Source organism: Chitinophaga cymbidii, assembly GCF_007992715.1.
In the GTDB taxonomy this organism is placed as follows: Bacteria; Bacteroidota; Bacteroidia; order Chitinophagales; family Chitinophagaceae; genus Chitinophaga; species Chitinophaga cymbidii.
In genome coordinates, this window is sequence record NZ_BKAU01000001.1 from 519,043 (window position 1) to 749,728 (window position 230,686).

A 230,686-nucleotide genomic window follows, 5' to 3' on the forward strand; every position below is an offset into this window, starting at 1 on the left:
TTTCCAACCGAGGTTCCGCCAAATTTCAAGACTTTCATTAGTTGTTAAAGTATATATGCTTAAAAATCGATTTTAAATTTCATCGCTACTTCACCGAGATCTTTTACCACCGGTTCCAGCAACGGTATGCCACTGATCCGCCGGTCGGCTTCCATTTCCCGCTCCGGATCGCCGGGTATCAGCACTTTTTCCTGTCCCGCTACGGTTTCCGCGCTCCTGAAACGGTTGATCCAGGTGTCCATATGTTCCTTGAACTCGTCCGCCGGGCGGAAGGCATCTACCCGCATGGCGCCGAAGAAATGGCCCAGCCCTTTGCCCACCGGGTCCGGCGGCAGGGGCAGGAAACTCACGAACGGCGGCGCCCAGGGGCCGTAGTTGGCGCCTGAAAGCACGGCCGAAAATATATCAACTATTGCACCCAGACAATACCCCTTGTGACTGCCGTGCTCGCGGTCGCCGCCAAGCGGCAGCAAAGCCCCGCCGCTCTTCAGTTCATTGGGATTGCTGCTGGGAATGCCGACTTTGTCCTGTATCCAGCCAAGCGGCGCTTCCTGCTGCTTGCGCTGCAGTATTTCCAGCTTGCCGTTGGCTGCGGTGGTCGTGGCAAAATCCGCCACAAAGGGCGGCTGCTCTTTGGCCGGAATAGCTACGGCGATGGGATTGGTGCCGAGCATCCGCTCCGTGGCAAAGGTGGGCGCCACGAGGGGGCTGGCATTGGTCATGGCCATACCGACCATATCATGTTCCAGCGCTTTCATCGCGTGGTATCCCGCAATACCGAAGTGATTGGAATTGCGGACGCTGACCCAGCCCGTACCGGCCGTTTGGGCTTTGCTGATCGCCACCTGCATGGCAAAAGGCGCCACCACCAGGCCGAGGCCGCTGTCCCCGTCCACTACCGCCGTGCTCGGCGATTCGTGAACGATACGGATATCGGGCGTGGCGTTGATGCGGCCTGCTTCCCAGAGGCGAACGTAGCCGGAAAGCCTTGCAACACCGTGTGAATCAATCCCCCGGAGGTCGGCGGACAGCAATACGGTGGCGGCCAGCCGCGCCTGGTCCTGCGGGCAGCCGATCTTTATAAAAACTTCTTCTGTAAATGTGCTGAGATGCTCGTAGGAAAAAACTTGCTCCATTCTTGTAAATTATGCCTGTGCGGTGGGCCCGCCGAAGTTCATGGGAACGGTAACCGGTTCCTGGTCCTGGATCGTACCGTGGGCGGATTCATATTTTTTGATATTGTCCACCATGGCTTTCATCAGGCGTTTGGCGTGCTGAGGCGTCAGAATGATGCGGGATTTCACTTTTGCCTTGGGTAAACCGGGCATCACATTGATAAAATCCACGACAAATTCGGACGGAGAATGGGTGATAATAGCCAGGTTGGCATAGGTGCCGTCCGCTATTTCCTCGCTCAATTCAATATTGAGCTGCTGCTCATTTTGATTTTCCATGGTACAAAAGTAAAGAACCCCTTCGGGATTTGCAGGCTTGTTTTTTTGAATATCGGGGAATTGGAAGGACGGGCCGCCGCGGGGGCGGCGAAATAATGCGGGTTGGCCGGGAGCAGCCGGAGGACGGGCGAAATGCAGCCGAGGTAACCATCGGAGAGCAAGCGAAATAATGCGGATTGGCCGCAAGCAGCCGGAGGACGGCGAAATGCAGCCGAAGCAACCATCGGAGAGCAGGCGAAATATGCAGTTGGCCGCGAGCAGCCAGGGAAAAAACAAGCCCGGCGCAAGACAGCGCCGGGCCCTTACCAATTTCTATAAAAGTAAACGATTGGGGTTAAGGTTTGTCCCACCAAAGCCTGGTGGATAATTCGTCCGGCCCCTGTGCGGCGACAATGGCCTTATAATTTTCGGTATTGAGATCGCGTTCGGTACTGATATAACATTGCCTGCGGGGTATCTGTCCACCTACATTCACCGCATCCGGCGCGGGGGACAATACCGGGTAGCCGGTCCTCCGCCATTCCGCCCAGGCTTCGTAGCCGTTGCCGAGGTAGAAATTGATCCATTTCTGCGTCTGAATCCTTTCCAGCTTCTGCGCCGCAGTTTGTGCCGGCAGCAGCACAACGGCCGGTGATAAAGGATAAACGGTGGTGTCGGTTTCAGCTACCGTGTTTTTTGCCAGTACATTCCATTTTTTGATGGAAGCGATAATGCCTTTGTTGTACCAGCTGATCGCTTCCGCGTCCCCACCGGGTATCCAGCCGATGAGCGCCGCTTCCGCCATCGTAAAACATACCTGTGCGTAAGAGGTAAGAATGCTCGGGAAGGCTTGTCCGGCCGGCACCGTGCCGATCAGGCTGTACGCCGAAGTGGAAAATTGCTCGTTCACGCCATAGGGAACGCCCTTGTAGGTGCCCGGGGCATTGGCGGGAGAACGGGCGAAGATCGGCAGGCGGGGGTCCGCCATCGCTTTCAGCTTGTCTATGAACACTTCGCTGACGCCGTAGTCGTAACGGCTTCTGTAGTTGGTGTACCAGGGACTCTCGAAAGCCTGTGTGGCCTGGTAGCTATAAGTAGCATCATCATCAATGCTGGTCATCAGTCCTGCCGCCACAGCTTCCTGGAAAGCGGTGCGTCCCGCCTCGGCGTCTTCTGTTTCCGAGATGCGCAGCGCGGCGATCGCGCGGAGGGAATTGCCCCATCTCTTCCAGCGTTGCCAGTTGCCGTCAAACAGCGGATCATTGGGCATGGCGGTGGTGATCTGCGCGGGCGCTTCTTTTAATTCTTTGAGCAGATCGGCGTAGATCGTTTTCTGGTCGTCGAATTTCGGTTTGATGTTTTCCGTGCCTTGCAGCGCTTCGGAGTAAGGGATCGCGCCCCATCTATCCGTCATTGTCAGCATAAGAAATGCGCGCAAGGTACGCGCATGGCCGAGCTGATTGGCATTCGGACTGTTATCCGTCACCTCTTTGGAATCTTTTGTTTCAGGATCGGTATTCAGCTCGATGATCCGCGTTAGGTCCATCAGCGGGCCGGTGTAGATCGCGTTGTAGCTGTATTCCCGGTTAAAGTACCGGGATTCGTTGTTGTAGATAAATTCCGCGAGGTGCTGCACGTACAGCTGGCCGCCGGCCGCATTGGTAACACCTGCGAGGCCGACCACGGCGCTGCCGAAAAGGAACTTGGTACTTGGCTGCGGGGGCGTGTTGGGATTCACGTTCATATCCCCGAAATCCTTCTTGCAGGATACGGCGGCTGTCATGAAGATTCCCAGCATCGCCGCAGAAGCCATATATTTTAAGCTGATGAGTTTCATATCTGCTTCGGTTTGATGTTAGAAATTAACTTTTACGTTAAACCCGATGGACCTGGTGCCGGGCAGCTGGCCGCCTTCCAGCCAGGAGGTTTCCAGTTCTGAAGGGTCGAAACCTTTTGCCTTGGTGTAGATCAGCCAGAGGTTCTGCCCGATCACGGAAACGCTCAGCCCTTTGATCGGCGTCCGCTGGAAAATACGGGACGGCAGCGTGTAGCCGATGGACAGCTCACGGAGTTTGACGTACGTAGCGTCGTACGTCCAGTTTTCCCAAAGCGAGAACAGGTAGGATTCGTACAGGTCTTTCGTGTCCGCGTATACTTCATTCGGCTTGCCGGTATTGGCATTGATCGCATCGAGCCGGATGCCGCCGCCTTCATCTACGGGATCGCGCTTGGGATTGCCTTTGTCGTTATTGCCCACGGTTTCTATACCAAGACCGGAGCCTGCGTTGAACATCTTCGAGATAGAAACAAACCGGCCGCCGATCTGGAAGTCCGTTGCGAAATTCAGGAAGAAGTTCTTGTAGGTGATACCGGAAGAAATACCGCCTGTCACATCCGGCGTTACATAACCGAGTTCCTTCGTGTTGGTCATCAGCGGATAACCGTCATCATCCACCAATATCTTCTGCGTAGCGGAATCGCGCTGGAAACCGCCGCCGATGATCAATCCGTAAGATTGTCCTTTCATCGCATTCAGGGAAACGCGCGGGGAACCTACGAAACCGAAGGACAGCGCGGAACCGTCCAGCGCCACCTGCAGGTTGTTGATATCTCCATACAGCGAAACCACCTTGTTCTTGAAGAAAGCAAAGTTGACATCGATGTCCCAGTTAAAATCTTCTGTTTTGACGGGCGTTGCGCCGATGGAGAACTCCCATCCTTTATTCGTCATTTCACCCGCGTTGATCACCTGGCCGGAATAGCCGGATGAATTGGGCAGGGAGATATTCACGATCTGGTCGATGTTACGGCGGAAGAAATAGTTTACATCCACCCTTGCGCGGTTGTTGAAAAATTGCAGTTCAGTGCCTATTTCGTAGCTGGTGGACAGCGCAGGCTTCAGGTTGTCGTTAGGCCGCGTGTCCGGCACGTTCTGACGGGCGTAGGTCACCGTGGCGGAGCCTACCGACTTGGGGAAGTTGGTACCGAGCGGGAACGTTTCGTATACATTGTACGGATCAACGTCGGAACCCAGGCGTGCCACGGAAGCGCGCAGCTTACCGAAGCTCAGCACATTCCTGTTGCTGAACAGCTCGGTGAATACAAATGCGCCGGACACACCGCCATAAACATACGAGTTGTTGTTATCCGGCAAAGTGGACGAAATATCGTTGCGGATAGACACGTCCAGGAACAACATATCGCGGAACCCCGCGGACGCATATCCGAAAAGGCTGTTGGTCTGGCGGTTGGACATAAAGTTGGTGGCTACTTTTTCGTTCAGCGAGTTGCTGACGTTGTAAACGTTCGGCACAATGAAGCCGCCGGCAGTGGCGGCAGTAACAAGGTAACGCTTGCGTTTGTTGATTTCTCCGAACACCCCGGCCCTGAAGGAAATATCGTTGAAGGTCCTGTCGTACTCGAGGCTGGCAAGGTAGCTGGTTTCTGTACGCTTGTCCTCATTCGTGCTGAACGAAGCGGGGTTCAGCGTGAAGGAGGCCACGCGGTTATCCCCGTTGAAATTCACAAAAGTTCCGCGGCCGATAACGGAAGCTTTAAAGCCGTTGAGGAAGCTGTATGCGAGGGTCAGATGGCCGAACACGGTCTGCTCGTAATTGTTCCGCACGTTTTCATATGCTTCGGTGTAGGGATTGTCCCAGTACTTCGGCGTAACATTCGTGGGTGATGTGATGTTCCAGCTGCGGAAGCTTCCATCGGAGCGTTTATAGTATTCTTTCAGCTTGTCCGTTTCAATGTTCCGGTGGAACCACTGGTTGAAGGAGCCCGCGGTCTGCGTGCCATATCCTTCCCGCGGAATGTTGAACCCGTATTCATACACGTAGTTCACGTTGGTGGATACGGTCAGGTTCTGCGTCAGGTCCACGGAGCCGGTGTAAGTCACCCAGTTCTTCTGCTGTTTGGAGTTGGGAATTACACCGGTGCGGGTGAGGTTGGTGAAGGAAAAGCGGTTGCTGTACCCGTCCCCGTTCTTTGAAAAAGCAACGGTGGTGTTGTTGGCGACGCCTGTTTCAAAATAGTCGCGGACGTTGTTCTTCTGTGCCACAAAGGGTTTCAGCTTACCGAAATCGGCGCCTACGGTGGGGTCCCAGGCGTACCAGGGCGCATGCATGGTGCCGTCCAGTTTCGGGCCCCAGCTTTCATCCACTTCATAGTTATAATACCTGGCGCCGTCCAGTACTTCCAGCACCGGGTTATGCAGCGCGGGATTGTACTCGAAAACGTTCCATTCCTGGGAGCTTCCGCCACCATATTCATTCTGGTATTCCGGTAGCACGTACACTCTTTCGAAAGTGGTGGTGTGGTTCAGCGTTACCCCGATGCCGGAGCCGCCGGATTTTTTGGTGGAGATCACCACGGCGCCTTCCGATGCGCGTTGCCCGTACAAGGCAGTGGCAGCAGGGCCTTTAAGAACGGTGAGCGATGCAACATCATCCGGGTTGATGGAAGAAACCGGTGTGATCACGCCGTCCACCACATAGATGGGATTGCCACCGGTGAGATTGTTCACACCACGCAGGCGGATCTGGGTGGTGCCGAACTTCGCGCCGGAGCCGCCGCGCAGCTGCACGCCAGCCACTTTACCGGCAATCGCGGTGTTGAGGTCTACCTGCTTTGTTTGTGTGATCTTGTCTGATTTGATCTCCTGCACCGCATAACCGAGCGACTTTTTCGCCCGGTTCACGCCCAGTGCGGTTACCACTACTTCCTGCAGGCTTTGGGCATCGGAAGCAAGTGTGACGTTGAAGGAAGTTTGTGAGCCTACCGGGATTTCCTGTTGAAGGAACCCAACGCTCCGGATGATCAGGATAACATCGTCGCCGGAAACAGGAAGCGAAAAATTCCCGTTTTGATCAGCAGTAGTTCCCGAAGTGGTGCCTTTAATCTGTATAGTGGCAAACGCAACCGGAGATCCGTCGTCTCCTACCACTTTACCTGTCACCCGGCGCTGCTGTGCGAACGCCAGGCTGACACTCACCATAAGCATGGTGAAAAACAGCAAAGCTTTTTTCATAAAAAAAAGTTCAGATTTTGGATGATAAACAACTAGTTTCTAAAAATTGGCGGATACTGGTTTAGATTTTTCTCAAGTCATAAAAAGGATTTAGAAGTTGATGAGCCTTAAAAAACAGTTTAATGATCGACACTGCATTCAATAAGTTCATACAGGTTTTACGGGTTAGTGATGAGGCACGCGCATGTCTTTCCCTTTAAACAGTTAATCTTTTAAATGTTTATCACCTGGGTTACCCTAAAAAAATAAAAAATGAGCAGGCAGAAGAATGGCTAGTCCTTTACCGCAGTTCCTGCTGTTGTTCTAGGTTTTTGTTGTAATCTGATACATGCTTACGGGTTTAGATTTAGATGTTGATACTTGACTTTGTGTAAAGGACTTCGGTTGTCCTTATCTCTTTCAGATTTTGGATTCTATTCGTTCTCAGATCTTGGATGTCTACTGTAATTTAATAATTTTTCCATTTCACAAAATCAACGTGGTTAATTTTTTGTTAAAGAACGTACTTGATAATTTCATATCTAAATGATATCCAACTAGATAAGTTCATAAAAATTCCTGAAAAAAATTTCTTCCTCCACTTCCCGCATGCTCTGCTGAAAAAAAAGTAACGGGAGAAAGCATTTACCGTCAAAACTCCCACTGCATCTGTACTTGCAGGTTACTACGCTTGTTTCCCGGAATAAGGTCCCAACCAGATCCGGTACCCTCGGCATCCGGGTACACGCCGTGCTGCCAGCGGCACCACAGCGCTAAATCTTCCGAAAGGCGGCACTGCGCTTGTGCCTGCACAGACCACCCTTTGCCGGACAGGCGCAACAATGAGTTGTCCCCCGGAAACCCTTGCCCGGAAAGGAAAACGCCCTCTCCTTCCGCTGTATCAAACCAGGTATGCCCCGCCGAAAAGCGCCATGCTTTTTTCCACTTCACCTGCCATTGCTGGTGTACCATCCAGGATTCCTGCCCGGTTTGATGATAGCGGCCCGCCAGCACCCTGCATTTCCACGCAACGGACGGCAACGGCTGCATACTGAACTGGCAGCGCAGCTGCTGCCTTGGGCGGCGGATCACATGGTATGGCGGCAACTCATGTTCAGGAGCATTCTGCGGTTTGTTTTCATAGCGGTATTGTATTGTCATTGCCGTTGTTTTATCCGGATGCCAGGCCAATGCCATCAGTGCGTCATAACCGCCGGATGGCTTGCTGACCCTGTATCTCAGCCAGGGAAAACGGAATACATCGGCATAGGCTGATAACTCCCAGCGTGAGCCCCACTTCAACAGCAAAGCCGTGTACAGACCGGATTCGTTTGAAACGGTACTGCTTTCCCCGAATGCGTTGCCGTATAACGTTTGGTACGCGGGATCTTCATGCCGGTACAGCAGCGCCACGTCCGCGCCATGCGCCAGCGAAGCGAGCATTCCCTGCAGGAACGCGACGCGCCCATGTTTATCCGCCGCCACTTCACCGAAGAAATGAAAATTACGCCAGCCAAAAGCATGGTCCAGGCTCGTGTTGAAATAGGTGTTGCCTTCAAATCCAAACAACTTGTACATGTCATCACTCTTGCGCAAGGTTTTCGAAAACCGGTGCATCATTACATTCCAGGCGAGGTGCCCGTTCCCCTGCCGCCATTTCACCACAGCCCCGGCGCTATGCTGCAATATGTTTCCCTGCAGCGCCAGCTCCGCCGCCGTCCGGTGATACCCGGTACTGACAAGCGATCCGCTGTATTCACCAATGGCGGAATCACCCGGACTACGCGCATCCAGGCGCCGGCGGGACCCAAAGCCCGTCACCTCCCACCGCCCGCGCTGCCACGTCATCCCCAGGCCCCTGTAAAAAAAGAACTCGCCGGCGGAAGCGTAAGGCCGGAGCACATCACCTTCCCTTTTAACCTGCATGACCACCGCGCTTTTTCCGAATGCGAGGCCATGCCACTGCACAAGCCCCTGCCCCATATTCACCGTGAAATCGCCAAGCGCCAGCGCTTTCACGCGGCCCATCCGTTGCAGGAAAACATGCCAACCATAATGATCAAACCCCTTCCGCTGCGCGCCCCGGAAAAACTGCTCGCCCGCGTCCTTTTCCATCACCAGCCCCCAGCTGGCGTAGCGGGACAACTGGTAGCGATAGCGCAGCATGATCCTTTCTGCGCTTCCGTTGTAATGCGCACCGGCGCTGTCGTTGTGCAAATACCCTTTTGCCGTTTGCAGTGGCCGGAAATACCGCAGCAGCACAACATGCTTTCCCCTGGTCACATAATCTTTCCAGGTATAGTAGGGCTCCAGTTCCGTGCCTGCTTCCACAAACGGCAGCAGGCGGCGTATAAGCGGAAGATCAAAACCCGGCACAGCCTGCAGCTCGTAGATACTGATCAGCGGTCCCAATAATTTCCTGTAAAGCAGGAACTGCGACACCTGCAACGCATCCAGCAAACCCAGTGACTGCAAAGCCCCCGCGTCAGCCGTATTCAGGTTCAGCCGGCGGCGCGCGAACGCCTGCAATGTTTGCGTATGTTCATCCTCCTCCGGCAGCGGCACTTCCTGATCCGTTTGTTCCCCCAATTGCTCCAGCTGCGCCGATGTTTCTTCCTCCTGCGCATATACCGTGATGCAGAACATGAAGCACACAACGGTCATCATTCCTTTCCCCATGCCACCATCATTGAAGGCGTGATCCCCAAAGGCAGGTGATAGCTGCCGCAAACATTGATCCGCAGATCGCCCACACGATAACCGATCCCCGCAAACTGCATTGCCGGCTGCGTAACAAAACCGCCCATCGCCCAGAACCTCGTCACCGGCCGGTATGCGATGCAAATGCGTGTGGACAACGGCATGGAAGCCTCCTTCCTCCATTCCCCCTCCACCAGGAACTGCGGCGAAGGCTCATACCCCAGCCCCGCTACATACACCGCCGGCGGACCTCCACTGCCGGAAGGATTGAATATCTGCAACCCGATCCTGCAATGCTCGGTCAACCGCCCAACAAGCCCGATCCTCCCGCTCACGCCCCCTGCACCGTAGCCCGGCATCCGCGTCCGCCTGTAATCCAGCTGCAGCCCCGCTTTCAGACGATTCCCCAACGGCAGGGCGTACGCCAGCCCCACCCACTGCTCCCGGTACAATGCATACCCGTATTGCCACAACATCATCCCCAATACACCGGACGAAACCGGCATCCCTAACGTCAACGCATATCCGCTCATTTCTTTCAACAGAAACCTGCGCTCCGAAAAAATACCGATGGAAAGATGATGAAGGTCCGCCAGCGAAGCCGTGTTCCTGAACTGCGGGACCATCTGTGAAAAGCTCCGGCTGTAAGCCCCCGGGAACGGCGATTCGGGGACCTGCGCAAATAATACGTGCGCATAAAAGGCACAAACAATGATCAACATATACTGCATAGCTGTGGTTGAACAAACAAAAAAATAGTACGCAGTAAAAGTAGGAGAAGCACGCATCCGCGCCAAAAAAAATATCTCCGGATTTCGGAGATGAATGTGCGAAATCCGGAGATATAAAATATTGAAATCCGTTAGAACAAGCCGTGCAACTCGGAATCTATCCGCGAGATAACCTCGCCCAGATCTTCGTCCCTGTCCGGGAATTTATTCTTGTCCACATCAATGATCAGCAACGGTCCATCCTGGTACTTCTCTATCCAGGAATTGTAAAATTCGTTCAGCCGTTTAAGATAGTCCAGGCGGATATTTTCTTCGTATTCCCTTCCTCTTTTCTGTATCTGCGCAACGAGCGTAGGCACCGACGCCTGCAGGTAGATCAGCAGGTCCGGCGGCTTTACCATCGATTTCAGGGTTTCGAAAAAGTTGAAATAATTATCGAAATCGCGTTTCGTCATCAGCCCCATTTCGTACAGGTTGGGCGCGAAAATGTGGGCATCTTCGTAGATGGTGCGGTCCTGTATCACGGTTTCTTTCCCATGCTGAATGTCTACCAGCTGCTTGATGCGGCTGTGCAGAAAGTATATCTGAAGGTTGAATGACCAGCGGGGCATGTCATCGTAAAAGTCGATCAGATATGGGTTGTGCTCAACATCTTCGAACTGGGGCGTCCACCGGTAGTGTTTCGCCAACATTTCCGTAAGCGTGGTTTTTCCTGCGCCGATATTGCCGGCTACCGCAATGTGCTTGATCTTATTTTTTGCCATGCATGGGGGAATAATGTAACAAGTTATGGAAAATCAGTAATAGTTAATACCCATTAATTTACGGGCTTCCTGCAGGGTCCTGGTGGCGGACTCCCGGGCTTTTTCAGCGCCCTGGCGCATGATGCGGTTCAGGTAAGCCTGGTCCTGGCGGATGCTTTCCGCCTTTTCGCGGATGGGCGCGATGAAGGCCACCATATCTTCCGCCAGCTGCTTTTTCATATCGCCGTAGCGGATGCCGCAGTTATTGAATGCATCTTCGAACGTTTGCACGGTCTCCGGGGCCGATACAAGCCGCATCAGGGTAAAGAGGTTGGCAATATAATCAGGCATCAGGGAATTGGGCTCCTGCGGGCCCGCGTCGGTTTTTGCTTTTTTGATCTTGTTACGGATCGCATCATCCGTATCACTGAGGTAAAGCGTAGCGTTCTCGTTCTCGCTCTTGCTCATCTTGCCGTTCCCGTCCAGGCTCATGATCCTTACAAGATCGTCGCCATAATTGAATGCCACGGGTTCGGGGAAAAGATAGCCGTAACGGTTATTGAAGCGCTGCGCGAAGTTGCGGCTCATTTCAAGATGCTGCTCCTGGTCTTTCCCTACCGGCACTTTCAATCCGCGGTGGATGAGGATGTCGGCGGACATGAGCACGGGGTACGTCAGCAGTCCCGCGTTCACGTTATCAGGGTTCTGGCGCACCTTGTCCTTGAACGTCGGCACTTTTTCCAGCTCTCCCTTGTACGCCATCATGTTCAGCAGCAGGTACAGCTCCGCGATCTCCGGTACGTCGCTTTGCGCATACAGGATCACCTTCTCCGGGTCCAGGCCGGAAGCAATATTCTCCGCCAGCACCCTGAACACGTTCCCCCGCAGATCCTTCGGATCGGGATGCGTGGTGAGGGAATGCCAGTCCGCCACAAAGAAGTAACAGTTAAACTCTTCCTGCATCCGTATATAGTTACGGATGGCGCCAAAATAATTTCCCAGGTGTAAAATACCGGTAGAGCGGATGCCGCTGACAACGATTTCTTTTTCCTTTCCCATATCGGGGCGCAATTTAAGAAATTTTTAACCCGTAACTTTGCCAACTGGTCACATTTATCACATATATTGATACTATTTATTAGCTTTAATACGTTAATTTGAACTTATGGAAGTGAATGACGCACTGATACAGCAACTGGCTACGCTGGCAAGGCTGGAGATCAATGCCGGTGAAAGCGAAGAGATCCGGCACGACCTCCAACGGATGATCACGTTCGTGGAGAAGCTCGGGGAGCTGGATACCACCGATGTAAAACCCTTGCTGCATATGACCTCTGACACCAATGTGATGCGGGAAGACGAAGTGCTGCCGCTGATCAGCCGGGAAGAAGGCCTGCAGAACGCCCCCTCGCACAACGAGGAATATTTCAAAGTCCCTAAAGTAATCAAGAAGTAAAGCCATGGCCAATTCCGTCATCCATCTGGAAGAAATCCGCAAAAGCTATTTTATCGGCAAGAACGAACTGCCCGTGCTCAAAGGCGTGTCGCTTGATATTTTCAAGAACGAATACGTTGCCCTGATGGGCCCCTCCGGCTCCGGCAAATCTACGCTGATGAATATCCTTGGCGCGCTGGACACGCCCACTTCGGGCAAATACGTGCTGAGCGGCCATGATGTGAGCAAGATGGAAGACAACGACCTGGCCCGCATCCGCAATAAAGAGATCGGCTTTGTATTTCAGCAGTTCAACCTGATGCCCCGCCTTTCCGCCCTGGAAAACGTGGCCGTACCACTGATCTACGGCGGCATCGGCAAGCGTGAAAGAGAAGAAAAGGCAAGGGAAATGCTGGAAAAAGTGGGACTGGGCGACCGTTACAAACATAAACCCAACGAGCTTTCAGGCGGACAGTGCCAGCGTGTGGCCATTGCCCGCGCCCTGGTGAACTCCCCTTCCCTGATCCTGGCGGACGAGCCGACGGGTAACCTGGATACGAAGACTTCCATCGAGATCATGGAGATATTCGGGAAGATCCACGATTCCGGCAATACGGTGGTGCTGGTAACACATGAAGAGGATATTGCGGCGCATGCCAAACGTGTGATCCGCCTGCGGGACGGCGTAATTGAATCCGACCGGCTGAATGAGCATGTGGTCGTCGCGGCGCATTAAACCCTGCATTGAACATATTTTGACAAGGCAACAGCTTCTGTTGCCTTTTTCTTTTGCGTAACTTCGTAAAAACCCGAAGATCATGGCACTGAAGATATATACCAAGACCGGCGACAAAGGCAAAACCTCCCTCATCGGGGGCACGAAAGTCTCCAAAAGCCACCTCCGCATTGAAACCTACGGTACCGTAGACGAACTGAACTCCTGGATGGGCCTTGTGAACGACCTGATGACCGAGCGGCCGGTAAAGCTACTGCTGAAAGAGGTGCAGGACCGCCTGTTTACCGTCGGCGCCTCCCTGGCCTGCGATCCTGAAAAAGAAACCAAAATGAGCATTCCGGACCTGCATGCGGAGGACGTGAAGGTGCTGGAAGATGCCATCGACGCCATGAATGAAACGCTCCCGGAAATGAAATTCTTCGTACTGCCCGGCGGGCATGTGTCCGTTTCCCACTGCCACGTCGCCCGCTGCGTCTGCCGCCGCGCCGAAAGGCTCTGCGTGGCCATGAAGGAGCAGGATATGTTCGTAGAGCCGTTGGTGTTACAATACCTGAACCGCCTCAGCGACTATCTCTTTGTATTATCAAGATATGCCGCCCACCTGCATCATGTGGAAGAGGTGCCCTGGAAGCCCCGGGTATAATCCCTCAAAAAATTGTAGGTTTGCACAAATTTTTTGTCTTTCATGAATCTTATCAAGGAATTGCGCTGGCGGGGCATGGTGCAGGATATCAAGCCAGGCACGGAAGAACAGCTGCAAAAAGAAATGGCCACCGGTTATATCGGTTTTGACCCTACCGCGGATTCGCTCCACGTGGGCAACCTGGTGCCGATCATGCTACTGGTACACTTCCAGAAAGCCGGGCACAAACCACTGGCGCTGGTCGGCGGCGCTACCGGCATGGTGGGCGACCCCTCTTTCAAAGCAGAGGAAAGAAAGATGCTCGACGAAGAGACGCTGCAGCATAACCAGCGCTGTATCAAGGCCCAGCTGGAACGCTTTCTCGATTTCAACCCCTCCCGCGTGAACGCCGCGGAAATGGTGAACAATTTCGACTGGTTCAAGGGCATCAGCTTCCTGAACTTTATCCGCGACGTGGGCAAGCACATCACGGTGAACTATATGATGGCGAAGGATTCCGTGAAGAAACGCCTGGAAGGCGACAGCGGGATGTCTTTTACCGAATTTTCCTACCAGATGATCCAGGGATACGATTTCCTCCACCTGTACAATGCCAAGAACTGCAAAGTGCAGATGGGCGGTTCGGACCAGTGGGGCAATATCGTTACCGGCACGGAACTGGTGCGCAGGATCGCCGGTGGTGAAGCCTATGCTTTCACCTGCCCGCTGATCAAGAAAGCGGACGGTACCAAGTTCGGCAAATCGGAAAAAGGCAATATCTGGCTCGACCCGAAAAAAACATCTCCCTACGAATTTTACCAGTTCTGGCTGAACGCCTCTGATGAGGACGCGGAAAGTTATATCCGCATCTTTACTTTCCTCGAAGAGCCTGTTATCAATGCGCTTATTGAAGAGCACCGGCAGGACCCGGGCCGCCGCACCCTGCAGAAGCGCCTGGCCAAAGAAGTGACCAGCTTCATTCATGGCGAGAACGAATACGAATTTGCGATCAAAACTTCCGAGATACTCTTTGGCAATGCCTCCGTGGAAACACTCAAATCCCTCACAGAAGAACAACTCCTGCAAGTGATGGCCGGCGTTCCGCAATTTGAAGTGAGCGCTGCCGACATCGCCGCGGGTAAAGACGTGGTAACGTTCCTCGCGGAAACCGGCATTTTCCCCAGCAAGGGCGAAGCGCGCAAAACCATCCAGTCCAACGGCGTAAGCATGAACGGCAGCAAGGTGGCGGCCATAGACCTGCCGATCAATAATGAAGTACTGATAAATGGCAAAACCATCCTGTTCCAGAAAGGAAAGAAAAATTACTTCCTGGTGAGAGTAGTGTAACGCCTGCAAAATACGTTTACGGCGGCGCGGTCTGTTCAGGCCGCGCCGCTTTTTATTTCACTTTCCACAGGAAATCCTTTCCGCAGCCATACGGAGATCCCCGCCGTCATCACGTACACATGCTCGAACCCCATGTTCCTGGCCCGCTTCGCGGCATAAGGCGCCGCGCCGCACAGGGCGTCTGAACAGTAGAACACCAGGGTCGCGGCTTTGTCCGGCGCGAGATCGCTGGCGGAATAATCGCCAGGGTCCAGGTGCGTAGCGCCGGGGAGGTGATGGCGCCGGTAGCTGGAAACGGGTGTATTGTCGTAAATATAAAAGTCCGGCTGCTGCAGGCGTTCCCGCACTTCCTCCGCCGGGATCTCGGCCAGGCCGAATAAACGGGTGGTGGTGATCCTCATTTTCATCTTTTTCCACAAATGTGCGGCGGGGGTGTGACAAGGGTATGTCAGCAGGGAAGCAAAAAAAAGGCGGGGCGGACAAACGAAAGCCGGCCGCCCGGTTTTCGAGCAGCCGGCTTCATGTTTATTGATCTTTTAGTTCAAATCATATTTATACTTGTAGCGCTCGTACAGCTGCTTGTGCTTGTCTTCCAGGCTCACGCTGCGGCCCTGTATGAACGCGCGGGTGATCACGCTGGATTTCATATCCAGGATATCGCCCTTGCTCACTACAATATTCGCGTCCTTGCCTACCTCGAGGGAGCCCGTCTTGTCCGCGATTCCCAGTATCTTCGCGGCATTCAGCGTGATGGCGCTCAGTGCTTCCTCTTTGCTGAGGCCATAGGCGCCCGCCGTACCCGCATTGAATGCAAGGTTACGTTGCTGCCAGAACCCTTCGTTACTGATACAGAACAGGATGCCGGCCTTTTGCAGCTGCGCGGCCGTCTTGTAAGGCTGGTCCACATCATCGTCCTGCATCACGGGGAGGCTGTGCGGCTGGTTGAGAATGACCGGAATGCCCTGCTCCTTCAGCACATCCGTGACCATCCAGGCATCCGTGCCGCCAACGATCACCACATCGAAATTAAATTCCCGCTTAATATCCGCCGCCACCAGCATTTCCTTCACCAGGTCGCAGTGGATGAAAAGTTTCTGCGTGCGGTCGAACAGCCCTTTTACGGCTTCATATTTCAGGTTGGTGGATTTGTGTTTGCTTTCCGCGAGGTATGCCTTCGCATCGCGGAAGAACGCCTTCACGCCGGAGATCCGTTCCATGGCGGCTTTGACGGCATCGCCGGAAGGGCCGGGGGCGGAGGCGCCGAAGGGATTGCCCCTCGCCATCAGGCGGGGCATATTGAAGTGAATGCCGTTATCGGTCTTGTACGCCGCATCCTCCCAGTTCCAGGCATCGAGCTGCACTACGGAAGAGCTGCCACTCAGCAAGCCGCCCTGCGGCACTACCTGCGCCAGCAGGATGCCGTTGGAACGCAGCGTGGCGATCACTTTTGAATCCGTGTTGTAGGAAACGATGGAACGCACGGAGGGATTGATGTCCCCTACTTCCACATAATCATTGGTGGAGCGCACCGCTTCCACTTCCGTGAGTCCGAGGTTGCTTTCCGGCACAATGATGCCGGGATAGATGTGTTCGCCGTTCACGTCGAAGACCTTTACATCTCCCTGTGGAACGGGCACATCGCTGCCTACGGCGATGATCTTGCCGTTTTCAAAAGCGATGATGCCGTTGTTGATGACCTGGCCGTTGCCGACGTGAATAGTAGCGTTGCGCAGGTAGATCCTCCCCTCCTGCGGTTTGGCGGGATAGATGGTTTCCTGGGCCTGCAGCTGTATGCAGGCGGTTAGACCGAGTATATAGAAAAACAGTTTTTTCATGATGATGTGATTTTCCGGTTAGGTTATCCTTCTTGTTCCAGATCTTGCAGGATGTGATGCTGATGCCCACCCTGCAGGTCTTCACAGTGATAGATCTCTTCGCGGGAAGGGACGGGGCGCTGCGTGGGGGCGCCTTTCTTTTTCTCGCCGAGCATTTTGCCCATCAGCCTGTTCCGTTCCGCGGCAATGCGGGCGCGCAGTTCCAGATCTTTTTCCATATCGAAGTACACGATGCCGTCTACAATGGTCTTTTCCGCTTTGGCGTAGATGCTCAGCGGATGATCGCTCCAGAGAACGAGGTCTGCATCCTTACCGGTTTTTATACTGCCGATGCGGTCCGCCACATGCAGGAGCTTTGCGGGGTTGAGGGTGACCATCTTCAGCGCGTCCTCTTCATCCATGCCGGCGTATTTCACGCTCTTCGCGGCTTCCTGGTTCAGGCGGCGCGCCATTTCGGCGTCATCCGAATTGATGGCAACGGTAAGACCTACACGTTGCATCAGCGAGGCATTTTGCGGGATCGCATCGATCACCTCCATTTTATACGCCCACCAGTCCGCAAACGTGGAAGCGCCCGCGCCGTGCGCTTTCATCTTGTCCGCCACCTTGTAGCCTTCCAGGATGTGGGTGAAGGTATTGACGGTGAAACCAAAGCGGTCGCCGATCTTCAGCAGCATGTTGATCTCGCTCTGCACGTAGGAGTGACAGGTGATGAAACGTTTTTTGTTCAGTATTTCCACCAGCGCGTCCAGTTCCAGGTCGCGGCGTTTATTGGGACCGGCCTTTTCGTAATCCCTTGCGCGGGTGAATGCGTCTGCCAGCACCTGTTCCACGCCCATGCGGGTCTGTGGGAAGCGCGTACGCTGGCGGTCGCCCCAGTTGGATTGTTTTACGTTTTCGCCCAGTGCGAACTTGATAAAGCCGTCCCAGTCCCCGAACTTCAGCTGCTCCGCATTCGCGCCCCAGCGCAGCTTGATCAGTTGCGACTGACCGCCGATGGTGTTCGCGGAGCCGTGCAGCAGGTGGGAAGACGTAACGCCGCCGCTCAGCTGGCGGTAGATGTTCACGTCATCCGGGTTGATCACGTCCGCAATGCGCACTTCGGAGGTAACGGACTGCGTGCCTTCGTTCACGCCGCGGGAAATGGCGATGTGCGAGTGCTCGTCCAGCAAACCGGGTGTAAGGTGTTTGCCGGTGCCGTCTATCACGCGGGCTTTGCCGGCAGACAGTCCTTTTCCTATCTGTACGATCTTTCCCTTGCGCACCAGCACGTCCGTTCCTTCGAGTTTTCCTTCCTGCTCGTTCGTCCATACCGTGGCGTTGCGGATCAGGATGTCTTCCTGCTGCGGGAGCGTTTCATATCCGTAGCCGGAAAAGGGATAATACATCTTTCCGATATCGGCAGGCTCTTTCTTCTTCACGCTGTCCGCCTTTGCTACAAAAGCTTTGGTGAAAGTAGCCTTCCAGTTAACAGGTTGTCCTTTATCGTCCAGTCCCGTTCCGGACCATTCGGGCGTGATACCCGGCGCCTGGCTGATGGCGCCGCTGAGCCGGATCTGGCGTTTGTTGTCTTTTGTCAGGTTGATGATCAGGCTTACCAGCTGGCCTTCCACTTCGATCTTTCCGGGGATGGTATCTTTATTGACGATGGAAAGCGCTGCCGGCGTCCCTTTCACTTCCACGGGATAGGTGGCGGTGCTGCCGGCTTTCGTCAGCACGATGTTGTAGGAACCGCGCAGGTCGGTCCATCCTTCCGTTTTCAGGATGTACTGGTTGCCCTGTACCCAGTTCTGGAAGAATACGGTCTTTTCCGCGAACACGGGGCCGGAGGTGATGAGAAAGTTGGCGAGCTTTCCGGCATCCAGGCTGCCTACCTGGTCGTAGACCTTGAGCAGGGTGGCCGGTGTTTGTGTAAGGGCTTCCAGTGCTTTTTGCTCGCTCAGGCCGTATTGCAGCGCTTTGCGCAGGTTGGCGAGGAATTGTTTTGTATCGCGGAGGTCTGCGGCGGTGAGGCAGAAGGGGATGTTTGCTTTTTCGAAGGCGCCGGGGGCCGAGGGAGCCATTTCCCAGTGCTTCATGTCTGCCAGCGCCACAAAGCGCGCATCGTTCGGATCTTCCACGTCGATGGCCTGCGGGAAGTTCAGCGGCAGGATGAAGGTGGCTTTGGTGGCGGCCATTTCCGTGATCCGCTGGTATTCGGTGCCGTTGCCCTTGATAACGTACTGCACGCCGAACTCGTCCCCTATCTTGTCCGCCCGCAGGGCGTTCCATTTATCATTGGCTTCGAATATCTGCACATACTGCTGGTTGTCGTTCCATGCCTGAAGGCTCATGTTAAGCCCTTCTGCGGCGGGTTTCGATTTGTACCATTGCGCGTCCAGGTATTGCTGGCGCAGCAGCGCGATGGTGCCCATCAGCGAACTGGGATAATCCTGTGTGGAAGAACCTTTGCTGAAGGAATAATGCGCGGATATCCTGCCGCGGAGAACGGCCTTGTTTTCTCTTTCGGAGGACAGGCTCACCAGCGCGCCGGTGCCCCTTGCGATGCCGTCTTCCCGGTGCGTCAGCACCGTACCGAAACCTTGCTCACGCAAAGCTTTCGCCTTGTTTTCGTCTGTACCGAAAAGCTCTACGGCATTCACTTCGCTTTTGATCGCCTGGTTCCAGTTATAAGCCCCTTTGGTGGCGGACAGGAACTGCGGGCCGGAGCTGCTTCTGCTGCCGGACACGCGCGGCGGAACGGCGGGCATGCCGTAATCGCTGTAAATATCCAGGAAAGAAGGATAAATGTACTTTCCTGTGCAATCGATCACTACCGCATCTTCAGGCACGGCAACGCCGGCGCCAGCGGCAACGATCCTGCCGTCGCGGATCACCAGCGTGGCATTGGAAAGCGTTGTCTTCGCATCTTTTACGAGGGTAGCATGGGTAAAGGCATAACAGCCTTCGCGCGGTTCGGCGACGCCGTTCACCGGCCAGGTTTCCTGGGCGGAAACGCGCGTTCCGGCCAGCAAAAGCCCGATAACACCGCAGACGGTCATCAACCGCAAACGGCGCTGCATTTTTCCGCTTACCGGTTCAGGGACGCCGGCAGGCAACAGATTTGATCTCATGTTCGGTTTTTTTGTTTAGATGATGGCTGATAAATTTCAGGCCGGCACAGGTTTAGATTTAGATCGGGTGATGCCGGCATTACAGCAACAAGTGTTAAATTTACCAAAACATTGATCGCATCATATACTATTTTCGTATAAATTTTACGAACGGTATGATGCCGCCGGAAAAACCATTAATCTGACTGTTATGGAAAAAAAGATCTGGATGATGATGCTCCTGCTTTTTGCAGCGTTTGCCGTACACGCGCAGGATGTTGCGGCCAAGCCGAAGAAAGAAAGATGGGACGCCGCCGGCAAGGCGGACAAGATGAGCGACAAGCTTTACCGGGAACTGAACCTCACGAAAGAACAAAGCAGGCAGATCCACGACATCAACGAAGATATTGCGCGCCGCCGCGATGAAACCCGCAAGAACACTTCCCTGAGCACCCGCGAACGGATGCAGGCGCAGCAATCCCTGAATACGGAGCGCAACAACCGGTTCAAAAGCGTACTCACACCAGCGCAGTATAAAAAGTGGAATGACTGGGAAATGAAGAAGAAAGAGCAGCTGGAAGAGAAAATGGACCGCAGGCAGGACAAGAAAGACGCCCGTAAATCCAATCACTGATGGAACGGTACACCCGGCAAGCCATTGATATATTCCGCCATGCGGTGGCTGCGGCACAGCCGCGGCAATTCATGCGCACCTGCTTTGAGCCGGGCCTCATTCCGCCACAGGCGCGCATCCTCGTAGCCGGTGCGGGCAAAGCCTCCGCGGCCATGGCGCAGGCAGCGGAAGAGATATGGGGAGAACAGATCACCGGCGGCATGGTGATCACCAACCGGCAGGAGCCGCTGCCGCTGCAAAAAGTGCGGCAGGTGCAGGCCGCGCATCCGGTGCCTGATAATGACAGCTTACTGGCAACGGACATGTTGCAGGATATGATCGCCGGAGCGAAGCAAAGCGGTGAGGAAACCATTATTCTTTTTTTATTGTCCGGCGGCGCTTCTTCCCTGATGGCGGACGTACCGCCCGGGTCTTCGCTAACGGAGGTCCGCCAATTGTTCGATGACCTGCTGAAAAGCGGTGCGGACATCCGCGAGATGAACACCGTCCGCAAACACCTCTCGCGGGTAAAAGGCGGGCAGCTGGCGCGAAGCGCCTATCCCACCCGCATATTCTCCGTCATCCTGTCCGATGTTCCGGGCAACGACCCCGCGGTGATCGGTTCCGGCCCCACAGTGCCCGACCCTACCACCTTTGCGGACGCCTGGGACATCCTTGAAAAATACCGGCTCGTTGCAACGCTTCCCCCCGGCCTCCGGAAACACCTGGAACAGGGGCTGGCCGGCAGCATTCCAGATACGCCCAAACCCGGCGACCATGCGTTCGCCCATTCCCGTTATACCGTGGCCGCCAGCAACCACCTGGCGCTGGAAGCCGCCCGGCAGCACGCGGAAAAGCTCGGCTACCACGCGCAGATACTCACGGATACCGCCACAGGCGAAGCCAGAACACTGGGCATGTCGCTCGCCAAACATGCGATGGACTACTACGGGCCATACCCCGCCTGCCTGCTTGTGGGCGGAGAAAGCACAGTAGTGGTGAAAGGCGGCGGACTGGGTGGCCGCAACCAGGAACTGGCGCTGGCCGCCGGCATCGCATTGAAAGACACACCTCATATCACCTTCCTCTCCGCGGGAACCGACGGGATAGACGGGCCCACAGACGCCGCGGGCGCCGTTGTCAATGCCCGCATCATGCAGTCCGCACCCGACCCGCTGCCATACATGGAGCAAAACGACAGCTATCATTTCTTCGAAAAAACGGGTACGCATATCAAAACCGGCCCTACGCAGACGAATGTGATGGATATTATGGTGATCCTTATACAGGAACCAGTATCATAAGACCACCCTGCATGTACCATATACATGTGACGGATCAATAGCGGGCTGAAACCTGATCAACGGCATGCACCATACGCATGTACCGGATCAATAGGGGGCTGACATGGCACTAACGCCACAGCACCACCTGCACCGGATCAATGGCTGGCCTGTACCGGCACGCGGCCATAATTTTCCCTTCAGGAGTTTGCATATCTGGCTTTTGATTCTATTTTTGGGGACAATTTAAAATTCCCAAATATGATGAGAATGGAACAGACCTGGCGCTGGTTCGGGCCGAAAGACCCTGTGAGCCTGTCAGATATCCGTCAGGCGGGCGCTACAGGGATCGTTACCGCGCTGCACCATGTCCCCAACGGTGTCGTATGGACGAAAGAAGACATCCTGCAACGCAAACAGGAGATAGAAGCCGCCGGCCTTACCTGGTCAGTCGTGGAAAGCGTACCCGTGCATGAGGATATCAAAACCCAAACCGGCCGGTTCAAGGAATACATCAAAAACTATCAGCAAAGCCTCCGCAACCTCGCGGCCTGCGGCATTTATACGGTAACGTACAACTTCATGCCGGTGCTGGACTGGACCCGCACCGACCTTGCCTATACTGTGGAAGACGGTTCAAAGGCGCTGCGGTTCGACAAAGCACAGTTCATGGCTTTCGACCTGTTCATGCTGCAAAGGCCCGGCGCGGAAAATGATTACTCCGAAGCGGAGATATCCCGCGCCAAAGAGCAGTTCGACAGCATGACGGACGATGAAAAAAGCCTCCTGCAAAGAAATATCATCGCAGGGCTGCCGGGCTCCGAAGAAAGCTTCACGCTGGAGCAGTTCCAGGCGGCACTGGACAAGTATAAAGACATCGACGCCATCAAGCTGAAGCTGCACCTGTTCTATTTCCTGCAACAGATCGTACCGGTAGCCGAAGAAGTGGGCATCAAACTGGCCATCCACCCGGATGATCCTCCCTTCCCCATCCTCGGCCTGCCCCGCGTGGTGAGCACCGAACAGGATGCGCGCGAGCTGCTGGCTACCGCTCCTTCTCCCGCAAACGGGCTTTGCTTCTGCACCGGCTCCTATGGCGTGCGGAAAGACAACGACCTGCCCGGCATGGTGGAACGCCTCGGCGACCACATCCACTTCATCCACCTGCGTGCCACCAAACGCGATGCCCAGGGCAACTTCTACGAAGCTAACCACCTGGAAGGCGATGTGGACATGTTCTCGGTGGTGAAGAGCATATTAACGGTCATGAATAAACGTAATGTGTCCATTCCCATGCGCCCGGACCACGGGCACCAGATGCTGGATGACCTCCAAAAGAAAACAAACCCCGGATACAGCGCCATCGGGCGTTTGCGGGGGCTTGCGGAGCTACGCGGACTGGAAATGGGGATCGCGAAATCAACCGGAAAATAGAACCGGCCCGGAATGAAATGATACGGCGTGGAGCCGCTTAAACAAGATGGCATTCACGTCACCAAATAAGCAGGGGCCGACCAGTACTGGTCAGCCCCGTTTAACACACACTACGAAAACAACTACTTCCTATCTCCAGAATTCGTTGCCGTTCAATTGTAACAAAGCCAGGCTTGATATCGATAACTGATATTGATATTGTATTTTGGCCAGCTGCGCTTCCAGCATGGAGGTCTGCGCATTTTGCAGATCGAGGTAAGTGATCACCCCGTTTTTGTAGCGGCTTTGCGCCAATTGCAAAGCGCGCTGCGCCTGCTGCAGCAGCGCTTCGGCCGTCAGCAGCCTTTCCTTGCTGGCCGTTACTTCCGACTGCTGCTGGATGACTTCCTTGCGTAAATTATTTTTTACATCCTGCGTGTTCCATTTGGCCACTTCCACCTGCTGGGCGGCCATGCGTTCCTGCGTGCGCAGCTTTTTGCCGTGAAAGATCGGCACGGAAAGGCTGACGCCCGCATTGTAATTAAATTTCGGTGTGTTCACGTCCGGCAGAAAGCCGTTCTTGTAGCCGGTGCCCGCATCCAGGAAAAGAGATGGTTTGTACTGCGTTTTGGCAAATTCCACGCCCATGGACGCTACATTTTCCTTTTCGATGGCGGTCTTCACCGTGCTGTTATTCAAAAATCCTTCATCCGCCAATACCACGCCTGCTACGGGCCATTCAAAACTGGCATGGATGGAATCCTGTAATGTATCGCCGGTATAGTATTCCAGCGTTGCCAGTTCTTTCCGCAGCGCGTTCACATAGTCTACTTTTTTATTGCGGTAAGATTCCAGTTTCACGCGGGTGTTCAGCAGGTCGAGGTCGATCGCATCGCCGTGCTTCAGCTTGTTTTCCACCATTTGCTCCGTTTCTTCCAGCAGCTTGATGTTGGCTTCCTGCACAGTGATGTTGTCATTTAGATAGGCGATGCCGAGATAGGCATTGGCCACCTGGTAGGCCAGCTGTTCCTTCACTTCCGAAGTCTGTGCCCCCAGCAGCTTTGCTTCCGCTTCGTGCTGGTGAATACGGCTGCCCGTTTTCCCGAAATCCAGCAGCAGCTGCCGGGCTTCAATACCGGCATTCACGTTTTCGGAAGGCACCGGCTGAAAGGTGAAATCACTGCCGGGCAGCTGTATTTTCGGAACGGGGTACACGTGCATGTAGCTGGCGGTACCGTCTACCGTTGGCAGGCGGTCTGCCTTTGACAGCTCTATTTGTCCCGCTGCAATGCGCTGCTGCGTTTCCATCGACCTGACCTTTGCATAATGATCAAAAGAATGCTGCACCATCTCTTTCAGGTCTGCCGGCGCTACCTGCGCGGAAGCATGAAGAGAAATAGCGGATAATATGATGATGAATATCTTTTTCATGATTGACATTTGTTTAGTGCGCATGTTCCGCCGCTTCTTTCATGGCAGTTGCGCTCAGGTTGCGTTTTTTAACAAAGAGCATTAACGGTAACACACATACGAAGAATATTCCCACGAAACGGAAAGCATCCAGGTAAGTGAGCACGTATGCATGTTTATTGACCAGTCCTTCCAGCATGGCAAGCCCGCCCTGCTGCGCCTGCGCGGCGCTCATGCCTTTCGCGGCCAGGGCGTTCGCGCTCTGCTTCAGGCGCTCCATGGCGATGGGGTTGTCGCTGTTGACGTACGTCAGCAACTGTGTACGGTGCAGCGCATACTGGCTGGCCACATAAGTGTTCATAAATGCGATCCCGAAAGAGCCGCCCAGCTGCCGGAGCATGTTGTTGATGGCGATGCCCTGCGGCATTTCCATGGGCGTCAGTCCGGATACGGCCTGGTTCGTCAGCGGTACGCTCAGCATGGCGGAACCAACGCCGCGCAGCAGCAACGGCGTGAAAAAGAACATTACGCCGGCTTCCGGACTGGCGGTAGACATCCAGAAGCAGAATATGGCGAACATCATAAAACCTCCGGTGATCAGGTATTTCGGCGGTACGCCCCGCTGTATCATCTTCCCCACCATCGGCATCATTACGGCCGCCATTACAGCGCCGGGAAACAGGGATTCACCGGTAAGCGTTGGCGTGTAATTCATCACGCGCTGCATCCACACCGGGTAAACGAACATCGAGCAGTAGATGCCGAGGCCCATGATGAACGTGAGCAGCGTGGTGATGGCGAGCGTGCGGTTCTTCAGCACTTTCAGGTTCACTGCCGGCGCATCCGTTGTAAGCTCCCACCAGATGAACAGGATAAAAGCGACGACCGCGGCGGTCGTGAGCACCACAATATGTTTCGCGGCAAACCAGTCTTCCGACTGCCCTTTTTCAAGAATGTACTGCAGGCTGCCTACCCAGATGATGAGCAGGAGTATGCCGATGTAATCGATCTTGATGGCTTTCCGGTCGATGTTATATTCGTTCTCCTGCTTATCGATAAAAGAGAAAACAAGAAAAGCGGCGATGATGCCTACCGGCACGTTGATATCGAAGATGAGCGACCAGTGGAAGTTGTCCACTATCACACCGCCCAGCGTAGGGCCGATAGTGGGACCGATGATCACGCCCATCCCGAAGATGGCGGAAGCGATCGGCCGCTCTGAAATTTCAAAAGTGTCGAATAATATGGATTGGGAAGTGGATAACAGCGCACCGCCGCCTATGCCCTGCAGGAAGCGCCAGGCCACCAGCTCCCATAGCGAGCCGGACATGCCGCACATGTAAGACGAAAAGGTGAAGATGAGAATGGACGTGAGATAATAGTTCTTACGCCCGAAATACGAAGCGAGGAACCCCGTCATGGGTATGACGATCACGTTGGCGATGGCGTAGGCCGTGATCACCCAGGAAGCATCTTCGATGGTGGCTCCCAGGTTGCCGCTGATCTGCGACAAGGCTACGTTCACAATGGTCGTATCGATCAGCTCCAGCATGGTGGCGGAAATGACCGTAGCCACTATGATCCACTTCGCGAATCCTTTCGGTTTTGGTGACATACGATCAGTATTTTAAGGCCACTTCCACGCTCAGGCCGGCACGGAGCTTGTCGAGGTATTGGTCTGCGTTATCAATTGCGATCTTTACGGGAACGCGCTGTACGATCTTTACGAAATTGCCGGTAGCATTGTCCGGCGGGAGCAGCGAAAATTTGGCGCCTGTAGCGCGGGAAATGGCGGTCACCTTGCCTTTCAGGGCAAGATCGCTGAACCCGTCCACTTCAATATCGGCTTCCTGCCCTACGTGTATGTGTTCCAGTTGTGTTTCCTTGAAATTGGCGACAATGTAAAAGCCGTTCTCATCAACAATTGTAAAAAGGCTTTGCCCGGCCTGTACATATTGCCCCGGCTCTACATTCTTTCTGCCGATGCGGCCGGTGATGTTGGCGGTGATCTTCGTGTAGCCGAGCTTGAGCTTCATTTGTTCCACTTCGGCCTTTTTACTGGCTACGAGCGCTTCGGCCTGCGTAACTTTCGCAGCGGCTACCTGTACAGAAGACTTTGCCAGCGTGATATTGTCCTGCGCCGCCTGGTATTGTTTGTCGTTGGTGAGGCTGGTGGCTTTGGTATCGTCCAGCTGACGGTTGGTGATGGCCTGATCATTAAAAAGGCTCTGATCGCGGTTAAGATCGGCCGCGGCTTTGTTTTTCTTCACCAGCGCCACCTGTGCGTTGGCTTCCGCCACATTGATGCCGGCATTAGCATTGGCGAGGCTGGCGCGGGCAGACAGCAGGTCCGCTTCCGCCTGCCGGTAATCGGCTTCCGCCTGTTGCAGCTCGATGCGGTATTCTTCATCGTCGATCATCACCAGTGTGTCCCGCTGCTTTACATTGCCATAATCCTGTACGTACAGGTCTTTTACATACCCTGAAACCCGGGCGATGACAGGCGCGGAATGCCCTTCTACCTGCGCATTGTCCGTTGTTTCATGGTGGCGGGCGTACAGCCACTGGCGTATCCCGAAGATGGCCCCGATCAGCAGGATGGCGATGAAAATGAGCCGTACGGCCAGTTTTCCCTTACGGGGACTTGCATTTGCAGTTTCCATTGTAGTGTGTGTTTTTGTAGTATTGTGTGTTAAACGACGCAAAGGTAAACTGAGTTTACCAAATAGACAAATAAGTTGACCTTTTAGGTGTAAAAGATTAAATTTGCATGACAAAAGGGTTTTGCTATTTTGGGGAAATCGGGATCACAAACCAATTCAATTATGACAAATTCAGCGTTAGACAAGAAGTTCCTGGAAATGATGGAGCGGCGGCCGCGATTACTGATACGGCTGCTGGGGCTCGTCAAGAAGGACCTGGATATCCGGTTAACGGAAAAGATGCAGGCGGCGGGTTACGGCGATTTCAAGATCGGGGACATGGTACTGCTCGCCAATATTTTGCCGGAGGGTACGATCAACAACGAGCTGGCAAAAAAGGCAAGGATCACCAAACAGGCTATGAGCAAGGTGGTGAAAAACCTGGTGAACACAGGTTTTATTTACACCCGCAAGCATGAAACGGATAACCGGGCTACGGTCATCTGCCTGACGGACAAAGGCAAAGAGCTGCTGATCGATGCGTATGCCCAGATAGAGGAGATCCAGCAATATTATGTGGGTATTATCGGTGAACAGGACGCAGAAGTGTTGCGGGATATCCTGTACCGGCTGGTGGTGGAGATCCACCCGCAGGCAGTTGGTAAATAGTCAGCGCCACTTTTTTACAGTGAAAAATATTATCGGACCTAAAACTACAGCGAGTATCAACCACATATACCAGACTCCACCTTTTTTTTCCACCGCCACCGCATGATGATGACCGATATAGGTCAAAGCCGCCCAGTAGTAAGGGAGCTTTAGCTGCTGCCGTATTTCTTTGTCGCGCAGCCATTGCAGCTTTGCGGCATGCAGTGCTATCATGGGATTTTTGGCGGACGGCAATTGTTCGTAGAAATCCCCGGTGAGCCTTGCCGCGGCGGCGTCATGCACATTCCATAGTCCCGCTACGATACCTGTGGCGCCGGAAGCGGTGAACTCGCGGGCGAGGCTGATGATCCCTTCGCCCTCGGCCAGCATGCCCTGGCCGGTGCGGCAGGCGCTCAGCATAATAAGGCCGGGATGGAATTTCCGCGCATACAGCTCGAAGAGGAAAAAAGGTCCGTCCGCCAGTTGGATAGCGGGCAACTGCTGATCGCCCTGTAAAAATGCATGGGTACTGAGATGCAGGATGCCGCCTTTCCCAAGCTGCTCGCGGAATACCGCCAGCGTGGCGGATTCATTGCGAAAATATTGCCCTTCCATCCGGCTGTGCACGGCTTCGTATTCCTGTGCCACAGCGGGCAGTTCCGGGCTTCCGGCGGCTTTGGAAATAAAGAAACCGGTAACGCCCTTTTCTGTGCTGGTCTGTTGTTGCTGCTGCCACCAGGTTTGCAGCGAATAGGCCAGTCCGGTGGCGGCTTTCTTCGCCAGGAAGGGCCATTGGCCGATATCCCTGTTGTACACGCTGTCCGTGAGCAGGGCGTCGAAGGGAATATAACCGAGGCGTCCATCCGGTATCAGGAGGTATTGCTTTGCGGGAACCGTATCGTTCCATATCCACCTGAATATGTTGTATGCTTCGCGGCAATATGCGCGCGGGTCATTCTGCATGGCTTGCGGGCCGTTGTGAAAATAGCGGGCAACAAAGGACTGCAGCGCTGCCTGTTTCTCCGCGCCGTTATCCAGCCGCCTTACGGCGCGGATACCGCTGCGTTGCAGGTCGATGATGTAAAGGTGATCTTCTCCCGCGAAAAAGCTTTTAACGGTCAGATCTTCGGGGAGGTCCGCCGGCTGAAAGGTATTTGCGGGGTCTTTTGTGAAATAGGCGGGATATTTTTCTTTTAACTGTTCCTGTATGAGGGATAATTCGTAGGCCAGCGCGGCTCTTTGCCGGCGGGCATTCGCATCGTCCTGCAGGGCAAGTTCACGGTCGTAATACGCTACGGCCTGCTGCAGCTGGCGTTGCCGGTCCAGCAGCGTATCGTTCATACGCAAGCGGCTGTTCTGCATGTTGGATTGCAATTCTTCCAGCAGCACCTGCGCTTTGCTGCGCTCCATAACATCCAGCATGATGCCGGTGTACTTTGCGTCTTTCGTGCGTTCCCACAGGAGGTAGGCAGTGTTCATCGCTTTTTCCGCCAGTGCGCGGCTGTGGCGCTGGTGCAGCAGGCGGGTGGCGCGGCTGAAAAATTCACGGCGCAGGCGTTGTTCTACCCCGAAGATCAATCTGTATCCGTGCAGGGCTTCTTCGAGCTGTTTGTCAGTTGGTCCGGCATTTTTTGATCCTGCTGTTGCCGGGCCCTGCATTTGCAGTTTTTTCGCGGCCTGCAGCATCCCATCCGCCTTTCCCTCCAACGCATCCGCCAATGTAAACTCCCCGTACAACTGATTTTCCGCGGGCCAACCGGCAACACCGGGGATCAGCAACGCTATCGCTTTATCAAAATGTTCCGTGCGCATTTGCCGCTGCAGGTCATTCCGGCCCATCTTCACCAGCAGCCTGGCCTTTTCGCGCTTCCTCGCACCGGGGTAATGTTGCTCCATCACTTTCAAAGCATCCCTGAAAAACCTGTCCGCCGCGTGATAACGTTGCTGGCTATACGCAATATCACCGGAAACCTGCAGCGCGGAAGCCAGCCAATAGCCCGCATTCTCTCCCTTCGCGCCTTTCAGCAGCCGCACCGCTTCGCGGGCATGCCATGCGGCGCTGTCCGTCTTTCCCATCTGAAGATATACGTCCGCAATGGTGGAATGGAGCAATCCCGGCACCTGCGCATGTGCAAGTCCCATTCTGGCATGCCGCAGCGCTTCTCCGTACTGCTCGCGCATCTGCTCCGCCACCGCAAGGTTGCCATAGGCAGACGCCATCTGCAGCCGGTCTTTCCGCTGCCCGGCGATCTCTATCACTCTGGAATGAATGAACGCGGCGCGCTCGTAGTCGCCGAGGCGGGTATAATTATTGCCAAGCGGCTTGAGCACATATTCCAGTATGTCCGTTTCCGTTATAGGTGACTCGTTGTAGTAGCGGTAGGCGGTTTCGTAGGCGGCAATAGAAGGGAGGATGTTGCCGGCATAGAGCTGATAATATCCCTGGTAGGTGAGCATATCCAGCCAGGCGGCCCTTTCATAGTCATTCGCCGGTACGCGCCAGGCGCGCTGCTGCAGGCTCATCAGCAGCGGCAGTCTTACCACCGGTTCTTCCACGGCATAGTCCAGGTTCACAAAGATCCATTCTTCGAGATTATCTTCCTGCTTTAACGTATCCAGCCGGGCCTGCAAGGCGGCCGGCAAAGTGGTGGTGTCCGCATACGAATTTGCAGACAGGCTCAGCAGAAGGATAAATAATGCGGTACGGATAAGGATCATGCCATCTTAAAGATAGCTAAAATCTCCAGATGCCGTAGATGAACAGCCGCTGCTGCGGTTCCTTGAAGTATTGTATCAAACGTACGCCCAGTGAAGGTCCGGCGCGCACCATGCCGAGGTTTACATCGGCAAACAGGCCGCCGTCCCATGAAACGAAGCTGTCGCTCCTGCCCTTCTCGATGTTCTCAAACCGTTGCGGGGTCCTTGTATCCGGTATAGGCATGGCAGTTACCACCTTTCTTTCTTCTACTTTTTCAGATACGAGCACGTTGGCGATCATGCCCGCGCCAACACCTACCCAGCTTTTCAGGTTATACCGGAAGTGCAGCGGCACCACGTCTACATTCAGGCGGCTCGCCCGTTCATATAACGCTCTCGACTGTATGATATATTTCCCTGCGCCGATGGCGGTATCCCGCTGATCGCGCGTGGTGGATACCAAAGTTTCGCGGCGTTGGGGCACGCTGAGGTACAGCTCCGCCTGGAAGTAAGGTTTGTAGGGTGCATATGCGGATATCGTTACGCCCACCGTGCCCGCGGGGAGGCCCAGCGGCAGCTCCGTCTTTGCGAATCCTTTTCCATATCCCACGATCAGCCCGGGTGACAGGCCCGGTTTAAAGCTGCCTTTCGAGCGGTTGGTGATGACGGGTTCATTCTTGTCGAACACAATAGCGGCCTGGCTGCTGAAAGGCAGCTTCTTCAACTCTTTGCTGAACCGCACCTTGTATTTAATGAAGCCTTTGGTGGAATCGGGATCTTCCACGCCTTCCTGCTGCATGCCTTTGAGGTAGATGTTGTTGAAAACGAAAAAGATGCTGTCCTGCCGAACGATCGTATCCAGGCAACTCTGGCGTTCGTATGCGGAGTCGCACATCACGCAGCGCGGCGAGTAATCCGTGATCTCAAGCGTTTGTCCGTTGAGCATGCCCGGTACGGCGATGCCGATGGCTACCTTGCTGGCCGGGCCTTTGCCGGTGTTCTGGAACTGCACTTTGTAGTTCAGTTCGCGTTTCTTACCCACAAAGCGGTAGTTCATGCGGCGGTTCTTCAGCTGCATCCTGTTCGGATCGTGCGAGGCCACGATCTGCATTTCCAGATCATATTGCGCTAAGGGCATGAGCGGATCATCGGGGATGAACATGCCGCTGACGGTTACAACGGCGTTGGTGTCTTTGATCATCTCCGGCGTGGTTTCCAGCGTGAGGAAGAGAAATTTTTCTTCTCCGGCTTGCAGGCCTTCCACGCGCCAGGCGTGCTGCTCGCGGAACAGCGCTTTCTTTTCCGCCAGCAGGGCGGATACGGCCGTCTTTCGCAAGGGGTCTATCCAGGGTTGCGCGGAAGGCCCTGCAGGCGGGGAATACGGGTTTTCCGCCGAAGCGTAGAAGGGCGCCACGGCCAGGTCTTCCGCGAAAGCCCGGTTCAGCAGGTCTTCACCCGGCGCCATCGCCAGTGCGGAATCCGCTTTGAACTTCCGTTCGCCGTGATGGGCGCGCTCTTCCAGCAAAGCAAAGTTCTTCTGCGAAAACTGCCTTTCATTGTAAAACAATAACAGCGACCCGCTGATGTTGCCGGCGCCACCGGGGTGGCGGTATCCGATGATGGTCACCATTTCCTCGCCGGGCTTCGGCATGCGGTTGATCTTCATCGCCAGCATGTCTGACGCGGCGAAAAAGGAAGAAGAAGGCGTGGTGGCCGCGTAGAGGGTCTTTTTTACTTTGATGCGGCGGGGCTTGCTTTTGGGCGCTTTGCCGTCGTCGTAATTATTAGTGGCGTACAAGCGGATGTCGTACGTGCCGGTGTCTTTATAATGATGTTCGGGCTGCGGGGCAAAGCTGAAAGTGCCGTCGCCAAACTCCCAGTAATGGGAATAAAATGCTTCGGGAGCGCCCGCGATCTGCCGCAGGGGGCGCAGTTCCGCCTTCAGCGTGGCTTTATTTTCCTCTTGCTCTATATTGATAACTGCAGGGATGGTATCGGGTGCGGGACGCTGTTGCGCCACGGCCTGGAAGCTGATCATCCACAAACAACCTGCCCATATTTTTCTCAACATAAAAAGGTATTTAGGATATATACCGTCAATATATATCTTTTTATAACAAGATGATAAACAAAGCGCTCCATTTGTTACCCCGGATTTTAATATCTTTAAACATATGTCCACCCACAACGTCCACGCAGACCAACATTACGTCCATGCCCTGCTGCAAAACGACACGCAGGCGGTGGCGGAGATCTACCGGCGGTTTGCCGGCAAGGTGAAATATTACATCCTGCAGAACAACGGTACGGCGGATGATGCAGCCGACATCTTCCAGGAATCCCTCGTGGATATTTACAACCAGGCGAAATATAAAGGGCTGCAGCTGACCTGTCCGTTTGAGCCGTTCCTGCTGATGGTTTGCAAGCGCAAGTGGCTCAACGAATTGAAGAAAAAAGGGCGGCAAGGGGTAACAAAAGACATCGACGGGCAATTTGATATAGGCGAAGACAGCTTCCGGGATGCGGAAAAAACCTGGGCCGACAATGAGAAGGCGCGCCTTTTCAAGACCATGCTGGAGCAAATGGGAGAACGCTGCAAAGAGATCATCAAACTGTCGCTGACGGACAAGCCGCAGGAGGAGATCGCTGCGGCGCTGGGCGTGACGTACGGGTATCTCCGCAAAAAGAAATCCGAATGCATGGCTTCGCTGGTGGCCGCTATTAAAGAAAACCTTTCAAAATGGGGACTGACATGAACGACATCGATTATGAACTGATAGAGCGCTATCTCTCCGGGGATATGTCCGCGGAAGCGAGGGCCGCATTCGAAACGCGGATGCTGGTGGAGCCCGCGCTGAAAGATGCGGTGCAGCATTATGCGGAAGTGCAGGATTCCCTGCGGCAGTCGCTGAAAGACGACCCGCAGCGCGAGCAGCTGAAGCAGACGCTGGAAAGCAACCGGCATGTTTTCCGCGAAGCAAAGCGCATTCCCCTGCGCCGGTATTACATCACGGCGGCTTCCATTGCCGCAGTGATAGCGGTAGTGCTGTTCTGGAGCCCCTGGCAGCAGGACGTATACCAGCAGTTCGGCGTACAGGAAATGGTATCACCCGCGGAGCGCGGCAATGCATCCGACAGCCTGCTGCAAAGCGCATCGGCGCATTTCAACCATCACCGTTATGAGCAGGCGATCGATGATCTCAACAAAGTCATCGAACATCATCCGGAAGATGCATTCGCCATTTACTACCGCGGCCTGGCTTACCTCGAAAACAAACAAAGCGACTATGCGCGGGCGGACCTTGAGATGATCTACAACGGCGAGTCCGTCTTCAAATACGAAGCTGCTTTCTATATCGCCCTGAGCTATTTCAGGGAAGATAAAAAAGATCAATGCCGCAACTGGCTGGAAAAAATCCCGGCGGAAGCAGGAGATACGCATGAACGGGCGCAGCGCCTGGCGAAGGAATTGTAAAAAAAGATGCCGGCTCAGACGAGACCGGCCTTATCATATTCCACGTCTACAGTATATCCTGAATTAATGATGTACATGATCTGACCGCCTTCATTCCGCAACAATTTCATACGTTCCTTTCGCTACGGCGATATTGTAATCATATACTTTTTTCAGGGGAAGCACGGGCAACCGGCTTTCATCCCTGATCACGGCATTCACCGGATAGCCATAATCATGATACGGCTTCCCGGTCTTTCCCGCTCCGGCCGGCACTTTGATGCGCACCGGTATATTTGTCCGCACGATATCACTTCCGCCATTATATAAAACGGAACGGATGACCGCTTTTGTAAGCCGGCCGTCCTTCCATGAAATATCCACTTCATACCCTCCTTTCGCTTTCAAGCCTTTTACGCTGCCTTCCGGCCACGCGGCGGGCAAGGCGGGCAGCAGGTGCAGTACGCCATCATGGCTTTGCAGCAGCATTTCCGTAATGCCGGAAGTAACGCCAAAGTTACCATCTATCTGGAAAGGCGGATGCGCGTCCAGCAAATTGGCGTAGGAACCGCCGCTGACGCCTTCCATGGTAGCGAGTAAGAGCTGCTTATTGAGCATCGTATAGGCATGATCGCCGTCTTCCAGCCGGGCCCACCAATTCACTTTCCATGCTTTGGACCAGCCTGTGCCGCCGTCCCCACGAAGTAACAAGCTTCGTTTAGCCGCCGCCGCGAGTGCGGGTTGCCGGCGCGGCGTGATGCTGTTGCCGGGGAACAATCCATATAAATGCGAAAGATGGCGGTGCTCATCCTTCGGATCGTCCCAATCTTCCGACCATTCCTGCAACTGACCGTATTGACCCGTCTTAAAAGGCTGCAGGTCTTTGAGCACAGCGGCCATCCGGTCGCGGAAGGCTTTGTCCTTTCCGAGAATATCCGCGGCGGTGATGGTGCGGTTCAGCAGATCGTGAATGATGGCGATGTCCATCGTGGCGGCGATGCTCACGGAACCGGTGCGTTTACCGTCCACCCGGAAATTGTTTTCGGGCGAGGTAGACGGGCTGGTCACCCATTTGCCCTGCGGGTTCTTTATCAGCCAGTCCAGCATAAATTCAGCGGCGCCTTTCATCAGCGGATACGCTGTATTAGCCAGGAATTGCCGGTTGCCGGTATAGGCATAATGTTCCCAAAGGTGGCGGCAGAGCCATGCTCCGCCCATCGGCCAGATGGCCCAGCGCGGGTTCCCTTGCGGATCGCGCCAGTCGAAGCCGCCCGCAGGCGTTGATACCGCCCAGATATCGGAATTATGATGCGCCGTCCAGCCCTTCATGCCATAGTTCACAGTGGCGGTGCGTTGTCCGTTGCGTGCCAGCTGATGGATGAACTGGAATAGCGGCGTGGCGCATTCGCCCAGGTTGGCCGTTTCCGCCGGCCAGTAATTCATTTCTGTATTGATGTTGATGGTATAGTTGGAGCCCCAGGGCGGCTGCATACTGTCGTTCCACAGGCCCTGCAGGTTCATGGCCGGCCCGCCTTTGCGCGATCCGGCTATCATGAGGTAGCGGCCATACTGGTACAGCAGCGTGATCAGCTGCGGATCGCGGTGGCCGCCTGCCAGTGTATATTCACGTAAACGTATATCCGTTGGCTTTAGTGCGGAGGAATCGGCGCCGAGGTCCAGCTGCACGCGGTTGAAAAGCGCGGCATGGTCTTGCTGATGCGCCTTTAAAAGGGCGTCGTAAGAGCCGGCGTTGGACAATGGCTGCAGGGCTTCCCGCGTTTCGTTGAACGGATGATGGAAGCTGGTGCCGATGGAAACGAGCAATACGGCTTCGGTGGCGCGGCTGATGTGCAGACCTTTTTCATCCGTACGGCTGCTGCCGTCTTTCAACCGGGCCTGTACATGCACTTCATAGCGGACGCCTTTTGATCCGTCATATTCGATCTGCCGCGGGTCGTAGCTGCGATGGGGAACGTAAGAGGGACAGCGGCCGGACATGATCACATGCGAAGCATCCCGCGACGCCACTTTGTTGGGCATCGGGTTGTTGAACTCCGCGTGAAACGACAGCCTTCCGGGCTGGCTGCTTTTCCAGCGGATCACCAGCAATTGCGCCGGGTAGCTGATGAAAGCTTCTCGCGTATATTCAACGCCGTTAGATATGTACTTCACTGTAGACATGGCGGTCCTGAGGTCAAGTGCTCTTTCGTATGATTCAATGGAAGAAATAGTTGAGTCGTTCTTCAGCAACAGGCTCCCCAGTGTGAGATAACGGGCGGTATAAGGACCCATCATTTCCCTGCTGAGGGTATCTGCTTTCATATATTCACCGTTCCACAATGCTTCCCGTACCTGCGGCAGCACAGCTTTCGCGCCAGGGTTCGTTCCATCTGACGGGCCGCCGCTCCAGAGAAACGCTTCATTCAGTTGTAATTCTTCTTCCTGCAATTTCCCGAAAACCATCGCGCCGATCCGGCCATTCCCAAGGGGAAGCGCCTCATTCCAGTTCATTGCAGGCTGATGGTACCACAGTTTCAGTTGGGCAGATGCCGGTAATCCAGTGCTCCATATCAACAACAAAAATAGCGATCTCATAACGTGTAGCTATGCCAAGTTATGCAATCGTTTGCATTATTTAACACATTTTTTTATCTTTTTTTTATACCGGATTAGCTTTTCAGGGGGCTTCCGCGGGGATGGCGGGACTGGTGAACCCCAGCCGCTGCAACCCCTGCCGTATCTCCGGGCAGCTCATGAACAAGCGCCACAGCAGCCCGCTCCGGTAATTTTCGATCATCACCACGACCGGCCCCTGGTCGATGGCAAGGTACTGGTAGTCGAACCAGTTGTTCGTTTCAGAAAAGGCATCGTAAAAACCATATTCCCCCCAAAGCCGGTCCCCTACCGCATGATAGAAATATTTCAGCGCCTGCATGGAGTACTCCGGCGTGTAGGGAAAAGAAGAAAGTGCAGCCGTGGGCGTTATAACACCGAGATCGTTCGTAGGGGAATGGGCGTTATAGAATTCGTGGTTGTCGCTGGCCGTCAGCCCCCAGCAATCTTCGCCATAGCCTTTGAAACCTTTGGGGTTGTTGATGCAATACTGGCGGTTGATGAGGGTATGATTCCGGTTCTGCTCCCAGTAATCGGCGTAGCGGTCTTTCAGCCCGCGCGGGTCGAGGCCGAGAAAGGAGTAATGCGCGAAAAAGAGCGGCCCGCCGTAATCGAAGCCCAGCGGGAGTTTGATACCGAGATATTCCTTTCCGTTTAGGAAATGGTTGCTCACGGCCCAGCCCTGGTGGTATACTTTCGGGTTGATGGGAAAATTGGGGGAAGAGGCGGCGAGCACATAGGTGATGAGGCATTCGTTCCAGCCGCGGACCTGGTGGTTCATGCTCCAGCCGTTGTTCGGGGACCAGTGCCAGTAGAGGATGTCCTGCCCGTCCCGCGTATACCAGTTCCATTCCGCATCGTTCCACAGCCAGTTGATCTTGTTCCGCAGCTCCTGTTCTTTCGGATCATCTTTATCGAAATACTGCCGCACGCACAGCAGCCCCTGGAACATGAAAGCGGATTCCACGAGGTCGCCGCCATCGTCTTTACGGCTGAAGGGGATGGTTTTGCCGGTGGCGCCGTCCATCCAGTGCGGCCAGATGCCATGATAGTGATCGGCTTTCTGCAGGAAGTTCACGGTCTTCAGTAACCGCTCCAGTCCTTCCTCCCGCGTGATAAATCCGCGCTCTATCCCTACGAGAATGGCCATCACGCCAAAGCCCGAACCACCGATGGTCACCACCTCCGGCGTGGTGGTGCGTTCGGGTGCGAGTCCGGATACCGGGTGCGCGAATTTCCAGAAATAGTCAAACGTGCGCTGCTGCACGAGTGTTACCAGCGCGGAATCTCCCAGTTCCGGGCGGGGAGCTTTTTTCTTTTTCTGGGCGGCGGCCTGCTGCACGAGCGCCGCCAGGCAGATGACCAAAAGTATCTTTCTCATCAGTTATAGCCGGGGTTTTGTTTCAGTCGGTTATTACTCAAAAGTATCTGTTCCTGCGGAATGGGGAACAGCTCGTGCCTGCCATCCACAAAATTCTTTCCGTGCGCGCGCATCACCTGTCCCGCGCGGCCCTGGCGCACGAGATCCCAGAAGCGGTCATGCTCCATAGCCAGCTCCACCCTGCGTTCTTTCCATATCGCCATGCGCAGGTCTGCCTGTCCCGCCGCGGTGGTATTGGGAAGACCGGCGCGGCGGCGGACGATGTTCAGCTTCGCGATCGCCTCACCGGTATTGCCGAGTTCGTTGGCGGCTTCCGCATAGATCAGCAATATTTCGCCGTAACGCAGGATGCGCAGGTTCTTCGGGGTGCGGTCCGGGTTGCCGCAGTAAGGCTCCTGCGTGCGGCTGTGATAGGCTTTGTAGTTGTAGCGGTCGTTCTCCACAGAGTCCCGCGAAGGTACTCTGAAGCCGTCCCACAGGAAGGTGCCGTTCGGTTGTATGGTGATGATGGTGGCGTCTTTTCTTTTATCACCGGGTTCATAAGCGGCCACGAGATCCGCCGAAGGATTGTTGAATCCGAAGCCGAAATCCGTCCACCCCATTTTCGCGCGGATGCCCTGTGAATTGGCGTATATCTGGATAGCGGCGTCGCAGGCGGCGTTGGTGCCGGTCTGCACTTCAAAGATCGATTCAATGGAGTTGGCGCCTTTTGTACGCCAGATATCGGCGTAGTTGGAGAGCGTATCATAGAGCCCGGAGTTGATCACTTCGCCGGAAAGGTCGAACGCCTGCTGCCAGTTTTTGCGGTACATGTACACCTTCGCCAGCATGCCCTGCGCCGCGCCTTTGGTGGCCCTTCCCACTGGTGTGGCGCCTTTCAGCGGCAGATGGTCTACGGCGAATTGCAGATCGCTGATGATGAGCGCGTAAATATCGTCCGCGGAGGCGCGCGTCTGGATGCTGTCTGAATTGGCTTCTTCCGGCGCGGGCACTTTATCGATCTTCGGTACGCCGCCGAAAGTGCGTACGAGGTTGAAGTAGAAATAACCGCGCAGGAAGCGCACTTCGCCGATAAGCCTGTTCTTTTCCGTTTCTTCGAGCGGACTGAGCGGCAGCTTGTCCAGCGCCTGGTTGGCGCGGGCGATGGCCTGGTAATAGCCCGTCCAGAAATTCTGTACGTTCTGGTTGGAAGGGCCGTAGGTGAAGTTATCGATCTCCAGCGCGGGACCGTAATCCTGCGGCGTGCTGCCTTTGTCCGCGTCGTCGCTGACGATGCTGGTGATCACCACGAACTGCAGGCCATGCACATCCGGACCGAAACCGCCGAGCCACATGATGTTGTAAACGCCGTTCACCAGGTCCACAGCCGCATTGGGGTTGGTGCGTATTTCTTCCTCGGTGACGCGGCCCTGCGGGGGCACGTCCAGGAAGCCTCTGCCGCAACTGAAACTGATCAGCAGGAAAAAAGCGGGTATGATGACATATTTTTTCATGATGAACGTGGTTTAAAAGGTAACGTTAAGACCTACCGCATAGGTGCGCGTTGTCGGGTAAGGTTGCAGCTCGATGCCCGCTTCCAGCGGACTGGCGTTGTTCTGCGTGGAGATGAAGCCGTTGGACCGCGGGTTGGATGAGATCATCTCCGGCGAAAAACCGCTGAACTGTTTTACGGTGAACAGGTTCTGGGACGTGAGATAAATTCTTATCCGCTCAAATTTGATCCTTTCCATCAAACCCTTCGGCAGCGTGTATCCCAGTGTGATATTGTTCAGCCGGAAAAAGCTGCCGGATTCCAGGAAGTAAGTGGATGCGGGCATATTCGCGGCGAGTATCCTGGGGTCTGTGGATGAAGGCCGGTCTGCTCTCCAGCGTTTATCCGCATAATCTGCTTCCACATTATCTGTCGTTTCGTACCGGTAAGCCTTTTTGCCGTTGTAGATCTTGTTGCCGGCATTGCCGTAAAAATCGAGGCTCAGGTCCGCGCCTTTGTAATTCACGCCTGCGTTGATGCCGTAGTAGAATTTAGGTTGATAGGAGCCTGCGAATATTTTATCATCATTATTGATAACGCCATCATCGTTCGCATCGCGATACTTCAGGTCGCCGGGTTGCGCATCGGGCTGTATCTTTTCTCCGTCTTTATTCACATATGCATCGATCGCGGCCTGATCCACAAATACGCCCTGGGATTCCAGGATGTAAAAGCTGCCGATCGGGTGGCCGCTGGCGGTTTGCGTGATATTGCCCTGCTGGCCCACGCCTCCGCGGAACAGCGGCTGGCCCTGGTTCAGACCGGTCACTTCATTTTTGTTGAAAGTGAGGTTGCCGCCGACCGTGTAATCGAAGTCATCGCTGATGTTGTCTTTCCATTGCAAGGTAAACTCCCATCCTTTGTTGGTAAATGAACCGGCGTTGGTGATGTATTCATTGTCCGGATCGCCCAGCAGGCCGGGTATGCGCACGCCTACCAGCGCGTCGATGGTTTGCTTGTTGTAATAGTTGATCTCACCCGTCAGCCTCCGGCCGATGGAAGAAAATTCCAGGCCGATGTCGTATTCTTCCGTTGTTTCCCATTGCAGGTTGCGGTTCTTGATGTCTGAAAGGCTGGTGCCAAGCGTGGGCTGTCCGCCGAAAAAGTACAACAGCCCGGAGCTGGCGGTGAGGATGTAGAGGTTCGATTCGATGTTGTCATTCCCGATCCGTCCCCAGCTGCCGCGCAGCTTCAGGAAATCGAAGACCTGCTGTTCGCGCATGAAATTTTCCTGCGACAGTACCCAGCCCACGCCTACGGCCGGAAAGTAGCCGTTCCTGTTCTCCGACGGAAAACGGGAGGAAGCGTCGTTCCGGAACGAGGCGGTGAGCAGGTATTTGTCCTTATAAGCATAATTCAACCGGGCCAGGATGGAAGTGCGGGTGTATTTGTCGCCTTCGGCCGTGTTGGTGGATGAATTGGGGTCTCCGGCAATGAGGTACCAAAGGTCTTCGCTCATGGGTACATTCCGGCGGCTGGCCTCGATGTACTCGCCTGTATATTGTTGCGCCGTGTAACCGGCCAGTACGGTCAGATCATGATCGCCGAAGCGCTGCTGGAAAGTGGCGGTGTTATCCCACAACCAGTCCTGGTTCTGTTCCTTCACCATGGTGAGGTTGCTCTCGGGGCGTTGCTGGTTGCCGCCGGCGATGAGGAAAGTAGATTCATCGTTCAGGTATTGATAGCCGTACCGCTTGCGGTTGTAAAAACTCTGGTTCACGCTCATGCTGGAACGCAGCTTGATGAACTTCCAGGGGGAATATTCGAGGTATGCTGTTCCCTGCAGGCGGTTTTCCTTCAGGCGGTCATCGTTCTTGTCGATCGTGAGCACGGGGTTGCCCACGTTGCCGAAAGCCGCTGTATTGCCGTATTTGCCGTCCTGCATCACGGGGATGACGGGCGCTGCGCGGTAGGTATTGTTGTAAATACCAGCGAGGTCCACATACTTCGTTTTGGCGGTCATGTAGGAGAACTGCGCTACCAGCTTCAGGTTATCGGCAATGTTATATTCATTATTGGAGCGGATGGTAAAACGATCGAATTTATTGGTGTTCACAATGCCTTCGTCCGTGAGGAAACCGGCGTTGAAATAGTAGAGGAATTTTTCGCTGCCGCCGGTGAGGGAAATGTTGTGCGTTTGCTGGAAGCCTTTGCGCAGGATGGCGTCGTACCAGTTGGTGGACACGTTGTAGGGCGGGATGGTCACGTTGGGCGCGGCGTCCGACAGGTAGTCCTGGTATTGCTGCGAGTTCGCCATTTTCACGAGATTGGCTACTTCGCGGAATCCGGCCGTCATGTTATAGCTCACTTCCATTTTTCCGGCGCGGCCGCGTTTGGTGGTGATGATCACTACGCCGTTGGCGGCGCGAACGCCGTAGATCGCCGCGGAGGAAGCATCTTTGAGGATGTCCATTGTTACGATGTCGGCCGTGTTGATGTTGCGGATATCGTTGGTGAGCACGCCATCCACTACGTATAATGGTTCCGCGCCTGCGAGCATGCTGCCTGTACCGCGCACCCTTACCAGCGGCTGTGAGCCCGGGGCGCCAGAGCTGATGATCTGCACGCCGGCCACTTTGCCCTGGATGCCTTGTGTGGCGGTATTCACCGGTTGTTTGGTGATCTCTTCACCGCGCACGCTGCCGATGGAACCGGTGAGGTCGCGTTTGCGCTGTGTGCCGTACCCTACTACCACTACCTGTTCCAGCTGGCTGGTGCCGGCGCTCATCACTACGTCCACTTCCGTTCTTCCCTGCAGCGGTATTTCCTGCGGGTCGTAGCCGATGAAGGAGAAAACAAGCGTAACGCTGGAATCGGGGGCGTTCAGCGTGTAGGTACCGTCCGGCTGCGACACCGTGCCAATGCTGGTGCCTTTCACCTGGATGGTGACGCCGGGGAGCGGGTTCCCCTCATTGTCTTTAACCGTCCCCTTAACGGGAACGGCTATATTAATTTCGGTGAGCTGCTGGGGTTTGATCACATACAGCCCTTCATCGATCTTCCGGTATTCCAGCTGCAGCGGCGGCAGTATTTCGTCCAGCACCGCGGTTAATGACAGCCCTTTGGCGTTGAAGGAAGCGGGGATCATTTTGCCGTCTACCAGGCGGCTGCTGTAGGCGAAGCTGATGCGGTGCTGCTTGCCGAGCTTGTTCAGCGCGGTACGCAAAGGCACGCCGGACGAGGATGCCGCCGGTGCTTCCGCCTGCATCTGCGTTTTTGCCGCATATGCTACTTCCTGGGCGGACAGGCTGAAGGGCAACAATAACCAGATCGTGGAATATGCGGGTAGGTTTAGTTTCATAATAACGTGTTTACGTGGTAACGAAATGAATGCATCCGTTCATGATCATGGTTCCGATTAGATTCTGTTAAAAAAGGTTTAGATCTTGTTGTAACTACTGCCGGTAAAATATATATGTGTTGTCTTTTTCTGCTTTTACGTTCAGGCTGAACGCCTCTTTCAGTGCGGTGATCACTACCTGCAAATTCGCGTCCGGCAGGGTGGCGCTGAATTTTTCTTTTGCCAGGCTTGTATCCCTGAACACAATATGCACGCCGTACTGGTAGAACAACCGTTGCGCAACGGTTTCCAGCGGCGTATCCTCAAACGTCAGCGTGCCTTTCACCCATGACGTATAGGGTTCCGGCCGCACTTCCTTCAGCTGGTATTGTTCTTCCTCTGCCCTGAACTCCACCAGCTCCCCGGGTTTCATCACCACTACTTTCTTTCCCCGCCGCAGCGCCACCTTTCCCGTGTGCAGCACCACCTGCGTGTTGCCGTTATAGTTATTGACGTTAAAAGTAGTGCCCAGTACATCGATGTCCAGCGAGCGGGAATGGACGGTGAAAGGTTTGGCCGTACCGGGCTGCTGCCGGATGTCGAAGAACGCCTCTCCTTCCAGCCATACCTCGCGTTTATCTTCAAACGTACCGGTGCGCAATGTGGAATGCGGCGCCAGCACTACCCTGGAGCTGTCCGGCAAAATGAGGCTCCTGTTCTCCCCGAACTGGCTGGTATAGGTCACCGGCGGGGCTTCTTCCTGAAAAAAGCGGGCTTCTTTCCGAAAAAACCAGGCGGCGGCCAGCACTAGCAAACCCGTTACGGCGGCGGCAGCCAGCAGGTAGGGCCATGTACGGCGGGGAGCGGCGGCAGGCCATTTACGCCGGGAAGCTACAGCCGGCAGGTAGGGCCATGTACGGCGGGGAGCGGTTGCAGGCCGTTTACGCCGGGAAGCGGCGGCCATCTCAGCGGACTGCGTCATTTCGTCGGACAATACGGACCAGATGCGGTCGTAACTTTCCACCGGCATTTCATCCCGCACATATTCGAGCGACAGCAATATGCGGCGGGCCTCTTCCACAAAGGGTTTCCGTGCCGGGTCCAGCTGTTGCCACTGCGCCCAGAAAGCCTCATTTTCCTTTGTGGGCTGCAATACCCACTCGGAAAAATAATCGTCCGTCAGAAAGTCTTCCGGGCCATAATCCGAATAATCTTTCCATTCCATAACCGGATCGGTAATTGAACCACTTGTATAGAGGAGAACAGGACAGATTTTATCCCTCCGGCGGAGAACTTTTTTTTATTTCCAGAGCAGCCAGCCCATCGCGAGCCAGAGCGGGAAATCGATCAGCCGGTGGCGGAGCTTGTCGAAAGCCTTGTATACCATCTTATACACAGACTTTTGATGAATGTTCATTATTGCGGCAATATCTTCAAAAGAAAGGTTCTCATAAAAGCGCAGGAACAGCACTTCTTTCATGCGGGGCGGCAGCCTGTTGATCTCCGCGGCAACTTTCTCGCGCCGCGCGAGGGTGGTCTGGTCGCTGATCAGGCGGGTTTCGGGGGAAACGATGATATCGAAACAGCTTTCTTCTTCGGGCAGATCACGCTGCTTGCGGGCGTCCGTGGCCGCGCGCAGCAGATCGCGCCGGAAAGCCTTTACAAGATAAGCTTTTACGTTCTCTATGGCCGAGAGGTTCGTGCGGTGCGTGAGGAGATACATGAAAAGATTCTGGATGCAGTCTTCCACCAGCGGGCGGTCAGGATAGAGCTTGCAGCCGTAGTTGTATAGCTGTGGGGCATAGCGGGCGTACAGTTGCCCGTAAGCGGACTGGTTCCCGGTTAAGAATTCCTTCCAGTGGGCGGCGTCTTCCTGAAATGCACCTGCAAACATCTGCTTCAAAGATAGGAAAGCTTCATCGTTTTGCTTTCTACCGGCGGGCGGGATAAAATAAATAACACTACGCCGTACAATCAGCGTAGTGTTATTGCAAATATTATCCGGGCGATATCAATCCGCCAGCATCAGTTCGATCACCGGTATCTCCACATCCGGCTTCACCACCGGCAGGCTGAGGTTCAGATCGTTACTACCGAGGCCGTTGGTTTTATAACCATGACCGGCCGGGGCGCTGAAGCGGATCTCGGAAGCGTCGTGCAGGAATTGCGCGTATTTGATCTTGCCTTTGTAACCGGGCAGGGTGAAGTTCTGCAAAGGATAATCGAGCAGATGCACGTAAAGGCGTTTGGTAACGGGATTATACGTCAGCAGGCTGTGTTCCGGCCTCGCATATTCGTCCGGCGCCTGGGTACACTGGTAGATGCTGCGGCTGTTCAGCTCCATCCATTTACCCATGCCATTCAGCGAGCTTTGCGCGCGCGCATCGAATTTACCGCGGCCGGTGGGACCGACATTCAGCAGCAGGTTGCCGCCTTTGCTCACGGATTCTATCAGCAGCACGAGCAGTTGCCGTACGTCTTTCCAGGTGGCTTCATCGCGGTAATAGCCCCATGAGCCGGAGAAGGTCTGGCAGGTTTCCCAGGGCACGCGCCGGCCGTTTTCCGTGGGCCATTCGGCCACTTTATACTGTTCGGGCGTCACAAAATCACCACCGTCTGCATAATCGCGCAGGTCCAGGCGGTCGTTCACGATAATGCCCGGTTGCAGCTTGCGCACCATTTTGATGAGGTCCACGGAGTTCCAGTCCTCATGCCCCTTGCCGTGTTTGCCGGGATAGGAGAAATCCAGCCAGAGGATGTCTATCTTGCCGTAGTTGGTCAGCAGTTCCCTCACCTGGTTGTGGAGGTATGTGCGGTATTTCGCCATATCGCGGCCTTTGTTGAGCTGATCGTATTCCGCGTCTGTTTTGGCGCGTTGCGGATGCACCCGGTCGATGGTAAAATCAGGATGATGCCAGTCGATCAGGGAATAGTAGAATCCTATTTTCAGCCCTTCGGCGCGGAAAGCTTCCACGAATTCCTTGAGGAGGTCGCGGCCGATGGGGGTTTTGGTAGCTTTATAATCCGTGAATTTTGAATCGAACAGACAGAACCCTTCGTGGTGTTTGGAAGTGATCACGGCGTATTTCATGCCGGCGGCTTTGGCCATTTTGGCCCATTCGCGGGGATTGTAGAGGTCGGGATTGAAGTAATCGAAATAATGCTGGTAGGCGGAATCGGTGAGCGCTTCACGGTTCTTCACCCATTCATGCCGGGCGGGGAGGGCGTAGAGGCCCCAGTGGATAAACATGCCGAAGCGGTCGTTGGTCCACCAGGCAAGGCGTTTTTCTTTTTGTTCGGGTGTTTCGGAAAAGAGCATTTTTTCCTGTGCGGTGGAATTCATGGCCAGCAGTATGAGGAGTGCCGGCAAGAGGGTGTTAAGTTTCATATCGCAGTTTTATAGTGCTGTACAAGTTAAGGCTAACAGGCGGGCGGGGCTTGTAGCATTTTGACAGAATGTATTGTTATTTGAATACCGGGAAAATTCGCCTGATTCATTTTCATTAACAAATGATTAACATAAAACAACCTTATTTCCCCGTAACATTGTGCCGCAAATCGCGTTAAGATATTGGTCTTTTATCCATAAAGCGCTTTTATAAGCTTCAAGCTTACACTCCAATTGTGCTTTTGATTGAATGCAGTCGCCATGCCTCCCTTATGGCGGCTGCTCTTTTCCGGAGGCATTTGTTAATACAATTTCAAAAAAATCTTCAAAAATGACACTTGTTTAACAATTGATTAACATTTAATCGTGTTTAACATTGTATACTTGTGATTGCTAGTGATGCCACAGGTTAACCATTAAATAGAGGCAACCATTAATTGCTGTACGCGGTCGATGGTTGCCTTTTCAGGTTCATTAAAATCTGAAAACGAAATAGTTTCCTACTGTAGCACCGTTGCAGTACCGCATTTTATCTTTACCGTGATCTAACTTGTAGCAGCGCTATCTGATAATTCCTTACCATGATCAAATATTGAGTACGCAATAAGGAAGAAAAAACAGTGTAAAAAAGATGCAGCATTACTATCAGGAACTAGTTAATTTCGTAGTGAACCCATTTCCAATTTAGCTTAAACCCCCAGTTGATCCAATGCCAAAGCGTTATTTTGAAAGACTACAGACCATAGACTATCTTATTCGAATCAAGGGCACCGGCAATCCATCGCAGCTTGCGAAGCGTTTGAATATTTCCGAACGGACTTTGTATGAATTTCTCCGGATGATGAAAGATCTGGGTGCGCCTATTGAATACGATCGTTATAAGGAAAGCTACTACTATGGCGAAAAAGGTGGTTTCAACATCAAGTTTACCAAAAGTGTGATCGCCGCTTCGCCCTTCGTATTGCTTTTCATTTCGGTATGCACACTAACAGGTTTGTGATTCCGATTGCAATGATAGACGATGAGCTGGTTAACAAATTTTTAACTCCATGATCCTCGTCAGTGGCTTACTTTGTTGGCTGTAAATCAACTATAGCAAACAAAGTGCATTGCACACCGAACGTATATCATGCAACCGTTAAAATCATTACCAGCCGTCCATCGCGTGCTATCCCCAAAAAGTGACACTATACTTAAAAGTGATTCTATCGCCTTTTCCTGATGGAAAGGCCGGCAGGCTTCTGTTCAGATGCCTGCCTTTTTTATGCATTATGATGATTAACAGCTTCGTAACATAGGTAAACCGCGCGAACCGTCCCACAAAAGAGGCTTTTTCATAACGCGGTTTAGATTAGATGATCAATCTATGATGCGAATAAAAACTGCAGGTTTCTTTCCAGTCACCTGCATCTTTATCTCTCCTCCGGCAGATGCCTCCATTTCACCGGCGTTTCATTCCAGGCAGGCCCGTGTACATACGCATAGTTGTCCGCATCCGTATATAGCCTGATGAGCTTCACCGCCGCGCCGTTCACCTTCCATACATAACTGGCGGATAACAATGCAGGCGACCGGGATACGTTCAGCTGAACATACAGGATGCTGTCTACGATCTTCATATCCTTCAGCCGGAAGTGCCAGTCAGCCTGCGCATCACGCACTACAGCGGCCAGCAGGAAGTCCCGCTCATAATCCATTTCCAGTGGATCGTTTTCAGGGGGGCTAACGCAATCCTTTACCTGGAGGCTATCGCGCAATACATACAGGAGGTAATATCCCGGCTGTTCCGGCAATTTTGCGCTGAGGCGGGGCTCGCCGCAGGGAGGATAAAACCGCCAGCCGGGCATCAGCATGAAACCGGCATGCTGCGGATCATCGGGGAGCACGTTGCAGGCGGCACAAACGGTCAAACAAAGGAAAAGAAAACAGCGTTTTGCCATCATCCTACAATTTAACGATATCCTTTTTATAATGGGATTTTATCAATTTATTTCCCTTGTTTAACCGATCCTTTATATTTAGCCTTTTAGCGCCTACATTTATTGCATATCACCGTTGAAAAATATACATACCACGATGAAACAGATGCTCCTTGCCGCCTTGCTGATCATTACCCACGCCACGTTCGCACAGCAGGATGTTACGCTTCAATTTTCAGCTCCCGCGTCCGCTTATACGGAAGCCTTGCCGCTTGGCAACGGCAGGATCGGCGGGCTGGTGACCGGGCATCCCTGGAATGACCGTATCATGCTGAACGAGATCTCGCTATGGTCCGGCGGCGTGCAGGATGCCGACAGCGATACCGCTTACCGCGTGCTTCCCCGCATACAGGAACACCTGCTGCAGGGCCGTAACCGCGAGGCACAGGAGCTGCTGCAGCAATATTTTATCTGCAAGGGCGAAGGCTCCGGCCGTGGCCGCGGCGCAAAGGTCCCTTACGGCGCTTACCAGGCGCTCGGCGACCTTTTTATCCGCTGGCAGGATACCATCACGCCCTGGCGCCAGTATAAACGCAGCCTCAACCTCGAAACCGCCGTTGCCACCACCAGCTGGCAGCGTAACGGCGTAACCTATACGCAGGAAGCATGGACGAACATTCCTTCCAACGTTCTTGCGGTGAAGATCAGCGCCTCCCGCAAAGGAAAGCTCTCCTTCACGCTGGCGCTCAGCCGTAAAGAACACGCCACCACCACCGCATCCCCGGGGATGCTCACCATGGCGGGCCAACTGCCCAACGGCCAGGAACCGGGCATGCGTTTCGCCGCCGCCCTGCAGGTAAAAACCAAAGGCGGCCGCCAAACCGTGACGGACTCCACCATCGTTGTTGCGCAGGCCGATGAATGCATACTGCTTTTTACCGCCGCCACGGATTATAACGTTTCCGATTATACGAAAAGAGGTGACGATCCTCTTCCCGTTGTGCAAAGCACCCTGAAGAAAGCCGCCACCGTTTCTTACGCACAACTGTACCGCGGGCATCTTGACGCTTACACTCCGCTGTTCAACAGAAGCCGGTTTTATCTCGATGGCCCGGCTGCCAATACGGCCGCGCTGAGCACACCGGAAAGGCTGGCGAGGTATTTCAACCAGCAGCCGGACCCGCAATTGCCAGTGCTGTATTATAATTTCGGCCGCTACCTCCTGATCGGCTCCTCGCAGCCCGGAGGGCTCCCGGCCAACCTGCAGGGCCTCTGGGCGCCGGAATACCAGACTCCCTGGAACGGCGACTACCACATCAACATCAACCTCCAGATGAACTACTGGCTGGCCCCGCTGACGGGACTGCCGGAGCTGGCGGAACCTTTATACCGCTACACCAAAGGATTGAGCGCCCCCGGCGCTAAAACCGCCAAAGCCTACTACAACGCACCCGGATGGGTGGCGCACGTGATCTGCAATCCCTGGGGCTTCACCTCCCCCGGCGAAGGCGCCGAATGGGGCTCTACCCTCACCGGCGGCGCATGGCTCTGCGAGCACCTCTGGGAGCACTTCCGCTACACCCGCGATACCGCTTTCCTGCGGGAATACTATCCCGTGATGAAAGGCGCGGCCCAATTCCTGCGCGCGATACTCATCAAAGAGCCGGTGCACGGATGGCTCGTGACGGCACCTTCCAATTCTCCCGAACACGCTTTTGTAATGCCGGACGGCACCAAGGCCAACACTTGCATGGGCCCGGCCATAGATATGCAGATCTGCCGCGAGCTGTTCGGCGCCTGCATCGAAGCCTCCACCATATTGCAAACAGATGCGGCATGGCGCGGCGAACTGGAAACGGTACGGGCACAACTCGCCCCTAACCAGATCGGTGCGGCGGGCGACCTCAACGAATGGCTGCACGACTGGGCGGACGGCGAGCCGCATCACCGCCATATCAGCCACCTGTACGGCCTTCATCCGTACGACGAGATCACGCCCTGGGATACGCCGGAACTTGCTGCCGCTGTAAAGGAAACCCTGCGGCAAAGAGGCGATGACGGCACCGGATGGTCCCTCGCATGGAAGATCAATTTCTGGGCGCGCCTCGGCGATGGCGACCACGCGCTGACCATCCTGCACAAGCTGCTTCGTCCCGTTGACCCCGTGAAACCCGTTGGCGGCGGTTCTTATCCCAATCTTTTCTGCGCCCACCCGCCTTTCCAGATCGACGGGAACTTCGGCGGCACGGCGGGCATCGCGGAAATGCTGCTGCAAAGCCACGGAAACGGCCACACGATCAGATTATTACCCGCATTGCCGTCGAGCGCCGACTGGCAGAGCGGAAAGATCAGCGGGCTGCGCGCCCGCGGCGCCTTTACGGTAGACATGCAATGGAAAGGCGGACAGCTGGCGAAAGCCCGCATCCGCGCTGACAAAGGCGGCGCCTGCAGCCTGCTGCTCCCGGCCGGGAAAACCGTGAAAGATCAAAAAGGGAAAGTACTGGCAGAAGCGGATGAGCGGGCCAGAATTGTGAAGTTTGAAACAGGGAAAGGCGGTATATACGTGGTGGAGTAGATCTGAATGCAGCAGACATTGCGGCGTTTGAAGCGAAGAAAGGCGGCATCCACATGGTTGCAACGGGCATCATGGCATTTGAAACAATGAAAGCGCTCCCGAACACCGCCACCAGCCCGGCCTGCAAGCCACACGTCCCATGTACGGGATGCAGATAAAGATTTCAGCCCTATCTTTGCCCCTGCACCTAACAATTGAACATGTTTCACTTCGGCCAGCGGCAGACATTGATCATCTCCATACTCATCATGCTCCTCACAGCATGCCTGCTGGTATGGCGGCCGGATTACAACTTTTTCGACGGCGGGCTGATCACCGCCATCCTGCTGACTATCTTCATCAAAAAAGATGCGCCCACACGGTTCATGGGCATCGCCTGTACCGTGCTCGTGGTGGTGATCGCCTGCCTTCCGCACAAGAATCCCAACCTTGCGGAGGTCTTCATCGAACACTTCTTCTCCCTCATCCTCGTGATCAGCTCTACCTTGCTGGTATTGTTCCTGAAACGGCTGTACCGCACCATGCAGGAGCTGAACCAGGCGCTGGAAAAGGAAGTGGAGAAAAGAACGGCCAACCTGGAACTGGCGCTTTCTCACCTCGCCTCTTCACAGGCAGAGCTGAAAGACGCGCTGGAAAAGGAAAAAGAGCTGAGCGAGATCAAATCCCGCTTCGTGTCCATGGCTTCCCATGAATTCAGAACGCCACTAAGCGCTATCCTTTCATCCGCGGCGCTGATCGGCAAATATCCCGCTTCGGAAGACCAGCCGCGCCGCGAAAAACATGTGCAAAAGATCCGCGATTCGGTCATCCACCTGAATGAGCTGCTCGAAGATTTCCTTTCACTCGGCCGCATCGAGGAAGGCAAGATACAGGTGCATTACAGCAGCATACCGCTGCATGACCTGGCGATGGAGATCGTGGATGAAGTACAGGGGCTGCTGAAACCGGGGCAAGCCATCCACCACGAAATATCACCATCCCTCAAAGCTGTATCAGACAAGCGTTTGCTCAAACATATCTTCGTCAACCTGCTTACCAATGCGTCCAAATTCTCCCCCGCGGATTCAGACATCCACTGGAAAATATGGGAAAAGGACGAGCAGATACTCGCCAGCGTGGAAGACCGCGGCATGGGCATTCCCGAAGAAGACAAAACATACTTGTTCAGCAGCTTCTTCCGCGGACGGAACGTGACCAACATACAGGGCACAGGGCTCGGCCTGCATATTGTAAAACGGTATGTGGACATGCTGCAGGGCGATATCAGCGTGGAAAGCCAACTGGGCAAAGGCACAAAAATATTTCTCAGCTTTTCAAATATGTATATCAAATGACAGCCACGATCCTGGTAGTAGACGACCATCCGGACATCCGGGAAAATGTAGCCGAGATACTGACCCTCGCAGGCTACCGCGCACTGGAAGCAGAGAACGGCAAACAGGCCATCGAACTGGCAAAAGAACACATGCCCGACCTGATCGTATGCGACATCATGATGCCGGAACTGGACGGCTACGGCGTATTGCACATGCTGCGCAAATACCCGGAAACAGAGCACATCCCGTTCATCTTCCTCACCGCCAAGACCGATCGCAGCGACTTCCGGAAAGGCATGGAAATGGGCGCGGATGATTATATCACCAAGCCGTTTGAAGATGTGGAACTGCTGACTGCCGTGGAAACACGGCTGAAAAAACAGCAGCTGCTCCAGGAGAAATTCGCGGCCGCTCAAACGCAATCCATCGGCACCCTGCTGCAGGACTGGCAGGCCGCGGGATTATTGCAACTCGATCTGGACACCTACGACGCCATCCAGTTCGCCAAAAAACAATCCGTCTACCGCGAAGGCAAGCATCCGCAGTTCCTCTATTATGTGAAAAGCGGAAAGGTAAAGGCTTTCCGCCTGAACGACGACGGGAAAGAATATATTACCAACCTTTTCAGCCAGGGCGATTACTTCGGATACGTACCCCTGCTGGAAGACAAGCCCTACGAAGAAAACGCCGAAGCGCTCGACCATACAGAACTGGTACAGATACCCAAAGAAGTATTCCTCGAACAATTGCTGAATGACATCAGCGTGGCGCGGACCTTCATCAAGCGGATCGCATCAGAGGTGAAAGAGAAAGAAGACAGGCTGTTGCAGCTTGCTTATGATTCCCTGCGCAAACGGGTCGCCAACGGCCTGCTGGCCATCCACGACAAGCTGCACCTGGAGCAGCAGCCGGATGCGCTGATCGAATTGTCGAGGGATGATATTGCGCGGTTCGTGGGAACGGCTACGGAATCGCTGATACGCACGCTGAGCGATTTCAAATCGGAGAAGCTGATAGAGATGCAGGGAACGAGGATACGGATCGTGCAGCCGGAGTTGCTGCGGAAGTTGTTGTATTGAGGATGGAGGAAGGATGCGGTCACCCGCATCCCTTTTCGTTATAAGATCTGTCTGTTTACCAGTTGTCCGTCCGGAACGGCGCCACCGGCAAACCCGCACTATTGAACAGGTTACCGATCCCGGTATTCGTGAACCCGAAGCGCACCGCCTCCGGCTGCTTCACACCTTTTGCGGATACGATCACTTTATCGCCGTCTACCTTCACATCGGCCGGTACAAACACACGGTCGGCCCCGGCAATGTAAAACTCACGGGCTTTTTTGTCCTTCAGCTTCAGGCCGCCATCCGCATGTTTAAAGTGAATGATGATCTTGCTGCCGTTCTTTTCCATCCTGTCATATAACGGGCTTTGATATACGATGCCGGCTTTCTTGTAATGCTCGCCCAGCGCCATATTGGCGAGGCGCGCGCCTACGTCGTGTTTATTTTGCGGATGGATATTGGTGGTATCGTCTACCAGGTCGGTGATAACGACCATGCCTGTACGGGGAACGCTGAGCGTGGCTTCCTGCGCTTCGCGCAGCAGTGCGCCATTGAGGTTCGCACCGTAGCGGTAAGGCGCGATCTGCACAAAATAGAACGGGAACTCGCTGCCCCATGCCTTACGCCAGGAACCGATCATTTCAGACATCAGCTGCGCGTAGGAAGCGGAAGTGCCCGAATTGCTTTCGCCCTGGTACCAGATGGCGCCAGCGATGGCATATTGCGTGATCGGCGCGATCATGGCGTTATAGGTATATCCCGGAAGATGTGGCCTTCCCCTGTTCTCGCCCTGCTTTGCAGCGGCAGCTTTCAGCGTGGCATTGTTCTCAATGAGAGGTGCGGGCGTCCATACTTCCGCGGGCGTGCCGCCCCAGCTTGTGTTGATCAATCCCACCGGTACATTCAGGTCTTTCTGCAATTTCTTGCCGAAGAAATACCCCACCGCGCTAAAGCTGCGCAGGCTGGCGGAGTCGCAGACTTTCCATTCACCGGGACAATCATCCTGCGGAGAAAGAGAAGTTGTTTTTGTGATCTGGAAAAGGCGGATGTTGGGATTTTTAGAGACGGGCAATTCGTCCAGCATATCCTTCAGCTTCATATTGGCGCTCCATTCCATATTGCTCTGGCCGCTGCATACCCATACTTCACCGATCAGCACATTATCCAGCTTGATGATGTTATGACCGTGAATGGTGATGGTGTAAGGCCCGCCGGCGGCAGGCGTTTTGATGTCGATACCCCACCTGGCGTTGCCGCTGGCAACGGTTGAATCCACAGTGTTGCTCCATGGAAGGTGTACTTTTATTTTTTCACCGGGCGCGGCCCATCCCCATAAATGAACGGTGGCGTTCTGTTGCAGCACCATGTTGCCGGAGATCACGGAAGGAAGGCGTACCTCGCCATAGGCCCATGTGCAGCAGCACAACAGGATGAGCGTTGTAATGAAACGTGGCATGATGATCAGAGAATTTTTAATTGAGAATAAAGGTCAAAATAAGAAACCTCCGGCAGAATTCACAGCTTTCCTAATAGAAGCGCAGGAAAGAAGGCGCTCTCATCGCGAAGATGTCGAAACGGAAATCCACTACCGTTGTGACTTCCAGGAACAACCGGCGCGCGCCCGGCGGCGGATTGGGATAAAAATAGGAGGCCAGCTTGAGGGTATTCAGGTTCAGGTTTTCGTTGCGGATGCGCAGGCCCAGGCCGAAGCCGGTATAAACGGGATTCTTCAGCAGGAAATTTTCTTTGTGTGACAGCTGCGAGGCCTCAATGGAAGCGAACCAGTTGAACTTGAAGCCATAGACCTTCCAGTTGGAATAAAACACGCTTTCAGACCGGACGTTCAGGCGGTGATAGCCATTGACGCGCGTGTGCCGGAATCCCCATATCCCGTTCTCCAGGTTGATGCTGAGCGGCTTGTAAAAATAGTTATTAGGGTTCCCGAGATAATCCACCGACGTGAACTGCCGCCAGTGCCAGGAACGGAGGCGCATCAGCTTGCTGTAATAGCTGACGTTGGCGTGGATCACCGCGTCTTCCGACACGTTCCGCTGCCAGAAGCTGCTCACACCAATGGCTGCACTCAGTAATCCGTTGAACTTCGTATGCCAGTATTTTTCCGCTTCCAGCCCGGTGTAAAAACGCTTCCTGCCGGTCCAGTTCTCCCATCCGGCGGACAAGCCAGCGGAATACCCATAGGGAATATCTTCCGTGCGCCCGAAGCCGAAAAACTGGTGGGACTTGAAGAAGTCCTGCTTGAAGATCAGGAACTGCCCCAGGTAATAGTGCCGGTCGTTGTAGATCGGGTCTTTGATGTAGATCTCCTGGTCCGGTTTTTTATCGAAATGCAGGTTGTAATACCGGAAAAGCAAAGCGAGGTTGGGTCTGTCATCGAAATGACCATCTTTTGTATAACGGTTGCGGAAGCTGTATCCGCCCCAAACGTCCAGCGCCTTGTAAACATAGTCCCGGTACAGCGAATCCCTGGGCGGGCCGAGCACATTGATGGAAAAGTTTTTGGCGATGGTGAGGCCGCCCGCCACCTTTGCGGAGTTGCGGTACAGCGGGCGGGTGATCTGCAGGTAGTACGATCCTTCATATACGCCGGTATCCATGGGCTGCTGGTTGTTCAGCGTGGTGTAACCGAGCGACACGTCCATGAACGTCCCCATCAGGTTATACTTCGTATACCGCGCTTCGGTGCCCAGTTGCCGGCTCCAGGAGTTGTTCCAGCGGAAGCCCGCCATGAGCGCCTGTCCTGCTCCAAAGAGATTCGTGTTGGACACACGGAGCGCTGCCGCCGTGGGCGACAGCTCGGAGAGATCGGCGCCGTATTCGAAGATATCCTTGGTGACCACCTGTATGTCCACCGAATCGGAATAAGGCGTTTCCAGCACGCGGATGCGCGCATCCTGTATGAAGGGGCGGTTACGGAGATAACGCTCGTTGTCCGCCAGCTCATAGGCGTTGATGGTATCTTTAGCGCGGAAGAACAACGCCTGCCGGATCACCCATTCTTCCGAATCGAAGTGAAGGCGGTTGGCAAAATGGATGAGCTTCATGGAAGTGGTGAACGTGGTATCGTTGATATTGCGTGGACCGAATACCTTGATCTTGCGGTAGTAGACATGCCGGATCACTTTGCCGGTATACGGCAAAAACCCCTGCTCACTCCTGATCATACTGCTATCGTCTATGGAAGGCGGCGGGTCGTTGTGGCGGGACAGCTTGAAAAGCACGGAATCCCGGAAACGACGGTTCTTCAGCGAATCAACATAGTCATTGAATTTCTTGAACCACCGCTTACCTTGCCGCGGGATGGTATCCGACTGCGCACAAGCCTGCGGTGCGGCAAACAAAGTCAGGTAACAGCTTATAAGGGCTATGGCAATACTTATTTTTTCAGCCTGCTTCAATATTTCCCATTGATCTCAACAACAATACAAATTTTTGTCCAATTTTCCGGGCAGGCAGTAAAAACAAAGGGAGGGCTTACGGTGTGACCGTTTGCTCCCTCCCCTTTTATGGCAATACTGATAACTGCTATGGATTGACTATCACCGTTCTGCTCCCGCGCCCGGCGCTGTCGAACACCTTCAGTTTCACGGTCCCTTTCGCTGCTACCGGTGCCGAGTACACGGGGCTTTTCGCCGTTGGTTCCTTCCCGTCTGTTGTATAACGGATCAGGAGGCCCGGAAGTTGTACGTTGGCTGAAACTTTTCCGTTTTCCACCAGTGCGCCCGGCGGCGGAATACGGTAATTGTAGCCGCCATTGAGCGCTGCCAGGCGCGGCAGTTCCCGCTTCCCGACAATGTTGGCGAACCGGCTCCAGGCGGAATCGTACATTTCCTTCGCCCTTGCCTCGTTTTCCTCTGTGGCCCAGGCCGGGTCCGTGCTCCAGGCGCGTTCCGCCATCCCTAACAGCTTTGGCAGCAAAAGGTATTCCAATTGTTGCGGCGATTTCACAGTTTCGCCCCAAAGTGCGGCCTGTATGCCTACAATATTTTCGCGCCCGTATTCCGTTAAGCGGTCTTTACCCGTGAAGGTGCCCGGCGGCAGGGGATTTCCCTGGCCGTCTTCTTTCGAATTTTTATACAGATCGAAAGGAATGAAATAAAAGGGCTTGTCCACATCCACATATCCACCCCAATAAAAGCCCGGCTCATGATAATCCTTTGCGTAAGCCATGTCAAAATAATAATTGCTCACGCCAGACAGCACCACCTTGTATCCCGCGTTGGCAAGGCGGTAGGTCAGGTCTTCCATGCCGCCGCCCATCACGTTATTCCACACATCGAGCTGAAAGTTGCGGTTACCGAAATCAGGATTGGCGATCATTACCGTTTTACCGTCCCGCTTCGTTTTCCGCATGCCGGCCTCTTCCCATCCATACAGCTGCAAACCGCGGCTGTTCACGATCTTCGCTACCTTGTCGTAAAAGTAATACCACAGGTCATCCGCATAACGGATCTTCGGGTCGCTGCGCATGAGCTTCCATGCGGCGGGCGATTGCTCCCACACGCCGGCGGGCGTTTCATCTCCGCCCATGTGAATCATATCCAGCGGAGCGCCTGCTTCCTGATGCATAGTCATCAATCCGTCCACAACCTTTTCAATGAATTTGTAGGTGGATGGAAGGGCAACGTTCATCACGTTATCTTTCCATTCCTGTACGGAGCGGTATTCGCTTTTATCTTCCGGATCACTGAGGCGGTATTCCGCCGCTTCTTCCGGTTTACCGGCTTTCATCAGCCGCGCGTAGCGCGCATCCATCGCTTTTATGGCTGCCCTCCCGTGCCCCGGCATTTCAATTTCGGGGATCACCTTAATATGTCGGTCACGCGCATATTTTAATATGTCGATGTAATCCGCTTTGGTATAAAAACCGGAGCCGGTGGTGTTGTTCACATCGGGGCCGGAGCCATAAGAAGGTTGCAATGCAGTCAGCTCATCCACCGAATGCCCGCGCCGGCCGCCTACTTCCGTCAGCTCCGGCAAGCCGTCGATCTCCACCCGCCATCCTTCATCATCGCTCATATGCAGGTGCAGTACGTTGAGCTTGTAAAAGGCCATGAGGTCCAGCACCTTCAGTATCTGCTGTTTGGGCTGGAAGTTGCGGGATACGTCCAGCAGCAGGGAGCGGAATTTAAAACGCGGAATGTCCGCTACAAACACAAGCGGCAGCACGGGTTTGCCGGTAAGTGGTATGAGCTGGCGGAACGACTGAATGCCGTAAAAGATACCTTCAGCGGTTTCAGAAGTGATAACATAAAAACCGGCACTGGTATCGGATGACACCACGTAATATCCCGGCCCTCCGATCTTTGCATGTTTGTATTTTTTCAGCCGGATAGTTCCCTGCTCAGCATCGGTCAGTACTTTTACCGGCTTGCCGATCCTTTTTCCCAGTATGTCCGCCAGAAAATTGGCTTCCTTGAGAAAGGCCGGGTCGGTGCCGATAACGGTTTGCGCGTCCAGCGTCATGCTACCGGTCTTTTCTTCATAAAAACCCGGTGTAGGAAATATTTTCGGCAGCTTTTCCAGCGGAATATCTTTTGTATTGGCATTCTTCCTGTAGATGTCCGCCGCTGTGGTCTGTGGATGGGTGTCCGCCGCCGTGCGCCGCAGCTGTTCCGGGCGGGTGGAGGCAATCACGGTGTACGGCAGCGGGTATCCTTTCTCCGGTTGCTTGTCCCACACGATGTAAGGCCCGTCGGGTGCATCGGTATAATTGGTGACCCAGGCCACATGAACGACGTTGATCTTCAGCGAATCTCCCGGTTGCAATCCTTTGAATGCCGCATTGGGCTTAAAGGTGTAGAGGTGACCATTGACATGCTCCGCATCAATGCCGGGCGCCACTTCACCCGGCGTTACAAAACGGATGAAGTTGTAATAGATCGTCCACCCCGAAGCGGGGAGCGTTTGTTTCGATCTGTTGATAAGCGTAAAAGTGGATAATGTCTGTGCTTTGCCCTGGTGGCCGTTTTCCACTACTTCCCATTTCAGCTGAAGGTCATCAGCGGACTGGGCGAAGGAATAACAGGATAACAGGGTCAGCACGAATGTGAGGCTACGGCGCATATAGTTATTGGTTAAAAAATTGGTGGATGGTGCCGAGCAGATAACCTTTCGGATCGCTGGCATATTCCCAGAACATCACGCCACCCAGCCTGTGCTTCTTTACGTACCTGCATTTCAGGCGGGTGGAGCGTTCATCGTCGTACGTTACAAAAATATACTGCTGCGGATGAAAAAGATACGGTGCTTTGGCGCGCCTGTCCCAATGGCGGACATACCCTTGCGTCATCAGGCTGTCCTTCAGCCGCGTGAAGCCCCCGCCCCTGGCGCCTTTCAGCGCCTGCCGGTTAAGTCCCCGCGCCTTTGCGTCCGGCATCGTCCATGCGCGGCCATAGAACGCGATGCCCATCACGAGCTTCTCCGGCGGTACGCCCGCGGCGAGGAATAGTTTCACGGAACGGTCGGCGGAAGATTCTTCCTCACTTTTCGTTGATCCGTATAAGTTAGTATGATGCCCCGCGATGCCGGTGGGGTTGGTTTTGTAGTCGTAGCTCATAATGTTGACATAGTCGAGGTACTGCTGCGCCTTGTCCATTTCCGTATGCTCCACAAAATATTTCCCGCCGCCGACTGCCGTGGTGAGCTGGTACTGTTTCCCGGTTTCCGCTTCCAGGCTGTCCAGCGAGGCGCGCAGGGCTTTGAACATCAGGGTGTAGTTCTGTTTGTCTTCCGGGCGGTAGATGTTGCCTTCCTCGCCGGGTACGCCGGGGTACTCCCAGTCGATATCCACTCCGTCGAGTTGATGTTTCCGCACAATATCCACAGCGGTGAACGCGAAGAGGCTGCGGCCTTCTTCGGTGAGCACGGCATCGGAGAAGTTCTCGCTCCAGGCCCATCCGCCGATGGAGATCATGATCTTCAGGGCGGGATTGCGTTGCTTGAGGGTGTTGAGCAGGCGGAAGTTGGTGGTATCGGTCTTTTCATTGGTCAGCCAGGCCCGCCCGTTTTTGATATCCACAAATGCGTAGTTGATGTGGGTGAGCTTTTCCACCGCGATGGCCTGCGGGTCCAGCACCTGGCCGCGGAAGCCGCCGACATAGGCGATCACGACGGGAACGGGGCGTTTTTTCCCGGCGGGCATGAAAGCGGCCGCCGGTAACAGGAAAAGGAGCAGGAGCCATGTGTAGCGCATCCTTAAATATAAAAAAAAGTATCTTTAGTGCCTAAACTATCAGCCTGTGAAACACATCTGTTCCCTCCTTGCCGCAAGCCTGCTCCTGGGCGCCTGCGGCCATCAGCAATCGCCTGCCGCGCAGGATTCCGTACAGACCGCTAACAGCGTTCCGGCGTTGACCGGGCTTTACACCGGCGATTTCGGCGGCAGCCCGATTTATATCAATATCAATTATGCGAAAGGCAAGCGTGTGACGGGGTATAATTCCCACAAGGGACTGCGGCGTAATATCAGCGGGGAGATCGTACCGGAAGGAGATGGATGGCTCGTAACGCTGCAGGAGCCGGGGGACCATGAGTTTGATGGGGTGTTTACGATTCATTTCAATAAAGACCTTTCGGAGGGGAAAGGTGACTGGAAGCCGGTGCGGGCGGGTAGCGCAAAGGAACAGACCTTTACGTTGAAACGTACTAACGGGGATGCAAGTACGAAATAACCGCCCCGGTGGAAACCGGAGCGGCGAATCATTTTTCTTTCTACTGCTTTTAACTATGATAATGGAATGATGCGGTGAGGGCATGGATTCCATAAATGCTATTGCTCCAACTTGAAATTAACAGGCAGATTAAAATTCACCATCACATTTTCCCCATTCTGACGGCCGGGCTTCCACTTCGGCATTTTCCGGATCACCCGCATCGCTTCTTCTTCCAGCCCCGCGCCTTTCTTCGCACCGATCGTTTCTACTTCCAGGATCGAACCGTCTTTACCCACTACAAAACGTACAAAGATGATCCCTGAAACTCCGTTATCCGCGGCCAGTGAGGGATAACGGATATTCCTGCTCAGGAATTTTGCCAATGCTTCTTCACCGCCGGGGAATTGAGGCATGATCTCCACGAAGTCAAAACGCTCTTCTTTTTTCTCGGCGGGCGGCAGTACTACCACGCCCGTGCCGCTGGTACCTTCCGGTACGCCGAAGTCCACGCCATTGGGGTCACCATCGATATTGGCTACGCCGATGGCTTTACCTTCGAGATCGGCGTTCTTCGGCACTTCATCTTCCGGTCTTACGTTTTCGTCCCGGTCGATCGTGAAAATGGCGTTATCCACTGTGGGAGCGGCGGCGGGAGGCGGTGTATGGGCTGCCGGAGGGGGAATTACAGGAGACTGCTCCACGGGAATGTCTATATTTTCCATCGGGGGCAGGGGTACGTAGTCCTTTACGATAAATTTATCATTGTCCGAGGCCATCAGGCGCGTACTGATGGTATATCCGCCGATCACGAGGGTGAGGATGGCGGCCATGCCCATGACGGCGTTGCGGACACGCTTGTCGTATTTACGGCGGAGGTCATATGCGCCGTAGTCCTTGTTGCGGTTGTCGAAAAGGATGTCGAGGAAGTCTGATTTGAGGAGTTTGGTTGTTTCCATGGCAGAAGATTTTACAGGAAGATGCCATGGAAATAAATTTCCATACGAAAAAATTCTAACCGGTTGAACTTTTTTGGAGAATGGTTGTTTTAGAAATAGTTAACCGGATACACTTACCGAAAAATTGAAGAACCCGCCGCATGCTGGCAGCCCTATACGAAAACTTGGTCTGTCCCATAATTCCGACTGTTGGCGGTTCCGGTAGCCAGATTTATGGCTATCCGGACAAGCCAATGGGTTGTTATCTCACACCTGCAACGCCTCCGCGGCGGCTTCATCCACGAACCAGTGCAGTTCGCCGTTCTCCGGGCGGATCAGTTGAGAAGGGTATTTGTCCGGGTCTGTTGCCCCGTCTATCACACTTTTCAGCGTCAGCGCCTTTCCCGCGCCGGTAGCCATGAACACCACGCAGGATGCGAGGTTGGTCACGGGAGCGGTGAGGGTGATGCGGTACATGTCCTGCGCCTTGAGGAAAAAGGCTTTTACCCATGCTTTTTTCTCGTGCACGATGGGCAATCCGGGGAAAAGGGACAGCGTGTGGCCGTCATCTCCCATGCCCAGCAGTACCAGGTCGAATGTATTGGGGCGGCCGTCGAAATAGCGGTGGAGTATCTTTTCATATTCCGCGGCGGCGGCTTCGGGTTCGATGTCTGTGCGCATCACGTGAATGTTCTCCGCGGGCGTGCCCGTTTTGTCCAGCAGCACGTCGTAGGCCATGCGGGCGTTGTTGCGGGCATCATCGAAGGGAACGGCCCTTTCATCGCCCCAGAAGAAGTGCACCCGCTGCCAGTCGATCATATTGAGATAAGGTTCCTTTGCCAGCAGGGCGTAAAGGGATTTCGGCGTGTTGCCGCCGGAAAGCGCGAAAGTGAAGTGCTCCTGCTTTTGGAGAACGTCCTGGATATACTGACTGATAAATGCGGCGAGGTTTTCGCTCAGCTGCTGCGTGTCTTTGGCGATGTGCAGTTCCATAAGATGATAATTTGTTAAAAAGGCCGGAGGGGTGCTCCGGCCTTCCTGTGTTTATTTCTTTTCAGGTGGCAGGTTGATCCAGGCATGCCCGTCTTTTGCAATGAGGGCGTCTGCATCTTCCGGTCCCCATGAATCCGGGTTATAGTTCGGGAAGTCTTGCGGCTGGCGGGTTTCCCATGTTTCCAGGATGGGCATGATCACTTTCCAGGCGGCTTCTACCTGGTCTGCGCGCATGAAAAGCGTGGCATCGCCTTCCATTACGTCCAGCAGCAGGGTTTCGTATGCTTCGGGCGTGTGATCGTCGGAGCCTTCGTAGTTGAAGGTCATGTTCACGGGGTCCAGCGTCATGGTCTGCCCGGGGCGTTTGGCCTGGAAGCGGATACGGATGTCCATTTCCGGTTGAATGCTGATGGTGAGCCTGTTGGAGCGCCAGGATTCCGCGGCTTCCGAGGGGAACGCGAAGGTAGGCGCATCCTTGAACTGGATAGTGACGTGGGTGGATTTCTGGTGCATCAGCTTGCCGGTGCGCACGTAGAAAGGTACGCCCTGCCAGCGCCAGTTATCTACATAAAACTTCACCGCGGCGTAAGTCTCCGTTTTGGATTCGGGCGCTACGTTCTTTTCATCACGATAACCGATCACCTGCTTTCCTTTCATCCAACCGGCGGAATACTGGCCGCGTACGGCGCTTTCGTGCACGTCTTCCCTGCGGATGGGACGGATGGCATTGAGCACGTCCACTTTTTTATTCCTGATCTCGTTGGCGTCGAAGGAAACGGGCGCTTCCATCGCCACCATGCACATCAGCTGCAGGATGTGGTTCTGCACCATGTCGCGCAGCGCGCCGGAATGCTCATAATATCCTGCCCGGTCTTCCAGCCCCACGCTTTCCGCGGCGGTGATCTGGATATGATCGATATAATGGCGGTTCCATACCGGCTCAAAGAGGGCATTCGCGAAGCGGAGCGCCAGGATGTTCTGCACGGTTTCCTTGCCAAGATAGTGGTCGATGCGGAAGATCTGCTCTTCGGCGAAAAGCCCCGTGAGCAGGGCATTCAGCTCGTGCGCGCTGGCGAGGTCGTGGCCGAAGGGCTTTTCTATGACGATGCGGGTAGTGGCTTTATCCTTGCAGAGATTGAGCGTGCCCAGCTCCTGCGCGATGGACGGCACCAGCTGCGGCGCTACGGCAAGATAAAAGATCACGTTGGGATGGATGCCCCATTCCGTTTCTTTCGCCTGCACATATTCGGTGATGCGGGCGTAGGAAGCTACATCTCCCGCATCCAGCTGGAGGTAGTTCACATGCTCAAAGAATTTTTTAACGTGACCGTTCTGCTCTCCTTTTCTGCGGGAGAAATTTTGTATCCCTTCCAGCAGGTGCGTACGGTAGGCTTCCGCGGTGTATTCGGTACGGCCGATGCCGACGATGGAGAACTGTTCCGGCATCCACTCGTCCAGGAATAGGTTGTACAGGGCCGGTGTCAGTTTCCGGTAGTTCAGGTCGCCGCTGCCGCCGAAGATGAAAAGGATGGAGGCTGGTGGGCGTTTATGGTGTTGCATAAAAAAAATAAAAATGATCAATGATGTTGCCAGGAAGTATGGAAACTACCGGGCATGTCTATACGCTGATAAGTATGTGCGCCAAAATAATCCCGCTGCGCCTGCACAAGGTTGGTAGGCAGTTTTTCGCTGCGGTACGCATCGAAATACGACAGGGCGGCCATAAAACCGGCAGCGGGGAGGCCCGCCTGTGCTGCCTGTACGATCACGGCGCGCATGTTATGCTCTTTTCCTTTGATGATATCCGCTACGGTGGCGTTCAGCAGCAGGTTGGGCAAGCCGGGGGACTGCTGCATGGCGTTGTAGAAGGTACCGAGCAGGGCGGAGCGGATGATGCAGCCGCCGCGCCAAACCTTGAGGGCTTGCGGCAGGGGGATGTCCATGTCCAGCGCGGATGAAGCGCTGTGCAGCATCGCCATGCCCTGAGCGTAACATATGATGGTGGCGAACTGCAGGGCGTCCTGCACCTGGGAGATAAACAGCTGCTGATCTGCCGGTACGGGTATTTTCGGTTCTTTGTAGATGGCGGCTGCCTGCACGCGCTCGTCGCGGAACGCGGAGATGGTGCGCATGGACACGGCCGTGTCGATCACGGTGGCGGGTACGCCGAGGTCCATCGCGTCCTGGGAAGTCCATTTGCCGGTGCCCTTGGAGCCTGCTTTATCGGAGATCACGTCTATCAGGCGGAGGCCGGACTTGTCATCCGGCTGCAGGAAGATATCCGCGGTGATCTCCAGGAGGAAGGACTGCATGTCCCCTTCATTCCATTTCTTGTATACTTCATGCAGCTGGTCATTATCCAGCCCCGCGGCTTTGAGCAGGCGGTAGCTTTCGCTGATGAGCTGCATGATGGCGTATTCGATGCCGTTGTGCACCATCTTCACATAGTGCCCGGCGGCGCCTTTGCCGAGGTAGGCCACGCAGGGTTCGCCGTCCACTTTTGCGGAAATGGCTTCCAGCATGGGCTTTACGTGCGCATATGCTTCCTGGTCGCCGCCCGGCATGATGCTCGGGCCGGTGCGGGCGCCCTGTTCACCGCCGGATACGCCTACGCCCATGAAGTGGAAACCCGCTTCTTTGGTGGCGGTCACGCGGCGGAGGGTGTCTGTGTAATGGGAATTTCCCCCGTCAATTACGATGTCTCCCGGTTCCAGCAGCGGCTTCAGTGATTCGAGCACATCATCCACCGGCTTACCGGCGGGTACCAGCATCATGACCCTGCGGGGGCGCTGGAGCTGGCTGATCATTTCTTCCAGCGCAACCACCCCTTTCACGCGGGTGCCTGCGGAGGCGGAGGTTTCGAGGGCTTTCGCCTTTTCGGTATCCTTATCGAAGCCGATCACGGCAAATCCATGATCCGCCATGTTGAGCAGGAGGTTGCGCCCCATCACGCCCAGACCGATCATTCCAAAATCGTACAAGCTGTTTGACATATTGAGATTTATCTGTAGTAATAAGGGGCAAAATTAGCCAATTACCGCCACTATTTTTTCTGCAATTGCAGGGTAAGATCGCGAAGGGCCACCAGCAGGCGGCTCACCAGCTCCCGGGTCTTTTCATCGGTCAGCTTTCCCTGTTCGTCGAATTTGCCTGCCGCCTGCGCTACCATTACTTCGGGTTTGCTGACCTGGTGCATGTTCAGGAACTGGAACACCTGTTTGAAGGCGAGCTGCATGCGCACGGTGCCCCACATGCCGGGAGTGGCCCCCATCACGGCCACGGGCTTGTGCAGCAGCGGCGCGTCCGTTCCGCGGGAGGCCCAGTCCACCGCATTTTTCAGTCCACCCGGGATGGAATAGTTGTATTCCGGCGAAGATATCAGGATGGCGTCGGCCTTCGCCAGCACCTCCCGGAAGCGGCGCACGGTATCGGGCCGGTCCCCCACGTCCAGGTCCGCATTATACATCGGCAGATCATCAAAATGTGCTACTTCCGCCGTCACCCCTTCCGGCAGCACGTCCAGCGCCGCCTTCAGCAGGGAGGTATTATAAGAGCCTTTCCGCAGGCTTCCGGATATTCCAACAATATGTATCATTTTCTCTCTTTTAGGTCGATCCGCAAAAATAGGTACAAAAATGCTATAGGAAAAGCCGTGGCGACTGCTTATATTCGAATGATTAATCCCAATACATTATGAAAAAAGAGCTGATCTTCCTGCATTACCTCCCCTGCTGTTATTTCATTCTCTGTGCCGCCGGCATGCTCTGGGGCGCTTTTAACTACTCCACGATCGTGCTGCTGCTGATCTTCAGCGCGCTGCTTTTCTTCCGGCGGACTTACGCGCGGATGACGGCGGGCGGGCTGATGATGTTCGTTTCCATATTCATGTTCCTGGCGCTGGCGGACGAAGCGGCAGATATGCGGGAGGCGGGAAAAAATGCGGGCGACCTGTTGCTGGGCGGCATCCTGGTGATCGGCGGCGCGTTTGTGATGTCTGTATTACTGCTGCTGCCACTCTCACATTTTTCGAAAGATAAGGGAAGAGATATGTATCTTGTAACGTTATGAAGAAAGCCTTTTTCCTTGTGTTTTTCATGAGCGCGGCCATGACCGTTTCCGCGCAGCGCGCATCACTGAACCATATTGCGCTGTACGTGCAGGACCTGCAGGAAGCCACTGTTTTTTACCGTGATATACTGGGACTGGACACCATACCCGAACCGTTCCACGATGGCAAGCATACCTGGTTCTCCGTTGGCCCGAAAAGCCATCTTCACCTCATCGCCGGGGCAAAAAGCAGGCAGCAGGGCGATATCAACACCCATATCTGCTTCAGCGTTCCTTCCGTGGAGGCGTTCATCGAGCGGCTCAAAAAAGCGGGACTGGAATTCAGGAGCTGGCAGGGCGAGAAGAACAAGATCACCCTGCGTGTGGACGGCGTGAAGCAGATCTATCTGCAGGACCCGGACGGGCACTGGGTGGAGGTGAATGATGCCAAATCCTGATCAGTTCTTCCGCAACGCGAACTGATGCGCCACCGGCTTGTTCAGCGCCGGCAATGAATCCAGCGACCGCTCCCACTGCCGCCGTATCTCCGCTTCTTCCGGTTTGTTTTCGAGGTATTGTATAAATAACTTCTTCACATAGTCGGTTTCCGGCTTGTGGCTATGTGCGCTGTCATAGAACTTCCGCACTGTTTCCAGGCGCTCGTGCCCCGGCAGCTTGTTGATATACCGGTGCTCGATAAGGCGGAGCATTCTCAGCTTCCCTTCCAGCGCCCAGCTTTGCTGCAGCAGCGCCCGCACTTTGAGCGCCTGCTGATATTGCGGCAGGCTGCGCATGGTGCTTAAATTGATCCCTCTTTCCAGCTCTCCCGAAAAATATTTCCCGATCTCTACGCCATCAATGCTCAGCGTGTACTTACCTGGTTTGAGGTAGTTGAATATCAGCATCTGCCGGTTGATGTTATCGTCGAAAGGCACGAGCTGCGGCACTTTCAGCTGGTCTTCCCGCAAAGGGAACGGCAGCGCTTTTTCCTTGCAGGTAAAAGTGATGCGCTGGTCGCTGCGCTGCATATCAGTGATCTCGCATTGCCGGCTTTTTGATTTTGTGGCGGCGGCATCTTTGCCGATGACGATCGTAGATACGGCAGCCGGCGCTTTGGTGCTGCGCAGGAACTCCCAGGCCATCAGCAGATGCCCCGTTCCTCCGGGATGCACCCTGTCTTTCCCGATGAGCGTGGCCGTGGAATCCGTTTTTTGTATGCCGGCGTTCAGGGTAGTGAGCATGGTCCAGTAATCCACTACGGTCAGCTTGTATTTCTTTGCTTCCATCCTGATAAAATCGGCGCAGACCTTTAATGCGTCATTGACGCCGAAAAGGTTGTTGGTGGATATTTTTGCCGTCTGGTCGTAGATCGATGGCGTTTGCAGGATGATGCGGATGCCCTTGTCCCGGAAGATCCGGATGACGCTGTCGAGGTTCTTTTTGTATCTGGACAATTCCGCCTGCTGTTTCTCCCGGATGCCCGGTTCATTTTTTCTTTTCGCGTCGTATAGCGGGCGGTTGACATCGTTCATGCCGATCATGATCACGGCCCAGGTGGGGCGGTGTATGAGGATGTCGCTGTCCATCCGCCGGAGGATGCCGCTGGTGACATCACCGGAGATGCCGCAGTTGAAGAATCGCACGTCCAGTTGCGGGAAGCGCGTGGCATAGTATAGTTGTACGTTATGCCAGTAGTCGCCGTTATGTGTGATGCTGTTACCAACGAAACAGACCCTGTCGCCTTTTTTGAATTGTTGGGCGGCAGAAGTCAGGCAGCAAAGGATGAGCAGGCTTGAGATCAGTGAGCGCATTCGCTAAAAATAGGAATAAATTATTAAGGTTTTTGCAGGACGAGGGAATCGGGTGGCGGAGTAGCCTGTTTGACCTGCTCGCTTCCCGCGGGGAAAAAGTAGGAGATGGTGCCGAGCGCCACAACAATACCGATCGCCACCAGCCATTCGATGAGGCGGTAATCCTGGCCGGGAATACGTTTGGTGAGCACCGCCAGCTCTTCTTTGGTGTCCAGCCGTTCAATGAAATAACGGGCGTCGCTCTCGCGGGCTTCCTCCTGGAATTCCATCCATAATTCACGCACTTCTTCTTCCGCGTCTATCAGTTGTTGCAGATAGCGGTCATCTTCGGCAGGGATGATGCCGGTCAGCCTTTCCAGCATCAGTTGCCGGATATGTAACTTCCTGTCTGTCATTCTGCTTATTCGATCAGGGTAAGGGGATCAGTTTAATGAAGATGGATTCTCACAGCTATTATTTTCACATGCTTATCAGTACCCTGAAAAGATAATACATTTTTTGTGATTTTTTATAGCGTTATTTTATGGTTGGTATGGATGAAATTGTTGTTGTCGTTAACCGGTTTTTAACCGGATGATGTTTGTGTGGATGAGATATTTGCAGCCTTGTTAATCCAAAGCAATAAGTATGGCATTGAATATTAAGGTGGATCTTGAAAACTGTTACGCAATAAATACGCTCAGTAAAGATCAGAAACTCCGAAGCTTTGAAACTGTTCTAAAAACAGGAGAAAGAATGATACTCGGCATCAATATCAGCGATAAAATGCATCCTATCATACCAAATGTATATAATCTTTCTTTTGGGCCGCTTGATGATGCCAGCCTGATTGATGATAAAGCAAAACTGGATCACCAGGATCATTCAAAGGTATTTTCCACGATCATTTTAAGCGGTCTGACATTTCTAAAAAGTAATCCTTCAGAATATCTTGGTATAGATGGCTCATGTAATGCCCGGGCGTATTTATATTACAGATGCATCTGTAACAACCTTGCATATCTAAGCCGCTTCTTCCGGATTTACGGGATAAAGTATTACGTAAGGATACTGCGCGATTTTGGACAGGAAATGGCCTTCGACTGGGATGATATTACGGCCGACCCTTGTGTGATCAAAGAAGACAACAGATTGCCATACGAAAAGCTCTACAACTACTTCATATTTAACGCCAGAGATTAGTTTTATCAAACCGGCAAAAACACTTAATTTTACTACTATGGACGAAAAAATTGCTCAAAAAGTAAGGGAATTACAGGAGCAGGCCAGGAAAGCTCCACACAAAAAAATTGAGGTCCGGTTAACTTCCGGCGGCGGAAGTTCCCTTGCCAAAGTCCTCAACACCAAAGAAAAAGCGGACGAATTTATGCGCCGCCTCAAAGCATTAGAGTAACCCCTCTCCTTCGTGCGCTTTTACTATGCTTTATCTTAGGGTATCCAGACCCTTGCCCGCCGGACCATGGAACATGCAACTTCCTCGCGGAGGCTTCCCACATAGCATCCAGAGTGTACCGCCTCATTCCCAAAGAAAGAAAAGGACCAGTCGCCATACCGGGAGATGACCGGAGCCGCCATGCGAACGCTGAAGGAGGGCGAAGCCGGAAGAGATCGTTTCGTGGCTGACGGACCTGTACGTTCCCCCGGCCAGATGCTGCCTATAATAAAAATCCCCGCCAATAAACATCGGCGGGGACTATTTGATTGCTTTTTGATAATTGCTTATTCGGACACTTCAATACAGTAGGTCGCGCAGCGCCAAACTCTCTTGAAAGGCGTGCCGTTGTGGTCGCCGGACTTTTTGTCGTCTGTCACGGCAACTTCCACCATGTAACGGCCGGGCCATATCGGGGTGAAGCTGGCGGAACCGGTGCTGTCCGTCCATAATGTTTTGCCCCATCCGTTCGGTGCTACAACTTCCACTTCTTTGGAGCCGGCCGGCGCTTTGTCCAGCAGCGCCTGCAGGGTGATGCTTTCGTTGGCTTTATAGCTTTCTTTCGGTGTTGTATGCACCAGGATGCTGTTGGGATTGGTTGTTGCAGCAGCACCGCCGGAACGCTGACCGACCTGTACAACAGCGCTGGAGTGATAATCCAGGCGGCTGCCATGGTACACGTCTTTTACGGTGTGCTGCAACACGATGGTATACACGCCATCGGTTTCGGGCGTGAAAAATGCTTTATAGTGATCCGTGCCGGGTACGGAGTTCAGTTTGATCTCCTTTTTGCCGGGCGTGATCAGGGTCAGGGAATATGCTTTAGTGTCGGAAAACCATTTATCCAGCGGAGAGATGTCCTGATCAGCGTATTCGCCGAAGAAGATGCGGACTTCCTGGGCTTGTCCTTTTTTGCCGGAGGGGCTTGTTTCTATCCAGAAAGCGTGGCCGAAGGCCTGGGAAACCGCCATTGCCATGATGGCCATGAGGAGAAATGATCTGATTTTCATGATTTAACCTTTTGTGGCCGCAAATGTAGGCAGGTATGTGCGCCGCCAATGCTCGGATCGGGAAATTCTGTTACGCAAAAGGGAAATAATAGCATAATATTTGCATCGTATCTTCGTTGTAAGGAGTATCCCTGATACCCGGGGGCCCGGAAACTTAACGACCATGAAATCTACATACATGAAAAGGCTGCTTGTTTTATTGACGCTGATGATCCCGTTTTGGGCCAATGCGCAAAAACTCTCGGAATCCGCCATAGAGAACATCTCTGAAAGCATGGCGCAACAGTTCCGGCTGCGGAATGACCCGGCCCTGGTGTTCATCACGGAACAGATGAGCCGTACCGGTTCCGGTGGACTGGAAGTGGACAAAACGATGATGGAGCTGAAGAAAGACCCCGCGGCCATGGACGCCGCCCTGAAGTTCCTGTACCAGTTCAGCGACGGCAACCGGCAAACGCTCATCGCCAACCTCCGGGCCATGAACATCTCCTCCGGCAACGTATACCCCATCGCCACCTACGTGGTGAACAAATATAAAGGCGAAGCCAAAGCCCTGCAGGAAGAAAAAGCGGAACTGTTCCGCATCGGGGCCATCCCGAAAGTCACTTCCGTGATGGTGGCCCCTCCGGCCAACCAGCCGGGGAATGTGACCACCGTAGTCACCGAGCCCGGAACAACGGCCCCCGCAACCGCTGCAGCGCCCGTTGCGGAAGCGGCAGATACCCGCAACTGGGACGTGCGGGCCGTATTCCCCCTTCAGAAACCGGATGAGCTGGTCAACCTCTACGGCAAGGAAAACGTTGTGCTCCGCGGCGTATCCGACCTCGAAGGCAATGACGCCGGCAAAGCCTGGGTGGTATATCCTGATACCAACAACGAAATGGAAGTGGTGTTCCGAAAGGATTCTACCAAGACCATCACCTTCGGCATGGAAAACAGCAAATGGAAATCCCCCTTCGGCATCAAGCCCGGCGACCCGATAGAAAAAGTCATGAAGATCAATACCCGCCCCTTCAGCGTGAACGGCTTTGAATGGACCAACGGCGGGATCGTGAATAGCTGGGAAGGCGGGGCGCTGGACAAAAAAGGAGTGGACATCCTCTTCAAAGCGATCAACAGCGGTGATCCCGATCTGTACGATAAATTTACCGGCGACACGAAGTTCAAAGCCGATAATTCCCGCCTGAAAAAGCTGGGCGTAGTAGTGGAGAAAGTGGTGTTCACCACCTATCAGTGATCCACCATCACTTTGATCGCCTGCCGCGGGAAATCCGCCATCAGCGAACCTAATTCATCAAAAGATACCCGGTGCGTAATAAATGCCACCGGGTTTATTTTTTTCAGGCGGATGGCCTCTACCACCTGCTCAAAGTCCTCCCGCGTTGCGTTGCGGCTGCTCATCACGGCCCCTTCCCTTTTATGCAGTTCCGGGTGGCTGATGCTTAGCGCTTCCTTCTGAAGGCCCACCAGCACATATCTTCCGCCATGCGCCAGGTAGCGGAGCGCATTGTTCATCGCGGCGAGATTGCCCGTGGCGTCTATCACCACATCGGCGGCCATGCTCCCGAGCGCATCGGGATGCAATGTTTGCACGTCGGTTTCCTGCCGGCAGAATGCCAGTCTTTCCCTGTTCACATCCGCCACCGTAACATCTCCTCCCGCAATCTTCGCAAAGGCCGCCAGTCCCAGCCCGATCGGCCCCGCACCAAAGATCAGTACGCTTTCTCCCGGCCGTATACCGGCCCTGCGGATGCCATGTGCCCCGATCGCCAGCGGCTCCACCAGCGCGAGTTCATCGTGGTCCAAACCTTCGTTCTTTACCAGCGAAGCGGAAGGAACGGATAGATATTCCACCATCCCGCCATCCACATGCACCCCACAGACTTTCATCTCCACACAGCAGTTCGTTTTACCCTGCCGGCAGGCGTTGCAATGCCCGCAGTGATAATAAGGGATGAAGGTCACCGCCTCTCCCGGCACAAAACCCTCCGCACCATCGGCATCCACCAGGTCGCCGGACAGCTCGTGGCCGAGGATGCGCGGGTACGCGAAATAGGGCTGATTGCCGCCATAGGCATGAATATCCGTGCCACAAATGCCGGTGCGCCGGATGCGCAGGATCGCACGGCCTTTCTCCATCACAGGCGCCGCTACGTCCCGGTACGCCATGTGACCGGGGGATATGCAGATCAATGCTTTCATAAATCGGAAAATAATACAATTACCATGTTTCCCACTTCCTGACCAATAAAGCCGGAAGACGGCACAGTTCTACAAACGTATAGCCGGACGGCCGTATAACGCAGTGCTTTCAATTCAAAAAATTGCACTATATTAACATCAGTTTTACGTTATGAAACCAGTACTGCGACAAGTTACGCATTCCCCCGAGCATTCCTTTGCGGTGCGCAAAGACACCGGCGGGGACATGCAGAACACCTGGCACTATCATGCCGAAATAGAATTCCTCTACATCCGCCATAGCGCCGGCACCTGGCTGATCGGCGATCATATCGGGCATTTCCAGAGCGGGGACGTAGTGATAACAGGCGCTAACCTGCCGCACTGCTTCCGGCATGAAACAACGTATATGGATAGCGGAGAAACCATCTGCGTAAAGTTCCTACCGGAAATACTCGGCGATCATTTCCTGCAGCTCCCCGAAGCAAAATCCATCCGCGCACTGCTCGGCAAAGCCAGCACCGGCCTGCAGCTTATGGGAAAAACAAAAGAGATGGCCGCCGCGCTGATCGAAGCCATGCTCATGGATACGCCGGGCAAAAAGCTGGTACACCTGCTGCTGCTTTTACAGGAAGTATCCGAAAGCAGGGACTACGTGCCTTTGTCGTCCAAAGGTTTTATACAATCTCCCGGCAACAGCGATGAAGAACGCATCCGCACCATTTTCGAGTATACCATGAAACATTACCACGAGCGGATCTCGCTGGATACCGTGGCTTCCCTGCTGAATATGACGCGCCCGTCGTTCTGCCGCTATTTCAAAAGCAAAACGAAAAAAACCTACGTGGAATTCCTCATGGAAGTGCGCATCGGTTACGCCTGCAAGCTGCTGGTGGAAGATGAGAAGAATGTTGCGGAGATCGGTTATGAATGCGGGTATAACAACATCTCCCATTTCAATCATCAATTCAAAAGCATCACCGGCAAACGGCCGCTGGAATACAAGCGGGATTACCTGGAGCAGCACAGCTAAAGTTCAGATTGCTTACTTTTGCGGGATGGACCTGTCTGGAAACAAGATCAACAGGCTGATGATAAAGCTCGGGAGATACCGTTCCAAATACACCTCCCACCGCAACTTCCTCATCCTGCTCAGTTTTATTGTAGGCGTAGTAGCCGCGCTGGCGGCTGTTTTGCTGAAAATAACCGTACAATTCTTCGAGCACCGGGTAGACAGTATGAACAACTGGATGAACAGCAACTGGCTATCCGCCATGCTGCCCCTGCTCGGCACCGGCATCTCCCTCCTGCTGCTGACGCGCTTCTTCCGGAACAGGCTCAATCGCGGCGTTGGATTTATCATTCACAATATCATTACCAATAAAGGCCGGATCGAGAAGCGGCATACCTATGGCCACATCCTCACCAGTGCCATCACGGTGGCTTTCGGCGGAAGTGTGGGGCTGGAAGCGCCTATCGTTGCCACCGGCGCCGCCATCGGCTCCAATACCGGCCATGATCTGCGGCTGCCGGCCAAAGATGTCATCCTCCTGCTGGCCTGCGGCACCGCCAGCGGCATTGCGGCCGTATTCAACAGTCCCTTCGCCGGGATCATCTTTGTACTGGAAATATTCCTGCTCGATTTTTCCATTCCGTTCTTCATCCCCCTGCTGATCTCCACCGCCACGGCTACGGTGGTTTCACAGATATTATATCCCGGCAAGTTCTTTTTCATCGCCAGCGAAAGCTGGAGCATGGAGGCCATTCCGTTCTATATTGTGCTGGGCGTGTTATGCGGACTGGTATCCGTATATATTACCCGTTCTGTGGATTTCATAGAAGGATATTTTGAAAAGCAGCAGATGAACTGGAAGAGCTGGCTGATCGCGGGTGTTCCTTTGTGCATCCTCATCTTCTTCCTGCCGGGGCTGTACGGCGAAGGATATTCCGGTATCACCAGCCTGCTGCAGGGCGATTATACTTTTCTTTCCGCGCATTCGCTGCTGCAATCCTACGGCCATGAAGCCTGGGCTATAATACTAATGGCCGTATTGCTGCTCGTGTTCAAGGTGATCTGTTCCTGCCTTACCATCAGCGCGGGCGGCAACGGCGGTATCTTTGCGCCATCCATGATCACCGGCGGGTTAACGGGATTCCTGTTTGCTTACATCGTTAACCTTTCCGGCGTCTATCAGCTCAATACGCCCAACTTCATCATCACCGCCATGGCCGGTGTACTGGCCGGCGTGATGCATGCGCCGCTGACCGCTATCTTCCTGCTGGCGGAGATCACCGGAGGATACAAGCTGTTCATCCCGCTGATGATCGTTACGGCCATCTCTTATTTTATCACCCGCAAGTATGTAAAACATTCCGTGTACCACAAGTCGCTGGTAGAGCGAAAGATCCTGACAGACACGGAAGACAGCGATCATTTCTAAAAATATTTATGGAAACGGGCCGGTAAAGCATCTTCGTTAAAAATTTCTATTATGAAGAAACTACTTGGTCTGCTTTCGGCAGGACTCATCCTCTTGTCCGCCGCCACACCCGCTGATGATCTCTCCCAGTTCGAGGGCATTTTTCAGAAAGATGACAACAAGAAAGCGTATGTGCAGTTCTCTGTGAAGGACGGCGTACTAACGGGTAAACAATTATGGGATGGAAGGGAATATGAACTGGTCCGTACATCGGACCTTGAGTTTGTGACCAAAAATGAAGAGCATACTGCAAAGTTCGTGAAGAACGGGCAGGGCGAGGTTACCAAACTGGTGGTAAGTCACCGCAGCGAATGGACGAAGGTAAAGAACTACAAGCCTCTGGAAGGCGTTCAGCTCACGCCGCAGCAGCTGAAAAACCTTGAAGGAAAGTATGTTTTTCAGCGCGACAAAAAACTGTCGCTCCGGATCACCGCCGGGGAAAAATCACTGACCTTAAAACAATCCTGGGACGGCAAAGAGATCGTACTCCTCGCGGAAGATGAACTGACCTTCTTCGGCAGGGACCAGGAGTTTCCCGCGGAGTTCTCGAAAGACAGCAACGGGAAGATCACACGCCTGACCTGTTTTGTAAACGATATCTGGGACAGGATGGAATAGCGGGTTACAGCTTTCTATCCAGCCAATGAATGATATTCAGCAGCAAAGGGGCATTCTGACCCGCCTTCGGGTGGTTCATGCCCCTTTTCCTGCTGTAAATACCTTCCAGCTGCGCGGTAAAAGGCGCGCCGTCACCAAAGACCACGATCCTTCCCCTGCCGTATTCCAGGCTGGCGGCATTCACAAAACCAAGCCCTGATAACCGTGGTGTGGTGTCTGTGATCTGCTCCGCTTTGGACGGAAGAAATATCTCGTACCCCGCTCCCAGCGACGCAATGACCTGCGCGCCTGCCGGCGCCAGGAAGCCGGTGCCGCCCCAAACCATCAGGCTGTCGATCCCCCGCGTTACGGCATGTTGATGAAGGTTGCCCTTCTTTTTTGTAAAGATCTCTTCCTGCCTGTCTGTCCGCGCGGCATATCCGTTCACCACATTAAATCCAAAAGATAACGCCACCGTATTCACCGATGCTCCACAGGGCATATGGTCCGTCAGCAGAAACAGGCTGCCGCCGTTTTGCACCCAATCGTGCAGAATCTTTACTTCATTTTCCGTGTAGGCGGAACCGGTAGGCAGGTCCCAGTTGGCACGGTCGTACAGCGCGTTGGCGGACACGAATATTTTTGCGGGGCGCAGCAGCGCCGGCGTCAGCTTTTCCCTTGCCGGTTCTACTTGATAACCATCCTGCCGGAGCAGGTCCCCGAAAGCGGCATACCTGCCTTTCAAGGTATGCGGGTTGTTATGCGCCTGATCGAACAGTATCAGCGGCCCGGTATCAGCGGTGTACATGACTTTTGCCAGCGGATAATGGTAAGCGGTGTCCGAAACCTGCTGGGCCATGGCAAAGGCGGGAAACAGGAGTAAAGCAAGTGTTCTCATGCCGGGTAGATGCAGCGCAGCGGATATTCCACAAAAAAAGGCCCGGTGAAGACCAGGCCTTTGTTGTGCATGAGATATTGTTACAGCGAATTATGTAAAACTTGAGGGTCTAAAATAATACCGCTGTGTAACCATAATGTGACGAAAAAGTTATCAATGGGTTAATTCTTCAGCTTGTACACCTCACTGCCGCCGAGCAGGAAGCACCCCAGCCCGTAATCCTCAAAATCGGGTATCCTGTCGTACGTCACTGGCTGCCCGTCTTTCGGTTCCTTGCCGGTGCTTTGCACCCAGCCCAGCTTTCCGTCCGGGTGTACGCAATCCTTCACCAGCGCGTTCCAGGCTTTTGTGACCACGGGCAGATAGGTGTTTCTGTCGATGATGCCTTTGTTGATGCCCCAGGCCATGCCGTACACGAACAGCGAAGTGCCGGTCAGCTCCTTGCCGCCATAGTTGTTCGGGTCATGCAGACTGGCATTCCAGAAGCCGTCCGGGCGCTGAAGGGGGAGCAGGGCTTCCAGCATGTCCTTGTAATCCTGCATGTATTCCGCGTAATGCGGATCGGAGGACGGCAATTCTTCCAGGGTGCGCACCAGTGCGGCCACCACCCATCCGTTGCCACGGCTCCAGTAGCAATCTTCGCCATTCGGCTCGGTGTACGGCGGATCGAAGTCCTTGTCGCGCCACCAGAGATGGTCTGCGGGATTATACAGTCCTTTGTCCCCATGCTTATACTTCGTATATGCATACATGTCATACATGCGGGAGAAATAGCTGGTATCGTTGTAGAGCACGCCGAGCTTCACGAAAACGGGCATCGCCATTTGCAGGGCGTCTATCCACCACCAGTCATCTATCTTATCGGATGCGATCATATTATCCATGCAGGCTTTGATATCGCGGATGCGTTCTTCTTTTTTATCGATCAGGTAAAGGTCGATGTAGGTTTGTCCGCAACATTGATTGTCCGCGTTCCGTACCTGCTGACCGCCCCATAGTCCCCATTTGTGGCTTTCGCCCCATTCCACCGCATAGTTGTAATACGTTTTCTTTTTATCGATGCTGTAGAGCGCCATCAGTCCTTCGTAATACACGGCTCTTGTCCACAGGTTGCTCGGGCGTTCCTTTTTAACGAATGTCGGCTTTCCCGCGTCCGGCCATTTTTGCATGAAGTACTGATTGGCGAGGCGCATGGCGGCGAGGGTCTGTTTCTTTTTGATGAGGCGCTGCGGGGGTAACATGTATTTGCCCAGCACGCTTTTCAGTTCCGCCGTTACTACTTTGGCGTTCAGTTCGGCGCCGGTGCGGCTGGTATGGGTATGATCGCCATGAAATAATGTTTTCACTTTGTCCGCGCCCATCGCTTCATATTGCTCCGCAATGCGGTCGTTCAGATCGATGAATTTTGCGCCACCGCTTTCAGCGGTTTCCCTGGCCCATTTGCCGTAGTCGTTATCCGCGCGGCTGATCTTCCCGTTCTGCCAGCGTTCTCTCGGAACGGGCGAACACACAATGGGAATAGCGCCTTTAGCTTTTGCTTCCGCAATGTATTTCCGCATGTACCATCCGTAGGTGTGCACCACTTCCTGCTGTTTGCGGATGGGGTTGTAGATCTCTTTGCTTTCTTCGCCGGTGCCGCGGATGGTGCCACGGGCGCGGGCGGTATCATCCAGCGGGCCGGCGTCGTTGTGCCCGAATTGCATGATAACGTAGTCGCCTGCACGCAGTTCGTTCAGTATTCTTTCCCAGCGGCCTTCGGTGATGAAGGTGCGGCTGCTTCTGCCGCCGATGGCCTGGTTGCTGATATGGATCTTTCCGGTATCGAAGTATTGGGCCACGAGGCTGCCCCATCCCCATTGGCCGTTCTTTCCGCTCCCATCGCCGTTCCTGACGGTGGAATCGCCAATGATGTAGAGCGTTGGTTTCGGTGCGATGAAGGAGGTGGTGACAGTCAGCAGCACCAGTAACAGTATTTGTTTCATCTGTACATAGCCATTTTTCAATGGCCAGATGGAACCTCGCTGCTGGGTTTCCTGCAGATCAAAATGTTTAAAGCTCGGTTTCATATGTTCACTTTTTTATAATACGGATGTCGGGTTTCGGAGGTTCTTTCATGCCTTCTCCCATGTAAAAACCGGGATGCGGCGGCTGGTTGTACGCCACGTTCTGCCAAACGATGCTAAGCCGGTATTGCGGGTCCTGCATCAATGTATAGAATTTCCTTTCCGTGGGAATGGTAGTGGTGAATATCCGCAGCTCGCTGTTGTCAGCCGTGCGGTAGATCACCTCTTCGCGCCAGTCCCCCAATATGTCGGCGGAGAGCACCGGGTTGGACTTGGTGCCGTTGTTGTGCACGCAATCGTACTGCCGGGCATCCAGCAGGCGCTGTGTGCTGCTGTGCTCATAGTCCCATTTATCGATGCGGGTGCCGTTCAGTATTTCGCTCAGCACATCGCCGTCCCAGTAAATGCCCATGTTACAGGCGGGTGTGCGTTCGGATATCTTATTGCCTTTGGTATCGAACATGCCGGTGATGCCCGCTCCTGCCACCCAGCATTCGTAACCGGGATAACGGGGATCTACGTCCAGCGCCAGGCCGCGGCCGGGGCCTTCGCCGTCTTCTCCCGCCTTCACGGATGCTTTTTTCCAGATCACCGCGCCGGTACGGGCATCGCGGAAGCTGGCGCCGGCATCACCGAAGCGTTCCTGGATATCGAAGACCTCCAATCCCGGACGCTCCGGGTCCAGGTCGGAAACATGCAGCGCATCGCCGTGGCCCAGCCCGGTGGAATACAGCCCTTTGCCATTATCATCGATCGTCATCGCACCGTAGATGATCTCGTCTTTGCCATCCCCATCTACATCGGTTACGGTAAGATTATGATTCCCTTGCCCGCGGTAAGCGCGGTTGGCGCCGCCCGGCGCATCGCTGTCGAACGTCCAGGCGTGTGTGAGCTTGCCTTTGCGCCAGTTCCAGGCGCTGAGTACGGTGCGGGTATAATATCCGCGCGCCATCACCAGCGAGGGGCGCTTCCCGTCGAGGTACGCCACACAGGCCAGAAAACGGTCCATGCGGTTGCCGTTGCCGTCGCCCCATATTTCTTTCAGCTCGGCGGAAGTGGGCGTCAGGGAGGTGGGATGACGGGCGGGGATATAATCCGTGGTAGCCAGCGCTTTGCCGGTGCGGCCATCGAAGATGGTCAGGTATTCGGGGCCGGACAGGATATATCCTCTTTCATTGCGCCAGTCTCTGGAAGAATCACCGATCACGTTGCCCACGCCGTCAGTCGTGCCGTCGGCCGTTTTCATCGCTACTTCCGCGATGCCGTCGCCATCCAGGTCATACACCATGAACTGCGTGTAGTGGGCGCCTTCGCGGATGTTCTTACCAAGATTGATCGTCCACAACAGAGTGCCGTCCAGCTTGTATGCCTGAAAAACTGGCGGGTCTGTGAAGCCCGCCTGCGAATTATCTCTCCCTCTGCCCGTTTGGTGCAGCACGATCTCATATTCGCCGTCGCCATCCAGATCCGCCACAGAAGCATCATTGGGCGCATAGCCGGCAGGTGTCTGCAATGGTATGGAAAGAAAGGGTTGTGCGCCTTCCGGTTTCACATAGGCTTTGCCGTTAGCTTCCTCTTTTCCTTTCCATACCGCTTTTACTTCATAGCGGTAACTCCCGGCGGTGTCGGCATCCGCATCCTCCCACCATGTTACGTCCGTCAATGGTGTTTGATTGAGCTTTTCGCCGGAGCGGTAGATATTGAAGCCTGTGCCCTCCTTGTCCGTCACGAGCCAGCGCCAGCTAACGAAAACGCCGCCGCCGGGCTTCGCAATGGCTACTACGCCCCGGTCCAGGTACTCCATTTGTCTTTGCGCCATGGCCGTTCCGCTTAAAAGCAGGCAGCAAAGCCAGGCGGGGATCAGCTTGTTCATTTCTCCTGTTTAGCGGTGAAAGTGGAACGGATGAACTGCCATCCTTTGTCAAACTCGATTTCTCCTTTTGTATTTCCTTCGATGTGTACGTCCGTAAAGTGAAAATTTTCCAGCGGCGACTGCTCCATTCCGTGCGCGCTGATCACCCGTTTTACGCCGGTGGCCTTTATGTTGGAGATGTAGATGTTCCGGAAATGCGGGATGCCCTTTTCCGGCGGCTCCACTTTTTGCAGCATGGTTTTCCAGTGCGCGGGGATGGAAGCGGCGTCCATGCCTTCAGGCAGTTTGGAATAGCTGTAGGAAGGGTTCCAGTTCATGGTGAAGTGGAAAGCATTGCCCACGCTGTCCAGCGTAATGTTGCGGAAGTGAATGTCTTCCACAATGCCGCCGCGGGTAACAGCGGATTTAATGTGAAAGCCGTTGCCGGTGCCTTTCCCGATAAGGTTTTCCGCGAGCACATGGCGGATGCTGCCGGAGGTTTCACTGCCGAGGGTCAGCAGCCCGCCGCCTTTCCGGGCGATGCAGTTGCGGATCACCACGTATTCCGTGGGCTTGTTCACACGCAGGCCGTCCCAGTCGCGGCCGGCTTTCAGGCAAAAATCATCATCATTGCAGTCGATATCGCAGTTCTCGATCAGCACCCAGGTAGAGGAATCCACATCAATGCCGTCTGTGCTCGGGCCTTTACCGTCCTCGTTGTTGCGGATCACCAGGCCGTCCGCCGTGATGCGGGTAGAGTATAATAATTGCACCGTCCAGAAGCCGGCATTTTTGATGGTGATGCCTTTCAGGGTGATGTCTTCAGAACGTTGCACCAGCACTGTGCGTACCCGTTTGGCGTCGTAGTCCACGATCCAGCGGAGGCCGCGGGGCTCGTAGTCTTCCTTGCGCATTTTCCAGTATTTGTCCCAGCAGAACCTGCCTCTTGCATTGATCACGCCTTCGCCGGTCAGGGCGGCGTTCTTCACGTCCAGCATGTTGATCATGGCGGCGGGCCATCTCATTTCTATGCCGGCGATGCGGGTATCTATATCAGGATAATCCGCAAAGTTCTGCGAGCCGAGCAGGGTAACGCCCTTATCTATACGAAAATTAACATTGCTTTTAATGAATACCGATCCGGTCACATAGGTGCCGGGCTTCAACGTCACAATGCCGCCGCCTTTGGCCGCGCAGTCGTCGATCGCGCGCTGGATGAAGGTGGTGTTGATCGTGGTGGTATCGCTCACGGCGCCGTAATCGTTGGCGATGAATATTTTTCGGGAGGATGGAAAAGAAGTAGCGCCTACCTTGTCAGCCCATTCCAGGCGCGGGCCGGCGGGAGGTGCCAGCCTGTTGAACTCCGCCGCTGAAATGGTGAACACGGTGCCGTGGCGGATGCCCTCCGGCATTACCAGCCGGTCCGATACGTCCGTCCAGCTTTGCAGGTCTGTTGATTCGAGCGCGCCATAGGTGTGCTGCGTGTACTTGTCGAAATACATGATCCATTTGTTGCCGGCTTTCAGTACGGTGGGCCCTTCCGCCCAGTAATTCCCGGTAAGCGGCGCGGAGGGTTTCGTATACGGACCGGCGAGCTTTTGCGCGGTAGCCACACGGATGTTCTTCTGCGGCGGCGTGCGGGTTTCGTCTTTCAGGAACATGAGGTACTGCTTCCCATTGGGCTGAATGGTCGCGTCTATCACGTTGAAGTCGTGATCGTACAGCAATTTCGTTTTGCTGAAGGTGGAAAAATCTTTGGTGGTGACGTAATACATGCGGTGGTTGTATTTGTCGTCGCCGGCCGTATCGCCTTTTTTGAACCTGCCGGGGATGGTGGAGGCCCAGTAGATCATATATTCTTTTTTCACGGGGTCGTACGTTAGCTCGGGGGCCCAGCAGTTGCGGGCGGAGGGCTCGTGCGCCATCACGGGAATGTCCTGCTGGGGGCTCCAGTGCACAAGATCGGTGGACGAAGCGTAGCCGATGCTTTGCTCGTTCCAGCTTACAGTCCATACCATATGGAATTTGCCGTCCGCTCCGCGGATGATGCAGGGATCGCGCATCAGCTTGTCTTTCCCGGCGGTGGGCGTCAGAAAGGAACTGTCACCTTTCAACGCATTCCAGGAGTAACCATCATGGCTAAACGCCAGGTGCAGTCCATCCTGACCGTTCTGTTTAAAGTACGCGAACATATAAACGGAATCTGTCCGTTGTGCGATAGCTGCATTGCAGAGCAGCAGGAGTAATAGGATATTTCTCATCATTGTCTTAATAATGTTGCTGCCATCAGGCCGATGACAACATCGTTCGTATATGCCTGCACGGTCAGTGACCGCAATGTTTTATCCGCTTGCAGGGGCATGTGCAGCACAGTAGCCGCGCCGCCATCGATCCCCCGGGACGAAAATCCCTTGATGACAGCGTATTTATCCAGCCCTTTCGCAAACCTTCCTTCTTTCAGGTAGAGCCGTTCAGGATGAGGCGCGTCCGTGGTGAAGGCATGCCCGTCCGTAAAATAGTCCTGCTCGATGGGCCACCAGTTCTGCGGGTTTTTAAGCCGCATGGAATCGCGGGAGCCGTCTGTATAGGCAACGATCACGAAACCGTTGGTCATCCTGCTTTGCATGGGATTGGTAGTGCCAGCCATGAGCAGGCAAAGATAGGTTGCTTTCCCGCTTAGCGCTATGGTGGCTAATTCTGGGTAATTGTCCCATTGCGATGTAAAGAGGATGTTCTTTTGCAGGGTGTCTGAAGGCGTGCTGAAAGGGATGCCTGACGCCGTTCTGATCTCGTTGCGCGCGCCCGCTGCCGTGCGCAGGCCGCTGTCGTCAATGGATGCCATCGTCAGCGGGTAACACCAGTTGCCGATGCCCTGTACCGGCAGCTGTAATGTGGGCATAACGGGGCGTGGGGACAAATAGGCTTGTTTAAATATGTTCGTTACTTTATCGTTGAAAACGACCGGTACTTTTTCAAATGTTGTGGCCGGAGTGATGACTGGTGGAGGAATGGAAGTGGTGTCTTTCTTTGCCTTGTGAACAATGGGCTGCCACCAGGTGAAGATGCCTTGCTTTACTTTGCGGAAGGAAACGTTGCTGCCGGAAACTACAGACGCCTCCGTGTTGCGCCGGCTTTCTCCGGCAGCCGGTGCGGCAGCGCCCGCCGGCCGGCCGGTGGTTGTGGAAGACAGCTCCTGCCTCACGCCGGAAACTTGTTCGCTTGTTTTGACAGGCCTTCCTTTCCATTGCAAAACAATCTCGTATTTCGCTTCCGCCGGCAGTGCCAGCTCAATCAGCGGCGCTCCCACACCGGCGCGCACCGCATATCGTACGGGCTTGCCGTTCACGCTAGCACTCGCCACATCATCTTTTCGCGCGGCCAGTAAGAGTTTTAGTTGGAGTTTTTTACGGAAGGACGGGCTGATCAGATACCTGTCTGTATCGCCTTTCCTGTTAAACGCAAACGTCATGTCCGGTATTTCCAGGCGGGCATGCTCCCAGTCCGCGGGGAATCCGGGGCGGATCATCAGCGTATCATGCAATGCATCCGGTTGTATGCCGAAGAGGCCTTCCACCAGCGAGCGGGCGGCCATGCCGATGGGGTCCGCAAAATCACGGTAGAGCTCGCCGCGTACCGCATCGTAGTAAGAGAGTTGTTGAAAGCCACCGGGACTGGCGCTGAGGTACATGCTTTCCAGCAGGGCGCTCCGCCAGAGCCGGAATGCTTCGTTGCTCCGGTTGCCCTGCCAGTATGCGAGGGCGGTGTGCAGGTTTTCCGCCAGCGCAACATTGTTGATGGACCAGGTGTAGGGCTGCCAGTCGGAAGTGCTGAGCAGGTACAGGTCTTTTTCGGAGAACCCTTTTGCCTGCACCGGGATCCGCGGAATGTGGTCTTCAATGTATTGCAGCGAGCGGTAAGCCTGGAAATCGTCAGGCACGCGGGAATCGATCGCGTGATAGATCGTCCACAGACCAGGCGCGGGGTGCACGAGCTGACGGCCCGCTTTGTCCTTGTACTCCGCATACCAGCCTTGCTCCGGCAGCCACAGATATTTTTGAATGGATGAAAGTATGTGTTGCGCTTCCTTTTCATAGCGCGCCCCGTCTTCCCCGATCAGCTTTGCCAGTGACGCCGCTGTTTTGTTAGCGAAGTAATTGTATGCCGATGTATGTGTTACGCCGCCCCCGCTGTATTGCAGCGCGTCGCTGGCCCAGATGGCGGCGTAGGCATCATACAGTCCGTCGTTGTCGCTGTCGAAATTCCTTTTCTCCCAGGCGAGGTGCCGTTTGATCACGGGCCACATTTCGCGCACATAGGCCGTGTCCCCCGTCCAGTTGAAGTGGCGCAGCAGCTGATCGATGAACACGAGGTTCATATCGTAGTGATGGGCGCGGATGTCGCCATTGGGGTTGCGGCAGATATATCCGTCACTGAAAAGAAAGGTGCCGATCTTTTCCTGGTGGCGGGCGAGGTGCAGGGCGGTGTCCATCACCACACCGGTTTCCGGTGGCGTAGTTACCTGCGACAGCGCGTAGCTTGAAAAATGTTTACGTGCGCGGTCGTGCCAGCCCAGCGGGTCCGCAACATATGCACCGCGCCATGCGTTCAGGCGCATGCGCCAGGCTACGGCGCCATGCAGGAAAGTGGGATCTTCCCAGATGGCGTCTGCGGCAAGGCTGAGCGCGCCGCCGAGGGTGTTGAGGTATGGATCGGGGGTTTGTAGTTTGATCCTGTTCGCCAGTTGGTGGCGGGTTTTGTCGGCATTGTTGAAGATATGCGGGAGGTCTTTTGAGGTGATCACCTGTTTGCCGGATAGCAATGAATACCGCTTCTCTGCAGTATCCGCCGGTTTGTTCAGATGCAATGCATATCCGCCTTCTGTGGTATTCGCCGGCTTATTCTGACGTAAAGCATATCCGCCTTCGGCCACATCCGCGGGTTTGTTCAGTAACAGAAAATACCGTTCTTCCGCGATGATCACCGCTTTACCGGTGACAACCGGCGCTTCCGCGGTAGTAGCGCCGTAGGCATCAACAGGGCTCTCCATCTTTGAAGCATCCCCTATTTTTACGTTCGGGAACATGCCGGATAGTTGTTTTCCACCACCATAGGTCAATTGAAATGTATTTCCCTTTATCGTATAGGCATTACCTTTACAGTTTGCCGCATGCAGGTAAAAAGATGATTCGGGATCAGCCCCGATATCTCCATTGCGGGAAAACTTCTTTCCGCTGACACCACCGTACACCCACATCAATTCAACCCGGCTATCAACATCTTTCCCGGCTATTTTCACGATCATTCCTTCCGCGTCATATAACGCCAGCACTTCGATCTGCATCACACCTTTCCCAAGCAAAGGATCTTTTATCGCATACAGCATTTTCCCCGGCCGGTACACTGCCCGGATGTGTTCCGCATCGATCAGCCATTTGCTTTCCTTTCCGGACATCAATCCGAAATGCAGGTTGCCGCCCATGCCGGGCAGGTACATCGCAAATTCGGGGAGGTCGCCGGCTTCCACACGAAAGGCGGTATTTCCGCCATACAAGGCGCGGTTAAACCGCTGCTGGCCGTTCTCACAAACAAAGTCCGTTCCCTGCGGGCGGTAATGCACGCTGCGGGCGGGTTTCTGGGCGACTGCCCCTCCTGCCCAGCAGATCAGTCCCAACCATATTGTCCACTGTTTTATCATCGTATTAAAACATCTTCTTTAATCCTTCCCATTTCACTTTCCAGCTTCTATCAGCAGGGAAGCCGATGTTGATCTGCGGGCCGGCATCCACACCCGCGCACATCATGGCCACGGCACTCAGCAGGCCGCCGTTGCCGGGGAGGTAGATCGTCAGCCTGCCGTCCTGGTAATTGTGGCCGTTCACGAGGTAAGTATTGGTGCGTACGGGCATTAGCAGCGCATCCAGCGCTTTATCCGGCAAATGCAGCCGCGCGGCGGTCATGGCCACCAGTGGGAAATCCCATCCCCAGGTGTGGTCCCATTTCCATTTGTCCCATACCAGTTGCAGCGTGTTCTTCATGATCGCGGTATCCAGCCCGTTGGCGGCCGGGAGCGTGCTGTATGCGCCCAGTACCGCCGGATGGTCGGCGAGGTAACGTTCATTCGTGTAACAATCCGGCGTGCTTTCCGTAGCGAGGTACACGCCCTGCTGCTGCGGCAATGGCGCCAGCTTTGCCAGTACTTCGTCCCATTTCTTATGGCGGGGCAGCTGCGCCCTTTTTCTCCACTCCTGCGCAACGTTCAGGGCCCAGTGCCAGTAGGCCAGCTCGTAAGTGGGATTGAACGTTGTAATGGGATCGAAGCATTCCTGCGCGGGGATCAGGCCCCTGCCGAGGTTGTACCGTTGCTTTGCCGGGTCGTACGTGGGGTAGGACGCCATGAAATCCGCCGTGGCGAACACCAGGTCCTTATACTTGTCCAGCACGGCTTTGCCGGGATGATGCCGGTACAACAGCTCTGCCATGTAAATGAAATGCGGTTGCTGCCAGATGAGGAAGGCGCCGACGGAAGAGGGGGCTTCATCACCGTTGTTGTCCGTCATCTTCTGCCAGCGGATGCCGTCAAAATGCTGACGTTCTGCCAGGCGTTTTGCTTTGTCCGCCACGGTAAAATACCAGTTAAGGCTTTTTTCCATCAGTTCCGGCCGGCCCCAGAGCGCAAAATGCACCGCATGCCACCAGTGCATTTCGAGATGAGGCTTCCCGAACCAGCTGTTGTACGTCAAACCGGTTTCCTGCGGCGGGAAATCTCCCGCGCACTGGATGCGGGTGAGATATTGTGAAAGGATGATCCTTCTTTCCAGTTCATGCGCCCGTGGATCTGTGCTACCTGTGAAATCCACCGCGCCTCCGCTTTGCCAGAATTGCTTCCATGCCTTGGCGCTCTCCTGCCGGGTTTCCTCAAACGCGGGAGCAACGCTGCGTTCTAATGCAAAGTTGGCCGTCAGCTCAAAATCCTTTGCCCTGGCGGGCGTGATGAGGTAATAATGGGGCGCTGCCTCGCGGGTATCCGCGATGGCGGACCAGCGGAGATCGATACGGTAACGGGTGGTATCCAGCGAACAGGCGATATATCCTTCCTTCGAAAATGTTGTTGATTGCTGCTGGCCGCTGTTCCAGTGATTGCCCACATCTTTCCAGCCACCGTTCGGATAAGGGATGCGCACCCTCACCCGCAAACGCCCCTGCTCCAGCAACGGCGAGCTGATCCGGAAAGCAACCGCATCCTGTGCAGGATGACCAACCGTGATCACCTTCACCGGCACATCCTCCACCGTAAATTCACTGTTGATCTCACCCGTCCACATGTCCAGCCGCTGATGGATATTCCGTATGTCCGTTACCGTTGTTAACGTACCGTCCTTTTTCACGATCTCCATCCCGATATTCCCAAGCTGCAACCGGTGCGGGTTTGCACGGAAGTAATCCACCGCCTTGTGCTTCACCTGCACGGAGTAAGGTATCTTCCTGCCGTCCAGCTCATATTCGCGGAGCGATTCCTCAAACCGCAGTCCTTCCTTATTCGAAAAGCTATGCCAGCCCCATGCGGACTGCGTACCAAGCGGAACACCCGCTGCGTAAGCATCCGGGAAGCTCTGCATGCCTGTTGCGTCTACCGTGAATGCGAAATTGCCATTGCCCACAGAAAGGGATGAGAGGGAATCCATCTGCCTCACTTCTACTGTATGCCGCCGCACGAGCGCTTCGCGGTCGATGCGGTCCTGTGCCGCAAGCGGATTAAAAAGTAATATCAGCCACCATGTTCTCATAACAGATCATTTATTGCCGGTCGGTTATATTGTTCTTTCTTCCCGTCGACCGGTTTCGGCAATCCGAAATAGAACCAGAGCACACGTTTCTTGCTGCCGCTGATCCGGTTCGGTTCGCTGGAAGGTCCGAGGGAACGGGTATTGTTGTTGATATTGAAAGCGAGCTTTGTGCCGATGGGCGGGATCGCATCGAGGAACGATAAGGTTCCTGCGGGCAATGCGGGATTGGGATGCACATCATTCAATCCGTAAAAATCGAAAAGGCGTACATACAAACCCGTATCCGGCGAAGCAATACAGAACCTGCCCTGCACGGTATTCATTTCCATCCAGGCGATGTCCGCAAAATATCCCTTGAACTCCGGGAACGTCCAGGGCGCGCGGCCCGGGGACGCATTGTTATATGCGTTCATCCAGACGTTATCCGTCACACCCTGCAACCTGTTCTTCCATACGCGCGAAGGGCCTTTGCCGAGCCATTTCGCATCGAGTACAAAATGTTCGGGGTAAGTAAAAGTGATGCCGGCAAAAGGATAGGTACCATTCAATGCATATTCGTATTCCAGCCGCAACCAGCCGCTGCCGTTCATCTCCCATCGCACATACTTCATATCGCCGTCGTACGTGAACTCCGCCTGGCGGGGGGATACCTTCACATCTCTGACCGTGGCGTTCCCGCTGACCAGCAGCGGACCATCGCCAAATGACGGCTGGTCACCCGCTGCATGCTTCAATCCCGCGATCATACCCGTCTTCCGGTTCAGCATCACCGTCACCTGTCCGCCGGACAGCGTGACGATGGAATCGGATTCCTGCACGGAAACCGGATCATCATTCAGGGTGAGCACGCCGTTCAGCAATTCTGTATTGGATTTTATTCTGTGTACCCAGCGGTAAATTTCTTTTTGAAAAGGGTCATACGCGGCGAGCACCATCGCATCATACTGTTGCCAGTCCGCCGGGAGATTTAAATCCACCACGCCTTTCGCCAAAGGCGCAATATTAACCGGGGCGGCGCTGCCTTTCTTTTTTACTTCATATCCCGCCACCGCATCACCGGGCTTGTGAAAATTGACCAGTCCCCACTGGAATTTGCATTGCTTCAAATTTGTAAAGTGGAAACGGTTCTCCACCTGCACAGTTCCGTTAAAAGCGGCGGGGAAGCTGACCTTCACGGGGGAGAATATTTCCCGGATCGCATAGAAGCTGCCTTCCTTTTCGCGGTGCGGGCCTAATACGCCGTCTGGACCGTTGATCCCGTTCACATCAATGATGTTGTTGAGATCGGTGCGAACAAGACCTTCGTCTATCAGCGCCCAGAGGAAACCGCCGGCCCCTCTTTCCGCATGCCAGTGCAGTTCCCAGAAATCATGCAGGGCAGCGCCTCCGCCGCCATCGTCCTGGCTGTGCAGAAACTCCGTGACCATGTAAATATTCGTGTCCGCCAGTATCTTCTGCGTGCTGTAATAATCTTCATAGTGATTGCAGTCAATCCCGTTAAACTGGTTGCCGGGGCGGTGATGCGCGTGGATGACCGGCCGGTTGCTCAGGTCGTACTGCCCGAAATCATCGTCCAGCTCCTTGTTATGACCGCCTTCGTTCCCGTTGCTCCAGAAAATGATGGAAGGATGATTGGCATCGCGTGTCACCATTTCCTTTACCAGCGGCGCTCCTGCTTTGGTGCTGTACGCCTTTTGCCATCCGGCCAGCTCGTCCAGCACATACAGCCCGAGGCTGTCGCACAATTCGAGGAAACGTTTGTCCGGCGGATAGTGGGCGCAGCGGACGGCGTTCATGTTCATTTCCTTCATGAGCAGCACGTCTTTGAGCTGTATCTCGTCCGTGAGCGTACGGCCGGTTTCCGGCCAGAAGCAATGGCGGTTCACGCCTTTCATTTTGATCTTCGTGCCGTTGACGTAAATGCCGTCATGCCGGCGGATTTCAATGGTGCGGAAACCGAACCTTTCTGTTACCTGGTGGCCATGGTTCAGGATGACGGTCACCTTGTAAAGGTTCGGCGTTTCCGCGGTCCATTGTAAAGCGTTTTTCACATCCGCGCTGATCCACGCTACGGAATCCTTTACAGCGGCAGTGGCCTGCGCCACCTGTTTGCCGCTGGCGTCGCTGATGATGGCGGACACATGGCCGCCGCCGTTGTTCGTATATACTTTCATCCGGAAGCTGCCGTCCGCTTTTGCATCAATCTCCGTGCGGACGATATGCCGTTGCGGCAACACTTCCAGGTACACAGGGCGGTAGATACCGCCGAAAACCCAGTAATCGGCCAGCCGCTCCGCGTTGTTCACAGAATTGTCGGCGGACATTTTGCTGACCGTTGCTTCTAGCAGGTTCTCGGCGCCATATTTCAGTTTATCAGTAATGTCATATTTAAAACGGTAAAAAGCCCCCTGATGCACAGCCCCCACGGACTTCCCATTGATCTTCACTTCCGTGTCGGTCATCGATCCCTCAAACACAATATTCACCGTCTTCCCCTTCCAGTCCGCGGGCACCCGGAAGCGGTGCCGGTACAATCCCTGCTCGTCCGCAAAGCGGAAGTTCTTTCCGTAGGTCTTGTAGTCACGCCCGTAATTGTAAGTGCCAAAGCCCTGCTGCTCCCAGCAGGAAGGCACCCTGATCTTCGTCCAGTACCCGCTGTTGCGGCCGCCGGTGCAAAAGAAATCCCAGTCACTGCCGGAAAGGTAGTGCACCTTGGTGTTTTGCCCTTGCGCCAGGGATACCATCATCATCATTCCAATTAAAAACCGTGCTGTCATTCTCCTGCGTTGTGTTTTGTGGGAACGGGCTTCGCCACGCTTTTTGAAAGCCCGGGCTGTTGTGCCACCGCTACCGGCGTCAGTGTAACCGGCCCCGTTAGTCCGGATGCTTTCGGCGACCAGTTGGCCGCGGTGAACAATCCGTCCGCACCGCGGTTCTCCGGCAGGCGGGCCGGCATATTGATGTTGTAAAATTTCTTCCAGGGCAGGCCGCGTTTGTCCATATCGGCGATGCGGTTGGCCATACTGTTGGTCACCAGCACCTGCAAAGTATTGTTGTCCTTCAGCGCTGTTGACGGGATGGTCAGCCTGTACACCGGCCCGATCAGCGTTGCCAGTTTCTCGCCGTTGAGGATGACTTCCGCGCTTTCATGCACGCTGCCAAGGTCCAGCTCATATGCTGCTGCGGCGGCATCCGGTTTCTTAAAAGTGGTCGTATACCGCGCCGTACCTGAAAACTGTGCGGCGCCATCAACCGCCCATTCCGTCCACGACGAAAGTTGTTTGACCTTTGTGGCGGCGGGCAGCGAGGGGCCGCCTTCGAGGAATTGCACGTCCCATTCATTGTCAAGCGCGATGGGCGCGCCGGTGGGCGTGGTGTACGGGAAATATTCGCCTTGCAGCGGCGTTGAAGATGTTTGCAGGATGCAGCTTTCGCCGGGAGCGAGGTCCACATACACCGCTCCTGCTTTTGTATAGGCCAGTCCCGCTCTTCCCAGCATCGGGTCGAAAATAGCGGCAGAGCGGCCGGGAGAGGACAGCCGGATATAATCCCGCAGGCGCTCGTTGCCGGTATTAGAGAGGAAATAATAATGTCCATTTTCATAAGCCCTGCGCACGAACATCAGCTGTGAAAAATTCTCCTTCCGCACTTTGCCGGCGCGCATCAATTCGGACAAATGATTGTTGAGATGCACCGTTTTGCAGGCGGCCAGCTCTTCCATTGTTTTCCTGAAAGCGGCGCGGCGTTCTTCCAGCTGGTAGAAACCGGGCACATCCTGCGGCATGTTTTCGAACATCAGTACGCGCACGCCTGCTTTGGCGAGATCGCGGAGCTTTTGCAGGGTTTCGAGCGGGATGGATTTCACATCGGCCAGTAAAACAGCCTGGTAACGGTTACCGCCCGCCGTGCGTATTTTCCCGTTCTCAGCGGAAGACTTTTGCAGCTGCAGATCGGAGATCAGGTCGAATGCATATCCTTCCTGTAACAGCTCTTCGCCGGCCTGCTTGAAGTAGGTGCCGTCGAAGCCTTCCATGCCGTCGAAATGATGCAGCATAGCGCGGCCGGGCTGATTGTTCCGGTCGTGGAAAGGAAAATAGAGCAGGATGTCATTATCGCTTTTTCCCTGCTGCAGGAAACTCTGGCAACGGGCCACATAGGCATTCAGTGCGCCAAAGTCCTTCCAGAAAGGGTTTGCGGGCGTGAAGTGCACCGCGGCATAAAACAGCCAGCCGGGCCAGGGCTCATTTTGCGGAGAATAGTTGGTGCCGTGATAAAAAATATGATTGACGCCACCGGCAAAATATTTGTCCAGCGCCAGTTTTACGTCCGACAAAGAAGACTGGAAATGTTCGTTCAGCCAGGTAGCCGCTTCCGCGGAAGCCAGCGGTTTGCCGGACACATTGGCCGTGGACGTGGCGAACTTGAAGCGCAGGATGTCCGTGCCCTCCGTTTCCGGAATATCGATCGCATCATACAGATCGAGGATGTTGGCCGGTGATCCATGGCTTTGATTGCGGATCAGCTTTCCTTTCGCCTCCGCCCAGGCATGCCAGGGGCGGGTGAATTTTTCCAGCAGCAGTTCCGAGATGGTCATGCGGTAATCATAAAGTATGCGGGTGTCTTTTGCAAATAATGCCGGCAGCTGCTCCCGCAGGTCATATCCGCGCTTTTGACGGAATGCGGTAAAAAAGCCGGGCGTCCAGTTCGCTTCGCCGCGCGCATCGTCCACTTCATATGAATCGTTAAAAAAACAGCGCAGGCCGGAGAGGTCGTGTCCTGCAAAAGCCTGATCGAAATGACCGAGATAATGTTGTATAGCGGGCAATGAAAAGTGATCGATAGCAAGACCTTCACCGCCGGGCGCGGCGCGTTCCACCATTTTTCCATGCCATCCCTGGAACAGGGCGTACAGGATGCTCGTGCCGTTTTTGGGGGACCAGTTGAGGTTTCCTTGCGCATCTACTTTCGCGGTAATATCGGTGTAGCCGCCTTTTTCGTCGTAAGCAATGAGCGCGGCCAGCGGGAGGTGCTTTTCATACCGCACCTGGTCCAGCGCCAGCCCCTGCAGATCTTTGTTCGCGGTCAGGGGTTCCAGCAGCCCCTTTGCGGGTTTGCCGTTAGCTGTGCGTACAACCGGTTCCTGCATGTATACCACCGGTTCCGCGAGACGGGCGCCGGCGGCCAGCGTATATTTTGAAAACGCGATGTATTTGCTGGCATCGGCGTCGTTCACCCAGGGCCCGCCGAAAGGCCAGCCCGTGCCGGTAGCCATGTCTATCCCCAATTCCAGGCGCTTCCCTTCCCGCAGCGTATGCTGCAGCATGTCCATCCATTTGGGCGTGAGGAAGGGAATGAACTGCTGCTCATATCCCTGCACACCATAAATGGGCGTGATCTCCAACCCGCCGAGCCCGGCCTGCCGGTATTTTTCCATTGCAGTGGTGAGGCCCGCTTTGTCTACGGCGCTGCCTTCCCACCACCAGCGGGTCCAGGGTTTTGCCGTTTGCGTGATTTCCGGCCATTTGATCTGCGCCGAGGCAGTATGCATCGTCAGCAGCAGTACTAAAACAAGATGGTTTCGTTTCAACATGATACAATTTAATAAACGTCACGATGACAGTTAAGCTAAATTTTAACTGTCATCGTGAAAAAACAACTTTATTCGTCTTACAGATCGAAAGGCAGATACCAGTTATCCTGATTCATCAGCTTCGCTCTGGCGTCCGCCGCACCGGGCACCCCGTCTTTTTGCAGCTTCTCATATATCTTGTCTGCAAGGAAAGAAGGATCGTTTCGGCGCAGCGCGATGCGCAGCAAGTCCGGCCAGCGGGTGCCTTCATAACCATTTTCCAGTGCCGTTTCATTGATCAATCCGTCTTCTATCTGCAACAGGCTGTCGGCAGCCGGGATTTGCAGGGAAACAAGATTTGCCCGCGCCCTGATCCCGATATTGCGGTACCAGTCCGAGCGGTAATATGGAATGCCGTTGCTGCCGCTGTTCCTCGCATCAAAATTGAAAGGATATGGCTCGAACAACGTGTTCTGATAGTCCGTTACATTACTGGTCGGTGCGGGATAAGCGCCGCCAATGCCGGAGTTGAACAATCCCCATGCGAGGCGGTGCCGGCCCGTGCGGTTAGCGGCTTCCGCAAAGCGCATATGCAGATGCGTCTGCCGGAACAGGAACCATTTACCGCTCCTTTGCAGGATGTCCGCCGGGAGATTGGTGTTATAATTCAGATAGTTGTAGAGATACTTCATCACCACCGGCTGGCCGCCGATCTCTCGCCAGGTGAACAGGCCGCGTGCATCATAAGGCTGACCGGGTATCTGCGGCGCGCTGCTGCGGGTGCGTTGCTGCTGGCTGTTCCAGTTATCGATCGCGGACTGCGAGGGTTTTACAAGGTAATCCCCACCCACGGGTGAAAACAATTTCACGAAGGGGTTGGCCGGTTTGAACTTGTGATCAAACGGTATGGCCCATACCCATTCCCTCCGGAAGCCCTCTGTATTCATGGCCTGCTCGAACATGATCCGCCATTCAGAGTTCGTGATCAGCGAGGTCTCGTCTCCGTCGCGGGAATAGCGGATGTAGTGATCGATATCGCCATTACTGTCCCATCCCAGTTTGTACATGGAAAAGTAAGAGCCGTTCACAGTGCCGGCGGTGCCGGTCTCCATCACCTCGCGGTACCAGCTGGCGGCCTGTACGTAATTACCTTTCCAGAGGTGCAGATCGCCGAGCAGGCACCTTTTGTTGATGAACCATTTATTCGTCGGATAGCCGTCTACCGTGATGTTCAGCGTGGTGCCGGAAGGGTATTCTTCCTTGTAGGGCAATGCTTCGGTAGCGCTGATCAGGCTGTCCAGCAGCACATTGAATGACAGGCGCGGGAAGTTGCCGGCGTCTTTCAACGCATCTACCGTTTCCAGCGGCGAGGTAACGTAGGGCACTTCTCCGTAGTGAATGCCCAGTTGAAGATACAGGAACGCGCGCATGCAGGCCACGTCTGAATAGCGCTGGATGTATTCCGCGTCCTGCAGTTTGTTCTCCTGGTGCATGATGGCAAAATGTTTCAGCACATCATTGCAGTTGAGGATCACTTCGTAAAAGGGGCGCGGACTGGCCCAGGGATTGTCCGGCGTTACGCTGTGCGTGCTCAGCTGACGCAGGTACCGGTCCGCATTGTCCGTATATTCCAGCATGTCCCCGCGCAGCTCGTTCAGCAGAATGTAACGTTCCGCGAGGCCCATGAACTGGCCGTAAATACCAATGACGGCGGCATCCGCATCATACACGTTGCGGTACATGTCGCTGACATCCAGCTCATCCTCCGGCTTTATATCGAACATCTTTTTGCACGAAGATCCCGTTACTGCCACGGCCGCCAATAGTATGAATAGCTTCTTCATATGTCGTATCGATTTCTGATTGAATTAAAATGGATTTTACAAGCCTATCCGCACACCCAGCGTCACGCTTTTGAACAGCGGGTCAAGACCGGCATCGATGCCCTGCGCGAACACGCTGCCGGCCGCGCTGAACTCCGGATCGTATCCCTTGTATTTCGTTAGCGTGATCAGGTTATTTCCTGTGGCGTAAACAGTGGCGTTCTTCAGGATGCCGTTTTTGATGGGAATATAGTACTGGAGGGATACCGTGCGCAGGCGCAGATAAGAACCGTCCTCTATCCACCGGTCGCTGAAGCGGGCATTCCCCATCGGATCGCCCCAGGCGGCTTTCGGTGTATTCGTTACCTGTCCGTCCGCGCGCCACCTGTTGTTCATACTTTCCAGCTGGTTTTCCACGCCGCTGGCTGATTCCAGGCGGTAGCGCAGATAATTGTACACCTCATTGCCCTGGCTGAAAGTGATCAGCGCGTTCAGCTCAAAGCGGTTCCAGAGAATGCGGTTGGTGATGCCGCCCGTCCAGTCCGGGTTAGGATCGCCGATCACCCGGCGGTCGTCCGCATTGATCTCTCCATCTTTATTTATATCGATGAAACGTACATCGCCTCCGCTAAAGGTGCTGAATGTTCCGTCGTTGTTCATTTTCCGTAATCCTTCCGCCGCAGCTTCCGCATCGGATGCATACACGCCGTTCGTGGTGTATCCGTAGAACTGGTTGGCGGGTTGATCGTTGGCCGTCAGGATGGTGGCGCCTGCATATTCGGTGGTGAACTGCCCTCCCGGCACGGATATGATCCTGTTTTTGTAGCTGCTGACGTTGAAGCCCAGGTCCCACTTCACTTTCGGCGCATTTACGATGCGCGCGTTCACCGTTGCTTCCCATCCTGTATTCTGCATGCTGCCGGCATTGGTCAGCATGGTTTTAAAGCCTGTGGCGGAAGGCAGTTCTTCATACACCAGCATATTCTCTGTTTTATTGGAATATACGTCCAGGCCGATGTTCAGGCGTTCCTGCAGGAAGGCAATGTCCAGCCCGCCGTTCAGCTTCTTGCCGGTTTCCCATTGCAGCGCGGGGTTGGCGATGCCGTTGCGCACCAGCCCCTGCATGCCCAGCAAATTCTGCGAACCGTAGGTTTGCCGGCTGGTGTAATTACCGATGTCGTCGTTCGCCGTGATGCTGTAAGAAGCCCGCAGCTTCAGCAGGTTGATGCCGGAGCCGGACATGAAGTCTTCCCCGGAGATCAGCCATGCCGCCGCAAGCGAAGGCATTACAGGAAACTTGCTGCCGTTGATCGCTATACCGTCTTTCGCCTGCTTCCCAAAACGGGAAGAGCCGTCCACCGCCATGTTGAAGGACAGAAAATACTTGTCCATCAGGCCGTAATCCGCATTGAGATAAGTGTTCAGCCAGTTCCATTTGCCGATGCCGCCGCCGACCTGCCGCAATGCGGCCAGGCCGTTCTGTACGCTCACCAGCTCGTCCGTGGGAGAATTGTAGCCGAGCGCGTAATCCTGCTCAGCATCATTCTTTTGATACCGGAAGCCAACGCGGACGGCTACACTATGCCGGTTGTTGTAACGCTTCGTGAATTCCAGCCGTGTATCGTTGTAGATGGAGTAAAGTCTTTTTACCTGGCTGCCCAGCCGGTTTTCCGCGATGGCCTGCGGCAGGGTGTCTTTAGCCAGGCCGCTGCCGGGCACGAAGATGTTCTCGCGCACTTTGTCGTATACAATACCGATCGTTGTGCTGGCATTCCAATGATCGGAAAAATCGTACTTGAACCCGAACGTGCCGTAGAAGCGGTAATATTTGTTGTACGCCTGCATTTCATCGATCACAGCGGTGGGATTGCTGATGCCGAGCGAGTCGCGGTCGGACAGGTTGGGGCTTTCCACGCCTTCGTTGTTCACCTCACGGTCATGCATGAACGGAGATTTCACCAGGGAGAGGAAGAGCGGGGCGGTGTTATCCGCAATACCCTGGTCTTTCAGGTTTTGTTCGTTGTAAGTAAAAGAAAGATTGGCGAAGCCAGTGAATTTCCGGGTGAAATTGAAAACGGCGTTGAAGCGGGTACTGTAGCGGCTAAGGTCTGTTCCGCGCATGATGCCTTCATTCTTCATATATCCCATGCTCAGGCCGTACGTGGCGATGTTATCGCCGCCGGTCACCTTGAGGTAGTAGTTATTGCTCATGCTGTTGTCCATTACCCGGCTTTGCCAGTCGGTATTGTAATGGTAGCTATGGTAAAACGGACTGGCAGGGTCATCGTTCATATACGGCAGCGCCGCGATCTCCGCGCTGCTGAGCCCTTTGCTGCCAAGCATTTCGCTCAGGTAAGTGCGGTAATCCGCTGCATTCATCACAGGCAGTCTTTTCGGCGCGATGTTGAAGCCGGCATATGCGCCGAAATCGATTTTCGTGGCCTGCTCCCGCGTGCGCGAGGTGGTGATGATGATAGCGCCGTTCGCACCTTTGGCGCCATAGATGGAAGCAGCGTCGCGCAGCACGGTGATGTTATCGATATCCCGCGGGTCTATCAGCGACAGCGGGTTGGTGTAGTTGTTGGCGATGATGCTCTGACCGTAGTCGTTCGCATCGAAGATCATGTTATCCACTACGATCAGCGGCCTGTTGGTGCCGTACAGGGAATTATAGCCACGCAGGAAGAGATTGGCGCCCGCGCCCTGCACGCCGGAGCGGCGGATGGCGTTGAGCCCGGCGATCCTGCCTTGCAATAATGCGTCCGGCATTTCGGCGGTCTGCTGCCAGCCGTTCACATTGTATTGCCCCGCAGAAGCGGTCACATTCCTTTTGCTGCGCGTATCGAGCGGCAGGTTGACCGGCGCGGAGAACGATTCAGCGGAGGCGTCCAGCAGGGATACTTCCAGGTTGTTCCGGCCCCGCAGGGATACCAGCCGCGTATCGTAGCCTTCACCGCTGACAAAGATGGTGGATTGCAGGGAGGGTACATTCAGGACGAATCGTCCGTCTGCATCCGTGATGGCGGCGGAAAAATTTTCCACACCCACGCGCACGTTCACGGCAGCCTTTCTGGTAGCGGCATCTGTTACCTTCCCTGAAACAGTAACTCCCTTCCCGGTCGCACGCCTGAGCGTTGTGTCTTCGCTCCCGGTCGTAGTTTGCGCCGCTACCATTCCGGCTGTTAAAACAAACACAGAAACAAGTATGATCTTCATCCTGAAATATTTTGTAGTATGGTACATATCTTAATTGAATGAGGGTTCCAGCCGGATGTAGTCACATACCAGCGCGCTGTTGGCGGCATTGGTAGTATTGGCGGCCGTTAAATAAATATCCAGCAGCGGGTGAAAGGCATCCAGCGTGAATTCCCCCACCAGCACCTCTTCATAATTATCAGGCGTTACCGTCACATAATCCAGCAGTGTGGCGTCCGGCGTTCCGATGCCGAGCTTCTGCGAAAAGTTGTTCGACTGAAAATCATTCACGGCCACCCAGTATACTTTGTATTTCACGCTGTACATATTTTGCAGGCGGTAGCTCAGGTTGAAACGGGAAGTGCCGTGATTGAACACCAGCACGTCCTTGAACGCCAGCTGCGTCACCGGGTTGAAGCGGTCCCTGAAGAAGGTGTTCCCGCGTTTGTCAACGCTTTGCGCGCGGTAAAACTCCGCATCGATGCGGAAGGAAAGCAGCTTGCGTTCCGGCGCCACCTCAATTTTCCCCATGACGTAGATCACGCCATTGCTGGTGAGTATGGTTTGCTTGATCTGCGCTTTCTCAATGGGCACCCGCACGCCGGACACGGAGGTCAGCGTATCAGGCAGGGTTTGCAGGGTGTAAGCGCTGTCTACCGCAAAATCTTTTACCACTTCCCAGGCCGAAAGGTCCCTCGTACTGTCCGCCGTGCCGGTCACAAAGAAGGGGTTCAGCTTCGTCACTTCCGTATCCCAGGCCGCGTCTTCCAGCACAAAGAGGGTGAAACGGCGGGATTCATCGCGGAGGTCGTGCACATTGCGCCAGAAGATGTTCGTGCGGATGGAATCCGTACCGGGCCGGTAAATGGGCTCGCCGGTGACGGGGTTTACACCGATCTGCTCCGCATTCGTTACATCAAACACGTTCCGGAACAGGGACAGCATGTAGGCTTTCTGTTTCGCGGGAATGGAGGTGTTGTTTTCCAGCGCTTCCCAGGTATTGTCCAGCGCGGGCAACATCCTGTCAACCACCTGGATGACGCCGTTCTTCGCATAGCGGTCCGCCGTCGTGATGGTGGCGTCCTCCACGGTTTTAGCCTGCATGCGGAGGTATTTGCCGTTGAGCATTTCAATGTTGAACGTTTTACCGGCGGGGGCGGTGAACCATGACTGGTTGGCGATGTGATTGCCGACGAAGCGTTTCAGCCGCGCAGGATCGTTGACGATCGCGGGGTCCAGCGTGGCGAGGGCTTCGTTGCCGGGTGCAAACACCGTGAATGTTTTGGAAGATGCGATCACTTCAGCATAACCGGATTTTTCCAGCAGCTCCGCAAAGCTGCTGAGGGAAGGGTCCTGGCTGATCTGCTCATACAGGTCCTGCTTCAGTCCTTCGCTGGTAATGGCGTTATGATCGTCCCACTTTTTACATCCGCATACCATCGCCAGTGCTATTATCAAAAATATACGTGTCATAATTGTGCCTGTTGTTAGTTATAAACTTTTGATCCGTCAATCCTGAACCTTGGCAGTATCTGGTTTTCATCGATCGGGATAAAATGGATCATGTCCAGGAAGTTATTGTTCTGCGTGCCGCTCAGTGGTGTGATGCGGATCGTCTGTCTTTGCGTGGTGAGGAATTCGTACGTGCCTACCAGTTTGGCCGCATAGTTGGAATCGGAGGCGTAGGGCCTTGATTCCGTGTATTGCTTCCAGCCGATGGCTTCCAGCTCCGAGTCGCTGCCTTTGGGGCGGAGGTCGGTGAAATTGAAGGTACGCGGCATCACTTCGCCGTTCACGGATACCTGGCAGAGCATGTTCGAGCTGCTGGATTGCTTGCTGCGGGCATAGCAGATCCATATCTTGTACTTTCCTTTCACGATCGGCGGCGTGGTCATTTCCCACCAGATGGGGCGGGCCGGCAGCCCGAGCGGCAGCTGGTTGCAGTCGTTGTGCACTGCATAGCGCGTGATGCTGGACGAGGTGCTGTAACTGTAGGTGAATATGTTGGTGCCCGCGTTGGAGCCCCATCCCCAGTCAATATCCTTGAAAAGCTTGTCCGCTTCTGTTTCGCGCCGCCACGTGAGGCTGGATTTCCCGTATACCGCCGGCAGTTTCATCACTTCTTCGAAAGCGGACACTTCCCAGTACACCGCAGTAGGCGGACGGTACTTCAAGCTGTAGTGCGCGTCCGCATCATGCCATACGCCGTTAGTGGCAGCATTGTCGCTGGACGGGCGTTTCAATGCGATTCCCTTTTCCACGATGCCGTTAAATTCATTTTCATTCACGATCACGTTCTGGTTGATCAACTGCACGCTGATCACTTCCTGGGGCTGGAAGGTCTGGTGCGAAGGCGAGGTGATGATATCTCCGAGGAACTTCACGCCACCGAGAATATGGTAGGCCACATACATATGGAGGCTGTCATTCGGGTTGGAAGGGTCTCCGAGGGTGGAGTACCTTGCCTTCAACGCGGCGTAGGAAGCGAAGCCGCTGTCCGCCAGCGCATTGTTGCTTTCCGCGATCACGGTCATCCAGCGTTTGGCCGTGTCCGCATCCACCGTATTCAACACATCATAAAAACCGGTTTCCTTCAACGCCTGCACGAACACGGAATATTCGGGCTTTGCTTCAAGCTGTTTGGCGATGGTGAGTGAAGATGGTTCCAGTACGTTATTCAACTGATGGATCATGCCGTTGCCCACGCGGATATTGGATCTGGTGATCTCCGCCTGGCGGTTGATCATGTAGCTGGACGCGCCGCCGTCGAAATTCACGCCGGTCACGAGATATTGCCCGAACATGGTGGGAACGGGCAGCTTTCCGTCTTTGAACGCGGCGGTGGTAATGGTATCGGTGAGCAGGTGGAACTGCACCATGTTTTTCAACACCTCAATGTCCACCGCATCCACATTGGCCGCATTGATCTTCGCCAGCCAGGCGTTCACGCCGCTGTTGGTCGGTGCAAAGCAGGTGTAGGCGCCATAGGCATTGAGGAATGCGCTTGTTTCGGTGCGGTCGAGGATCTGCTTGAACAGGGAGAATGAATCGGGGTATTTTTCCAGATAACCTACAATGTTCACATCATCCGTGGTCAGCAATTCTATCTGGTTCTTCTTGCACGCCGTGATGAGCGCGCTGGTCAGCAATAGCGCCAGCATAAAGGGATATATGAGATCTTTCCTGGTCATAACGGGCAATTGAATTATTTGTAAAAAGGATTCTGCACCAGCAATTTGTTCGTCTGCAATTCGTACTGGTAAACAGGCATATAATGGCTATTCTTGTCGCGCAGCTTGTTGAACGCGGCCTGCTGTCTTTCTTTCGGGATGCTGGTGCCCACCATGTTCAGGAGGTAGTTCAGCTGCTGGTAGTTGTTGCGTTTGGCATTGCGCAGCACGTCGTACCAGCGTTTTCCTTCAAAAGCGAACTCGCGTTGTCTTTCCTGGAGGATATATTCTTCCATGCCCTGCATGCTGGTGGAATCCATCGGCATGCCGAAGTCCAGCGCATTGGCACGCTCCCGGACGGTCTTCACAAGGCGCGAAGCTTCCAGCGGCTGATCCAGCTGGTTGATGGCTTCCGCTTTCATCAGCAGCACATCCGCATAGCGGTAAAATATCCAGTGGGCAAAGGATTGCTCCGCCGAGCGCAGGCTGGAACCCGCGTCATTCGCGCCGATATATTTCCAGATAGAAAGGTCGGACGCGCGCAGCGAGCAGCCTTCTCCCCTTTTATCCACAACGGGAATGGGGTTGATGATGTCTACCCCGAACACCTCTTCCATGAGATGCGGCGCGGCGCTCCACCTGCGGGTGGAGGTCTGGTGCATGAAGTAGAAGGGGTTCAGCTTCTGGGCATCGAACTGCAATTCAAAAATGCTTTCGCTGGAATTGCCTTTGAAATAAACTTCATCGAACACAGACAACTCTCCGCCGATCAGCCCGAAACGGTTGGAGCTGATGATCTTGTCGCATTCCGCGGCGCACTCCGCATATTTTTCCATCCAGAGATAAACGTCCGCCAGGATGGCGTTTGCGGTATAGCGGGTCACGCGGCCTTTGTCTTTCGCAGTATTATTATAGGTCAGCGGCAGCGCGGGCTCAGCTTTTTTGAGATCGGCCACGATCTGGTTCAGTATTTCGTCACTGCCGGATTTGGCGAGTGGCTGCAGCTCTTCGTCGCTGGTGGTGGCGGTGAGCTTCAGCGGCACCTGTTCGAAGGTCCGCACCAGGTAGAAGTAAAGCAGGGAGCGGATCGCCAGCGCCTCGCCCTGTGCCCGGTTAAGATGTTCCTCCGTAAAGGTGTTGTCTATATTCCGCACGGCGGGCGCCAGGTCTATGACGGTGTTGCAGTAGTTGATGACCTGGTACACGGTGCGCCAGTTGGCGAATATATTGGTGGGGAGGATGTTGACGTTCACGAGGTCGTATTCGTCCGAGGAAGCGCGGAAACCGGGTGAAACCATGTCCGTACGGGCTTCGCCCCAGACGAAGAAATATTCCGCCAGGGAAACATTGTAGTCCGGGCTTCCAAGCAGGGCGGCGTAAATGCCGGTCACGGCGGCGTCTACCTGTTCCTTGGTCTGCCAGAACTCATCCCGCACGATGCCGTCCTGCGGCTGCAGATCCAGCCATTTGTTGCAGGCAGCGGTGCTGAAAAGTACTGCGAACAAACATGTATATGTGATCAGTTGCTTCATGTAAAAATCATTTAGACAATTAAAAACCTGCCTGCAAGCCGATGGTGAAGGTCTTCGATGGCGGCGTCATGGAATAGTCGTATGCGATACGGAAAGGATCGGCGCCCAGGGGGCTTACTTCCGGGTCCTGGCCGGTATACTTCGTCAGCGTAAAGAGATTTTCCGCGGTGGCGAACAGGCTGAGGCTGCGCATTTTGAACCTTGCCAGCTGCTTGTTGTCGAAAGTATAGCGGACCGTCACCTGCCGGAAACGCAGGAAAGACGCATCTTCCACGTACCGGTCGCTGCCCAGCCAGTTATATCCACCGGCGATAACAGCGCGGGGCATATCGGTGACATCTCCTTCTTTCCGCCAGCGGCGCAGCACGGCCGTGCTCTGGTTGTCGAAGTTGTACATGTTGGTGGTGGTCATCTTGGTGCCGTTCACGATCTCATAGCCGTAGCGGAAGTTGAAGAACGTGGTGATGCGGATCTTGTTCTTCCAGGTGAAATTCGGACCGAAACCGCCGCTGAGCGTGGGGTTGCTGTTGCCGAGATATACCACGTCCATATAGTTGATATTGCCATCGTGATTGATGTCCTCATACATGGCATCGCCCAGCTCAAAAATGTAATCCACATTGGGATAGTTAAAGCGCATGTAGATCGTCTGCCCGTTCGGCCCGATGATGGGCTTGCCGTCGGCGCCCCTTGCCACTGTGGCATCTCTGTCCTTATACACGCCTTTGTATTTGTAGCCGTAGAAGGAGCCGAAGGGATTGTTCACCTGCAGCACGCTCATGTACTGGCCCAGCGCGGTCACATCGCCCTTGCTGTTCGGGTAGAATTCCGATATCTCGCGGATGATGTTCTCGTTGCGGGAAATATTGAAATCGAATCCGATGCTCCAGTTCTTTGTTTTTACCGGCGTGGTGAACACGGCAAGCTCCCATCCCTGGTTATCCATCGTGCCCACGTTCATGTTCACATTATTATAGCCGGTGTGGGAAGCGATCTGCAGACCGTCAAAGAACAGGTCTTTGGTACGGTTGCGGTAGACTTCCGCATCCAGGCGGAAGCGGCCTTCCATCCAGGAAAGGTTGGCGCCGACGTTGCCGCCGTGTATCGTTTGCCAGCGGAGGTTCTTCAGCTCCATCGTGGCGGGATACACGCCGCTTTCACCGAGATAGCCCCAGGAGAAGGTGTTGTAGCGGTTGTAAAATGTGTAATCATAACGCGGCGCTTCCCCGCTCAAACCATAGCTGGCCCTGAAGCTGAGGTCATCCAGCTTTTTGATGCCGCTCATGAATTTTTCGCCGGACACTCTCCAGCGCACACCGGCGGAGGGGAACAGGCCGTATTTGTAATTGGGACCGAAGCGGGAGTTGCCGTCGCCGCGTAAGGTGCCGCTGATAAAATATTTGTCCTGGTACTCATACTGCGCCGTCAATGCCGCGCCGATGCTCCTCGTTTGCGAAATGCCGGATACGGCGCGCAGCTCCTGGTTCTGTGTGCGGGAGGGTGCGGAAGGGTCCATCAGCAATGACGAGGCAGTGTTGGAGGTCATGATCTCCTGGTTCACGGATTTATAATCGTCCGTCATCACCGTAAAAAAGGCCATCAGGTTATGATCGGGATTTTTAAAACGATGATTGTAATCCAGGCTCAACTTGGTAGTAACACCAAACAGATCGATATCACCGTCATACGCCCTGTTCACCACCGTTTCCGTATTCGGACGGCCGGTGGCGATCTGCGGCAGGAAGCTTTTATTCTTGGTATTGTTGATGTCGAACTGCACATCGCCCACGATCCGCAGCTTTTCCGGGATGATGTTGTACTCCATCTGGAAGCGCGGCACGATCCTTTCGCCAAGCACATTGTATTTGGCTTCCTTCGCCATTGCCACGGGATTGTAGATGCGGCTGTACGCGCCCTGTACGTTCTGCGCGGGGGAGAAATAGGTGGGAGACAAATTGCCCTGGTCATCGTACTCAAACACGCTCATGTTCGGCATTTTGATATATGCCACGCCACGGATCGCGCCGTCCTTCGCGCTGAGGTAACTGCGGTCCTGGTCTGTGTGCGTATAGGCGATGCTGGTGAATATCTTGATCTTGTCAGAAATAAGGTAGTCCAGGTTGATGCGGGTATTGATGCGTTTCAGCCCTGTTCCCACGGTGGTGCCGCTCTGGTTGAAGTACCCTACGGAAGCGAAGTAGCGGGCTTTTTCACCACCGCCGTTCATGCTGATGTTATGGTCCTGCAGTACGCCTGTTCTGGATATTTCATCGATCCAGTTGGTATTGTTGCTGTAGTTATGATACCAGTAAGGATCATTGGGGTCGTAGTTGAACTCGCGCACGCTTTGCGTATTCAGCGTAGAGCCGTTCCTGTTAATGAACGCTTCGGGGATCAGGGTGGAGTACTGATCACCGTTCAGCATGGGAATGGGATCGGGCAATACGGAAGCGGAGCCTTTGAAAGAATAGGTGAGCGCGGGTTTGCCCATTGTTCCTCTTTTGGTGGTGATCACCAGTACGCCGTTGGCGGCGCGTGAGCCCCAGATGGCGGTGGCGGCGGCATCTTTCAGCGCGGAGATCTCCTTGATGTCTGCCGGGGAAATGCTTAGCAGTTGCGCGTATCCCTGCTCATCGGCGGAGCCGAAGTTAAAGTCGCCGGGGATCTCGGTCTGGAAGGGCATTCCATCTACCACGATCAAAGGGTTGCCGGTGCTGCTGATGGAGGAGATACCGCGGATGCGGATGCTCATGGCCGCGCCGGGGTCGCCACTGGACGCGGTGATGTCCACTCCGCTCAACCGGCCCTGCAAGGCCTGGTCTATACTGGCGGCGGGCATTTCTTCCAGCTCCTTGGCCGCGATCTTCGAGATGGCGAGGGTGGAATTGCGTTCCTTGATGTTCATCATGCCGTTATTGACGGTGGAACGGGAGGTGACGGTAAATTCGTTCAGGTCCGTGGAACCGTATTCCAGCGAGATATTGACGGTAGTGCGCCCGTTCAGCGGTTGCGAGAAAGACCTGTAGCCGATGAAGGATGCGCTGATGCGGTTCTTCATATTGGTCACCTTCAGGATGAAGTTCCCTTCAATATCCGTAGGCGTGCCTTTGATGACGCGCCCGTCCGCATCCACCTCCATAACGGAAACACCTATTAGCGCCTCTTTGGTACGTTTGTCCGTCACCTTTCCCTTCACGATGGTCGTTTCTGGCATCTGGGCCATGGCAGGAAACGTGGCGCATGTGACGATCGCCAGTATGCTTACTACTGTTTTTGTAAAATTCAGCATAGAAAGGTTATTCAACATATTTTAAATAGTCGCTGATCAGGTGGATCATGCAACGGTTACTGAGGTAATTGCTATTGGCGGGATCTACGTCCACGATCCGTGCATGCATATCCGTTACCTTCATGGCATTGGGAGTGGCGTTGCTCACGAATACGCTGGTGGGATCGCCGTTGGCGTTGCGGAAGAGCGTTTCAAAGGAACCGCTTTCCTGGCCGTCCGTAGCTACGGATTTTTTGTTGAGGATGTGGAAGTAGATAAAGTTGCTGACCAGCTCCTTATCCGCGAGGCTGGAAGGATTGAAGTCCGGCACTTTGTTGGGCGCTGTGCCGGTGCCGGGCAGCAGCCCGTCGTTCACCGCGGCCAGGATGGCGTCGTTATCCGGGATGAAGAAGGTATAGAAAGAGCCTGCGGCTACGTTCAGGATATCGCCGGAGGAGGCGGTATAGATGGATGAACGCCGCAGGTATTCCCAGAAATAATGGAAAGGCGATGTGTCCGGCGTGCCGATCTTTTCGAGGTGCTTGCCGATAGTGGATTCGCTGAAGGTCAGCACCTGGTCGAGGTAATGCGCCGTACCGTTCAGGGCGGATTTTGAATCGGTGTTGTTTGCCATAATACCTTCATCCACATTACCGGCGGCAAACACCTGGTTATTTTCATACCGCACAAATTCGCCGCCATACGTTTTCACCACGCCGGAGCCGGACAGGCTTTGTACATCCAGGTCAGGGATCACGTGCAGGTTCAGCAGCCGCAGCAGGCGCACCAGGGCGGAAGAACCGGTCAGCTGCGCGCCTCCGTTCGGCGGCGTGTAGCGCCACTGGAAAGCGGGATTATTGTCTACCAGCGGATCGGAGAAATAACCGGCGGCATTCAGCACGTCGTTGCTGATGAGCAGCAGCGAATACTTCAGGCGGATATTGGATATCTGGAATTTCAGCTCCTGGTTCAGCAGGCTCGTCATCATGGAATAACGGGGGTCGAGGTACGCGCGGCCATACACGCTGCTGAACACGTTGGCGGCCTGCACTTTACTGGTGCCGTAGAAGATGCCGTTGCTCAGTATTTTTTTATCTACCACATCGGCGGCGGGATCGAAACGGGCTTCTTCGCCGAGGAAATTGAAGGTGGTAGCGAATTTGCTCGGCCATACCGCGGTCTGCCAGAGATGCGCATTCACGAAATCGTAGATGATGTTGATGGGCATTTCATCAAGACTGGTGTAATGTTCGAGCAGCACTTCGTTCACATAGGTCAGCAGGGCATCGTTCGTGGGCACGAACATGCTGTAGGAATTTTGCTGCCCGTCGTTGTCCTGCTGCTTGAGAAAGTTCTCGTTGTTGGGCGAGAAGGCAAGGCTGGCGTTGAAGATCTTTGTATACACCGGCGAAGGGTATCGCTGCGACACAGCGGGATTCAGCGCGTATTGCAGCAGGTACTTGTCGAACAGCTTTTTAAACTCGCTGTATTGCGGCTGGGTGGAGATATATTCATCCAGGCCGGGCAAAGTGGTCACCACCCTGTTGATCACGTGGATCACGCCATTCTCGGCCGGAATGTCTTTCTCCGTTACCACCGCGTCCACTACGTTAAAACCTGTATAGGGGGTAGCGGGATAAAAGTAGTTGTAGTCTGTTGCGGACAGCCCTTTGGCCGTCATGAAATTATCGACGAAATAAGGCAGGTACTTGTTATTGTTATCGGCCTCCACATAGTATACGGAACCGTTATTGTTCCGGTTGCTGTTGATGACCTTGATGTTTTCGCCGTTGCTGTTCTGCCCGTCGTACACACCGGTATAGCTGGCCGTGCGGCGTTTGAAGGCAATGTTGGGCACCCAGCCCTGGGTGCTCTGATAATCCCCGATACGCTCGCGCTTGAAGGCATTGTACACGAGGCAATAAGTCACGATCTTCTGACATGCGCTGCTGTCCAGCGCGTCTATACCGGAAATGCCTTTTTCCTTAAAGTATACTTCAAAGGCGGAATCGTGCGGAGCGAAGAAAGTCCAGTAACCGGCGGCGGCAAGTGTTTTGTGATACCCTGCCTTGTCGATGGCAGCCAGTATGTTGCTGAAGTTCCCTTTGCTTTCCAATACCTGGTAAATAGGCGGTTCCAGGGTATCAGGGCGACCATAGTACTCGTCCCAGGCCTTCTTTTTGCAGCCAATAGCGGCCACTAACAGGCACGACAGCACCATTAATCTGTTAGGAAAATTTTTCATCGTGGATCGTAAATGTTTGTTTAGCGAATAAGGAGTCTATGGCCGGGAATGTATTTTCCTGGTCAGGGATGCGGCAGGGGGATGTCCTGAAACGAGTTGTTGCGTATTCATGGTAATCAGTTTTTTTCCGGTAAAGGAGCCCTCGTCCGGAAGGTACTACGATGGAAGTTGCTCCGCACGGGAGTGCGGGGTTCATTGTTCACTATTAAATGTTCACTGTTAAATAAAAATCTGGTTGATAAAATATCAATCTCCGGAATAAAAGTATCCTTTTAAAAATTAACAACCGTCCTGAACTATCCTGCCTGCATGCAAATTGTCAATGTGACACGTAAATCTAATTGCCATCCGGCTTCAAAGCGGGTTTCAGCGGGCTTGACGGCCAGTACCATGCATCAGCGTCATCCGGATGCGCGGGGTCAAAAGGCGGTACATCATTCATGAGGTAGCGGGCCAATGGCAGCCTGGCATCACGGATGCCTTTCACAATACATTTCGCGATCTCATATGCGCCGTATGTGCTGAAGTGGGTATTGTCCCGCAGCGCATCGGGCTGACCGGGAAATGTATTCGCGGGGTAGTGCACGAAAGCTTTCAGTGAAGCGGCTTCGCCCCATGCTTCGTATAAAATTTTACTCATGGCGTTCAGGTCTATCAGCGCTACGTTCTCTTCGCGCGCCGTTTGCCTTACCGCTTCCGGGTAATCGCCAAGCGTGTTGATGATGATGCGCCCCGCATCGTCAAAGCTGCGGCGGTGCATGGAAGTGACCAGCACGGGGATGCCGCCTTTGCTGCGGGCTTCGCGGATAAAGAAACGCAGGTCTTTTTTATACGTGGTGAATGGACCAACTCCTTCGCCCTTCTGCTTCTGATCGTTATGTCCGAACTCAATGAACAGGTAATCGCCGGCCTGCATCCTGCTGATGATCTTCTCCAGCCTTCGCGCACGGATGAAAGAGTTGAGCGCTTCCCCGCTTTCCGCGTAGTTGGCTATGGCTACTTTACCGGACTGAAAGAACGACGGGATCATTTGCCCCCACGCGGCCCAGGGTTCCCTGTCCTGGTCTACCACGGTGGAGTTGCCCGCCAGGAAAACGGTGATGGCTTTTCTTTCCGGCGTTATCTCAAGGGAGCGGATGGCCGGTGCGCGGCCGTTCAGCTCGATGGTTAATAAATTGTCCCAATGACGGTAATTCCGTTCGCGGGGTTTCAAACGCACTTTACCCGTCACCTCCCCTGCCGCATTCCGGATCAGCGTATCCCGTACATGTACGGTAAAAGATACCTTGCCGGTGACCGTATCCCGCACCATCAGGCGGCGGCACTCCACCCGGACCGTTGCGGAAGCGATCTCCGTTTTTACGTGATAGTTGCCTTCCGGCAGCCGGACGGAAAAGAAAAACGGGCTGTCAGCGCCGATGCCGCGGCTGGTTTCCTTCAATACCGCGCCTTCTTCAAAGCCATATCCTGCCGCCGCATTGTACATGGAACCGGTGGTAACACGAACGGCCCCCGCGGGTGCGCGGCCCGCTCCGAAATGGAATTGCTGTGCGTGTCCGATTGACACTAATAAATTGACGCACAGGAATAAAGCGATGATTTTCTTCATGGGATCAGAGGGATGGGCGCATAATGATGTTGAACGGAACTTCGATCTGTTCCCTGGAATTATCGAGTATCATGCGGGCGGCCAGCTCTCCCATGCTCCTGAAGTCTGTGGAGATGGTGGTCAGACCGTTCAGTATCAGCTTTTTCAGCGGCGTTTCATTATAGGTGATAATACCTACATCCTTCCCGATCACCAGCCCGAGCGAGATGATCTTCTCGATCAGCACCACCAGGTCGTTTTCCCGGACATTTATATATACATCACCGGGACGGATCTCTTCTTCCTCGATGTCCGCCACCACCTCGCTGGTGAAAGCGTAATTCTGGCAAAACTGCTCGAAGCCGTCCCGTATCTCGTCCGGATAATAAGAATGTTCGGGAAAGATCAGCTTGATGGTCTGGTAGGTCTGCAGCCTGTCTTTCGCCTGCTCCAGCGCTTCATAAATATCTTTCTGAAAATTTTCGTATACCGCGCCGTATTCGCCGGTAACATCTTTCAGCTTTTTGTCCAGCAGAATGAGCTTGTCTTTCGGAATGCTGTTGATCACTTCGTCCACATTATCCCAGCGCTCCCTGAAATGCGGCAGGATCACCACATGCGTGTAGTCGTCCAGCTTCTGGGACAGCAGTTTTTTAAAGAGGGCGAAATCACTGTTATAAATATAAAAATCAATGCTTCCCAGCTCTCCGAGCTTCGCGGCAAAGGAATCATAAATGATCTTCTTGTGTTCGCTGAGCTTGTTGAAAAGCAGTAATATCTTGTATTGGCGGCCGAGGTGGGTGTTCTTCACGAAATATCCCTTGCCGGGTACGGAGCCCAGTATGCCCAGGCTTTTCAGGTATTTATAAGCCTTTTCCGCCGTGTCGCGCGATATCTCGAAAACATAACTTACTTCATTGATGGAAGGCAGCACATCATCCTCCCCCACCTTTCCATCGGCAATGGCCTTGATAATGGAATTGGCCAGCTGGTAATATTTCGGCGTGGCGGAGAAGTCGTCTATGAACAGGTATTTGAAGATCGGATGTTGTTTCATCAGTACAGAAAGTCTTGATCCCTCAACGGACAAGATACTAAAAATAAACCATGACAGTGCATGACAGTTGGAGGGGCGCTTTCCATTAATTTTAAAAAAATTGAACTTATTCGCCTATTAATATTCCACAATGCAAGTTATTCTCGGTATTCTGTTTCATTTCATTGGCGGTTTCGCCTCCGGTAGTTTCTATATTCCCTATAAAAAAGTTAAAGGCTGGAGCTGGGAAAGTTATTGGATCACAGGCGGCCTGTTTTCCTGGCTGTTCGTTCCGTTCATCGCCGCATGGCTGACCGTGCCGGGATTCATGGACATTATCAGCAATACACCTTTTACCACATTATTCTGGACGTATTTCCTGGGCGTGCTCTGGGGCATCGGGGGGCTGACCTTTGGATTGTCCATGCGCTACCTCGGCATGTCGCTCGGCATGGCGGTGGCACTGGGCTTCTGCTCGGCTTTCGGCGCGCTGATCCCGCCGCTGTACAAGGAATTTTTTACGGACAGCCCGGATAATTTCTCTTCCATGCTGCAGCAGGGCAGCGGCATATTCGTATTGCTGGGCGTGATCGTGTGCCTCGTGGGCATTGCGATCAGCGGTAAGGCCGGCATGTACAAGGAAAAAGAGCTGCCGGAAGAGAAGCAGAAGGAAAGTATCAAGGAGTTTGACCTGAAAAAAGGGCTGACCGTGGCGATCGTATCCGGCATTTTGAGCGCCTGCATGAGCTTTGCGATCTCGGCGGGCGAATCCATGGGCCAGGCCGCGGTAGAAAATAATGCGAACCCCTTGTTCAAAAACAATGTGATCTTTATAGTTATTATGCTTGGCGGGCTGACCACCAATTTCATCTGGTGCATGATCCTCAATGCAAAGAATAAAAGCTTCGGCGATTACACGAACCGCAAAACCCCGCTGGCGAACAACTATTTCTTCTCTGCCCTTGCCGGCACCACCTGGTTCCTGCAATTCTTTTTCTACGGCATGGGAGAAAGCAAGCTCGGCAACGGCGCCAGCTCCTGGATACTGCACATGGCCTTCATCATCCTAATTTCCAGCATGTGGGGCCTCACGCTCCGGGAATGGAAAGGCGTCAGCAAAAGAACATTCGCTACTTTCCTCGTCGGCATCGCAACGATCATCCTCTCTGTGGTGCTGGTGGGATACGGTAATTCATTATAACACGCTTTTTATAAATTAAAGTATATGTCGAAAAATAACAGCACTATGACCCGGTTCAGGCACGTAAGTTACCTGTGGGATGATGCGAAAGCTGCTGAAATGGCGGGGGACGAAGTGGCCCTGCTGATCTACCGCTCCAATTTGCTGGGCGCGGACCTGCGCCTCACGAACTATGGCGGAGGAAACACTTCCTGCAAGGCGCAGGCGATTGACCCGTTGACGGGGAAAAGCACGGAAGTGATGTGGGTGAAAGGTTCCGGCGGGGACCTCGGCACGCTGAAACGCAGCGGGCTGGCGGCTTTGTATGTGGACCGCCTGCGCAGCCTGAAAAATATTTACCGCGGCATCGAGTTTGAAGATGAAATGGTGGAGCTGTTCAATCACTGCATTTACGACCTGCACTCCAAAGCACCTTCGATAGACACGCCCCTGCATGGTTTTCTGCCTTTCGCGCACATCGATCACCTGCACCCTGATGCAGCGATCGCCATCGCCGCCGCGAAAGACGGTAAAAAGATCACGCAGGAGCTGTTTTCCGGTACCATCGGGTGGGTGGACTGGCAGCGGCCGGGCTTTGACCTGGGCCTGCAGCTCAAACAGTGCCTGGACGAAAATCCCGGCATCCGCGGCATCATGCTCGGCTCCCACGGCCTCTTCACCTGGGGCGACACCGCGTATGAAAGCTATGTCAATACCCTGGAAGTGATCGAGCGCTGCGCGGAATACCTGGAAGAACATACCAAAGGCAAAAAAGCCTTCGGCGGCGAACGCCTCGCGGCACTCCCGAAGGAGCAACGCCTCTCGCAAGCCGCCGCGCTGGCGCCTGTGCTAAGAGGATATTGCTCTTCCAACACAAGGATGGTGGGGCATTTTACGGACGACGACAGGGTGCTGGAATTCATCAATTCCAATGACCTGGACCGGCTGGCACCGCTGGGCACCAGCTGCCCGGACCACTTCCTGCGCACCAAGATCAGCCCGCTGGTGCTGAACCTCGCACCCACGGAAGACCTCGGTAATACAGATGCGGTAAAGGAAAAGATCGCGCCGCTGTTTGAAGCGTACCGCCAGATGTACACCGAATACTACAACACCTGCAAGCATCCCAACAGCCCGGCTATCCGCGACGCCAATCCCGTGGTGATCCTGTATCCCGGCGTGGGCATGTTCACTTTTGCCAAAGACAAACAGACTGCCCGCGTAGCCGCGGAGTTCTATATTAATGCCATCAATGTGATGAAAGGCGCGGAAGCGATCTCTTCCTATACTTCCCTGCCAAGGCAGGAGGCTTTCGACATTGAATACTGGCTGCTGGAAGAAGCAAAACTGCAACGCATGCCGAAGCCGAAAGCATTGTCCGGCCGCATTGCCCTGGTAACAGGCAGCGCCGGCGGCATTGGCAAGGCCATCGCGCAGAAGTTCGCGCAGGAAGGCGCTGTAGTGGTGATCAACGATAACGACCAGCAACGGCTGGAATCCGCGGTACAGGACTTTACCAAACAATTCGGCAAGGACGTGTTCGCATCGGAAGTGCTGGACGTGACCTCCGCCGCCACCATCAAAAAAGCATTCAACACGGCGGCGCTGGCCTTCGGTGGAGTAGACATCGTGGTGAACTGCGCGGGCCTCTCTATTTCCAAACCGCTGGAAGAGCATTCCGAACAGGATTGGGACCTGCTGTACGATGTGCTGGTAAAGGGACAATTCCTCGTGACCCAGGCGGGCGTGGAGATCATGCGTAAGCAGGGCACCGGCGGCGACGTGCTGAACATCGTCAGCAAGAACGCACTGGTTTCCGGTCCGAATAACGCCGGCTACGGCTCCGCTAAAGCGGCGCAGCTGCACCTGAGCAGGCTCAATGCCGCAGAGCTGGGCAAAGATCGTATACGCGTGAACGTGGTAAACCCGGATGCGGTGATATCCGACAGCAAGATATGGGCCGGCGCATGGGCGGAAGGCAGAGCCAAGGCTTATGGCGTGAAAGTGGAAGAGCTGCCGGCATTCTATGCCAAACGCACTTTGCTGAACGAGATCATTTTGCCGGAAGACATCGCCAATGCCTGCTTCGCTTTTGTGGGCGGATTGCTCAACAAGGCTACCGGCAACGTGCTGAATGTGGACGGCGGAGTAGCCATGGCGTTCGTGCGTTAAGAAATTCGTACGTTAAAAAAACAGCCCATGCATCGCGTTGCATTTAAAATGAAATTGTTCGAAGGCTTCGAAGCGGAATACAAACGGCTGCACGACAACCTGTGGCCGGAGCTGGAAGCGCTGCTGAAAGCCAAAGGCGTTCATGATTATTCGATCTTCCTGGATGAAGAAACGCTGACGCTTTTCGCCTACCTTCAGATCAGTGACCCGGCGGCGCTGGACGACCTGCCGGCGCAGCCGGTGATGCAACGCTGGTGGGAACAGATGAGCAGGGTGATGGAAAGTCATCCGGATAATTCTCCTGTGACTTTTCCGCTAAAAGAAGTATTTTATATGAAGTAAAACAAACACGTTATGCAACTGGAAAAATACCGGATAGAAGAACATAACCAGTCCCTGCTGGCCGCACACCAGCGGGCTTTTGCCTATATTTCGGGAGAAACGGAAGGGGTAGACAACATACTGGAAAAGCTCGCTGCCTTCCAGGTGGCGATCCCCAGCTGGGCGCTCGGCACCGGCGGCACGCGCTTCGGGCGCTTCCCCGCGGGCGGCGAGCCCCGCAACCTCGAAGAAAAGATCGAAGACATCGGCTTGCTGCACCGCCTGAACCAGTCCAGCGGCGCCATTTCCCTGCATATTCCCTGGGACATTCCGTCCAATCCCTCCCATATCAAAGCACTCGCGGCACAGCATGGCCTGCGCTTCGATGCGATGAACTCCAACACTTTCCAGGACCAGCCGGACCAGGCGCTGAGCTATAAATTCGGCTCCCTGCAGAATGTGGACAAAAGCGTCCGCCAGCAGGCGATCGACCATAATATCGAGGTGATCCGCCACGGCATCGAGCTGGGCTCCGATTCGCTGACAGTGTGGCTTTCAGACGGCTCCTGCTTCCCGGGACAGCTGAACTTCCGCAAGGCTTTCCAGCATACGCTGAGCGGCCTGCAGGAGATCTACGCCGCACTGCCGGATAACTGGAAGATGTTCGTGGAATACAAAGCTTTTGAGCCGAACTTCTACTCCACCACGGTGGGCGACTGGGGCCAATCCCTGCTGTACGCCAGCAAACTCGGCCCGAAAGCCTATACACTGGTAGACCTCGGCCATCATCTTCCCAATGCGAACATCGAGCAGATCGTGGCGTTGCTGCTGATGGAAGGCAAACTCGGCGGTTTCCATTTCAATGATTCCAAATATGGCGATGATGACCTCACCGTGGGCAGCATCAAGCCGTACCAGCTTTTCCTGATCTTTAACGAGCTGGTGGAAGGGATGGACAGCCGTGGTATGAACCATGCAACAGACCTCGGCTGGATGATAGACGCTTCCCATAACGTGAAAGATCCGCTGGAAGACCTGCTGCAATCCGTGGAAGCGATCATGATCACTTACGCGCAGGCTTTGCTGGTAGACCGTAAAAAACTGACCGAAGCACAGCTGAACAGCGATGTGGTTACCGCGCAGGAAGTGCTGCAACAGGCTTTCCGCACGGACGTGCGCGCACTGGTAGCCGAAGCCAGGCTGCGGGCCGGCGGCGCGTTGAGCCCGATCGGTATGTACCGCGCGGAAAAAGTAAGGGAAAACCTGATCAAGGAAAGAGGATTGAAAACCGTGGCTACCGGACTGTAATACATAGCAATGAGCAGAACACCCGTTATTGTGATATTTGATGTTGGCAAGACCAACAAAAAGCTGTTTTTATTCGATGAGCAGTACAGGATCATTTTTGAAAGGACGGCCCGTTTTACCGAAACGACGGATGAAGACGGCGATCCCTGCGAAAACCTGGAAAGCCTGCGACTATCAGTTTTTGATTCCCTGATGGAAGTATTCAAGCGTAAGGACATCGAGGTAAAAGCCATCAATTTCTCCACCTATGGCGCCAGCCTGGTGTACATCAATGAACAGGGACATCCGCTCACGCCGTTATATAATTATCTCAAGCCCTACCCGGCGCCGCTGAAGCAGCAATTCTACGAAACGTACGGCGGAGAGGCCGCGTTTTCCGTGCAAACCGCTTCACCGGTGCTGGAAAGCCTCAACTCCGGCATGCAGCTCTACCGCCTGAAATACGAACGCCCCGAGGTGTTCAAAACCATGCGCTACGCCCTGCACCTGCCGCAATACATGAGCTACCTGCTCACCGGCGTTGCCTGCTCGGACATCACCAGCATCGGCTGCCATACCAATCTCTGGGATTTTTCGAATAACCGTTATCACGACTGGGTGAAGCAGGAAGGGCTGCTGGACAAACTGGCGCCGGTAATGGCGTCCACAGACGTGTTGCCCGCGGCATTTCCGGGGAATAATTATCACGTGGGCACCGGGCTGCACGACAGCTCCGCCGCGCTGATCCCCTACCTCGTTAATTTCCATGAGCCTTTCGTGCTGCTGTCCACCGGCACCTGGAGCATCAGCCTCAACCCGTTCAACAACACGCCGCTGACCGCGGAAGAGCTGGAACAGGACTGCCTTTGCTACATGACTTTCCAGGGAAAACCGGTGAAGGCTTCGCGGCTGTTTGCCGGATACGAGCATGAGCAGCAGGTAAAAAGGATCTCCGAATTTTTCCATCAACCCGCCATGCGCTACCGCAGTCTCGACTATGACGCCTCCATTCCGCTGCTGCCCGCGGGCAACTTTGCGGACCGCGATCTGAAAACATTTTCCTCGGACGTGGCGGCTTATCACCAGCTGATGTACGACCTTGCGGTGAAGCAGCAGCATTCCACCGGCCTGGTACTGAAGGGCGTGGTGGTGAAGCGGATCTTTGTGGACGGGGGATTCGGAAAAAACGTGATCTACATGAACATGCTGGCGATGCTCTTCCCCGATATTGAAGTATATGCGGCCTCCATGGCCCAGGCCACCGCAATGGGCGCGGCGCTGGCGATCCATCATACCTGGAACCGCAAAAGCCTTCCCAACAACCTCATCGATCTGAAATATTATTCCGTGCAGCAGGACGCCGCGCTGTAAGCCGGTACAACCGGGCATAAAAAAGCGCCTGCCGAAGCAGACGCCTTTTCCAGTCTATCATCATCTTTAATATACAATACCAGGGAAATCGATCCGGGCCTGATCGAATTGGAGGACCCAGTTATTCCCCTGCTCGTCTGCCGGCCCGAAGGCGTCCAGCGCAAGCTGTTTCAGGTTGGTGTTGGCGGCGCCGCTCCAGAAGTGAACAAACTCCCCGAGGTTCATATTGCGGGTATATTCTTTGCCCAGAGGGATCGTCTTCTGCGGGAAGTGCTGCGACAACAGGGTAAAGAAACCGTTCAGCACATCTTTGCCGCCATGATCGCGGTAAATGGGATAGAACCAATTCTTAAACCACTGCGTGCCGGCCCTGGGATAAGGGTCCACCGCATTCATCTTGTCGTTGTACCAGCGCAGCGCTTCCGATTCCCAGCCGAGGTTCTTGTACACATCGTACTGGTAGATTTCCATCCATTTACTGTCGTGCCAGATCGGGAAAGCAGGCGAATTATGCACGCCTTTGGCAGCGCCTTCCACGATGTGCCCCACTTCATGCGCTACAATGTCCAGGTTCCAGCCGGTGCTGTCCGTCCACGGATTGTTGGAGCCCACGTCGATCATATTGCGGTAGTCGTGACTGGCATCAAAGAAGGTGGCAGGATGGCCGCCGCCGTATTTGTTGAAATGCAGGATCACGAACAGCCGCTTGTCTTTGTCCTTGCCGAAAGCGCCGTAGGTGGCTTTCGTGTACTTCCAGATGGCATCCATCGTCCGCAAGGGCCAGGTGATGTCACGGGAAACGTCGTCATCGTAATACAAGGCGATCTCATCGTTGTAAGACACCAGTTTTACGAGCTGGTTATGTTCGAACCAATGCTCCTTCCACGTAGCAGGAGGAGCATTGGGATCTGTTTCCGGGATGTTGAGCTTTACTGTTTCCACATCGTCCTTGCAACCGCCGGCGAATGTTCCCAGGAAAAGCAGACTGAAAAACAGGGTTTTCATATGCCGTTCATTTATTGCCAGCCCGGGTTTTGCGCCAGGTTGGGGTTGATGAGTCTTTGGTTATTCGGGATGGGGAAGAGATAATCTTTGTCCCTGAATATCCGTGTTTCGATCAGTGTTTTCTGGTAGAAATCAGCGCCGTTGGCGTTCATGTTCATACCGTAGATGGGCCCGTTGTCCGTGGTGGTAGCGATCTTCCAGCGGCGGGTATCGAAGTAGCGGGAGCTTTCAAATGCCAGTTCCACTCTCCTTTCCCTGCGGATGGCTTCTCTCATATCTTCCTGTGAAGCGGGCGCGGGGATCATGCCTGTACCTGCACCGTACTGAGGAATGCCTGCGCGTTCGCGGATCAGGTTCAGGTATTTCAGGATGTCTGTGTTATTAGGCGCATATTCATTCAGCGCTTCCGCGTAATCGAGGTAGATATTGGCGAGGCGCAGGAATACAACGCCGCGGTCATTATCATTGGGCGCCACGTCCTTTCTCACGATGTAGCCGGTCGGAGAAACGTCGGATGTGCTCTGGCTTCTGCCGGAATTACCGTTAAACTCCATGTTGGTGACGATGGGCGTACCGCCTTCCTGGAAGAGCCAGTAGCTGTTATTGTAGGTGATGCCTACATAAAAACGCGGCTCCCGGTCTTTCCACTGGTTGAAAGTGGTACGGGCGGTATTGTCGAACGGCGCTCTGAAGGTGGAGAAGCCGGTGGTTTCATAACCGGAGCCCGGTGCATCGATCGGGAGACCGTTTGCCATAAAGTAAGCATCTACGATCGCCTGCGTGGCGCCCTGCGCGCCGGCGCCGTGCTGCGCGGAGGGGAGGCCGGCGTGGAACGGCGTTCTGTCGTAACGCATATAGCTTTGAGAGTTGGAGCGGCCGTAGATCCATTCCTTGTTCCATTCCGTGGTCATCACCTGGCGGCAGGAGTTGTACGCTGCCACGAAGTCGTCTGACCCGGTTGTTTTGAACAGGTCGTATGTGCCGGGCACATATTCATCGAGGAATGCTTTTGCGGCATTGGCGGCTCTTTCCCATTTTGCAGCCTGGTAAGCGGTATTTACCAGTGGTTCCGAAGCACCGGGATTTTTGAAGTTGGCATAGTCCTGGTTGCCGTTCCACAGCGGGCTGGCGGCGAGCATCAGCGCCTGTATCCTGTATGCTTTCGCGGCGCCGCTGGTAACACGGCCCCACTCGTCACTCGGCGGAATGGGAGGCAGGTCCTGCGCCGCAACGTCCAGCTCGTTTACAATGTAATTGATGCAGCTGTCGAAATGCGAGCGGGAAAGCTCCAGTTCGGAAGCAGGCGTATTCAGGTCTACGGGTTCTTCACCCAGTAATACAACGGGACCGTACATACGTACCAGGAAGAAATAATAGATCGCGCGCAATGCCCTTGCTTCGGCCTTGTATTGCCTTCTCAGCTCAGCGGTCACTTCCACGGGATTGGCGGCGTCTATGTTCTGGATGAAATAGGAGGCGTTGCGGATGGCTTTGTAGTAATTGGTCCAGTAGTCCGCTACGTTGCCGTCCGTGCTGCTCCATGCGCCCGTGGTCATATTGTTGGTGTAATTGAACGACCAGGTGTATTTGGATTCGTCCGAAGCGCCGGTCCACGGGCCGGAATTCTGGTTGCCGGTGAACCGTTGCCGGAATTCATTGGGCAGTGACCAGTATACGTTCGCGAGAAAATTATCCGTATTTCTTTTTGACTTGAAGATGTCCTCAATGGTGAGCACATCGTCCGGAACCTGGTCCAGGTACTTCTTGCAGGAAGATGCTCCTACCGCCAGGGCCGCTGCTATTATCAGGAAAGCTCTTTTCATGTACTTCTTTTTGTTGTTTAGAAATTGGCCTGGATGCCGACGTTCACAGATCTGGTGTTGGGGTACCGGGTACCGTTGCCGGTATTCAGTTCCGGGTCCCACAGGTCGAATTTGCTCCAGTAGAACAGGTTCAGGCCCTGCACATATACACGGGCGTTTTTCATACCGATCCTTCTGAGTGTGCCTTTGGGCAGGTTATAGCCGAGGTCCGCGGTTTTGAGGCGGAGGAAGTCGATGTCTTTCACCCACCAGGAGGATGTGGCCGCATTGTTCTTGTTCGCCGCGTTGCCGTAAGCGAGGCGGGGATAGAAAGCGTTGGGATTTGGGTTGTCTTCCGTCCACCTGTCTTCCGCAACCGCAAAAAGATTGCTTCTTTCCGGGCCGGTGCTGTTGTTGAACGGCAGAATGCCGTCGCCGGTCAGCAGCCGGTCTGCGCCGGATACGCCCTGGAAGAATGCACCGATGTAAAAGTTTTTCCAGCTGAGGTTGAAGCCGATGCCGTAAATAGTCGTGGGTACGTCACCGTTACCGATACGGGTCTGGTCATTGGCATTGATAAAGCCGTCACCGTTCATATCCTTGTACTTGATGTCACCGGGGCGGGGCGTACCGAAGAGGGACTGGTCCGCATGTTTGTCGATCTCCGCCTGGTCGGCAAACAGACCTTCCGCTACATACCCGAAGATGGCGTTGTAGTTGGTGCCGCGTCTTTCCATATAATCGAAAGGCTGCTTCGGCTGGTCGTTCTCCAGCACTTTATCCCTGTTATAGGTGAAGGTGGCGCGCATGTCCAGTGTCATTTCCGGAGCGATCTTCACCGGCATCAACTCAACCGTCGCATCAAAACCTTTGTTCTCGATCTTGCCGAGGTTGCCCCAGGGATTGCTGTTCAAACCAACGAATGAAGAAAGGGATTGCCTTTGCAGGAATACGCCGGTACGTTTTTCCTTGAAGATGTCCGCGGTTACAGACAGCCTGTCGTTCAGCGTTCTGAACTCAACGCCGAGGTCCTGTTTGCGGGATTCCGCCCAGGTTACATTGGAGCCGTAATCCGTGATCACGGTGCCGTCGTATCTTCTTCTGCCGCTGCTGGTACCAAAGTCCAGGCCCACATCTTCGTTACCGGGGTTGGTCGCCACCAGCGTCAGGTAACCGAAACGGCGGCCGCCGTTCCCGCCATCACCTACAAGACCGTCGGAGTACCGCAGCTTGAAGAACTGGAACACGCCGGAAAGCGGTTCAAAGAAATCTTCGTTGGAGAGTACCCAGCCCACACCGAAGGACGGGAAGAAACCGAATTTCCTGCTTGGCGCGAAGTTCTCGGAACCATTGTAGCCGAAGTTCACCTCTCCAAAATATTTATCATCATAAGAATAGGTCGCCCTTCCTGCCAGGCCCATGCTGCGGTAAGGCAGTGATCCTGTGGCATCGCCGGCGAAGGCCAGCACCTCTTCACGCTGGTTGTACAGCAACATGGCGGTGAGGTGGTTCTTCGGCCCGAAGTCGCGTGTATAGTTTAATGCGCCTTCCACATAGAACTGGCGGTTAGAGTTGTTTTCCCGTTCATAGCTCAGGTCATCCTTACCGGGATCAATGAGGTTCAGGTTCATGCTGCCGTCTGCGTTATAGGGACGGGCCTTGTTGATCAGGTAGCCGCTTCTTTCGCGGTAGCGGCGGATCATGTGAGAGTTGTATACATCGAAGGAGAACAGGCCGTAGACAGAAAGACCGGGCAGCAGGAACTTCAGGTCCTGCGTGAGGCGGGCGTTGGAATACACCTGGTTCTGGAAATTATTCCGGTAGCCGGTCTGGGTGATCTGGGCGTAGGGGTTGGGCTGTGCGCCTTCCGAGTTTACGCTTGGCACCAGGTTACCCGGATACATCACAGGATATAGTACCGGGTTGGTCTGCATCACATTGGCAAACGCATCTTCCGGGCCAACGTCCGGCGTATTGGTAGTGGAGATGAAGCCCTGCACACCGAGATCAAACTTGGTGGTGCGCGTCCAGTTCATGGAAACGTTGGACGTGAAGTTGTAACGCTTGTAACGGGTAGATGCGTTGTAGTTCTGCAAGGCATCCGTTTTCAGCAGGCTTTCCTCATCATAGTAGGCGAGCGACACGTAGTAGTTGGAATTATCCGAACCGCCGCGGGCGCTGAAGTTGGCGCGCCTGTTCTGGCTCACATCGTTGAAAAGCGCCTCCATCCAGTCCACATTCGGATACAGGTACGGATCTTCTTTCAGGATGGTGGAGTTGATCGTATTATTAGAGTATTCCGGCGTAAGGCCGCTATTCCGCTGCGCTTCGTTACGCAACATCATGTACATCACGCCATCCGTTAATTCCGGCACCTTGGTAAAGGAAGTAACACCGTGGTTGTAGTTGAACATCAGGTTGGTTTTGCCAGATACGCCTTTCTTCGTATTTACGATGATAACGCCGTTCGCGCCGGCCACACCGTATACCGCGGTGGCGGATGCATCTTTCAGAATGGTGAAGGAAGCGATGTCCTCCGGGTCGAAGCTGTTGATATCGCGGCCCTGCACACCGTCCACCACGATCAGCGGACCGGCGTTGTTGCCGGACCTGTTGAAGGTAGAGATACCGCGTATCCAGAGGTCGGCGCTGTTGGAACCGGGCAAACCGGAGCGCTGCACGCCTACAAGACCGGAGATGCGGCCGGCGAGGGCGGCGCTGAGGTTGGCGACGGGCTGCTTCAGTTCTTCCACTTTTACGGTGGACTGCGCGCCAACCAGGCTGATCTTCTTCTGCTGGCCAAAACCTACTACCACCACTTCATTGAGGCTGCTGTTGGCGGCTTTCATGGTGATGTCAAAATCGATCGTTCTGTTGATCACAAAAACGTGCGGTTCGTAACCGATGAGGCGGGCAACGAGGGTATCGCCTCTTTGCGCATCGATGGCGAAGTTACCGTTCCCGTCTGTGTTAACGCCGGCTTTGGAGGTCTGGTTGATGATGGTGACACCGGGCATGGGAGCTTTCAGCTCGTCTTTCACGTTCCCGGTTATCTTTATTTTGGCGTCCTGCTGCGCAAGAACATCCACGGATATGAACAGCGCCAGCAAAAGCAGGCTGCTCATCATATTAAACTTTCTTAGTCGATTTCTAAGCATAGTTAATTTTGTTAGATGGATTTTTAGAAATTGGATGCCTGACGGAAGCCCGCGATGATGCGGGCATGGATCAGTTCTGCGGTCTTCTGATCACGCGCCATTCCGCTATCTGGCAAAGCGCGCTGTTGGCTCCGCCAAGCGCCAGGATGTTGATCCGGTAGTATTTGTAGGTATCTCCGTTCTCAAACTCGAAACGCCGGGTTTGTTTTCTTTCCGGGAATGCCTGGTCTACCTGTGAATCCAGTTCCGTCCACTGCGTGCGGTCGTTGGAGCCAACGATCGTCCAGTTTTTAGGATCACGGTCCGGCGCATCGTTAGCGGAAGTAATGGTGTAAGCATCCAGCCTTTGCGCAATGTCATATTCCAGCTCGACGTAAAAGTCCGGCGCATAGGAAAAAATGAGGAACTTGGTGTCGATATTTCCATCGATCAGTTTTTTGGAACCTTCACCAGCGTCGGCGCCATCCCTGTTCTCGATGTTCACCGACATTTTGATAGCCAGCTCCGTCAGGTCCTTGTCCATCTCCGGATCAGGCGGCAACAATTCATAGACGCGCTCTTTTTTCTTGCTGCATCCCATGAAAATGGCCACCATCAGAGTTAGCAGGAATACTGCCTTGATCCTGGCTGATTTGTAAATCTTCATAGCTATATTGATTTTGGCTTTGAAATGCGTTTTTATGTGAAATAGTCATCCCTGTTCCGGCATACGAATGTTCGACGGAACGAAAAGGAAATCCTGTCCGGATCACCTGTTAAAAAATCCCCATGAAATGTTGATGCTTTGTTGCTACAGTCTGCAAAAACGATTTAGCTTAGTTGTTAAGAAATACTACCCCATCCGTCAGACCTTGCGGCGCTGGCGGAAATACGCATAGGCGACACCATGTTATTCAAATATTTACCTGCAATTCGTCCCCTTCATTGGTTCCTGTTATTCAATGTTTGAAGGGGCGGTATAGTCTAGTCTTAAAATCTGCCTAAAAGTATAACGTAACTTTAACAAAAGCTGTCAATAGAAATCAAACAAATTGTTAACGGATATTTAATGCCCCTTTGCGCCCGCATTGTGGACGCTATTCCACGGTCCCCAGCAACGCCGGATGCCCCGTCCGCCGCAATCATCCGGGCTACCGGCGAATATCCGCCTGTCTTTGTAAACCGGCGCGGATGTTGACGTGATTTGAAAAACAACATCATGATCGAAGCGTGGGACCGGAATTTTTTTTCCCGCATCAATACGGACTGGGCTATCCCGGCGCTGGATGGATTTTTCATGGCCCTGCGCGAGCCGCTGGTCTGGGTACCTTTGTATGCCGCCGTGCTTTTATGGGCCTGGTGGAAAATGCCGGGGCAGGTCTGGCTGTTCGTGATGCTGACGCTGATCACTTTTGCCATTACCGATTACGGGAACAGCAGCATTCTCAAGCCTGTGTTCGCAAGGCCACGGCCCTGCCATGATCCGGTACTGCAAACCACCATGCGCAACCTGGTGGCCTGCGGCGGGTTCAACTCCATGCCGTCTTCTCATGCGGCCAATCACTTCGGGCTGGCCATGTTCTGGTTTGGCGCGGTGCGCATTGTCCGTGGTAAAAACTGGTACTGGGTGTGGATATGGGCGTTGGCTATCGGCTACGCGCAGGTGTATGTGGGGAAGCATTACCCGATGGACATTCTTGCCGGTGCGGTGGTGGGCGTGATAGCGGGGCTGGGCACCACGGCGCTGTTCCGTTATGCTTTGAGAAAGGGCTGGTTGCCGCAGCGGCTTTTCAGGAGATGATGACTCCGTTTCATGCAGGTGTACGAACAGAACAGGCCGTCCACACCAATCAGCACAACATGTTTAATTTTTTTACTGGTGGTATACCTGTCACCAACAACACGCGGTAACACTTCTCAATACCTCACTATACTGAAATCCTCCATCAACCCATACGGAAATGTCTCATATTCCGATCCCGGCGGATACTCCTTTATATTGGTCCAGCTGAACGGTGTGGCGATCCCCACCGGTGGTTTCTTGTGATGCGGGCCGAGCAGGTTCTTCAGGCTGCCGGTAACGGAAACCACTATACGATTTTCTCCTTTTTGCAGGTAAGGGGTAATATTCAGCGTTTGCTGACCGGGCGGGAAGATACCGGCCGGTCTGCCGTTCACTTCCGCGGATACCACCGTCCCCTCCCACTGGCCCAGGCGTATTTCATACTCGTCCTGTTTCTCCGGCAGCTGCACCGTTTTTTCATAAGCGATGCTGTGGCCGTACAACGGCAGGCCCTGCCTGTTCCAGGCGCCAAAGCCAAGGGGCTGCGGCGGCACGATCTTCCAGCCATGGTCCGCGGCAGCGAGGTTGAAATCTCCGAGAATATACACCGGCTCGATCTCCGCGAAGATGCTCATCGGAGAGATAGTAAGCGAGAGTGTGTTCTTTCCCGGCTCTAAATGCGGCCCGACTGCCAGCACACCAAATGATCTGTCCAGCCACCACGCACCATTCTCCGGCTTTATCCCCTTCCCATTGATACGGATCTGCGTCCAGAGGCCGGGCTGTTCAATCACCGCTTTATATCCGGAAAAATCCGCCCGCGCATCGATATTGAAATTGTAAGATACCGTATAGCCGGTTCCGTTAGCAAATGTATCGCGGGCTACCAGCCGGTCGCGGAACTGTACCTGGTGATGCCAGGGATTCTTTTCAAAGCCGTGCCGGTTATATACGCTGCGGCAGGCTTCCGTCACGTGCATATCCTTCATGGAGGTATCCCCTACCCTTACATCGCAGAAATCGATCATGAAAGTATTCTGTTGCGGACGTTTTACAACCGCGGCCGGCGCCTGCAATGGCGTTCCCTTTTCCGGTACACGGTAAGCGGGGAAGCCGGACATTTTCTTATCCGCTACGAACAGCAGCAGGCTGCCGGCGGCGGGTATGCGGAAAGAAAGCGCCACTTTATCCTGCCGTGCTTCGTCCGGGTAATCGAGGATGTTGCCGGTAAAAGCGTCCAGCAGCAATACATCTTTTCCGCTTATGAGCACATTCCCCGTAACAGCGTCTTGCATATCGGCATTGGTGAGAAAGAGCAGCTGACCGTCTTTCAGCATCCGCCGGTGATGGTAAAGGTTGCCGCCGCTGAAATCGAACCTGATATCTTCCGGCAGAAAATACCGGGCAATAACGTCCTCATCCAGCGTCAACACCAGCCCCGCATCTTCCTTTATCTCCACACCATCGATGCGTTGCAGCTTTTCAAAACGCAGCACCTTGCCTCCCTGCGCGATGTATTTGCGAAGCAGCCCGTACGTAGGTTTATCCATATTCTCCATGCCCGGCGGTATCACTACGGTGGAATAGGCGCGTTGCCCGATAATGAAGCGGCCGTTCTCCACCTTGCCATGATCTTTGATGATGTTCTCCGAACCGAGATCATACTCCGCCTGCGCCTTTTCCAGCTTCGTGACGAATGCCTGAAAATCCTTTCCTATCTCATTCCTCCGCTCACTGGGCTTTCCATACACCGCATACATCCATGCGGAGGTGGTGGGTTCGATGATGAGAATATCGTTACGTTGCTTCCCGTCAGAAAGCGTGAGGGAGAGGCGGGCAAAGTACCTGTTGAGCGCGCCGTAGTGCTCCCACCAGGGGCTGTGATAGGAAAAGCTCTGCGGGTAATCATATTTTCGTGTGCCCGTCAGCGTCATAAACGAAAGGTGCTGGTTCATGAAATTGACGCCCAGCACATATTCCCAGTCGCCAAGCCGTTTCATGTCCTTGAAAGTAAGGTCCCATCCGCCGCCGCCATAAGTTTCGCTGAGGGTGCGCTTGCGGTCCAGCTGATTGGCGACGCTTGCCAGTTCCTTTACCGCACGGATATTGCCGAACTGCGCATTGGGACTGTTCTCATTGAACTGGTTGAACAGCATATCGATTCCCGGCACCTGGTGCCAGGCGTACATCGCCATATTGTCCGGCACATGCTGCGGATCGGGCCATCCATGTTCCCAGTAATGCCCCGTCCATTGCAGATGATGCTTCGTGGTATATTCCATCATGGGCTTCGACCAGCGGTCGATGAACAGTTGCAGCAGCGTTTGCTGATAGTTATGCCGTATTTTCTTCCAGTCGCCCACCTCTTCAAACAGGGAAGGCAGGTGCGGCGGCAGGTCATACCCCCATTTTGCGCGAAAGGCGCTGAACAGGTCGGGCGTCCAGCGGATATTGCCGCGGCCCTGCACGGGAATGCTGGGCTCATCGGAGAACAGGCCCGGAATTACTTTCCCGAATTCCTGCCCCAGCAGTTGCTCGTAACCTTTCATGGTGACTTCCAGGAATTTTTCCGTCACGCCTTTTACCATGAGGTCAACATAGGGAAAGCCCGGCGGGCCTACCATGCTGGCCTGGTTGGCGTAGCTCAGTTTTTCGAAGATGTAATAGGCGCCGGTCTTGCTTTTTTCCTGCTGGTATTGATCCGTTACGTCCCTGAAGGTACCGTTCTCTTCTTTTACAGCGATAAAAAAGCTGTGCCGCTGCTGCGGTAGTGATGACCGCCTGGTCATCCGCAGCATCTGGCCCTGGTTGTAGGATTCCGGCATCTGGTCTGCCACGTGGCCGCCGCCGAAGCCGCTGGGATAAGAGTTTTCATCGTATATCCACACATCCAGCCCGAGCGCTTTGCCTTTGTTGACGGTATACTGGTACAGCTGGTACCATTCCGGGCCGATGTATTCGGTAATGAGGCCCGGGCGGGGATGCACCATCACGCCGCCGAAATCCTGCGCTTTAAAATCGGCCATCATGGAATCGATGATCGCGCGGGTTACTTTGGTATTCCACACCCAGAGCGGCGCGGTGCCATATTGCCGGTCTGGCTTCGCGAACTGGCGGCGGAGCACGGTGAAATCCTGTGCGTTGCTTTTCCAGGGACAATAGAGCGCGATGAACGCCAGGGCAAAAAAGATCCTTTTGAACATATGTGTATTTTTAGCAGCAGTGGGGGCCGCAGAGATTGTGCCCGAAGGGAATATCATCGCAGAAAATACACATTTTCGATCAGAAATTGCTATAAAAAGCTGCTTCGGAACTATCTACTCTTTCCGGATCAGATCTTCCAGGTCCTGCGCATCGGGGCGGGGCTTCTTATCCGCGTATTCTTTCGGGCTGAGTTTGAACTGCTGCAAAAAACATTTTGAGAAATAGGAAGGCGAGCTGAAACCTGTCATGTAGGCGACTTCGGCCACGGAGTGATCGGTGGTCTGCAACAATCTCGCGGCGTGCTTCAGGCGCACCAGCTTGATCAGCTCGTTCGGCACGTAGCCGGAGAGGGATTTCAGTTTTTTATGGAGGCTGGAACGGCTCATGGCCATGTCCTTGCTTAATTCTTCTACCGAGAGCTGCGGATCAATGATCCTTTCTTCGATGATGCTTACCACTTTTTCCATGAACTGCTGGTCGCGGCTGTTCGTGGCGAGCACGCTCACGTCGCTGTTGGGCTGCTCGGAGAACCGCAACCGCAGCTTCTCGCGGGATTCCAGCAGGTTCTTCACCACCGCCGCCACGTGTTTCCATTTGAACGGCTTCATGATGTACGCATCCGCGCCGGTTTCAATGCCCTGCAGCTCCGCTTCGCTGTTTCCTTTTGCGGTCAGCAGCACAAAAGGAATGTGGCTGTAATGGATGTTCGTTTTTACCAGCCGGCATAACTCCAATCCGTCCATTTCCGGCATCATGATATCGGACACGATGAGGTCAACGGCGTTGGCTTCGATCACCGGCATCGCCATCTTTCCGTTGGATGCTTTCATCACGTTATAACCACCGGCCTGGAAACTTTTTGCCAGGAAGGTAAGAATGGCCGCATCATCTTCCACGACCACGACCAGCGGCTTGCCGTCATCCATCACCACATCTTCCGCGGGCAGTTCCTGCTGCGCGGGCCGCTCTTCCGTAAAAGGCAGTTCCAGGGTGAAGACCGTTTTGATCCCTTCCCTGCTTTCCACCAGCAACCTGCCGCCATGCTTTTCCGCCAGCGAGCCGGCCAGCGCCAGGCCGATCCCGGAGCCGCCGAGGTTGTGATAGGCATGATTCCCTTTCGCCGTAGTAAAGAACTTGTTGAAAATATTTTTGATGTCGGCCGGCGGAATACCGATGCCGTCATCGGCCACGCTGATACAAATGCGGGCATCTTCCGCAGCATCTCCGGCAGCCTCAAAAACCATGATGCTCACCTTTTTGCGTGCAAATTTGAAAGCATTGATCAGCAGGTTGCTCAATATCTTGTTCAGCACCTCCGGGTCCGCCTGTATCTGCAACCGGCTTACGTTCGTACTCATCGTAAATTCCACGTCTTTCTGATAAGGCAGGGAAGAAAAACGGGAGTAAACCGACTGCACCAGCGAGATCACTTCCACCGCTTCCTTCTTTATTTCGTACGCATCACTTTCTATCCTCCTGAAATCCAGCAGCTGGTTCACCAGCCCCATCAGGCGCTCCGCATTTTCATCCATGATCGTCAGCTGCTCCTTTTCTTCTTTATGCCATTTGTTGATGGACAATAATTTTTCCAGCGGCGCAATGATCAACGACAGCGGCGTTCTGATCTCGTGCGCCATCACCGTGAAGAACTCTATCTTCCGCGCATAGAACTCCTGCTCTTCCTTGTTCTTCAGCCGTTCCACCTTGATCTGGTTCCGCTTCCGGATATAGGCGGAAGAATACCGGTAAATGCCGTAAGCCGCCGCCAGCGCCAGCAGCGTAAAGATCAGGTACGCCAGCGTGGTTTTGTAGAACGGCGGCCGGATCACCAGCGTGATGGTGGATTCCGGCACGCTCCAAATACTTTCGTCAGCGGTTGCTTTCACCCGGAATGTATAAGTGCCGGGGGAAAGATTGGTGTATGTAGCTTTCCGCTGATCGCCCACATAGTTCCAGTCCGGATCAAAGCCTTCCATTTTGTAGGCATAGCTGAGCTTTTCCGGCGCGCTGAAATTCAGCGCGGCAAATTCAAAGCTCATGACGGACTGGTCATGTTGCAGCACGAGCCTGTCCGTATAATTGATCTGCTTGAACAGCGGGCCGTCGGCTGACAGCGGTACATTCCTGTTGAACAGCTGGAAGTTGGTGAACGATACCCGGACGGGCGGCGTAGCGGCGGAAGACCGCCCGGGATAGAATGCATTGAAGCCGGTAATGCCGCCCGCGAACAGCTTGCCGTCCGATGATTTGTAAAATGCCTTGTAGTTGAACTGCTGGCTTTGCAGATTGTCCTGCCGCGTAAAATGCCTGACCGCTTCCGTTGCCGGGTCAATGCTGTAAATGCCGTTGTTGGTGGTGATCCAGATCCGTCCCGCTTCATCCTGCTGAATGCCATACACCACATTGCTGTTGATCCCGGCCTTGTCGTTATACAGCTTTACCTGTTCCGTTTTGATATTATACTTGTGCAGCCCGCCGCCATCCGAGCCGATCCACAGGTTGCCCTGGTGATCGTGATAAAGACAGGTGAGCTTGTTGGATGCGAGCAGGTTGTCCCCGTCTTCCGCGGAGATGCGGCCCCATTGGTCCATTTTTCTGTTGTAGAAAATAAGGCCGTTGTTATACGTAGCCATCCAGAGCGTGCCGTTATCATCTTCATACATATCGTAGATGATGGTGTTGGTCACGCCGTCCTGCAACACTCTTGTGAAGTTCTGCTGATCGCTGTTGAAGAGGTTCAGGCCCTTGTCCGTGCCCACCCAGATCCTGCCTTCCCTGTCCTCATAAAGACTGAACACATTGTTGCTGTTCAGCGAATGGATGTTATCCGCCTCTTGCTGGAAATACCGCACTTTGCCGGTTTTCGGATCCAGGACGTTCACGCCGCCGGCAAATATCCCGATCCAGATATTGCCTTTCCTGTCTTTGACGAGCGCGTGAATATTGTGATAAGATAATGGCTGCTGCTTTGGCAGGAAGGGATATTTTTTAAAGGTCTTTGCGGAAGGATCGAAATAATGCAGGCCGCCGTCTTCCGTGCCTACCCAGAACTTGCCGGGCTCATCTTCAAGAAAACTGCTCACGGCCCTGCCGGTCAGCGAGCCCGGCGCCCCGGTGGGATAGTACAGTTCAAAAGCGGAACCCCTTTCATTGAAATAGTTGGCCCCGCCGAAAAAAGTGCCCACCCACATGGTGCCGCCCTTGTCGGAAAATATGGAGTACACGGCATTGTCGCTGATGCTGAAAGGGTCGTTGCTTTCGTTGGTATAAGCCACGAACCGGTCGGTTGCCAGGTCCAGCACATTCAATCCCTTTTCTGTGCCCACGTATATTTTATCAGGGGATACCTGGCAGAGGGAGCGCACGATATTATCCTTGATGGAAAAAGGTCCGCCGTCGTTGCGGTAGACCTTGAAGGACTGCCGGTCTTTCTCCCATTTGCAAAGCCCACCGTTCATGGTGCCTACCCACATCACGCCGTCTTTGCCTTTGTACAGGGTGTTGATGTAATTATTGCTCAGCCCGGACTTTCCCGCCCGCAGGTTGGAAAACCTTTTGGTGGTCTGATCATAGATATCGATGCCGGACCCGAAGGTACCGATCCAGATATTGCCGTCATCATCCGCTGCAAGGCGGGTCACCTGGTCGCCGGAAACGGAAAACGGCGTATTGTCCGCCCTGAAATTGACGATCGATTTCTTCACGGGATCGTAGCGGTACAGGCCGTCCAGCCGGGAGGTGATCCATACCGCGCCATGTTTGTCCCGCAGGATATCAAAAATGAACTTCTCCTTTAACAGTTCAAAATAGGAGAACTGCTCTTTTTCAAGATCGAATATGTAGATGCCGTTTTCCGTGCCGATCCAGAGATGTGTACTATCAAAGCGGGTGATGCAGTGTATGAAATTGTTGCCGATGGAAGCGGTGTCGTTCTTTTTATACTGGAAGTTCCTGAACTGGTAACCGTCGAAACGGCTGAGGCCGTTCTTGGTGCCGAACCACATATACCCCTGATCGTCCTGCGCAATGGCGCGCACGGTGCTGGAAGGCAGCCCTTCCGCTACCGAATACTTCCTGAACAATATCTGCTGGCCGTTGCTTTCGCGGGCCGGCAGCATAAAAAAGGTGACAATACACCCATAAATAAACCACTTCATCCGCCACAATTTAAATCACTGCATCTGCTACCGTATGCACAGCTTTTTGATAAAGGCAACCTCGTCTTCGCTGAAAGGCGTTCCGTCTTTTCTCAATATATCATGAAACCAGAGCTTCGGTTCTGTTCCGCCGGGCATCGGTGTATCCCATGCATATATGGTATTGGTTTTTCCGCTGACAAAGCCCCAGTTGATGGCGCCGACATTCTCCTTTTTCAGCAGCGGCATGATCAGCTGAAAGATACTTCCGTTCCTTCTGGCCATGTATTCCGTACAGATCAGCGGGCGGTCATATTTTTTCAATGTATCGATGGTATGCTGATGATCGTCAATGTACGAATAATTGTGGTAGGTGATCACATCGGAGTTTTCCAGCTGGAACCTGTTCAGCTCCGCAAAAGCCGGCCCGTTGTTCCACACGCCGGCGGTGACCGGTTGCGAGGGGTTGACTTCGCGCGCCCATTGGAATACTTTTTTCAGCAACGGCAGGCTTTTGTTGTGCTGCTTGTTGTTGCCCGGCTCATTGTACAGGTCCCACATGAGGATGCGTTCATCCTTTCCGAAAGCCTGCAATACGTCCTTTACGTATGCTTCCAGTACCGGCAGCGTGTCCGGATGGGTGTAGATCATGGTGCCGGGGTCTCTTACCCAGCCGGAATTGTGCACGCCGGTTTTTGGCGCGGGTTGTTTGCCCACCCAGGCGGTATCATTCCAGCAATCGTCAAAAAACACGAACAGCGTTTTGATGCCGTGGCGGGAAGAGATAGCGAGATAGGTATCCAGCCGTTTTTTGAATCCTTCTTTATCCGCCGTCCACAGCAGATGATGCAGGTATACCCGCATTACGTTCAGGCCCAGGTCCTGCGCCCAGCCCAGCTCGCGGCTGATCGTGGCGGTATCGAAAGTTTCGGGCTGAAACATTTCCAGCTGGTTGATAGCGGTGGAGGGTTGAAAGTTACATCCTCTCAACCAGCCTTGCTGCGCATACCATTCCTTCGCTTTTGCGTTAGTCCATTTTTGCTGCGCGGTGGCAACCTGCAACAACATCAGGCCGCAGGCCAGTAATATGATCGATCTTTTATTGAACATCTCTATTATTTTTTACCGGGTTTTGGAAAGACCTGGTGCGTATTCGCCCACTGCCGCCACTGGCCGGCCAGGCGGGATACTACATCCGGGTGTTGAGCGGACTGATCATTCAGCTCCGTTTCATCTTCATTTATTCTATACAGGCGCCAGGTGGTGTCGCCGGAGAGGGATACGAGCTTCCACTCGCCTTCCCGGGCATACCTTGCACCGAAGTGCTCGTTATACAGCGCGGCATGTCCTGCTTTCTCCTTTCCTTCAAAGGCCGGCAGCAGGCTCACGCCGGTGTAGGGCGTGATGTTGTGGCCGTTATACGTTTCCGGGTAACGGGCTTTTGCCACCTCCATAAAGGTGGGCATGAAGTCCATCACATGCCCGAGGTGCCCTGTAAATCCGCCTTTGGATTTAATGCCGCGGGGCCAGAACGCGATCATGGGCGTGCGTACGCCGCCTTCGTAAGATTGCGCCTTGGCATATTGATAAGGCGTGTTCACCACGTTCGCCCATCTTTCACCGATGGATGCAAAGGTGGTCTGCGGGCCGGGCATTACGTCCTTGTTCACCGGGTAATGTATCTTTTGCCCGTCTCTCGTTTCACCGGGACGGTCGAAACCGGGACCGTAGCGCATGCAGTTCTCGGGACTGGCGCCGTTATCGCTCAGGAACACGATGATGGTATTATCCAGCTCGCCGGTTTCCCGCAGGGTCTGAATGATACGGCCGATGCCCTGGTCCATGCGGTCTACCATTGCGGCATGCACGGCCATGGCATGCGCATCCCATTCTTTATCGGGATTGTTTTCCCAGCTGAGGTTATTTTTCATGCGGGGAGATAAAGGCGTGGTAGCCGGGTCGATCACTCCTTTTTCAATCATCCTTTTATATCTCGCTTCGCGGATCGCGTCCCATCCTGCCTTGTAGGTGTTCTCGTATTTTTTGATATCCTCCGGCAAAGCCTGCAAAGGCCAGTGCGGCGCGGTGTGCGCTACGTAGAGGAAGAAAGGCTTTTCTTCTTTGCTGAATGTTTTGATGTAAGCCACGGCGGTATCGTTGATCGCATCCGTGTGGTAATAACCTTCCGGCACGGTTTCTACCGGTGTTGTTCCATTCACCAGGCTGAAGGGATCGAAGAAATCCACTACGCCGAAAATGTTGCCGTAATATTTTTCAAACCCGCGGCTGACGGGGTATTGCTCCACCGGCGAAAAATAAGGGTGACTGGCCTGATGGTTCAACCATTTCAACTGCGCTTCTTTCGTTGGCTGCTCAATGGTGTTGGACACATGCCATTTGCCGGACATGGCGGTGTGATAACCGGCATCTTTCAGCACTTCGGCGATGGTAACGGTGTTGTCTGTGAGCGCGCCGCGGTAGCCGGGTTCATCGCGCCGCGTGGTCATTTCACCGATGCCGGCCTGCTGGTTGTACAAACCGGTCAGCAGCGAAGCGCGGGTAGGGCAACAACGCGAAGTATTGTAAAACCGCGTGAAGCGCACGCCGTTCTCCGCGAGGTAGTCGATATTGGGCGTATGTATCTCGCCGCCATAGGCGCCGACATCTGAATAACCGAGGTCATCCGCCAGGATCAGCACAATGTTCGGCCGGTCATCTTTCTTTGACGCCGTTTTATTCTTGTGGCTTCCTGCGCAGGACGACAGGATAATCAGTGATAGCAATAATGTGTTTCTCATCATATCAAGGTATCTGTGTTTTTATTTTTTCCAGCTCCGCTTTCAGCGCCTGCACAATTTCCGGGTGCTGCTCCGCGAGGTCTTTCGCTTCGCGCGGATCATCCTTCAGATTGTACAGCTGGGCGTGAGGCTTGAGCCCGTTCTCTATTTTTTTGTTTTGCAGCCAGTCCGGCGTTGCCTTTTCCTGCGGAGCAATGTACTTCCATTCGCCTTTGCGCAGCGAAAGGGTGTACGATTCCTCCAGCAGGTATTCCCTGCCCTGTTTCGATTTTCCGAGCAATACGTCCAGCGCGTTGCGGCTGTCCGGCGCGGCGGTCTTTTGTCCGGTTAATGCGGCCAGCGACGCCATGATGTCCACATGCGAGCACAGGGCATCCGATACGCCGGGCTGTATGGTGCCGGGCCAGTAAGTGATTGTTGGTACGCGGGTACCGGCCTCGAATGCGCTGTATTTGCCGCCGCGGAAGATGCCTGAAGGATTGTGCGCGCCTGTGAGCATGGAAGCGGAATCTTCGTAGCCATCGTCCAGCACGGGGCCGTTATCGCTGCTGAAGATGATCAGGGTGTTCTTTGCAATTTGCAGGGAATCCAAAAGCTGCATCACCTCTCCTGCCATCCAGTCCATTTCCGTGATCACGTCGCCGCGGGCGCCCATGTTGGTGGAGCCTACGAAACGCGCGTTCGGCGTTCTCGGCACGTGAATGTTGGGGAATGGATAATAGAGGAAAAACGGCTGGTTTTTATTGTTGATGATGAACTGTTTTGCTTTTTCGTTCAACATCACAGAAATATCTTCATCCACCCAGCGCGCTTTTTTCCCGCCGGTCATAAAGCCGATGCGGCTGATGCCGTTGATGATGGTGTTGCTGTGCTGCGTGTCCGCTCTTTGTTTCAGCAGTTGCGGGTGCGACAGGCCGGTGGGCTCGTCCCCGATCTTTTCCGCGTAGCTGACGGCGATAGGATCGTTGGGATCGAGGTTGGGCACTTTGCCGTTCTCCACGTATACGGTCGGCACCCGGTCTGTTGTAGCGGGAATGATGAAGGAATAATCAAAGCCGATCTCGTTCGGGCCGGGGCCGATGTGGCCGTTCCAGTCGATCGTTCCGCTGCCAAGACCAAGATGCCATTTACCCACTACCGCGGTTCTGTAGCCCGCTTTCTGTAGCATTTCCGGCAATGTGGCGGTGCCGGGGCGTATCAGCAGCGGCGCATCTCCGGGAAGAATGGCGGCGTTGTTGCGGAAGGCGTAAGTGCCGGTCAGCAGTGATACTCTCGACGGCGTGCAGGTGGCGGCGGTGCAGTGCGCATCGGTGAATTGCAGGCCGTTGGCAGCCATGCGGTCCACATACGGCGTTTTAACACCGGACGCGCCATAGCAGCTCACATCACCGTAACCCAGATCATCCGCATACAGGATGATGATATTGGGCGTTGAAGGCGTCGCTGTTTGCTGCGTGCACCCGTACATCCCGATCAGCGCGGGCAGAACGATATGGATTATTTTATTGCGCATGTTGCTTTCCACGATTGACAATGTCCGTAAAATCATCAAACCATAAAGGATTGGGCGTAAAGGAACCATCCGGCTGCGGTTGCAGGCTTTTCATCGGGAAGATGGGATTGATGAACCATGTAGGCGAACCAGGGCCCATTTTCGCGGGGGCGGACTGGCTTAAAAATCCGTAAGTGGCCAGTATGACACCGTATTTTTGAAAATAGCGGTAATAAGTAAGCATGAAATGCGGCGGGAACCATTTGCGGGAAGCAAACATATCCGCCCATTCTGTGGCGCTCACCCTTTCCGAATTGGCCTTGCTGTACCACTCGTACAACTTCATATCCGCCGGGTAACCATATTTCTCCGCGAAGGCTTTCCCTTCTTTACTGTCGCCCAATTTATCAGAAACATGCCGGTTATACAAACGAAAAAGGGAAAATTCCGGGATGATGATGGGCTTGTCCGGCATAATGGAGCGCACAAAGCGGAAAGCCTCTTCCATTTCCAGCGAATCGCTGATATGCAGGTGAACGGCGAGGCCCTTGATACGCGGGTTCTTCTGCGCCAGCTGTATCAGCCCGATGACACCGGGTTTCTTTTGTTCTTCTTTGAGGAACAGCCGGGGCAGTGAACCGGTGTACACATCGGGGCGCTGCAGCTCCGCATGTTTTTGATAGTAAGGCTCTACCACTTCCGTCAGCAACCTTTCGGTAAACCGCACCAGCGGCACCACACCTTCCGCATTGAGCTGCAAGTCCCGCGGCATGGTTTCCAGGTTGGGTTCGTTGCCGAGCTTGAATACATCCACATACGGCCCCACACGGTCCAGGATGGCGGCGGCTACCGCGAAGTATTTTTTCTCTTCAGCGGAACCGGGCGCGGGAATGGGCAGCTTGAACTTGTTAAAGTCCCAGCGGAAGCCAAAGGCCACTTTGTAGCCTTTCTTTTTGGCGTCTATCACGTTTTGCAGGCCGGGCGAAGTGGCGGGATCTTTTTCCCCGCGGATATATTCAAAAATATACGGCGTGGTACGCACCCATTCCACCGGCGTTTTTTGCAGGTATTCAAAATCGATGATCTCGGGATCGTGATTGAAGTTCGCGCCTATCTCCTGCGCATGGCCGGCGAAGGGAAGCATTGTAATAGCGGCGGCAAATATTTTTCTGAACATGTTTTACATCAGTTTAAAAATGAAGCATAAAATGTAGCAGCGCGTTCGCTATCCGGCTTCAGCCTGCCGTTCTCCCATTTAACGGGCACGAGCCCCGGCCGGCAGGTAACGGCGAATTTCGTTCCCATCACACCTCTCGGGTTGAAGAACGTGGTAGACCACCAGTCGCCGTTCCTGTCCCTGAATATATTGTTATGCCCGCCCTGCAGGATAGCCGCGTAACGCGGGCCGTAGGGGCCGTAGATGTTGTCTGATTCCGCCACCACCACATCGTAGCTGTACAAGGCATCCAGGTCTTTCCGGTCATCTCGCAGATAGGAATAACTGCCATCTTTTTGTTTAACGGACCAGACGGTTTGCAGCAGCTGGTATTTGTTATCATGCTTGGTAATAAATACGCCTTCAATATACGGATCAGGATGGTAAGGCGTTTCAGCCAGCTTTTTGAAAGGTTCCGCCACATCGCTGAGGTCGTCTTTCATTTTTGCGATAAAATGATTGTGGCCGACGAGATACACTTCGCCGTTATCATCTTCAAACAGACCGAGGTCGATATTCGGGAAGATGGCTTTTTCTGTGCTGCCGGCGATGTTCCTGTAGGGGCCTTCGGGTTTCCCGGAAACGCTTTCCAGCACGAAGGAGCCGGCGCCGCCGTTCATGCAGGCGATCAGCAGCCATTTCTGTTTGCTTTTCACGTAGTGCAGCTCGGGCGCCCAAACGGCGCGGTACATGGAGTCCAGCGGGTCTTTGTTGGGCGACATGGCGCCGGGTTCCAGGGGCCTGCCGTTCCTTTGCCAGTCTGCCGCGTCTTTGTCGAAGCTCCAGATGAGGCCCATGGGTTCCCATTGTTTGAGGTCCCTGGATTTCCACATGTACAGGCCGTCGTTGTAGTCCCAGCAGTGGACGCGGCCGGAGGGGAATTCCCTGCCGGGCGTGGCGGTGGTGCCGGTCATGTAATAATAGCCATCGGGACCGGTCATCACGTACGTGTCGCGCATCCACTGGTCCATGATGGGCACTACGGAAGCGGGCACTGTCAATGCCGTGTCACCGACGGGTGCTGCAGGGTCGCTGTACTTCGGATTTTCCGCGGTGGCAGCGCCCCACTGGCCGCAGGAGGAATAGACGATCGATAATGTCAACAATAATGCAACGGGTTTCAGCTTATTCATTACGCTCAATAGTTTTTGATTCTTTCAGCCGGGGCCGGCAGCTTTTCCGCCGGCCCGGTCATGCTTTGTTTAGTAATCCTCGTTTTGCTTGCAGGCCGGGTTAGCATCAATTTCCGTCTGCGGTATCGGGAACACCTTATGTTTGTCAGCCGCCACTGTCACGCCTCTGGCCTTGGCTGATGAAATAAATTTATCGTGACGGAGCAGGTCTTCCCTTCTCAGCCCTTCGCTGTAAAACTCCCATCCTCGTTCACGAAGAATGAGATCTCTCAACACTTCCTTGCCGGTAGCTTCCGCTAATGTGAGATCATCCAGACCGGCACGGTCGCGTACTTCGTTGATCAGGTTCAGGATGTCCTGGGTGGGGCCGGTCAGCTCGTTCAATGCTTCGGCGCGGCTCAGCAGGATGTCCGCATACCGGATCACCGGCACGTCGTTCCCGCTGTGGTTGCCTACGGTGGCATTGTCCCAGTACTTCAGGCTTCTCACATTATCGGCTGTAGCCAGGAGATTCACGTTCACACCGTTGTTATTGGTGTAGCTGCGCAGCAGCAGGATGGCGCGCTCGTCTTTGGCTACATCGAAAGTATTGGTAAATCCCGTGCGCATGCGGTACTGGGTGGCGAAGTTGGCCATGGCGTTCGTCCATACGAATTCCGGTATCTGCGAAGATGTTTTGAAATTCGGCGGCAGCGCGCCCGCGGTATACCAGTTCCCGAAGCCCGCTTCATTCCTGCAGGGCTGCACCATGATCATTTCCTTGTTCCCTTCGTTCTCTACCCTGAACATGTTCTGATATTCTTCAAACAGATCGTAATAGTTGAAGTCTATCACTTCCTGGCAGGCGTCCGCAGCCTTCTGCCATTGCCGGGTGTTGAGATAATGTTTTGCCAGCACGCTCCAGGCCATGCCTTTGTTGGCTCTTGCAAAGGCTTCTTCCTGCCCCGGATCGGGAAGGTCGGGAATGGCGGCGGTCAGTTCCTCTTCGATAAATGCCCGCATTTCCGCATCGCTGGCCTTTGCCAGCAGCGGTTCCGATGTGCTCACGGTGCGCAGGGGCACGGGGCCGAACCACTTGTACAGCAGCTCGTATCCGAACGCGCGGATGAACCTTGCTTCCGCCGCATACATTTTTCTATTGGCATCGGAGGTATTTACATTTTCGATGTTCTCCAGTACAATGTTGGCATCCCGGATGGCGCGGTAGGTAGGCGCCCATACATCCACCTGGAAAGTCAACAGCGAAGCGTCCCAGGTGAAATTGATCAGCTGCGTCAGCGTGAGGTTTTCCGCGCCGCCGCTGTTAAAGCCGATATCTGTTGTTACTTCGGAATTGTTGATCAGGTAGCGCGAGGGCGTGGGATTCTGGATGAACGAATAGGACGAAAATAAAACGGACCGAATGCCCTTTTCCGTCGTCAGCACATTTCCCGGCGCAAATTCTCCCGGCGGCGTTACGTCCAGCATCTTTTCGCAGCCTGCCTGTGGCAGCAGGGCTATAATAAAAGAAGACAGTATGATGATCTTTTTCATGTGGCAGTTTTTAGAATTGAACGTTTACACCCAATAAGAAGCTACGGGTCATGGGATAAGAGCTGTAGTCGATCTTCAGGATATCGTTCCCTATCGCGTTCACCGCGGGATCGATCCCTGAATAGTCCGTGATGGTGAACAGGTTCTGCCCTGTTACGTAAGCCTGCAATCCCTTTATCAGCTTGTTGTTGAGCCGGAAATCGTAACTGAGGCGGACGGACTGCATGCGCAGGTAAGACGCATCTTCCACCGTTCTTGAATTGATCGTTTGCTGACCCTGTGAAGTGGGATTGACGAACGAAGGATATTTGTTGGTGGGGTTATCCGGCGTCCAGCGGTTCAGGTAAGGCTCTGCGAGCTTGTTCCTTCTGAAGCTGACAGGGAAATAGCTGTCTATCGCCGCGTTGTTCAGTACGCTGCCGCCCTGTGCGCCTTCGATGAATACAGACAGTGAAAGCCTTTTAAATTCGAAGGTGTTGGTGATGCCGTAGGTAAAGTCCGGCATCGATTTGCCGAGGATCACGCGGTCGTCCGCATTGATCTGGTTGTTCTTGTCCAAATCCCTGAACTTCAGGTCACCGGGTTTTACGCCGGTGGGCGCGGTGGAGAAATCATCATCCGTCTGCCATACGCCGAGCACTTCATATCCGTAGTAAGAGCCGAGGGACTGGCCCGGGGTGATGATGCTGGCATTGGCGATGAAGCCCGCGCCGCCGGTGAGTATCTGCGATAAAGGCCCGAGGCTGAGCACTTCATTTTTAACGGTGGAGAAAACAACGCCCATGTTCCAGTTGAAGCCGTTGCTGCTGCGGAAGATGTCGCCGGCGAGATGGAGGTCGATGCCGGTATTTTTCATCTTCCCGATGTTCTGCGTTTTTACGCCGAAGCCGGTGCTCAGCGGTTGTGGCAGATCCAGCAGGAGATCGGAAGTGCGGCGGTCATAATATTCGATGGAACCGGTCAGCCGCCTGTTGAACAGGGAGAAGTCCAGCCCGATGTCCGCCTGTTTTGCTTCCTCCCATTTCAGGTCCGGGTTCGCCACGCGGGATGGCGCCAGGGAAGTGTAGCGGTCGCCGCCGAAAATGGCATTTCCGCCGCCGGAGAAAGTGGTGATGTAAAGATAGTTGGCGATGGACTGGCTGCCGATGATGCCGTAGCTGAGCCGCATCTTCAGTTCATCGATGAACTGCACGCCTTTCAGGAAAGATTCTTCATGCATCTTCCAGGCAATGGCGCCGGAAGGGAAATAGCCGAAGCGGTTATTGGGACCGAAGCGCGATGATCCGTCCGCCCGCACACTGGCCGTCAGCAGATAACGGTCTTTGAATGCGTAGTTCACCCGTCCGAGGAAAGACACGATCTTGGTAGAGGCCCTGCCGCTGCCGATCTGGTTCAACTCGCTGTTGCCGGAACCGATGGCATCGTACTTGAGGTCCGGCAATGCATAGCCGCGGCCGTTGCCGCCGAAGGAATTGGAGGCGAAATGTTCGTACGTGCTGCCCACTACCGCGTTCACGGAATGATCCTTGCCGAACTGCTTGTTGTAGTTCAGCGTGGCCTCGCCCATATAATAATTGACATTACCGGTATTGATGGAGGCGATGCCGCCGGTGGGCAGGCCCAGGATGGTGGAAGGGTCCAACCAGGTATTGCGTTGCGTGATGTTCACGTCGCCGGCGCCTTTTACTTTCAGGGAGATATCCGGATTGAAAAAGTATTCGCCGTAGATGGTGCCGAAAGTCCGGAAACCATCGCTGTTGGCGTATTGCCCATTGATCAGGATCAGCGGGTGATCGATGGTGGTCATGAACGGCGAACGGTTGTAGGAGCCGTCCGCATTGTATATCGGAAACGAGGGATCGTAGTTGATCGCGGAATACAGGGCGCTGCCGTTTTCGTTCACACCAAGGCCGATGGAATTATAGTTGTCTTTTATATAAGATGTATTCAGGTTGAAGCCGAACGCATATTTCTTCGCCACGCTGTTTTCCAGGTTCATCCGGGCGGTGTAGCGTTTTACGCCGGAATTTTTCACAACGCCTTCCTGGTTGAAATAGCCCAGTGAGGCGTAGAACTTCGTGTTATCCTTTCCACCGGAAAAAGAAAGGTCATGGCTCTGCACGCTTGCGTTCTGATACAACTGCTGCTGCCAGTCTACATTCACCGGATCGTTCACCACTCTTTCCGAGGGCACGCCGCCGCCGTCGTCGATAATGGCGTTCAGCACATCTTTATATTGCTGGCCGGTGAGCATTTCCAGCGAGTTGGACACTTTCTGCACGCCGTAGTATGCGTTGTAGCCGATGCTAAGCCTTCCGCTGGCGCCTTTTTTGGTGGTGATGATCACTACGCCGTTGGAGCCGCGGGAGCCATAGATGGCGGTGGCGGAGGCGTCTTTTAATATTTCGATGGATTCGATGTCGGATGGATTGAGGCTGTTCAGCGGGTTACGCGGATTGGGCGTGGCTACAAAGCCGGCGCCGCTGCCGGTAACGGGAGAAAGGTTATTCACCGGCATGCCGTCTATCACGTAAAGCGGATCGTTGCCGGCGGTGATGGAGCTGGCGCCGCGGATCTTCACGCTCATGGCGCTGCCGGGCTCGCCGCTTTTCTGGTACACCTGTACGCCGGAGGCGCGGCCTAACAAGGTCTGCTCCACGTTCACATTGGCGCCGGGAGTGAGGTCTTTCGCCTTGAGCGACACCACCGAGCCGGTAACGTCGGATTTTTTTACCGTTCCATATCCCACGACCACTACTTCGCCGAGGTTCTCGATCTTCGCTTCCAGCTTTACGTCTATCGTATTGCCGGCCCCTACCGGGATCTCTTTGGTGGCATAATCATCAAAATAAAATATCAGCACGGGGCTGCTGCCGGATACGGCGATGGAATATTGCCCGTTTGCATTGGTGGTGGAGGTGGAATTGGTGCCTTTTACCAGCACGGTCACCTTCGCGAGCGGCGCCCCGCTTTCGGAAGAAGTCACTTTCCCGCTAACGGTACGGTTCTGCGCGCTCGCGTGGACGGCGCAAAACAACAGCAGTTGCAGGATCAGCGTTATTTTTTTGTTCATATGGCAGTGGTTTGAAAGCGTTAATTGCAGGTTAAGGTGCCTGCGTTAATGTTAGAAAATTGGTCGAAATAGGCGTAGCGGCCCTGGGCTTCGCCGTTGGGAAGGAGTTCCACCGCTCTGCCTGCGAACAGGGAATTGAGCACCCAGGGGTCTGTAGTGGCTGTAAAATCTTTATCCAGCGGATAGCTTTGCCGCATGGCATAGGTGGCGATCCAGAATTTCGGGTTAGCCTTGAACAATTTGAATGAATTGCAGAGATAGTCTTTCCTGTTCTCCAGCCAGGTGGTGTGCTGGTGGAATGCATTCCATTCCTGTACCGGCCGCGGGTTCTTCAGCGCATAGTCGATATACTGCCAGTTTTGCGTAATGCCGGCCGGCGGCGGAAAGATCTGGTCGGAAGCGCTGGCGTTGGCGGCATTGAAAAATGCGGCGGAAAGGGGCTGGGTGAGATTGGCGCGCCACCATTTCATCAGGGAATATTCGGTGATGATGATCTTCTGGTCTGTTCTTATTTTATTATCTACATAATTGAGGGCGGTGGTGATCTCCCCGTTACCGGAATGGTGAATGTGCAGGTCGATGCCCGCAATCCAGGGCGTGGCCTTGCAGTAGGCGAGGAATTTGCTGATGCCCGCTTCGTTCTGGCGGTTGGCCTGGTACAGGTTGTCTATCGCGCCGAGGAAGATCGGCTTGCTGATATTCCGCCCTCGCATGTAATCGTTCACCCGGATGGACGCGGCCTTGTAAAATGCATTCAGCGGCTCGTCGTAAGCACCGGCTTCCGACTCAATGAACGGCTCATTGCCGACTACGATAACGTCTGTATAATTAATAACAGCGTCCAGTATCCTGTCGATATAGGTGATATAGGCGTTCCACTGCGTGCTGTTCACGGCCGGGTAGGGCCTTGTTTTGAAATTGAATTTGAGATTGAGGATGGTCTTATAGCCCTGCGCCTGCAATTGCTGGTATTGGAGGATGCGGGGGCTGGTAGCCAGGTTATTGTTATCATAATGATGAAATACGTCCAGGAAGCCTCTCACCCATTTGGTCTTGCTCCTGCTCAGTTCCCCGAAGCTGATCTCGTGGAGGCTTTCATTATAATTAACACCGATGGCGGGGATGGAATCGGATACCAGGATGCCGCCGCCGGTGTTCCCGGGTGGAGGGCTTTTACTGTCGGGATCGCCTTTGCCGCAGGCGAAAAATAAAGCGGTAAGGGCGAGAAGCCCCGCGGTGGTAAAATTTTTCATAACTGAATTGAGATGTGGAATTCAAATAATAACCGGGTGTAAAATACCGCGGGAGGGCATGTTGGGGCTGTCACATTTGTAGCGAAAAATGAAAAGATTGTAGCGGGAGGGCGGCGCGTCAATTTGATAACACACTGAATATTAATCAGTTGATGAAATATCTAAACCTGGTTATAATAATGTTATCTTTATATGATCAGCCAAAACACTTTTACACAGTAACCAAAATCAGGTTTTATGGCAAGGCAAACTTCACTTTTCACCTTCACCGGGAAAGCCGCTAATATGATCGGCTATTACCGGGACGGCAAACATTACTTCCGCAGCATGCCGGCCACCGTCCGGCAGACCACCGCCACCAAACGCGCCGCCCTGCACTTCGGCTTCGCCAGCAGGAAAGGGCGCCTCATCCGCAGCGCATTTGCAAATGACCTGGATGTCCGCTGCGACGGTACGCATATCAACCGGCTCAACAAGCTGCTGATCAAGGCCGGCAGGAACAACAACGCCCCACTGGCAGGCTTCCGCTTTAACCAGCATACGGGAGTGGACCGGTTCTTCCATGCAGCGCCAACACTGTCACAGGACGGCATCCTGCACATTCCCGCGCAAACGCTGCCACAGCTCAAGGGCATCACTGCCCTGGAGGTAAAAGTGATCGCTATCCGCATCAATTTCGCGGAACGCCGGGTAGTAAGTACGGAAACCGCCGTGATCAAACTCGATCCCCGGGAAGCGTTCGCGGGCGCGGCGCTGGATGTGGACATACCGGGTAAGGGAACATTGATCGTGGCCCTGCAGGTAAGAGGGATGTACGGAGCAGATGCTTCCGGCAACAGGAAATACCTGGCTGCGGACATTATTGCGGTGAAGGAGCCCAAAACAGCGGAGATATTTCACAAGCCGGAACACCCGCAGCAGGAAGCGTTACAGCAACGGCTGCAGTCATTGCTAAACCCCACGCCACAACTCATTCAAAGGGAATAGCTCATCCCCCCTGAAAGCTGATTTTGGTAAACAAGCATCCATTGAACGTCATACCCTCCCTTCTTCATATTTCCATCCCGTTTCCGCAGGCATCCCTGCAGAAGACCTTCTCTTGCCTCAACATTCCCTCCTGCCCTCATCCCCCGGATTTTTCAACTTCAGATCAAAGGCAGATCATCTCCGCATCAAGTCCACGTTGCCCTTAGTGATCCTTCTGTGTTCCGATACCGATCCCATATGGAGGTGGCATAACCGGTTGCACTTGAATCGTGCTGGTTTAGCTATACATCAGCGATAACCGCATGAAGGCCAGGATGGCCTGTTTCATCGTAAATTAATTTATTGGCTTGGTGGGAGGGGGAACAATGCCTCTTTTGTGCATCAATTCCTTTACTTTCATTTTCCAGTTGATCCGGGCGGATGTCCAACTTTTACTATGGGGCATTATATCGATATTGTCGTTGGAGTGATTTGGCCGATTAGGAATTTCCGAATATCTGTTATCATCAAATTCTAAAAGCAGGTTTAGATCTTCAGCCGGATTCTGCCTGCCATCTAAATCGAACAGGCATTTGTATTTATCAGCACTATAATTCTCTAATTTAATCTGCAATAACGCCAGGAGGTCCTCCAGGCTTATTTCGTTACTCAATAGATCCAGATCGTATATGTCTTTCTTAGCCTTTCGATTGCTGGCGCTCATCAACTTCAGGAGAGCAATATCTTTGACGCGCTTTGCCAAACCAGGCTTCCAAATCCCGTTTCATGGCTTCCAGCCCGGAGATTCCGGTGATTAAATTTGAAAAAAGGTCTATATCTATAGATCTTCTGTGATTGTACCGTAAAGCCAGATTGGTGCCTCCTGCCAGGGCAAAGTAAGCAAAAGACGGTAAAGCCTGAATTTCGGCAATTACCTCCAGGAGTTCAACCGGAACTGCCTTGTCATAGTGATTTACTGACATTCTTACCTAGGGGAATATCTGTGAAAGACAGGTATGTGATAACGATGGGCTACCATCTCGCAGACACGATTACTGATCCTCTCCTTTGTGGATTTGAGATTTCTTACGATTTCATCGCTGCTGTAAATTGTTTCCAATTTTGCGATATCATCGTTAAAGGACTTTTCATCAGTCATATACAAGGCACGCGGGATAATCAGACGCTGATCCCTGTCAGCATCCAATTGCTCCAGTCTAACATCCCAAAACAAATGCTTTGGAAAAATTGACGATATGTTTATTGCCTTATTCACCCTACAAATTTAAGGTATTTCCGTACAAGTACCTTAAAAAGCCTTGCCGCTCTGGAAGCCGGCAAGGCTGTACTCCCGCAAATGGACATCTGCCGGGAGAGATCATAGGCCATCTTTGCAGATACTACGCTGCAAAAGCCGTTCAATATTTTGCGACCGGATCGGCCGGTCTGTCAGGGCAACCGCCGTATCCTGATATTCCTGAACCACACCCTGTCCCCGTGGTCCTGCAAAGCAATATGCCCCGATGCGAACTTTCCATACTGCGGCATCGCGGCGAACTTGCTTTTTGCTACCAGCTGCTGCCATTCAGGACTGCCCAGCCGGTAATCCTGCACTTTCTTCCCGTTCAGCCAGCACTGCACATGACCCTTCTTTACTTTCAGGCGCACGTGGTTCCATTCACCGGCGGGTTTTACGGACGCGGCCATCGGGGGCATCAGGTCGTAGTTCGCGCCGGCCTTGTGGGTGCCTTCCTTTCCCTTCTTAGCGTCGGGATGACGCTCATCGTCGAGTATCTGCACTTCGGGACCGGTCTGGTAAACATATTTAAATTGAGGGTCTTCGGACACATGGAACAAAAGGCCGCTGTTGCCAGCTTCGGATATCTTCCAGTCCAGCCGCAGATCGAAACTTTCAAACTGTTCTTTCGTTACGATATACCCACCGCCTTTTTTGGTAAGCGTGAACGTTCCGTCTTCGATCTTCCATTCCGCGGGGAGATGATCTTTTTTATATCCGCGCCAGTGGTCCGTGGACGTGCCGTCGAACAGTGCGGTCCATTTTCCTTTGTTCCGTTGCTCTGTAGCAGTATCACCTGGCGTTCCCGCTACGCAAAAACCGCATAATGGTATCAGCAGGGTAAGCAGGTAAATCTGTCTATTGATTCGTTTCATGATGGTGCTGTTTGGCACGGACATGCCCATGCCTTTGTTCCGGCACGTTGCATTCGTTCGTTATGATTTCAGATGTAAGTGAACAGAGGCTTTTACCGCCGCATCCTCTCCCAGTATCTCGCCATTCACCCGCAGCCAGTTGCCAAAATGGACGGCTTTGCAGAAATAGTGGCCGGGCTTGTCTATCAGCGGAAACACCGATCCCTCCCTGATCCAGTTGATGCCGTCCGGTGAAATTTCTACCCATGCGTTCAGACGGGCATCATTCCCCTTTAATTCTTCAATGATCAGAAAGAAAATGGCTTCGCCCGCCCAGCCTGCCTCCATGGGGTGGGAACTGATCGTTCCTGTAAAATATTTTCTGCGCTCTACGGCAGAAGCATGAAAGTGTCTCATATCGTTTTTTCTGATAAATAATTATTCGGCGGAGATCACTACCGAGTCCGCGTAAAAGAATACCCTTCTGTCCGTATCGTTCTCCACCCACATGCTGGGGTTAAACAGCCCTTTTACCCTGGCGTATGGCGCGGTGAGCGTGGGCTTTATTCCCCGCAGGTCAAATACCCTGTCGCCGGACTGCAGCTCCACGTACTCTCTTTTTTCCGTGTCTATCAGCAGGCGCAGGTAGCTCCAGTTGATCTTGTCGTCGCTTTCATTATAGCAGAGGTCCTGGTAGCCATCGGGCACCCATTCGAAGCCGTCTGTAGAGCCGTCCGGGTAACGTTTGCCGTACCACATGGCGTCGATGCCCATTTTGCACCAGTCGTTCTCCACGCCGTAGGCCCATTCCACGTCCGTTATTCCTTCTTTCGCCCTGAATATCTGCCAGCGGCGCACCATTTCTCCGTTCACGGCATTCACGTAGCGGGCGCCGATGAAGTAGCGGTGCTCGTCGTCCTGGATATCGAAGAAGATGCCGAAGGCGCGCATGGCCTGTTCGCTCAGTCCCTGCCGGTCCTGTTCGGGCGTGTAGGCATACCACATTTCATATTGCCGCAGCCCTTTGGGAAGATGGGTGGTGAGGCGTTTGATGCCATGGGCGAGGCTTCCCGGCGCGGGGGCTTCGGTGTAGGGATTCGCTGTCTGGCGGGTGGACAGCTTCAATGAATAGGTACCGTCCATCGAGCCGTGCGTGCCGGTGAGCCGGAAGCTGGCGCTGCTCAATGTCAGCGGCCCCCACTGCGTTTTGTCCACATGGCTGTGCCGCAGCGTGTTGAAATCCTTGCCAACGTAATTGGGATGGAGGTCCATCCAGCCGTTGAATCCTTTGTCGAAATCATCGTAACATATTATTTTTTTCAGCGGCTGATATTTGTTCAGACCAGCATCCAGCGCGATCACGTGTTTCATGTTTTATTTTTCTTTTAATTTATCGTTGATAGTATACCAGGTCAGGCCCTGCAATTCCTTCTTGCCGGGCAGCAGGCAGCTCGCGAGGTAACCGATGATATAGCAGCTTAAAAATCCGATGGCGCTGTACAGCCAGAAGCTGAGCGGGGTCAGGGTTTTCACGGCATACAGGATGATGCCGCTGCTGACAGCGCCGATCAATGCCCCGGTGGCGTTAGCCCTGCGGGTGAAAATGCCGAGCAGGAACAATGCGGCGGAAGCGCCGATGAACAGGCCGGTGATCTCCTGGAATACGTCCAGGATGGAATTGACATCCATAAAAACCAGCGCCAGGGAAAGGCCGGTTGCAAATACGCCCAATATCACCGTGGCGATCCTGGCAACGCGGGCAGTTTGCCGCTGCGTGATGTTCTTTTTATACCGGCCGTAAAAATCCGTTGTAAAAATGGTGGCTACGCTGTGAATAGAGCCTTCGAGCGTGGACATGGAAGCCGCGAAGATTGCGGCGATGATCAGTCCGCTCAGCCCTACAGGCGCTTCCTGCGCAATGAACATCGGGAGGATGCCGTCCGCGGCGATCGCCGGATTGAGCTGTTCAGGATGCTGTTTGTAAAAAATATACAGCGCTGTACCCAAACCGTAGATCACGAACGCCCAGGGCACAGACACCGCTACGTCCGCCCACACGCTCCGCTGCGCCTGCTTCAGGCTGCTGGTGGTCATATACCGCTGTACCACGGCCTGATCGCTGGTGAGGTTGCCGAGGCGGATGAAGATATTCCCGATCAGGATCACCATCAGCGAAGAAGAGGTAAAGCTCCAGTCCGACTGCCCCAGGCTGAATTTCTGATCGGCGATCCCCTGCGTAAAGAAATCCGCCACTCCGCCATTCAGCCCGGCGATGGCCAGGATGATGCAGATCACGGCTCCTCCGAACAGCAGGATGGCCTGCGCTACTTCGATCCAGATGACGGCTTCTATGCCGCCGACAACGGTATACACCGTGCTCAGCACGCCCATGATCAGGATGCAGGTAATGGTATCCAGCGGCGTTACAGCCGCCAGCGCTAATGACGGAAGGTAGAGCACCAGCCCCATGCGGGCCAGTTGATAGAATACGAATACGGAAGCGGCGAAAAGCCTTGCACCGGCGCTGAAACGCTCTTCGAGATAATGGTAAGCGCTGGCTACATTGATCTTCCGGATAAAGGGGATGTACGCGCGGGTGACGATCGGCACGGCGATGAACCAGGTAAATACGCCCGCGAAATAGGCCCAGTTCACCGCATACGCCTTGGCGGGTATGCTCATGAACCCGATGGCGCTCACCTGCGTGGCCATGATGCTGATGCCCGCCGCCCAGTACGGAATGTTCTTGCTTCCAAGCAGGTAATCGTCCGCCGCCTTTTTCTTTCTTGAAAAATAATAACTGATCAGCGCGAGCCCCGCGAGGTAAAGTATCAGCGTGCCGTAGTCGATCCAGCCGAACCGGCTTTTCTCCCCCGCTGCCTGCAGTGTTGCTACCTGTATCCGGCTGGTGCGTACGCCGGGGCGCAGCTCTCCGCCTGCCAGCAGCAGCTTGTTGTGCCAGCGTACCGCGGTGGCGCCGGCTACGCCGGAAGGCATGTCGTTCAGTTGTATCCAGGTGTTGGTGATGGTGTGGTAAGCCAGCACATTTGCGGGCATGTGATAGTTATCTTTCAGTTCGATGGCTTTGCCGGCATCATGCCCGTCCGATCCGCTGAACAAAACAACATGCGTCTGGCCCAGTACTGTGGCGGCGCTGAACAATGCTGGTCTCGGCAAAGGTTCCAGCGTTTTCCATTTATTGCGTCTTCCATCAAACTCATAAGCATCTTTCAGATATCCATCTTTCCCTTTTCCACCGAACAGGTAAAGGCAATCGTATTCCCCGTTACTCTGCGCCACCATTGCAGCGCCAAACCTTGCAGTTCCGGGCCACGCAGGCAACGTTTGCCATTGCCGGGCAACAAGGTCCAGCCGCCAGAAGGCTTGCTGCGGTTGATTACCAGCGTCCTGCCCGCCCGCGATATAAACATGATTGCCCAATCTTGCAGCGGCTGAAGAAGACAGCGGAACAGGCAATTTCGGAAATGTGCTGTCGATCGTCACCTTGCCGGAGAGGGGATCAAAGCGGAGTAAAAACACCCGGTCAGATATTCCCTCATCACTCAGACCACCCATCACCAGCAGCCCCCCGTCAAGATCCACCACCGCCGCATTCGCCAAAGGAAGCGGCAAGCGGCCTGCCTCCCTCCATTGCATCGTATTGGCGTCGGTCGTTATATAGATCCTGTCATGAATATTTTTTTGCCCGCCTTCCTGTATCGGCCCGGAAAAATTGCTGCCGCCGGCAACGATCAGCGCGCCGTTGCTGGTACCCGCGATGACATGTGATAAACCCTCTTTTACAGGCAGCTCCTTTGTTTCATTCCACAACAGCCATTGCGCCTGTAAGGGCACAACGAAAAAAAGACCAATGCATAGTAACCATATTCCTTTCATCATCATTCTTTATTTTTCCAACAGCCATTTCAAAGGGAAGCGCGCCAGCGAAACCGTGTCGGGCATGTGTTTGCTTCCACCGTGACCATAGAGGCAAATAATATTTTTGTCCGGCAGCACGGCCAGGTCAGAATAGGTGGAGCCGCCTTCCTGCAATAATTTTTTCACGGGCCAGGTACTGCCTTCGTCCCGGCTGAGCCGGATGGTGAGGTCGCGCCGCTTTTTAAGATCAGCGGGTTGGGATACCAGTATGACGTTCGGTTTCATGGCGTAGCGTACCAGGCCGATATCGCAGACAGCGCCGGTAAGCCCTTTGACGTATTCCATGCCGGAAGACCAGCTGAGACCTTTATCCCGGCTGACCACTTTTGCCTGGTAAGCACCTTCGTGGCCGGTATACGTGCGTCCGATCAACATCACATCGCCATTGCGCTGCTCCACGATCTGCGATTCATTAAGCTCCCCTGCAGGCGTATCTCCCCCCACCTGCCATGTTTTGCCATGATCGTCACTGTAAATGCAATTGACGCCGTACTTCCGCTCTTTGGCAGCAAACGAAATGGACTTCCGGTGCCAAACGGGAACGAGTAAACGTTTATTTTTCAGCTGAATGCCATGCCCCGGACCGGGCAGGTGAAACGTCCATTCGTGCTGATTACCGGCGAACAATGAAGTGATTTCCGTGGCTTCCGACCAGGAAAGGCCATCATCTTTACTGCTGATGTAAAACACCTGTGTACTGACATTCTGATGGTTCAGCGCGTAAAAAAGGAACAGCTCTTTCGTCTTTTTGTCCTGCACGATCGTGGGGTTTGTCCATGACTGCCCGTTTTTGCTTTCCAGCAATATTCTCGATTCCGAAAATGTATTGCCGCGGTCCGTACTTCGTTTCAGTACGATGTGATGCGCGCCGTCGTCTTTGCTTTCCGTTATCCGCGCTTCGGCAAAGGCCAGTATGGTCCCTTTCGCGGTAACCGTGAGGCCGTACACAAAATGCGCGTGAATGCCGTTCTCGTTTGCTTTCCACAGAACGGTCCTATGCCGACTATTCTGCGCCTCCGCCAGCAAAGCGCAGGTTGCCAGCAGCAGTGTTGTGACGATCTTTTTTATTTCCATTCCGGGTTCTGTTTGATCTTGGGATTGAGCAGGATTTCATTGGCCGGTACCGGGAAAAGCAGGTGCTTGTCCTCAACAGGATATTCAGGATGTATGGCCTTGATGGTTTGCACGAGCCGTTTTGTTCTCACGAGATCGAACCAGCGATGGCCTTCAAATCCAAGTTCCAGCACTCTTTCTTCCAGCACCGCGTCGCGGAAAGTTTCTTTCGTCAGGCCCTCCAGGTCCGCCGGTGTAGCGGAAGGATTCACGCCGTCCCTGTTCCTCGCTCTTTCCCTGATCGCATTGATCATGTCATACGCTTCCGTGGTGGGACCGGAAATTTCATTCAGCGCTTCTGCTTTCATCAGGTATACGTCCGCCAGCCGCAACACTACAAAGTTGCCGGAGAATGCGCCGGCATCGCGGGTAGTGGCGGTTTTGTCGATGTACTTTTTAGCGGGACTGGGATACGGCACCGACAGCTGCTGCCAGGTGACGGTGTTGCCGTCCTTGTCAGGCCCCGAAGTGTAGAAGGTACATTCTTTCCGGTAATCGTCATCGGGATATTTATTGAAATAAGGAATTTCGCAAGCGATAGACCCGCCGTCGGAGGCAGTCTGTCCCGGAATCACAAACATTCCTCTCGGTAGCGAGAACGCGCCGAAGATGCTATGCTCGCCAGAGGAGATCAGCGTACGGTCGCCCTGCCATTCGAACAGCGATTCCCGGTTGAATTCATCTTCCGCGCCAATTGCTTTTTCGTAGTCCGCCAGCAGTTCATGCTGCGGCATGGCGATCACTTCGGTACAAAGGTCCGCGCATTGCTGATAGTCGCCGGCCTGCGCCGCCACGGAGGAAGCTCTTGTTAAATATACTTTCGCCAGTAACGCCTTGGCGGCGCCTTTCCTGGCCCTGCCGTTCTGATTGGTGGGCGCGAGATGCTGCCCGGCATATTCCAGGTCCGTGATGATCTGGCCGTATATATCACCGACAGGCGATCTTGCGATGTCCACTTCGCTGAGCGCTTTCACTTCAATGATCACCAGCGGCAGATCGCCCCACAGCCTGACGCCATAAAAATAACACAGCGCGCGTAAAAAGTGCGCTTCCGCAAGGTATTGCGTTTTCAGCGAATCGTTCATCTGGATGCCGGCTACGCGGTTGATGACGATGTTGGACGCATTGATGGCGGCGTACATATTGTTCCATACGCGGGACACATCGCCGTTGTCCGCCACATAACTGAATTCATCCAGCGGTTTCTGCGCGGCGAGCGTGGGCGCCAGCGCTTCGTCAGATGCATACCAGGTGAGGTACTGCAATCTTCTGGCAATGAAGGTTTCGCTGCCGCTGCCGAGTGCGTCGTAAGCGCCTGTCAGCGCAATGAATGCATCTTCCGCGGTCTTATAGTAATTCTCCGGCGCCAGGAAGCTGTTGGGTTCCTCCGCAAGGAACTTCTTGCAGGAAGTGAACATTACGCCGGCCAGCACAAAAAGGAATATATGTTTCATGATCCGATCCATTTTTTTGTTAAAACTTCAGGTTGATACCGAACATGAGCGTAGTGGCGGTGGGATAGTCGCCTCCGCCATCGGGATCGTACCCTACGTAATCTGTTTTTGTCCACAGGTTCTGCCCGGAGAGGTATACGCTTGATCCGCCGAAACCGGGCACCAGTGAGGATGAAAAAGTATAGCTGAGCTGCACGTTGCGTATTTTCAGATAGGAAGCGTTCATCAGCTGGTAGGTGGATGTGAGGATGTTGCTGTAGCCCGCGCGGGGGATGTTGCTGTTGGGATTGGAGGGGGACCACCTGTTGAGGAGGTTCACGGATTTGTTCCCGCTGTCTGATGGATCGGTGAGCCCCGTGTTCTCCACGCGGTCCGCTCCCGCGGCGCCTTGCAGGAATACCGTCAGGGAAAAATTCTTGTATCCGAATACGCTGTTGAAGCCGTAAATAAATTCCGGCAATGAATTACCCATCACGATCCGGTCATCGGCATTCAACAATCCATCTTTATTTACATCCCTGTATTTTGCATCACCCGGCTTAACATTCGTCTGCGCGGACTGTGCGTCGATTTCCGCCTGGTTGTGGAATACGCCGTCGTATACATAACCGAGGTAGTTGCCCGGAGGATAACCGACGAACAAGGTAGTGGAGGTGGCGCGGCCAAGGGAGGTGACCTGCGGTTTGTTGCGGGCGAAATTCACGTCGGCCGTCCAGGTGAAACCGCCGGTGAAGATGTCCCCGCCGAGGTTTACTTCGAAGCCTTTGTTCTGCAATCCGCCGGTGTTGTACAAAGCGCTGCTGTACCCGGAGTATGCCGGGAGGTCTACGGTGAAGAGAAGGTCGCGGGTGTCTTTTTTGTAATAGTCCGCGGTCAGGCGCAGCCGGCTGTCAAACAGTGCGAGGTCTATCCCGATGTCCCATTGCGCGGTCTTCTCCCATTTCAGTTCACCGTTGGCTAGCCGTGTATGTCGCGCGGCGGGATACAGCTTGTTATCGAAAACGTAAAAATTGGAGGTGGTGACCGTAGCGAGCGATTGATAACTGCCGATCTCCTGGTTGCCGGTGAGCCCGTAACTGCCCCTTATCTTCAGATCGGAAACAAACTTCACATCTTCCATAAAAGGTTCTTCGGACAAACGGTATCCCAGCGCCATGGAAGGGAAATATCCCCACTTGTTGGCGGCGCCGAATTTTGAAGAACCATCCGCGCGGAACGAGGCCGTCAGCAGATATTTATTATCGTACTGATAATTGATCCTGCCGATAAAAGAGGCCATCGCCCATTCATTCAACGAAGAACCGATAATGGTGGAGCCGGTGGCGCTGCCGATGGAGTTTACGCCCAGCCGGTCGTCCGCAAAGCCGGAAGGCTCGGTGGTGGTGCTGAAGTCCTGCTCCTTCTGCCACGTAAAACCGCCGAGCAGTTCCAGGTTGTGTTTTTCACGGAAAGTCTTTGTATACCTGACCGTATTTTCATTGAGTATATTCGTCACCTTTCTTTCACCGATCATGCCCAGGCCGCCGAGCAACCCGCCAATGTAGGTGGTAGCGCGGGGATAATATTCCTGGTTGTTGCGGCTCATCAGGTTGATGCCGATCAGTGAGCGGAAGGTGAGGTTTTCTATCGGCTTGTATTCCAGCGCCATATTTCCCAAAAGGTTATCTCCCGCCAGCTTGTTTTTGATCGTCAGCAAGGAAGCAACGGGACTTTCGGCTTTTGCCGCATTGTACCAGTAATCCACATAGCTGCCGTCTTCGTTAAACACGGGAACGGTGGGAGAAGTAGCGTATATTTTCTCGCCGACGGACCTCACGTTGCCGCTGCCGGCGCCGCTGGTGGGGACTGATTTGTTGACCGTTCTGCTGAAGGATAACGACTGCGTGAACTTGACCTTTTCACTGAGTTTGGCATCACCGTTCACGCGGAAGGAATATCTTTTCATATTTGAATTGATCACGATCCCGTCCTGGTTGAAATAGTTTCCGGAGATGAAATATTTCAGGTTGCCTTTTCCGCTGGATAGGGAAACCTGGTGATTCTGGATGGCGGCGGGGCGGAACAGTTCATCCTGCCAGTCCGTTCCCTTTCCGATGGCGGCCGGATCAGGGAAAGGCGCCGGCAGATTGCGCGATGCGGCCCAGTCGTTCAGGTATTCCGCATGCTGTTGTCCGTTCATCAGGTCCAGCTTGTTGGCGATGGTCTGCACACCGTAGTAGCCGTTGTAGTCTACGGACATCTTGTTGCCGGAACCGCGTTTGGTGGTGATGATGATCACGCCGTTCGATCCTCTCGATCCGTAGATAGCGGTGGCGGAAGCGTCTTTCAGCACCTGGATGGATTCAATGTCGTTTGGGTTCAGTGAAGCCAGGGCGTTGGTAGGCGTAAAGGTGCCATAAGAAGTGCCGGAAGGATCTTTGCTGTTATTGTAAACCGGCACGTCGTCAATTACAAAAAGCGGTTCATTGCCGGCGTTGAGGGAACTGGCGCCCCTGATCCGGATGTTCAGCCGGCCGCCCGGAGCGCCGGAGGACTGCGAAACGTCCACACCCGCCGCACGGCCCTGTATCAGCTGGTCCACACTCACGGCAGGCTGGTTTTTAATAGCCGCTGAGGAGATGGACGAAATGGAGCCGGTGATATCTTTCCGCTGTTGCGTACCATATCCCACTACCACTACTTCCTGCATGGCGGAAGATTCGGCTTCCATCACTATGTCGATCGAAGATTGCCCGTTGATCTTTACTTCCTGTGTTTTAAAACCTACATAGGAGATCACGAGCGTGCCATTCGGGTCTGTTACGCTGATCCTGTATTTTCCGAGAGTGTCCGTTTTGGTGGCGTTACCCGTTCCCTTTTCGAGTACGCTTGCTCCCGGCAGTTTTTCGCCGTTTTGTAAAGCCGTGATGGTGCCCGTTACTACCCTTTTTTTCTCCTGGGCCTCCGCCGGGAGCATGTATGCCATGCAGAGCATCAGTAACGTGGAAAAAAATCTCTTTTTCATATCGTAGAAAGTTTTACTGTTGTGGTCTGTCAGCCATCAGTTGATCCGTTTCCGTTAGTGAGAAGCGGGTGCAGACGATTGAATTTTTATTTTCTCCTGGTCTGTATTTTATGTACGTGGTGGCTACAAATGTTCTGTCCGGCAGCAGTTCGAGGCCGCTGTATCCGCAATCCCAGGTTTTGTAGCTGTGTAATAGTTTCAGGCGGTACTGGCCGGGATTGCCCTGGAGGATGTCTTCATATTTTCCTACCCACGCCACGTAGCTGTTTTTGGTAGGGCTATGCGGACCGGTATCCCTGAAAACGATCACCAGTCTTCCGTCTTTATCATATTTTGCTTTGTGGCGATCCCCCCATAATGCTTCCGGCAGAGGTTGGGCGGATGACCATGTTTGGCCTTCGTCCGCGCTTGTCATGTACAGTGATATCTTCTTTTCGTTTTCGCGTATCAGGCAAAGGAGCTGGTCGCCTTTGGGCGACCGGATGATTTCCGGCTCGCAGGGTTTCAGGCCGGCGGTATCCAGAACGGTGCGTAGCGGCCCCCAGGTGAGCCCGCCGTCTGCTGAAATGCTTTGCGCGAGGATGCATGATTTCTTTTCCACCTTTTCGCCGGGTCTTCTCCTGTTGGTCATGCCCAGCAATTTCTTACCGCCGTCTACAGGTATGATGGTGCAGAACGGCATGCCCACCGGCCCTACGCCATTGCTGCGCATCGGGCTCCAGGATGTTCCGGAAAAGATGGCTTGCTGCATGTTCTTATCGGGGCCGCTGCCGGCGAATGTGATCAGGTTGAGTTGTCCATCGGGAGCTGGCAGCAGGTAAATGGCGGGACAATTCACCGCGGTGATCCAGTTGGACGGTATGGGTTGGTTGGCCCATGTACGTCCGCCGTCGCCGCTTATTTTGGCCGGGCCGCATTTGCCGCCGTGGCCGTATGTCCATACGCAGTGAATGGTTTTTCCGTCCGGCATAAGCGCTGTGGTGGGCTGGCCATTGTATAGCTGAGGAGTTCCCTGCGCAACGACCACCTGGCGGGAGGTATCGGCGGAGAGATCTATTAGAGGCGGCAGGGACGTTGTTCCCGGGCCGGGGAGTGTTGGCAAAAGAAGTCCTGTAAGCAGGAAATACATGCTTATACTCATCATAACTGTGGAGCTTGAAGTTTGTGCTGGTTAGTTATTTAATGTTCAATATGTCCTACATATAGACAAAGGAATAGATTATTTTCAAGTTTTCCTAATTTTTCTTGGGAAGAATTAATTGGCGGGGGATGTGGGCGCGCGTTGTTCATTGACTGCGCTGGAAGAATCAATTGCCGGAAGACAGGAGCATGCGCTGTTTATCAACTGCGCTGGCATTGCCTCAGGCAGGGCGAACGGGTTCTTCAGGTTTTAAAGAGGATTATTTCAGGCGGTCAAAATGGGGTTTGAGATGTGCGTACATGCCTTTTTTGAAGTCTTCCTTTGATCCGTTCCGCAGGATGGACACCAGCCCCCGGTGATCGATCTTGCCGCTAACAGGTTTGTCCACCAATGCAATAACGTAGGCAAAAACCGGCAGCAGCATGATCTGGAATCTTTTGAGCGTGCTGTTGCCCGTCATTTCATATAGCTTGCCGTGAAAGGCGATCTCGTTTTTTACCAGGAAGGACTTATCCTTGTTGATCTCGTTGTTGGCAATCTGTTCCAGCTCATCGATATCGGCTTCCGTCATGCGTACATACAGCAGGTCCGCCAGCCCCATTTCCAGTACCAGCCTCAATTCAAAAATATCTCTCAGGGTGGTATCGTCGATAATGAGCGGGTCCAGCACACGTTCGAACGCCTGTAAAATATCCGGACTGGCCAGCACCATTCCTTTGCGTTTGCGGGTTTCGATCATGCCGAGCATCCGCAGGCGGCTCAGTGCTTCCCGCACTACGTTCCTGCTGACGCCGAGAGCCTCCGCGAGATCTGTTTCCTTGGGGAGCGCGTCACCGGGTTTGAGCGACATTTTTTTCAGGTACTGCCGGAGCTTCAGTTCCACATCATCCGCCATGGTATTGGCCTTCACCCGCCCCAGGTTCTTGCTCAGGTCGTTTATAAGCGATTCGTTCATTCTCTAGTTGCTTTGCTATTATGTTCTACAAATATACAAAAAGGTTCATCGGAAGATAAGGATAAGTAAAAAGTCATTAACAGCCACCCCAAGGCAGCCGTTAATGACTTGCAATTTTTAAAATGATCTAATTCCATCCCCCACCTAACGCCTGGTAGATATTCACCACGGCATTCATCCGCTCCTTCTGCGTTTCCACCAGCTCAAATTTCGATTCCAGTGCATCGCGCTGCGTCATCAGCACTTCCATATAATCGGCCCGTGCTGATTTGAAAAGGTCATTTGAAATGGCGATGGACTGGGTGAGCGCTTCCACCTGTTTCGATTTCAGATCGTAACTCTTTTTCAGGTTACTGATCTTCGCCAGTTGATTGGCGACCTCCACGTAGGCATTCAGGATAGTGCGTTCGTAGTTATAAACAGCCTGTACCTGCTTTGCATTGGCATTGTAATAAGTGGCCTTGATCGCGTTCCTGTTGACAAGCGGTGCCACAAGGTCTCCTGTCAGCGAATACAGCAGCGATTCGGGCGTCTTCACGAGATAGGAAGGATTGAACGCCTGGTACCCGATGGCCGCGGAAATACCCAGGGAGGGATAAAAGCGGCTCTTCGCCACCTTTACATCCAGCTTTGCCGCGGCGAGGTCCAGCTCGGCCTGTTTGATATCGGGACGATTAGCCAGCAACTGCGAAGGAATGCCTGCATGAATGGCATCGGGTATTGCGCGGTTAAAAGCTTCATCGTTCCTTTGAACGGGAGACGGAAACCTGCCTGTCAGGAAGTTGATCCGGTTCTCGGTTTCGGTGATCTGCTGCTGAATGCTGTACTGCAGGCTGCGGGTGCTGTAGACTTCCGCTTCAAATTTACGTACAGCCAGCTCCGTTACCCGGGTGGCTTCCTTTTGCAGTTTTACGATTTCGAGCGCGTCGTTCTGTATATCGATGGTCTGCTTTACAATGCTCAATTGCCTGTCCAGCGCCAGCAGCTCATAGTAAGAATTGGCGATCTCGGCGATCAGGTTCGTTACCAGGAAATTCCTGCCTTCAATGGAGGAAAGATACTTGCTGACGGCTGCTTTCTTCGCGTTCCGCAGCTTGTGCCATACGTCCAGCTCCCAGGTAGCGTAAGCGGCCAGCAGGAAATCTGGCAAGGGTTCGGGCATTTCTTTTCCGGGCTTGATGTCGGTCGTAGCTTCACTGGCGCCGCGACTGGTATACCTTCCCACTTTATCCACGCCGGCGCCGGCCTTCAGGCCCACAAAGGGCAGGTACTCCCCTTTCCTGGCCCTGATCTCGTTCCGCGTGATCTCTATCTCCTGTAAAGTGATATTCAGTTCCTGGTTATTCTGCAAAGCCGTATCGATCAGCGCCACCAGGTATGGATCGTTGAAATACGCTTTCCATTTCACTTTTGCGATGTTAACGGTGTCCTGCGAATCGCTGTAATGCGCGGGGACCGATCTGTTCTCTGTTCTGCCTGTCAGCTCCGGAATTTTACAGGCGGCATAAGTAAGGCAGATGCAACTAATACCTATGTATCTATATATGCTGTGTCTAAACATTATGATCAATTTCTTCTGTTAATGGATTTTCATCTTCGTCCCTGATCAGCTTCCGTCTCGCTGCAAGCTTGCCGAACACATAGTACAGGCCCGGGATCATGATCACCCCGGCGATGGTGCCGATGAGCATACCGCCCGCGGAGGCCGCACCGATGGTGCGGTTACCCAGCGCACCTGGACCTGTGGCAAATACCAGCGGGATCAGGCCGGCGATAAAGGCGAGCGATGTCATCAATATCGGCCGGAAACGCACCCTGGCGCCCTCTACCGCGGCTTCCAGTATGGGCACGCCGGAACGGTGCTTCTGCACGGCAAATTCCACGATCAACACCGCGTTCTTACCAAGAAGACCAACGAGCATCACCAGCCCCACCTGCGCATAGATATCGTTCGCCAGCCCCATTACTTTCACCAGCATGAATGCACCGAACACACCTGCCGGAAGCGAAAGCACTACAGCCAGCGGCAACCAGAAGCTTTCATACTGCGCGGCCAGGATCAGGTACACAAACGCCAGCACCACCAGGAAGATGTACAATGCTTCGTTGCCCCGTTCCGTTTCATCCTTCGAAAGACCTTCCCAGTCGATATCATACCCCCGGGGCAACGTTTCCTTCGCCACTTCCTGTATCACCTTCGTGGCTTCACCGCTGCTGTATCCAGGCGCGGGCTCGCCTCTGATCGCGGAGGAAGTGTACATATTATAGCGCGTGATCTCGTTCAGACCATGCGATTTTTTAATCGTCATAAAAGCCGAATACGGCACCATTTCGTCCCGGTCATTCTTCACGTAAAGTTTCATCAGGTCGTCCGGCAGCGCCCTGTACTCGGGAGCGGCCTGCACGTATACTTTGAGCGAAGTACCGAAGCGGATGAAGCCAAGCTCATAAGTACTGCCTATCAAAATGGAGAGGTTGTCCATCGCCTTGCCGATGGACACGCCTTTCTGCATGGCCGCTTTGTTATCGATCTGCAATTCGTATTGCGGATAGTTGGCGCTGAAGAACGTGAACAATCCCGTCAGCTCCTTGCGCTTCTGCAGCGCGGCCATGAACTGATCGTTCACTTTTTCCAGGTCCCGGTAATCATCGCTGTTGGTTTTGTCCAGCAGGCGCAGGGCAAAACCGCCTGCCGCGCCATAGCCGGGCACCGCGGGCGGGCCAAAGAACTCGATCGTGGCGCCGGGTATCTCTCTTGATTTTTCTTCCAGCTCTTCGATGATCTCGGTTACTGAATGTTTGCGTTCGGACCAGTCTTTCAGGTTGATGAGGCAGGTGCCGGCGTTGGAGCCGCGGCCTTCCGTCAGCACTTCGTAACCCGCCAGCGCGGAAACGGACTGAATGCCTTCCACATGCTCAGCGATCTCCTGCAATTTCCGGGCGAGGTCGTTGGTCCTTTCCAGCGTGGAGCCCGGAGGCGTTTGTATGATCGCATAGATCATCCCCTGGTCTTCATTGGGAATGAAGCCGGACGGCAGGTTCCGGGAGATGCCGAGGATGCCCGCGCCGAAAGCCAGCAGTATGCCAAAGGTCACCACCCGTCTGTTTACGATCAGCTGTAACAGCGCTGCATATTTGCCTGTCAGCTTTTCGAAGCCGCGGTTAAAGCCATCGAGAAACCGGTCTATGATCGTTTTCTTCTTGGGTTTTCCATGATTGTTCTTCAGGATCATGGCGCAAAGCACCGGCGTGAGCGTTAACGCCACAACGCCTGAAAGTACGATGGAAGTGGCCATGGTGATGGCGAACTGCCGGTAGAAGATGCCCACGGGGCCGGACATGAACGCCACCGGAATAAACACCGCCGCCATCACGAACGTAATGGCTACGATGGCGCCGCTGATCTCGTGTATCACTTTCATGGTGGCCTGGTACGGCGAAAGCCCTTCCTCCTCCATCTTCGCATGCACGGCCTCTATCACCACGATCGCATTATCAACGACTATACCGATCGCCAGCACGAGCGCAAACAGGGTGATCAGGTTGATGGTGAGCCCGAATAACTGCATGAAGAAAAAGGAGCCGACCAGCGATACGGGCACCGCCAGCGTAGGGATGAGTGTGGACCGCCAGTCGCCAAGGAATATGAACACTACGATCGCTACCAGCACAAAAGCCTCCGCCAGCGTATGCACTACTTTTTCAATGGAGGCGTTCAGGAAGTTGGAAACGTCATAGCTGATCTCGTAATCCATCCCCGGCGGAAAGGAGCTGCCCTTGATCTCTTCCAGCTTCTCCTTGATCCTTTTGATCACATCACTCGCATTACTGCCATAGGTCTGTTTCAGCACGATCGCTGCCGATGGATGATTGTTGAGATTGGAATAGATATCGTAAAATTCACTGCCAAATTCAACATCCGCAATGTCTTTCAGGTAAAGGATCTCACCGTCAGCATTGGCGCGGATGATCACATCTTTATACTGCTCCGGCTTGTTATACCTTCCCGGATAGGTCAGTACATATTCCAGGGCTTCCGAGCGCTTGCCGTCGCTGCGGCCCAGCCTTCCCGGCGATCCGATGATGCTCTGGCTGCCGAGGGCTTCCATTACCTCCTCGGTGGAAACGTTGTACGCCCGCATCCTGTCCGGCTTCAGCCAGATACGCATCGCATATTGCCGGCTGCCGAGAATTTGTGCGCTGCCGATACCTTTTACCCTTCGCAGTTCCTGCAATATGTTGATGTTGGCATAGTTGTAGAGGAAGTTCTCGTCCGCCTTCGGGTCCTTGCTGTATACGTTCACGTACATCAGCATGTTCGGCTGAAGGATATTCACCACGATCCCTTCACGCTGCACCAGCGGCGGCAGCCTGCTGGTCACCTGCTCGATGCGGTTCTTCACGTTTACGACCGCCTGGCTCGGATCGGTCCCCAGTTCAAACACTACCTGTATGTTGGCTTCACCGGCGCTGGTAGCGTCGGAGGTCATGTACTTCATGCCGGGCACGCCGTTCACGGCTTTCTCCATCGGGATGAGCACAGACTGTACCAGCACATCCGCGCTGGCGCCGGGATAAGCTACGCTCACGATCACCCTCGGCGGCGCAATGGAGGGGAATTGTGAGGTAGGTAAAGAATAGATGGCCAGTACGCCCATAAAGATTATGACGAGCGATATCACGATGGCGAACACCGGCCTTTTCATGAATATGTTAAACATTCTCTTGCTTTTTTAGATACTTACATTATTCCGTCGGCAACATTAAATGAGCGATGATCGATTTGGGTTCTTCATAGTCGAACGCGATCTTGTCGTTATTCTTCACTTTCCGCAAGCCCTCCAGCAGTATCTTCTCGTTTTCCGCCAGACCTTCCTTCACCACGTACAGGTCGGGCATTTCGGCGCCGACGGTGATGTGCCGCAGCTGCACCACATTGTCTTTGTTCACCACAAAAACATATTTTTTGTCCAGTATCTCGAGCGTAGCTTTCTGCGGGATGATCAGCGCATTCTTGAGCGGTTCCCGGATGAGGATGGTGCCGGTTTCGCCATGCCTTAACAGGCGTTCCGGGTTGGGAAATGTTGCGCGGAATGCGATGTTGCCGGTTTCGCTGTTGAATTCTGCTTCGATGGTTTCCACCACGCCGGGGTGTTTGAACAGTGCTTTGTTAGCCATCAGCAGGTCAACCTTTATCTTTTCTTTAGGCTTTACTTCAGCGGCATAGTTCAGGTATTCCGGTTCGGACACGTTAAAGTACACCCACATGCGGCTGTTGTCTGACAGGCTGGTGAGGAGATCGCCTTCTTCCACAAGGCTTCCCAGCTTCAGGTGGAGGTGGTCAACGATACCGTCGAACGGCGCCCTGATCTCGGTAAAGGCCAGGTGCACCTGGGCGAGCGACAATTCCGCTTTTGCTTTTTTCAGCCGGGCGTTGGCCAGCGCCAGTTCATTTTTGGATACCACATTCCTGTCCGCGAGGGACTTTGTGTTCTGCACTTCAATTTCAGCGGCCTGGGCTTCGGCCTCTGCTTTCATCAACTCCGCTTCGTATATCCGTGGCATGATCCTGAATAATATCTGCCCGGCTTTTACGAATTGTCCTTCGTCTACCAGCACGTCCTGCAGGTACCCTTTTTCTTGGGCGCGCAGTTCAATGTTACGGATGGAACGTATCTGGCAAACGTATTCGCTGGTGATCGCGGTGTCCATTTTAAGTGGGCTCGTTACCACCAGTTTCGATGATTCTTCCTTGTTTCCTTCCTTCGGTTTGCAGCTTGTATGGCACAGCAAGGCGCACAAGCCCATGAGCATGAGAATTTGCTTCATCATATTATATGAGTTCTTGATTCGGATTTATTTGTGATGGCGCATAACACGCCTGTCCGCATAGCTGGCGCCATGCAGGGAGATCAATAAAATAATGACGGGAATAAGGTCAGCGAATCAGATCCTGATCACGCGATGCATGATGAATTTAGGGGAAGCGGCGTAAGAAAAATGTTCACAAAAGGGGAGCTGGTTTTCTGCGCTGCAGGTTATGTAACTGTCAACAGGCGCAATGTAAAAGATGGTGCGGGGTTTCCTGGCTGCGGGGTCTTTCCGGGAAGATCCGGGATCTTCGTCCTCCTGTATCTCTATCGCTTTTACTTTATCGCGGCCCTTCCTGGCGCCGGGCGCATCGGTGGCGCAGATCTGAGCAGCATCCAGCTGTTCCGCGAAGAAGCGCGCCCGCGCGGAGCCTTCAAAAGTCTTCTCCAGCGAGAACCCATGCGCCAATCCTCCCGGCAGGAGAACATATAGCGATAAAATAAATCCAATTAACAGTCTGGTCATCTTGGCTTCAAAATTGATCCGGGACAGTACAGCGCTGTTTTTTTTAGAGAGCAGGCTTACTTTTTTCTCATTTTCCGGCGTAAAATTAATAGCAAAGCGCGCAAACTGCAAACTATTTTTTTTGTTAAATAAAGAAGGGTTGCCGGGGAAAGGAGGCAACCCTCTGTAGGGCAAGGGATTTTGGAGTCTGAAATAATCTAGTACATGAACATGCATTCCTGGTAGTAGGCATAGGTTCCGTCGCCCATGTCCGCCGCGGCCATTTTAATGATCTGGTGGTTGTTGATATTGAATCCGCAACGGGCTTCAACCGTACCTCCACCGCCAAAGGGGTTTTGCGGGTCGATGGGCAGCATACCGGGAATCATTTCGCCATCCGGTGTGCGTACTTCCGCCATAAAGAAACCGCTCCCCACAAAGAGAGAAAATTCGGTGAACGATCCTCTTTTTACATCTTTATAAATATGGACGGGGGGAACTTCGGCATACGCAAAATCGACAACCTTGTACACCAGGATATCAAAGGTTTCCGGGAATGCCGGGTCGTTTACATAAAAGGCCATCATGAAGCTATCTACCGGCACATCGGTGGCTTGCCCGCCAACGATGAACAGCGGTTGGGCGGATTCCGCGGTATCGATCTGGTAGATGGTATATGTTGATTCCCCTGCGGGGATAGTGATCATGGTATCCAGCAGCACGGTGTTACTGTATATTTCCGTGATGCTCAGCCGTTGCGGCGTGGCAGCTCTTTCCACCACATTGGTGTACTGCCCCACGATGGCAGCGCTGTCTGCTATGGTAAAGTCGTTCACTTTAATACTATACAATACCGGCGCCTGCTTCAGCGACCTTATTTCAAAATTCACTTTGGAAAATTCCGGTATCAGTTCCTGCGTTCCCTCTTTGGAACAGGAGAAAAACGCAACAAGCACGAGCAGGATGGCTCCTGTCGATAAAAAAAATCTCCTGCGGACATGTAAAATTCGATTCATCATCATTTGTATGTTTTTTGTTTTAAAAGAAGCAGGCAGCCTTTTGCTACCCGCTTCTTAATATTTTCATTGCATCAATCAGACAATAAAAAAACTATTCGCAGAACATGGCCGGCGGCAGGAAGCCAACACAGTTGGTCCAGCAGCCCAGCCAGTTGCGGTTCAGCGCGGCGAATGCGCCTCTGTAGTTCACTGATTTGTTCAGGAAGTTATCAGCCGTGGGGATGATGTTCGTGGGCCAGCCGGTAGTGAAATTGGCGGCAACAGCGGAGAACGGCGCGAAATTGAGGCTGGTGCCATTGGAACCACAGTTGAACGCGGACACCAGGCCGGAAGTACCGCTGAGAATATTGTTGCTTGCATCCAGCGGAGCAACGTTAGACGGCGTTTGTGTACCGAAGCGGTACACCTGGTTGTACTTGAACTCGGTTTTAACAGACGGCGCATCAAAACGGGCCGCATAAGAAGTAGAACCATCGCCATAACCCATCACGATAGAGTTACGCATGATATAATCGGCTGACCTTCTGAAGCGAACGCCGTTCAGTGTGCCGCTGAGTGCGGAGGTAGGGCCGCCTACGATGGTGATGTTTGACAGGATGGGGCGGGTTTTCGGAAGATCGCCGCTGTTGTCGAATTCATCGTTATCGCATTCGATGCCGTTTGCATCCGCGTAAGTCTGCGTGAAGCAGCAGCTGCTGCGAACGATCAGGGCGAACTGGATCGCGCCGCGATAACCATAGTCGAAGTCCAGGCCATCATCATTCATGGCAAGACCTACCAGGTAGCTGGCGTTCACCGTACCGCCGAAAAATTCGAAGGCATCATCAGCGCCCCAGGCCACTTCTACATGGTGGAGGGTAGTGCCGCTGCCCACACCGCCGAGGGTGAGGCCGTTCAGTTCTTTGTTGGGAGCTACCACAGCACCGGCGTATTCGATCCTTACGAATTTGAACACACCGGAGTTGTCCAGCGAATCGGTACCGCCATAGGTCACGTCGATGCCGGGGGGCAGCGTGGGCAGGTCGATACCTTCAATTACAGGATTAACTTTGTTCACGATAGACCGGCCCAGGAGCACAACGCCGCCCCAGTCGCCGGGAGTTCTGGAAGGATTGCTTCCGTCTATGCGTGCGGTAAATACGATCGGGTTACAGGAATCGCCGTTAGCGAAGATCTGGCCGCCTTTGGTAACCACCAGTGCTGATGATTCGTTGGGATCGGATTTCCAGATGCCTTCAATGCGGGTTCCGGGCTCAATGGTCAATACACCGCCGTTGTCTACATACGTCTTTCCATCCAGAATGTACACGGTGTCGTTGTGCAGCGTTTTGCTGCCGGAAATAACGCCGGGCAATACGGAGGTCGGGCAAACAGCGAGCGCGCCGGCCTGCAGGGCTCTGTCTTCCTGCTTGCCGTCTTTCTTACATGCGCCCAGTGCAACGAGCGTTAAGGCAGCAGCGCCAAATAGAATCTTTTTCATGGGATCTTTTTGATTAACAATTTTTGGGAATCGGGTTATACTATGATGCAATGAAAACTAGAAATTGTACGTCGCGCTAAAACTCATGTTCACGCCTCTCTGTGACTTGTATCTTGAAAAATCCTTGTCCGGGTTGTACCGGGTGCCTTTGGGATCATTGTTTCCGTTGTCGCTATGTCTGTTCGGTGGTTCTCCTTTTGTATAGTTGTTGTAGATAATAAAGTCCTGATGCAACAGATCACTGACATTAAAGCGAAGGGTCAATTTATCTTTCAGCAACGAAGCGTTCAATTGCAGGTCGATCACATCGCGGGGATTTTCGTATTCATCCTGCCAGGGATATAAACCGCCAGCCACGATCCGTTTGCCATAACGGTTATAGCTTACCTGGAAACCGATGGGCTTGCCTACATACCCGATCCCTGCGTTGTAGATGCTGGGAGATAGGCCTTGCACCGGCCGGTTCCGCGAGTCGCCCGGCAGTTCCGTTTCATCCCCACCGGTAACGCCATTAGAAGCTTTTAGAAGCGCGTCTGTATTATATTTCACATTTGCTTTCATCCAGCTGGCGTTGCCGCTTACATAGATATTGGACAGCAGACGGGATGCGGGGTTGATGAAGTTCAGCGATTTTCGAAAGTCTATCTCTATGCCGTCGCTCACGGAGCTTTCCAGATTGAAATAGAAATATAACAGGCTACCGGAACCTTGGGAAGCGATCAACTCTACCGGCGAATCGAAATATTTGTGAAAAAGCGACAGCGAAAGCACCTCGCCCGTGGCAGGATAAAATTCATACCGCAAATCTACGTTTGTGATCCTTGCATCTTTTAATCCCAGTGCACCTTTATATTCCGTACGGGTTTTAAACTCGAAATATTCAAATGCCGACCTTTCCCTGAAATCTGGACGGCTCATTGTTTGAGAAACCGCCACTCTTAAATTCATTTTGGGATGTATCGAATAAACAAGATTGGCAGAAGGCAGCCAGTCGAGTTTATGATAGGTATAATTATCAACACGTTCGCCTTCCACGTAGAACAGACTGTTCACGAACATCGTATTGTCTTCCGCTCTCACTCCGCCGATGAAACGCAGTTTACTGAATAGATTGGCGTCCAGCATCAGGTAGCCCGCATGCATACGCTGGAAACCGTCATATGCGTTACCATCGTAGAAAGCCTTAGTGTAGTAAATGTATCCGGGTCTGATAAATTCCGGTGCCAACAACCGGAAGTCCGGCAGGCCAAAAGTGTTTTTATCAAAGTCTGTATCCAACATTCCCTCATTTTCTTTGATAGCAGCAAGACCAAAGCTGCTGAAATCCGCTTCCCGGTAGGTACCAGCATATCCCGCTTTGATGCGCTGTTGCTGATTTCCGACGGTAAGGGGTAGTACTATACTAGCCGTCCAGTTGTACCGTGTTTCATCCAGCCTGGAATTGAACATGCTCAGTCCTCTGGAAAGATTACCTGTACGATCCTCCAACCCGTGATATATATACAGGTCATCATGCCCGAAAGACCGAAGCCCCATCGAGTTCCGCGTATCCGGCTGGTCACGGGTCACAGAAATCTTGTCCGCGCTCCAGTCCAGCCTGATCCCCCGCTTGCTCAATGCATGTTCCCCTTCCAGGCGGTGCTGCCACATTTCATTGATAGTAGTAATGGAAAGGTAATTCCGGAGGGTACCGTCAAAGAAACCGGGCATGGGGCCAAAAGCATCTGATGTTTCATTTACAAACAGGTGATTGTACAGGTTCTTGAAAGCGATCTTGTGTTTTTTCGCCTGGTATGCTACATTAAACACACCGCCCAGCGAAGAACGGAAAACATAATTGCTTCCCCTGAAATCGTACGCCTCCGTGGCATAGATCCTTCTTTCTTCATCTTCCTTCACTTCTTCATGCCGGTACAATCCACCCAACACTACGCCGATGTTGGCGCCGTTCTTCAGCGGCAGCTTCTTGCCGATGTTGAACTGGTAGTTCTGCACCGGGGAATATTTGTATTTATAAATACCCCAGTTATTCGGTATCTGCCGGCCCATTTCCCCGATCTTCTCCGGGTCCTGCAATGCGAAATACTTATCGGCATCCCAGTTGTTCTTCTTCCACCAGGTTTTTGTACCATCGTCATAACCGAGGTAATCGTTTTTTCCTCTTTTCGCGCTGTACATATCTTTCCCGACACTGTTGGTATTGATGCCGGTGCCGAGTGTGATGTTGTAATAGCTCTCCGCGGGAATATCCTTTGTGTTCACCTGCACCAGCCCGCCGGCGAATTCGGATGAGAGGTCCGGCGTGGCCGTTTTGTGGATCACGATGTTGTCTATCAGGCCGCTCGGGATGATGTCGAACGCGAAGTTGCGCCTGTTAGGCTCCGTACTGGGCAGCATGGAACCGTTCAGCAGTACGGTATTGTACCTTTCGCTCAGGCCGCGCACGGTCACATATTTTTCTTCCTGCACGGTGAGGCCGCTCACGCGCTTCAGTACCTGCGCGGCGTTGTTGTCCGGCGTAACCCTGATCTGTTCGGCGCTGATGCCATCTGAAATGGCGGCGTTGTTCTTTTGCTTCAGGTACAGGGAAGAAATGGATTCCCGCCTGGCGGATGCTACCACTTCCACGCCTTTCAGCGTTCCTTTCTGTATGTTCAGGGCGATGTTCAGCACTACGGGACTGCCGCCTTTCACCACTACTTCATCGATCCTTTTGGTGGTATAACCAATAGAACTGACGGTAACGCTATGCGTTCCTTCCGGTAATTCCAGCGTATATTCTCCTTTCACATCCGCAGTAGCGCCGTGATTGCCGGCTTTGACCGTAGCGCCGATCACCGGGGTGTTATCCTTCGCATCCAGCACCTGGCCGGTGAGCATGCCGGAAGTATTATGCGTCGCGGGTTTTCTGTTGAGAATGATCACGTCATCCTCGATATGGAACATATAAACGGTTCCTTTCAAGGCCACGGTCAACACTTCGCGGATGCCGGCCTGGTTCACCTGCACCGTTACCGGGGTGGACAGGTCCACTTCTTCTTTCACCATATTCACTACATACCCCGTGCGGGACTCGATGATGGCGATCAGTTCACTTAAAGGCGCCTTGTTCAGCGAAAGCGTCAATGCTTTGCTTTGCGCGAACAATAAATGGGTCGATAAAACAGACAGGATCAGTAAAACACATGCCCGTGCAGCTTTTGTCCGGGCAAAAGTTCTCCCTTTCCCCCTTGCGGGAGATTTTTTTGTAAAATTGTTCATCCTTATTTTTTACTTTTTGATTTGTGCGATAAAAGAATGCGGGTTCATTATTGTATGATGACCAACGAATCCTTGATCCGGTAGTTGAAACGTGCCATTTTGCTCAGCAAATGAATGATCTCCTCTTTACTTTTACGATGAAATGCGCCGCGTATATGTTTGTTCAGCACCGCTGAATTTTCAATTTTGAAATGCAGCCCGTAATTATAGCGGAGGCTTTTGAAAACATCTTCCAGCTTCATGTCCGTGAACACCAGGTTGTTGCTGATCCAGCCATCTACCATAGTGGTGCGCACATCCGCCAATGTTGCTTCGCCGGATCGTTTACTGAATACCGCTTTTTTTCCGGGAGACAGCAGCACGCTTTCCGCTTTTCCGTTATTGATGGCCACTCTGCCGGTCTTCACGGCAACATCTACCGCATTTTCATGGCTATAGTTGCGCACGTTGAATGAAGTGCCGAGTACGTTTACATGGATGTCGCCGGTGGAGATCACGAAAGGCCGCTGCGGGTCTTGCGCCACATCTAAAAAAGCTTCGCCTTCCAGCAGTTTTATTTCGCGGCTGTTCTGCGCGAATGTTTCGGGGTACATGACCGTGCTGCCGCCATTTACATAGATATCGGAGCTGTCGCGCAGGTGAATGACGATGCGCTGGCCGGCCGCTGTGGTAACCGTTTTCCAGGCAATGGCCATTGCCTCCTGCTGATGTGGCGCATGCTGTCTGCTTAGCTGGAATCCAACCGCTCCCGCTACCAGGATGGCCGCGGCGCCGGCGGCCTTCACCCATGCGCGCTGCCACCAGGGCTTCATCGGTACTACCTGCGCCACCGGCATGATATTCCTGTAAACATGGTCCAGCCGTTGCCGGTCAACCGGCACTTCTTCCAGGGAATCCCATTCATGGTCCGGGAAAACGGCCGCCCATTCTTCTTTGGTGGCGTTCTCCACAAACCGGATGATCCAGGCTTCTTCTTCCGGTTGCAGCGTTCCCGCATCCAGCCCTTTCAGATATGACCGTATTTTTTGAATATCCATACCATCAATACGCCAAACCGGTATCTGATCCCTCCATAAAATGTATTACCAAATTGTTAAGTGAAGCTAAATATTGACCAGCACTGCGTATAACACGCAGAACTGAATGCGGGATAACAATTTTGCCTGCAATATCCGGGAGGTTTCGCGGATGTATTTTTCCACGGTCTTGATAGCAATGCCTTCTCTTTCGGATATCTGGAAATAGGTCAGCCCGTACTCCCGGTGCAGCCGGAAGCACTGGCTTTTCAGGGGGTTGATGCTGCGCATGACCTGTTCATAATCCTTATGATATTCTTTCTGGTGCATGCTGCGGAGGATGTTGTTATCCGCCGCATCCGGCCGGGGATTACCGGATTGTTGCAGAAAGGCGAGATAAACGGAGCTTTTCTTCCTGGAGGATGCCAATGTACGGAAATAGGACAACAGCGTATTTTTCAGGATCCTGAACAGGTAGCTTTCCAACAGCTGGTTTTCATCGATCTGCGCCCTGTTCTGCCAGAGCTTTACATAAGCTTCCTGCGCGATGTCATCCATATATGCATTATCCTTCCCGAAAAATTTTTTCAGGTAAGCGAGCGAACGGGGATAAGTACTATCAAAAAAATCCCTGAAAGCCTGCTCATTACCGTTCTTTATTTCATTGGAAAGGAAGTTCATAGCTAACCTGATTTTTTCAAGCTGCGCGGCAAATGTATTTTTAAATTCCGCAAGTCGCCGGCTGCCTGCTATTAATTAAAGGTTAATTCAACACAACGCTCACCGGTGCAGCGCGCGCCGCCTGCCCGGTAACGGATTGATATACCGGCTTCACGGATATCCGCCGGTGCGGCGCGCGGCGCAGGTCAGCGGGCAATCCGCTGAAGCCGGGGCCATATATTATTTCCAGCGCCTTTCCTGTCAGCGCATCATCGCCCGCACCGATGGCGCCCAGCGGCAGCGCGCTCATTTCAGATACTGCATGCTGCGGCGTTATGCCTGCCGAGTAGCCGCCTTCCCCGTTCTTGTTGAACAGCTTATACACGATGGGCTGCAAGGTCCACTCCACTTCGCGGGGCGATCGCTGGTCTGTGATCGTAAAGCTCGCTTCATCCTTGCCCGCGGTGGTTTCCCCGATCTGCACCAGGTTGAGGAAAGGTTTCAGATTGTTCACCACCAGCTCCGCGGCGGATACTGTGGCATGGGTGGTGAGCACAAACAGCCTGTTGATGGACAGCTGGTATGGCTGCAAATCGCTGTACTGCCGGCCCGCCGCGCTGCCTGAAGTATTCAGCACGGCCTGCAACGTACGCGGGCGCCGGCCTTCCGTCCGGTTACCTTCATAAATGGCATACACTTCACCGGCATTGAGCTGCCGCGCGATCAGCGCCGCCAGCTTGGCGCTGCTTGCTACGCTGCCGCCGGCATTGTAACGAAGATCCAGTATCAGCTCACTGACGCCGGCGTCCCTGAATTTCCGGAAAGCTTCCAACAGGCTGCCGTCGAAGGATTCATCGAAGGATGTGTAGTAGAGGTATCCTGTTTTTGTGGCACCGTTATTATAAATGCGCGTGTAATAAACGGAGTTCTCGCGGGCGTATCCCGGGTTCAGTTGTATGTCTGCTCCAGGTTCCCATACATCATTATGGAATGTTGTGGTGGTAAGCGTAAGGCTCCCCTTTTCATTCATTTCCCGGTTTATTGCAGCGAGGTGCTGCGCATCTATTGGCCGGCCATTCACTTTTATAAAATAACTGCCGCGCGCCAGTCCGGCCCTATCCGCTGCGCCATTGATATTCACGAAAGTCACGACACCTATATAATGATCATATCCCGGCGCCTGCAAAAACGCATAGTGGAAACCGAAGGTGAAATAGGAATTGGTGGCCGCGGGCACATGGGGGCCGCTGATATGGGAAAAGCGGTCGGACGGCGAAAGCAGGCTTTGGAAGAACAGTTCGGGGCTGAGCGAATGATCGGGCTTTGCGGGTATCTGTTCATTCCAGTAATAGAACCTTCGCATGCTGTCCAGCGTCCAGCGGTTGATGCGGCCGAGGCTGTCCGTGGGGTATGGCTCGGGCAAAGCATCTTTCCTGGAGCAACCGGTGGTTAACGCGAGCAGAAGCGGGAATGCGGTTATAAAAACAAGGGATCTCACCTGGAAAGTGTTTATGAAAAGTTACAGACTTTCCGGGGTGGGAAAAATTATCGGAGGTGAACTTATTATTAATTCACAGCAACTCTACGCTGTTTTTATACGGCGCCAGGAAAGGATCATCCGGCGGCAGCTCGGTGATGAGGTAGTCCACCGCATGCAGCTCGCAGACCTTCAGGCGTTGCGTGGTGTTCAGCTTTTCGGAGATGCTCAGTACGGCTACTTTCTGGGCGGCGCGCATCATCGCTTTAATAACCTGCACGATCTCCCAGTCACTGTCCGTCAACCCTTCCGCCACAGAAAGCCCGTTGGCGCCGATAATGCAGAGGTCGGTCTTTATTTCGGACAGCTGGTTGATCACACTGGCGCCGGTGTGTACGTTTGAATTCCGGGAGAGCTTGCCGCCGATGCTGATCACGTCCAGCCTTTCGCGGTCGGATAAAGCGATCGCCACCTGCGGGCTCAATACAAAGAAAGTGGCGTGCAGATCGTTGGAAATGGCTTTGGCAAGCTCAATAATAGTGGTGCCGCCTTCTATCAGCACCGTGCAATCTTTCTTCAATAATTTCTTTGCCTTCTCCGCAATGATCTGTTTCGATTCCCTGGCGTACACGTCGCTTTGCATGTTATGGGGGAAGTGAAAGGAGGGGCTTACCGCGCCGCCATGCACCTTCAATATTTTGCCGGCATCGATCAGCTCTTTAAAATCGCGGCGGATCGTATCTTCCGACACATCGAGCAGGCGGCTCAGGTCTGCGGACAACACCTTATTGTGCAGGTTCACCTCGCGCATGATGAGTTTAAGTCTTTCCTCTTTCAGCATACCGTTAAATTAACAGCAAATATGCCCCAAAACAAGTTAAATCAGCTAAAATCTGTATATATGTCGATTTATGCGTTTTTAATTTGCATATATGCGCATAATTATTTTACCTTGGGGCAGACATTACAAGCACAGTGCTGGTGAATGTTATTTAACATGCATATTTACGATGCATGAATACGCATATATTTCCAAAACATGCCTGATCCTTCCGTTTCCGCTACGGGCGCCACACCCGCCCGCCTCCATCCGCTGTTCTTCATCGGCGCGCTGTTTTTCATCTTCGGATTTGTGACCTGGCTCAGCTCCGTGCTGATCCCTTATTTGCAGATCGCCTGTGAGCTGACCAGCTTTCAATCCTATCTTGTTTCGTTTGCTTTTTTTATTTCCTATTTTATTATGGCAACGCCCTCCGCCTGGCTGCTGAAAATAACGGGGTATAAAAAAGGCATGTCTGCCGGACTGCTACTGGTGGCAGCGGGCTCGTTGCTGTTCGTGCCGGCGGCGATCTACCGGCAATACCTGGTGTTTTTAACGGGATTGTTTGTGCAGGGCGCGGGACTGGCTGTGCTGCAAACGGCGTCCAATCCTTATGTGACGATCCTCGGGCCGGTGGAAAGCGCGGCCAGGAGGATGAGCATCATGGGCATTTGTAACGGCATCGCGGGGATTGTGGCGCCGCTGATACTCGGCGCTGTAATATTAAATGATGTGGATTCCCTGACGGCCGAATTGCAAAACATGAGCATCGCGCAAAAAACGGCCGCTCTCAATGCGCTCGCGGAAAAAGTAATTATGCCGTACATCGTGATCACCACATTACTGGTGATACTGTCCGTTCTCATTTACCGCTCGCCGCTGCCGGAAATTTCGCCGGAAGAAGAAGAAACGGCAAAGCCGGAAGGCGGCAGCGTCTTCCATTTCCCCTACCTGCTGCTCGGCGTATTCACGCTGTTCCTGTATGTGGGGGTGGAAGTGATCGCCGGAAATACGATCATCAGCTACGGCGCTTACCAGGGCATTAAAATGTCTACCGCGCGGTTCTTTACCTCTTTCACACTGCTTGCCATGCTGGCGGGTTACCTGGCCGGCATCGTACTGATACCGCGTTACCTGAGCCAGCAGGCGGCGCTGAAATATTCCGCATTGCTCGGCATCCTTTTTTCACTGGCGGCTATTTTTACCAGCGGCTACACCTCCGTGCTGTTCATTGCGTTGCTCGGACTGGCCAATTCACTGATGTACCCGGCCATATGGCCCCTGTCCATACACGGCCTGGGCCGCTTCACCAACACCGGCGCATCGCTGCTGGTAATGGCGATCAGCGGCGGCGCGATGCTGCCATTGATATACGGCAGGCTGGCGGACCAGCTTAACGAGCAGCAGGCTTACTGGATGGTCATTCCCTGTTACATGGTCATTGGTTTCTTCGCTGTCAAAGGACATCTGATCGGGCGGAAGAAATAATGCCATCAAAATTTATTGCCAGTTGAATACCCGCACAAAAAAGGGACGATACCGGTCTGCGCTGCCGGGCGCGTTGAAGTTGCTGTTAAAATCAGTCGGGTTGATGTTGTAAGAGATCACCAGCTCGCCTTCCCTGCTCAGCGCATGATGTACAAATGCATTGTAGGTGATGATATCCCCGGTGTACTGTTCAGGAATGCGGTACAGCGTGCGTTTGTTCGTCCATGGCCCAACGGGCGTGGCGGATTCCTGGATGTAAATATCCAGGCCGAAAATATGCTGCTGTGATACGAGATAATATTTGCCGTTCTTATAAAATACATTCGGCTGCGTGATGTTGTTGCAAACGTTATATTTCTGCGGCGTGCTCACCCATCCGTTCTCCCCGTAATACTCCCAGGCGCCGGTGAGGTCATGCCCCGCTACCCGCGCCACGTACATGAAAGTAGTAAGGTAACCGGTTTCTGTAGCGTACATGTACGTGTAGCCATCCGGTGCCTTCATGCTGCCGGCGCTGTAGTTGTTGACCACGTCCTTGTCTTTTATGATCTGGTTGAGCTGCATGGAGGGCAGATCGAAGATCGCGATATCGGTGCTCACATGCGCGAAATCCCAGGAGCCGCTGCCGGTTTTGGTAACATGACTGAGCAGCATCTGGAATTTGTTGTCATGTATCTGTCCGGCTCCCGGCCAGTACCAATGCTGATCTTCCGGCGAATCTCCATATTTGATCCAGGTTTCGCTTTGATTGCCCAGGCCGGGATTCAGCGGAATAAAGCTTTGCAGCGAAGTATCCAGTTGAATATGCGCGGCGTTGCGGAGCATTACATTGTCCGTGCGGCTGCGGTTGGCGCTCACCTGCCCGAAAAAGCTGTCCTGGAACGACCACACAATGCGGCCATCCGGTAGCAGCACAGAATAGCAGCCATCGCCGCCGTTCCAGTTCTGATAACGGGTGAGGTACCCGTTGTAATCCAGGTCGCTGTATACGGTAACGCGCGGGTCCCATTTGCCGTTGCCCTGCAGCAATTGCAGGCGCGGGCCGGCCAGCTGTTCGCTTTCTTTCATAATGCGCACATACCAGTTCTTCACAATGCCCGCTTCGGAGGTAACGCGGTACGTATAACGGTTGCCTTTGGAAGCAAAATCCACTTTCACATTTTTTGCGGGCAGCACGGCGGCGCCTTTGGAAACGGTCACAACGGGACTGATGGCGCTCAGGTCCAGGTCTTTCTCCGCCCATACGGTGATGATAGCGGAATCCGGTCCGTTCACGATCTCTGCTTCACCAACCTGCCCCTCGGCCAGGCGGAAGGAAATAATGGCGCGCTCCTGGCTCAGATAGCCGTCCAGCGGGTTTTTCATGCAGGAAGTGAAGATGCTTCCCACTATCAGTAACGATATCATTTTGTTCATACTATTTTATTTAAAACCGATCTGGATACCCACGTTCACTACGCGCTGGTTGATATAGGCATCGCCCGCGGTGTTGCTGCTCACCTCGGGGTCCTGCTGATACTTGTCGTAGTTCGTCCAGGTAAAAAGATTGTATGCGCTCAGGTAAGCCCTGGCGTTGTTGATCCGCTTCGGCAGCCAGCGGCTTGGCAGCTGATAGCCAAGGTCCACGGTTTTCAGCCGCACGTACCGCGCATCGATCAGCCAGAAATCCGACATATAAGTTCTTGCACTGTTCACGGTGGTGGGGTTGCTGGTCAGGCGCGGAAACTGTGCGTTGGCGGCGTTCTCCGGCGTCCAGCGTTGCTGATGGATCGGTTGGAACTGGCTCTGGAAGGTTTCGATGCCGGTGCCCACTACGCTGAAGCTGTAACCGAAAGAGCCCTGGAACAGCAGGTTTACGCTGAAGCCTTTGTAGTTGGCGCCCAGCGTAAGCCCCAATACGGTGTTGGCGAGGTTGGGCTTGCCGATCGGCCCCTGGTCGTTGTTATCGATCACGCCATCGCCATTGGTATCCCTGTATTTGAGATCGCCCGCCTGGATGGGATATTCGGTAAGCGGCGTGGCCGGTTTGTCGTGCGTATTGGCTTGTATCTTCTCAATGTCTTCCGGCGTGTAGTAACCGATAAACGTATACCCGAAAGGCTGGTCGATCGGCAGGCCGGTTTCCGCCAGCCAGGGATATGCCGGCCGGGCTTCATCTTTGAAGATCACCTTATTTTTAAAGTACTGGAATACCAGGCTGGTGTTGAAGTTCACGTTGCGCACGCTGCCGCGGTAGTTGATCTGCCCGTCGAAACCGGCATTGCTCGTTTTCGCCACGTTCGTGGGACTGAAGCCAACGCCGATGATGTTGGACACGGAGCCTTTGCGCACCAGCTGATCGTAACGGATATCATGAAAATAATCCACGGTAAAAGACAGCTTGTCCTTAAACAGGTTCACGTCTATACCTACGTCCGCTTTCTTCGCTTTTTCCCAGGTCACATCGAGGTTGCCCAGTTCGCCTTCGTACACGGAGCCGTTCTCCGCGTGGTTTTCCCCGAAGGAATAGCCGCCGCCTTCATAGTACTCCTGGCGGAATAGATAACGGTTGCCGGAGGTAACGTCCGAACCTACCACGCCATATGAACCGCGCAGCTTCAGCAGGCTTACGAACTTGATATTATCCTTGAAGAAAGGTTCTTCCGAGATGCTCCAGCCTATGCCCACTGCCGGAAAGAAGCCATTCCTTTTCTTCGCCTGGAAGCGGTCGGAACCGTTATAGGCGCCGTTGATATCCAGCAGGTATTTCTGCTTGAAGTTATAGCCTGCTTTGAAGGAGAAGCCGCGGAAGTTGGCGGGGATGTCTGACTTGAAGGCATAGCTCTGCCGGTTGTACAATGCCAGCAGGTTGAATGTATGCGCCCCGAAAGCGCGGTCGTAGTTCAGGAACAGCTGCGTGTTGATGTTGCGGCTGTACAAGTCTGTGTTGCCGGTCACGCGGTATTTCTGCAAGCGGTAGTTGCCGCGCGGGTCCAGGGTGTATGACTGGTCCACCGGGTTGTAATAGTACGAAGGCGGTTCGGCTTCGCGGAAGAGGTTTCTCGAATATTGCTCGATGCCAGCATACGCTACGCGGCCTGTGAGGGCAAGACCTTTGGTGATGAAATCCAGTTGCTGCGTGGCGCCGAACAATACGTTGAAGTCCGTTCGCTTGCTGCGGCTGTAGCCGCCGTTCGCCAGCCGGGCGTTCAGTGTCGGCAATGCGTCTTTCGTATCCACGGCGTAGGCGTAGCTGCCGTTGGGGTTCATCAGCGGTGCGGAATACGGGTGTATCTTTTCGAAATTATATACTTCAGATACTACGTTGGCGGAGCGCGGCTGATTGATATCGCCGAAACGGGTGGTAAGATCGAGCCGGAGCGTGAGCGTTTTGGTGGCGCGCATGTCCAGGTTCGAGCGGAAATTATAACGGCGGAAGAAATAGTTGGTGTTCACTTCGTTCCTCGGGTCGGAGAAATCTTTCACCAGGCCGTTCTGGGTAAGGAAGCCGCCGGACACGAAGTACTTCACGGCCTCGGTGCCGCCGGAGATGTCCACATTGGTATTGGCCTGGTAAGCATGTTTTTTGAATACGGCATCGTACCAGTTGATGTTGGGATGACCGTAGGGATCGTTGCCATTGCGGAACAGCTCCAGGTCTTCCGCGGTGAAACGGGGTGTGAGCCCGTCGTTCTTATATGCTTCGTTCACGAGCAGCGCGGTGTTGTAGGAGTCCAGGAATTTAGGGGTCCTTACCGGCGCCTGCTGTCCGGATTCCACCCGCACGTTCACCTGCGGCCTGCCGCCTTTACCGCGGCGGGTAGCAACTACCAGTACGCCGTTAGCGCCCTTGATACCGTAGATCGCGGTGGTGGAAGCGTCTTTCAGGATGGAAATGCTTTCGATCTCGTTTACGTTGATCTGCTGCAGCTGATCATACGAATATTCAATATCATCCACGATGATGAGCGGCCGGTTGCCATCGCTGTTCAGCGAGCTTACGCCGCGAATGAAGAAATCGGAGGCGTCCCTTCCCGGCTGCCCGGAGCGTTGCTGCGACACGAAGCCCGGCAGCTTGCCCATCAGCGCGTTCTGCACATTGGCGGTGGGCACGTTCCTGATCTCCGCGCCGGTGATGGCGCTTACCGCACCGGTATTGGTAATACGCCTGGTAGCGTTAAAGCCTACGATCACCACTTCATCCAGCCCCTGCGTGGAAGCCTGCAACACCACATCGATATAAGAACGGCTTTCCAGGTCTATTTCCTGGCTGGTGAACCCGATCAGCTTTACGATCACGGTGTTGGAAGTACCTTTCAGCGTCAGCTTGAACCTGCCGTCCGGATCGGCGATCACGCCGTTGGTGGGAACTCCTTTTTCCGAAATGGCCGCTCCCGGCAGTACGCCGTTCAGATCTTTTACAGTACCGCTGACAGTTTTCTGCTGCGCCAGCAAGGGCAGCGGTGCAACGGTCATCAGCAGAAGGAACAGTATAATATTTTTCATCTTGTCTCAGTTATATTTCATGAAAGGAATGAGGATCACCAACCCGGGTTCTGACGCATGTTATCGTTCTTCACCACTTCGTCGTACGGGATCGGGTAGAAATACATTTTAGGTGCTGAAAATATGGGCCGGAATACTTCTACTACGTTGTAGTTGAACACCGGGCCTTCCTTGATGATGCTCATGCCGTGCAGCCTGTTGGCGTATACCTGCTGCGCGATCTTCCAGCGGCGGATGTCCCAGAAACGGTGTTCCTCAAACGCCAGCTCTATCCTCCGCTCATTGCGGATCACCTCGCGCATCTCTTCCGGCGTCATGCTTTCCTTCAGGCCGTACATGCCATCGGCGCCGGGGGCTATGCCCGCGCGCTGACGCAGGTCTTTCAGCACCTGGTACACTTCGGCGGTGGCGCCCTGGTATTCATTCTCCGCTTCCGCAAAGTTGAGCAGCACTTCCGCGTAGCGCAGGATGATCCAGTCGTGGCTCGTCTTGCTGTACTGCGTGGCGTTCTCGAAGTCGCCCATGAATTTGCGCATGTAGTAGGAGGTTTTGGTGCCGGGCTCCGCTCCGCCGGGCCTGTGCTGGCCGCCTTCGAACGTTTGTATCTCGGTGTTCAGCCAGCGGGCGCCGTTGTAGATGACGCTCATGGTCAGGCGCGGGTCGCGGTTGGTATAGGGATCATTGGAGTTGTAGCCGGATGCGGGATCGGTGATGGGCAGGCCGGTGCTTGTCGGAAATGCATCTATCAGTTCCTGCGTGGGATTGGTCCGCCCGCGGGCCACGGCGGCGAAGCCTACGGGGCCGTTGGTATTTTCAATATCAGTATTGTTGCCACCCTGCCGGAAAAATATCACTTCGCTGTTGTGCTGGGTGATGAAAATGTTTTTGAAATTTGGCAGCAATGCGAACTTCTGTTCTTCGATCAGCTCGCGGGCCGCGTCCGCCGCCAGTTTCCAGCGTTCTTTATCGTAGCTGGCGTAGCCGGTCAGCGGATTGTTGGCGTCGATGTTCTGGCCGTTGAACAAGGGGCTGGCGGCGTACAGCAGCACCCGTGCTTTCAATGCCTGTGCCGCTCCTCTTGTGGCGCGGTGGCTGTGCAGCTCCGGCGCCGCCACGGGATTGGGGCGCAGGCTGTCCCTGATCGCATCGCATTCACCCACGATATAATCCACGCAATCCGCAAAAGAGCTGCGGGGTATCTGCACATCGTCGCCAAGCACTCTTACTTTATCGCCCATCAGCGGTATGCCGCCGTAGCGTTTCAGCAGCTCGAAGTAAAACAGCGCCCGGATAAACCGCGCTTCGGCCTTCCAGGCGTAGCGCATGGAATATCCGTTCGGCAGTTTTTCCTTCACCGGCGATACATCGATATTGGAAACAAAAATGCTCGCGGCGCGGATGGCCGCATAAGCGTTGTTCCAGGGCGTTTCGTCCGCGATCGTGGCGAAGGAAGTATACGCTCCCGTGGCAAGCTGCAATACGGCGGAAGTACCCGTGAGGCCGGAAATAGCGTCGTCAGACGCAGCATCCAGCAGATCGCCGCCTACGCGGTTGTAGCCCCCGGGGAGTTTGGAATAGATGCTGTTCAGGAACCTGTTGGCGTAGGTGCCGAGCGAATCATCCTGGTCAAATACATATTCTATCGTCACTTTTTCAAGCGGTATTACTTCATAATCCTTTTTGCAGGCAACAAAGGCTGCAAGACAGCCTGCCACGAGGATCATTATGCGGAGATGCTTCATTTTGCTTTATTTAGAAGGCTGACTAGAATTTAATATTGATGCCGGTGTTCAGCACACGCTGTATCGGGTATGCTCCCACACCTACTTCCGGGTCCACAAAATCGTACGCTGCATGCGTAAAGAGGTTCTGCGCGTTGGCGAATATCTTCACGCTGCCGAGCCGGAGGCGGCGCGTCCAGCCGTACGGAAGGTTGTAGGCTACGCTCAGGTTCTTCAACCGGAAATAATTTCCGTTACGCACCCAGAAAGAAGAACTGGCTTTGTTGTAGTTATGGTTGGCATCGGCCGTCAACCGCGGATAGGTAGCAGTGGCGGCGGTTTCCGGCGTCCAGCGGCCGGTGATCTGCTCATATGCCTGACCATAGGTGAAGTTGAGGAACTGGAATCCCAGTTCAGTGGCAAAATTGGCGACGTAATTCACCCGGTTCGCTACGCCCTGCAACAGTGCACTCGCTTCTATGCCTTTCCAGGAAAATCCGATGGTAGCGCCATAATAAAAGCGCGGCTTATAGGTGCCGATGGGCGCTTCGTCGAACTGGTTGATCGTACCGTCACCATTCAGATCTTTATATTTTATATCGCCTGCCACCGGTTTGTAACCGGCGATGGTGGCGCTTCCTTCAGCTTCTTCGGCAGACTGGAAAAATCCGTCCGCGATATATCCGAAGCGCATGCCAACCGGCTGGCCTGTTCTTTTGTTCCATTCATATTCACGGCGTTGTTCATCCATAAACAATACCTTGCTCTGCTCGATGCTGCCGTTGGCCGTAACGAAATAGTTAAATCCGTTCACCCGGCCCTGGTAAGTAAGCGTCAGCTCTCCGCCCTGATAAAGGTTAGCGCCGATGTTCTCGGGCGGATAGTTGGCGCCGGACAATGCGATGCTCTTTCCCCTGATCTGCAAAAGGTTTTCGTAGCGGTCGTGATAATAATCACCCGTGATCTGCACCTGGTTGCCGAACAGCGATATGTCTATCCCCACATCCAGCTTGCGCGCGGTTTCCCAGGAAATGTTCACATTTGCGAGGCCGTTCTCCTGGAAACCGGAGGCCGGCGAACGCGCGGTGCCTTGCTCGTAAATGCCTCCGCCGATGCCGTTGTTCTCACTGAAGTCCTGCCGCCAGATATAATAGCCGGAATTGTCGATGCCGTTGCCGGTGTGGGCGTAAACGCCTCTCAATTTTAACTGGTCCAGCCAGCCGGCATTGCCTTTCAGGAAGTTTTCCTGCGCCATGTCCCAACCCGCGCCCACGGCGAAGAAAGTGCCGTATTGCTGACCGGGGATGTAACGATTGTAGCCGCTGCGGTTGAGCGCGGCCTCCGCGAAGTATTTATTGGCGTAGTTGTAACCGGCCTTCGCAGACAGGTTCGTGGCCTTACCGGGGAGATCATAGTTGAAGATCGTCTGCCGGCTGTCCGCCAGCACTACGGCGTTAATACCGTGACGGCCAAACTGCCGGTCGTAATTCACGGACACCTGGCCGAAGAAATATTGTGCGTTGAAAACAGACATGAAATTGTTCCGCTGCGCAATCGCCTCACCGGATTTGATATAGAGCGTGTCGTCCTGCGTGGCCTGCATCCTGTACACCAGCTCGCGCTTGCTGCGGTCGATGGCATTGGCGGATTGAATGGAGAGATTGCCTTTTCCTTTGATGGAAAGCCCCGGCACCCAGTCGCCGAGGTCATAGCGGAGGTCTACATTCGCCATCACATCCTTACTGTTGTCCTGTATATAACCGCTGTTGATGGTTTGGGACAGCAGGTTGGTGGTGAGGTTGTTGGTGCCGCCCCAGCTGCCGTTCATATTATAAATGGGATATGCCGAATTGGGTGTGGCCAGCAATGCGCCCAATATGCTGCCGGTGCCGGCTCCCGGCTGCGTTCCTTCCTGGAGGCGGCCAAAGATCTGCATGCCGATGTTCAGGTTATCCGTTACATCGATATTCACGTCCGTGTTGATCAGGTAGCGTTTCAGCCCCGCGTTGGTATTGTAGCTGTTGCCGGGCGCCGTTCTGAACATGCCCTGCTGATCGGTATAGTTCAGGGAAACGGAGTACCGGGCTACGTTACCGCCGCCGTTGATGTTCAGGTTGTAGCGGGAAAGGAGCGCATTGTCGCGGAGGATTTCGTCGTACCAGTTGATGTCCGGGTGGGTATACGGACTGGTACGATCGCGGAATGCGATGAAGTCGGCTTCTTTGTACAAAGGTTGCTTGCCGTCGTTTTGCAGGGCTTCGTTCAGCAGGTAAGCGTACTGCCAGGCGGGCAGCGGCTTTGGCATGCGGAGGGATTGCTGCACGCCGGTCTGCGCTGTAAAGGATACTCTCGGTTTGCCGGCGCGGGCGCGTTTGGTGGTGACAAGCAATACGCCGCGGGAGCTGCGCTGGCCGAGCAGGATGGTAGACAGTCCGTCTTTCAATACAGATATGGATTCAATATTTTCGGGGTCGATAGAAAACACATCGCGCTGCACACCGTCCACGATCGTTACAGGCGTCTGTCCGCGCAGCGAAAGACCGATCTCGGTGTTGTCGCTCGGTTCCTGCGCGCCGGGGCGGGGAATGTTACCAACGAATATGTCCACATCAAAATTATTGCCGGTGGCGGGATTGCGAAAACCGCTGGACTGCTGCGTGTATAATCCCGCGAGACGGCCGGGCAATGCATAAGCGTATAACGTTGCGGGTGTGGTGGACAGCTGGTTGGTGTATACGGTAGATACAGCGCCAACCATACTTTTCGGCGAAGCCTCTCCGTATAACACGGGTATTTTCGCGGGAGCAGGAATGTACTGTTCTTCCATGCGCAGCATCAGGGGTTTTCCATCGTGCGGCTTCTGCTCGATGGTATAGTATCCCGGATGTTGGATGATCAGCGTATTATCAGCGGTGGCGCGCACGGTGAATTTTCCGGCGGCATCGCTGGTGGTGCTGTCTTTGGCGCCTTTTATGAAGATGGCCGCGCCGGCAAGCGGCTGACCATAGCTGTCTGTCAGCTGACCGGAAACCGTGCCTGGCTGCTGTGCCCGCACGCTTCCGCAAACTACGGTCAACAGGCAGGCAAGGATGGAAATATATCGTCTGAAGTAGCGGTAAGCCATTGTATCAGTTTTATGGAACGATGGTGGTTATTGGCATTTGAATGTGTACACAAAGGGATTGGCCGTGTTGCTGAATCCGACCTTCACGGTGCCGGAAGCATCCGTAAAGAAATACTCGATCTTCTCCAGCGTCTGTCCTTCCTGCATGTTGAAATACGCACGCGGCCAGAAGGTGAAGGCGGATTTGTTGCCGGTGTATTCCTTCAGCAGGGAGCTTTCCGTTTGCGCGCAGTTTTCCAGCACCTGCCCGTCCGTAGTATATCCTTTCGCACAGAAATAAATATTCCCCACACCGTTCAGTGGCGTAGGCACCACGTCCGGATCAAAGCTGATGGTCAGGAGATCATTGTCTGTCGCCATACCGGGCGCAACGGCCGCTATCTGGGGATTGCAGAAGTCGATCACATCACCGGTGCCGTCCGTAATGGTAAAGCAGTCTTTGAACTGGCATTTGTATACGTTGTTGGAACCAAACACGTCGCTGAGACCTTCCGAGCTGGTGCCGAGGAAATAACCGGTTTTGAACTGCATGTTCTCGGGACCGGGTTTGGTCACGATCGTTACATCAATGTTTTCCTTCACGCCTTGCGGCACATTGTAAGCCTGCTCGGTCCAGAACACCACCCATTCCAGCTCGTCTGTCATATAATTGCCGCCCATCCCAAAGCGGTTTTTCAGCGCTTCGGACCAGCTGAGCCCGCTGCCGGGGCTGACAGACGAGGGTACCGGCACCATTTTGCCGTTGCCGTAGGAAGTAGTGGTAAAGGTGATATTGGAATTGGCTGTTGCCGCCCAGCTTTTAGGCGCCAGGAAACCGATGATCAGTCTTACGTTGCTGCGCCCGCCATCCGCCACATCAATGCGGTTGTGCATGGTGATGGTCAGCTCTTCGCCCGCTTTGGCGGTGGTGGGCTGGTCTATCCCCTCAAGGAATACGCAGCCCGCCAGCAGCAGCAGGACCAGGCATATGCCATATGTATATCTTTTCATATCGTGTTGTGTTGAACTGGATTAGGGATTGATTCTTTCAAGCGTGTATTCGTAAGTGTTAGCAGCGCAACCGGGACTGAACGAAATGTTCATATTGCGCTTGCCGTTTACGACCGGGTAAGTAAACGTGTTGCTCACCGGCGCATTCCCCCCGCTTTCCGAAAAAGTGATCCGAAACGGATATTTGGGATCATCCAGCGAATAGCTGCCGTTCTTGCTGACAATGAAGGGCAGCGGGTTTTCTATGGTATATTGAAGATCGGCGGTGAAGCGTATCCTGAACTGTGTAAAGTCGGTCAGCGTAGTGATGTCTACCCCATTGCGGACGGCCTTTGTGATGCGCCATTCGCCGGAGATGTCTTTTACCTGTTCGGGCACGAGTATTTCCTGTTGCTTGCAGGACTGTATGACCAGCAGCCATGCGGTCATCAGTAAATATGTGAGGAGTCTGAATTGCATGCTATTGATTTTTTACCAGGATGGATTTTGTTTCAGTTCCGGGGATTTTGCGGTTTCGCTCTGCGGAATGGCCCACAGGTACATGGCCGGCCGGAAATTGTGTTTGCGGACGGGGAAGATGGTATAGGTTACATTGCTGCCGTTGCGTCTTACCTCCATGCCTGTCATCTGCTTATTTTCCGTCTGCTCCGCAATTTTCCATCTTCTTACATCCCAGAAGCGATGACCTTCAAAGGCCAGCTCCACTCTCCTTTCCGCGCGGATGATCCCGCGCATCTCTTCTTTGTCAAGCCCCGCTTCCAGCTCATAAGGCACGAGGCCGGCGCGTTTCCGCACCAGTTCCACGGCATCGTACACATCGGGGGTCGCGCCTTCATATTCGTTCGTTGCTTCCGCGAAGTTGAGGAGCACTTCCGCATACCGCATCAGCGGAAAGCAGCGCTGGCTGCCGTGGATGAAGTTGGCGCTGATATTTTCGTCCAGCATCTTATTGGTGTAATAACCGGTGGGCGTACCGGCATGCACAGCGTCCTGGCTGACGCCTTTGCCATCCGGGCCGAGGTAAATGTTCACCGGTTCCTTCAGGCCGTTGTTCTGAATCAGCGGCATCTGGTCGCGGATCACGGAGTAGGCCAGCCGTGGATCGCGGTTGCTGTAGGGGTCTGCGGCGTTGTAGCCCGAGGTGGGATCGGTAATAGGTTTGCCGTTCGCCATGCCGAATGCGTCCACCAGCTCCTGGTAGGGGAAGCCGCCTTGTCCGCCTTGCCGGGACGGTGGCTGCCAGGCTGTTTCCAGCTCGCGGTTGCCACCCTGCATTTTCGCGAGGATATATTCGGTGTTCACGCGCAGGGTGAATAATTTATAGAAGCCGTAACCCGGCGCGGTGGTATTATCTTCATGGAGTGAGTAGGCGTCCGTGCGTATTACGTCTCCCGCCGCGTCCGCCGCGAGCTTCCAGCGCTCCTGCACATTGTCCGTATAGCCGGTAACGGCGTTCTGCGGATCGATGCCGCCGCCGTTGAACAGCGGGCTGGCGGCATATAACAGCACCCTGGCCTTGAGGGCCATGGCTGCGCCGCCGCTGACGCGGCCATAATCTTCGCGTATGCGTTCCAGCGGTAATCCCGCCGCTACGGCATCGCATTCGGAAACAATGTAATCCACGCATTCTTCATACGTGTTGCGAACGGCGGGCAGCTTGTCCGTGATACTGAATACGGAATCGCCGATCAGGGGCACGCCGCCGTAGTGTTTCAGCAGAATGGCGTAGTACCATGCCCGGAGGAAACGCGCTTCCAGCGCCATGGCGCTGCGGATATGCGCGGGGATCGGCGCGCCGGGGAGGTGCTTCAGCAGCTGGTTGACCCTGCGGATATTGGTATAGGGCAGGTTCCAGGCGTCCGCACTGATGATGGAAGGGTTTACAGTGCCGGTGGCAAACTGTATGGAAGTAGTTACCGTGGAGGATTTCTGCGGCTCGGCCTCGTCGCACGACGCATCCAGTCCGCCATTGCCGAAGCGGGTAGCGCTTTCGGCAAAACCGATATCGATATAAATGTTCGTGAGGAAGGCCACCGTACGGGCACTGTCCGAAAATACGGTCTGCTCGTTCAAATTGGTGGTTTCCGTTTCATCCAGGAAGTTTTTCTTGCCGCAGGAAGCAAGGGCAAGCATTCCGATGCACAGGCATACAGGCGCCGCGAACGTGATCTTTGATTTCATAACGTTAATACGTGATAGCGTTCAGCTTTTGGTGATAAATTTGCTAACGTAGCATAACAGCGCCGGTCCGTAACAGCAACCTGTCAGGGTGGCCTCCGGCGCGGTATCTTTTTGTTCAGTTACTTTTCGTCCTTATTGTAATGACACTTTAAGAAAACAGTACCGCCATCCCTGTGCGGATTTTTTATTGAATTCCCCAGTTTTTATTGGGTTTGCTGCCCATTTCCAGCTCCAGCGTTCCCCCGGCGGCGATCAGGGCATGGTCGAGGTAACAACGGGCGTAAGGTTTGCCGTTCAGCCAGGCGCGCTGGATATAGCGGTTGGCGGGGGTGTTGTTGCGGGTGCGGACGGTAAACTGCCTGCCTTTGGCATAGGCCGGATCAAGGGCGATGGTGATGGTGTTGAATACCGGGCTGGTGATCTCGTAGCGGGTGCTGCCGGGGCAAACGGGGTGCAGCCCGCTGGCAGCCAGTACGTACCAGGCGGACATCTGGCCGACATCTTCATTACCCACCAAACCCTCTACCGCGTTGCGGTAAGCGCGGGCGCAGATCTCGCGGGTCCATTGCTGGGTGAGCCAGGGCCTGCCAAGACGGTTGAATAAAAAGGGCACGTGATGTACCGGCTCATTGGCATGATTGTAATAATCGTTCCACATCATGTCCTCCGGCACTTTTTCGAAGAAAGCGGCCAGGTCGGCCAGTACTTTTTCCTTTCCTCCCAGCAGCTTCACCAGGCCCGGTACATCCTGCGGCACAAACCACCCCTGCTGGTAAGGACTGCTTTCAATGGTGCCGTATCCCTGCTTCATCCGGCCTTCTTCCGGCCAGGGCTGCCAGCTGCCGTCGTCATTACGCGGACGGAACCAGCCTTTATCCTTGTCGAATACATTCTTATAATTACCACCCCGCGCCGTATAGACCTTTTCATCTTTCCGCTTTCCCAGCGCGGCGGCCAGCCGGCCGAGGCACCAGTCGAAATACGCATATTCCAGCGTAAGCGATACGCTCAGCCCGCCGGTGGAATAGCCTTTGCCGCCATTGCCGAATTTCTCCACGGAGTTTTTAGCGTAGGCATAAGCCTTTTCAACATCAAACCTGCGTATTCCTTTTGCATAGGCGTCCGCAATGACGGAAACGGCGGGATTGCCGATCATGCAGCCGCTGTAGGCGTTCAGGAACTCCCAGCGCTCGAGGTAATGGTTGCCGGTTTCGTCAGCGAGCGTTACCAGTGAATTGATCATGTCATTCACCACAGCCGGGTTGATGATGGTTTGCAGGGGCATCTGGCTGCGGAACACATCCCAGCCGCTGAAGATGCTGCGCTTGCTGAAGCTGTTCACCACATGCACTTTCCCGTCACCGCCAATATATTTTCCATCCACATCTGAAATATTGCGCGGATCTATCATCGTGTGATAGAGGGCGGTGTAAAACACGGTCTTTTCTTCCTCCGTACCTCCATCCACCTTCATCTTTCCAAGTGCTGCATTCCATAATGCAAACGCCTGCCGCCGCACCGCGTCAAAATTCCAGCCCTTTATTTCCGCTTCCAGGTTGGCTTTGGCGCCATCCATGCTAACGAAGGAAATACCTGCTTTCATCATCACCGTTTCCTGTTCCGTGGTGGCGAATTCGGTATAAAAGCCGAGATGTTTGCCGGCTTTCTCTTTTACACCGGGCAATACGGTGGCTTTGGCTACCTGTTGCCGGTAGCGGTCGCTTTCAATGTCTTCGCGCTTGCGTGTCCATCCATCGGGGATGTCCGCGCTCCAGACCCCGCATTTAGTGAGGGGCTTGCTGAACTGCGCGTAAAAATATACGGTGTAGTTCCCTTTGCCGTCGCCATTGCCCCATCCGCCGCCATCGGGCGTGCAGCGCATGTATCCGGCAATGGTATGATCGTCTATCACTTTCACTTCCTGCCAGGTGGAGGTGCCGCCTACTCTCCGCGCGAGGTCGATCTGTATGCGGGATTGCTGATGTGCGGGGAAGGTGAACCGCATAATGCCGCTGTGCGGAGCGGCGGTCATTTCCGCTTTGATGTTATGTTCCGTGAGTTGTACGCCGTAATAGCCCGCGGTGGCTTTTTCTTCCTGTTTGGAATAGGAGGAACGGTAGCCTTCTTCCGGCTGCTGCTGCCTGCCGGCGGAAGTCTGCAACGGCCCGGTGGCGGGCATTACGAGAAAATTACCCAGATCGCCGTACCAGCCGATGCCGCTCATCTGCGTAAAAGCGAAGCCTTCGATGGTGGTGTGCTCATAGCTGTAGCCGGAGCCATTGTCGCCGCCGGTGATGGTGTTGGGACTTAACTGCACCATGCCAAAAGGCGTGGCGGCGCCGGGAAAGGTTTTGCCGAGCCCGTGATAAATGCCGGCCGCGCCTTCGCTGGTGCTGGCGCCGATGAAGGGATTGACGTAAGCCGCCGGGCCCTGCGCCATGCTGGCGGCAGGAACGGAAAATGCGGCTGCCAGGAATATCGTAGCAATAGTTTTCACGTCTTTAGATTTTAACGATCTCTATTTTATGGAGGACAGGTTTGTTCATGGAATAGATCAGACCGATGATGGTATCGATCTCCTGCTGCCAGGCGGCGCGGAGTTCTTTGTGCATGGCCGTTTCGTAGTTTTCTTCGTGGAAGCGCAGCATGCCGTCGTTTTTCGCGTATTTGCGGATACTGTCCAGCGCGGCGGCATTGTCTTTTAGGAGCAATCCTTTTTTATCGAAGAAGTTGCCCTGCACCCAGTAATAACGGCGCAGGCGGGCTTCCACTTCGGCGCGGCGAAGGTTCAGCTGCATGATGGACATGGCTTGCCGGTATTGCGGTGTTTCCGGCAGCGTGGCGAGGTTGATGCCTTCTGCGAATGCGGATGCGGGCCATTTGCCTATTGCCTGTCCGTCTATCAGCAGCTTGTATTCTCCGGGCTCCAATCCTCCTACCTGCACCATTTCACGGTTAAAGTCAGCGGTGAATGGAATCCAATTCAGCGCGTCCGATTGTTTCTGTTCATTGCCCCACATGCGGGCAACGGTATCTACCGGGAAGGGCAGCGACGCGGCCAGGTAACCGAAACTCACTTTACCGGCGGACGCGGAAAGGTTGCTGATGTTGCAGTTCTCGGCCTGTTGTAATTTACCCGCTTTTGCATCGATGCGGATATCCGCCACGGGCTTACCGCTCAGGCCCTGGCTTTTCAGGAACAGCGAAGCCATCACCAGGTGCCCCGCATTGCCGGGGTGCACCCTGTCCGGACCGATCAGCGTGAACGCGGAATCGTTTTGCTGCAGGCGGGTGTTCAGCTCTGTCATAGGGCGGAACAGGTCGGTGAACGGCCAGTTGTTCTTACGGGCGGCTGCTTCCTGGAACTTCACTACTTCGAGCATGGCCTTGTGCTTGCCGCGGAATACGTTTCCGCCGATCTTCGCTGTTTCGTCGTACGGCGGTGATGACATCAGTACTTTTTGTATCCGCGGCAATTGCAGCAGGCGCTGTTCTATCTGCTGATAGCTGCGGCGGGAGGCTTCAATGCGTTCTGCCGCGGTTTTATCGGCATCACTATTGCCAAACTCGAAATACCCGGTATCGTTCATGCCAAAAGTCAGGATGAGCACATCCGGTTTCTTGGCGAGGATGTCATATTCCAGGCGGCGGTAAATATCGGATGCTTTATCTCCGCCGATGCCGCCGTTCATGATCACGATCTTTTTGCCGGGGAAATGCGTCATGTAATAGAGATAGACATAGGATACGTAAGCGCCTGCTTCCGTGATGCTGTTGCCCACGAATATCACGCGGTCATTTTGCTGGAAGGGTTTCACCTGCGCCTGTGCGGACATCAACGCAAAGCTCAGCCCGAGGGAATACCATAACTTTTTCATATCGTGTTGTTTAATGATTTACGGTTACATTTTTAAGCCGGATGGTGCGGATGCCGAAACGGGGCATGGACAGGCGGACGGCGGTTTTCCCGGCAATGTTGCGCTGCTGCAAAGTTTGTAGTGTTTCGCCGTTAAGTTGTTCCAGCATCGCCTGTGTGGCCTTGCCATTGAAGACTATTTCTTTTTCCCGGTCATCGCCCGCGGCATTATAAAACCTGATAAGCAGATCGTTTCCATCCATCAATAAGGCGGATATCTGCCAGCGTTCGTCCTGCAACGAAAGCAGGGAAAAGTCCTTGCCGCCGGATACCGGTATTACCTGCAGCGGTTCACACCAGCGCGTTTCTTCCTGGCTGATGCCGCCTTCATCCCATTTACCACGATGCGGTATGATGGCATATTTTACATCTGTGGGGCCGGTGATGTCGTAATTGCGCCCCCACAGAGCCCTGCCGCCGTATTGCAGCGTAAGGCCCAGCGGGTAATCCTTTCCGTGCACATAGCTCGTGGTGTGATCGGTAAAGAGCGCCATGCCGGCGCCACCGCCGGTCACGTCCGCCCAGTGGAGGATGATGTTGTGTTTGATGCTGTCCCAGCTGTTGAAGAATGTGTTGTTCAGCCGGCTTTCCGTTACGTCGTACGGAGCATCTTTGCTGAGTTGTTGTTGCGGCAGATCGAGCGGGAACAATACCTGCAGTTTGAAGCTGTCGTTATAAAATGCTTTTTGGTACGCTTCCGCTTTGTAGCCTTCCGCTTGCGAATAGGCGCCGATGCCGGGGTTGCCCTGCCAGTCGATCTTCACCTGCATATCTATCCTGCGCTGGCCGTTGGCGAGTGTGATGTGTTGCGTAAACGGATGTCCCGCAATGAAGCCTTTGATCTCCGCGGTTACGCGGACTTTGCTATTCTCGATGATACGTACTTCCGCCGCTGTGTCCGTGCTGGAACGCCATGCGGATTCGTTATAAAAATATCCTCTCAGTTCGTTGAAGCTGCGGGCGTTCTTTACATCCACCATTTCTTTATTTCCGAGTTTTTTAGCGATCAGGCTGGTGATGGCGCCGCCCCGCGCCGGATCGATCTCCATGCGGTAGAGGTCTGTTTCCAGGCGGTAACGGCCGTTGTGGTGACGGCGGCTCACGGGGGCCGTTGTTTTTTGTAAGCGGTATACGCTGAAGCCCATCGCGGGTACGCTGGCTTTGAAGGTGATCTTTCCGTTGGTGGTGGCAAATGTTTCCATCTTTCTGCCCTTACTGCTTCTTACGGTCAGTTGCAGGTGGGAGCCGCCTTCCGCCGTACTTGCCTGCGCATCAAGCGTCACCCATTCTTCGCGCGGATGAGCGGTGGTGTTCACTACACGGATGTATGTTTCCGGTTGCTTTGATTCTTCACGCGGGCGGGCGGCTGTGTTCACCACACGGATGTATGTTTCCGGTTGATCCGATTTTTCGTGGAGGGCTTGCTGATGCAGGATGCTGTCGCTGACTTTTATTGTCATGTCCGTCCATCGTTCTACTTTATCGATCCACGTATCCCCTTTGCGGCCATTGTAGGGCACGATCCAGCAGTCGTGATGCTGCGCCAGCAGCAGCGATTTCCAGGCAGTGTCCAGCGCCTGCTGCGGCCAGGCAGCCCCGTCGTACAATGCAGTGATGGCCGCATATTTTTCCGCAACAGTCAGCCGGTCTTCCGCAGCCCTCACCTGCTGCGCGATGCGTTGCAATACCTGTGCGCCCCACACGAGGCTGACCCGCACATCTTCCTGCGAGAACTTCCACAACGAAGCCTGCTGTTTATCTGCAATATGCCCGATATAATTTCGCCAGGTTTCATACCGCGCTCTTTGTTTCAGCCAGGGGCCGTTGCGCCATCCGGCATCCTGCAGGCACATGCCTATGGGATTTTTAATACCGGCTGCCAGCGCCGAGGAGATGTATTCCTTCCCGTTATCCCAGGCGGTGGTTTGCCAGGTGGAATTTTTCACCAGCGCCTCGGAGATGTACCGCGGCACCGTTAATATCCTGCTGCCATCGGGGCCCTGCCACCGCACCAGCTCGCCGCCAAAAGCGCTCGTGTAGCCGCCCCAGCAGGTATTGGGGTTTTTAAGGGATGCGTATTTAAAGCCGAAGGACAGCAATACCTGCGGCAGGGCGCTGGTGAAGCAGGGCTCTTCGCTGGAATAGGTGGTGAACACGGCTTCCGGAAAATGTTCCTTCACTTTTTGTATGCCGTAGCTGAACTGCCGGATCATGCTTTCGCCGGAGCCGGTGTACAGGTAGCTTTGTCCGTAAGCGGGGTTCACATATTCTATGCGCCCTGCGTCTGACTGGTCGGCGAATATTTTTTTGAAGACGGTGTAGGCTTCCGGTTCGCGCGTTCTCACGGCATCCCAGGTTTCGGGTTCTATTTCCAGGTTGACCTTCCAGTAATGATTGGCCTGCAGCCGGGAGGTCATGAATTGAGTGTACCCTGCGGGGTAATGTCCGTATACCCCGCCGTGATAGCCGTCAATAAAGTAATGCTGCTGAGCAAAAGCTTCCTGGGCCGCAGCGGTGAGCAGCACCGCCAGGCAAATACGTTTCAGTTTCATGCTGTTGTTAAAGGGCCAAGTCCGGGTTTTTCTGAACTTCGGCTAATGGTAATGGAAATTGAAGGTCTGCTTCCGCAAATGCCCGCAGATGATTAGGCGCCTTGTAGCCGATCAGGCTGGTCATCACACCGTGCTCCACATCAAACGCCTTCCGGGTGCGCAGCATATCGTACCAGCTTTGAAATTCAAAACAAAGCTCCCAATATCTTTCCTTCAGTATATCGTCAGTTGTTAGTGTAACAGGTTTTGCTTCCGCTGGAAACGCCCGGTGGCGTACAGCGTAGTAAGCGTCGATCGCTGCTGCGTCGGAGGTGACGCCGCCATCGAGGTTACTTTTTGCTTCGGCGCATAACAGGAGTACGTCCGCGTAGCGTATCAGCGGGAAGTTGGCGCCGGAGCGGCCGGTCTTTTCCGCTTCCGCGTCCCAGAACTTGAAGATGTAAGGCGCGGGAAAAAAGATCATGTCCGCGGGATTGCCGTAGCGCGGGTACTTCGTATAGAAGAAAGCCTGCTCCTGCTTGCGGCCGTCGTTATCCGCATAAGAATCATAGAATGCCTGCGCCGGCGCCATGGCTCCGCCGTAGGCGGGTTGTATGGAAACAGGCTGGCCGGGGTACGGAAGGTAGGCCCCGTGAATGTTGCTCACCGCTACCGTGGGGTGGCGCTGCAACATGAAAATATGTTCGCGCGTATTCTGCACGGATGCATTGCGCAGATCGCTGTATTGTTCGAACAGGGAAAACTGGTGGCTGCCGATCACCTCCATCGCTTTGTCGTACGCCTTCTGATAATACGGCGCTCCTTTCTGCAGGGGGTACCCGGCCATGGTGATGTACACCTTTGCCAGCAATGACTTCACGGCGCCGAGGCTCACATGGCCGCTTGGGTCCGTCCACGGAAGGCCGGCGTTTTCTGCGGCGGTGAGGTCTTTCACGATCTGATCATACACGGCTTCTTTGGACGAACGGCGAATCCGCACATCATTAATATCCTTTGTGGTGGTCAGTTTCAGCGGAACATCCCCGAACAGCCGCACTGCCTGGAAGTAGTACCATGCCCGAAGGAAATAAGCCTGGCCGAGGTATCGCTGTTTCGTTACTTCGTCTACCAAAGTGGTAACGCTGACGTGCTCAATCACGCTGTTGCAGTTTTCCACGGGATAGTAAGTGGCGTTCCACCAGCCCTGCAATCTTGAATTTGCATTGTCCAGCCTGTCCAGCCGCAGAAACTGATCATCTTCAAATCCCGATGGCCTTGGCCGGCGGCTGTAGCCGGTGATGTATTCCAGCGAATACACCGGGCTTACGGACACGCCGATGTTCACGATAAAGGGAGTGGCCAGTCCGTCGTACGTACCATTTACCGCGGCGCTTACCTGCTCCGGCGTTTTGTAATAGTGCGCCAGGCCGAGAGAGCCGGATGGCTCCTCTTCCAGGAACTTATTGCAGGATGTAATGGCTGCCATCGCCAGCAGCATGACCACTCGTTTCATGTCAGAACGTAACGTTTAAGGTGACCGCCAGTGTTTTTGCTTTCGGATATTGGTAGAGGTCTACGCCCTGGTTGAAATCTCCATCGAATGAGGACGCTTCGGGATCGTAGCCTTTGTATTTGGTGAACAGGAAATAATTCTCCGCGCTGACGCCGAGCATGGCCGACTTCAGCCGGTACTTCTTCAGCCATTCTTCCCGCAGGCGGTATCCGAGCACGATGTTGCGCACGCGCAGGAAGGTGCCTTTTTCTACGTTGTAGCTGTCCATCTCGCTGTCGAACCCATCTCCCGGCAGGCGCAGCGCGGCGTTCATACCGCCCTGCCGCTCCGGCGTCCAGGCGTCCAGCAGGCTTTTGTAGCTGTTGATGGCTGGCGCGGCGTTCACCATGAGCATGCGGGTGAAGTTCGCGAGGCTGTGACCGTAGATGGCTTGCAGGTCCACCGCCAGTGAAAAGTTTTTGTACGTAAATGTATTGCTCACGCTTGCTTCAAAATCCGGCATGCCATTGCCGAGCACAGTGCGGTCGTTAGCGTCTTTCAGTTTATTCTGATTCAGGTCCGCATATTTCAGGTCGCCGGGCTTTTTACCAAACACGGCGGCTTCCGTGGCTTCGTCCGTTCCCCAGGTGCCGAGGCGGAGGTAGCCGTAGAACTCGTTCAGCGGGCGGCCTTCCATGATGCGGCCTCCCCAGGGATACATGATATCGCCGTTCAGCTCCAGCACGCGGGAACGATTCATGGAATAGATCAGCGAAGTATTCCATGAAAAGCGCCGGCGGCGGATATTGCTTGTTACGAGCGATAGCTCTATGCCCCTGTTGCGGATGGAACCGATGTTATCGAAAGCGCCTTCATAGCCCGTGGTGGACGGCAGCAGCTTGTAATACAGCAGGTCTTTCGTTACGCGGTTGTACACGTCGCCGGTGAATTGCACGCGGCCGTCCAGCAGGGAAGCGTCTATGCCGATGTTGAGCTGGTGCGCTTTTTCCCATTTCAGGTTCCTGTTGCCGAGGGATTCCAGTGTAACCGACGGCACTACCTGGCCGTTGAAGATCACCTGTCCGCTTCTCAGCCTGTCTTCCGTAACATAATCCCCGATGTCCGCATTCCCCACGATGCCGTAACTGCCCCGCAGCTTCAGGTCGGTGATGCCGCGCACATTGCGCAGAAAAGGCTCTGAGGACAAACGCCAGGCGCCCGAGAAACTCGGAAAATAACCATACCGGTTGTTGGCCCCGAAGCGGGAGGAACCATCCGCACGAAATGAAAACCCGAACAGGTAGCGGCTGTCAAAATCATAATTGAACCGCATGTAATAGGAATTCATGGCCGTGTTGCTGGCGCCGGACTCCGGCCGTTGCGGCACCAGTCCCGTTTGCAGGCTGTTATAAGAAAAAAAGTCATCGAAAAAACCTTCACTACCCGCTTCCGTATTCATGTTCGCGAAATAATACCAGCTGGCGCCCGCCACGCCGGTGAGCTTATGTTTACCGAACTGATCGTTCCAGGTCAGGTAATCTTCCGAAGTCCAGGAACCGGAATTGCCGTGCCCCCGTGTAGCCACGCCCTGCTGCGTATCCGAGTAGCCGCGGATATCGCGGCCGGAATAATACAGGTTGTAAGTAGCGCCCGTTTGCCCGCTCAGACTTGCGGTAAAATGCAGCTTGCCGCTGAAGCGGAACGTGGCCAGCAGGTTGCCCATGGTATACGTGCGGCCGGCGACGGACTTCACTTCCCGCATCAGCCGCACGGGATTTTCGGAATCTTCCGCACCGGGATAATCGCCTTTCCGCGAATAGCTGCCATCCGCATACTGCACGGGCAAGAAAGGCAGGAACTCATAGATCTGCCGCACCGCATTCAATCCGAACGTATTGATGTCTACATTATTCTGCTTGAATGCGCCGCTGTTGATCACGGCCTGCAAGTGCAGCCATTTCTTTACATCCCATCCCACATTGATAAAACCGTTCACCTGCCGCGAGTAGCTGTTGATCAGAATACCCTGCTGGTCATTATAGGAAAGGTTCACCAGGGCGGTAATCCCTTCCCTGCTGGCGGACAGAGACAATGAATGTTCGTGCGACACGGCGATGCGGCTGGCTTCTTCCTGCCAGTCCGTATTGTATTTCGGCGTACCATCCGCATTGAACAGCTCTTCCTTCCGCAGGAATTGCCGCCCCGGATCGAGGTGAGGCGCCGTACGGCCGGGCAGGTATTCGTATTCGCGTTTAAACATTTCCAAAGCTTCGTCCGCATTCATCAGGTCCACTTTCCGGGCGAGGGAGCCGAAGCTCAGCGTGTTGCGGAATGAAATATCCGGGCTGCCCCTCGTTCCTTTTTTGGTGGTGATCACGATCACGCCGTTGGAGCCTCTTGAACCGTAAATTGCCGAGGCAGCGGCATCTTTCAGCACATCTACCGCGGCAACTATGTTTGGATCGATGTTCATCGGGTCTGCTCCCACAATTCCGTCTATCACGTATAAAGGCCCGTTGTATGCGTTGATGGAGCCGGTGCCCCTGATCTTCACGATGGGATTTCCGCCCGGCTTGCCCGAGTTCATCATCACGCTCACGCCCGCTACTTTCCCGGCAAGCCCCTGCATCATGTTCATGGTGGTGGCGCGCTCGTTCAGCGCTTCGCCACTTACGGTACCTACGGCGGTGGTGAGCTTTTCCTTGCTGGACGTTCCGTAACCGATCACCACCACTTCTTTGAGTGAAGCATGTTTCGGCAGGAGGGTGATATACAGCAAGCCCACGTTTTCCACCGGCACCTCCTGTTCGCAAAAACCCAGCAGGCTGAAACGAAGCGTGTCGCCCGGTCCGGCGCGGATGCTGAAGGCGCCGGCCTGGTCTGTGGCAATGCGTGCCGCCGAGCCTTTCACCATTACATTCACGCCTTCCAGCGGGTTGGCCCTCGTGTCCGTTACCCGGCCGTTGAGCATCTGCGGGCCGGGTGAACGGGAAGGCGGCGGCTCTTTGCGGGTGATCAGTATGTTTCTGCCGCGCAGCTCGTATTGCAGGCCGGACGGCAGGAGCTTCAATACCTGTTCAACGGAAATATTCTTTTTGTTGACCGTCACTTTTCCGCTGCGGGCTATTTCAGATGGACTGTACACAAACCTGAACCTTGTCGCCGCTTCTATCTGGTCAAATATTTTGTCGAACGTCTGGCTGGTCACCTGTATGCTCACCACTGTTCTCCGCAGCTCCTCTCCCGCCACCTGCGCAAATGCCCGCGGCAGGCACAGGCAACACAAAGCCAGCACCAGGCAGGCAACCCACCCGGGCCTTTTGTGCAGGCGTTCCGCTGTTGTCTCTTTCATAACTCGAAATTATCGCTACACCCGGATGACGCTATCCGGTTATCTATTCTGGCTGACCGTCATATACCAGGAATTCGTTCTTTTGCTGATCGTATTTGTAACTGAACCCATAAATATCGCATAACATGTCCAGCACATCCTTCAACGGCACATGCTCATCGAACCGGGCCGTGAGCAGCGAGTTGGCAATGTGTTCCTCCGCAAAGCGGATGCGCGCGTTGTAGCGGCGTTCCAGCTTCTGCGCAATATGGCTGAACATCGCTTTCTTGAACACCAGCTGTCCCTGCCTCCAGGCGCTGAAATCATCCGCCGCGATCTCATTCTTTTCTATCCTGTTGGCGGCGGCCTGGTAGATGGCCTGCTGGTTGGCGGCGAGCGTGACGGCAGCTGCCTGGTCATTTCCTACCGCAACCTTGCCGCTGGTTACCGTTACGGTCACCGTTTCGCCCGGCGTGTAGGCATCGATGTTAAAGCTGGTGCCTAACACGTTTACGTTGAGCGTGCCGGCGTGTATCAAAAAAGGTTTGCCCTGCTGCGGTGTTACTTCAAAATATCCTTCGCCTTCCAGCCAGACCTCACGGCTTTCTCCCTGTGCGTACCGTATTTTGCTGTCGAAATTCAACCAGACCGTTGTGCCGTCCGGCAGGGATATTTTCTTGATGCCGCTTCTGTCTGTCTGTTCCGTTACTATCATAACAGCTGTGCCGGACCGGTCGGAATCATTACGCGCAAAGTAAAAACCTCCTCCCACCGCCAGCAGTAACACTACCGCAGCGGCGGCCCACCAGCGGGCGGATATGCTGATGATCTTTCCGCGCCGCCCTTCTTTCTCCACTTCCCGGCTGATGCGCATGAAAAGCAGCTGCTCCAGCGCGGTGCGCTGCTCGTCCGTGAGCTGTTCCGTAAGGCCGGGATCGTGGCTGAAAGACGCATACCAATCGTCTACCTCCCGGATTTCCGCTGCTGTGGCGGTTCCTTCCAGATATTTATCCAATAGTTCTTTTAGCCGGGTGTTGTTCATGTATATAGTCTCTCTAACATTAGACACCTGAAAAATGTCCTACCGCCATTGCGCTTTAAAAAAACAGTAAGGCTACCAGGAACCAGAACAGGGTGAAGTTGTATTCTTTCAGGCGCGAACGCAGTATTTTCAATGCTTTCACCATGTGTTTCTCAACGGTGTTCACGGAAATATCCAGTTGCTGCGCGATATGCTGGTACGACAGGTGTTCTTTCCGGCTGAGGTAAAATACTTCCCGGCATTTTTCCGGCATGCTGGCGCAGGACTCGTCTATCTTCTGCTGCAGTTCCTTCAGTTGCAGGCTGCTGGCGGCATCCGGCTGATAGGGCGTACTTTCTTTGAGCATATGCTGCTGGTAAGTGTTACGCACCAGTTCCGAGCGCACCGTGTTCAGCACCCTGTTCTTCAGGGACGTATGCAGGTAGTTGCGGAGCGAAGTGGTGAGAGCAATGGTTTCCCTTTTCAGGTAGAGATTTACGAGCAGGCTTTGTACAAGCTCCATCGCCGTTTCCTGCACTTTCACGCGACGGTAGGCGGCATCCAGCAATTCCTGCCAGAAGCGCCGGTAGATATCCTCAAACGCTTCCTTATGCCCTTGCTTCACCAGCAGGAACAGCTCCTCATCGGTATACGTGGAAAAATCTTTTCGCATCGGCGGAATTCGAACTACAGGCTAATTTAATCGTTTTAGCAGTATTTTCTTAATGCCGGTACGAAAATATCGCAGCGCCGCATTTTTACGGCCTGCTCAGTGAAAAGGGCCTGTCCGCCTGCATAATGCCTCTGCCGGTAGCGGGTTTGTTTCCCATTTCCAGCGTGAGCACACCGCCATTGACAATATCCGCATGCCGCAGCCAGTTGTGCGGCCAGGGCCGGCCGTTGAGGGTGGCCGACTGGATATACACGTTCTCCGGGCTGTTGTTGCGCGCTTCCACCACGAATTTATTTCCGTTTTCCATCGTCACCGTCACCTTCGGGAACAAGGGGCTGCCGATCACGTATTGGTCCGTACCGGGACAAACACTGTAAAAACCCAGCGCGCTCATTACGTACCATGACGACATCTGTCCCTGATCTTCATCACCGGGATAACCGTTCTCACCCGCGTTATATAGTTTGCTCATTATCTTTCTTGCATGCGCCTGCGCTTTCCAGGGCTGGCCGGCGTAGTTGTACAGGTAGATCATATGCTGCACCGGCTGGTTGCCATGTGCGTACTGCCCCATGTCCGCATTTACCATTTCCGTCATTTCATGGATCATCTGCTTGTAATATCCTACGTTCACTTTATTCGGCACGCTAAACACCGAATCCATCTTTTCAATAAACCGCGTTTCTCCACCCATCAGGTCTATTAACCCCTGTACATCATGGAACACGGACCATTGCCAGTGCCAAGCGTTGCCTTCGGTATACGGACCGCCCCATTCATAAGGATCGAAATTTTCCAGCCAGCTGCCGTCCAGCTTGCGGCCCCGCATGAAGCCGGTGATGCTGTCGTACTGATTTTTATAATTGTACATGGAACGGCCGAAGACGTATTGATAGAATTCGTTGCTGGTCTGCTTCGCGAGCTGGTATCCGCAGAAGTCATCATACGCATATTCCAGCGTCTGCGAGGTGCTGCCGTGCGATTCGGGAAAGCTGACGTAGCCGAGCTGATAATATTCCTTCCAGCCCGCGCGGCCGTTGGCGCCGCCCCAGGGGCCTTTGTTCATCGCTTCATGAAAATAAGCGTCCAGCGCCTGTTTCGGATCAAAGGTACGGATGCCTTTTACCCAGGCGTCCGTCAGCAGGGAAATGGCATGATTCCCCAGCATGCCGCCGGTTTCGCCGGGGAACGACCAGGCCGGGAACCAGCCGCACTGCTGCTGTGCGTCCAGCAACGCCTGCATGTAGCGGCCCTGCATGGTGGGATGCAGGATGGTGTTGAGCGGGAACTGTGCGCGGAAGGTGTCCCAGAAGCCGTTGTCCGTGTACATGTAGCCGTTGTGCACTTTGCCGTCATATGGACTGAAATAGTAAGGCTCCCCTTTGCTGTTGTATTCGAAGAATTGATGCGAGAAAAGGTTCGCCCGGAAAAGGCAGGAATAAAAAGTCGCTTTATCTTTCTCTGAACCGCCTTCTACCAGCACTCTGCCGAAAAGCGTATTCCATATCCTGTTGGCGGCGGCTTTCGTCTGTTCCAGTTTGGTGTGGCTCCCCAGTTCCCGCTGCCAGGTGATTTCCGCCTGTTCCGCGCTGATATAGGAAGATGCTACTCTTGCCTGCACTTTCGCGCCGTTACGGAAACGGATATACGCTCCCGCGCCGTTCGCTTCGGCGGAGAGGTTCCCGGCGGAAATGGTGTTGTTTACATTCTCCCAGGTGCCGCTGGCTTCGAAAGGCTGGTCGAACACGATCACAAAATAATTCCTGAATCCTTTTGGAATAAAGCGGCCGTTGGTGACGTAGCCGGTGATCTTGCGCTCTTTGGGAAAGATCTTTACGCCGCTCAGCGCGTTGTAGCCGTCCAGTACAATGTAAGCCGGCGTTTTGGCGGGAAAGGAAAAACGCAGGTGCGCGCCTCTTTCTGTGGTGGATATTTCCGTGGTGACCTTGTTGGCGAAAGTTACCTTATAATAATCCGGCCGGGCAATTTCATCATCATGACTGAATGCGGCAGCGCGCTCTTCTTCATTTACTTTCAGCTCACCGGCTACCGGCATCAGGCTGAAAACGGCGTAGTCGCCCACCCAGGGGCTGCATTGATGCACCTGCTGGAAGCCGCGGATGGTTGTGGCCTTGTACTGGTACTTCCAGCCGTCACCATTCTTACCTGTTTGCGCCGACCAGGCATGCATGCTGAAAGGCAATGCTGTGGTGGGATACGTGTTCCCGTAGCTGAGGGCGAACTCGGAATTGGTGCCTTGTAAAGTGTTGGCATAGGCTACGAGATCTTTTTGTTGCGCGGATGCCAGTAAAGAGGCGCAGCAGAGCAGACCTGCAAAAAATTGACGGTTTTTTATAAAACGTGGTGATCGCATGCTTGAACGTGTCTTTTACATTAGACACGGGAAAGCGTGGATACCGCCATTGGTTGGGAAAAATTTACCCGGCAAACCGGCGCGGGAATAAACCGTATCCGCCCATCCGTTATGAAACATGCTGAAAATCTGCCGGAATAATGGTATTTTAATTCTCAAGCATTTCCTCGAATGAATAAAATTCCACTTTCCCTAATGCTGCTGGCCTGCTTTCTGAACGTACAGGCCCAGCAATATGATGAATCCAAAGTTCCTGCCTACACGCTGCCCGATCCGCTGACCGCAGCAGATGGCCGTCCGGTAAAGAACGCCCGTACCTGGGAGAAGATCCGCAGGCCAGAGATACTGCGCCTGTTCGAGGACAACATTTATGGACAGATGCCACGTACGTTCGACAGTATCCGTTTTGCCGTATTGCGGGAAGATCCGCGGGCAATGGAGGGTAAGGCATTACTGAAGGAAACAAAGATCACGGTGTATCGTTCAGGTCAATCGGTTTCCATCCAGCTTGTGCTATTTGTTCCGAACAACGCCCCGCGGCCTGTTCCTGCATTCCTCCTGATCAACAACCGCGATAAAAAAAATACCGACCCGGACAGGAAAACAAAAAGCCCTTTCTGGCCGGCGGAGATGGCGATCGACAGTGGTTTTGCCATCGCCGCTTTCCACGTCAGCGACCTTGCTCCTGACGATAAGACCAATTATGTGAACGGCATGCTGCGGCTATATCCTGAACAGCTTCAAACAGACAATGGCATGAAAGCCATCGGCGCCTGGGCCTGGGGCGCGGCACGGGTGATGGATTACTTTATAACGGAGCCTTTGATAGATGCAAAGAAGGTGGCCGTAGTGGGTCATTCCCGCGGAGGCAAAGCAGCGTTGTGGGCCGCCGCGGAAGATCAGCGGTTTGCGCTATGTATCACCAACTGCTCCGGTAATTCCGGCGCGGCGCTGGCCCGCCGGCAATTTGGGGAGCGGATCAGCAGGATCAACACCACCTTCCCGCACTGGTTCAATAACAACTACAAAAAATATAACGACCGCGAAAATGCACTGCCGGTAGACCAGCATATGCTCATTGCGTTGATCGCACCAAGACCCCTGTATGCCACCAATGCCACTAAAGACCTTTGGGCAGACCCAAAGGGAACATTCCTGTCGCTGAAGCATGCGGAGCAGGTGTACCGGTTGTACGGACTGCGTTCATCGCTGCCGGACGAGCCCCCGGCAATGAACGTGGCGGTGGAAGTGCCGCCGCTCGGATATCACAACCGGGAAGGGAAACACGACATGACGTTATTCGACTGGGCACACTTTATCCGGTTTGCGAGGAAAAGTATGAACAGCCGCATGGCTATGTGAAAGGGGCTTCCCTTATCATCAGAAAGCCCCTTTTTTTCCTGTTAATAATTCTTACCTCCATCCTTATGCCCGTGTTCCTTTTCCTGCACCAGCTTAAATACTTTTCCGGTAGTACCGGAGGGGCCTGCAACACTGGAAACCGTCAGGTATACTTCTCCTTCCATATCCTGCCCGAAACCTTTCAGATAATAACCGATATCGTCCGGATGATCTTTCAATGCCACTTCCGTAAAATCCCACAATCCTTCACCACCGCGGGGATCAGCAACAAACAGCTCACCGTTGGGCACATTGCCGGGTTGGGAAAAAGTACCGAACAGGTATTTCCCCTTCAACGCGGGTATTTCACGGCCGCGATAAACATTCCCTCCGATGATGGTAGTAGCCCGGCCTCCTTTTGGATTGTCCGCGTTATTCATTTCAATGACGGGATCTATCAGCCGGTTTCCCATTGAATCGGTAACGGGACAGCCCGGCAGCTCTACGGTATTGTTGGCCGCATCAAAACAATGTGTTCCTTCTTTTACGTTCCATCCATAGTTTCCTCCTTTCCTCACCACATCTATTTCTTCGTACAGCGACTGCCCGGCATCGCCAGCATATAACCAGTGATTGCCGCCCATGTCAAAAGAAAAACGGTAAGGATTGCGGAAGCCGTAAGCATATATCTCATCGCGGCCCGGCTTGTCCACGAACGGGTTGTCGGCCGGGATACCGTAGGGACTGCCGTTGTTGACATCAATGCGAAGAATGTCGCCGAACAGGTTGGAGTCTACATCCTGCCCGTTACCGCCGGCGTTTACAGCATACCAGTCCATTACATGCCCCGGCGCCACATCATTTGCCGCGCCGCCATCGCCGATAGCAATGTACAGGTATCCGTCCGGCCCGAACGCCAGCGTACCGCCGTTATGATTGCCTTGCGGATCGTCGATATCGAAAAGAATTTTCTCCGAGCTCATGTCTGCCACATTGGGATCGGCGGACACTTTAAACTCCGCGATACGGCTCAGGTTGTTCCATGAAGCGCCTGCCTGCGGGCCTCCGGGGCGGGGAGGAAGATTGTAGTAAATAAAGAACCGCCCGTTGGTCCGGTAGTCCGGGTGGAACGCAAACCCCAACAATCCGCGTTCATCGTAATTCGGATTTAACGCAACCATCGCGCCGGTTACATCCAGGAAGGGCGTTGCCAACCTGTTGCCGTTGGCATCCACGATCCAGATCTTCCCCACCTGGTCAAGGATGAACAGCCGTTTGGTGTTGTCCGGCGCCTCCACCACACCGAGCGGAGATACCAGGTTGTCCGCCACCAGCTCCAGGCTTATGGCTTTAGGCGGCCTGAAATCAGGTTTCCTGCAGCTGTGGATGAACAGCGGCAAGACGACTATCATACTGCGCAGGAAGAGGTGCGCGGCCTTTGTGGTACTGATTTTCATAGTAATCACGATTTGGTGGTTAAAAAAAATCGTAATAGGCAGAGAGGGGAATTGCCCGCCAGGCGGTCTTTACAACAGCAGTAGCGCAAAGACATGGAGCGGAATAAACCAGTACGCGGATAAATAAAAAAAGGTTGCCTTTTTTTGATCTACTTTTAAATAAACGCTCATTCCCATGCGACTGCTCATTCTCTTGCTTCCCCTTGCCTGCCTGTATGGCCCTCTGTCCGCCACGATACTGCATACCGGCCACGGACAACGTTATGCGGATATTACCGCCGCCGCAAAAACAGCTGTTCCCGGCGATACCATACTCGTGCACAATGGCGCGTATCGTGGTGATCAGTCATTACAGGGATTGCAGGGCGCACCGGGCAAATGGATATATATCATAGCGGAGAAAAGCGGGGCAGTATTGTTTGAAGGCGGGAACACAGCCTGGAGAGGGAGCGACCTGGCTTACCTGCACATCGAGGGATTTGTATTTGCCGGGCAAAAAGGCAATGGCCTCAATCTGGATGATGGCGGCACTTATACCTCTCCGGCGCATCATATCGTATTGCAACATTGTACATTCCGGGATATGGCCGCCACCGGCAATAACGACCTCCTTAAACTATCGGGCGTGGATGACCTTACCATTGTGCACTGCACGTTCCTCAACGGTTCACCCGGCGGCAGCGGCATCGACATGGTGGGCTGTCATAACGGCCTCATCCGACAGTGCCGCTTTGAGAACATGGGGGCGAATGCCGTGCAGATGAAAGGTGGCAGCAGCAATATCCGCATTGAAGCCTGTATGTTCAGGAATGCCGGCAGCAGGGCCATCAATCTTGGCGGCAGCACCGGGCTGGCTTTTTTCAGGCCGGCCAACGCCACCTGGGAAGCAGCGGACCTGAAAGTGTACAGCAATGTGTTCATCGGTTCGGACGTGCCGGTGGCATTCGTGGGATGCATCCGCTCGGAAGTGGTGAACAATACCATTTACAAACCGGGCAGATGGGCCATCCGCATTCTGCAGGAAAACAGGGATACTACGCGCTTCGTGAAATGCGGGGATAATATCTTTCGCAATAATATTGTTTGCATCGATGAACAGGTGCGTACCGTCTGCAGTATTGGCCCCGGCACGGCGGCGGAAAGCTTTACTTTTTCCAATAACCTGTGGGTGCATACCGGGAATGGCGCATGGAGCGGGCCATCACTGCCGGCGCCTGAAGCGGGTGGACTGGTGGGGAAAGATCCGCTGTTCAGGAATGCAGAGGAAGGGGATTTTCGTATTGAGGATGGGAGCGCGGCGGCTGGTGCGGGATTTGGGGTGCGGGATCCGGAGAGGGATTATGGAGGTAATTTGTTTGGGAGGATGAGGAGTATCGGGGCATTTGAAGTGAATGAATAAAAAAATGACCGGTTTATTTAGCCGGTTATCTTCTTCGTAAAATTTTTTACCGGAAGATATTGGCTTTTATTTCTCAATCTTCGTTCTTCAAAGAAACCTTCAGTCACCAGGCCGTTGAGATCATTACGGGCGGTCTGGTTACTAATACCAAATTTAATTTCTACCTGCTTCACGGTAAAATAAGTTGTTGGCACCCGCATCACTTCCTGCACCAATATTATCTGCCGTTCATTTAAACTCGTTGACCGCAACATGTTCATTGCGCTCTGCTTTTCCTCCGATTTTCGTTTGATATACCGCTTCAGGTCCTCTAATGCCAGATGGATACATCTTAAATTATAGTGTACAAAATAGGTCAGATCGTTCTCATCCTGTTCTGTGTGTAAATAAGCTCTTGAATATTGCGCCTTGGAAGATAGAATAATCCTGGATACAGACATGAACTCAATCAACCAATAACCATGCTTTAAAAGATACCAGTAAAAAATTGTTCTGGCTGTTCTTCCATTTCCATCTACGAAAGGATGGATATAACCGATCAGGAAATGCAGGATGATCCCTTTGGTTATGGGATGCAGAAAGAAATCAATTTTCTCCTTATCGTTTGCAAAATCACAAAATGCGGCCATTAGCTGATCAATATCCACTGCTTTGGGAGGAGTGTAAATCGCAGCTCCTGTTTGAACATCTACAACTTTGACATCATCGTCTTTTCTGAATTCACCTTCTTCTCCTGTATCGGCCAATGTAGACTTCGTCAAGACAGCGTGAAGGTGTTTGATATTTGGCAAGGTTATCGGCGTGCTTCTGTTTTTAACGATCCATTGCATCGCATTGTAGTTATTCACGATCATTTGCTCCGCATGGTTCTGGGGCTTCCGGTTGCTTTGCAACATTTGCTTGGCAATTTTCCGGGTGGTCGCAGCTCCTTCCAGCTGACTGGATGCAATGGCTTCTTCCATCAGCGAACTAATAAGGTACCTGTCCTTGTCTTCCGCAGGAATAATCATTTCACCTTGTAACGACCCTCCGAGGTTCAGGTCAAATTCGTGCAGATACTGTTGAATTTTGGAGGGCGAGCCAATGAGGAATTCCAACGCAGAAAGCCCTCCTACAGTCAGCCTTTTATTGGATATCCTGCGGTGAGCCTTGACGGTACCCCAAAGTTTTTTTGGGGATATCCCCCATTCCTGAGCCCTGTACTTCCATTTGTCATAGTAGTAATATTTACTATTGACGATAGTAAGAAATTCTTCAAATTTCCCCATTTTACTTAATTCATTCAATACGTCTCCAAAATTAAACGTTCTGGGAATCAACGGAGTAGGTTCAGGAAGCCTCATAATATCTCCTAATTTTTACAAATTTAGGAGTTTTTAGGAATTCAGGCTAATTTGGGAGCCGAAATCCCAAAAACTCCTAATTTGTGCAATTTTAGGAGTTTAATGGAGATAATTTAAAAGCATAAAGCAGGGCAAATACCCTGCTTTATAACTATGATGAAAAAAAGATCACTGTCTTCTCCGCCGGAACCATATTATCAGGTAACTGATTAGCATCACAGCCGGTAAAACACCGGTGAACGCTATTTTGGAAATCCTGAAACCAGTTTTCCCGATCTTGATATCGTTATCTGTAAATGGCGGACGGCTCACATCCACCGGTGCGTCGTAGTTGGACAGCCAGTTGAAAGACCCGGCGATCAGCATGAAATTCCCCGCCATAATATCCTTGCGCGAATGACCAAGTTCTCCATTGCTGATACAATCGGCATCTCCCAGGATGATAATCTTCTGTTCCTTTTCATTGACCTTACGGCTGAGCGCAATGGCAGTAGCCATGTTAGCGGCTTCCGTTTCGCCCGCGGCAAGGTTCAAGGTTGCGCTGTCATCTACAAAATCAACCGTTTCCAGTTCGTTCCATACGCCGGTGGAATCGGTTATGAACAAAGGTTTAACGGTATAGCCGTTCGCAGCCGCGGCATTGTATTGGAGGCCCACTGCTGATGGCATTACTACTACCTGCTTGTTGCGGTGAATGGAGCCAAAAGCATCCGCAAGGTCGCCGGCTTCTTTGGTTGGACGGGTAAATATCAGGTCAGCCTGAAAGTTCTTGCTGGGCTTTACCAGCCTGCCTTCCATCAGCTGTACGCCAAAGATTTCCGTGATAACGTTCATGGTGCCCTGCCGTTTGGGTTCAGCTGCTATCAGCAGGTTCCCGCCCCGGGCAATGTATTGTTTCAGGTGCTCCAGGTGAAGGTCCGGGAGGGCTGTTTTCACGTCCGCGATCACCAGGATGCTGATGTGCGCCGGCACCTCGTTGTCGAGAGAAAGTTGTTCGAAGTCGAAGCCCTGGTTGATGAGGGAATAGCGGAAAGTATTTTCCCTGGCGAACTTGTTATAATCGCGGTCGCCCTCTTTGATGCAATCCCGCTCACCATGCCCCTCTACAAATCCTACTTTGGGCAACGTAGTCACCAGCCGTTTAATGGCGGCGCTGATCTCCCCTTCGGAAGGAAAGCCCATCGCATCGTTAAAAACGCGCAGTACGGACTGCTGCCCGTTGTCGCGCTTCAGCACCTTTACATACCGGAATTGTTCTGCGGCCAGCGTTTCCTTAATGCTTCCGATCTCGTCCACCGGCAGGAACAAGGCGGAGTCCACACCGTAGACCTGGGCGATCTTTCCCATCCGGCCCTTATCGTCCAGCGTCGGATAGCGGTTGTTCAACGATTTCTCGTTTCTGCCTTTGGCATAATAGCGTACATACTTCATTTTGATCTCCGGCTTGAACCGCAGATATTCCCTGAAACGGCGCATATCGTCCAGCTCTGCCCTGGGCATGCCCATCCACAGCCAGCGGTCTTCGTCCAGCGCATTGGAGTAGGTGGTGATCGTCAAACCGCCCTCCGCTTTACTCACAATATCCTGGCTGGCTTTGGTCAGCGTGCGCAACTTCGTCCTGGTAGCATCGTAAAAATACATCAATGCGGGACGCGAGCTCAGGTAGCCGATCACCACCGCACTACCGATCACCAGGAGGTAACGGCCCATGGAAACAGACGGCCGGGTTTTCTGGCGCACAGCGCGGAAACGGAATATGCACAACCCCAGGAAAAGACCGATAACGGTGAGGAAATAAATTACATCTTCACTGCTGATGATACCACCGATGAATTCATTCGTTCTGCCCCCCATCGTGAGCCAGAACATGATGTCACGGACAAAAGGCACATCCTGCCACAGCTGGTTGGTGTAGTTCAGCACGGCAAAAACGGCAAAGGTGCCCATGGCGGCAACTACCTGGTAAGAGGTGAGGCTGGACATAAAAAGCCCCACGGCGCCGTAAGCGCAGATCAGCAAAAACACGCCCAGCAAGCCGGTCAGTGTGGCGGGGAAGTCGAATTTATCCACTACAAAAGCGCCGTATAGCGTAAAGAGGAATACGATGCCGGTCATCAGCAGCGCGTAAGCCGCAATGGACAGGAACTTCCCGAAAATGATCTGGGCATCGCTGATCGGTGAAGAATACAGTAATTTGATGGAACCGCTGCTCAGCTCGCGGCTCATCATGCCCATGGTGAGCAAGGGTATATAGAAATAGAGATATCCGAGCAATCTTGCATAGAATCCCTGCCAGGGATCGGTATACAGGTTCAGTGTAACGCCTTTTAATTCATATCCCATTTCCTTGAAATTGACGAATCCGCTCAGGGCGCCCGTAAACACGAGGCTGGCCTGGATGGTGAATACAATAAGGATAAGCCATGCGATGGGTGAATAAAAAAGCAGCTGTAATTCGGTACGGGCGATTCTTATAATTTGTTTCATTATCGTATTTTCTATGTTCAGGACCGAATCTGTTTTTTAGACAATTCAGCAAAAATGGTGTCCATCGAATTTTTCTCTGCGTTGATCTCCTTGAGGCGCCAGCCATTGTGAACGCTCTGGCCGATGATCGTTTCCAGCATGTCATCCACGCTGCCTACTTTCACCCGGTACCGCGCCGCGCCCAGTGATTCCACATCCACTACGTTCGGCAGCCGCTTCAATTCCTCTACTCCCTTTGGTTCCAGCATGGTGAGTATGATCGTGCCCGGCGCTGCGTAGCGGTCAAATTCTTCCACGCTGCCGGAGAACACCACGCGGCCTTCGGCCAGCATCAGGATGTAGTTGCAGGCGGCCTGCACTTCTGAAAGCATGTGGGTGGACAGGATCACCGTTCTTTCCTGTGCAATTTGCTTGACAAGGTTCCGTATCTCTACGATCTGGTTGGGATCAAGACCGTTGGTAGGCTCGTCCAGCACTACGAGCTGGGGATTGTGGATGATGGCCTGCGCGATGCCTACCCGCTGCTGGTAACCGCCTGACAAATTCCGTATCAACCTTTTCCTGAAATGGGTGATGCCGCATTGGTCCAGCGCTTTGTCCACCGCACGCCCCTGCTCTTTGCGCGGTATCAATCTCAGTCCGGCGCAGTGCGTGAGATATTCTTCAATGGTCAGGTCAATGTGCAGCGGAGGCCGCTGCGGCAGGAACCCCATCAGGCTTTTGGCGGTGATCGCGTCCTTGCGGATATCAATGCCGTTAATAAAAACATCTCCTTTCGTGGGCTTCAGTACCCCACATAAAATGTTCATCATAGTAGACTTGCCCGATCCGTTGGACCCTAACAATCCATATATGCCTTTGACCGGAATTTCAAAATCGATATCACGGATCGCCCATTGAGCGGTATAACGATGCGATAGTTGTTCTGCTTTTATAATTGGTTGCTTCATATATCGTTTACATTTGAGTAAAGCCAAATCCCATCTTGTACATGCTGCTTACCGGCACGCCTTCGCCCAGTTCGATCTTCTTTATCAGGCGGCGGGAAGGATCGGCTATCTGGTCTGACAGGATGCCAAGAATATACATATCACCATTCTCCAATCCCACCATCAGCTGATCATGAGTGTGAACACCCATGATCTGGTTCTGGCTGGCGGTGATCGTTCTGATGGGGGAATCAAAGGAAAAATATTCGGAGGTCCTTGCCGGTCCCTGTTCATAGAGGTACAGGGTTTTGTTTCCGCTGCCGCCTGAATAAAAGAGATAGTTGTCGATACGGGGCAGCTGGCAGAAAACACTTTCCGTGTTGGCCGTGCCCGCACCGAAGGCGGTTTCAGACATGAACAGCGCCTGTATCGTATAAAACTGGTCTATTACCATGATCTTCTGCACAAAATGCTGGGTGCCGTCAAAGAACACGAGGTAGTAAGAAGAGGTAAACCGCCCCTGCTGCAACCTGCCCACATACACCAATTCCTTATCCATGGCGTTGATGAGGGTGGTGCCGGGAGGAACGGGAGGGCCGGGCATATAGTTCACCGGCAGTACAAGGCCCCGGTCCGAGCCCAGGAAAAGCTGGCCTTTTGTTTTGTCATACAGGATGGTCTGCCCGCTCAGGTAAGTGCCGGTCCAGCCTTTGTCGAATTTCACACCGTTGGGTATGAACATGGGTTTGTTGGGATATACGCCGGATTGGGAAAATGCGTTGTTTACATGCTTCCGCGTGTATATGTTCCCGTTATCGTCCAGCATCATGCTGTAATCCCACATGTAAAACTCTCCGCGTGGACGAAAATCGGTTGGCAGCGTGTTCCCGAGAAAGAAATTATTGGTGTTGTAAAGCGGTCCGAGGTTGGTGCCGTCCAGCTCTATATTACCGCCGTCATCATTTCTTACGATGAGGATATTTCCCGGGTTGGTCAGCCCCGAGCCCGCCATCCAGTGCTCTTTCACTTCCAGGACATCAGGCCCCAGCTCATTTCCGGAGATGGTGGTATAAAAATCCGCCGTTATCTCAAATGTGACCGGATCTATAAAAGAAATGATACCGCGGTTGTCTTTTTTCGTTAATACCACCCATCCGGTCAGGTACTCGGGAATGGCATCCACATAAAATCCTTCCAGGAAAGTAGATTCATCTTTTTTGTTGACCACCTTCACCTTCACATAAGGCCGTATGCCGGTCAGGTCGCGTACGGCGTAATCCAGCACGGGGCCCGTGCTGATCTGCTCGCCATTGCAATACCAGGTAAATGAAAATATCTCCGCCAGCGTGCTGCTCGGTACCGTATCGCCACGATAGATGAGCTGTGGCTGGATGTGCAGCGTATCGCTGGCCCTGGGGCTCAAAAAATTGCCGCCTTCAAATACGATCGTTACTTTATTAAGCTCATCATAAGTATAGTTGCCTTTGTCCTTATAGCAGGAAGCCAGCAGGAACAGCGCCATTATGAGGCTATATAGTTTTGTTTGTTTCATGGGTATCAGAATAAGTTTGGCGAAACATTGATCAGACCATTTTCATCTTCATATACTTCTCCATTTTCCCGGCCGCGGGCGAGAAAATCGCGGAAGATGATCGCATAGGCTCTTTGCTCGGTTTCCGACAGGCCGGTCATATCCGCTACGCCGGTAGCCTCAATGAAAAGACGGTATTTATTGTCCGAATACCTGCCCAGGAAATTGGTTTCAACAACATTGTCCCACCATCCCGGCCGGGCGATCATGTCGGAAAAAGTAATGTCGATGTACCGGTTGGCGGGAGGCCCAAGCCGGAAATGTTCATTTTCGTTCAGCATGAGCCTGATCTTGAATTTCTCCGTTTTCAGGCGATCGGAGTTGTGAAGCACCAGGGCGATGGTATCCACCGCGCGCCCGGCGCGCAGCACCATCGGAGCCGGCAGTTCGTAGTCGCCTGCCTGGGCGGTTGTTTCCGAGGCATCTACCGCGAGGGTGACCACCCGGTCCTGTTCGCTCAGCTTGCCGATCAGCTTTACCAGCACCGGCACGGTATCCCTGTCCGCCCCCGGATGGAAGGCAAAGGAATATTCAATGGGAACCACCTCATTGATGCTTGCGCTGTCATTCGCCAGGTAGACATAGTTTATCTCACCATATTCGTCCACCGCATCTTTGGTGCAGCTCATTAGCGAGTAGCATAATATCGTTACGACATATAAACGTTTCATGTGTCGGAATTTTTTTATCATTAACAGCTATCTTTCAGTTACCGGCAATACAAATTTGTCGGTCAGCGTCTGGTTGCCGCCGTATTCGTCCAATACCGTTTTGTTCAGCCGCTTGTAGAGGAAAAACAATTTACCTTCTCCCACGAACTCCCTGCGGGCATCGTTGATGATCGCATCCTCGAACGCTGATTTGGAAGCGATAGAAGAAAGCGGGACGGTACAGCCCCGCTTCGCACGGAGGGTATTCAACAGCGCCAGGGCGCCGTCAGGATCAGTATCGTAAAGCGTTTCAGCAGCGATGTGGTATAGTTCGCTTAACCGGAACATGGGAATGACGGAGGTAATAAAACCTTCCCGGTCCTGCTCCAGGTCAAACTTCATCAATTGTCTTCCATCAGCGGTGAGGTAGCATTTCTTCCTGTAATCCGAGTTCAGATCGCTGCCGAATATCGGGGATGTATTAGGCAATAAAAAGATGACCTTGTTGAATTCCTCTTCAAAATCTATCCGGTAGAGGGAAAAAATAAGATCTTCAGACAGGAGCCGGTCATAAACACCCACATCAATGACGGTGGCCGGTGTAAATGAGATGACCGGTTCGTTGTCGGCCATTTTATCATCGATCACTTCCATCGCATTCGTGTAAGCCAGCTGCTCATTGCCGGCGTATTGCGCAACACGGGCCAGCAGCGCCGTGGTAGCGTAATATCCCATGCGGAAGCCTCTTTGCCCGGTACCAAAGAAAGTCCGATCCTCACCAAAGCGGTAGCGGAATTTATTGAAATCATTTTTGGCTACCGTACGGGTATCAAATTCCTTTTGCAGTTGCTTGCTGCGGGTAAGGTCCGCGATGAGCAGCTGCAATATTTCGCTGGTAGGCTTTTCCGGCATGGGCACATGGCTCAGCGCTGTATAATAGGGAATGAGGGTCGCATCCTGCACTACAGGCGCCGGCGCATACAGGCGAAGCAGGTCGAAATGCAACATGGCGCGGATCGCAAGCACTTCGCCTTCCAGCCGCGCACGCTCATGTTCTTTAAAGAATCCCGGCTCTTTTTTATTCATCTCCTCCAGCAACCCGTTGCAATTGGCGATGGTCGTATATGCAAGCGCCCAGATGGAATTGATGCGCTGCTCCATACCGGAGGATACATAATCGTAATTTTTCAGCTGGTCGTACAAGGTGTTCTTCAGGTCGTAGCAGCGGGCGAGTACGTCCACAAAGCCATGGGTCAGCATTTCACCATATAAAGTACCAGAAGAAAGATTGGTGTAAATGCCGTTGAGCGCGATCGAAAAGCCTTCCGGCGTTTCAAAAAGCACATCCGCGGATACCTCGGACTTTGGTTCCAGTTCCAGCCAGTCTTTCACACAGCCGGAGAACAGGATCATGACGCCAGTCAATATCAAGAGTAACTTTTTCATTAAAAGCCCAGGTTTAAAGTGAGATTAATAGTTCTCGCATAGGGAAAGTCGGTCCCGCGTTCCGTATCGATGCTCGATATCCGTCCGAGTTCATTACTGGTCACCTGCATTCTGCAGGTGTTTACCTTCCAGCGGTTGAGGATGCGCTTGGGAAGGTCATAGCCGATCGTGATGGAATTGAACTCTATGTAATTATTGCGTTGTACAAAACGGGAAGTTACCTGTGTAACCGTGTTCCATAGGCGTACATCTTTTAAATGGGTGAGGTCGCCGGGCTTCTGCCAGCGGTCTGTAAATACACGGCTGTCCACATTCCTGTAAACATTAGCGTTCTCCACTTTGCTCACGAGCGTGTTGTTGTACATGTCACCGCCATATTCATACAGGAAGCCGGTAAAGACGAAGAACGATTTATAGCTTAAATTAAACCCGAACGCTCCTCTCCAGTCCGGCTCCGAATCGCCCACTACCATATGCTGGCTCTGGTTCCAGGTGTAGGTTACTTCTCCGTTCTGGTCCAGGAATACTTCCCGCCCGTCCGCCGGGTTGATGCCCAGTGACTGCATGGCATAGATCGCGGTTTGAGAAGCGCCTTCATAATATTTGTTCAGGGGTTTGTTCACCGTTCTGTGGTCACTGTAATATTGTTCTACGCGCTTGTTATAGTCCTTCAGCGCATCTCCGATCTTCAGGAACTTGTTGCTGTTGTGCGCCGCGGTGCCGTACACGTTCAGGCTAACGTTCCGGGTGTTCAGCACCTGGTACCGCGCGCTGATCTCATAGCCTTCGTTGAGGATCTCGCCCAGATTGCTTTTGTACGATTTGAACCCGGTGGAAAAAGGCAGGGTGACATCTCCGATCAGGTCAACTGTTTTTTTATGATAATAGTTCAGCGTAACGCTGAGCTTGTTGAAAGCGGTGAGATCGAACCCGGCATCGAACATCGTGGTCTTTTCCCATTCCAGGTTCGGATTAGCGAGCGTGATCAGGTTAGCACCGATGCCGAAAGCATACCAGTCTTCAAAATTATATCCATAGGTGCTTTTGGATACGCTTTGTGAAAATCCGGCTTTACCTACCTGCCCGTAGTTGGAACGTACTTTGAGGTTGGTCAGCCAGGGATATTTTTTCTGTATGCCGGCATAGTTGTGAATGTTGATGCCGGCGCCGAGGGACCAGAAGGGCGCGAAGCGGGCGTTGGCACCAAATTGCGAAGCACCGTCGTAGCGGCCGGAGAAGTCCAGCAGGTAGATATTGTCGTAGCTGTAGTTGGCGGAAGCGAGGAAGCCGAGCAGCCGGGATTTTTCATTGTCGCCGGTGGGCTTGTTCAGGATGTCCGCAGCGAAATTGATATCGTCCGTATTACCGGTGAGGAAGCCCTGCACGGTATAGCCGGAGCGTGTCATATCTTTCTGGTTGGCGTTGGCGCCGAGGGTGGTGTTGAGGTAGTGTTTACCATAACCTTTGCCGTACGAAAGCAGGGCGTTGAAATCCCAGGTGAGCATCTGATCGTCCAGGATGCTTTTCGTTCCTTTTTTGGTGAATTCCATATTGTTGAACTGCGAGGAGGCCGGGTCTTTAAAATCCTGGCGCTGGCTGTTCTGCAGCATTACGGACAGCCGGGTATCCAGCCGCAGACCGTCTGCTATCGTCCACCGGAGATTGAAGTTGTTGGAAAAGTCGTTGTGTTTTGTGCGGTTGTAGCTTTTCAGATGCGCGTCGTACAGCGGGTTTCCCCTGCCGCCGGGATGCCCCCAGTCCCCCAGTTCCTTGAGGTAATTGCCTTCCTCATCGAGGAAAACTTCATAGGGATTTTGCTCCGCATACGTTGCAAAGGAACCAAACGGGGATTCCTGGGACTGTATATTATTCCACTGAATATAATTCCGGAACATCAGGTTGTTCTTCCGGTAAGAAATGGAGAAGCCGATGGAATTGTTGTTCCTTTCGGAGCCCTTCATAACGCCCTGCGTGCGGGCGATGTTCATGTCCGCGCCGAAAATGAATTCTTTGGAGCCGCCTTCTACGAGGAGGTTATGCCGTTGATTCAGGCCGGTGCGCAAAGGTTGCGAGAGCCAGTCTGTTTCCACGCCGCGGTTGATCTCCGCCAGCTTACCGTAATAATTCTGCTCGCGCGTCAGCGCCTGATCCGGGTGTTCATTTTCACGGCGGTCAAATACGCCGGCGATCCTTTCCAGCTCCAGTTTTTCCCTTGCATTCAGCAGATGGTAACCGGAGAGGTCCGGCGCAGAAATGCTTCCGTTCAAAGAATAGTTTACCCGCAATTTCCCACTCACGGGCTTTACCGTTTCTATCACTACCACACCGTTGGCGGCCCTTGAGCCGTAAATGGCCGTTGAAGCCGCATCCTTGAGAATGGTGATGGACTCCACGCGGGTGGGGTCCAGGTCAAAGATCCTTTGCACCGGTACTTCATAACCGTCCAGGATAAAGGTGGGCAGGTTAGGATCGTTGCGGAGCTGGGTGGGCGACAGTGCGGCCCCGTCGTCCGGGAGCGTAACATCCCCGATGCCGGAACGGCCGCGGATATATACCGGGTTGATGTTGTTGGGATCGGAACCGAGGCTGTTATTGTCCAGCACTTTGAAAGAGGGATCGAAGATCTGCAGGCTCCGCAGAATGTTGTTCGGCGCTACTTTTAACAGCTCTTCGCGTTTGATCACGACAGCTGAACCGGTAAAATTATTCTTGTTGATGTTGGAATAACCGTTGACGATCACCTGGTTCATCTGGTTGCTGCTGGCTTCCAGCATCAGGTCAAGATCGACCGTTCTGCCGGAGCTTGCTTTTACGTTATCATCCATGTCCGGTTTAACGGCAGCGGCGGTATAGCCATCCGCGGTTTCGCGCAGGCTTACCTCAAGGGTTTCATACCCGATGCTGGAAATCTGCAGAATGGTGCTCCGCTCAATGTTCAGCCGGAAGGAACCTTGTGCGTCGGTGGTAGTACCTGATTGCGTACCCTTCACCCGGATAGATACGCCTATCAGCAGTTCACCGGAACGGGAACGGACCGTACCGGTCACAAGCGCCGGCTGGCTGGTGGTGGTAGCAGGCGCTGCCGGCCGGTCAGAGTCAGGAGGCGGCGCCTTGCGCGAAAGGAAAATGTTCTTTCCCCGGAAGCGGTAGGTAACGCCCTGGTCCTTGAACACAAGGTTGAGGAACTGTTCTACCGGAATATTCTCAACGGATAGGGAAACCGGCTTTAAAGAAGTGAGGATGCTTCTCTCGCCGGAGATCACATGACCGGTCTGTTCTTCAACTACCTGGAACACTTTTTTCATGGCAACGTCCTTACCCGAGAATGTAATATTCTGGGACGTTGCAGATAGGTGTACCAGGAGAAGAACAGCAATTAATAACGCTGTTGATCTCATGTCAGCACTGTTTTGATTTTTGGTTGCGGCTAAAAAGCCCCTTGAAATAAATGGTTATTGTACTCCTGTAATAATTAGTTTTCTTCCCTCCAGTCTGAAACGGACTCCCCAATCTTTCAGACCGTCCATAAAATCGAGTAAAGAGAGGTCCCTGTTCACTTTTCCGAAAAAAGTCCTAGCAGGGATTCCTTTTTCATATACGACCTCTACATCATACCAGCGTTCCACCTCACGCATGAGTGCTTCCAGCGTGAGATCGTCCAGGTTGAAATAGCCGTCTTTCCATCCCATTACATTTTTGATATTGGCATGCTGAACAACAGTAATGGACTGTTCAATGTGTAAATACTTCACCTGCGCCTGCTGGCCAGGCTTCAGCACTACGCCGTTCCCTTGTTCTCCCTGTTCCAGCAGCTGTATCCGCACGCTTCCTGTCACCAAGGTTGTGCGCAGCGCATCCTCGTTGTCATAGGCGTTTACGTTAAAGCTCGTGCCCAGCACGTCTATCGTGGCGCGTTGATTGACCGTTACGCGAAAGGGCATTTCCGCATCTTTCTTCACCTCGAAATACACCTCTCCCGTTATTTCCACGCTGCGCTCCGTTCCGGCAAATGCCGTAGGGAAGCGGATAGAGCTTGCCGCATTCAGCCACGCTTTTGAACTATCTGGCAATAGCAGCTGATATATTTTCCCTTTCGGCGTTGACAGGGTATTGTAAAGAACATTGCTGCCGGGATTGCTGCCGGCATAGGAAAGCAGGCCGCCCTGTTTGGTGATGCGGGTATTCCCCTGGCTGGCTACTGCGCCGTCCACCGCTTCGTCCAGCATAATTTCCTTTCCATCCGCGAGCTTTAATACAGCGCCGTGTGAGGCCGGTTGCCGGTCGCGTATGGTTTGCGCCACCGGCGTTTTAACTTTCTCCTGTGTATTCCACCACAGGAACGCTCCCGTCAGCATTAACAGCGAAGCCGCCACCGCGGTCAATCTCCGCAGGTTGAACCACCTGATGTTTATAATTTTTTTATCGGCCTGCTTCTTAAACGAAACCGATTCTTTTATTTTTTTATAAACGATGTCTTTGCTCGTTTCATACTCCGTCAATGTTGCCGCCAGGGCCTCTTCGTCCGTGAATTGCCGGAAAAAACGCGCATGGTCTTCTGATTGCTGCACCCATTTGTCCAGTTCCTGCTTTTCCTGATCGTTCAATTCGTCGTTTAAATGCCTGGCAATCAGATCGGAAATAACTTTCGGTATTTCGTTCATAAACCAATAGTTGATAAGGTGTGAAACCCGGAAACACATATATAACCCGCAAGGGTACCTGTTTGTCCCGAATGGTTAGAAAAAATAATAAAGGCTCAGGGTAAAGCCCATTTGTGTGGTCCTGTTCAGGAAAATCATCCTGACGGACTTAATGGCGATGGACTTGGCGTTACGCACCGTTTTTTCGCTGATCTGGAGCATGTCGGCGATTTCCTGGTTGTTATACCCCTGGTAATAGGACAGGTTGAGGATATTCCGGTAGTAGTCCGGCAGCTTTTCCACTTCTTCCCGGATGCGGGTGATCAGTTCCGATTCAATTTCGGCGAAGAGGATGGCCGTTTGTTCCGAGCTGGTAAAGTCGCTGATCTGTTTGTCGATTGCGGAGCGGGCCTTTTGGTCCCGCAGGTAGTTAAAACACTTGTTCCTTGCGTTCAGAAAGAGGAAGGAACGGAGGTTCGTATAGGAATCCAGCGCGTCTTTTTTCTCCCATAAGAGGATAAAAAGCTGCGCCGTCATGTCCCGCGCATCCTCTATGGCAGGCAGGAGATACTTGCAGTATGCGAATATATGGTTGTAGAAATGATTGTAAATGGCGGTATAGGCCGATTCATCCCCATATTTAAATTTTAATATGGTGTCATTATCAAGTTCAATATCTGACATAAAACCCTCGTTGGTATTAGCCTTTGCTTATCAAGATACAAAAATCGTCATCTTATTCTTCCATCATTTCCAGTATTTTTTCATTCTCGATGATCACCATGCCGTGGCGGTCGCTGGTAATGCCGGCGGTAAGCGTATACGGATACCGCGGCACATTGTTCTCCATGATGGTGGGGAGGTAGGAAAACTGCAGGTTGTCGCAGGTTTCCCTCAACGTGTCGCCCACTTCGATAATATGGGTCGAAATAACAAAAAAGCTGTTACGATAGGTAGAAAATTCTTTTGTAACGGCCAGCGTTGCATCATAGGCATCTTTTACGTTGGTGCCTTTAAACAGCTCGTCGAAAATCACCACGAGGTCATTTCCTTCCGCCACTTCTTCGGCTACTTTCTTCACCCGCAGCACTTCCGCATAAAAATGGCTGTAGCCGAGGTTCAGATTGTCCGGCACATTGATCGACGTATACAGCCCGTCCCGCACAGAAAACTGCATGTCTTTCGCGGATACGGGAAATCCCATATGGGCCATGTAAAACGCGATGCCCAGTGATTTCATGAAGGTGGATTTGCCGGCCATGTTGGCGCCCGTCAGGAACAGAACGTTCTGCTCTTCCTGCAGTACCAGGGGATTGGCGACCGCTTTCTCCAGCGCCGGATGGCTCACCGCGGTGGAGCGGAAAATATTTTTCTCCTTTGGAAGGGCCTGCGCATAAGAGAAATTCCGGGCGCGGGCTACATTGCTCACCGCAATATATACGTCCAGATGATAAATGAAATCGAGTATGCTTTCTGTTTCTTCCCGCAGCACGTGGCGAATGAAATGGTCATACCGCGCCAGCTGGAACAGGGTCAGCGGCTGACCGGCCTGCGTTCCGTCCAGCCACTTCGTCCGGTGTGCATTGAGCGCTTTCTTGACGGTTTCAAACTGCGTGGTGGCGGGACCGTCCACTTTTCGCAGGAAATCCTGCAGGGTGTTCAGCAGGTCAATAGCAGCGAGCAGGCCGCTCTGGAACTGGCCATACTGTTCATCTTTTATGGTTAAATGCAGTGCCTTCTTCCGCAAAAGGTCCCCGGCAACCATCAGGAAAGAACTGCCGGTGCTGCCGCCCAGGTATGCTTCCGCTTCCTGGAATACAGCCGCGCTAAAGGGGAAGGACAGGTTTCTTTCGTGAAAATATTTAAACACATCGCTACGGCTGTTGATAGCCGCGGGATCGGATAAAGGCTGATGAAACATCCTGTCCAGCAGCTTTTCCCCGCCTCTCGTCTGCGTAGCGTTAAAAAGACTGAATAGGGAATGCGGGCTGAATTTCCCGGTTATATTAAGATCGTCCAGCGTTTGCTTGTCCGTTATGAAGCTCATACTACTGTTGTTTTTTGTAATTTCTTTTTTCCGTTTCTCAGAATCTCCAGTATCCCTTCGTTATTGACGATCACCATTCCATGCCTGTCGCTGGTAATCCCCTGTTCCAGGGTATAGGTATATTCGGGATGATTGCCGTTCATGCGGGTAGGCAGATAAACAAAATTGACATTGGCGCATTTTTCCTTCAGTACGTCTCCGGCCTCAATGATATGGGTGGAGATCACAAAAATGCTTTTTCTTTTCTTCGCGAAGGCGGTCGTAATAGCGATGGTGGCTTCGTAAGCATCTTTTACATTCGTTCCGCGGAACAGTTCATCAAACACGATAAAAAGATCTTTCTTCGTGCTCAGCTCATGCGCCATCTTTTTTACGCGCAACACTTCCGCGTAGAAGTGGCTGGCGCCCATGCCCAGGTTGTCCGGCAGATTGATGGTGGTGTAAACGCCATCGAGCACGGTGAACTCCATCTTCGCCGCCGCCACGGGAAAGCCTACATGCGCCAGGAACATGGCGATGCTGAGCGATTTCATGAAAGTGGATTTACCAGCCATGTTGGCGCCGGTGAGGAAGATGATGTTGCTGTCGGTAGTAACATGGATGGAGTTGGGCACCGCATTTTTTACCTGCGGATGGTATACGCCTTCCAGCTTCAGCAGGTCCTGCTGGCCTGCAGGTAAGGCTTTCGGGAAAACGAACTTCCGTTCATTCGCCACCCGCGCGACGGACAGGTATACATCCAAATAAAAGATAAGCCCCAGCAGCTTTTCCACTTGCGTTCTGTGCCGGAAACGCAGCACTACATCGAACTCCGCTATTTGCGCATGCGACAGTTTTTCCCTGCTCTCATGAATGGCGGCGAAGGCGGGGTCGTTAAGGACCGCACGCATTTCTTCTTTTTCCGCTGTATAGCATTCATTCTTATCCAGCTCCTTCATGAATGCCTGTGCCTGCTTCATCAGGTCCACCAGGGATTCCACGCCTTTATAGATCAGCTGCGTATCAGCGTCCATCGCCATCATGTTCGTCAGCTTCCGGGCGACGGAGTTTTCCTGTACAGCCAGTTTGGAGCGCTCGTCCGTGTTGGCAAGATAGGGCGCAGCCGCGTCGAAGTCCGTGCTCTTGAAAGGGAATGACGTACCCAAAGTGGCAAAAGACCGGATGATACCACTTCGTTTATTAATGGTTTCGCTGTCGGAAAGCGGATAGCGGAACATCTCTTCCAGAACGCCCGCTCCGCCCCGTGTAGCGCAGCGGTTGAAGATGTTGTAAATGGAATCGCCACCGTGTTTACCGAAGATATTCAGATCTTCCAGCGTTTGTTTATCTGTGGTAAATAACATTTGATTTTTTTAAGTTATTGCAGCGAATATCTAAAATATTTTCGGAAATGGCGACCGGTTGTGTTTATCTGACCCCGGATCAGAATTTATTTTTCTGATAAAAAATTAGGAAAATAGGAAAATTATAGTTCTATTTGCTCTATATGTAGTACATAATTGACAAATAGATAAATTAGCATAACTCAACCAACGTAATATAAACTCCACCGTATGAAAATAATAAGCATTGCAACTTTGCTTACAGGACTCCTTATGCTATTCCCTGGCCTGTTGCTGCATGCACAGCAGCATAAACTGATTGTTTCCGGCAGTATAAGTACCTCGGCAAATGCGGAAAAACTGCCCTATGCCAGCATACTTGAAAAAGGCAAGGGCAATGCCGTCAAATCCGACGCCAACGGCAATTTTCAGATTACAGTTTCCTCTCCGGATGCCATACTGGTGATCTCTTATGTAGGATATAAAACCAGTGAGGTCCATGTTAAGGGACGCACGAAAATCGATGTTGTCCTCGAGCAGTCATCCTCATCCATGAACGAGGTAGTCATCGTAGGGTATGGGTCTGTCGCGAAAAAAGACCTGACCGGTTCGGTGGCATCGGTAAACCTTTCTGACCTGAGCAAAGCGCCGGTGGCTTCTTTTGAACAGGCCCTGGCAGGGCGTGTTGCGGGCGTGCAGGTATCGTCTATCGACGGACAGCCGGGAGAAGGTTTGAATATCGTGATCCGTGGCAATAACTCTTTAACAGGCAGCAATGCTCCGCTTTATGTTATCGATGGTTTTCCGATGGAGGATTTTAATAGTAACTCATTGAACATTGCAGAGATTGAGTCGATCGATATTCTGAAAGATGCATCAGCAACAGCCATCTATGGCGCCAGGGGCGCCAACGGCGTGGTGATGATCACCACCAAAAAAGGTAAAACAGGCGATGCACGTGTAACCTATACCGGTAGTGCCGGTTACTCCGATGTGGGCAAAGCCAACCTCGATGTACTGGACCCTTATGACTTTATTAAACTGCAACTGGAGATCGATCCCCAGCGGGCGGCGACATTGTATTTCAAGGACAGCGATCCCGCGACGCCTGATCTGACGCTGGAAGATTTCAGAAATGCAAAAGGCATTGACTGGTTCGACAGAATTGTAGGCACCGGCTCTTTTCAGAATCACAGCATCGGGGTAAATGGAGGCACCGCCAAAACGAAATACGCTTTGTCGTTATCCTATCTGAACCAGGACGGCGTGGTGATGCGAAGCGGCTTTGACCGTTTGCAGGGACGGTTTAACATAGATCAGATCGTTGGCAGCAAATTCAAGGTGGGCCTCAACGTAAACTTTGCAAATTCAAAGGTCCGCGGCATAAAGCCGAGAGAGCAAACCTCCAAAGCAGTGGGCTCCGGCAACTCCAATGTGCAGAATTTATTTTATAACCTGTGGACCTACCGGCCGATCTCCGGCCGTGAAACAGACCTCGAAGATGAAGGTGTGGACCCCGCAGCAGAAACATTCCTGTTCAATCCGCTGAAATCCGCGCAGAACGAATATGATGTTGACAAGATCAGGAATATCACCATAAACGGCTACCTGGAATATGATCTGTCGAAAAGCCTCAAGCTGCGGTTTACCGGAAGCGCAGACCTGTCCGACACAAGATCGGAGCTGCTCAACAATTCGAATACGAGAAGCGGCAGCCCGCTGACCGGCGTTGGCAGGACCAACGGCGTGAACGGCGGTTTGTGGCAGGATGATGTTGTGAACCTGTCGAACGAAAACAGCCTGACCTACACCAGGAAATTCAACAAAAATCATCAGCTGACCGCAGTGGGCGTAGTGTCCGTTCAAAGCAGGGAAGCCAGCCGGTTTGGCTACAAGGCCAACCTGATACCGAACGAAGCATTGGGCATAAACGGTCTGGATGAGGGCGTTATATTTGACAAAGAATCTTCCAGCACCAACTGGGGACTGGTTTCCTTTACCAGCAGGGTGAACTACAACCTGTTTCAGAAATATTTGTTTACGGCAACGTTCCGGGCAGACGGATCTTCAAAGTTTCCCACGGACAGCAAATGGGGATATTTCCCTTCCGGCGCCTTCGCATGGAGGCTGAGCGATGAACCGTTTATGAAAGACATCTCATTTATATCCAACGCCAAATTAAGGACCAGCTTTGGTGTAACCGGCAACAACCGGGTGTCTGACTTCGGTTATCTGCCGAATATTATTCTCGGTACTTACTATCCCATCGGGGATGCCTCATTACCTGCCTATTACCAGGGCCGTTTAGGAAATGAAAAACTGAAATGGGAAAGCACACAGCAGTTTGATGCCGGCATAGAACTGGGCTTTTTAAAGAACAGGCTGGCATTGGAAATGGATTATTATCATAAGCATACCTACGATCTGTTGCTCAGCTCCCAGATCGCCACCAGCACAGGCTATGGTTCAGCCACCGTAAATATTGGCGAAACGCGGAACAGAGGCTTTGAGCTGACCTTAAACTCCACGAATATTACCACGCGGAACTTCAGCTGGAATTCCAATATCAATATCTCCTTTAATCAAAACAGGTTGGTTGCGTTGAGCGCAGGCGAAAACCTGCGGATGACCGCGATCCCCAGCTTTTCCACCAATTTCCCAAGCCCCGCCTGGATCAGCCGGGTAGGCAACCAGCTGGTACATTATTATGGTTTTGTGTACGACGGAGTATATCAGTATGATGATTTTGACAAGATACCCGGCGGTTACGAATTGAAAAACGAACTGCCAGCAACGGCCGGCCTGCTGGGTACCAACGCAAGGCAGCCCGGCGATGCGAAATATAAAGACCTGAACAATGACGGCATCGTAGACGACGCTGATCAAACTCTCATCGGAAATCCTTATCCCAAGCATATCGGCGGATTCAATAATAATTTCTCGTATAAGAATTTCGACCTGAATATCTTTTTTCAATGGTCTTACGGCAATGAGGTATTGAATGCGAATAATATTTTCCTGGAAGGATTGAACGGAGCCATACTGGGTAGAAACGTTAAAACAACCTATCTCAACCGGTGGACGCCCGAAAATCAGGCCACCACTATTCCCAGGAGCGGGTCCAGCGGTATCTCCGGCGTTTTCTCCACCCGCTACATTGAGGATGCTTCCTTCCTCCGGTTAAAAACCATATCGCTGGGATACAACTTCAGAAAGGACTTTATCAAAGGCATACAATCCGCCAGGGTGTATGTTTCCGCGCAGAATTTATATACCTGGACCAGCTATTCCGGTCCTGATCCCGAGGTTTCCACCAAAGGGTTCGGCTTGTCGCCCGGACTTGATTTCTCCGCATATCCCATCGCTCAAACAATTGTTTTTGGTTTAAACATCACCCTTTAATGGTGAGCAAAAGCATACTGCTATGATAAAAAGATACTTCATTATAACAATAGCGGCCGCTACATCGGCTTTATCTTTCCCCTCTTGCAAAAAACTGCTGGAAACAAGCCCGACAGATTTTATAAGTCCGGATGAATTTTTCTCCAGCAAGGATAACTTAAACGCGGCATTGACAGGAGTATACAGCACACTTAAAAACAATGCGCTGTATGGCGACAACTACCAGCACCTGATAACGGCTACTACCGATGAACTGGTCTATGCCACTTCCGGCAATGTGCCAAAGATCCCCTGGTACAACGCCACATCGGCCGATGCGCAGGTGGCGAGCGTATGGGCCACGCTCTATACAGGAATAGACCGGGCGAATGTGGTGCTGGCGAATGTGAATGCGCCCACCAATATTACAGAAGATGAAAAACGGCATATTGAAGGAGAAGCAAAATTTTTAAGGGCCTATTATTACTTCATGCTTACGCAATGGTACGGCGATGTGCCGCTGAGAATCAAGCCCACTCAGTCCCCCGGAGAAACCAATATGCCTTTT

The 230,686-nt window shown here is 53.6% G+C and carries 153 protein-coding genes (2 of these 153 running past the window's edge); 35 read left to right on the forward strand and 118 right to left on the reverse strand.

What is annotated here, in order from left to right:
• The 9 genes from CCY01nite_RS02070 to trpS all read right to left on the reverse strand — a co-directional run.
• Positions 1-38, reverse strand: the start of a protein-coding gene (locus CCY01nite_RS02070) for an aspartate kinase (protein ID WP_146857638.1). The gene continues 1,285 nt to the left of window position 1, outside the view; the window shows 38 of its 1,323 coding nt (coding positions 1-38); its start codon is at positions 36-38; its stop codon lies beyond the left edge, outside the window.
• A 21-nt stretch (positions 39-59) separates the two neighbouring features.
• Positions 60-1,136, reverse strand: a complete 1,077-nt coding sequence (locus CCY01nite_RS02075) for an Ldh family oxidoreductase (RefSeq protein ID WP_146857639.1) — start codon at positions 1,134-1,136, stop codon at positions 60-62.
• Positions 1,137-1,145: 9 nt separating this feature from the next.
• Positions 1,146-1,454: a DUF3467 domain-containing protein gene (locus tag CCY01nite_RS02080; RefSeq protein WP_146857640.1), complete on the reverse strand. Its 309-nt coding sequence runs from the start codon at positions 1,452-1,454 to the stop codon at positions 1,146-1,148.
• Positions 1,455-1,788: 334 nt separating this feature from the next.
• A complete protein-coding gene (locus CCY01nite_RS02085; RefSeq protein WP_146857641.1) occupies positions 1,789-3,270 on the reverse strand; it encodes a SusD/RagB family nutrient-binding outer membrane lipoprotein in 1,482 nt (493 codons plus the stop codon).
• Between the two features lie 18 nt (positions 3,271-3,288).
• Positions 3,289-6,465, reverse strand: a complete 3,177-nt coding sequence (locus CCY01nite_RS02090) for a SusC/RagA family TonB-linked outer membrane protein (protein ID WP_146857642.1) — start codon at positions 6,463-6,465, stop codon at positions 3,289-3,291.
• Positions 6,466-7,095: 630 nt separating this feature from the next.
• A complete protein-coding gene (locus tag CCY01nite_RS02095; protein ID WP_146857643.1) occupies positions 7,096-9,123 on the reverse strand; it encodes a ComEA family DNA-binding protein in 2,028 nt (675 codons plus the stop codon).
• Positions 9,108-9,875, reverse strand: coding sequence for a hypothetical protein (locus CCY01nite_RS02100; protein ID WP_146857644.1), 768 nt, complete (start codon positions 9,873-9,875; stop codon positions 9,108-9,110). The genes CCY01nite_RS02095 and CCY01nite_RS02100 overlap by 16 nt, the downstream gene beginning before the upstream one ends.
• A 131-nt stretch (positions 9,876-10,006) precedes the next feature.
• Positions 10,007-10,639: a deoxynucleoside kinase gene (locus CCY01nite_RS02105; protein ID WP_146857645.1), complete on the reverse strand. Its 633-nt coding sequence runs from the start codon at positions 10,637-10,639 to the stop codon at positions 10,007-10,009.
• 33 nt (positions 10,640-10,672) lie between these two features.
• A complete protein-coding gene (gene trpS, locus CCY01nite_RS02110; RefSeq protein WP_146857646.1) occupies positions 10,673-11,677 on the reverse strand; it encodes a tryptophan--tRNA ligase in 1,005 nt (334 codons plus the stop codon).
• Between the two features lie 106 nt (positions 11,678-11,783).
• Between trpS and gatC the strand changes: the two genes are divergently transcribed.
• The 4 genes from gatC to tyrS all read left to right on the forward strand — a co-directional run bounded on the left by gatC (position 11,784) and on the right by tyrS (position 14,758).
• Positions 11,784-12,074: an Asp-tRNA(Asn)/Glu-tRNA(Gln) amidotransferase subunit GatC gene (gene gatC / locus CCY01nite_RS02115; RefSeq protein ID WP_146857647.1), complete on the forward strand. Its 291-nt coding sequence runs from the start codon at positions 11,784-11,786 to the stop codon at positions 12,072-12,074.
• A 4-nt stretch (positions 12,075-12,078) separates the two neighbouring features.
• On the forward strand, positions 12,079-12,789 hold the full coding sequence (locus tag CCY01nite_RS02120; RefSeq protein WP_146857648.1) for an ABC transporter ATP-binding protein: 711 nt from the start codon (positions 12,079-12,081) through the stop codon (positions 12,787-12,789).
• Between the two features lie 82 nt (positions 12,790-12,871).
• Positions 12,872-13,432: a cob(I)yrinic acid a,c-diamide adenosyltransferase gene (locus tag CCY01nite_RS02125; protein WP_186830854.1), complete on the forward strand. Its 561-nt coding sequence runs from the start codon at positions 12,872-12,874 to the stop codon at positions 13,430-13,432.
• A gap of 42 nt (positions 13,433-13,474) precedes the next feature.
• On the forward strand, positions 13,475-14,758 hold the full coding sequence (tyrS, locus tag CCY01nite_RS02130) for a tyrosine--tRNA ligase (RefSeq protein ID WP_146857649.1): 1,284 nt from the start codon (positions 13,475-13,477) through the stop codon (positions 14,756-14,758).
• Between the two features lie 35 nt (positions 14,759-14,793).
• On the opposite strand, the gene CCY01nite_RS02135 is transcribed toward tyrS, so the two are convergent.
• The 3 genes from CCY01nite_RS02135 to CCY01nite_RS02145 form a co-directional block, all read right to left on the reverse strand.
• Positions 14,794-15,165: a rhodanese-like domain-containing protein gene (locus CCY01nite_RS02135; protein WP_146857650.1), complete on the reverse strand. Its 372-nt coding sequence runs from the start codon at positions 15,163-15,165 to the stop codon at positions 14,794-14,796.
• 129 nt (positions 15,166-15,294) lie between these two features.
• Positions 15,295-16,593, reverse strand: coding sequence for an amidohydrolase family protein (locus tag CCY01nite_RS02140; protein WP_146857651.1), 1,299 nt, complete (start codon positions 16,591-16,593; stop codon positions 15,295-15,297).
• Positions 16,594-16,616: 23 nt separating this feature from the next.
• Complete coding sequence (locus CCY01nite_RS02145; RefSeq protein WP_246129829.1) at positions 16,617-19,706, reverse strand: amidohydrolase family protein; 3,090 nt, start codon at positions 19,704-19,706, stop codon at positions 16,617-16,619.
• A gap of 190 nt (positions 19,707-19,896) precedes the next feature.
• Between CCY01nite_RS02145 and CCY01nite_RS02150 the strand changes: the two genes are divergently transcribed.
• The 3 genes from CCY01nite_RS02150 (at position 19,897) to uxuA (ending at position 23,015) form a co-directional block, all read left to right on the forward strand.
• On the forward strand, positions 19,897-20,319 hold the full coding sequence (locus tag CCY01nite_RS02150; protein ID WP_146857652.1) for a DUF4890 domain-containing protein: 423 nt from the start codon (positions 19,897-19,899) through the stop codon (positions 20,317-20,319).
• Positions 20,319-21,602: a glycerate kinase type-2 family protein gene (locus CCY01nite_RS02155; RefSeq protein WP_146857653.1), complete on the forward strand. Its 1,284-nt coding sequence runs from the start codon at positions 20,319-20,321 to the stop codon at positions 21,600-21,602. Before CCY01nite_RS02150 ends, CCY01nite_RS02155 begins: the two co-directional genes overlap by 1 nt.
• A 240-nt stretch (positions 21,603-21,842) precedes the next feature.
• Complete coding sequence (uxuA, locus tag CCY01nite_RS02160; RefSeq protein ID WP_146857654.1) at positions 21,843-23,015, forward strand: mannonate dehydratase; 1,173 nt, start codon at positions 21,843-21,845, stop codon at positions 23,013-23,015.
• A 129-nt stretch (positions 23,016-23,144) separates the two neighbouring features.
• Here uxuA and CCY01nite_RS02165 read toward each other — a convergent pair whose 3' ends face one another.
• The 3 genes from CCY01nite_RS02165 to CCY01nite_RS02175 are packed head-to-tail and all read right to left on the reverse strand — an operon-like array spanning position 23,145 to position 27,067.
• Positions 23,145-24,425, reverse strand: coding sequence for a TolC family protein (locus tag CCY01nite_RS02165; protein ID WP_186830855.1), 1,281 nt, complete (start codon positions 24,423-24,425; stop codon positions 23,145-23,147).
• 13 nt (positions 24,426-24,438) lie between these two features.
• Positions 24,439-26,019, reverse strand: coding sequence for a DHA2 family efflux MFS transporter permease subunit (locus CCY01nite_RS02170; RefSeq protein WP_146857656.1), 1,581 nt, complete (start codon positions 26,017-26,019; stop codon positions 24,439-24,441).
• A 4-nt stretch (positions 26,020-26,023) separates the two neighbouring features.
• The gene (locus tag CCY01nite_RS02175) at positions 26,024-27,067 is read right to left on the reverse strand and encodes an HlyD family secretion protein (RefSeq protein WP_146857657.1); all 1,044 of its coding nucleotides are present in this window, start codon (positions 27,065-27,067) and stop codon (positions 26,024-26,026) included.
• A 162-nt stretch (positions 27,068-27,229) separates the two neighbouring features.
• Between CCY01nite_RS02175 and CCY01nite_RS02180 the strand changes: the two genes are divergently transcribed.
• On the forward strand, positions 27,230-27,715 hold the full coding sequence (locus tag CCY01nite_RS02180; RefSeq protein ID WP_146857658.1) for a MarR family winged helix-turn-helix transcriptional regulator: 486 nt from the start codon (positions 27,230-27,232) through the stop codon (positions 27,713-27,715).
• On the opposite strand, the gene CCY01nite_RS02185 is transcribed toward CCY01nite_RS02180, so the two are convergent.
• The gene (locus CCY01nite_RS02185; protein WP_146857659.1) at positions 27,716-30,412 is read right to left on the reverse strand and encodes a CHAT domain-containing protein; all 2,697 of its coding nucleotides are present in this window, start codon (positions 30,410-30,412) and stop codon (positions 27,716-27,718) included.
• 16 nt (positions 30,413-30,428) lie between these two features.
• The gene (locus CCY01nite_RS02190) at positions 30,429-32,462 is read right to left on the reverse strand and encodes a PKD domain-containing protein (protein ID WP_146857660.1); all 2,034 of its coding nucleotides are present in this window, start codon (positions 32,460-32,462) and stop codon (positions 30,429-30,431) included.
• A 103-nt stretch (positions 32,463-32,565) separates the two neighbouring features.
• On the opposite strand from CCY01nite_RS02190, the gene CCY01nite_RS02195 reads away from it, so the two are divergent.
• Both CCY01nite_RS02195 and CCY01nite_RS02200 read left to right on the forward strand, forming a co-directional pair.
• On the forward strand, positions 32,566-33,147 hold the full coding sequence (locus tag CCY01nite_RS02195) for an RNA polymerase sigma factor (RefSeq protein WP_146857661.1): 582 nt from the start codon (positions 32,566-32,568) through the stop codon (positions 33,145-33,147).
• Complete coding sequence (locus CCY01nite_RS02200) at positions 33,144-33,866, forward strand: tetratricopeptide repeat protein (RefSeq protein ID WP_186830856.1); 723 nt, start codon at positions 33,144-33,146, stop codon at positions 33,864-33,866. The genes CCY01nite_RS02195 and CCY01nite_RS02200 overlap by 4 nt, the downstream gene beginning before the upstream one ends.
• A gap of 90 nt (positions 33,867-33,956) precedes the next feature.
• Here CCY01nite_RS02200 and CCY01nite_RS02205 read toward each other — a convergent pair whose 3' ends face one another.
• The 7 genes from CCY01nite_RS02205 to CCY01nite_RS02235 all read right to left on the reverse strand — a co-directional run bounded on the left by CCY01nite_RS02205 (position 33,957) and on the right by CCY01nite_RS02235 (position 46,038).
• Positions 33,957-36,440, reverse strand: a complete 2,484-nt coding sequence (locus CCY01nite_RS02205; protein ID WP_146857663.1) for a glycoside hydrolase family 95 protein — start codon at positions 36,438-36,440, stop codon at positions 33,957-33,959.
• A gap of 82 nt (positions 36,441-36,522) precedes the next feature.
• Complete coding sequence (locus tag CCY01nite_RS02210; protein WP_146857664.1) at positions 36,523-37,839, reverse strand: glucoamylase family protein; 1,317 nt, start codon at positions 37,837-37,839, stop codon at positions 36,523-36,525.
• Positions 37,839-39,332 (reverse strand): RagB/SusD family nutrient uptake outer membrane protein, encoded by a 1,494-nt coding sequence (locus tag CCY01nite_RS02215; RefSeq protein ID WP_146857665.1) that lies wholly within the window; start codon positions 39,330-39,332, stop codon positions 37,839-37,841. Before CCY01nite_RS02215 ends, CCY01nite_RS02210 begins: the two co-directional genes overlap by 1 nt.
• A 12-nt stretch (positions 39,333-39,344) precedes the next feature.
• On the reverse strand, positions 39,345-42,671 hold the full coding sequence (locus CCY01nite_RS02220; protein WP_146857666.1) for a SusC/RagA family TonB-linked outer membrane protein: 3,327 nt from the start codon (positions 42,669-42,671) through the stop codon (positions 39,345-39,347).
• A gap of 94 nt (positions 42,672-42,765) precedes the next feature.
• Positions 42,766-43,875, reverse strand: a complete 1,110-nt coding sequence (locus CCY01nite_RS02225) for a FecR family protein (RefSeq protein WP_146857667.1) — start codon at positions 43,873-43,875, stop codon at positions 42,766-42,768.
• A gap of 75 nt (positions 43,876-43,950) precedes the next feature.
• Positions 43,951-44,544 (reverse strand): RNA polymerase sigma factor, encoded by a 594-nt coding sequence (locus tag CCY01nite_RS02230; RefSeq protein WP_146857668.1) that lies wholly within the window; start codon positions 44,542-44,544, stop codon positions 43,951-43,953.
• Between the two features lie 117 nt (positions 44,545-44,661).
• Positions 44,662-46,038 carry an alpha-L-fucosidase gene (locus CCY01nite_RS02235; RefSeq protein WP_146857669.1) on the reverse strand — a complete coding sequence of 459 codons (1,377 nt, stop codon included), beginning with the start codon at positions 46,036-46,038 and terminating at the stop codon, positions 44,662-44,664.
• 709 nt (positions 46,039-46,747) lie between these two features.
• Between CCY01nite_RS02235 and CCY01nite_RS02240 the strand changes: the two genes are divergently transcribed.
• Positions 46,748-47,038: an HTH domain-containing protein gene (locus tag CCY01nite_RS02240; RefSeq protein ID WP_146857670.1), complete on the forward strand. Its 291-nt coding sequence runs from the start codon at positions 46,748-46,750 to the stop codon at positions 47,036-47,038.
• Positions 47,039-47,450: 412 nt separating this feature from the next.
• Here the strand turns inward: CCY01nite_RS02240 and CCY01nite_RS02245 are convergent, their stop codons facing one another.
• Entirely contained in the window at positions 47,451-47,978 is a 528-nt protein-coding gene (locus tag CCY01nite_RS02245) for a hypothetical protein (protein WP_146857671.1), read from the reverse strand.
• 136 nt (positions 47,979-48,114) lie between these two features.
• On the opposite strand from CCY01nite_RS02245, the gene CCY01nite_RS02250 reads away from it, so the two are divergent.
• From CCY01nite_RS02250 to CCY01nite_RS02260, 3 genes are all read left to right on the forward strand, one after another.
• Positions 48,115-50,532, forward strand: a complete 2,418-nt coding sequence (locus tag CCY01nite_RS02250) for a glycoside hydrolase family 95 protein (protein WP_146857672.1) — start codon at positions 48,115-48,117, stop codon at positions 50,530-50,532.
• A 200-nt stretch (positions 50,533-50,732) separates the two neighbouring features.
• Entirely contained in the window at positions 50,733-51,866 is a 1,134-nt protein-coding gene (locus CCY01nite_RS02255) for a sensor histidine kinase (protein WP_146857673.1), read from the forward strand.
• Entirely contained in the window at positions 51,863-52,927 is a 1,065-nt protein-coding gene (locus CCY01nite_RS02260) for a response regulator (RefSeq protein ID WP_146857674.1), read from the forward strand. The genes CCY01nite_RS02255 and CCY01nite_RS02260 overlap by 4 nt, the downstream gene beginning before the upstream one ends.
• 55 nt (positions 52,928-52,982) lie before the next feature.
• Here CCY01nite_RS02260 and CCY01nite_RS02265 read toward each other — a convergent pair whose 3' ends face one another.
• The 4 genes from CCY01nite_RS02265 to CCY01nite_RS02280 form a co-directional block, all read right to left on the reverse strand.
• On the reverse strand, positions 52,983-54,365 hold the full coding sequence (locus CCY01nite_RS02265; RefSeq protein WP_146857675.1) for a sialate O-acetylesterase: 1,383 nt from the start codon (positions 54,363-54,365) through the stop codon (positions 52,983-52,985).
• 70 nt (positions 54,366-54,435) lie between these two features.
• On the reverse strand, positions 54,436-56,268 hold the full coding sequence (locus CCY01nite_RS02270) for a BamA/TamA family outer membrane protein (RefSeq protein ID WP_146857676.1): 1,833 nt from the start codon (positions 56,266-56,268) through the stop codon (positions 54,436-54,438).
• 184 nt (positions 56,269-56,452) lie between these two features.
• Positions 56,453-58,993 carry a beta-N-acetylhexosaminidase gene (locus CCY01nite_RS02275; RefSeq protein ID WP_146857677.1) on the reverse strand — a complete coding sequence of 847 codons (2,541 nt, stop codon included), beginning with the start codon at positions 58,991-58,993 and terminating at the stop codon, positions 56,453-56,455.
• A gap of 4 nt (positions 58,994-58,997) precedes the next feature.
• A complete protein-coding gene (locus tag CCY01nite_RS02280; RefSeq protein ID WP_146857678.1) occupies positions 58,998-60,122 on the reverse strand; it encodes a glycoside hydrolase family 18 protein in 1,125 nt (374 codons plus the stop codon).
• A 46-nt stretch (positions 60,123-60,168) separates the two neighbouring features.
• On the opposite strand from CCY01nite_RS02280, the gene CCY01nite_RS02285 reads away from it, so the two are divergent.
• Complete coding sequence (locus CCY01nite_RS02285) at positions 60,169-60,600, forward strand: hypothetical protein (RefSeq protein WP_146857679.1); 432 nt, start codon at positions 60,169-60,171, stop codon at positions 60,598-60,600.
• Positions 60,601-60,698: 98 nt separating this feature from the next.
• Here the strand turns inward: CCY01nite_RS02285 and CCY01nite_RS02290 are convergent, their stop codons facing one another.
• From CCY01nite_RS02290 to CCY01nite_RS02310, 5 genes are all read right to left on the reverse strand, one after another.
• Positions 60,699-61,538 (reverse strand): energy transducer TonB, encoded by an 840-nt coding sequence (locus CCY01nite_RS02290; protein ID WP_146857680.1) that lies wholly within the window; start codon positions 61,536-61,538, stop codon positions 60,699-60,701.
• 246 nt (positions 61,539-61,784) lie between these two features.
• A complete protein-coding gene (gene pgl / locus CCY01nite_RS02295) occupies positions 61,785-62,510 on the reverse strand; it encodes a 6-phosphogluconolactonase (RefSeq protein ID WP_146857681.1) in 726 nt (241 codons plus the stop codon).
• Positions 62,511-62,561: 51 nt separating this feature from the next.
• Entirely contained in the window at positions 62,562-64,070 is a 1,509-nt protein-coding gene (gene zwf, locus CCY01nite_RS02300) for a glucose-6-phosphate dehydrogenase (protein WP_146857682.1), read from the reverse strand.
• A gap of 17 nt (positions 64,071-64,087) precedes the next feature.
• Positions 64,088-65,503 carry an NADP-dependent phosphogluconate dehydrogenase gene (gene gnd / locus CCY01nite_RS02305; RefSeq protein ID WP_146857683.1) on the reverse strand — a complete coding sequence of 472 codons (1,416 nt, stop codon included), beginning with the start codon at positions 65,501-65,503 and terminating at the stop codon, positions 64,088-64,090.
• 50 nt (positions 65,504-65,553) lie between these two features.
• Positions 65,554-66,105 carry an NADPH-dependent FMN reductase gene (locus CCY01nite_RS02310; RefSeq protein WP_146857684.1) on the reverse strand — a complete coding sequence of 184 codons (552 nt, stop codon included), beginning with the start codon at positions 66,103-66,105 and terminating at the stop codon, positions 65,554-65,556.
• 98 nt (positions 66,106-66,203) lie between these two features.
• On the opposite strand from CCY01nite_RS02310, the gene CCY01nite_RS02315 reads away from it, so the two are divergent.
• Together CCY01nite_RS02315 and CCY01nite_RS02320 are read left to right on the forward strand one after the other, a co-directional pair.
• Positions 66,204-66,578 (forward strand): hypothetical protein, encoded by a 375-nt coding sequence (locus CCY01nite_RS02315; RefSeq protein ID WP_146857685.1) that lies wholly within the window; start codon positions 66,204-66,206, stop codon positions 66,576-66,578.
• Positions 66,575-67,015, forward strand: a complete 441-nt coding sequence (locus tag CCY01nite_RS02320) for a VOC family protein (protein WP_146857686.1) — start codon at positions 66,575-66,577, stop codon at positions 67,013-67,015. Before CCY01nite_RS02315 ends, CCY01nite_RS02320 begins: the two co-directional genes overlap by 4 nt.
• On the opposite strand, the gene CCY01nite_RS02325 is transcribed toward CCY01nite_RS02320, so the two are convergent.
• On the reverse strand, positions 67,016-68,368 hold the full coding sequence (locus CCY01nite_RS02325; RefSeq protein WP_146857687.1) for an SGNH/GDSL hydrolase family protein: 1,353 nt from the start codon (positions 68,366-68,368) through the stop codon (positions 67,016-67,018). It abuts the gene before it with no gap.
• Positions 68,369-68,391: 23 nt separating this feature from the next.
• Entirely contained in the window at positions 68,392-68,763 is a 372-nt protein-coding gene (locus tag CCY01nite_RS02330) for a hypothetical protein (protein ID WP_146857688.1), read from the reverse strand.
• A 232-nt stretch (positions 68,764-68,995) separates the two neighbouring features.
• On the opposite strand from CCY01nite_RS02330, the gene CCY01nite_RS02335 reads away from it, so the two are divergent.
• Both CCY01nite_RS02335 and CCY01nite_RS26515 read left to right on the forward strand, forming a co-directional pair.
• Entirely contained in the window at positions 68,996-69,550 is a 555-nt protein-coding gene (locus CCY01nite_RS02335; RefSeq protein ID WP_146857689.1) for a DUF6934 family protein, read from the forward strand.
• 37 nt (positions 69,551-69,587) lie between these two features.
• Complete coding sequence (locus CCY01nite_RS26515) at positions 69,588-69,761, forward strand: hypothetical protein (RefSeq protein WP_186830858.1); 174 nt, start codon at positions 69,588-69,590, stop codon at positions 69,759-69,761.
• A gap of 326 nt (positions 69,762-70,087) precedes the next feature.
• On the opposite strand, the gene CCY01nite_RS02340 is transcribed toward CCY01nite_RS26515, so the two are convergent.
• The gene (locus CCY01nite_RS02340) at positions 70,088-70,810 is read right to left on the reverse strand and encodes a DUF4198 domain-containing protein (protein WP_146857690.1); all 723 of its coding nucleotides are present in this window, start codon (positions 70,808-70,810) and stop codon (positions 70,088-70,090) included.
• Positions 70,811-70,988: 178 nt separating this feature from the next.
• Between CCY01nite_RS02340 and CCY01nite_RS02345 the strand changes: the two genes are divergently transcribed.
• Positions 70,989-72,047 carry a hypothetical protein gene (locus CCY01nite_RS02345; RefSeq protein ID WP_146857691.1) on the forward strand — a complete coding sequence of 353 codons (1,059 nt, stop codon included), beginning with the start codon at positions 70,989-70,991 and terminating at the stop codon, positions 72,045-72,047.
• Here the strand turns inward: CCY01nite_RS02345 and CCY01nite_RS02350 are convergent.
• Positions 72,041-73,012, reverse strand: a complete 972-nt coding sequence (locus CCY01nite_RS02350; protein WP_146857692.1) for a zinc-binding alcohol dehydrogenase family protein — start codon at positions 73,010-73,012, stop codon at positions 72,041-72,043. The genes CCY01nite_RS02345 and CCY01nite_RS02350 overlap by 7 nt on opposite strands.
• Before the next feature lie 151 nt (positions 73,013-73,163).
• Here CCY01nite_RS02350 and CCY01nite_RS02355 point away from each other — a divergent pair, with 151 nt between their 5' ends.
• Genes CCY01nite_RS02355 through CCY01nite_RS02365 form a run of 3 tightly spaced genes read left to right on the forward strand, consistent with a single transcriptional unit; the run spans position 73,164 to position 76,089 of the window.
• Complete coding sequence (locus CCY01nite_RS02355; RefSeq protein ID WP_146857693.1) at positions 73,164-74,024, forward strand: AraC family transcriptional regulator; 861 nt, start codon at positions 73,164-73,166, stop codon at positions 74,022-74,024.
• A 25-nt stretch (positions 74,025-74,049) separates the two neighbouring features.
• Positions 74,050-75,432 (forward strand): chloride channel protein, encoded by a 1,383-nt coding sequence (locus CCY01nite_RS02360; protein ID WP_186830859.1) that lies wholly within the window; start codon positions 74,050-74,052, stop codon positions 75,430-75,432.
• Positions 75,433-75,483: 51 nt separating this feature from the next.
• Complete coding sequence (locus tag CCY01nite_RS02365; protein ID WP_146857695.1) at positions 75,484-76,089, forward strand: hypothetical protein; 606 nt, start codon at positions 75,484-75,486, stop codon at positions 76,087-76,089.
• A gap of 4 nt (positions 76,090-76,093) precedes the next feature.
• On the opposite strand, the gene CCY01nite_RS02370 is transcribed toward CCY01nite_RS02365, so the two are convergent.
• The 17 genes from CCY01nite_RS02370 to CCY01nite_RS02450 form a co-directional block, all read right to left on the reverse strand.
• Positions 76,094-76,966, reverse strand: a complete 873-nt coding sequence (locus tag CCY01nite_RS02370; RefSeq protein WP_146857696.1) for a DUF4350 domain-containing protein — start codon at positions 76,964-76,966, stop codon at positions 76,094-76,096.
• 161 nt (positions 76,967-77,127) lie between these two features.
• Positions 77,128-78,948, reverse strand: coding sequence for a glycoside hydrolase family 88 protein (locus CCY01nite_RS26825; protein ID WP_186830860.1), 1,821 nt, complete (start codon positions 78,946-78,948; stop codon positions 77,128-77,130).
• Between the two features lie 88 nt (positions 78,949-79,036).
• Positions 79,037-80,902: a rhamnogalacturonan lyase gene (locus CCY01nite_RS02380; RefSeq protein WP_146857698.1), complete on the reverse strand. Its 1,866-nt coding sequence runs from the start codon at positions 80,900-80,902 to the stop codon at positions 79,037-79,039.
• A complete protein-coding gene (locus CCY01nite_RS26830) occupies positions 80,899-83,145 on the reverse strand; it encodes a glycosyl hydrolase family 28 protein (RefSeq protein WP_246129830.1) in 2,247 nt (748 codons plus the stop codon). The genes CCY01nite_RS02380 and CCY01nite_RS26830 overlap by 4 nt, the downstream gene beginning before the upstream one ends.
• Positions 83,142-86,552 (reverse strand): DUF4450 domain-containing protein, encoded by a 3,411-nt coding sequence (locus CCY01nite_RS02390; RefSeq protein WP_222614295.1) that lies wholly within the window; start codon positions 86,550-86,552, stop codon positions 83,142-83,144. The genes CCY01nite_RS26830 and CCY01nite_RS02390 overlap by 4 nt, the downstream gene beginning before the upstream one ends.
• Positions 86,553-86,580: 28 nt before the next feature.
• Complete coding sequence (locus CCY01nite_RS02395; protein WP_146857699.1) at positions 86,581-88,665, reverse strand: hypothetical protein; 2,085 nt, start codon at positions 88,663-88,665, stop codon at positions 86,581-86,583.
• Entirely contained in the window at positions 88,662-91,415 is a 2,754-nt protein-coding gene (locus CCY01nite_RS02400; RefSeq protein ID WP_246129831.1) for a glycoside hydrolase family 2 protein, read from the reverse strand. Before CCY01nite_RS02400 ends, CCY01nite_RS02395 begins: the two co-directional genes overlap by 4 nt.
• 23 nt (positions 91,416-91,438) lie before the next feature.
• Positions 91,439-94,255: a glycosyl hydrolase gene (locus CCY01nite_RS02405; protein WP_186830861.1), complete on the reverse strand. Its 2,817-nt coding sequence runs from the start codon at positions 94,253-94,255 to the stop codon at positions 91,439-91,441.
• A gap of 77 nt (positions 94,256-94,332) precedes the next feature.
• The gene (locus CCY01nite_RS02410) at positions 94,333-96,078 is read right to left on the reverse strand and encodes a RagB/SusD family nutrient uptake outer membrane protein (RefSeq protein ID WP_146857701.1); all 1,746 of its coding nucleotides are present in this window, start codon (positions 96,076-96,078) and stop codon (positions 94,333-94,335) included.
• Positions 96,079-96,114: 36 nt separating this feature from the next.
• A complete protein-coding gene (locus CCY01nite_RS02415) occupies positions 96,115-99,273 on the reverse strand; it encodes a SusC/RagA family TonB-linked outer membrane protein (RefSeq protein ID WP_222614296.1) in 3,159 nt (1,052 codons plus the stop codon).
• A 30-nt stretch (positions 99,274-99,303) separates the two neighbouring features.
• Positions 99,304-100,725, reverse strand: a complete 1,422-nt coding sequence (locus tag CCY01nite_RS02420) for a fasciclin domain-containing protein (RefSeq protein ID WP_146857703.1) — start codon at positions 100,723-100,725, stop codon at positions 99,304-99,306.
• A 14-nt stretch (positions 100,726-100,739) separates the two neighbouring features.
• Positions 100,740-102,443: a fasciclin domain-containing protein gene (locus CCY01nite_RS02425; protein ID WP_146857704.1), complete on the reverse strand. Its 1,704-nt coding sequence runs from the start codon at positions 102,441-102,443 to the stop codon at positions 100,740-100,742.
• A 14-nt stretch (positions 102,444-102,457) separates the two neighbouring features.
• Positions 102,458-103,954 (reverse strand): RagB/SusD family nutrient uptake outer membrane protein, encoded by a 1,497-nt coding sequence (locus tag CCY01nite_RS02430; protein ID WP_146857705.1) that lies wholly within the window; start codon positions 103,952-103,954, stop codon positions 102,458-102,460.
• Between the two features lie 19 nt (positions 103,955-103,973).
• Entirely contained in the window at positions 103,974-107,243 is a 3,270-nt protein-coding gene (locus tag CCY01nite_RS02435) for a SusC/RagA family TonB-linked outer membrane protein (RefSeq protein WP_146857706.1), read from the reverse strand.
• 7 nt (positions 107,244-107,250) lie between these two features.
• Entirely contained in the window at positions 107,251-109,467 is a 2,217-nt protein-coding gene (locus tag CCY01nite_RS02440) for a fasciclin domain-containing protein (RefSeq protein ID WP_146857707.1), read from the reverse strand.
• Between the two features lie 337 nt (positions 109,468-109,804).
• Positions 109,805-111,034 carry a rhamnogalacturonan acetylesterase gene (locus tag CCY01nite_RS02445; RefSeq protein WP_246129832.1) on the reverse strand — a complete coding sequence of 410 codons (1,230 nt, stop codon included), beginning with the start codon at positions 111,032-111,034 and terminating at the stop codon, positions 109,805-109,807.
• 46 nt (positions 111,035-111,080) lie between these two features.
• Positions 111,081-112,112 (reverse strand): GntR family transcriptional regulator, encoded by a 1,032-nt coding sequence (locus tag CCY01nite_RS02450; protein ID WP_146857709.1) that lies wholly within the window; start codon positions 112,110-112,112, stop codon positions 111,081-111,083.
• Between the two features lie 130 nt (positions 112,113-112,242).
• Between CCY01nite_RS02450 and rhaT the strand changes: the two genes are divergently transcribed.
• Genes rhaT through CCY01nite_RS02475 form a run of 5 tightly spaced genes read left to right on the forward strand, consistent with a single transcriptional unit; the run spans position 112,243 to position 118,422 of the window.
• A complete protein-coding gene (rhaT, locus tag CCY01nite_RS02455) occupies positions 112,243-113,292 on the forward strand; it encodes an L-rhamnose/proton symporter RhaT (protein WP_146857710.1) in 1,050 nt (349 codons plus the stop codon).
• Between the two features lie 24 nt (positions 113,293-113,316).
• A complete protein-coding gene (locus tag CCY01nite_RS02460; RefSeq protein ID WP_146857711.1) occupies positions 113,317-115,443 on the forward strand; it encodes a bifunctional aldolase/short-chain dehydrogenase in 2,127 nt (708 codons plus the stop codon).
• 27 nt (positions 115,444-115,470) lie between these two features.
• On the forward strand, positions 115,471-115,785 hold the full coding sequence (gene rhaM / locus CCY01nite_RS02465; RefSeq protein WP_146857712.1) for an L-rhamnose mutarotase: 315 nt from the start codon (positions 115,471-115,473) through the stop codon (positions 115,783-115,785).
• Positions 115,786-115,797: 12 nt separating this feature from the next.
• A complete protein-coding gene (locus CCY01nite_RS02470) occupies positions 115,798-117,072 on the forward strand; it encodes a sugar isomerase (RefSeq protein WP_146857713.1) in 1,275 nt (424 codons plus the stop codon).
• Positions 117,073-117,081: 9 nt separating this feature from the next.
• Positions 117,082-118,422 carry an FGGY-family carbohydrate kinase gene (locus CCY01nite_RS02475; RefSeq protein WP_146857714.1) on the forward strand — a complete coding sequence of 447 codons (1,341 nt, stop codon included), beginning with the start codon at positions 117,082-117,084 and terminating at the stop codon, positions 118,420-118,422.
• A 66-nt stretch (positions 118,423-118,488) separates the two neighbouring features.
• On the opposite strand, the gene CCY01nite_RS02480 is transcribed toward CCY01nite_RS02475, so the two are convergent.
• From CCY01nite_RS02480 to CCY01nite_RS02495, 4 genes are all read right to left on the reverse strand, one after another.
• Positions 118,489-119,427, reverse strand: coding sequence for a hypothetical protein (locus CCY01nite_RS02480; protein ID WP_146857715.1), 939 nt, complete (start codon positions 119,425-119,427; stop codon positions 118,489-118,491).
• A gap of 11 nt (positions 119,428-119,438) precedes the next feature.
• A complete protein-coding gene (locus CCY01nite_RS02485) occupies positions 119,439-121,250 on the reverse strand; it encodes a RagB/SusD family nutrient uptake outer membrane protein (protein ID WP_146857716.1) in 1,812 nt (603 codons plus the stop codon).
• 17 nt (positions 121,251-121,267) lie between these two features.
• Positions 121,268-124,357 carry a SusC/RagA family TonB-linked outer membrane protein gene (locus CCY01nite_RS02490; RefSeq protein ID WP_246129833.1) on the reverse strand — a complete coding sequence of 1,030 codons (3,090 nt, stop codon included), beginning with the start codon at positions 124,355-124,357 and terminating at the stop codon, positions 121,268-121,270.
• A 100-nt stretch (positions 124,358-124,457) separates the two neighbouring features.
• The gene (locus tag CCY01nite_RS02495) at positions 124,458-125,033 is read right to left on the reverse strand and encodes a discoidin domain-containing protein (RefSeq protein ID WP_146857718.1); all 576 of its coding nucleotides are present in this window, start codon (positions 125,031-125,033) and stop codon (positions 124,458-124,460) included.
• A 552-nt stretch (positions 125,034-125,585) separates the two neighbouring features.
• Between CCY01nite_RS02495 and CCY01nite_RS02500 the strand changes: the two genes are divergently transcribed.
• The gene (locus CCY01nite_RS02500) at positions 125,586-126,167 is read left to right on the forward strand and encodes a phosphatase PAP2 family protein (RefSeq protein ID WP_146857719.1); all 582 of its coding nucleotides are present in this window, start codon (positions 125,586-125,588) and stop codon (positions 126,165-126,167) included.
• Positions 126,168-126,283: 116 nt separating this feature from the next.
• Here the strand turns inward: CCY01nite_RS02500 and CCY01nite_RS02505 are convergent, their stop codons facing one another.
• The 10 genes from CCY01nite_RS02505 to CCY01nite_RS02550 all read right to left on the reverse strand — a co-directional run bounded on the left by CCY01nite_RS02505 (position 126,284) and on the right by CCY01nite_RS02550 (position 145,987).
• On the reverse strand, positions 126,284-129,352 hold the full coding sequence (locus tag CCY01nite_RS02505) for a glycosyl hydrolase (protein WP_186830862.1): 3,069 nt from the start codon (positions 129,350-129,352) through the stop codon (positions 126,284-126,286).
• Between the two features lie 114 nt (positions 129,353-129,466).
• The gene (locus CCY01nite_RS02510) at positions 129,467-133,510 is read right to left on the reverse strand and encodes a hybrid sensor histidine kinase/response regulator transcription factor (RefSeq protein ID WP_146857721.1); all 4,044 of its coding nucleotides are present in this window, start codon (positions 133,508-133,510) and stop codon (positions 129,467-129,469) included.
• A gap of 27 nt (positions 133,511-133,537) precedes the next feature.
• Positions 133,538-134,599 (reverse strand): cellulase family glycosylhydrolase, encoded by a 1,062-nt coding sequence (locus CCY01nite_RS02515; protein WP_146857722.1) that lies wholly within the window; start codon positions 134,597-134,599, stop codon positions 133,538-133,540.
• 5 nt (positions 134,600-134,604) lie between these two features.
• Positions 134,605-136,290 (reverse strand): arylsulfatase, encoded by a 1,686-nt coding sequence (locus CCY01nite_RS02520; protein ID WP_146857723.1) that lies wholly within the window; start codon positions 136,288-136,290, stop codon positions 134,605-134,607.
• Between the two features lies 1 nt (position 136,291).
• Positions 136,292-137,800, reverse strand: coding sequence for a sulfatase family protein (locus tag CCY01nite_RS02525; protein ID WP_146857724.1), 1,509 nt, complete (start codon positions 137,798-137,800; stop codon positions 136,292-136,294).
• Complete coding sequence (locus CCY01nite_RS02530; RefSeq protein WP_146857725.1) at positions 137,790-138,956, reverse strand: hypothetical protein; 1,167 nt, start codon at positions 138,954-138,956, stop codon at positions 137,790-137,792. Before CCY01nite_RS02530 ends, CCY01nite_RS02525 begins: the two co-directional genes overlap by 11 nt.
• 8 nt (positions 138,957-138,964) lie before the next feature.
• Entirely contained in the window at positions 138,965-140,128 is a 1,164-nt protein-coding gene (locus CCY01nite_RS02535; RefSeq protein WP_146857726.1) for a family 43 glycosylhydrolase, read from the reverse strand.
• A 69-nt stretch (positions 140,129-140,197) separates the two neighbouring features.
• The gene (locus CCY01nite_RS02540) at positions 140,198-141,661 is read right to left on the reverse strand and encodes a RagB/SusD family nutrient uptake outer membrane protein (protein ID WP_146857727.1); all 1,464 of its coding nucleotides are present in this window, start codon (positions 141,659-141,661) and stop codon (positions 140,198-140,200) included.
• Between the two features lie 10 nt (positions 141,662-141,671).
• The gene (locus CCY01nite_RS02545; RefSeq protein WP_146857728.1) at positions 141,672-144,734 is read right to left on the reverse strand and encodes a SusC/RagA family TonB-linked outer membrane protein; all 3,063 of its coding nucleotides are present in this window, start codon (positions 144,732-144,734) and stop codon (positions 141,672-141,674) included.
• A 20-nt stretch (positions 144,735-144,754) separates the two neighbouring features.
• Entirely contained in the window at positions 144,755-145,987 is a 1,233-nt protein-coding gene (locus CCY01nite_RS02550) for a hypothetical protein (protein WP_146857729.1), read from the reverse strand.
• 237 nt (positions 145,988-146,224) lie between these two features.
• On the opposite strand from CCY01nite_RS02550, the gene CCY01nite_RS02555 reads away from it, so the two are divergent.
• A complete protein-coding gene (locus CCY01nite_RS02555) occupies positions 146,225-146,974 on the forward strand; it encodes a hypothetical protein (protein ID WP_146857730.1) in 750 nt (249 codons plus the stop codon).
• A 677-nt stretch (positions 146,975-147,651) separates the two neighbouring features.
• Here CCY01nite_RS02555 and CCY01nite_RS02560 read toward each other — a convergent pair.
• The 22 genes from CCY01nite_RS02560 to CCY01nite_RS02665 all read right to left on the reverse strand — a co-directional run bounded on the left by CCY01nite_RS02560 (position 147,652) and on the right by CCY01nite_RS02665 (position 176,779).
• Positions 147,652-147,936, reverse strand: coding sequence for a nucleotidyl transferase AbiEii/AbiGii toxin family protein (locus CCY01nite_RS02560; protein WP_146857731.1), 285 nt, complete (start codon positions 147,934-147,936; stop codon positions 147,652-147,654).
• Positions 147,937-147,938: 2 nt separating this feature from the next.
• Positions 147,939-148,229: a DUF6922 domain-containing protein gene (locus CCY01nite_RS27070; RefSeq protein ID WP_146857732.1), complete on the reverse strand. Its 291-nt coding sequence runs from the start codon at positions 148,227-148,229 to the stop codon at positions 147,939-147,941.
• 173 nt (positions 148,230-148,402) lie between these two features.
• Positions 148,403-149,125: a 3-keto-disaccharide hydrolase gene (locus CCY01nite_RS02570; RefSeq protein ID WP_186830863.1), complete on the reverse strand. Its 723-nt coding sequence runs from the start codon at positions 149,123-149,125 to the stop codon at positions 148,403-148,405.
• 60 nt (positions 149,126-149,185) lie between these two features.
• Complete coding sequence (locus tag CCY01nite_RS02575; RefSeq protein WP_146857734.1) at positions 149,186-149,521, reverse strand: hypothetical protein; 336 nt, start codon at positions 149,519-149,521, stop codon at positions 149,186-149,188.
• 21 nt (positions 149,522-149,542) lie between these two features.
• Positions 149,543-150,475: a DUF6772 family protein gene (locus CCY01nite_RS02580; protein WP_146857735.1), complete on the reverse strand. Its 933-nt coding sequence runs from the start codon at positions 150,473-150,475 to the stop codon at positions 149,543-149,545.
• A 3-nt stretch (positions 150,476-150,478) separates the two neighbouring features.
• Complete coding sequence (locus CCY01nite_RS02585; protein ID WP_186830864.1) at positions 150,479-153,004, reverse strand: sodium:solute symporter family transporter; 2,526 nt, start codon at positions 153,002-153,004, stop codon at positions 150,479-150,481.
• Between the two features lie 6 nt (positions 153,005-153,010).
• Positions 153,011-154,117 carry a sialidase family protein gene (locus CCY01nite_RS02590; protein WP_146857737.1) on the reverse strand — a complete coding sequence of 369 codons (1,107 nt, stop codon included), beginning with the start codon at positions 154,115-154,117 and terminating at the stop codon, positions 153,011-153,013.
• Positions 154,108-155,610: a RagB/SusD family nutrient uptake outer membrane protein gene (locus CCY01nite_RS02595; RefSeq protein WP_186830865.1), complete on the reverse strand. Its 1,503-nt coding sequence runs from the start codon at positions 155,608-155,610 to the stop codon at positions 154,108-154,110. The genes CCY01nite_RS02590 and CCY01nite_RS02595 overlap by 10 nt, the downstream gene beginning before the upstream one ends.
• A gap of 19 nt (positions 155,611-155,629) precedes the next feature.
• On the reverse strand, positions 155,630-158,614 hold the full coding sequence (locus CCY01nite_RS02600; RefSeq protein ID WP_146857739.1) for a SusC/RagA family TonB-linked outer membrane protein: 2,985 nt from the start codon (positions 158,612-158,614) through the stop codon (positions 155,630-155,632).
• Positions 158,615-158,627: 13 nt separating this feature from the next.
• Positions 158,628-159,758 (reverse strand): sialidase family protein, encoded by a 1,131-nt coding sequence (locus CCY01nite_RS02605; RefSeq protein ID WP_186830866.1) that lies wholly within the window; start codon positions 159,756-159,758, stop codon positions 158,628-158,630.
• Between the two features lie 256 nt (positions 159,759-160,014).
• Positions 160,015-160,710, reverse strand: a complete 696-nt coding sequence (locus CCY01nite_RS02610) for a FadR/GntR family transcriptional regulator (protein ID WP_146857740.1) — start codon at positions 160,708-160,710, stop codon at positions 160,015-160,017.
• Between the two features lie 127 nt (positions 160,711-160,837).
• Positions 160,838-162,271, reverse strand: a complete 1,434-nt coding sequence (locus CCY01nite_RS02615; protein WP_146857741.1) for a TolC family protein — start codon at positions 162,269-162,271, stop codon at positions 160,838-160,840.
• Positions 162,264-165,431 carry an efflux RND transporter permease subunit gene (locus CCY01nite_RS02620; RefSeq protein WP_146857742.1) on the reverse strand — a complete coding sequence of 1,056 codons (3,168 nt, stop codon included), beginning with the start codon at positions 165,429-165,431 and terminating at the stop codon, positions 162,264-162,266. Before CCY01nite_RS02620 ends, CCY01nite_RS02615 begins: the two co-directional genes overlap by 8 nt.
• A gap of 25 nt (positions 165,432-165,456) precedes the next feature.
• A complete protein-coding gene (locus tag CCY01nite_RS02625; RefSeq protein ID WP_246129834.1) occupies positions 165,457-166,542 on the reverse strand; it encodes an efflux RND transporter periplasmic adaptor subunit in 1,086 nt (361 codons plus the stop codon).
• 114 nt (positions 166,543-166,656) lie between these two features.
• Positions 166,657-167,046: a hypothetical protein gene (locus CCY01nite_RS02630; protein ID WP_146857743.1), complete on the reverse strand. Its 390-nt coding sequence runs from the start codon at positions 167,044-167,046 to the stop codon at positions 166,657-166,659.
• Between the two features lie 197 nt (positions 167,047-167,243).
• Entirely contained in the window at positions 167,244-168,041 is a 798-nt protein-coding gene (locus tag CCY01nite_RS02635; RefSeq protein ID WP_146857744.1) for a hypothetical protein, read from the reverse strand.
• A gap of 94 nt (positions 168,042-168,135) precedes the next feature.
• Positions 168,136-169,524 (reverse strand): beta-helix domain-containing protein, encoded by a 1,389-nt coding sequence (locus CCY01nite_RS02640; protein WP_146857745.1) that lies wholly within the window; start codon positions 169,522-169,524, stop codon positions 168,136-168,138.
• Positions 169,525-169,581: 57 nt separating this feature from the next.
• Positions 169,582-172,671, reverse strand: a complete 3,090-nt coding sequence (locus tag CCY01nite_RS02645; RefSeq protein WP_186830867.1) for a TonB-dependent receptor — start codon at positions 172,669-172,671, stop codon at positions 169,582-169,584.
• Positions 172,672-172,832: 161 nt separating this feature from the next.
• On the reverse strand, positions 172,833-173,822 hold the full coding sequence (locus CCY01nite_RS02650; RefSeq protein ID WP_146857747.1) for a FecR family protein: 990 nt from the start codon (positions 173,820-173,822) through the stop codon (positions 172,833-172,835).
• A 66-nt stretch (positions 173,823-173,888) separates the two neighbouring features.
• The gene (locus tag CCY01nite_RS02655; protein WP_146857748.1) at positions 173,889-174,482 is read right to left on the reverse strand and encodes an RNA polymerase sigma factor; all 594 of its coding nucleotides are present in this window, start codon (positions 174,480-174,482) and stop codon (positions 173,889-173,891) included.
• A gap of 82 nt (positions 174,483-174,564) precedes the next feature.
• Positions 174,565-175,959 carry a S41 family peptidase gene (locus CCY01nite_RS02660; protein WP_146857749.1) on the reverse strand — a complete coding sequence of 465 codons (1,395 nt, stop codon included), beginning with the start codon at positions 175,957-175,959 and terminating at the stop codon, positions 174,565-174,567.
• 73 nt (positions 175,960-176,032) lie between these two features.
• Positions 176,033-176,779: a DeoR/GlpR family DNA-binding transcription regulator gene (locus tag CCY01nite_RS02665; RefSeq protein ID WP_146857750.1), complete on the reverse strand. Its 747-nt coding sequence runs from the start codon at positions 176,777-176,779 to the stop codon at positions 176,033-176,035.
• Between the two features lie 198 nt (positions 176,780-176,977).
• Between CCY01nite_RS02665 and CCY01nite_RS02670 the strand changes: the two genes are divergently transcribed.
• Positions 176,978-178,246, forward strand: a complete 1,269-nt coding sequence (locus tag CCY01nite_RS02670) for a sugar MFS transporter (RefSeq protein ID WP_146857751.1) — start codon at positions 176,978-176,980, stop codon at positions 178,244-178,246.
• A gap of 12 nt (positions 178,247-178,258) precedes the next feature.
• Here CCY01nite_RS02670 and CCY01nite_RS02675 read toward each other — a convergent pair whose 3' ends face one another.
• The 15 genes from CCY01nite_RS02675 to CCY01nite_RS02745 all read right to left on the reverse strand — a co-directional run bounded on the left by CCY01nite_RS02675 (position 178,259) and on the right by CCY01nite_RS02745 (position 206,085).
• Positions 178,259-179,662 carry a DUF5005 domain-containing protein gene (locus tag CCY01nite_RS02675; RefSeq protein ID WP_146857752.1) on the reverse strand — a complete coding sequence of 468 codons (1,404 nt, stop codon included), beginning with the start codon at positions 179,660-179,662 and terminating at the stop codon, positions 178,259-178,261.
• A 6-nt stretch (positions 179,663-179,668) separates the two neighbouring features.
• Positions 179,669-182,731 carry a SusC/RagA family TonB-linked outer membrane protein gene (locus CCY01nite_RS02680; protein WP_146857753.1) on the reverse strand — a complete coding sequence of 1,021 codons (3,063 nt, stop codon included), beginning with the start codon at positions 182,729-182,731 and terminating at the stop codon, positions 179,669-179,671.
• A gap of 35 nt (positions 182,732-182,766) precedes the next feature.
• Complete coding sequence (locus CCY01nite_RS02685) at positions 182,767-184,473, reverse strand: RagB/SusD family nutrient uptake outer membrane protein (RefSeq protein WP_222614297.1); 1,707 nt, start codon at positions 184,471-184,473, stop codon at positions 182,767-182,769.
• 22 nt (positions 184,474-184,495) lie between these two features.
• Positions 184,496-187,576, reverse strand: coding sequence for a SusC/RagA family TonB-linked outer membrane protein (locus CCY01nite_RS02690; protein ID WP_146857754.1), 3,081 nt, complete (start codon positions 187,574-187,576; stop codon positions 184,496-184,498).
• 27 nt (positions 187,577-187,603) lie between these two features.
• Positions 187,604-188,566, reverse strand: coding sequence for a DUF4961 domain-containing protein (locus CCY01nite_RS02695; RefSeq protein WP_146857755.1), 963 nt, complete (start codon positions 188,564-188,566; stop codon positions 187,604-187,606).
• 21 nt (positions 188,567-188,587) lie between these two features.
• On the reverse strand, positions 188,588-189,025 hold the full coding sequence (locus CCY01nite_RS02700; protein WP_146857756.1) for a DUF5004 domain-containing protein: 438 nt from the start codon (positions 189,023-189,025) through the stop codon (positions 188,588-188,590).
• A 12-nt stretch (positions 189,026-189,037) separates the two neighbouring features.
• On the reverse strand, positions 189,038-190,747 hold the full coding sequence (locus CCY01nite_RS02705) for a RagB/SusD family nutrient uptake outer membrane protein (RefSeq protein ID WP_146857757.1): 1,710 nt from the start codon (positions 190,745-190,747) through the stop codon (positions 189,038-189,040).
• Positions 190,748-190,931: 184 nt separating this feature from the next.
• Positions 190,932-193,244 carry a GH92 family glycosyl hydrolase gene (locus CCY01nite_RS02710; RefSeq protein WP_146857758.1) on the reverse strand — a complete coding sequence of 771 codons (2,313 nt, stop codon included), beginning with the start codon at positions 193,242-193,244 and terminating at the stop codon, positions 190,932-190,934.
• Positions 193,245-193,248: 4 nt separating this feature from the next.
• Positions 193,249-194,625 (reverse strand): SGNH/GDSL hydrolase family protein, encoded by a 1,377-nt coding sequence (locus CCY01nite_RS02715; protein ID WP_146857759.1) that lies wholly within the window; start codon positions 194,623-194,625, stop codon positions 193,249-193,251.
• 10 nt (positions 194,626-194,635) lie between these two features.
• Positions 194,636-197,215 (reverse strand): glycoside hydrolase family 38 C-terminal domain-containing protein, encoded by a 2,580-nt coding sequence (locus CCY01nite_RS02720; protein WP_146857760.1) that lies wholly within the window; start codon positions 197,213-197,215, stop codon positions 194,636-194,638.
• A gap of 7 nt (positions 197,216-197,222) precedes the next feature.
• Positions 197,223-198,707 carry a RagB/SusD family nutrient uptake outer membrane protein gene (locus tag CCY01nite_RS02725; RefSeq protein WP_146857761.1) on the reverse strand — a complete coding sequence of 495 codons (1,485 nt, stop codon included), beginning with the start codon at positions 198,705-198,707 and terminating at the stop codon, positions 197,223-197,225.
• Position 198,708: 1 nt separating this feature from the next.
• Positions 198,709-202,038, reverse strand: a complete 3,330-nt coding sequence (locus tag CCY01nite_RS02730; RefSeq protein ID WP_146857762.1) for a TonB-dependent receptor — start codon at positions 202,036-202,038, stop codon at positions 198,709-198,711.
• Between the two features lie 43 nt (positions 202,039-202,081).
• On the reverse strand, positions 202,082-203,059 hold the full coding sequence (locus tag CCY01nite_RS02735; protein WP_146857763.1) for a FecR family protein: 978 nt from the start codon (positions 203,057-203,059) through the stop codon (positions 202,082-202,084).
• Between the two features lie 55 nt (positions 203,060-203,114).
• Positions 203,115-203,711: an RNA polymerase sigma-70 factor gene (locus CCY01nite_RS02740; protein ID WP_146857764.1), complete on the reverse strand. Its 597-nt coding sequence runs from the start codon at positions 203,709-203,711 to the stop codon at positions 203,115-203,117.
• Between the two features lie 85 nt (positions 203,712-203,796).
• Positions 203,797-206,085 (reverse strand): GH92 family glycosyl hydrolase, encoded by a 2,289-nt coding sequence (locus CCY01nite_RS02745; RefSeq protein ID WP_146857765.1) that lies wholly within the window; start codon positions 206,083-206,085, stop codon positions 203,797-203,799.
• 171 nt (positions 206,086-206,256) lie between these two features.
• Between CCY01nite_RS02745 and CCY01nite_RS02750 the strand changes: the two genes are divergently transcribed.
• Positions 206,257-207,447: an alpha/beta hydrolase family protein gene (locus CCY01nite_RS02750; protein WP_146857766.1), complete on the forward strand. Its 1,191-nt coding sequence runs from the start codon at positions 206,257-206,259 to the stop codon at positions 207,445-207,447.
• A 41-nt stretch (positions 207,448-207,488) separates the two neighbouring features.
• Here CCY01nite_RS02750 and CCY01nite_RS02755 read toward each other — a convergent pair whose 3' ends face one another.
• A complete protein-coding gene (locus CCY01nite_RS02755; protein ID WP_222614298.1) occupies positions 207,489-208,883 on the reverse strand; it encodes a PQQ-dependent sugar dehydrogenase in 1,395 nt (464 codons plus the stop codon).
• Positions 208,884-209,058: 175 nt separating this feature from the next.
• On the opposite strand from CCY01nite_RS02755, the gene CCY01nite_RS02760 reads away from it, so the two are divergent.
• Positions 209,059-210,282, forward strand: a complete 1,224-nt coding sequence (locus CCY01nite_RS02760; RefSeq protein WP_146857767.1) for a right-handed parallel beta-helix repeat-containing protein — start codon at positions 209,059-209,061, stop codon at positions 210,280-210,282.
• Between the two features lie 17 nt (positions 210,283-210,299).
• Here CCY01nite_RS02760 and CCY01nite_RS02765 read toward each other — a convergent pair whose 3' ends face one another.
• The 11 genes from CCY01nite_RS02765 to CCY01nite_RS02815 form a co-directional block, all read right to left on the reverse strand.
• Entirely contained in the window at positions 210,300-211,625 is a 1,326-nt protein-coding gene (locus CCY01nite_RS02765) for a Fic family protein (RefSeq protein WP_146857768.1), read from the reverse strand.
• A gap of 168 nt (positions 211,626-211,793) precedes the next feature.
• Positions 211,794-214,112: a Gldg family protein gene (locus CCY01nite_RS02770; protein ID WP_146857769.1), complete on the reverse strand. Its 2,319-nt coding sequence runs from the start codon at positions 214,110-214,112 to the stop codon at positions 211,794-211,796.
• Positions 214,113-214,129: 17 nt separating this feature from the next.
• Positions 214,130-215,062: an ABC transporter ATP-binding protein gene (locus CCY01nite_RS02775; protein WP_146857770.1), complete on the reverse strand. Its 933-nt coding sequence runs from the start codon at positions 215,060-215,062 to the stop codon at positions 214,130-214,132.
• Positions 215,063-215,069: 7 nt separating this feature from the next.
• Positions 215,070-216,593, reverse strand: coding sequence for a PKD-like family lipoprotein (locus tag CCY01nite_RS02780; protein ID WP_146857771.1), 1,524 nt, complete (start codon positions 216,591-216,593; stop codon positions 215,070-215,072).
• 5 nt (positions 216,594-216,598) lie between these two features.
• A complete protein-coding gene (locus tag CCY01nite_RS02785) occupies positions 216,599-217,303 on the reverse strand; it encodes a DUF4843 domain-containing protein (RefSeq protein ID WP_186830868.1) in 705 nt (234 codons plus the stop codon).
• 27 nt (positions 217,304-217,330) lie between these two features.
• Positions 217,331-218,728: a RagB/SusD family nutrient uptake outer membrane protein gene (locus CCY01nite_RS02790; RefSeq protein WP_146857773.1), complete on the reverse strand. Its 1,398-nt coding sequence runs from the start codon at positions 218,726-218,728 to the stop codon at positions 217,331-217,333.
• Positions 218,728-222,033, reverse strand: a complete 3,306-nt coding sequence (locus CCY01nite_RS02795) for a SusC/RagA family TonB-linked outer membrane protein (RefSeq protein ID WP_186830869.1) — start codon at positions 222,031-222,033, stop codon at positions 218,728-218,730. Before CCY01nite_RS02795 ends, CCY01nite_RS02790 begins: the two co-directional genes overlap by 1 nt.
• Before the next feature lie 147 nt (positions 222,034-222,180).
• A complete protein-coding gene (locus CCY01nite_RS02800) occupies positions 222,181-223,389 on the reverse strand; it encodes a FecR family protein (RefSeq protein WP_186830870.1) in 1,209 nt (402 codons plus the stop codon).
• 75 nt (positions 223,390-223,464) lie between these two features.
• On the reverse strand, positions 223,465-224,052 hold the full coding sequence (locus CCY01nite_RS02805; protein WP_146857776.1) for an RNA polymerase sigma factor: 588 nt from the start codon (positions 224,050-224,052) through the stop codon (positions 223,465-223,467).
• Between the two features lie 52 nt (positions 224,053-224,104).
• Positions 224,105-225,415: a MutS-related protein gene (locus CCY01nite_RS02810; protein ID WP_146857777.1), complete on the reverse strand. Its 1,311-nt coding sequence runs from the start codon at positions 225,413-225,415 to the stop codon at positions 224,105-224,107.
• Positions 225,412-226,758, reverse strand: a complete 1,347-nt coding sequence (locus CCY01nite_RS02815) for a MutS-related protein (protein ID WP_146857778.1) — start codon at positions 226,756-226,758, stop codon at positions 225,412-225,414. The genes CCY01nite_RS02810 and CCY01nite_RS02815 overlap by 4 nt, the downstream gene beginning before the upstream one ends.
• Positions 226,759-227,010: 252 nt before the next feature.
• Between CCY01nite_RS02815 and CCY01nite_RS02820 the strand changes: the two genes are divergently transcribed.
• Positions 227,011-230,139 (forward strand): SusC/RagA family TonB-linked outer membrane protein, encoded by a 3,129-nt coding sequence (locus tag CCY01nite_RS02820; protein WP_186830871.1) that lies wholly within the window; start codon positions 227,011-227,013, stop codon positions 230,137-230,139.
• A 22-nt stretch (positions 230,140-230,161) separates the two neighbouring features.
• Positions 230,162-230,686 carry the 5' end (the start) of a RagB/SusD family nutrient uptake outer membrane protein gene (locus CCY01nite_RS02825; protein ID WP_146857780.1) on the forward strand. The gene runs 1,404 nt beyond the window's last position, so 525 of the gene's 1,929 nt are visible here — the first part of the coding sequence; its start codon is at positions 230,162-230,164; the stop codon falls past the right edge of the window.

Bases quoted from the DNA above. Each gene is read 5' to 3' on its own strand.
- CCY01nite_RS02370 (WP_146857696.1), bottom strand. From the start codon at position 76,966: ATGAGAACACTTGCTTTACTCCTGTTTCCCGCCTTTGCCATGGCCCAG.
- CCY01nite_RS02515 (WP_146857722.1), bottom strand. From the start codon at position 134,599: ATGTTCAATAAAAGATCGATCATATTACTGGCCTGCGGCCTGATGTTG.
- CCY01nite_RS02675 (WP_146857752.1), bottom strand. From the start codon at position 179,662: ATGAACAAAATGATATCGTTACTGATAGTGGGAAGCATCTTCACTTCC.
- CCY01nite_RS02150 (WP_146857652.1), top strand. From the start codon at position 19,897: ATGGAAAAAAAGATCTGGATGATGATGCTCCTGCTTTTTGCAGCGTTT.
- CCY01nite_RS02670 (WP_146857751.1), top strand. From the start codon at position 176,978: ATGCCTGATCCTTCCGTTTCCGCTACGGGCGCCACACCCGCCCGCCTC.
- CCY01nite_RS02180 (WP_146857658.1), top strand. From the start codon at position 27,230: ATGACAAATTCAGCGTTAGACAAGAAGTTCCTGGAAATGATGGAGCGG.
- CCY01nite_RS02350 (WP_146857692.1), bottom strand. From the start codon at position 73,012: ATGAAAGCATTGATCTGCATATCCCCCGGTCACATGGCGTACCGGGAC.
- CCY01nite_RS26830 (WP_246129830.1), bottom strand. From the start codon at position 83,145: ATGATGAGAAATATCCTATTACTCCTGCTGCTCTGCAATGCAGCTATC.
- CCY01nite_RS02405 (WP_186830861.1), bottom strand. From the start codon at position 94,255: ATGTTGAAACGAAACCATCTTGTTTTAGTACTGCTGCTGACGATGCAT.
- CCY01nite_RS02680 (WP_146857753.1), bottom strand. From the start codon at position 182,731: ATGAAAAATATTATACTGTTCCTTCTGCTGATGACCGTTGCACCGCTG.
- tyrS (WP_146857649.1), top strand. From the start codon at position 13,475: ATGAATCTTATCAAGGAATTGCGCTGGCGGGGCATGGTGCAGGATATC.
- CCY01nite_RS02550 (WP_146857729.1), bottom strand. From the start codon at position 145,987: ATGAAAAATTTTACCACCGCGGGGCTTCTCGCCCTTACCGCTTTATTT.
- zwf (WP_146857682.1), bottom strand. From the start codon at position 64,070: ATGCAACACCATAAACGCCCACCAGCCTCCATCCTTTTCATCTTCGGC.
- CCY01nite_RS02310 (WP_146857684.1), bottom strand. From the start codon at position 66,105: ATGATACATATTGTTGGAATATCCGGAAGCCTGCGGAAAGGCTCTTAT.
- trpS (WP_146857646.1), bottom strand. From the start codon at position 11,677: ATGGGAAAGGAAAAAGAAATCGTTGTCAGCGGCATCCGCTCTACCGGT.
- CCY01nite_RS02580 (WP_146857735.1), bottom strand. From the start codon at position 150,475: ATGAAACACGTGATCGCGCTGGATGCTGGTCTGAACAAATATCAGCCG.
- CCY01nite_RS02770 (WP_146857769.1), bottom strand. From the start codon at position 214,112: ATGAAACAAATTATAAGAATCGCCCGTACCGAATTACAGCTGCTTTTT.
- CCY01nite_RS02260 (WP_146857674.1), top strand. From the start codon at position 51,863: ATGACAGCCACGATCCTGGTAGTAGACGACCATCCGGACATCCGGGAA.
- CCY01nite_RS02120 (WP_146857648.1), top strand. From the start codon at position 12,079: ATGGCCAATTCCGTCATCCATCTGGAAGAAATCCGCAAAAGCTATTTT.
- CCY01nite_RS02170 (WP_146857656.1), bottom strand. From the start codon at position 26,019: ATGTCACCAAAACCGAAAGGATTCGCGAAGTGGATCATAGTGGCTACG.
- CCY01nite_RS02135 (WP_146857650.1), bottom strand. From the start codon at position 15,165: ATGAAAATGAGGATCACCACCACCCGTTTATTCGGCCTGGCCGAGATC.
- gatC (WP_146857647.1), top strand. From the start codon at position 11,784: ATGGAAGTGAATGACGCACTGATACAGCAACTGGCTACGCTGGCAAGG.
- CCY01nite_RS02420 (WP_146857703.1), bottom strand. From the start codon at position 100,725: ATGACACGTATATTTTTGATAATAGCACTGGCGATGGTATGCGGATGT.
- CCY01nite_RS02195 (WP_146857661.1), top strand. From the start codon at position 32,566: ATGTCCACCCACAACGTCCACGCAGACCAACATTACGTCCATGCCCTG.
- CCY01nite_RS02075 (WP_146857639.1), bottom strand. From the start codon at position 1,136: ATGGAGCAAGTTTTTTCCTACGAGCATCTCAGCACATTTACAGAAGAA.
- CCY01nite_RS02330 (WP_146857688.1), bottom strand. From the start codon at position 68,763: ATGACAGACAGGAAGTTACATATCCGGCAACTGATGCTGGAAAGGCTG.
- CCY01nite_RS02775 (WP_146857770.1), bottom strand. From the start codon at position 215,062: ATGAAGCAACCAATTATAAAAGCAGAACAACTATCGCATCGTTATACC.
- CCY01nite_RS02240 (WP_146857670.1), top strand. From the start codon at position 46,748: ATGCCAAAGCGTTATTTTGAAAGACTACAGACCATAGACTATCTTATT.
- CCY01nite_RS02200 (WP_186830856.1), top strand. From the start codon at position 33,144: ATGAACGACATCGATTATGAACTGATAGAGCGCTATCTCTCCGGGGAT.
- CCY01nite_RS02655 (WP_146857748.1), bottom strand. From the start codon at position 174,482: ATGAACTTCCTTTCCAATGAAATAAAGAACGGTAATGAGCAGGCTTTC.
- pgl (WP_146857681.1), bottom strand. From the start codon at position 62,510: ATGGAACTGCACATCGCCAAAGACACGCAGCAGCTGAGCGAAAACCTC.
- CCY01nite_RS02755 (WP_222614298.1), bottom strand. From the start codon at position 208,883: ATGAAAATCAGTACCACAAAGGCCGCGCACCTCTTCCTGCGCAGTATG.
- CCY01nite_RS02570 (WP_186830863.1), bottom strand. From the start codon at position 149,125: ATGAAACGAATCAATAGACAGATTTACCTGCTTACCCTGCTGATACCA.
- CCY01nite_RS02785 (WP_186830868.1), bottom strand. From the start codon at position 217,303: ATGAAACGTTTATATGTCGTAACGATATTATGCTACTCGCTAATGAGC.
- CCY01nite_RS02640 (WP_146857745.1), bottom strand. From the start codon at position 169,524: ATGAAAAAGATTCTATTTGGCGCTGCTGCCTTAACGCTCGTTGCACTG.
- CCY01nite_RS02235 (WP_146857669.1), bottom strand. From the start codon at position 46,038: ATGAAACTTAACACCCTCTTGCCGGCACTCCTCATACTGCTGGCCATG.
- CCY01nite_RS02460 (WP_146857711.1), top strand. From the start codon at position 113,317: ATGTCGAAAAATAACAGCACTATGACCCGGTTCAGGCACGTAAGTTAC.
- CCY01nite_RS02175 (WP_146857657.1), bottom strand. From the start codon at position 27,067: ATGGAAACTGCAAATGCAAGTCCCCGTAAGGGAAAACTGGCCGTACGG.
- CCY01nite_RS02105 (WP_146857645.1), bottom strand. From the start codon at position 10,639: ATGGCAAAAAATAAGATCAAGCACATTGCGGTAGCCGGCAATATCGGC.
- CCY01nite_RS02815 (WP_146857778.1), bottom strand. From the start codon at position 226,758: ATGTTATTTACCACAGATAAACAAACGCTGGAAGATCTGAATATCTTC.
- CCY01nite_RS02650 (WP_146857747.1), bottom strand. From the start codon at position 173,822: ATGGATATTCAAAAAATACGGTCATATCTGAAAGGGCTGGATGCGGGA.
- CCY01nite_RS02635 (WP_146857744.1), bottom strand. From the start codon at position 168,041: ATGAATCGAATTTTACATGTCCGCAGGAGATTTTTTTTATCGACAGGA.
- CCY01nite_RS02095 (WP_146857643.1), bottom strand. From the start codon at position 9,123: ATGGGGAAAGGAATGATGACCGTTGTGTGCTTCATGTTCTGCATCACG.
- CCY01nite_RS02520 (WP_146857723.1), bottom strand. From the start codon at position 136,290: ATGATGAGAAACACATTATTGCTATCACTGATTATCCTGTCGTCCTGC.
- CCY01nite_RS02800 (WP_186830870.1), bottom strand. From the start codon at position 223,389: ATGAACGAAATACCGAAAGTTATTTCCGATCTGATTGCCAGGCATTTA.
- CCY01nite_RS02140 (WP_146857651.1), bottom strand. From the start codon at position 16,593: ATGAAAAAACTGTTTTTCTATATACTCGGTCTAACCGCCTGCATACAG.
- CCY01nite_RS02530 (WP_146857725.1), bottom strand. From the start codon at position 138,956: ATGTTCAGAAAAATATTTGCCGCCGCTATTACAATGCTTCCCTTCGCC.
- CCY01nite_RS02430 (WP_146857705.1), bottom strand. From the start codon at position 103,954: ATGAAGCAACTGATCACATATACATGTTTGTTCGCAGTACTTTTCAGC.
- CCY01nite_RS26515 (WP_186830858.1), top strand. From the start codon at position 69,588: ATGGACGAAAAAATTGCTCAAAAAGTAAGGGAATTACAGGAGCAGGCC.
- CCY01nite_RS02485 (WP_146857716.1), bottom strand. From the start codon at position 121,250: ATGAAAAGAGCTTTCCTGATAATAGCAGCGGCCCTGGCGGTAGGAGCA.
- CCY01nite_RS02250 (WP_146857672.1), top strand. From the start codon at position 48,115: ATGAAACAGATGCTCCTTGCCGCCTTGCTGATCATTACCCACGCCACG.
- CCY01nite_RS02380 (WP_146857698.1), bottom strand. From the start codon at position 80,902: ATGAACAAGCTGATCCCCGCCTGGCTTTGCTGCCTGCTTTTAAGCGGA.
- CCY01nite_RS02435 (WP_146857706.1), bottom strand. From the start codon at position 107,243: ATGCTGAATTTTACAAAAACAGTAGTAAGCATACTGGCGATCGTCACA.
- rhaT (WP_146857710.1), top strand. From the start codon at position 112,243: ATGCAAGTTATTCTCGGTATTCTGTTTCATTTCATTGGCGGTTTCGCC.
- CCY01nite_RS02620 (WP_146857742.1), bottom strand. From the start codon at position 165,431: ATGTTTAACATATTCATGAAAAGGCCGGTGTTCGCCATCGTGATATCG.
- CCY01nite_RS02080 (WP_146857640.1), bottom strand. From the start codon at position 1,454: ATGGAAAATCAAAATGAGCAGCAGCTCAATATTGAATTGAGCGAGGAA.
- CCY01nite_RS02335 (WP_146857689.1), top strand. From the start codon at position 68,996: ATGGCATTGAATATTAAGGTGGATCTTGAAAACTGTTACGCAATAAAT.
- CCY01nite_RS02560 (WP_146857731.1), bottom strand. From the start codon at position 147,936: ATGTCAGTAAATCACTATGACAAGGCAGTTCCGGTTGAACTCCTGGAG.
- CCY01nite_RS02585 (WP_186830864.1), bottom strand. From the start codon at position 153,004: ATGATGAAAGGAATATGGTTACTATGCATTGGTCTTTTTTTCGTTGTG.
- CCY01nite_RS02360 (WP_186830859.1), top strand. From the start codon at position 74,050: ATGGACCTGTCTGGAAACAAGATCAACAGGCTGATGATAAAGCTCGGG.
- CCY01nite_RS02100 (WP_146857644.1), bottom strand. From the start codon at position 9,875: ATGCAGTATATGTTGATCATTGTTTGTGCCTTTTATGCGCACGTATTA.
- CCY01nite_RS02600 (WP_146857739.1), bottom strand. From the start codon at position 158,614: ATGAAAAAGAGATTTTTTTCCACGTTACTGATGCTCTGCATGGCATAC.
- CCY01nite_RS02340 (WP_146857690.1), bottom strand. From the start codon at position 70,810: ATGAAAATCAGATCATTTCTCCTCATGGCCATCATGGCAATGGCGGTT.
- CCY01nite_RS02315 (WP_146857685.1), top strand. From the start codon at position 66,204: ATGAAAAAAGAGCTGATCTTCCTGCATTACCTCCCCTGCTGTTATTTC.
- CCY01nite_RS02275 (WP_146857677.1), bottom strand. From the start codon at position 58,993: ATGCGCCGTAGCCTCACATTCGTGCTGACCCTGTTATCCTGTTATTCC.
- rhaM (WP_146857712.1), top strand. From the start codon at position 115,471: ATGCATCGCGTTGCATTTAAAATGAAATTGTTCGAAGGCTTCGAAGCG.
- CCY01nite_RS02470 (WP_146857713.1), top strand. From the start codon at position 115,798: ATGCAACTGGAAAAATACCGGATAGAAGAACATAACCAGTCCCTGCTG.
- CCY01nite_RS02255 (WP_146857673.1), top strand. From the start codon at position 50,733: ATGTTTCACTTCGGCCAGCGGCAGACATTGATCATCTCCATACTCATC.
- CCY01nite_RS02215 (WP_146857665.1), bottom strand. From the start codon at position 39,332: ATGAAAAAATATGTCATCATACCCGCTTTTTTCCTGCTGATCAGTTTC.
- CCY01nite_RS02280 (WP_146857678.1), bottom strand. From the start codon at position 60,122: ATGCGCTACACATGGCTCCTGCTCCTTTTCCTGTTACCGGCGGCCGCT.
- CCY01nite_RS02745 (WP_146857765.1), bottom strand. From the start codon at position 206,085: ATGCGATCACCACGTTTTATAAAAAACCGTCAATTTTTTGCAGGTCTG.
- CCY01nite_RS02695 (WP_146857755.1), bottom strand. From the start codon at position 188,566: ATGAAAAGATATACATATGGCATATGCCTGGTCCTGCTGCTGCTGGCG.
- CCY01nite_RS02545 (WP_146857728.1), bottom strand. From the start codon at position 144,734: ATGAACAAAAAAATAACGCTGATCCTGCAACTGCTGTTGTTTTGCGCC.
- CCY01nite_RS02525 (WP_146857724.1), bottom strand. From the start codon at position 137,800: ATGCGCAATAAAATAATCCATATCGTTCTGCCCGCGCTGATCGGGATG.
- CCY01nite_RS02325 (WP_146857687.1), bottom strand. From the start codon at position 68,368: ATGCGCTCACTGATCTCAAGCCTGCTCATCCTTTGCTGCCTGACTTCT.
- CCY01nite_RS02590 (WP_146857737.1), bottom strand. From the start codon at position 154,117: ATGGAAATAAAAAAGATCGTCACAACACTGCTGCTGGCAACCTGCGCT.
- CCY01nite_RS02630 (WP_146857743.1), bottom strand. From the start codon at position 167,046: ATGACCAGACTGTTAATTGGATTTATTTTATCGCTATATGTTCTCCTG.
- CCY01nite_RS02440 (WP_146857707.1), bottom strand. From the start codon at position 109,467: ATGAAAAATTTTCCTAACAGATTAATGGTGCTGTCGTGCCTGTTAGTG.
- CCY01nite_RS02400 (WP_246129831.1), bottom strand. From the start codon at position 91,415: ATGATGATGGTATCCCTGGCGCAAGGGCAAAACACCAAGGTGCACTAC.
- CCY01nite_RS02320 (WP_146857686.1), top strand. From the start codon at position 66,575: ATGAAGAAAGCCTTTTTCCTTGTGTTTTTCATGAGCGCGGCCATGACC.
- CCY01nite_RS02265 (WP_146857675.1), bottom strand. From the start codon at position 54,365: ATGCCACGTTTCATTACAACGCTCATCCTGTTGTGCTGCTGCACATGG.
- CCY01nite_RS02725 (WP_146857761.1), bottom strand. From the start codon at position 198,707: ATGAAACGAGTGGTCATGCTGCTGGCGATGGCAGCCATTACATCCTGC.
- CCY01nite_RS02155 (WP_146857653.1), top strand. From the start codon at position 20,319: ATGGAACGGTACACCCGGCAAGCCATTGATATATTCCGCCATGCGGTG.
- CCY01nite_RS02410 (WP_146857701.1), bottom strand. From the start codon at position 96,078: ATGAAGAAGCTATTCATACTATTGGCGGCCGTGGCAGTAACGGGATCT.
- CCY01nite_RS02605 (WP_186830866.1), bottom strand. From the start codon at position 159,758: ATGATGAGTATAAGCATGTATTTCCTGCTTACAGGACTTCTTTTGCCA.
- CCY01nite_RS02735 (WP_146857763.1), bottom strand. From the start codon at position 203,059: ATGAACAACACCCGGCTAAAAGAACTATTGGATAAATATCTGGAAGGA.
- CCY01nite_RS02610 (WP_146857740.1), bottom strand. From the start codon at position 160,710: ATGAACGAATCGCTTATAAACGACCTGAGCAAGAACCTGGGGCGGGTG.
- CCY01nite_RS02290 (WP_146857680.1), bottom strand. From the start codon at position 61,538: ATGGAAACAACCAAACTCCTCAAATCAGACTTCCTCGACATCCTTTTC.
- CCY01nite_RS02145 (WP_246129829.1), bottom strand. From the start codon at position 19,706: ATGAGATCAAATCTGTTGCCTGCCGGCGTCCCTGAACCGGTAAGCGGA.
- CCY01nite_RS26825 (WP_186830860.1), bottom strand. From the start codon at position 78,948: ATGAAACAAATACTGTTACTGGTGCTGCTGACTGTCACCACCTCCTTC.
- CCY01nite_RS02345 (WP_146857691.1), top strand. From the start codon at position 70,989: ATGAAAAGGCTGCTTGTTTTATTGACGCTGATGATCCCGTTTTGGGCC.
- CCY01nite_RS02395 (WP_146857699.1), bottom strand. From the start codon at position 88,665: ATGAGAACATGGTGGCTGATATTACTTTTTAATCCGCTTGCGGCACAG.
- CCY01nite_RS02425 (WP_146857704.1), bottom strand. From the start codon at position 102,443: ATGACCAGGAAAGATCTCATATATCCCTTTATGCTGGCGCTATTGCTG.
- CCY01nite_RS02495 (WP_146857718.1), bottom strand. From the start codon at position 125,033: ATGAAGATTTACAAATCAGCCAGGATCAAGGCAGTATTCCTGCTAACT.
- CCY01nite_RS02190 (WP_146857660.1), bottom strand. From the start codon at position 32,462: ATGTTGAGAAAAATATGGGCAGGTTGTTTGTGGATGATCAGCTTCCAG.
- CCY01nite_RS02700 (WP_146857756.1), bottom strand. From the start codon at position 189,025: ATGCAATTCAGACTCCTCACATATTTACTGATGACCGCATGGCTGCTG.
- CCY01nite_RS02415 (WP_222614296.1), bottom strand. From the start codon at position 99,273: ATGAAGATCATACTTGTTTCTGTGTTTGTTTTAACAGCCGGAATGGTA.
- CCY01nite_RS02125 (WP_186830854.1), top strand. From the start codon at position 12,872: ATGGCACTGAAGATATATACCAAGACCGGCGACAAAGGCAAAACCTCC.
- CCY01nite_RS02490 (WP_246129833.1), bottom strand. From the start codon at position 124,357: ATGATGAGCAGCCTGCTTTTGCTGGCGCTGTTCATATCCGTGGATGTT.
- CCY01nite_RS02740 (WP_146857764.1), bottom strand. From the start codon at position 203,711: ATGCGAAAAGATTTTTCCACGTATACCGATGAGGAGCTGTTCCTGCTG.
- CCY01nite_RS02765 (WP_146857768.1), bottom strand. From the start codon at position 211,625: ATGAGGCTTCCTGAACCTACTCCGTTGATTCCCAGAACGTTTAATTTT.
- CCY01nite_RS02720 (WP_146857760.1), bottom strand. From the start codon at position 197,215: ATGAAACTGAAACGTATTTGCCTGGCGGTGCTGCTCACCGCTGCGGCC.
- CCY01nite_RS02225 (WP_146857667.1), bottom strand. From the start codon at position 43,875: ATGGAATGGAAAGATTATTCGGATTATGGCCCGGAAGACTTTCTGACG.
- CCY01nite_RS02510 (WP_146857721.1), bottom strand. From the start codon at position 133,510: ATGAAGTGGTTTATTTATGGGTGTATTGTCACCTTTTTTATGCTGCCG.
- CCY01nite_RS02230 (WP_146857668.1), bottom strand. From the start codon at position 44,544: ATGTTTGCAGGTGCATTTCAGGAAGACGCCGCCCACTGGAAGGAATTC.
- CCY01nite_RS02705 (WP_146857757.1), bottom strand. From the start codon at position 190,747: ATGAAATCAAAGATCACGTTCGCGGCGCCTGTATGCCTGTGCATCGGA.
- CCY01nite_RS02810 (WP_146857777.1), bottom strand. From the start codon at position 225,415: ATGAGCTTCATAACGGACAAGCAAACGCTGGACGATCTTAATATAACC.
- CCY01nite_RS02185 (WP_146857659.1), bottom strand. From the start codon at position 30,412: ATGATCCTTATCCGTACCGCATTATTTATCCTTCTGCTGAGCCTGTCT.
- CCY01nite_RS02500 (WP_146857719.1), top strand. From the start codon at position 125,586: ATGATCGAAGCGTGGGACCGGAATTTTTTTTCCCGCATCAATACGGAC.
- CCY01nite_RS02730 (WP_146857762.1), bottom strand. From the start codon at position 202,038: ATGAAAGAGACAACAGCGGAACGCCTGCACAAAAGGCCCGGGTGGGTT.
- CCY01nite_RS02595 (WP_186830865.1), bottom strand. From the start codon at position 155,610: ATGAAACATATATTCCTTTTTGTGCTGGCCGGCGTAATGTTCACTTCC.
- CCY01nite_RS02685 (WP_222614297.1), bottom strand. From the start codon at position 184,473: ATGAAGCATCTCCGCATAATGATCCTCGTGGCAGGCTGTCTTGCAGCC.
- CCY01nite_RS02555 (WP_146857730.1), top strand. From the start codon at position 146,225: ATGGCAAGGCAAACTTCACTTTTCACCTTCACCGGGAAAGCCGCTAAT.
- CCY01nite_RS02535 (WP_146857726.1), bottom strand. From the start codon at position 140,128: ATGAATAAGCTGAAACCCGTTGCATTATTGTTGACATTATCGATCGTC.
- uxuA (WP_146857654.1), top strand. From the start codon at position 21,843: ATGATGAGAATGGAACAGACCTGGCGCTGGTTCGGGCCGAAAGACCCT.
- CCY01nite_RS02540 (WP_146857727.1), bottom strand. From the start codon at position 141,661: ATGAAAAAGATCATCATACTGTCTTCTTTTATTATAGCCCTGCTGCCA.
- CCY01nite_RS02505 (WP_186830862.1), bottom strand. From the start codon at position 129,352: ATGTTCAAAAGGATCTTTTTTGCCCTGGCGTTCATCGCGCTCTATTGT.
- CCY01nite_RS02795 (WP_186830869.1), bottom strand. From the start codon at position 222,033: ATGAAAAAAGTGTTCCAGGTAGTTGAAGAACAGACCGGTCATGTGATC.
- CCY01nite_RS02790 (WP_146857773.1), bottom strand. From the start codon at position 218,728: ATGAAAAAGTTACTCTTGATATTGACTGGCGTCATGATCCTGTTCTCC.
- CCY01nite_RS02665 (WP_146857750.1), bottom strand. From the start codon at position 176,779: ATGCTGAAAGAGGAAAGACTTAAACTCATCATGCGCGAGGTGAACCTG.
- CCY01nite_RS02480 (WP_146857715.1), bottom strand. From the start codon at position 119,427: ATGAAAACCCTGTTTTTCAGTCTGCTTTTCCTGGGAACATTCGCCGGC.
- CCY01nite_RS02450 (WP_146857709.1), bottom strand. From the start codon at position 112,112: ATGAAACAACATCCGATCTTCAAATACCTGTTCATAGACGACTTCTCC.
- CCY01nite_RS02355 (WP_146857693.1), top strand. From the start codon at position 73,164: ATGAAACCAGTACTGCGACAAGTTACGCATTCCCCCGAGCATTCCTTT.
- CCY01nite_RS02165 (WP_186830855.1), bottom strand. From the start codon at position 24,425: ATGAAAAAGATATTCATCATCATATTATCCGCTATTTCTCTTCATGCT.
- CCY01nite_RS02615 (WP_146857741.1), bottom strand. From the start codon at position 162,271: ATGTTTAGACACAGCATATATAGATACATAGGTATTAGTTGCATCTGC.
- CCY01nite_RS02760 (WP_146857767.1), top strand. From the start codon at position 209,059: ATGCGACTGCTCATTCTCTTGCTTCCCCTTGCCTGCCTGTATGGCCCT.
- CCY01nite_RS02245 (WP_146857671.1), bottom strand. From the start codon at position 47,978: ATGGCAAAACGCTGTTTTCTTTTCCTTTGTTTGACCGTTTGTGCCGCC.
- CCY01nite_RS02220 (WP_146857666.1), bottom strand. From the start codon at position 42,671: ATGAAACTAAACCTACCCGCATATTCCACGATCTGGTTATTGTTGCCC.
- CCY01nite_RS02365 (WP_146857695.1), top strand. From the start codon at position 75,484: ATGAAGAAACTACTTGGTCTGCTTTCGGCAGGACTCATCCTCTTGTCC.
- CCY01nite_RS02625 (WP_246129834.1), bottom strand. From the start codon at position 166,542: ATGATGAAGCAAATTCTCATGCTCATGGGCTTGTGCGCCTTGCTGTGC.
- CCY01nite_RS02205 (WP_146857663.1), bottom strand. From the start codon at position 36,440: ATGAGATCGCTATTTTTGTTGTTGATATGGAGCACTGGATTACCGGCA.
- CCY01nite_RS02820 (WP_186830871.1), top strand. From the start codon at position 227,011: ATGCTATTCCCTGGCCTGTTGCTGCATGCACAGCAGCATAAACTGATT.
- CCY01nite_RS02780 (WP_146857771.1), bottom strand. From the start codon at position 216,593: ATGAAACAAACAAAACTATATAGCCTCATAATGGCGCTGTTCCTGCTG.
- CCY01nite_RS02210 (WP_146857664.1), bottom strand. From the start codon at position 37,839: ATGAGAAAGATACTTTTGGTCATCTGCCTGGCGGCGCTCGTGCAGCAG.
- gnd (WP_146857683.1), bottom strand. From the start codon at position 65,503: ATGTCAAACAGCTTGTACGATTTTGGAATGATCGGTCTGGGCGTGATG.
- CCY01nite_RS02750 (WP_146857766.1), top strand. From the start codon at position 206,257: ATGAATAAAATTCCACTTTCCCTAATGCTGCTGGCCTGCTTTCTGAAC.
- CCY01nite_RS02575 (WP_146857734.1), bottom strand. From the start codon at position 149,521: ATGAGACACTTTCATGCTTCTGCCGTAGAGCGCAGAAAATATTTTACA.
- CCY01nite_RS02690 (WP_146857754.1), bottom strand. From the start codon at position 187,576: ATGGCTTACCGCTACTTCAGACGATATATTTCCATCCTTGCCTGCCTG.
- CCY01nite_RS02090 (WP_146857642.1), bottom strand. From the start codon at position 6,465: ATGAAAAAAGCTTTGCTGTTTTTCACCATGCTTATGGTGAGTGTCAGC.
- CCY01nite_RS02715 (WP_146857759.1), bottom strand. From the start codon at position 194,625: ATGAAAAAGTTATGGTATTCCCTCGGGCTGAGCTTTGCGTTGATGTCC.
- CCY01nite_RS02805 (WP_146857776.1), bottom strand. From the start codon at position 224,052: ATGTCAGATATTGAACTTGATAATGACACCATATTAAAATTTAAATAT.
- CCY01nite_RS02475 (WP_146857714.1), top strand. From the start codon at position 117,082: ATGAGCAGAACACCCGTTATTGTGATATTTGATGTTGGCAAGACCAAC.
- CCY01nite_RS02085 (WP_146857641.1), bottom strand. From the start codon at position 3,270: ATGAAACTCATCAGCTTAAAATATATGGCTTCTGCGGCGATGCTGGGA.